We start from the raw sequence: 226,638 nt of genomic DNA on the forward strand, positions 1-226,638 counted from the left end.
GACGAGGGGGCGATGGCCCTCGACTGGTGGCTGTTCGGCGGGTTCTGGTTGCTGGATGGTATGCGGGGCACGCTGCTGGTCTTCACGGCATTGCTTTGGCTGCTGGCAGGGGCCTATTCCCGGGGGTATATGGCTGGCGAGCAGGCCAGGGCGGTGGCCGGCGACGGAGCGGCCGAGGCTCGGCTAATGCACTTCGCCCTGTTCTGGCCGTTGACGCTCTGCGGTAACCTGCTGCTGCTCGTCGCCGAGGACATCGCCAGTTTCTATATGGGTTTCGCGGTGATGACCTTCTCGGCCTACGGCCTGGTGGTCCACTCGCAGACCCGGGACGCCCGCATGGGTGGCCTGGCCTACCTGGTGATGGCGGTACTGGGCGAGGGCCTGATCCTCGCCGGACTGCTGTGGGGAGCAGGTAGCGCCGGCACCACCACGTTGAGCGGTCTGCGCGAGGGCATGCTCGAAGCACCGAATGGTGTCTGGGTAGGCCTGTTGCTGTGGCTTGGCTTCGGGGTCAAGGCAGGAGTGGTCGGGCTGCACATCTGGTTGCCACTGGCCCACCCGGTGGCGCCGACGCCGGCAAGCGCGGTGCTCAGTGGAACCATGATCAAGGCGGGCCTGGTCGGCTGGCTCACCACCCTGCCGTTGGGCGAGACGGCAGCCGGCGAGGGCTTCGCCTGGTTGGGGGGGACCATGCTGGTGACCGGCCTGGTGGCCGCCATCGGGGCGGCCCTCTACGGGGTCTGCCAGCGCCATCCCAAGGCGGTACTGGCCTACTCCAGTGTCAGCCAGATGGGCATGATCACCGCCCTGGTGGCCATGGGCCTGGTCGCTCCGACACTCTGGCCGGCGTTGTCGGCGGCGGTGGTGGTGTATGCCGCCCATCACGGCCTGACCAAGGGGGCGCTGTTCCTGGGAGTGGGTATCGGCGAGCGTCCGCCACGCCTGCCGGCCTGGCTGCTCTGGATTCTGCTGGCGTTGCCGGCGCTATCGCTCACCGGCGCCCTGGCGTCGGGCCTGGCCGGCAAGTGGGCCTTCAAGGCGCTGCTCTACGAGGGGGGGTATACGGCGGTGGTGACCTGGCTGAGCCTGGCGGCGGTGGGCACCACGGCGCTGATGGCCCGTACCCTGTGGTGCCAGTGGCAGGTCGAGCATCAGGCGCGCAAGGAGGGTCTCGAGCCGTTGGTGTCGGCGATGCCGCTGGCCTGGCTGGCGGCCCTGTTGGCTTCACTGACCCTGCCCTGGTGGTTGGGTGGTGAGTTCGTATCCCGTGGCTTGCCACCGTTGGCCGAGCTCCCGGGACTGCTGTGGCCGCTGGCCATGGGGCTGGCGGCTTCTGTCGTGGTGTGGGCGGTGGCGCGTCGTCGCCCGCTGCATCTTGCCCGGCGGCTGCCGCCTGGGGATCTCTGGTGGTTACTGGTCAGCGGCTGGCGTCGATTCCTCGTGCAGGGGCAGGGGAGTCTTTTCCGGCTTTCCAGCGCGCAGCAAGCCTGGGTGGCCTGGTGGGTGGCACGCGAACGCGACGTCGTTCGGGTGCTGGACAGGATGACGCGTGCCGAGGGGTGGCTGCGCCACCATGCGGCGGTGCTGATGATGGGCGTGGCCGTGGGGTTGGCCCTGCTGATGCTGTTCGGCACGGCCTGAACTGTCCCGGCCTGACCCGCCGGTACGGGCAACGGTTCAGGCCGGGGCGAGGGCGGTCAAAGGGTCAGAGCAGCTCCTCGCCGGCCAGAGCCAGGCGCGAGCGCTCCACGCTCTTGAGGGTCACATGGCCGGCGTGGGGCCAGTCGCGGAAGTGCTGGACCACCGCCGCCATGCCGCAGGTGTTGGCAGTCAGGTACGGCGTGTCGATCTGGCCGACGTTGCCCAGGCAGACGATCTTGGTGTTGCGCCCGGCCCGGGTGATCAAGGACTTGAGCTGCTTGGGAGTGAAGTTCTGCGCCTCGTCGATGATCAGGAAGGTGTCGTTCAAGGTGCGCCCGCGCATGAAGCCGGGGGCGCGGATCTGCACCCGTGAGCCGAGCAGCTGGCGGGTAGCGTCCTGGTTCCAGGTGCTGCTGCCGTCGTGCTCGTCGCGCAGCAGGTTGTCCATGTTGTCGTGGAAGGCCCCCATCCAGGGCGACATCTTCTCCTCCTCGGTGCCCGGCAGGAAGCCGATGTCCTCGCTCATCGTGATGGGGGCCCGGGTGAAGACGATGCGCTCGAAGCGCTTGACGTCCAGGGTCTGCTGGAAGGCCGCGGCGAGGGTCATGAAGGTCTTGCCGGTGCCCGCGCTGCCGGCGATGGTCACCAGGTCGATGTCGTCGTCCATCAGCAGGTTGAGGGTGAAGTTCTGCCGGCTGTCGTGGGCGTGGACTCCCCAGACGCTGGTGCCGTGGCGGTAGTTGGTGAGCAGCTCGAGGTGGGCGTGCTTGGGGCCCGACTCGCGCACGATGGCCTCGAAGCTGGCGCCGTTGTCGCTGTCGGAGACCAGCATGCCGAGGTGCCACTCGCGGGGGATGTCGCCGGCCAAGCGGTAGACGACCCTGTGATCCCGGCGCTCGACCTTGACGTCCACCGCCAGGCTGTCCCAGAGTCCGCTGCCGTCATGGCCGGCATCGGGATAGATGCGGGCGCCGTCGATCATGGCATCGCTGTCGTCGAAGGCGCGATCGGTGAGGTAGTCCTCCACCGGCACCCCCAGCGCGGCCGCCTTGACCCGCAGGTTGATGTCCTTGGTGACCAGTATCACCGAGGCGTCCGGGCGTTCATCGCGCAGCCGACAAGTCTCGGCCAGCAGGCGGTTGTCGGGGCTCTCTTCCAGCGGATCCAGCGGTTTCAAGTCGGTGTAACAAAGCAGGCGCAGGCAGCCCTCGGGGCCGGTGAGTCGGGGAATGGGAATGCCGTCGCGGATCTGGTCGATATCAACGTTGGCGGTGAGGTCGGACAGGGTGCGGCTGACCTGGCGGGCGGTGCGGGCGATCTCGCGGATGCCGTTCTTGTGCTTGTCGAGCTCCTCGAGCACGGTCATGGGGATGACCACCTCGTGCTCGTCGAACTGGTAGAGGGCGGCGGGATCGTGAATCAGGACATTGGTGTCCAGCACGTAGAGCCGGGTGGCCTTCTTGTCGATGCGTACCATCGGCGCAGTTCTCCTAGTCGTCATAGTGTCGACACTGCCGGCGCATGATGTCAGCGACGTGACATAGGCTCCCACGGTGTCGTCCCGCTCAGTACGACGCTCACCTCCTCATTTTCGTTGGCGCTACGGGTTGGATGCCTCCCGGAGGATATGGTGCCCTCCTGGCTGGAGCATGGTTGGTGCCTCGAATGTTGACGCTATCGAGTGAGCGCTAGCTGGACAGTTTTTCGAGGATGGTTTCGGCGCTGCTCTTGTCCACCACGCCTTTCTCGGTATCGACGCCGAGGTATTCCACCACGCCATCGAAGGCGATCAAGGCGTAGCGGTGGCTACGGATACCCATGCCACCTGCCGTGGCATCCTTGTCCATGCCGATGGCACGTGTGAATTCGGCGTTGCCGTCGGCAAGCATGGTGATCGCCTGGGCATTCTGGTCCCTCTGCCAGGCTTCCATCACGAAGGCATCGTTAACCGAGATGCAGGCGAGGGCATCGGCCCCCTTGGCGAGGATGTCATCGGCACGCACCACGAAGCCCGGCATATGGGTGTTGGAGCAGCCAGGCGTAAAGGCGCCGGGCACGGCGAACAGCACCACGCGCTTGTCGGCGAAGAATTCACCGGTAGAAAGGTCCTGTGGCCCATCGGGGCCATTGGTCTTGAGGGTGATGTCCGGAATCCTGTCGCCGACGGAAAGTGTCATGGGATAGTCCTTTGGTTGGATGTAATCGTATTGGTGTGTCGAGCAGTGGTTCATTCTCGCGGAGGCGTGGGGCGAATCAGGATCTCGTTGACATCCACGTGCTCCGGCTGCCCCAGGGCATAGGTCACCGCATTGGCGATGTCACGGTCTTCCAGAGCGTGCTCCGGGGGCTCATCGAAGAACGGGGTGTTGACCATGCCAGGTTCGATCAAGGTGACCCGGATACCGCTGCCCCGCAGCTCCTCGCGCAGGTTGTAGCCGATCCCGCTCACCGCCCACTTGGTGGCGCCGTACATGGAGCCGGGAATGGTGGCACGGCCGGCGGCCGACCCGGTCAGCAGCACATGGCCACGGCTGCGACGCAGTGCCGGTAGGGTGGCCTGCAGGGTCAGGCCGACGCCGTAGATGTTGGTCAGGATCATCTCGCGCCAGGCCTCGTGATCGGCGCCACTGAAGCCTCCCGGCGAGCCGCCGCGCCCCGCATTGGCGAAGACAGCATCGATGCGGCCGAAGCGTTCCATGGCCTGCTCGACCATGGCCTGCTGGTCATCCATGGCGGTGACGTCACAGCCGATGGCGAGCACGTTCTCCGGGCCCAGTTCCTCGGCCAGGGATTTCAGCTTCTCCCGGGAGCGGGCGGCCAGCACCAGCTTGTAGCCCTCCCGCGAGGCGGCCCGGGCCGTGGCTGCCCCTATGCCGCTCGACGCTCCGGTAATCAGTAATACTTGACGCTGCATCGCCCCCTCCTGTGCCAGTGACCTTGATGGTCTTTCAGCATGGCCCAGTCCGCGACGTGGCCGCAATGCGAGTGCTCAACGCAACACCACTGTCTCCGGTGACGAGGATTTCCCGTCACGATATTGCGATATTGCCTCGGGTATCACCATGGCAGGACATGGGTCATTTCAGAGCGAGTTGCGGCTCTTCCCGGTCGCAGGCGAGGAAGGCGGAGTTCTCCAGCCATTCCGCATCGGGATAGTAGGCGAAGACATAGTGCTCCTCCTTGATGCTGTCGATCAGGGGGTAGGTCACCTCCTTGCGTACCGCCGGGCAGCCATGGCTGCGACCCAGGCGTCCGGTACGCTCGATGAAAGATTCGCTGACATAATCGGCACCGTGGATCACGATGGCACGTTGATAGGCGAGGTCGTTGACTCCCTTCTCGAGCCCTTCGAGGCGCAACGAGTAGCCATTTCTGCCATAGTAGCTGTTCATGGTGCGAAAGAGCCCCAGGCTGGACTGGTGGCTCTCGGGTGTATTGGAAAAGGTTTCGGCCATGGCATTACCCGAGCCCTGGCCATGAGAGACCAGTTCCTCGAACAGCAGCTCTTCCTGCTCCATGTCGAAGACCCAGAGGCGCGGTTCTGTGGAGGGCAGCGAGAAATCGATGACCGCCAGGCGTTCGGCATCGGGGTCAGCACAGGAGAGTGCGCGGGCCGCCAGGCGCAGGACTCGCGGATCGGCGTCTGGCGCCAGACGCGTCAGGGTCTGGTCGAGAGGAGCCTGGCTAAGCGTATCGGCGGAGTAGACCTGGGCCAGGAAGTCGTAGCTGGCCAGGGCGGCCGGCGAGCCCAGCAGCAGCGCGCTGCAAAGAGCGCTGCCGTGGAGCCATCGATTGAGCAAGGATGTCGGCATTCGGGAAACCTGTGGTGTGGCATGCTGGCCCGGTCGTCGCCCATTTCCGGACGGCGGGACGATAACGCGGAAGTGGGGGTCGGCTTCCCTGCGGCCCCAGGTCGGGACCATTATGACCAAGGAAAACACGATGACCAGACCCCATTCTCAACGCAGGAGTCAGTATCCATGCCCTCAGTCAAAGGAATGAAGCCGCTGCTTTTCGTGGTGGTGATGGTGCTCTCGCTGAGCGCATGGGCCGACGAGAAAGCGGTATCGCCGTTGAAGGCAGCGCTCGTCGAGCAGTCGGCCGACAGGGACGAGGCATTGGAAACCTTCTATGTCGAGCGCAACTGGCGTCCGGCCTGGCAGGATTCGGCAACGGTCACCGCCTTCGCCGAGGCCCTGCATTCCTTGGAGGGGGACGGGCTGAGGCCATCGGACTACCGGGCGGATGCGCTGTCGGCGGCGCATCGACGCGCCTACGACAATGGCGAGGCTGATCCCCAGCAACTGGCCGACTTCGAGCTGCGCACCAGCCATGTCCTGCTCACTGCCCTGCGCCATCTGCAAAGGGGAAAGGTCGATCCGCAGCGTCTCGATACCGACTGGGAAGTGCCCGTCGAGCCTCTGTCGCTGAATCTGGGGTCTCTCTCGCGCGACGTGGATGCCCGTCGCTTCGAAGAGGCCTTCGCCGAGGTGCGCCCCTCCTATCCTCCCTATGAGCGCCTGCGCGGTGGCCTGGCCCGCTATCAAGATATCGAGGAGCAGGGCGGCTGGCCGACATTGCCGCCGCGGGAGGATCTGTTGCGGCCCGGAGATGTCCACGAACATGTCGCTCTTCTGCGCGAACGGTTGGCGGTGATCGGCGAACCCGGTGTGGTGGCGGCGGATACCTCGATCCTTCCCGATGCCAAGCTGGTGGCACCCGATCCCTTCACCTATGACGAGACCCTGGCAGAGGCGGTCGAACGCTTCCAGGAGCGTCACCTGCTCCAGGTCGACGGCATCGTCGGGCCGAGTACGCTGGCAGCGCTCAACGTGCCGGTAGGTGAGCGCATCGACCAGATCCGCATCAACCTGGAGCGGACTCGCTGGTTGCTGCACGGTCTTCCTGAGACCTTCGTACTGGTGGACATTGCCGGCTACCAGGTCAGTTACTACCGCCCCGACGGCGATATCTGGCGATCGAGAATCGTGGTGGGGCAACCCTATCGGCGCACGCCCTCGTTGCGCTCGGAGATCACCCACCTGACCGTCAATCCCACTTGGACGATTCCCCCAACCATCCGTCGCGAGGACGTGCTGCCGAAAATCCGTCGCGATCTGGGGTATCTGGAACGCAACAACATTCGCGTGTTGAGCCCCTCTGGCCGTGAGCTCGATCCCCGGTCGATCGACTGGCAAAATCCCGGCAACGTGATGCTGCGCCAGGGTGCCGGGCCGGATAATCCCCTGGGTCGGGTGGTGATTCGCTTCCCCAACGACCATCTGGTCTATCTCCACGATACCCCGGCCCAGCAGCTCTTCTCACGACAGCAGCGGGCCATCAGCTCTGGCTGTATTCGCGTGGAGAACGTCATGACACTTGTTCAGCTGCTACTAGATGATACCGGTACCCGCCGTGATATCCGCGCCCTGGTTGCCAAGGGGGAAACAGGCAATGTGCCGCTGGAAAGTCATGTGCCGGTGATCCTTCACTATTGGACCGCGCATGTTAGCGAGGAGGGCGAGCTTTCCTTCCGCCCCGATATCTATGACCGCGACCACGAGCTCCTGGAAGCACTGGATCGCCCCCTGACCTTGTAGCAAAGCTGCACACCTCCTGACGGCTGACGGCGCCCTTGCGGGCTTAGGGCTAGCGGTAGCCCCTGGCCTGCAGGCGGAATAGCCGTGCGTACCGGCCGTTGGCGGCCATCAGGCTCTCATGGTCACCCTGCTCGAGGATCTCGCCACCGTCGATCACCAGGATCCAGTCGGCGGCACGCACCGTCGAGAAGCGGTGCGAGATCAGGATGGTCATGCGATCGCGGCTGTGCTCGCGGAAGTCGGCATAGACGGCCGCCTCGGCGGCGGCATCCATGGCCGCCGTGGGTTCGTCGAGCACCAGGATATCGGCGCCCTCGCGCATGTAGGCTCGCGATAGGGCAATCTTCTGCCACTGGCCGCCGGAGAGCTCCTGGCCGCCCTTGAACCAGCGCCCCAGTTGGGTGTGGTAGCCGCCGGGCATCTCGGCGATGAACTCATCGGCCAGGCCGCGACGGGCGGCCTCCTGCCAGCGGTCCTCGTCGGTGAAGGCCGCGACGTCTCCAGCGCCGAGGTTCTCGCCCACCTTCATCTGGTAGCGTACGAAGTCCTGGAAGATCACCCCGATGCGTCGGCGCAGCGCCTGGACTTCCCAGTCGCGCAGATCACTGCCGTCGAGCAGGATGCGCCCCTCGGTGGGCTCGTAGAGCCGGGTCAGCAGCTTGATCAGCGTGGTCTTGCCCGAGCCGTTGGCGCCTACCAAGGCGAGGCTCCCTCCCGGGCGCAAGTGCAGCGTGATGCCGGACAGGGCCGGAGATTCGGCGCCGGGATAGGTGAAGCCCACGCCGTCGAAGCGGATGCCGTCGCCGGGACGCGCCCCCATGGTCAGGGTGCCGCGCTCGGCGGGCACCGGCTGCTCCAGATACTCGTAGAGATTTGAAAGGTAGAGATTGTCCTCGTACATGCCGCCGATGGCCGTGAGGCTTGCCGAGAGTGCGGCCTGGCCTTGCTTGAAGACCATCAGGTACATGGTCATCTCGCCCAGGGTCAGTCTACCGGTGACGGTCTCTGCCACCACCCAGGCGTAGGCAGCGTAGAAGGCCAGGGTGCCCATCAGGCCGAGCAGGAAGCCCCAGGTCTCGCGCCTTAGCGTCAGTCGACGATCCTCCTTGTATAGGGTCTCGAAGATGTTCCGGTAGCGATCCAGCAGCAGCGGCTCCAGGCCGAACAGCTTGACCTCCTTGATGCTGTCCTCGCGGGCTAGCACCGTTTCCAGGTACATCTGCATGCGAGTATGGGGTGAGCGCCAGCGGAACAGCCGAAAGGCATCGCCGGAGAACTTGGCCTCGGAGATGAACACCGGCAGGGCGCCGATCACCAGCACGAGTAGCGCCCATGGCGAGAACTGCACCAGCAGCACCCCGAAACTCGCCAGTGAGATGGCGTTCTGGGCCAGGCTGAAGGTCTTGTTGACCAGGCCCAGCGGCCGAACCGAGGCTTCACGGCGGGCCCGGGTCAGCTTGTCGTAGAACTCGGAGTCCTCGAACTGCTCGAGCGAGAGGGTGCCGGCCTTCTCGAGAATCATCACGTTGACCTTCTGGCCAAGCAGGGCGCGCAGCAGCGACTGCTGGGCCGATAGGCCGCGCTGGGCCAGGGCGATGGTGGCGATCACCCCTGCCTCGGCCAGCACGTAGCGCAGCACGCCCCACCAGTCGACCTCTCCGGTGGCTTCGTGGTGCTCCATCGCCGCGACCACGGAATCGACGATCAACTGACCGATCCAGGCCGCTACCGCCGGCATTACCCCGGCGACCAGGGTGCAGAGCGCGAGGCCCAGTGTCAGGGGGCGGGAGGTCTGCCAGACCAGTGCCAGAGCACGGTGGCTGTAGCGAAAGACGCCTAGGAAGCTGGCCAGGCGGCTTTCGGGCGGCTCGGCCGGCCGGGGGTGGGCATGGGGTGAGGACACGCCGGGTCTCCAATCCTTGGGGCTGCCAGTTTACCCCGGGGCAGCCGCCCCCGCAGTAGCTGACCACGGTGGGATTGGCTCCCCCTCAACGACCGTACCCCGCTCGAGAGCGGGGTACGGTCGTTGCGGTGCAGAGCGAGGTGCGGCGGGGCTTAGCCTTCGTCGTCGGTAGTTTCCAACGTGCCGGTGCTGGCAACCACGGTGCCGGACTCGCCGCTCTGCAGGGCGGCCAGCACGGGTGCTGACTGGCGCTTGAAGGCCACCAGCCGCTCGCCCCGGAGGCTCTGGTTTTCGGGCAAGGCCACCTTCATGGCGTTCACCTGGCTGTTATTGACCAGGACCTCGTAATGCAGGTGAGGGCCGGTACTACGCCCGGTGTTACCGGACAGCGCAATGCGCTCGCCCATGGCGACGCGCTGACCGTTGCTGACCAGAGGCTTGGAAAGGTGCAGATAGCGGGTCTTGTAGCCGTTGTCGTGGCGAATTACCACGTAGCGGCCTGCCGCCGGATGGTTGCCGACTTTTTCTACGCGGCCGTTGGCGGGTGTCTGCACGGCGGTGCCGATCGGCATGGCGAAATCGGTGCCCTTGTGGGGGCTGATGCGGCCGGTAACCGGGTGCTTGCGGCGCGGGTTGTAGTGCGAGCTCAGCCGGTAGCGTCCCTCGAAGGGGTAGCGGTTGAAGGCTGGGTCGAGGCTTTCGCCGTCCGGGGTGTAAAAGCTGTTGTCATCCGGGTTGCGCACCAGGGTGAGGTCCATGCGCTCGCCATCGTATTGAACCGCCAGCACTCGCGGGTCGAGGCTTTGGCCATCGATGATGTCGGATTCCACCAGTACCTGAAAACGATCGCCACGACGGGTGTCGCGGCGAAAGTCGAGTTTCTTTTCCAGGACCCGGGAGAGTTCCGATATCTCGGCATTGGTCAGGCCGGTGGCCCTGGCCGAGCGTGCGAAGCTGCCGCTGATGCTGCCGGCGAAGAGACGCTGGGTCGACTCGCCGGCGCGCTCGATGGTGGCGACCTCGAAACCCTCTTCCTGGCGCTCGATCAGGTAACCGTCGCGGACGTTCTTCATCAGGCGCAGGGCGAGCAGTCGCCCCTTCTCGTCGAGCTGGTACTCGAAGCGACTGCCCTTTCGCCAGTGGGTCAGGGCCCTGGGTTCTGGCAGTCGCTTCAGCAGCTTCATCACCTCGCTGTACCCCATGCCAAGGTTGTTCTGCGCCATCACGGCGAAGGTATCGCCCGCTTTTACCTCGTAGGTTTGCCACTCTGGCACATAGGGCTCGCTGGCGGCGATCTCTTGCTCCAGCCGTATCGGCCCCTCGTCGAACAGGGTGAGCTCTTCCTCGGAGACATCTTGGTAGGAGGTGGCATCGGCTACCAGGCTGCCATCGTGATCAAGCATGCCGCTACCGATGGTCCCGATGACCACGGCCATGTGCAGGGCGCCATCATCGAGACTGGAAGCGTTGTCCGTCGGCACCTCGGTGAGGCTTTCTGGATTGAGGCTGAAGGCGTTATTCGTTAGCATCTTCGGCCGGTTTTCGCGAGCCTCGGAACGCTGTGAGGGTAGCGCGAGGGTCTCGGGAATGCCGGACTCGGCATGGCTGCTGGCCTTCGCCGAAGTGACGAGATTGATATCGACGATTTCCGAGGCGGTCAGCTCGGACAGCGGAACATGTCCCCGTGTGGCGTCGAGGGCCTTGCTGGCCATCTCGATGGCGTCGGCCACCGGCGTCCGCTCCGTGTGAAGCGAAGGCAGGCCGGGGCTGGCATCGGTATCGAGGGGAACGAGGACGGTGTCGAGCGTCTGGCTATCACGCTGGACATCTTCGAGGGTGGTGACGATTTTTTGTGCGCCCAGCACGGTGACCATGGTGGCAACGGGTAACAACAACAACTTGTGTGTGCGGGGCAGCGAATGGAGGATTCGCATCATGGGTAACGGGCCGTAACAGATGAAAAGGAAATTAAAATAATGGCTTCAGAACCATACCCCATGGCGCAGGGGATGCCTAGTCTGTACGGACATACAGGAATCTCCCGCAGTAACGGCCCATCAGTAAGAGGATGTTGTCGGTGCAGGAATGCGAACGCTGTTTGTTAAGTTTCCATTGGATATGATTGGCCGAGGAGTTTCAACCCCGGCCCGCGTTACTGCCGTTCAGTTGGTGAGGGTGCCGTCACGGTAGTCGCTAAGCGCCTGCTCCAGCTCTTCGCGAACGTTCATCACGAAGGGGCCGTAATGGGCAGAAAGGGGTCAATCCCACCGCCGAAATCATGGATGCGCTGGATGTTGACGCCGTCTCCATCCTGGCTCGGCTGGCTGGTTATCAGGCGGTCTACCTGGCGGGTAGTAGGGGCGAGTGTCATGTGGCGTTTCCAATCTCTGCGAGGTTTTGTCTGGCATTCTAGGCCGGATTTTTCGAAGATTAAGCGCAAGGTTTCGCTCTCTAGATTCGAGGAATTCGAAATGTCCCGTGTCACCCTGGCCCAATGGCAGATGCTGGCGGCCGTGGTCGACCATGGCGGCTTCGCCCGTGCCGCCGAGGCGATCCACAAGAGCCCCTCGACCCTGAACCACGCCGTGCACAAGCTCGAGGAACAGCTTGGGGTGGCGGTGATGGAGCCGGTGGGCCGGCAGGTACGTCTCACCGAGGCCGGAGAGCTGCTGCTGCGCCGTGCACGGCAGCTGCTCGAGAATGCCGCCTCGCTGGAGGATGTGGCCGGACGCCTGGCCGAGGGGCTCGAGGCGGAGGTCGTACTGGCCGTTGACCAGATATTCCCTCCCGATGTCCTGGCCAAGGCCCTGGAAGCCTTCTCGTCGGCCTATCCTTATGTGCGCGTGCAACTGCACGAAACGGTGCTTAACGGCGGTATCGAGATGCTCTACGACGGCAGTGCCGACTTGGTAGTCTCGGGCATCTCGGCACAGGGCTTCCTGGGTGAGCCACTGGTCAGGGTGCACTTCCTCGCCGTGGCCCACCCCGCGCATCCGCTCCATCGCCTGGGTCGTCCACTCGACCTGCGTGACCTGGAGCAGCACCGTCAGCTGGTGGTGCGCGACTCAGCCCTGCACCAGTCCATGGACGCCGGCTGGCTCAAGGCCGAGCAGCGCTGGACAATGAGCCACCTGCAGACTTCCATCGATATGCTCGAGCGCGGCCTTGGCTTTGCCTGGATTCCCGAGACCCGCCTTCGCCAGGCCCTGGCCGAGAGGCGCCTCGAACCGCTGCCGCTGGCCGCGGGCGGCAGCCGCGAGTATCCGGTGCAGCTGATCCATCGCGACCGGGATCGGGCCGGTCCGGCGACTCATGCTCTGGCCGAGGCCCTCAAGGTCGCGGCGAGTACCTGCCCGCCGGCAGAATCATTCGAGGCCATCGAATGATGGGGCGCAAAACCTGCGCTTGAGCGTCGAAGTTTTCGCCTTATGCTAGTGGCATTACCAATTACGAGCACTCGCTCACCGGCATGAAGGATGAATCCATGGGACTTTTGATCGACGGCATCTGGCACGACCAGTGGTATGACACCGACAAGCACGGTGGTGAATTCGTGCGTGAATCCGCCAAGTTGCGCGACTGGATTACGCCGGATGGGCGCCCGGGGCCCGAAGGCCAGCCGGGCTTGCCCGCCGAACAAAACCGCTATCACCTTTATGTATCACTGGCCTGTCCCTGGGCACATCGCATTCTCATCATGCGCCGACTCAAGGGGCTCGAATCGGTCATCGGTGTCTCCCATGTCAGCCCGCTGATGCTCGACAAGGGCTGGACCTATCGCCAGGACGAGGGCTCGAGCGGAGACCCGGTCAACGGTGTGGACTTCCACCACCAGCTCTATACCCTGACCGACCCCCACTACACCGGGCGCGTCACCGTGCCGGCGCTCTGGGACAAGTCCTCGGGGCGGATCGTCAATAACGAGTCCGCGGACCTTCTGAAGATGCTGAACGGCGCCTTCGACGAGCTGACCGGCAACCGCTTGGACCTCTATCCCGCGGACCTGCGCGAGACCATCGATGCGGTCAATGCCGATGTCTACGACCACATCAATAATGGCGTCTACAAGTCCGGTTTCGCGACCGAGCAGTCGGTCTACGAGAAGCATGTGCTAGCGCTGTTCGAGGCGCTCGATCGCATGGAGGCGCGCCTGGCGGAGAACCGCTACCTGGCCGGCGAGTGGTTCACCGAGGCCGATATCCGGCTGTTCACCACCCTGATCCGCTTCGACGCCGTCTATCATGGCCACTTCAAGTGCAACCTGCGGCGCATCGAGGACTACCCGAACCTCGCGAACTACGTCCGTGAGCTCTACCAGTGGCCGGGTATCGCAGAGACGGTCGACTTCGACCACATCAAGCGCCACTACTACGCCAGCCACGCCACCATCAACCCGACCGGCATCGTGCCCTACGGCCCGCTGCTCGGCCTCGACCGGCCCCACGACCGCGAACGGCTGCCGGGCAAGGGGATCCGCGAGAAGGGGTAAGCGCCCAACCTGTCCAGTGGCGCCGCATCCTTGTGGGAGCGCTGCTGGCAGCGCGATCCGCCGCGAAGCGGCGGCCTTAGGAGCGGGGCTTCTTTGCCAGCCATCTATCCAAGGCATTGGCGAATTCGCGGCGGTCGCTGTCGGAGTAGCCGCTGGGGCCGCCGGTGTGCTCGCCGCTGGCACGCAGGGTTTCCATGAAGTCCCGCATCTGGACACGCGCGCGGATATTGTTGGCGTCCAGTGCCTCGCCGCGGGTTGTCATCACCCTGGCGCCGCGCTCGATGGCCTCCAGGGCCAGGGGCAGGTCCGAGGTGATCAAGAGATCGCCCGACTGGATGCGCTCGACGATCTCGTTGTCGGCGGCATCGAAGCCTTGGCTCACTGCCAGGCCCTTGACCCATCGAGAGGGCGGCAACGGCACCGCGTGGTTGGCCACGAACCAGGTCGGTGTGGCGGTACGTTCGGCGGCGCGCACGATGATATCGCGCGCCACCCTGGGGCAGGCATCGGCATCGACCCACAGATTCGGCATGTAACACTCCCGACGGGGTAGGAGCCTCGAAAAAGGCTGGTCAGTGACAGTCGACGATGGTAGCATGCGCACTCCTCGCATGTGTTGACCCCACCATCATGACGACGCCACGCTGCCTCAGGCAGGTGGGCGCCGAAACGCCGGGCTCAGTGACGCAAGAACTGACCCACACGCGTTCGAATTGTGTAGATGGAGCGCCACCAAGATCACGCCACCCGGGCGAGATCGGCGCAAACGGTCGCCACAGCGGTTCACGGGCCATCCCCGATGGCGTGAACCGAATGCAAGGTGCGACCGGCGTCCCCGACTCCGATTTGCTTATCTGATGATCCGTAGTACGGACAGCAGATGCTTGAGCGTGTTGCACGCGTCAGGGACGCCATTGAATTTTTGCCGACTTCGTCGGCTTACCAAGGTGTGATTAATGACCTCGACTTCTGTCGCCTCGCCGAGCTTCGGCGATCTGGCCCTGCTGCCTGACGTTCTCTCTGCCGTAGAATCCCAGGGCTACGAGACCCCGTCACCGATCCAGGCGCAGACCATCCCTGCGCTGCTGGAAGGCCGTGACATGTTGGGCCAGGCCCAGACCGGCACCGGCAAGACCGCTGCCTTCGCACTGCCGCTGCTGTCTCGTCTCGACTTGAGTCGCCGCGAGCCCCAGGTGCTGGTAATGGCACCGACCCGCGAGCTGGCCCAGCAGGTGGCTGTCTCCTTCAGCAAGTACGGCCAGAACCTCAAGGGCCTGGAAGTCGCCACCCTGTGCGGCGGCCAGGAGTACCGCGAGCAGCTCTCCGCGCTGCGTCGTGGCGCCCAGGTGGTGGTGGGCACACCAGGCCGTGTCATCGATCACCTGGATCGCGGCAGCCTCAAGCTCGACGGCCTTTCTGCCCTGGTGCTCGACGAAGCCGACGAAATGCTGCGCATGGGCTTCATCGACGACGTCAAGCGCGTAGTGGCCGATACCCCGAAGAATGCCCAGCGGGTCTTCTTCTCCGCCACCCTGCCGACCGAGATCGAGCGTATCGTCAATCGCTACCTGGTCGATCCGGTCAAGGTGGCCATCGCGTCCCAGGTGGGCACCGCCGCCAGCATCGAACAGCGCATGGTGCGTGTCGACGGCGGCGCCAAGCAGGAGGCGCTGGCGCGCATTCTAGAGGTCGAACCGGTCGACGGGGCCATCGTCTTCGTGCGTACCCGGGCCGCCTGTACCACCCTGATGGAGCAACTCTCCGCCCGCGGCATGAACGTTGCCAGCCTCTCCGGTGACCTGGACCAGAGCCTGCGCGAGCGCACCATTACGCGCCTCAAGCGTGGCAAGGTCGACATCCTGATCGCCACCGACGTGGCTGCTCGCGGTCTTGACGTGTCACGCCTGACTCACATCATCAACTACGATCTGCCGCAGGATGCCGAGGCCTACACCCACCGCATTGGCCGCACCGGCCGTGCCGGGCGTACCGGCATCGCGATCACCTTCGTCGGCTTCCGCGAGGGCCGCAAGGCGGGTTGGCTCGAGCAGGCCACCGGTCAGAAGATGACCGAGATGGCCGTGCCCGATGAGGCTGCCATTCGTGCCCACCGCGACGAGATGTTCCATCAGCGCGTTGTCGCCGCCCTGACCGCTGGTGCCGACGAGCAGCGCGCTCTGGTCGAGCGGATGGTCGAAGAGGGACACGATCCCATCGAGCTGGCCTGTGCTTTCGCGCGCATGGCGCGTGCCGACGAGGCGCCCATCGGTCGAGTTCAGGCACCGCGTGCCGAGCGCACCAATGATCGCGCGCCGCGTGACGCCAAGCCGACGAAGCGTCGTGACAGCGCGCCGCGCGAGGGCATGACCCGCTATCGCGTCGCCGTGGGTCACCAGGATGGCGTCAAGCCCGGCCAACTGGTCGGCGCACTCGCCAACGAGGGTGGCATCGAGGGGAGCCGTATCGGCCGGATCGACATCCGTACCGCCTTCTCGGTGGTCGAGCTGCCGAGTTCGCTGCCGGAGAGCATCCTGACCAAGATGGCCCGCGCCCGTGTCGCCGGTCGTCCGCTGGAGATCAGCGAAGACAAGGGCGCACCCGAGCGTGCCCCGCGTCGTCGCCAGGACGGTGACGCGCCGATTCCCCGTCGTACCATCGCATGATCCCGGCCGGGCGAGAGCCCGGCCACGTAACGAAAGGCCCCCGCATCACAAGGTGCGGGGGCCTTTTGTGTTCAGCGATGCATCCGGTCTCTGCCTGACTTCAGGCAGCAGATGGTGGAGAGCCGGCGCTCTATTTTCGTTGCAGCCGCTCGCCCAGTGCCGCCATGAATGCCGCGCTCATCTCGAGCTGTTCGATGTCGATATACTCGTCGGGCTGGTGGGCTTGGCTGATGCTACCCGGGCCGCAGATCACCGTGGGTAGTCCTTCGCGCTGGAACTGGCCGGCCTCGGTGGCATAGGCCACGGCGCCGGCAGGGCGCTCGTCGAGCAGGTCACGACACAGTGCCAGCACCTCGGCGTTGTTGTCGTCGGCCAGTGCCGGCACCGTGGTGTTGAGTGCCTCGGTCACGATGGCGGCGTCCGACGCGCGTTGGCGCATCTCGGCTTCCAGCTCGGCCGCGGTACCGTTCACCCGGGCGAGCAGTTCCTCGAAGCGGTCGCCGGGCAGGTGACGGATTTCCCACTCGAAGGTGCACTCCCGCGCCATGATGTTGATGGCCGTGCCGCCCTGGATCTTGCCGACATGCAGGCTCGAGTGCACCACGTTGAAGGCCTCGTCGATACGTCCCTCGGCGCGTAGCTCGGCCATCACGTCCTCTATCCGCGTCACCAGGCGGGCCGCCACGTGGATTGCCGAGACACCCTGGTTGACCTGGCTGGAGTGGGCGGCGCGGCCGGTCACGATGGTACGCAGGTTGGTGGCGCCCTTGTGGGCCACCACCGGGTGCATCAGGGTCGGCTCCCCGACGATCACCGCCGCGGGGCGAGGGTGGTCGGCCAGCAGCCGCTCGATCATGCGCGGCGCGCCAATACAGCCGACTTCCTCGTCATAGGAGAAGGCCAGGAAGATCGGCCGGGTGAGCTCAAGCCTCACCCAGTCGGGCACCTGGGCCAGGGCGCAGGCGATGAAGCCCTTCATGTCGCAGGTGCCGCGCCCGTAGAGCCGGCCATCGCCGCCGTCGACCAGGGTGAAGGGGTCGGTGGACCAGGGCTGGCCATCCACCGGCACCACGTCGGTATGGCCGGAGAGCACCACGCCGCCCTCGACACGTCGGGGCCGATGCGTGCCAGCAGATTGGCCTTGCGGCCGTCATCGCTCTCGACCCGCCAATGCTCGACGTCGTGTTCGACGAGCCAGCTCTCGACCCATTCGATCAAGGCGAGGTTGGAATCCCGCGAGACGGTGGCGAAGCCCACCAGGCGGTCGAGTATCTCGGCGGCGGTCATGATCAGGCTCCCGGGTAGCAGTTTCGACCCAGACTAACATGCCTGATCATGCCGGCCTCTCTTCTTGCTGGACCCTCACCCTCCGTGATGATCACATTGTCAGCCGGTACCCCTCGGCGTTCAAGCGTTCGGCCAGAGCCGCAATATGGGCGGGGCCCACCTCGCAGCAGCCACCGACGAGCGTTGCCCCCTGCTCGATCCAGCCCAGTGCGTGCTCGGCGTAAGCGGCGGGCCCCAGATCGGTGCGCGACTCCAGCGAATCCACCGTGCCACCCGGCTGAAGGGGAGCCACGGAGGTAAAGCCGTTGGCGTATCCGCCGAATGGCACGTCGAGTCCGGCAAGCTCGACCATGGCGGTCGTGATGGCCTCTGGCACCGAACAGTTGACCAGCACTCGCTCGGCGCCGGCGGCCACCACCTCTCGGGCGGCTGCGGCCAGCCATTCACCGGAACGCAGCCGCCTACCATCGCCGTCGTCCACCGTGAAAGACACCCATACCGGGCGCTGGCTCTCCACTGCGGCGAAGGTCGCGGCACGCGCCTCGCGGGCCAGCGACATGGTCTCGCACAGGAACAGATCGACGCCATCTGCCTGGAGCTCCACCATGCGGCGGTAGTCAAAGAGGCAAGTGGCGTCGTCCGGCACGCTGTCAGGGTGATAACTCGCGACCAGTGGAGGAAGGCAGCCAGCAATGCGCACATCCTGTCCGCTCTCCTCGCGCGCACGATGGGCGGCGCCCAGGGCAGCGGCATGCAGCGGCTCGAACAAGCTGGGTTCGCCGTCTCGCGCCAGGCGCAGCGGTGTTGCACTGTAGGTGTTGAGCGTAATGACGCGGGCGCCAGCCTCGATGAAATCGCGGTGGGCAGCGGTGACCAGATCGGGCTCGTCGAGCATGACCTGGGCGGACCATAGTGGCGATACCGGCTGGTTGCTGCGTTTCCTGAGCTCCTGGCCCATCCCGCCGTCAAGCAGCACGATGTCACGGTTTTCAGTGCTCATCAGATGACTATCCTTTGTTCCGTCGTTGTCTTGCCAGCGTGACGTCTTCCGCTGTCGGGTCAACCCCAGTCGCGATGCACGGCGGTCACCACTAAGGAGAAACCAGGCGGGTTGTCCTACGCTTGGCACCATATGTTCTGGTTGGGAGTGAATCCGTGCGGCAGCTGTTCTTGATGCGTCATGCCAAGGCGAAACGCGGCGACAAGGAAATGGCCGATCACGACCGGCCACTTCGCAAGCGAGGAAGACGCCAGGCAGCTGCCATGGCTGACGCTCTCTCGCGCTGTAAGGCCCTGGAGGGCGAGATACACGTCAGTGGTGCGGTGCGTACGCGTCAGACACTCGACGAGATAGCCAGGCGGCTTCCCGAGCTCTCCTTGATCGAGCGAGCCTTCTTCGACGAGGCACTTTATACCTTTGAGGCTGAGGCACTGCTTGCCTGGCTGCATGGGTTGCCCGAAGCAACCGACAGGGTGCTGATGATCGGCCACAACCCGGCCCTGCTGGAACTGGCCCGCTGGCTCTGCCCAGAGGCCCCCAGCGAGCTCCCCATCGGCAGCCTGCTGCACCTTTCCCTGCCGGATGCGCCCTGGCAGGCACTGGAACACCATGCCGCCGAGAACGTCTTCAGCCTGACGCCGGAGCAGGCCAACCATGCACTCTTCAAGCGCGCTGCCCCGGAGGCTCCGAAGCTGGGCAAGGCCGGCTTGAAACGACGCATACGCGAGCGGCTTGCATACCAGTACCGGATGGTGCGCGCGCTGGAGCCAGGAGTGATAGCAGGTATCGATCCCGAGTTCCTGCATCAGTACCGCGTCAACCTGCGCCGCAGTCGTGCGATCGGCGAGTCCGTGCGGGCTGCCAACAGGGTGCCCGGCTTGAAGAAGCGCTTGAAGCACCTCAAGCGCCGCGCCCAGGCCACCAGCGATCTGCGTGACCTGGATGTCTTTCTGGAAAGCCTGAGCGAGGCGCCGCCGCCGCTGATATCTCGCTCCCTGCATGCCCTCGAGCGCTGGTTGCTGACTCGCCGAGACGAGGAGCATGCGGCGCTGTGCCAACAGCTGAGCGACCCCGGCTATGTCGAGGAGATGCAGGACTGGCATGGCTTTATCTCCTCCAAAGGCTTTCATAAGGCCCTGCGCAAACTCTCATCGAAGCGCATCGAGACAGTGCTGGCCGAGCGCATCGCCAGTCATGATCAGGGTCTGGCATCGCTCTCTGCCGACAGCTTTGATAAGGCCTTCCACGAGCTGCGCAAGATTGTGAAGCGGATTCGCTATCTGGCCGAGTTGGAACCGAGGCGACAGAAGCCCTTTCTCAAAGGTTTGAAACATCGCCAGCGATTGCTCGGTAATTTACAGGACCTCTGCACACGCCAGGCCTGGATCGAGGCCTTTGCCACGAGCTCTCACAATGCCCCCAGACGCCAACAGGAGTGTGACGACTGGCGTTCGGCCCTGGAAGGGCAGAAGCAGGTCATGCGGGAGGAGGTGATGACCCTGTCACCGCTTACAGACGTTTACCGGGAATCGCTCAAGCACTGACCAGCCAGTCAGGCATGACCGATATCAAGAATCGGTCATGCCAGAACGAAATCGCTGACGTACCCCCATTATCCATAGCCGAGGCCTGCTGATGGCTAGATCGTGGCTGTCGCCTACTTGTCAAGCCATGTAATACGAATGTTTCTCCATTCCGTTTTAGCCTATGCTGAGGGTAGTGGTTTGAGATACATTCCGGCCTGAATTCCGTCCATTACGGTAAAGCGATGATCTGGGACAGCACGAACTCCAATCAGGACGGTGGTGGTGTGGCACGGGATGCAGCCTTCAACACCCTGATCCTTCGTACCGCAATGGCATTCATCAACCTGCCGTTGGAAGAGATGGATGGTGCCATCAGCCAAGCGCTGGCCGATATTGGGTCCTTTTTTGGTGCGGACCGGGTCTATGTGTTCACCTACGATTTTTCGTTGAATCAGACACGCAACACCCACGAGTGGTGTGCGCCCGGTATCAGTCCCCAGATAGATCAGTTGCAGGCCGTTGATCTAGATGAAATTGTGCCATTCTGGGAGCCGCATTACCGTGGCGAGCCAGTTCTGGTACCGGATGTCGCGGCACTGGAACCCGGCTCGCTAAAAGATATTCTGTCCATGCAGCATATTAAAAGTCTTTTGAGTATTCCTCTCATGAACGGTGAGGAGTGCATCGGTTTTGTGGGATTCGATGCGGTTAAAGAGCCGATAACCTACGGTTATTACGAAGTAGAAATGCTCAAATTATTCGCTGTTTTGTTGGTTAATATGCAGCTTCGAAAGTCAACAGACGATGCGCTGCAGAAAAAATCAACGGAACTAGCGAACATTAACAAGCAGCTACAGATGCTCGCCCATTATGACACCATCACCCGCTTGCCTAACCGTATTCTTTTAGCAGATCGTCTTCAGCTTAGCATGCGTCAAGTCGAACGACGCCGACTCATGATTGCTATTGTCTACCTGGACATGGACGGTTTCAAGGCCATTAACGATCAACACGGTCATGACGTAGGCGATCAGATGCTTGCCGGGCTAGCCGGCCAGATGCAGCTAAAACTACGTGAGGGTGACACTCTGGCACGCCTGGGTGGAGATGAGTTTGTGGCAGTGCTGATTGATCTGCCGGATACAGGCGCCGTCGATCCAATAATTTCCCGATTGTTGGAAGCCGCTGGCAGTCCTATTGACGTCAATCAGCTTCAGTTGCAGGTGTCCGCCAGTGCCGGCGTGACCTTTTATCCTCAGTCGCAGCCTATTGATGCGGATCAGCTGCTTCGCCAGGCAGACCAGGCCATGTATCAGGCTAAAATGGCAGGGCGTAACCAATACCGCCTATTTGATACTGCACGGGAAAAGGTTCTCAAAGCTCAACAAGACCTGATTAACGAAGTGCGCAATGCGTTAAAAAATGATCAATTTCGGCTCTACTATCAGCCCAAGGTCAACATGAGAACCGGCGAGGTCATTGGCGCAGAAGCGCTGATTCGCTGGCAGCACCCGAAACATGGCCTATTGTTGCCAGGATATTTTCTTCCTTGTCTACAAGACGACCGGCTGTCCATTGAACTGGATGACTGGGTATTGGCACAAGCCGTCAATCAGGTAGAACAATGGCAGCAAGCGGGGTTGTCATTGACAATTGGCGTCAATCTTTCTGCCATGCAGATACAGCAAGCTGATTTTATTGATAAGCTGCGTCCCCGACTGAGTCAGTGCAAAGCCGGCAGTATTGAATTGGAAATCGTTGAAAGCAGCGCCTTGGGCGATATACAGCACGTGTCCGATATCATTACCACCTGTGATGAACTCGGTGCTCGCGTAGCACTGGATGACTTCGGCACGGGATATTCGTCTCTCACCTATCTCCGTAGACTCCCTGCGCAAGTGCTAAAGATCGATCGTAGCTTTGTGAGTGACATGCTGGGAAATGACGATGACCTTGCCATGTTGAGGGCAATTATCGGCTTGGCAAGTGCATTTCGATGCGAGGTGGTTGCCGAGGGTGTCGAGACCACGGAACAGGGTGAGTGTCTTCTGGATCTCGGGTGTGACATGGCGCAAGGCTTTGGAATTGCCCGGCCCATGACCGCTGAGTCCATAATCCCCTGGATCGACTCCTGGCAACCCGCCCCAAGCTGGTTAGCCAGGAATCGATAGTGTAGGTGTGGTCCGTCATCGACAAGTCGGCCATCGAGGCGCAACTGCGCTGATGCCGGCGCTTGGATTCGATCCGTGTTGGCAGGGGACGTCCCGCCTCACTCTCGCTCACTTCGCGTCGAGCGCAGCAGTACCCGGTCCATGCCGCGGGTGGTCAGCACACGCTTGAGCGCTGCAAATAGATGGGTGGGCAGCGTCACGGCGTAGCGAGGCCGTGGGCGTGGGTGCTCCAGGGCGTGGATGAGCTTGGCCACCACGGCCTCGGGGCCCAGAGTGAAAGGCGCCTTGCCCTCCTGGCTGGCCAGGCGTTCTTCCACCTTGCGGTAGGTGTCGGCATGGGCGCTGTGGGCGGTATCGATATTGGCCTGAAACGCCCGGTAGGCGTTCTCGCGGAAGCGGCTGGAGATGGGGCCTGGCTGGATCAGGCTGACGTGTATGCCACTGCCCTTTAGCTCCTGGCGCAGGGTGTCGGTAAGGCCCTCGAGGGCGAACTTGGAGCAGACATAGGCGCCGCGGTAGGGCAGGGCGGCGAACCCCAGTACCGAGCTGTTCTGCACGATGCGCCCATGCCCCTGGGCGCGCATCATCGGCAGCACCCGGGTGGTGAGCTCATGAGTGCCTAGCAGGTTGGTCTCGAGCTGTTGGCGCAGCACCTCGCGGCTGAGGTCCTCCACCGCGCCGGGTTGACCGTAGGCGCCGTTGTTGAATAGCGCCGTCAGTCGTCCACCGGTGCGCTCCTTTACCGTTGCTACAGCGGCCTCGATGGAGGCGCTGTCGGCCAGATCCAGCGCCAGCGCCTCGAGCCCCTCCTCTTGCAGCCGGGCGACGTCGGCCTCGGCTCGCGCCGTGGCGAAGACCCGCCAGCCTCGCGCTACCATGGCATGGGCCGCAGCATGGCCGATACCGCTGGAGCAGCCGGTGATCAGCAGGCTCGGTGATGACGTCGCGTCGGCATCCGTCATTGTCGTCTCCTCTGTTCCGTGAAGGGCCTGGGTTGGCTGGCGTATCCGACGATAGGGCTTGGGGGGAGATTCAGCAACGATGGGCAAAGGCCTTGCTCGCTGAACTTTCAGGCAACGTTTAGGCTTGGCGTAACGGACTCGGGAGACTGAACATGAATCGGCAAGCGAGATCCCGACTGGCCGAAGAGACGCTGGCGATCCTAGAGGCGGGGTGGTATAGCCTCGACGACGGTAGGCACGTGGATATCAATAATGCCCTGCGATGCTGTTTGGCAGGCATTCGGTCATACACTCCGGACGATCTCTTTCGTCTGCGGGAGCGTGTCCTGTCACGGGAAACTCCCTCGAGAAAAACCGACATCGAGGTGGTCAACCAGAGTACGCTTGCCGCTGCGGCCGAGCTGAGCCGGAGTCTGCCGGATCGCCCCATCGGCGTGCTCAACTTCGCCTCGGCGAAAAAGCCGGGCGGCGGCTTCCTCGGTGGGAGCCAGGCGCAGGAGGAGAGCCTGGCCCGCAGTTCGGGACTCTACCCGAGCCTCTGCCAGTGCTCCGAGTACTACCGCCACCATCGGTCTATGTCGTCGCCGCTATACTCCCATCGGGCGATCTACTCACCGAACTGCCCGGTGTTTCGCGACGATGCCGGGGATCTGCTGGCGGCGCCCTACCGGGTGGCGTTCATCACCTGTCCCGCGCCGAATGCCGGTGCCGTTCGTGCTCATCGGCCATCGGAGGTCGATGCCATCCTGCCGGTGTTTCGCGAACGCGCCAGCCTGATTCTGGGACTCGCCCTTCATCATCACTTGGAGGATCTGGTGCTCGGGGCCTGGGGGTGCGGAGTATTCCGCAACGAGTCCGCAGACGTTGCCGAGGCCTTCGCCGACGCGCTGGGCCGTGGCGGTCCTTTCCACGAGCGATTCCGGTCCATTTGTTTCGCCGTGCTCGACGCGTCTCGCGAGCAGGCCACCTATCGGGCCTTCGCCGAGGCCTTCGGCGTGCCGGGCCCTTGAGTAGTGACCTTGCCTTCGTGCATGACCGGCGGCGTCCCCGTTACTTGACCGTGATCTTGTTGTCGACCGTCTCCACCATGTCATGCTCACGCGCAATGGCTTCTGCCCGCTTACGCTGTTCTGACGTTTCGACGAAACCGCCCAGGATGACTCGGCCGCTTTCCAACTCCACGTCGATGGCCGCCCCGGCCAGGTCCGGTGCCTCGAGGAGGCGGGCCTTGATCTGCACCGCCTCCAGCGAATCCTGTTGCGCGGCCCTGGCCGATTCATTGACCGGGGCATCGGCACAGCCGACGAGAAGCCCTGCCATGAGAACGCCCGATATCATCAGGGTGCCGATCAAGTGGTATTGACGCTTCATTCGATGTCCCCCTCATCGATCGCCTCGCGAGACCGGCTGATCAGCCCCTGGCAATAGTCCGTGCCGATGCCTGTACCCACACCGACCAGAGGCAAGAGGGCGGCGATGGGGCCGGCCAAGGCTCCGAGAGCAACGCTGGCACCTGAGCGGAGCGCGATGCTTTGGCCATGCACCCCTGTGTCGATGTTATCGAAGGTGCCTCCCAGGTGAAGGGGAGACCGTCCGACAAAGAGGCTGGGGTCCTTGGGATGGGGAATGATGCTGATATCCAGGCGTTCGGTATTGAGATCGACCTGACCGCCGATGGTGAAGGTGGTGTCGTCGGTGTCCACCAGGAAGGTATCTAGCTCGGTGATCCCATCTCTCACCTGGAGATCGGCGTAGGCACAATCGATTGGAATGGCCTCGCGGCCACGCAACCAACTCAGGAAGGTTTGCCCGGCGTCGAGCCCGGCCATTTCCACGAGCAACGCCTCCATCCTTCCGCCTGTCATCAGCAGCACCACGCCGCCGTCGGCGGATGCCAGAAGCTCGTCGATAGAGGCCCCTTCCACCCAGAGCTTGCCGCGCCCGCCGATGGTGCCGACACTCTCGTCGGCCAGGTTCAAGTGGCGCAAGGCATCCTTGAGATCCACACCCTGTACCTCTACCTGCATGGTGCCGCTGGGCGGTCGGGTGCCGGCATCCAGGTCGAGGATAAGATCGACGCTGCCTTCGCCAATCCCGAAGCCGACAGGGTCGAACTGGCCGCGCCCATCCTCGAGTCGAAAATCGATGACCACGTTGCTCAAGGGAAAATTCCCTGCACGCACGGACTGTCCTCGAAAGCTCACTTCCGCCGAGACGGCATGCCAAGCATCGCCGATGATCGGATCGTCGGGCAGGATGAAGCGGTCGTCAGGGGCACCAGATTCGGCCGGATCCGGTGTTGCTCCGGCGAGGACGCCCAGGTCTTCGATATCCAGATCACGCGAGGTCAGCTCCCCGGTCAGGCGAGGCGGTGTGGCGCTTCCGTCGAGTGCCAGCCATCCATCGAGGTCGCTGCTACCCACCGTCCCTTCCATCTGGGTGAGGCTCAAGCGCTGGTTGTCCAGTTCCAGATTTCCCGATACCGAATAGGCGGGAAGCTCCGGCAAGGGTACGCCGAGCAAGCGGTTCAGCCGTTGCGGGTTCGGCCCCTCCAGAGCGAGCTCGAGATCCAAACCCTCCAGTGCCAGCGGTCGAAGCAGGGTGCCTTGCAGCTGGAGCCGGGTGTCGACGACCTCCGCCTCGAGATCCACCGCATAGGGGCGGCTCGGATCTCGGGCATCGAGCAGCGGATCGCTTCGTAGCGAAAGCGAGGCCGGGGCACCATCGTAGCGGCCGTCGCCTTCGAGCTGAAACGTCTGCTCGCCTTCACCGAGACCTTGGGTTTCCAGCGCTAACGTCAATTCGGTGCCGGCTTGCGGGTCGTTGAAGCGAAGCTCCGAGGGCTCGATCATCAACTGGCCGATAAACGGCAACAGCAGATCATCACGCCTCTCGGCGGCGAGCGTTTCACGCATTTCCAGATGCAGGTTTCCGGACAACCTGCCCAGCCGGTCCTCGATCGGTGTGAAGGTATCGGTGAGCTGGGAAAGTGCAATCTGGTCAAGATTCACATTCAGCCGCCCGGACGCCGGTTGCGTGTTTGCGTCCAGGGCCAGGCTGCCGACCAGTGAACCGCCGCCAATACGAAACTGCAGGGGATCCGCCTGCAAGCGGCCGTCTTCCAGGTTGGCATTCAGCACCGGATTCCCCAGTTCAAGCCCGTTGGCCAACACCAAGGCCTGGGCTTCCAGGTTGAATTGCCCATCGACGCCTCTCAACGGCGCCAGCAGGGAGCCCTCCTGGTCCTCTTCGTTCGCGTCACTGTTGGCGGGTATGAAGCGGGCAAGATCGATACGTCCGGCCTCGAGGTCGACATTCACCACAGGGCGCTCTGTGTTGTGGAACTCGACACTGCCGGCGATAGGCGTCGAGGCTATCTCGCCTTCAAGCCCACTGGCGGACCATTGCGCGTCGTCGCGGCTCAAGTTGCCGGCGAGACGAAATTCGGGCAAGGGAGGCAGCACCGGGCCGATCCAGGTCTCCAGGGCTTGACCATCGTCGGCCTCCAGCACCACATCGCCATCAAGGGTGCGTGGCTGCAACAGAGAGTCCAAGCGGGTATCGACTCGGGCATACAAGCCGCCGGAGGTGGCCTCGGCCTCGAGCCGGTAGTCGTTTTTCAGGAAGCCCTCTTCCAGATTGACCAGTTCGGTCAGCGGGCCACCTCTGATCTCCATCTCAATCGGTTTATCGGTAAGGGTGCCGTTCAAGGCGAGCATCAGCTCGGGCGCTCCCTTTGTTGCGGTCGCGAGTGTCGCCTCGAGATCGCTACCGGCCTCCTCGTTGCGATACGACATTCGGCCGTTGGCGATGCGCAGATTGGCCAGCAGGGTCTCGCTTTCGAAGGTCGGGCGTTGCTCGAGGGGCAAAAGTTCGAGAGCGAATTCGGCATCGAGCACGGCTGCAGACCCCAGCGGGATATCCAGCGCGGCCGGGCTCAGATCCTGGAGGTTGACTTGCGCCTTTGCCGCCACGGTTTCCGGGCGGCTCGTCAGGCGGGCATTGGCCTCGACCTGGCTACCGGCGATGGCGAAGGTGGCGGACTCGAGGGTGAGCGTGTGCTCGGCAAGCGTGATCCGTGACTGAAGGTCTTCGACGAGCCCCTGTTCCAGCGTCAGGCGCTCCACGGATAGCGCCAGTTCGCCCCGCAGTTCCGGCAGTACGGGCACCGAAATGGCCGTGGTGTCTTCTCCGGATGCCGGCAGGGCCGCGCGCAAGGCGGCGACATCGAGTTGCGGGGCGTGCAGCCGACCGTTGAGCGTCGGGACATCGCCGCCGGTATCCAGGCTCAGCTCGCCGGTCACGCTGCTGTCGGCCAGGTCGGTCGCGATGTCGTTGAATCGCCATTCGCTGCCTTGGCGCTCCAGGCGCGCGGCGATATCAAGGCGCTCCAGGTCGATCGGGGGCAGGTCCCCCCATTGCAGCCAGTCGGCGAGCCCCTGGACGCTGAGCTCACCGTCCACCTGAAATCGCTCGAATGCCGGCGCCTCCGGCGCCTTGAAGGCTGCCGAGAGCCGGCTTTCGCCGGCGTTCACGGAGAGCTCGCCGGCAAATGAGTGGGCCTCATCCATGAAAGCCGCGAAGGGATCGGTTTCCGCCTCCAGTTCGAAACGTTGCTCCTGGAAGGTCAAGGCTGCCTGGGCGTGCAGGGTCTCGTCATCCGCCTGCACCTCCAGAGACGACAGGGTCAGCTCATACGGGGTGTCGCGCTCGGCGGGGAGGTAGTTGATGTCGGCATCGGAGAGGGAAAGATGGCGAATGCGGACAGGCGAGGTGGCCTCTTTTTCATTGGCAGGTTGGGCCTCTGACGATGGCTGATCTTGTCGATCGTCAAACACCCAGTTGCTGGGGGCATCGACACGTTGTTCCAGGTTCAGGGTCATGCCGTCGATTTCGATGCCATCCAGCACGATCTCCCCGCGAATCAGTTCGCCGAGCGATGGTGAGACACTGAGCCGCTGGGCCGTGAACATCCGAGGCGACGCGGCCCAGAGTGGATTGTCGAGTTCGACATCGTGAAGTGATAACCGTGGGCGGGGGAAGAAGTCTACCGTTACGGTGCCTTGAATGGCTGCCGAGCGTCCGGTTGTGGCCTCGATTTGCTCGGTGATGAACGGCTTGAGGAAGTTCCAGGGCATCAGCGCTACGGCAGCGGCCACAAGTGCCACGAGGATGAGCGGGACAAGCCACCACCAACGCAGGTAACGGGAAGAAGTATGTGCCATGTGTCTGCCGTCCTGTGTCGTTGGCCTTGAGTGTACCAGCGCATTGCGCGAACGAGAGGTCTTAAACGCTGACCAGTCGCGCTCGGCTGACGGCGGCTACAGCGAGACCAGGCTGGAGAGCGCCTGGCGCAACGCCACCAATCAGGAGATCGCCGCCAGCATCGTCGGCCATATCCGCCGTGCCGCTCTGGGTGAGGCGCTGGTGCCCTTCGAGCAGCGGGTGCGCGACGCCATGCAGCGCGATGGCGCCGCAGGCGCCCGGACAGGAGCACGCCATCGACATGTCGCCGCGACATGTTTAAAAAATCCGGTTTTTTCGACACGTCCTCGGGATATGTCGATGGCATCGACATGATGGCCGTCATGAAGAGGCGTGAAGTTAAAATAGCGGCAGGCCTTATTTTAATTTCAGGCTTAAATTAAAATAACGAGCGACGCTATTTTACCCAAGGCCGCTTTCGAGCGGTGATGTGGAGCTCCCATGGAACGCGGACTCACAGGCCATTATGTGGACAGCATCGCCGGGGGTGTGCGCTGCCAGGCGTTTGTCCCCGATCCGCTGCCGCCTCGGCCGCCCCTGGCGCTGGATGGCAAGCTGCAGGGCCGCATCAATCAGGCGATGCTGGCATTGGGGCGCCTGGACGCCATCAGCACCCTGCTGCCAGACGCCTCGCTCTTCCTCTACAGTTATGTCCGCAAGGAAGCAGTCATGTCGTCACAGATCGAGGGCACCCAGTCCTCGCTCAGTGACCTGATGCTCTACGAGATGGAGGGCATGCCAGGGGTGCCCATGGGCGATGTGCAGGAAGTCTCCTGCTATGTGAAGGCGCTGATGCTGGGCGTGCAACGCATCCGCGAGGGCTTTCCCATCAGCCATCGCGTGGCGATGGAGATGCACACGGCGCTGATGACCTCCGGGCGTGGCATCAGCCGCGGGCCGGGAGAGTTTCGCAGCAGCCAGGTGTGGCTGGGTGGGCATCGCCCCGATGAGGCGGTCTTCGTGCCGCCTCCGCCTCACTACCTCGCCGATTGCTGGTCGGCGCTGGAGCGTTTCTTCAATGATATTCCCGAGGCCACCGATCCGCTGATCAAGGCCGCCCTGACCCATGTGCAGTTCGAGACGATCCACCCCTTCCTGGACGGCAATGGCCGCCTGGGGCGCCTGCTGATTCCGCTGATCCTGGTCGAGTCGGGCATCCTCAATGAGCCCCTGCTCTACCTCTCGGTATTCTTCAATAAGCATCGCCAGGTGTACTACGAACGCTTGCAACAGGTGCGGGTCACCGGCGACTGGGAGGCCTGGCTGCTGTTCTTCGTGGACGCCGTGGCCGAGACCGCCAATCAGGCGGTCGCCACGGCTCGGCGCCTCAACCAGCTGCGCGAGCAGGATAGGGCGCGTCTCGGTGAGCTGGGTCGCCAGGCCGGGTCGGCGGGGTTGCTGCTGGATGCGCTCTTCCAGCAACCCATCGCCAATATCGCTCACCTCTGCGAACGCACGGGGCTGACGCCGGCCACCGTCGGCCGGTTGTTGACGGCCCTCGAGGAGACGCTCGGCATCGTCCACGAGCTGACCGGGCAGAAGCGCAACCGGATATACGCCTACCGGGCCTATATCGACATTCTCAATCAGGACACCCCATGACCCAGAACGAATGAGCTTTTCGATCTCGACGCCACGGCCCAGGCCTTCCGTCCTTTTGCTCCGCAGTAAGTTGCCTGCCGTGCAGCGGATCAATGACGCCGATCATGCGCCGAGAATCAAGAATGAATAGCCGGGAGGCTCCATGAAGCCCTTTTCCATCCTGCTGATCCGCTTGCTGGGCCTCTATCTCTTTCTTGAGACCCTGTTCTCGGTGGTGCCGGCGTTGGCGCTGCTGGGATCCAACGCCGCAGAGCCCGAGGTCGGCAAATTGCTGCTGATGTATCTGGCGACAGTTGCTGTGCCCATGCTCGGCGGCGTATTGCTCTGGTGCTTCGCCGGCCGACTGGCGGACAGGCTGCATGGCAGTAGGGAAGCAGATGGCGAGTCAGGTGCTCGCATCAGAGACGACGATCTGGTGCGCGCAGGGACCTTCCTGATTGGTGTCACTCTGGTGGTGCGCCATGTCGGTGTACTGGTGGCGGCCTACTCGGGCGTGGGTGTCATCGCCTACGATGCCCTGGTGGTTGTCGTGGCCGGTCTCGGCATGATGCTGGGTGGAGGCGCTCTCGCCGCACTCTACCGCAGGGTCAAGTACTTGGGGATGGCCCGGTAGGGCGGCCATGCTGAAGTCCGCCAACTGGATCAAATGCCTGTCATCAGGAAGTCGACGGCGGCCATGATCTCGTCGCGATAGGAGCCTAGATCATGCACGGCTTTGCCGAGGCGCTTCCTTTCCATACCGGCGAGTTCCTGTGTCATGGCGATATAGCGCTCGCCGTCGATCTCGAGGCTGGGATTTAGTTGGGAAATCCGCAGGCTTTCGGCCATGTCGGCAGGGCAGAGCGGCATGACCACGGTCGTGCGCAGCTCGCCGAGCAGGTCGCTCTGTATATCGAGAAGGTAGGGGTAGCGTTCACGCGAGGCCGGGTTGCGGTTCGCGTAAGCATGGAACTGCGCCATCAGAACGTCCGCTCGCCATCACCGAAGGTGCCGTTCTCTTCGACGAACTGGTTGTAGGCACGAATGGCGTCGATGTTCTCCCGTTGCCACTGTTCGCGCTGCTCAGCACGTACCTTTTCCGTCAGCGCGCTTTCGAAAGTGGCAGAGAGGTTGATGCCCAGGCGCCGTGCCTTTTGGAGCAAGTCGCTGTTGATGCTGACGTTGGTGGCCTTCTTCGGAGCCTGAGTGTCATAGGGCTGGCTCATGTCAATGACCTCACAGTGGGCATGTGCATAGCGTATGCGCACTGACCTTGTCCGGCAAGTGCGGTTCACCGCGAATGCCAACCGGAGCATTCCCATTCTGAATGGGTTCATCGCGAGCTCTCCAGACCACTCCCTTCCTCGAGCTGTGCAATGGATTCGAGAAGGCGGCGGGCGTTCTTCGCCGAGCGCAACAGCAGATGGGTTTCTGCAGGGCTTCACCGTCTTTCTGCGACGTCAGGGTGGCGTGCCGATCATCCGTTCCAGTGCCCTGTTGAAGGCCTCCGGCTTGGCCATGTGCAGGAAGTGGTCGCTATCTTCCATGATCACGGCCCTGAACGCGGGCTGCAGTTGCCGGTTGGCCTCGAGGTCGGTGGGCCACAGATCGGCGTTGATCGCCACCACCTGGATTGTCAACTCCTCGAAATGCTGCGCCGCTTCACCCTCGGCATGCCGCGTCAGCATGTCCTCCATGGCGCTGATGGCCACCTCCGGCGGTGCGGCTGCCATGTCATGCATGACCCAGTCGCGCAGCTCAAGACCGGTGCTATCGTTGAACATCGTCGCCACGAACTGGCGCGCGGCCAGCGCAAAGTCGTGTTGGAAAGATTCCAGCATCCCGTCGCGCTGCTCCTGGCTGATCGCGGAGGCCAGGTGGTGGAAGGTATCGACACCCACGATGCCGATGACGCGTTCCGGCATCAGGTGTGCCGCTTCCACACTGACTGGCCCGCCCATGGAGTGCCCGACGAGGATCGCCCGCTCCACTTCCAGGTCGTCCAGCACCGCCTTCACGTCCTCCCCGAAGGACGGCATGGTGTAGGTGTCACGGCCCAGCCCGGAGTGGCCGTGTCCCGCAAGGTCGAGCGTGATCACTCGGTGATGCTGCGAAAAGAAAGGGAGCTGCCCGCGCCAGTACCGCCCATCGCTGCTCCAGCCATGGATGAAGACGAGCGTAGGTTCGCCACTCCCCTGCACCTCGTAGGCAATCGGCACACCGTCCGCCGAGTCGGTCATTCGTGGCCAATTGCCCTCGGCTGCCAGCGCCTGATGGGAAAACACCAAGAGTAGAACCAGTCCCAAGTAACGCACGCCGTGCAACGCCAGTCCCCTCATGCCGCTCTCCTTGAGTGTTCCGTGCTTCCTGCAGGATAGACGAGCGAGAAAACGGATAGCCACGTTCCAGGGTGGAGACGTCTGTGCCATATCGCCAGTGGGCCGAGTAGGCCCTTCCTTGTGCAGAGCGGTGACCTACTACCCACCTCATAGATTTCGGGGATCATGAAACGTCATGAATATCCCCTGAAAGGGGGGTGGTCTGTGGCGCTGGCGAATCGAACAGGGCATCGTGATGGGGCGACCGAGCTGCTTCTTTACCGGGACTGAACGCGATGGCCATGACCTGACGGTTTCTATCGCCCGGCAAGCGGTATTTGTCGGAACCGGTTCACTGTGCCTGCCAAAGTGAGTTACCCGTAGACGGGATAAGCCGGTATTCCTCTTGATGCCTGCAGCCTGGCGATCGATGCGAAGAGGAGCGTGTGGGAGATGCATCACCTTCTGCTGTTGGCAGTGCTGCTGTTCCTGCCGGTGCCCATGGCCATGGCCATGGCCGATGAGGATGGATGGGTCTTTGTCATGACTGATGGGCAGTACGTCCTGACGCCGGCCTGTGTCGAGCGGGTCGATCACGCCGGCGACGAGAATGACCTGGTGCATCTGCGCTTCGATATGCCCCAAACGCCGGACTGTTTCCACGCCTTCAATGGACTTCTCGCCTCCCACCTGGGTGAGCGCCTTACGGTCACCTTCCGCAGCAAGACGCTGCTGGAGGCGGACATTCACACCCTGCTGGGCCCGGATCGCATCGTGCTGGTGTTGCGACACGCGCACGTGGCGGTCGACGCCATCCGCTATCTCAGCAGTGCACCGACCCGTGAAGCGCCATGAGTGGCCGTTTACGGTTCTTCCGTCGCCTTGCTGGGGTGCTTATTGGCACTCTGGCGGCGTTGGCACTGCTGGTATGGCTGGGGCGGTGGTGGCTGTCACCGGCGCCCGTATCCGGGCAACTGGTCGAGTATCACAGTGAAACGCCTGTGGCCGATGCTGTCATCACCGTGAGCCGTTATGGCTGGGGCCGCAGTGAGCATGATGGCCAGCTGATCTGGGACAAGCGCTACAAGACCACCGCGACCACCGATGCCGAGGGGCGCTTTCGCTTGCCGATGCCCGGCCCCGTGTGGCTGCTGGGCCGTAGCAGCGGTCGGCTCATGGCCGAGGCGGAGGGCTTCCAGCGGCTCGATGCGGGCTACGTGATAGCCGGCGCAGACGTGACCCTACAGACGGTGGCCGATCGCGACGAACGCCTGCCGGGCGGTAACGCCTATCTGGGCTGGGATGAAGATGGCCAGCCCTTCGGCTGGTCGTTCATCGACAACGCCCCGACTCGCGAGCTCGCGCTTGCCGATCTCTATCCCCTCGAGCTACATCGAGAGCCTCTCAGTGTCACCCTGGTCGTAGCCGCTGGAGGAGGGCTCCACTTTGTGTCGGCCGAGGATCAGGGTATCACCCACGACTCCTGGGACTATCTGCTGCGCTACCTGGATGCCTCGCCGGCGCCGCCCTCGGCGCCGTGGCTGACGCTGGATGACGCCCCCGGCACGATATTCCTGCGCACTCCGCAAGATCGATACGCCAAGCTGGCCTGGGAGCCTGGGGCGGTAATGGCTATGACCGGCTCGGTACCAGGGCTGGACGCCACCAGCGAACGGCTGTTCTCGCTGCGCTTCGTCTATCGTCCCACCCCGGGGCGGGAGTTGCCGTATCAACCTCCGCTGTTGCCTGTGGAATCCGTGCGCGCCGCCCTGCAGGCCCAACTCCCTGAGGAGGGCGAGCCCCTCACTGGGGCGCGTGTCTACCGTCTGGTGGTGACCGATGCCGAGGGCAGGGAACTGGAGCGTCAGCAGTTCGAACTGATACCTGGCGTTCCTGCGGATCTGCCAAGCTGTGCCGATGACGCTCCGCTGGTGTGGCGCTTCGAATCGGTGCGCCTGGACTACGACCAGGAGGGCCTACCGCGCCTGCAATTGACGATGGATAGCGAGACATTCGTTCACCACTCGGGCCCGAGGCTGGTCGGCCCGCGCGACGCTACTGTCTTCGAGGTGATGGCCTTCGATACCGCCTATCGGCGGCATGAACTCGAGGTCGGGCTGCGCGAGCTCAACAGCGAGGCAGGATCGAGCGGTTGCGAATGAGGACAGCGTGTTGACCATCGACTTGTCGTTGGAGTGACTGGCCGAAGCTCAGGTAAGGCCTTGGCCACCTTAGACCATGGACGTAGGTAAATCATCACAACCTCTTGTAAGCCTTTGCCCACTGGTGCACAGCCTACTTAGCTGCCAGGCTGTTCAGTCACAGAATGTAGCCGGCAGCGATGGGGTGTGAACAACAGCCGGTATATCGCACAGGGACGAGACGATGATCCTAAGAGAAAAGGACGCCTATGCCGGTGCCGATGAGCGAGGCTACTATGGCCACAAGCAGGAACAGGATGTGGCCTTTCACCTACGCCGGTCCTTCGGCGACAGCGAGCAGATCCGCATCATCCATGACCTGGTGATTGAGCACGGCGGCGAGCGCGCTCAGATCGACCATCTGGTGATCCATCCCTACGGCTTCATCATCATCGAGTCCAAGAGCATCGTCGGCGAGGTGCAGGTCAACGCCGAGGGCGAGTGGTCGCGCAGCTACAGGGGCAACTGGGCGGGCATTCCATCCCCGATCCGCCAGGCGGAACTTCAGCAGGATCTTCTGAAGGCGCTACTGCGTGACAATGTGGAGCAGTTGCTTGGCAAGCTTCTGGGTATCCAGACGCAGGTCGGACACCGCGAATGGCGCACGCTATGCGCCATTTCGAGTACCGCTATCTTGCATCGCGACAAGATGCCAAAAGGCGTGGCCAACAAGGTCATGAAGACGGAATTTGTAGCCAAGAAAGTTCGAGAGGTTGTGGGTAACATCTTTACGGAGTACCTCAAGGGCAAGCCGCGATTCACCCTGCAAGAGATGGAAAATCTCGGCAATTTCCTTCTCGTACATACCGCACCTCTGCAGGCTGGCTCGGAGACGGTGGCGCAGGAAAAAAAGGCTAAGCAGACCCCTTACGCCGCTCCCGTTAGTGAACCCGCGCCGTTGAGCTACGCGGCTACCCCTGAGCTAGATACTGCCAATCCATCGGCAGACAACGCAGCCCCGGCCAGCAGCCTGCTGACGTGCAAGCAGTGTGGTGAAGCCGACCATCTGACCGGCATGTACGGCCAGTACGGTTACTACGTTAAGTGCGGCAGCTGCAAGACCAATACCTCCATGAAGCAGACTTGCCCCGCCTGCGGCTGGAAGAGCGTCAAGATCTCAAAGGATGGCCCGAGCTACACGGCCAATTGCCAAAAGTGCGATCATCAGTATCTGGTCTATCGGGAGGGCGAGGAGAGGGCGTAATGGCAGAAACAACCCTACAATGGCTTGCCGCCGCTGCCACCCGGCGAGGAGCTCGAGACGCCGGCTGTGCTCAAGGCCTGCATTCCAGCTCGGGCAGCACTGGCGGAGCTGAAGCAGGCGGGTGAATTGCTGCCCAATCAGGGCCTGCTCATCAACCTGCTACCCCTACTGGAAGCCCGCGACAGTTCCGAGATCGAGAACATCGTTACCACCACCGACAGGCTCTTCCAGTTCGCCCAGGAGGATACCCACGCTGATCCAGCCACCAAGGAAGCGCTTCGCTATCGCACCGCGCTGAGCCTTGGCTATCACGAACTGGCACGGCGGCCTCTGTGTACCAATATGGCAGTGGATGCCTGCAGCACCATCAAGGGCGTCGAGATGGAGATCCGCCGTGTGCCGGGCACCACCTTGGCCAACCAGGCTTCCGGCGAAGTCATCTATAACCCACCCATGGGGGAGCCGGCGCTGCGTGATCTGCTGGCCAATTGGGAGCGCTACCTGCACGAGGAAGATGGCGTCGACCCCCTGATCAAGATGGCAGTGGCCCACTATCAGTTCGAGTCGATCCACCCCTTTACTGACGGCAACGGGCGCACGGGTAGGGTGCTGAACATTCTCTACCTGATCGAAAAACGGCTGCTGTCGTTGCCGATCCTCTACCTCAGTCGGTATATCGTGATCCATAAGCCCGACTACTACCGCTTGCTGCTGACCGTCACACGCGCGGACCAGTGGCAGGCGTGGCTGCTCTACATGCTCAAGGCGGTGGAGACCACGGCCCGCTGGACCACCGACAAGATCGCGGCGACGCGCACGCTGATCGAAGACACGACACGCTATATTCAGCAGTTGTGTGAAATTGGCGTGCTCAGGGAAATTCGCGCCGGGCGCGAAAAGCTGTTCGTGCATTCCAAGCTGGTTAGCCTGATGACCGAAGACAGCAACGAGGTTGCGCCTTACCCAACAGCATGATGCGGCTCGTTAAAATAAAGCAGCTATGCCTGGCACGATGCACTCGAGGAGCAGAAGCGGGCATTGCGCGAGCAGGTTATCTCACTGGCGCTACTGGGCACTTGACCTTGCAGCGTGTTGTTCCGGGTTGAACTGCGGCACACGGCCCCCACCTTTTCTTGTGTACCACAATTTTCCTATCCCGGAGTTGAGATGACATCCACCGTACTGATTACCGGCGCCAACCGTGGCGTCGGCCTGGCCCTGGCTCGCCACTATCATGCCGCCGGCTGGGCAGTTATCGGCGTCTGTCGTAGCGGTGGCGAGGAGGTCGTTGAGCTGCGTGAGGTGGCGGAGACACTGATCGAAGGGATCGACGTGACTCGTCCCGAGGATATCGAACACCTGCGCAGCGAGCTGGCGGGGCGCCGCATGGAGCTGCTGGTCAACAATGCCGGCATGCTCAGGAACGAGAGCTTGGGCGAGATTGATTTCGACTCCATTCGTGAGCAGATGGAGATTAACGCTTATGCGCCGTTGGGTGTCACCGAGGCGCTGTTGGGCAACCTGAGCGAGGGCGCCAAGGTCGCCAATATCACCAGCCGAATGGGTTCCATCGCCGACAACGATTCCGGCGGGCGCTACGGCTACCGCGCCTCCAAGGCGGCTCTCAATGCCTTCGGCAAGTCGCTGGCAATGGATCTCAAGCCCCGCGGCATCGCCGTGGCCCAGATTCACCCCGGCTATGTGAAGACCCGCATGGTCAACTTCGGTGGCCTGATCAGCGCCGAGGAGGCTGCTGCCGGCATCGCCCAGCGCATCGACGAGCTCACCCTGCGCACCAGCGGCGGTTTCTGGCACAGCAACGGCGAGGAACTGCCTTGGTGAGGCGAGCGCTGTCCCCGCTGCTCATTGGGTTAGCTACTCAGCTTAGTGACAAGGCCAACTGGCTAGGTATACCGAAGCCGATCCGTAAGGGGGTTCTCCAGGGACGCTGCTACGTTGGTATCTTGACCTCGGATTCAGGCTAAGCTGTGAGCATGCTACTGGCCTTGCTATGGAAGAACACTCGTCATGGCGAATCGCATACCTCGAGCGGCGATTTTTCGGATTTCGGTATTGCTGGCGGTGGTGCTGATTTTCACGGTCGCGTGGGAATACACTGGGAATGTGGGTAGCCGAACAGTGAAGGGGACCGTTATCAAGGTGGAGCCGGTGTTCGGTGGGCGTGGAAGTGATAATCGTAAGTTCACCGTCCGGTATAAGGCAGAGGGTCAGCAGTACACTCTGAACGCCACGCGTGGACTAGTAGATAGGTTGATGAAGTTTTCCAACCTGGATCTCGGCAGCACTGTCCCGGTGGCGGTGTCTCGCGATAATCCGGCGCGGGCAACGCTGGATAGTTTCAATTCGCGCTATCCGATCTCTCTCACTTTCGGCACTCTCGCCGTTATTTTCTATAGTGTCATCGGCTATATGGCGATGAGAAAACAGCGGTGAGATCAGGTGTTCCGCTGATCGCTGATGTTGTAGCCCGCTTCTTGTTAAAAGCCGATAGCTTGAGGTAGGGAAAAGCGGTTCCACCTGGATCTGCACCGGGATGCGTTCGTGCATCTCCTGCACATGGGAGATCACCCCCACCCGGCGCCCAAGCGCTTGAAGGCCTTCCAGGGCTTCCATGGCCAGCGCCAGGGATTGCGGGTCGAGGCTGCCGAAGCCTTCGTCGATGAACAGCGATTCGATCACCAGTTCTCCCGAGGCCATGGAGGCTAGCCCCAGGGCGAGGGCCAGTTCGTCATCGATACCCCCTACCAATGGCCGAGCTGGGCGGCACTGCGCAAGCGCGACGGTAGCGAGTCACACAACTGCTCTGCCTACTCCGGCAGGGTGATACCGCTCCCGCCCATCTCCGCCGGGACATCCTTCTGCTTCGGAAGGCCGTCACGCACAGGCAGCACGGTCTCCTGATAATGGACATGCACCTCCGGTCGGAAGTCGAGGCCGGGTATTACGGCGGCATAGACATCCGTGAGCCCCATGGAGGGGTGCTCGGTCAGGATGTGTCCGCCGCATGTCTTGCACCATTTGCGGTAACTCTCGGGGGTCTTGTTGTAGGTGGCGATGTTCTCGGCACCGCTGACAATGGAGACTGCCTCCGGCTTCCACAGGGTGAAGGCATTAATCGGCCCGGCTGACCAGTGGCGACAGAACTCGCAGTGGCAGTAGCCCATCGCTTCCGGCTCTCCCTTGACGGCAAGTTGAACCGCGCCACAGAAGCAGCTTCCCTGATGGGTCTTTTCTTCGCTCATGACATGGCTCCCGTGTGAGGCCCCGGCCGGCATGGTCAGGGCTGGCGATGTTATTCATTGAACTCGACCGGGCGCTGGGCTCGAGCATTCACTTGCAGTGTGAAGATGTCGGGACGCGAATAGTGACCGACGATGTCGAGGCTGCGCCTGGCGGCGGCTACCTGACGCGTATCGATATCGGCCAGCAGCAGGCCGGTCTCCTGATGTAATGGCCCGGCCACGATATCACCGGTGGGGGAGATGACGACAGAATCTCCCTGGTTGATCCATTCGTCCTTGTCGGGATAGAGCCGCTCGATTTCCGGGAAGTCCGCGGGAAGATCCTTCCTGTGCAACACGACGCCAGCACCGAGGACCCAGCAGCCGCCTTCTCGAGCGATATGCTGGAGGCTGCGAATCCACTTCTCGCCACTGTCGTAGGTCGGTGCAATGTAGATGTCGATGCCCTGGGCGTAGAGAGCATAGCGGGCCAGCGGCATGAAGTTCTCCCAGCACATCAGCGCCCCCACCCGGCCCACCGGGGTGTCGATGACCTTGAGCCCGCGGGCATCGCCGAAGCCCCACACCATGCGCTCCGGGTTGGTGGGCATCAGCTTGCGATGGCAGTTCTGCACTCGACCCTCGGGGCCGATGGTCAGCACGGCGCTGTAGAGGGTTGCGCGGCTGGCATCCTCGTCACGCGCCTCTATCCCGCAGACGATGGTCACCTGCATCTCCCTTGCCACCTCGAGCAGAGGGTTCAACTGCGCGGATTCGAGCTGCACGGCGTTGTCCAGAAGGCGTCCGTGCAACTGCTCCGACAACCCCCAGTCGCCACCTGGCTTCAGCCGCCAGATCCAGGCGGGATAGCCCGGAATGTAAGTTTCCGAGAAGACCACGAGCTCGGCTCCCTGGTCGGCCGCCTTCTTTACCTGCTCTACCGCCCTCTCGATCGTCCTTTCCCGATCGAGAAAGACCGGGGGTTCTTGAACGATAGCAATCTTGGTCATGACGCTCTCCTTTCAAGCAATTATTTGCTTGTTTGAAGCTTAGGCGGGGACTAGTGTTGACCCAATCGCGATAAATCGACACCGGACAGGCAAAAATGCACAGGCCTGGGGGAGGGGAGTCTCATGCACTGGGATGACCTGCGGATATTTCTTGCCGTCGCCCGCGAGGGTTCCATCAGCGGCGCTGCCAAGCGGCTGAATGTGCAGCATTCGACGGTTTCGCGTCGCCTCCTGGTACTGGAGAAGAGCCTCGGGACCCGGCTGCTGAACAGGAAGAAATCAGGCTACGCGTTGACCTCGGCCGGCGAGGAACTCAAGCACTCCGCCACCCGAATAGAAATGGAGATTCTCGATTTCGAAGGGACCATGGGCAACCAGGATTGCCTGCTCGCGGGTGAGCTTCATGTCTCGGCCATCAACAACATGGCCTCGACGGTACTCATGCCGATGTTCGCGAGTTTCAGCCTCAAAAACCCGCATATTCAGTTGCATATCGAAGTCTCAAACAAGTATGTCAGTCTCGCCGAACGGCAGGCCGATATCGCCATCCGCCTGACCAACGATCCCGTCGAAACCCTGATCGGTGCCCGGCTGACCACCATCGCCTCTACCGTCTATGGCGGCAGCGGTTACCTTCAACATCTTCGCGGCTCCGATGAACAGCCCCGGTGGCTGGGCGTGGAGTGTTGCGGCTTCCATCATGCATGGACACACAAGGCTTGCCCCGACCACCGCTATAGCTTCTTCGTCGACGACACGCTTCTCACCGTCGCCGCCCTGGAGCAAGGCCTGGGGTTGGCCTACCTGCCTTGTTTCATGGGCGACAGCAATGCCGACCTCGAGCGCTTCACTGACCCCGACCCGCAACTCGATCTCGGCCTCTGGCTCCTCTACCATCCCGATCTGAGGCAGACTCGACGCGTCGTTGCCTTCCGCGAACACATGCTGAACCAGATACAAGCGCAGATTCCGCTGTTCGAGGGCCGCCTTCCCCGGCTTGCCGATCGGTCTCTGGTGGGTTGAGGCAATATTGCTACGATAACGCGTGCGCCGAGAGCTTCTTCCATCGCCTGAAGATCGAGGCAACCCATGGTGAGTGTTTCGAGACCCGGCATGCCCTGCGGCGGCAAGTGTTCGAGTACATCAAGATGTACTAAAACCGGCAACGCCGGCACAGTGCGAGTGGGATGATCAGCCCAGAGGCCTTCGAGGCCCGATTGATCTCTTAGATCGGTGTCCACGATTGTTGGGTAAGATCAGAGTACTTCATTTCTTCGCGGTTACAGGCTGACCAGCTTCGCCCTGCTGGTACCGTTGCCCAGCGGTTCCACCTGGATCTGCACCGGGATGCGTTCGTGCATCTCCTGCACATGGGAGATCACCCCCACCCGGCGCCCAAGCGCTTGAAGGCCGTCCAGGGCTTCCATGGCCAGCGCCAGGGATTGCGGGTCGAGGCTGCCGAAACCTTCGTCGATGAACAGGGACTCGATGGTGAGCTCCCCGGATGCCATGGAGGCAAGCCCCAGGGCGAGGGCCAGCGAGACAAGGAAGGTCTCGCCGCCGGAGAGCGAGTGAACCGAGCGGCGCTCGTCGCCCATATCGAAGTCCTCCACCAGCAGGCCCAACGGGCTGCCGCCGCGTACCAGCCGGTAGCGGCGGCTAAGGCCGGCGAGGTGTACATTGGCATGCTCCAGCAACTGCTCCAGGTTGTAGGCTTGGGCGATGCGCCGGAAGAGCTTGCCGTCAGCGGAGCCGATCAGTTCGCTGATCTGGCCCCAGCGGCGGTATTCGGCCTGGGCGGCTTCCAGCTCGGCCTGGCTGGCCTTGCGGCGCTCGCGTTTACGGTCGTCATCGCTCAGGGCGAAGGCGGCGTTGTCCCGGGCCCGCTGGGCCTCGTCCAGGCGCGGGGCCAGTTCGGTCTGGGCCTCGTCGAGTTCCATCTGGCACCGGCGTATCGCTTCGAGTACGGCGTCACCCAGCAGCGCCTCGTCATGGTCATCCTCGTTTTTCCCCTCGATCAGCCCCTGGTCTCGGCGATGTTGCAGCAGGGCCTCGCGCCGTTCGGTCAGGGTGGCGGCGGCGCGATGGCGGGCCTGGTCGGCCGCCTCGATGCGCTGCTCCTCGTGTCGGGCGTCGTCGTCGGACTGGGCCAATAGCCGCGCCAGGGTGGCATCGGTCAACTTGGGGTGTGCCTGTCGCCAGTCGGCTAGCTCGCGGGCCAGGGTCTCCTGCTCCTGACGCAGCTGTTCGAGTCGCTCGGCTTGGTGCTGGGCCTGCTGGGCGAGGCGCTGGTGCTCTTGCTGGGCTTCGTGCAGCCGTGTCTGGGCGTTGTCTCTCGCCTGGCGGGCGCTCTCCTGGCGAGCGTCGAGCTGCTGCTGCCAGGCGTCCGGTGAGGTGTAGTCTCCGAGCCGGGCGGCGAGTTGACGGGCGAGCTCATCGCGCTCTTTTCGCAGCGGTGGCAACTGCTCGTCCAGCTCGGCCAGTTGTCGATCGATACCGGTCTTCTCGACCTCCAGGCGCACCAGTGTCACCCGGCCCTCCTGCAGGGCCTGCTCCAGCGGAGCCAGCTCGGTCTCCGCCCGGGCCAGCTCATCCAGGCGCTGGCGCTCCTGGCGGCGCCGGGTGTCGCTCTGCTCGCGCTGGGCCTGCAGCCAGCCTTCCCGCTCGGGCGCATCGATGGCGGCGAGTTCCTGCTGCAGGGGGTGTGTCTCGTAGGCCTGGCGGGCCGTATCCCGCTGCCGCTCGGCCGTCTCAAGGTCCTGTTGGTGCCGAGTGAGCGAGGCCTCCACGGCGCGGTACTCGCCCAGCAGTTCATCGCGCTGCTGCTGGGCCGTGTCGCGGGCCTGCCGAGCCTCGTCGAGCTGGCGCGTCTCTTCCGCTTCCTGGGCTTTGATCTGGGCGGCCTCTGGGGTAGCCGGCGGGTGCTGGCGCCAAGGGTGGTCGAGGCCGCCGCACACCGGGCAGGGTTCCTCCTCCTGGAGGGCCTCGCGCAGGCGTACCACGCTTTCGCTGCGCACGGCACGACTGCGCTCGATCAGCGTGGAGACGCTCTCGAGGTGACGCTGGGTGTGATCGAGGCGCTGCCGGGTCTCTTGGCCCTCGGCCAGCAGCCTTTCCCGGCGGGCCTGGTCGTCGCTGACCTGCCTGGCCAACCGGTGCCGCGCCTGCTCCATGCGGTCGAGTTCCTGCCAGCGGCTGGCCAGCTCGCCCAGGGCCAGGTGACGACGGGCGGCCTGGTCGTGGTGCTGTTGGGCGGTCTGGCGGGCGTCGTCGAGGCGAGAGTGAGCCCCCACCCACCGCTTGAGGGTCGCCTGCCAGTCGTCGCGTTGCCGCGCTCGGGCCTGCTGTTGCGCTTCGGCCTTGCGCTGCTCACGGGCAAGCGTATCGGACTGAGCATGCTGTCGGGCGCGGGCCGCCTCCAGGTCGGCAAGCTGCTTCTCTCGGGTGGCCAACTGCTGGGCCTCGTCGCGGGCCTCGCGCAGTTCGGGCTCGGCCCGGCGGCGCGCCTCCGAGGCCTCGCTCAGCGCCTGCTCGGCCTGCGCCCGGGTGCTCTCCGCCGCCTGCTGTTCGGCGCTGGCGGCCTCCCGCGCCTTGAGGGTCTCGGCGTGGCTCGCCTCCAAGGCGGTGATCTCGCCGGGGAGCTCGGTCTGGCGGGTGAGGGCATGGCGCTTCGGGGCGATCAGCCGGCGCCACTCGCGGTCGGCGCGCAGCTCGGCGAGCGCCTGCCAGTCGGTTTCGGCGCTCTGCTGCTGCGTCAGGCCCTGGTGGTAGGCCTCGTGCAGGCGGGCATCGTCGTCGTGCCAGCGCCGCTTCGCCTGGAGCGACTCCGCCTGGGCCTGCAGGTCAGTGAGCGCTTGCTGGGTGGCCTTGGCGGCGCGCTCCAGCTCGGCACGGGTCTCGGGCTCGGCGGGCCGGTCGTCGGCGAGCTTGGCTTCCAGGGCGTCCACGGCCCTCTTCGCCTCGCTGGTGCGGCGATAGGCGGCCATGGAGATCGCCGAATACTCGGCGGTTCCGGTGAGGCGCTCCAGCAGATCGCTGCGTTCGTTGTCGTCGGCCTGAAGGAAGGCGGCGAACTCACTCTGGGCGAGCAGCACGGCACGGGTGAACTGGTCGAAGGTCAGCCCCAGGCGCTCCGGCAGCAGGCGGTCGAACTCCCTCTTCTGGGTGGTGAGCAGGCGGTCGTCCTCGAGATCGCGCAGCGATTGCTCGGTCGCCTGCAGCTTGCCGCCGACCTTTTCCCTGGCGCGGCGTACCGCCCAGCGGGCGCGGTAGCGGCGACCGTCGCGGCCCAGGAAGTCCACCTCGGCGTAGCCGGCGGCGGTACCACGGCGCAGCAGGGTGCGCGGGTCGCTGGTGGTCAGGGTGGAGTCCGCGGTGTCGTCGATCTGGCTGTCGCGGGCCGGCGCCTGGCGGAGCCGTGGCGTGCCGCCATAGAGTGCCAGGCAGAGGGCGTCGAGCAGGGTGCTCTTGCCGGCGCCGGTGGGACCGGTGATGGCGAAGAGGCCGCACTCCTTCAATGGGGCTGTGGTGAAGTCGAGTTCCAGAGGGCCGGGCAGTGAAGCTAGGTTCTCCAGGCGCAGGGCGAGGATCCTCATGGGCGGGGCTCCTTGTCACCTGCCACGCCGGCGTCGTGGTCGTCGGTGTCGAGCACCTCCTGTTGCAGGCGGTCGAAGTCGGCGAGCACGTCCTCGGTTGGTGGTTCGCCCCAGCGTGACTCCCAAGTGAGGGCGAAGAGCTTGCGCGGGCCGAGACTCTCCAGGTCGATCCGTGCCGGAGCCGCTTCACCCTCGATACTGGGCAGACGGCGCTCCAGGCGTAGCAGGCGAAGTGCCTTGCCCTCGAGGGCGGCTTCTACTCGGGCGCGCAGGTCGGGGATCGGGGCGTCGAGCTCGACGCGCACCTCCAGCCAAGGCCATCGCTCTCTGGGTTGTGCCGGCTCTTCTTCGAGCGCCTCGAGCTCGGTCAGCACCTCCTCCAGCGGAGCGGGGCCGATGCGATGCATGGCCACCGGGCGCGGTACGGGGATCGACTCGGTCGCGGTCAGCGCCTCGCCGTCGAGGGTCACCGCCACCACCTGGTGAGGGTAGCTGACCTCGCTGAAGTCCAGCGGCAATGGGCTGCCGCTATAGCGGATGCGTGCCTCGCCGACCTGCTGCGCGCGATGCAGGTGACCCAACGCCACGTAGGCGATCTCCGGCGGGAAGAGGGCGGCCGAGATCGACTCCTCACCGCCGATCACGATGGGCCGCTCGCTGGCCTCGGAGACGGCCGCGCCATGCAGGTGGGCGTGGCTCATTGCCACCAGCGCCTGGCCGGGCCCGCGCCGCTCGCGGGCGGCATCGAACAATTGCCTGTGCACCTGGCTGATGCCGCTGACATAGTCGTTGGTCGCCTCTTCGTCGGTCGCCTCGCTTGCCAGTGCCGCGCCGGTGACCTCGGCGGGGCGCAGGAAGGGCAGCGCTAGGCACCAGGCGCGGGTCTTGCCTTGATCGTCGGTGAGCGGCACCAGCAGGCGCTCGGCGTCGAGGGTGCCGTCATCCAGCCAGCGCACTCGTCCCAGGGCGTGGGTGCGCAGCCGGCGCATCAGCGGGGCGGGCAGTTCGATGCGGTTGCCGCTGTCGTGGTTGCCGGCGATCAGCACGATGTCGAGCATGGGCAAGCGTTCGTGGGCGCCGACGATGAAGTCGTAGAGCAGTTCCTGGGCGCGAAGCGAAGGATTGACCACGTCGAAGATATCGCCGGCCACCAGCAGGGCGTCGGCCTGGCGCTCGACCAGGGTGTCGAGCAGCCAGGCGAGGAAGGCGCGATGCTCGGCATGGCGCTCCTGGCCATGGAAACTCTGGCCCAGATGCCAATCGGCGGTATGGATCAGTTTCATGTATCTCCCTTCCTGCTTGCGTCCCGAAGGCGATAGTCTACGCCACTCACGACCGGCTGTTCAGGAGCCCCGATGCCCAATCCCCCTTCGCACGACTGGAATCTCACGCCGAGTGAGGCCATCACCCTGCAGAAGCGCCTGGCGTCCCAGGTGGAGCGCGAGGACCGCTTCGATCCGGTGCGGCATATCGCCGGGGTGGATATCGGCTTTGAGCAGAAGGGTGCGATCACTCGCGCGGCGGTGGTGGTGCTGGCCTGGCCACCGGGTGTGTCAGGCGAGTTCGAGCCGGCAACCCTTGAGATAGTGGAGCAGGTGGTGCATCGCGAGCCGACGCGCATGCCCTATGTGCCGGGGCTGCTGTCGTTTCGCGAGGTGCCGGCGGCGTTAGGGGCCTTCGATAAACTGACGGTGAAGCCTCAGCTGGTGATGGTGGATGGCCAGGGCATCGCCCATCCGCGGCGGATTGGCGTGGCCAGCCACCTGGGGCTGTGGCTCGACCTGCCCACCATCGGCGTGGCCAAGTCGCGGCTGTGTGGCCGCCATGGTGAGCCCGGGCCGGCGCGGGGCGACTGGACGCCGCTGGTGGACGGCCGGGAGGACGAGCTGATCGGCGCGGTGCTGCGATCACGCCAGGGAGTGAAGCCGATCTTCGTCTCGCCGGGGCATCGCGTGTCGCTGTCCACTGCCTTGGACTGGGTCACGGCCTGCCTGGGGCACACCAAGCTCCCGGAGCCGACCCGACTGGCCGATCGCCTGGCCTCGCGGCGGGGGCGATAGGGTAGGGTGGTCGCCTGGGCTATACTGCCGCTTCCTTTCTATCCGCTCCCTTACCCTGACCGAGGCGACCATGACCGCATCCCCCGATCCCCTTGTTGCCACCCGTGCCTGGGTGGAGACCTTCGTGGTCGCCCGCGACGTCTGTCCCTTCGCCGGCCGCGAGGTGGCTCGCGACACCATTCGCTATGTTGCGATACCGGCCCACGATCGCGAGGCGGCACTGCTGGCTCTCTTCGATGAGTGTCGCCACCTGGACGAGACCCCCAGGGTGGAGACCACCCTGCTGGTGCTCACCGAGGGGCTCGAGGACTTCGACGATTATCTGGATCTGCTGGCTATCGCCGAGGCGCTGCTGGCCGAACAGGGATATGAGGGCATCTATCAGCTGGCGAGTTTCCATCCGGATTATGTCTTTGCGGATGCCGAGCCGGAGGATCCCGCCAACTTCACCAACCGTTCGCCGTTTCCTATGTGGCACCTGCTGCGCGAGGCGGGGCTGGAACGGGCCTTGGACCACCACCCGGACCCGGCGGGCATTCCCGAGCGCAATATCGCGGTGATGCGCGAGCTGGGCCAGGCCACCCTGGCGCGTGAACTTGCCGCGCTGAAGGGATCCTGAGCTGCCCATTGTCAGTGCCAGCCTCCTTGTATAGGCCAGCCTCCTTGTATAGGGAGGAGTGCATCCCCATGGTGTATGGTGAAGAGGCAATGCGTTACCCCTGAAAACGAGAAGGAGTCGACATGAGCATCAATAAATCTGGCAGTGCTGTCTGGCAAGGCGGTCTCAAGGATGGCAAGGGGACAGTGTCCACCCAGAGCGGCGTTCTCCAGGACGTTTCCTACAGCTTCGCCAAGCGTTTCGAGGGCGAGTCAGGTTCCAACCCGGAGGAGCTGCTCGGCGCCGCGCATGCGAGCTGCTACTCCATGGCCCTGTCGATGATCCTGGGGGAGGCCGGCCTGACTGCCGAGCGTATCGCCACCGAGGCGAAGGTGTCTCTGGATGAAGTCGAGGGCGGTTTCGCCATTTCCGCCGTTCATCTCGAGACCGTGGCGAAGATCCCGGGTGCCGATGAGGCGGCCTTCCAGGATGCGGCCAACAAGGCCAAGGAAGGGTGCCCTGTCTCCAAGTTGTTCAACGCCGAGATCACCCTGCAGGCCAAGCTCGAAAGCTGAAACTGGCCCCCGGCCGTGTAGCCGGGTGTCAGGCAGCATAAACACCGGAGCCACCCTGGGGTGGCTCCGGTGTCTTTTCTGGGGTATTGCTCTTTTCCCTAGGGGCTGCTCTCGTCCCTAAGATGAGGGCGATGACATCCCGCGCCGGGCGGCCTTTACCAGAGCGCGGATCAGGCGTTGCTGGGGGCGGTTGAATACCAGCCACTCGGGGTGCCACTGCACTCCGATCAGAAATTCATGGTCGCGGGACTCGATGCCCTGCACCAGACCGTCGCGGTCTCGGGCAACGATCTCGATGCCCTTTCCCGTCTTTTGCACCGCCTGATGGTGCAGGCTGTTGATGCGACACCAGCTCACCTTGAGGATGCGATGCAGTTGGGTGTCGGCGATGATGTCCACCGTCTTGCGCGGCAGTACCGTGCGCCGTCGCTTGAGTCCTTCATGGGTGGTGTAGATGTCCGGGTCCAGGGTGCCGCCCTGGTAGACGTTGATCAACTGAGCGCCACGGCAGATGCCCAGCACCGGCTTGCCCAGCGGAATGAAGCGCTCCAGCAGCTCGAGCTCGAGTTCGTCGCGCTGCGGGTCGAGGCGGACGTCCAGGCCTATCTCGCCGCCGTAGAGGTGGGCCTGGATGTCGTCGCCGCCGCCGATGATCAGGCCATCGAGTGCCTCGGGGAAGGGGCGCATGGGCGACAACCGCCGCGGCCGGCCACCGTGCCGCCAGATGGCAAACCAGTCGAACCACCAGGCGATCCGGCTCTTGGCATCGGAGGTGGTGATGCCGATCAGGGGACGCGTCGCGAGGCTCATTGGCGAGACACCCAACGGCGCAGCCGAGTCAGCCAGCGGCGCGGTGCCGAGGGCCGATGACGGGCGAGAAACTGTTCACTGCGCTCGGCCAGCGTCGCCGGCGTGGTGGCCAGACGCTCCACCTCCAGCCAGCGATTCCACTCGGCGACCGCCCCCCAGCCCGGTTCGGAAAGCTGGGCATTGGGCAGACGGTAGTGGAAGGTCGGGCGCGCCTTGACCAGCTTGTTGCGCAGTAGCTCGTGGGGATGGTCTGGGCGTAGATGGGAGAACAGCGGCAACATGTCCAGTTCGCGATTGCGTGTCGGGTTGTCGGCCAGGTAGTCGTCGATCAGGGTGTCCACGTCCGGGGCGTAATCCGGGTCGAGCACTCTGAGGGCATAGGCCCGCGGAAACGGATTGGCATGCGGCAGCACTTCCCGGGTGATGTCTACGTGAATCTGCTCGCGCAGCCAGGCGGCGGTCAGCATGTAGGCGCGCAGGTAGGCCAGCACGCTCCCTGCCTCGAGGCTCGGTACTTCGGGGTTGAGATGCAGGCCGAAGCCGTAGAGGATGCTGGCATCGGTGCCCTTGGCGCCCCGGTGGCGCAGCGCTTCGAACATGGCGTCGAGGTCTTCCAACTCGTCCCAGGGCACCGGGGGGCAGACGATCTCGGTGGGCACCAAGCCGGTGACCACATCGCCGATCAGTTCCCGGGTCCGGGTATGGAAATCCAGGCGCATGCGTTCCCATTCGCTGTCGCCAATGGCATCGGCACTCATGATGGTCTCGTCCGGATGAGCGTACTGCGTGTCCAGCTCGATCCCGAACTCACCCCAGCGGGTGTCGGTTACCTTGAGGCGATGGGGGCTGCGCACCTCTACCTTGCCGCCGAACAACTCGCGCACGAGCTCTGCTGTTTCCTTGGGTGGCAGGCCAGCGAACTCGATCTCGACGCCGACGCAACGGGTCTTGCCGTCTGCATTGCGGGGTTCAGGTGGCGATTGGGGCGTCATGACGGCATCCTGTAAGGCACATAGGCGGCATCCTACCATACTGCCTCGGGAATCATGATGCGGCCCGGGCCGCTGCCCGTCCGCTAGAGAGGCGAAATTCAAGGGAAACGAAATGCCAGGGAGTAGAAAGAGTGCCTGAAGCGAAACGCCCGTTCGTTGTCGTTCGCGGCCTGCTGACGGGGCTGCTGCTGTTGATGCTGTTGACGACGGTGGCTTCCGCCCAGTCGCCGTCCCTGTCTAGCCTGACACCGGGGAGCGGCAACGAGTCGGCATCCCACGACCCCCAGGCCTTCCAGGCTTCCCTGGAAGAGGTGATCACCACTCTCGAGGATGCCGAGCAGCGCCAGGCACTGCTTGAGAACCTGCGTCAGTTGCAGCAGGCCCATGGTCCTGCCGCCGAGGAGGCGGGTGTCGTGCGTCCTCAGGGTTTGCTCGGTGCCCTGGCAGAGACCATAAGCGAGCTCGGTGACCAGGCCGAGGATGGCCAACTGCCATTGGCTGAGTGGCAGCGTCAGCTGAAACAGGGGTGGTCCGACCTGGCTGCCCTGATGGTCCAGACCGGTAATGCGGAGCTGCTGCGCTTCGTCATCGAGTTAACCGTGTTGCTGGTGATCTGGGTCGGGCTGCTGGTGATACTGATCGCCCTGGGACGACTGCTGGCCAGGCGCCGGGGCTGGCCCCTGGACCTGCCCCGGGACCCTCCTGCCGGGCTGCTGGTGGTCCATTTCCTGCGCCGCATGCTGCCCTGGGCGCTGGCATTCCTGCTGGTGCTGGGTATCGCCCAGCTGGTACCGGAGAGCTCGGGGCGCACCGCGACCCTGGTCATCGCCTATGTGACCCTCTGCGGGCGGACCCTCTCGGTGGTGGTGGAGACGGTGATCTCGGTGTTCACCAACGGCCACCGCTTCATCGCCGTGCAGATCCTGCAGCAGCAGAGCCTGAGGCCGCTCTTTGTCATCGGGGCGCTGATCGCGCTAGGCGATGCCTTCAATTCAGCCCGGCTGACGGAAATCATCGGCGACGACCTGGCAAGCCTGATGTCGGTGCTGGCCAATGTGCTGGCGGCGCTGATCAGCGGGCGCTTTATCCTGCGCTTCAAGCGTCCGATCAAGCATATGATCCGCAATCGCCCTTATACACTGCGGCGCGACAGAGGCAGCTCCTCCGAAGTGGTGCGGCTGGTGGGCGGCCTTTGGCATGTACCGGCGCTGCTGCTGGTGGGGGGCTCGTTGCTGGCGATCTTCATCACCGGGGGCGACGTGGGCACGGCATTGGCCCGTTCCATTATCTCGGCGTCGCTACTGGTGCTGACACTTGTGGTCACCGGTCTGATCCGTCGGCATGGTGAGCGGCGTTCCAAGGTGCGTCGGCAGAGCGAATATCGCAAGCGCCTGGAACGTTTCGGCTATGCGCTGGCTCATGTGCTCGCCTGGATCGCCTTTGCCGAGCTCTCGCTCCAGGTATGGGGGGCCTCGCTGATCGGCATCGGTCAGCAGGGGGTAGCCAGCGTGCGTATCGGCCAAGCCCTGCTGGCCATCGGCTTTACCGTACTGCTGGCCTGGTTGATCTGGATCTTCGCCGATACCGCCATCCAGCGCGCCCTGACCAGCCCGGCGCGTGCTCGGGGGCGCCGGGTCAATCTGGCCCGCGCGCAGACCATCACGCCCATGATCCGCAACATCATCTTCGCCACCATCGTGATCGTCGCTTCCATCGTCGGGCTGGCCAACCTGGGGGTGAACGTCACACCGCTGCTGGCCGGTGCCGGGGTGATCGGTCTGGCCGTCGGTTTCGGCGCCCAGACCCTGGTCCAGGATTTGATCACCGGCATCTTCATCCTCATCGAGGATTCGCTGGCCGTGGATGACTTCGTCAAGATCAACAGCCATATGGGTACCGTCGAGGGTCTGACCCTGCGCACCGTGCGCCTGCGCGACCTGGATGCCGTCGTCCATATCATCACCTTCAGTCGCATCGAATCCATCCACAACATGTCGCGCCAGTTCGGCATCGCCCTGATGCGGGCCCGCATTCCCTTCGATATGAAAATCGACGATGCCACCACCCTGATGCAGGAGACCGCCATGGCGCTGCGCAAGGATCCGATGATGCGCCACCACATCTGGTCGCCGCTGGAGATGCAGGGCATCGACAGCTTCGAGGACGGCTGCGCCATCCTGCGCATGCGCTTTCGCACGGCGCCGGAGATGCAGTGGGACGTGGCACGGGCCTTCAACCTGCTGCTCAAGCAGCGCATGGAGACGCAGTCCGTCGACCTCGGCGTGCCACGGCTGAGTGTGAGCATGGAAGGACAAGGCGGAGGCCGCCTGGACGGGACCGGTGAGGGCGCCGAGGCGCGCGATGCCAGCGGTCGGGAGCCCGGCGAGGCCGGGGTTGCTGACCCTGCCGGTGATACCAGTGCCCGGGGCAGCTCCCCGGATCCCGCCTAGTCCAGATGGCGACTCACTCGATCACGGTCGAGCGCCGGGACAGCCTGCATCTCAAGGTCTCCCGCGTGCTTCGCGAGGAGACCTCCCACCGTCTGGATGTGTTCCTCTTCGTGCCCGCCGAGCTTGGTCTGAATCCTCATTTGCTCTCGGAGGAGGCGTTCTATCACGGCGCTATCCATGTCAAGCGGACCTACTACAGCGACCGCCACCGGCTACCGCTAGTGATGAGCCGCCTGGCGGGCAAGCGCCTCGACGCCGACCAGTATCGCCTGGGGTTGAGCCTCTACGCCTACCAGTACGTGGTGGCACTGGAGCGCTCCACTCAGTCTCTGCTGGAGCTCTCGCGTCGGGTGCGGAAGGTGGAGAAGCGCGGCGACGACAGTGCCAAGAAGGCTCCGGCGCCCGCCCAGAGCACCACGGCGCAGGATGACGAGCTGGTCGACCGGCTGCGTACCCGGCTCGAGGAGACCGCCGACCTGGCCCTGGGCATTCTCGGCCGCCTGCGCCGACAGGAGCCGGAGGACGAGAGCCTGCATCGCTACTATGCCAACATCGATAACTACCTTTCCTGGCTCACCGAGCAGAACCTGCTGGCGCTGGTCGCCCAGCTGCCGCGGGGCAACGACTACCGGGCGATCCGCGAGCGCCTGCTGGCAATCTGCCGTGTCGAGATCGAGCATCGCCGCGCCCGGGAGTACAACTCCGAGCGGGTCACCCGTGACCCGACCCGGATGTCCAACAAGATGCGCCTGCTGCGGCGGCTGATCGAGTATCCTGTGACCCTCAAGCAGCGCAGCCAGGAGCTCGGCGGCGGCGAGCAGAAGGCGGTGAAGGCCTTCGCCACGGCGGTGGTGATGGTCTTCGTCTCACTGGGCCTGCTGCAGGCTCGGGCGGCCTTGGGCGACATCACCGCGCTCTTCGTGCTGACCCTGGCGGTGATCTATGCGCTGCGTGAGGTGTTCAAGGACGACCTGCGCATCACTTTATGGCGCTGGCTGCGCAGCGGTCGTCCCAAGTGGCGGCGCCGCTACCTCGACCCCACCAGCAATGCCGTCCTGGGGCGCCAGCTCGAGTGGTTCGACTACCAGCGCTACGCCCGGCTCGACGAGGAGATCCGCCGGGTGCGCAAGCGCAACCTGGCCCAGCGCGAGGAGGTGGTGCTGCATTACCGCTCCAGCTCGCGCATGTCGCCGACCCGCTTCCTCAGCGGCTATGACCGCACCCGCGAGACCCTGACCCTGGACCTCTCTTCGCTGGCACGGCTGATGGACAAGGGCAGCCACGATGTTTACCGGCTCGAGGAGAAGGGGCAAGTAGCTCGCGAACCGGTGGAAAAACGCCACCTGATCAACCTGGTGATCCGCGAGGTGGAGGGCGACGGCGCGCCGCTGCTGCAGCGCTGGAAGATCGTCATGAGCCGCTCGCGCATTGTCGATGTGGAGCTGGTCCACGAGGAGGGTCCGGGGCACGAGGCCAAGCCGGGGGACTGAGCCGCTGCACACTGAGGCCGGATCCATCCCTTCGTCAGCCCTCTTCATGAATCAATCAGGGGATTGTCTTTTATGGGCCGTCCATAGCAGAGGTATGGCCGTTTTCTTTACATACGCCGACCGCCCCTCCAGGAGGCCCTGGAGGGGCGTTTTGATCGCTGTCAGGCGGCTACTTCCTTCTTGTCCTCAATCTCCAGCTCGAGATGGAAGTGAGCCGGCCCCGTCAGGTTGACCAGGGCGTCCAGACTGAACTTGTTGATGCGGCCGTTCAGCAGGTCGTTTAGGCGAGGCTGGGTGATGCCCAGGCGGTGCGCGGCCTCTTTCTGAGTGATGCCCCATTCCCGGAAACGGCCGGCGATCTTCGCCATGAGCTCGGAGCGCAGACGCATGTTCAGCGCCTCCTCGGGAGTGTCCTCGATGGCATCCCACACGCTGTCGTAATACTCGATGGCCATGATGTTACCTCACTTGGTGGCCGGGCTCAGGGCAGCTCCTTGTATCGCTGCTTACCCAGGTCGATGTCTTTCTTGGCGGTCTTCTGGGTCTTCTTCTGGAAGCAGTGGAGCACGAATACCGCGTCGCCCCGATTGGCCACGTAGAAGACCCGAAAAGCACCATAAACCTGATCGGAAAATACCCCATTTCCTCCTTCAAAGGTGTTTGCTGTTGCCATTGTGGGCGCGCCTTGCTTGATCGCTGACCGGAGGCCGCGAAGGGCGCGTTACAGCGTCTCCGCCAGGAGCATGGCGAGTCGCTTGTGGTGCAGGGCATCGGCGGTTGCGTCATAGGAAGGGGCGTCCTTGGCGGTGAAGCCGTGGGCCGCTCCCTTGTAGAGCTCCGTGGTGAAGTGCACGCCGGCCTGGGCCAGCGCCTCGTCCATGCGGGCGATCTGCTCGGGAGGCAGCAGCGCATCCTGGTCGGCATGGCCGAAATAGACCCGCGCCTCGATGGTATCGACCCCATGCACGGGACTGTCGGGGTCGTCGGCCTGCGCCAGGCCAGCCGAGTGAAAGCCGGCCGCGGCGGCCACGCGGCCGGGGTGTTGGGCCGCCATGCGCAGTGCGAAGGCGCCGGTCATGCAGTAGCCGACCACACCCACCTTGCCGTGTGCGAACTCGGCTTCGCTATCGAGGCATTCCAGCAGGGCGGCGAAGTCTCGGCGCTGTGCCTCGGGTGTCAGGTGGGCGGCATACGCGAGCAGGGTCGGCCGCACGTCCGGGTCACGAAAGGACTTGCCCTCCGGTACCACGGTGCCCGCTGCGTCGCGATAGTAGAGGTTGGGCATCAGCACGGCGTAGCCGTTGTCCGCGATCCGCTGGGCCTTCTCGAGATAGCAGGGGCGCAGGCCGCCGATATCGGTGAACAGCACCACCGGCGGTAGCGGGCCGGCGGCGTCATCGGGCGAGACGATATGGGCGTCGATGGTGCCGTCGGCGGCGGGAATGTCGATGTCGCGAAACATGAGCAGGCTCCAGAAATACCATGGTGAATGATGACAGCGTAGCGGCTGCCACTACTCTTGCAGGGCCTCGGGACTCAGGTTCTCGGGCCCGAAGGCGTCCGGCAGCAGCGCCTCCATGTCGTACTCCTTGAGCAGCCGGCCCTCGGCATCCACCACCCGGATGCGGGTCTCGGGGGTGGCAAACTCGCAGATGCGCTGGCGGCAGTCGCCGCAGGGCGTGCACAGGTGCCGGCCGGGGCCGATCACCCAGACCTCGCGCAGCTGACGTTCGCCGGCGCTGGCCATGGCGGTGATGGCCGAGGCTTCGGCGCAGATCCCCTTGTAATGGGCCACCTCCACGTTGGCGCCGGCGTAGCGAGTGCCGCTCTCGCTGATCACCAGGGCGCCCACCGGGTGGCGGGAGTAGGGCGCATAGGCGCGGTCGCGCACTGTCAGCAGCGCCGCGATGATGGTGGGATCGGTGGCATCGTTCATGGCATTACCTCCCGGGCGGCATCATCGCGAAGCACGCTTTCCAGAGCTATCTCCATCATCTCGTTGAATGTGTTCTGGCGCTCTTGGCTTCCCAGTGAATCGCCCTTGAGAATATGGTCCGAGACGGTGCAGATGGTGGCGGCTCGGGCGCCGAACTCGGCGGCCACCCCATAGAGGCCGGCAGCCTCCATCTCCACGCCGACGATGCCGTAGCGCCTGAGCAGCTCGGCGGTCTCGGGTCGCGGGTCGTAGAACAGATCCGCCGAGAAGAGGTTGCCGATCCTCGTCATCACGCCGAGGTCATCGGCGGCATCGGCCAGGGCACGGGTCAGGGCGAAGTCGGCGATAGCAGCGAAGTCCATGCCGCCGAACCGCGTCCGATTGACCCCCGAATCGGTGCAGGCGCCAAGGCCGATGACCACGTCACGCAACGCCATGTCGTCGCGAACCGCACCGCAGGAGCCGACGCGAATCAGCGTCCTGACGTCGTATTCGGTGATCAACTCCTTGGCATAGATGGAGACCGAGGGGATGCCCATGCCGTGGCCCATCACAGAGATCTCGCGGCCCTTGTAGGTGCCGGTATAGCCGGACATGCTGCGCACCGTGTTGACCTGACGGACCTCGTCGAAAAAGGTCTCGGCGATGTACTTTGCGCGCAGTGGGTCGCCGGGCATCAGCACGGTATCGGCGAAGTCGCCGCGCTCGGCATTGATATGGGGCGTGGCCATCAATAGTCCCCGGATGTCGCGTTGCCTCCGTCGTCGGCACGCAGGGTTTCCAGCAGGTTGCCGAGCAGCCCCGAGGCGCCGAAGCGCATGTGGGCGGGCGTGATCCATGCGACGCCCATCAGGCGCTCGGCGAGCTGCAGGTAGGCCAGGGCGTCTTCGACGGTGCGCACGCCGCCGGCGGCCTTGAAGCCTACGTCGCGGCCGCTGTCTCGTATGGCGGTGAGCAGGATCTCTGACGCTTCCAGAGTGGCATTGATCGCTACCTTGCCGGTGGATGTCTTGAGGAAGTCGGCGCCGCCCTCCAGGGCCAGCTCACTGGCGCGGCGGATCAGGGCCGGATCCTTCAGCTCGCCGGTTTCCAGGATCACCTTGAGCAGGGCATCGCCGGCGGCCTGCTTGCACGCCGCGACCAGTTCTCGGCCGGTTTCCTCATCGCCGGCCATCAGGGCGCGCCAGGGGAAGACCACGTCCACCTCATCGGCGCCAGAGGCCGCTGCAGCGCGGGTCTCCCGGGCGGCCGCCATGATGTCGTCGCCGCCGTGGGGGAAGTTGGTGACGGTGGCCACCTTGACGATGCCCTCGAGGCCATGAGCCTTCAGCGCACGGCGTGCGGTTACCACGAAGGCTGGGTAGATGCAGACCGCCGCCGGGGTGCCGGCGGGCGTCTTGGCACTCTGGCAGAGCGCCTCGATGGTGGCGTCGCTGTCGTCGTCGTTGAGGCTGGTGAGGTCCATCAGCGCCAGGGCCTGGCGCGCGGCTTGCTGTAGTTCGGTCATGGAGTCGTCCTGTAAGCGGGGTTGTCGGAGCCGCGGCAGTCGCCGCGGCGCGTGCCGGTATCGTCAGCCATCCTCCTCAACCACCTTTCTCAGCCACCTTTCTCAGCCAACCAGGGCGAGAAAGAAGTCGACGGTCGAGGTCGACATCCGGTTGGAGAGGGTGCCGGCCGGCACCGAGGCCAGCCCGCCACACAGTACTGCGAACAGCTGCGAGGGGGGCATGCGGGCAATGAAGGGGCGTACCACCAGTGGTGCTTCGACCTGGCCGACGGCGTCCGAGAAGGTCTTGAGCACCACCTGGCTGAAGGGCACATACAGCACGAAGTCACCGACCGGCCTGGATGGCGAAGGCGCCGACGACGCTCCGCATGCGGATAGCGCGCCGATTGTAGGAAAAGACGAGGGCGATGACCATGGGGTTTACTTTAAGGAGGTCGACGAGGTCATCACCGACGGCAAGATCGAGGCACTGCTCCAGGAAGTGGGCAGGCCCGCACCGGATGCCCGGCCTGACGCGAGCCGCAGAAAACTGTCCGGAATCAAGGCAGAGCGGGCAAAGAGTTGCTAACTTGTAAGGCACGAGACACACAATTTTGTCAGTTTATTGTCCGGAGACCGCATCCCATGCAAGCTGCAGACGTCATGACCACCAACGTGATCACCGTTACCTCTGACACTGAAGTCAGCGAGATCGCCAGCCTGCTGGTAGAGCATGGCATCAGTGCCGTGCCGGTGATCGATGCCGACGACAAGGTACTCGGTATCGTCAGCGAGGGAGATCTGATGCGCCGAGTCGAGAATGACTCGGATCAGCACAAATCCTGGTGGCTGAAGCTCTTCGGTGGAGGCAGCAACGCCGTGGATTACGTCAAGAGCCATGGCCGCAAGGCCAGTGAGATCATGACGCCGACCCCGCTCACCATCAACGAGGACGAGCCGCTACACCGTATCGCCTCGCTGCTCGAGAAGCGTCGTATAAAGCGTGTGCCGGTGGTGAGAGACGGCAAACTGGTGGGCATCGTCAGCCGCTCCAACGTGCTTCGCGGCTTCTCGGTGAACCGCCAGCCGACCGCTGGCGGTGATGACCGCGATATCCGTGATGCCATCCTCAAGGAGGTGGACGACAACACCGGGGTGATGGTCGACCGGCTCAACGTCATCGTGGCCGACGGCAAAGTACAGCTGTGGGGGCTGGTGGACAGCAAGGAGCAGCGACAGGCCGTGCAGGTCGCGGCGGAGAACATTGCCGGTGTAACGGAGGTGGAGAACAATCTGGGATTCATGCCACGGGGCATGGGCGGTTACTGAGGCCTCCCGGCCTTGAAGCATACCGACGCGTACTACAGCAAGCGGGGCGGCCAGATGGCCGCCCCGCTGTCATGAGAGGCACTATCTCCTCGCCTTGAGGAGGGCGCGCCACGACGGTCTATTCGTCGGCGCCCTGCACCTTGGCCAGGGCCGTTTCCAGGCTCTCCAGAGTCCGCTCCGGATGGTGGAGCTTGTCGAGGCCGAACAGGCCGATGCGGAAGGCGCGATAGTCCTCGCCCTCGTCACACATCAAGGGGACCCCCGCAGCCACCTGGACGCCGGCGGCAAGAAACTTGCCGACGATGCCTTCGTCCTCGGTGTAGCAGACCACCACGCCAGGCGCCTCGAACCCCGGTGCTGCCACGCTGCGGAAACCGTGCTCGCCGAGCATGCCGCGCACCCGTCGCCCGACCTCCCACTGCTCGTCACGCACCTTGTCGAAGCCGTACTGCCGGGTCTCGCGCATCACGTCGCGCAGCTGGCGCAGGCCGTCGGTGGGCAGGGTGGCGTGATAGGCGTGGCCACCGGCCTCGTAGGTTTCCATGATCGACAGCCACTTCTTGAGATCGCATGCGAAGCTGGTGCTGGTGGTCTCCTCGATGATTTCTCGCGCCTGGCGAGATAGCATCACCATCCCGCAGCAGGGGCTGGCGCTCCAGCCCTTTTGTGGAGCACTGACCAGCACGTCGATACCGATGTCCTGCATGTCGACCCAAAGGGTGCCGGAGGCGATGCAGTCGAGCACGAAGAGCCCGCCCTGCTCATGAATGGCGTCAGCGATCTGGCGCAGGTAGTCGTCCGGCAGCAGCATGCCCGAGGCGGTTTCCACATGGGGGGCGAACACGATATCGGCCTGCTGGTCATGGATCGACTCGACCACCTCCTCGATGGAGGGCGGAGCGAAGGGCGAGGTCGGGTCCTCCTCGTCGAGTCGACGCGCCTTGAGCACGTTGACCTCGGCGGGAATCTTGCCCATCTCGAGGATTTGGCTCCAGCGATAGCTGAACCAGCCGTTGCGGATCACCAGACAGGTGCGATCATTGGCGAACTGGCGCGCCACGGCCTCCATGCCGAAGGTCCCGCTGCCGGGGACGATCACCGTCGAATGCGCGTTGTAAACCTCCTTCAGGGTAGAGGAGACGTCACGCATCACATCTTGAAAGCTCTTCGACATGTGGTTCAGTGCGCGATCAGTGTAGACCACCGAATACTCGAGCAGTCCATCGGGGTCGACATCGGGTAGCAAGCCGGCCATTTTGTTCTCCGTGTTGGTGTTCAGGGCCTTTTGCGTTCAGGCCGTTCGTGTCCAGAGGATATTCCGATTCCCTTCGTCGGGCCAGCGTGGGGCGTTTCAGGGGTGGCAGTAGTAAAGTCGCGCCGGGAGCACGTTGAGCGGCTCGAAATCGCACTCCACCTTGGAAAAGACGCGGCGCAGGTCGGGCAATACTTTGGAGGAGAACTGGTAGATCAGCATGGAGCCTTTTGGCGAGAGCGCTTCCAGGCTACGCATGAGGATGGACTCGCGGGTCATTGCCGGCATGGTGCTGAACGGGATGCCGGCCAGCACGTAGTCGGCCGCGGGCAGGCCCAAGCGGTCCAGTTCGGCCTGGATCGTCTCGGCGGAGCCCTTGACGACTTGCAGTCGAGGGTCGGGGAGCGACTGCTCGAGACAATCGACGAAGTCCTGGTTGGTCTCGAGCACTACCAGGGTCGATTCCGGAGGCATGCGGCGCAGGAGTTCCTTGGTGATGGTTCCGACCCCGGGCCCGTACTCGACGACGACCCGCGCTTGCTGCCAATCGACCCGGTCGAGTAGGCGCTTGACCAGAAAAGAGGAGCTGGGAATGATCGATCCCAGCATCTGGGGGTGTTTGAAGAAATTTCGCGCGAACAGCGACAATTGTGAGTGTTGCGCGGGTCCAACAGCGCCTTTCGGTCGGTCATGTGCCGTCATGGGTAGTCTCCTGTATTTGGACGGAATATGCCTCGACTCTAGGCCAGTGGGAGCGAGCGGGAAAGCCAGTGTGTTGATTTCACCCTCGATGACGTCGATTTGCGGCGGTACTCAACCACGCTGGGCGGCCTGGATCGCGGTCAGGGCGATGGTATAGATGATGTCATCGACCAGGGCGCCGCGGGACAGATCGTTCACCGGTTTGTTGAGGCCCTGCAGCATGGGGCCGACGCTTACCACGCCGGCGCTGCGCTGGACCGCCTTGTAGGTAGTGTTGCCGGTGTTGAGATCGGGGAAGACGAAGACCGTGGCACGCCCTGCCACCGGGGAATCGGGCGCTTTCTGGCGGCCAACGCTCTCGATGGCGGCGGCGTCGTACTGCAGCGGACCGTCGATGCACAGCGAGGGCTCGCGCTCTCGGGCGATGCGCGTGGCCTGGCGTACCTTGTCCACGTCGGCGCCGCTGCCGGACTCTCCGGTGGAGTAGCTGATCATGGCCACTCGAGGTTCGATGCCGAAGGCCGCGGCGGAGCGAGCGCTCTGGATGGCGATCTCGGCCAGGGCCTCGGCGTCCGGATCCGGGTTCACTGCACAATCGCCATAGACCACCACTTGCTCGGGCAGCAGCATGAAGAAGATCGACGATACCAGTCGATAGTTCGGCGCCGTCTTGATCAGCTGGAAGGCCGGGCGCACGGTATTGGCAGTGGTGTGGATCGCTCCGGAGACGAGACCGTCCACCTCGTCCTTGGCCAGCATCATGGTGCCGAGCACCACGTTATCCTGCAGCTGATCCTTGGCGGTCAGCGTGTTGAGCTTGTCGGGGCGACGCTCGACCATCGGTTGCACATAGTCCCGTCGGATGTCGGCGGGATCGAGGATCTCGAGGTCCTCGGGCAGCACGATGCCGCGCTGGCGGGCGACTTCCTCGACTTCTTCGCGCCTTGCAAGCAGCACGCAGCGGGCGATGCCGCGCTGCTGGCAGATCACGGCGGCCTCTACGGTGCGCGGCTCGCTGCCCTCGGGTAGCACGATGCGCTTGCTCGCCTGCTGGGCCAGCTTGACCAGTTGATGGCGGAAGGCAGCCGGGGAGAGTCGGCTCGGATAGCCGCGGCTGAGGCTCTCCTTGAGCCACTGTAGATCGAGGTGGCCGGCGACGAAGCGTGTTACCTGCTCGGCCCGCTCCGGATCATCGATGGGAATGTCGTTGGCCATGCGATCGAGACGCTGGGCCGTGGCGAAGCTGTCGGAGTCTACCGCCATTACCGGCAGTCCGCTGCGCAGCGCGGGCCGGCAGAAATCGATCATGGCGTCATCCGGCAATTCGCCGTGGGACAGCAGAATACCCGCTAGCGGCACGCCGTTCATGGTCGAGAGCGCCGCGGCCAGCAGGATGTCGTCACGATCTCCGGGGGTGACCAGCAGGCGGCCGGGACGGAACACGTGCAGGGCATGGGAGGCGCTGCGCGCGCACAGGCTGGTGCCCAGCACACGGCGGCTGGCGGCCTCGCCTTCGTGCAGGAAGCGAGCCTCCAAGGCCCGGGCGACGTCCAGCACACGTGGCGCGGAGAGGGTCGCATGCCAGGGCACGGCGCCAATCAGATGGAAGCGTTCGCTGCCCAAGGCGGGCAAGTAGCGGCGCAGGCTGGCGACCAGCTGCTCGTCACGCTGGGCGGTGAGCTCGGGGGCCGCCAGGGAGCTGGAAGTCTCGCCGTCCGGCAGCGGGCGCAGCCGCATCAGGATACAACCCAGGGTACGCGACGAATCGGCGCCATCGAAGGCCTGCGCATGCATGTCGAGCCGTTCCGCCAGGCCCTGGGGATCGCTCAGGTCGCCGTCGGCGACCAGGATGGTGCGCGCGTTGAGGGCATGGGCCAGCTGGGCATTGAGCTGTGTCGCGTAGCTGCTGTGCTGGCTGGGCGCCAACCCTTCGATCACCACCAGCTCGGGGGCCTTGCCAGCGTCCGGGGAAGCGACCCGAGCATGGCGCTCAACGGCCTCCTCCATCAACTCGTCGGTGCGATCTTCACGCAGCAGGCGCTCAAGCCGTGCCTGGTTGAGCGGTGCCGGGGTTTCCAGGCCCAAGGTGCTGGTCGCCAGGGCACAGGAGCGATCCGGCCCGTTGCCATTGAGTTCATCCTGTCGGAACGGCTTGAGAAAGCCAGCCTTGAGCCCGAGGGTATCCAGCGCACGGATCAGGCCGAGGCAGGCCGAGGTCAGGCCTATGCCACTGTCGGTGGGTACCAGCAGCAGGTTGCGTGGCTCGGAACGATGGTCAAGCGGGGTCATGGTGGCTCTCTCGCAGCAGCTGGCGGGTTTTCTCGGCGATACGCCCTCCTTCTACCGGGTCGTACATCGACACCCTTGGATGGTTTGATGTTGACTTTAGTCTAACATGGCACCGCCGCCGTTGGTCACATACTCGAGCGGCAGCCATGATGATCGGCAGCGCCGTTGCTCGGCCGATCCGCCACACCCTGCACGGAAGCCGTGACATGTCGAACCTCGATACCGCTTCAGCGGCGCCCGCTCCCTTCCCCAGGCCTCTGGCGCTGCTGCTGATGTGCGGCATGGCGACGCTTTTCGCCTCCAACCATGTGGCCGCCCGGGTCGCCTTCGACGCGGGTACTGGATTGCTGCTGGCGATCCTGGTTCGCTCCGGCGTGGCACTGGCGATTCTTGCCTGCCTGGTGGTGATACAGCGAAAGCCCTTGTCGCTGCCGGCGGGCACGCGCCCCTGGCAGCTGCTGGTGGGCCTGCTGGTGGCGGTGCAGAGCCTTTGCCTCTATTCGGCGGTGGCGCGCATCCCGGTGGTGGTAGCGCTGCTGCTGATGAACACTCTGCCGATCCAGCTGGCGCTGCTCAGTTGGGCACTGGGCGGCCCCCGGCCTACTGCACGGGCCGCCCTGATCATGGGCGTCATTCTGGTCGGCCTGGTGGTGGTGCTGGACGTGCCATCCTGGATCGGCGAGCCAGAGGCCATGGGGTCCGAGTGGCTTGCCGGGGTGGGGTTCGGCCTGGCCGCCGCCGCGGCGTTTGCCTGCGCACTGTGGATCACCGAGCATCGACTCGCCAAGGTGGGCAGTACGCTGCGCACCCTGCTGACCATGCTCACGGTATTGGTGAGCATGCTGGTGGCCGGCGGTCTGGGGCTGGTGCCGGGCGGTCTGGCATTGCCGCACTCGCTGCATGGCTGGATGGGGCTCGCGGCCCTGGGGCTGTTCTATGGGGTGGCCTTCTCGACGTTGTTCATCTGCGTGCCCCGCCTGGACATGGCCCGCAATGCGCCGGCCATGAATATGGAGCCGGTGGCGGCTCTGGTGCTGGGCTATGTGGTGCTGGGACAGGCCCTCTCGCCGGTGCAGCTGGTGGGCGGCGGCATTGTGGTGGCGGGGATCGTGGTGCTGGGGCTGTCAAAGCGAGCGTAATGGGCACAAGCGAAGCGGGCTGGCGGGAACATGTTGCACCTTGGTCTAGGTTGTACCAGAATGAACCTTGCAAAAGGAAACACTGTTTCCTAACTAGGAGGACCACCATGAAGACCTTCACGATTTCCGCCGTATCCGCTGCGTTGCTGCTGGCTGGGGCTGCCGCTCATGCCCAGGGCAGCCCGATGAACTATCAGCCGAGCCCCTATCTCGGTGGCGATGTGCTGTTCTGGGAGATCGATCCCGACGCCGGCAACGACTTCAACAGCACCGGCCTGCGCCTGCGCGGCGGCGTGGCGTTCAACGACTATTTTGGCCTCGAGGGGCATCTCGGCACCGGCGGTTCCGACGGCCCGGCCGAACTGGACTACCTGGCCGGCGCCTATGCCAAGGGTACCGTGCCGATCGCCCCGGAATTCCGCCTCTATGGCTTGGCGGGTTTCAGCGAGGTGGACTTCGACGCCGATACCGAGAGCGGCTTCTCCTACGGCGCCGGCGCCGAGTTTGACGTGGCGCCGAACCTCGCCGTGGGGGCCGATTACATGCGCTACCTGGACGAGTCGAACTACACGTTCGATGCCGCTAGCATCGGGGCGACCTTCCGCTTCTGATGTTCCTGCAATGACCAGCATCAAGGCTCGAAACGCGCCCCGTCGGAAAACCGGCGGGGCGCGCTGCGTTTTCGATACGTCGGTCGATGTCTAGTCGGTGCGGTCCAGCCCCATCTGCCAGAAATCGATCTCCAGGCGCGTGGCGTCTCGAAATACCGTGCAGAGCTCTGCGAAGCGTGCCGGGGTGACGTCGGCCAGGCGGGCGTCGATCCATTCGAGTTCGGCACGCATGGCGGCCTGGAAATCGTCGCTCTCGTACATGGCGATCCAGGCGTCGTAGGGATTGGCCTCGCCGCGCACGGTGGAGGGCTGGGCATTCAGCCAGTTGGCGATCTCGCCGTAGCCCACCACACAGGGAGCCAGGGCCACGTGCAGGTCAAGCAAGTCGCCGCGGCTGCCGACATCCAGTACATATCGGGTATAGGCGAGAGTGGCGCGTGCCTCGGGCAGGGCGGCCAGGTCGGCCTCGGAGATGCCCCATTCCTGGCAGTAGCCTACGTGGAGGCCGAGCTCGAGATCGACGATGGCCTTGAGTCCCTCATGGGCTTGGCGCAGGTCGGCTAGGCTGCGGCTCTTGTAGGCGGCCAGCGCAAAGGCGCGGGCGAAGTGGATCAGGAACAGATAGTCCTGCTTCAGGTAGTGACGAAAGGCGTTCTCGTCGAGGGTGCCATAGCCCAGGCCGCGCACGAAGTCATGCTCGATATAGGCGCGCCAGTCGTCCTGGCAGGTAGCGGTGAGGTCGGTAAAGCGGTAGCCCATTTCGACTCCGGAGGTTGGTTTCGATCCGGTAGTCGGGCGTTCAGGAGAGAGGGATGGGTCGATTGTCGGGCGTTTCGCCCTGCTGGCCCATCGCCTGATTTCCTACGCCGGTACGAGCCGGATCAGGTTCAACGGGATCAGCGCTTCGTTCGTCGTCGAACGTACGCCATCTCAGCCGGATTCACCGGCACCCCGTCAAGCGATAGAGCGAGTCTAGCAGGCTGGCCATTACTTGCCAGCCCAGTTGTCGTCACGATTTGGCTATTGCCTGATCGCTTCCAGTTCGAGGATCAGTTCCACCTCGTCGCCGACCATGCCGTTGTCGACTCCGTAGGTCATCCCCCACTCGCTGCGGGCGATGGTGGTGCGTGCCGATAGTCCCAGGGTGTGCTGTCCGTGGCCAAAGGGGTACGCGTCGGCCTTGTTGAGTGTGACCTCCAGGGTTACGGGGCGGCTCTCGCCGAGCAGGCTAAGCTCGCCTTCCAGCGTGCCTTCGCTGTTGCTGTGTGCTTCGAAACCGGTGACCTCAAAGACGATCGTCGAGTAGCGGCCAGCGTCAAGGAAGTCATTGCTGCGTAGATGGTTATCACGCTCTTCATGGTTGGTGAAGACGCTGTCGGTACTGATCTCGACTGTCCCCGAGTGCAGCTGTCGCGTCTGCTCGTCGTAGACGAATTCGCCCCGGCCTTCCAGAAACATGCCGAGCGTGTCCGCGTAACCGACGTGTTCAGTGAGGAAGCCGATGGAAAAGTGCTCGGGATCGATTTCGTAGGTGCGTGGCTCGGCAACGGCCGATGGTATCGAGAGGACACCCAGGGTCAGGACGAGCCCAGCGGCGATCGTCAAGGAGGGGTGTCGGGTATGATGGAGAAGCGAGGGCATGAGAGTGTCCTTATTCGATTCATGAGTGGCTGCCGGTCCGACAGCCCTTTGGCCGTTTTGCCGTGGCATGCCGGTAAAGCCAGCAGATATCGACCATGAAAGACCCGGTCAGGCCGACCAGGGCGCTACCCGCCAGCCAGCTCGCGGCCGTGGAGCCGGCAGTGGGCAGCAGGGCGATCATCAAGGCGGCGACTTGCCAGACGCAGACTGCCTTGCGTCGACGACTCTCCGGCAAGGCGGCGGTCAGCCAGGTCAGCTTGAGTCCGGCCATGACGAAAGCGTAGCGCATGGCACCGATGGCCAACACCCAGGGGCCTGCCTTGCCAAGCAGCAGCATTGCCAGGCATAGCACCAGAATCAGCCAGGCATCGAGCTCCATGTCGAAGCGCGCGCCGAAATCGCTCTGCGTGGACGTGCGGCGTGCCACCCAGCCATCGACGCCGTCCAGCATCAGCGCCAGCAGGACCAGGGCGACAAGTGGGGTCGCGTATCGGGCCAGCAGCCCGGGGTCGGCCAGGGCGCCCGTCAGCAATGCAATCAGTAGCCCCCGCACTAGAGTGATGCGATTGGCCCAGCCGAGATGTCGCCAGTGAGAAGGCGCGAAGACCATGATGAGGCCGGCCATCCCCAGGTAAGTGATCACTGCCAGCAGGGGCACCCAAGGGCTCGCCTCTGTCCATGACCACATCAGGGCCGTCGAGGCCAGCAGGCAGAGGGCGCCCAGGAACAGGTCGCGGAAAATCGGGATGGCTCGCCTCCTGGTAGGGTCGGTGTCTGATTGACAATATTGTATTGTGCACCTCAATATTGTTGTATCAATATTGTAGAAGAATATGCATACAGCCAATAGCCTCGCGCAAATGGGTGTCTTGCGATGATGTCGCTTGTCGCGTCGTGACGGCCCGTTGAGCCCATTGACGTTTCTACCACGGATCATGCCATGCCATATGCAAGCGCTACTGCCTTCTGGACCCTGGCACCGGGTCAGGGTGCCCTGCGAGAGGAGCCGATGCCCACGCCTGGCCCCGCCGAGGTGGCCATCAGAACCCTGTTCAGTGGCATCAGCCGCGGTACTGAATCGCTGGTCTTCGAGGGCCGGGTGCCGGAGAGCGAGTGGCAACGCATGCGGGCCCCCTTTCAGCAGGGTGACTTCCCCGGTCCGGTCAAGTACGGCTACGTCAGTGTCGGCATCGTCGTGGCCGGCGAGTCCTCGCTGCTGGGACGCGAGGTGTTCAGCCTGTTCCCTCACCAGGACCGCTACGTGGTGCCAATTGACGCCGTGACGCCGTTACCCGAAGGCCTGCCCGCGGCTCGTGCCGTGTTGGCAGCCAATATGGAAACGGCCATCAACGGGGTCTGGGATGCCGCCCCCGGGGTGGGAGACCGAGTCACCGTGATCGGCGCCGGGGTGGTGGGCACCCTGGTCGCCTGGCTCTGCGCGGCGATTCCCGGCACCCGAGTGTGCCTGGTTGACGTGTCGCCGGGCCGAGCCGAGCTCGCTGAGGCACTGGGTATCGATTTCTGCCTGGCCGAGCAGGCGCCCGCCGACAATGACCTGGTGGTTCACGCCAGCGGCAATCCCGATGGGCTGCGTTCGAGCCTGACCCTGGCCGGTGACGAGGCCCGGGTGATCGAGATGAGCTGGTACGGCGACCAGGACGTGAGTCTGCCGCTGGGGGAAGCCTTTCACTCCCGGCGGTTGCGCCTGGTCGGCAGCCAGGTCGGTCGCTTGCCCGTCGAACGCACTCCGCGCTGGAATCATCGCCGTCGCCTGGCGCTGGCGCTGGATCTTCTGCGTGAGCCGTGTCTCGACATGCTGATCAGCGGCGAGAGCGATTTCCAGGAACTGCCCGCCCTGATGCCTCGGCTGGCCGCCGCCTCCGGCGACGTGCTCTGCCATCGAATACGCTATCCGACCCATTCCTGATACGAGTCTCTTGCCTTATGTATCGTCTGAACGTTCGTGACCATTTCATGATCGCCCACAGTTTCCGCGGCGATATCTTTGGGCCCGCTCAGCGCATGCACGGTGCGACCTACGTGGTCGATGTGACCTTACAGCGTCGAGAGCTCGACGAGGACGGCCTGGTCGTGGACATAGGCATGGCCGGCGAGGCCCTCAAGACCGTGCTCGCCGAGTTCAATTTCCAGAATCTCGATGACGTGGAGGAGTTCCAGGGCCGTAATACCACCACCGAGTTCATGGCACGAGTGATTTTCGAGCGACTCGCTACGGCCATTCAGCTCGGTCACCTCGGTGAGGCCGCCTTGGGGCTCGATTCCCTTTGCGTGACCCTGCATGAATCGCATGTCGCCTGGGCCAGCTACGAGGGTGAGCTTTGATGTCGCGGGACGCGATGCCCGACCTTACCCTGATCGTCGCCGGTGATCCCGACCAGCGGACTGGCGGTTATGTGTACGACGCCCGCATGGTGGCGGAACTGCGCAGGCAGGAGTGGCGGGTCGAGGTGATTGGGCTCGAGGGGCGTTTTCCGTTGGCGGATCAGACGGCCCGCCACAGCCTGTCACAGGCCCTGGCGACGTTGCCCGACAACGCCCGCGTGGTCATCGATGGTCTGGCCATGGGCGGCCTGCCGGATGAAGTCGAACGACATGCCGAGCGTCTGCAGATCATCGCGCTCGTCCACCACCCCCTGGCCGACGAGACCGGCCTCGATGTCGCTCATCAGCAACGTTTTCGCGACAGCGAGACTCGTGCGCTGGCCGCGGCCCGCCGGGTGGTCGTCACAAGCCACCACACCGCACGTGCCTTGCGAGATTACGGCGTGCCGGAGGATCGACTCCGTGTGGCCGAGCCCGGCGTTGACAAGGCCGCCTTGGCCAGCGGTGCCCTGGATCATGGGGATTCGACACGACCCTGGTGGCTGTTGTGTGTCGCGACCCTGACGCCTCGCAAGGGGCTGGGTGTGCTGGTCGAGGCGCTGGCTGGCCTAACCGACCGGCCCTGGGTATGCGAGGTTGTCGGCAGTCATGATCGTGACGCCGAGCATGCGGCCGCCCTGATGGCCGAGACACGACGCCTGGGCCTTGCCGAGCGGCTGGGTTTCGTGGGCGAGCGGAATGCCGATGAGTTGGCCGCAGCCTACCGTCAGGCCGATCTCTTCGTGTTGCCCTCCTTCTACGAGGGCTACGGTATGGTCGTGACCGAGGCGCTGTCCCGGGGGCTGCCGGTGATCACCACCACCGGCGGGGCACTGGCCGACACTCTGCCGCCCGAGGCAGGCATCGCCGTGCCCCCCGGAGATGCCGACGCTTTGCGCGAGGCGCTGTCGAGCTGGATGGACGATGCCGATGTCAGGAGCCGCCTGCGCCGCGGCGCCAGCCGGGCCAGGCAGGGGCTGGCCGATTGGCAGCAGGCAGGGCAAGGCTTCGTGGCCGCTCTGGCCGCCATTCCCGAGGCGCCGATAGGCGCCGCAGCTTGCCCGGATAGGGGACTGCCGACATGAGTGCTTCCATCCCCCAGGATGTGTTCTCGGCAGAGTGGCTGGCGTTGCGTGAAGAGCTGGATGCCCGGTCGCGTAGCCACCGCCTGACCGGGCTTGCCGTGGACTGGCTTGACAAGCGCTCCGCCGGCGCCCCGTATGGCATCGTCGATCTGGGCTGTGGCAGCGGCAGCAACCTTGGCTTTCTGGCCTCACGCCTGCCGGGTCCCCAGCGCTGGCGACTGGTTGATCACGATGCCCAACTGCTGGTTCATGCACGACGGCGAGGTGCCCTGCTGCGTGACAGGGCGGGGTCCCGTGTCGCACTGGAGACCCATTGTCGCAGCCTGAGCCCGATGGATCGGGAGCTTCTCGCCGATGCCGATCTGGTAGTGGCCTCGGCGCTCTTCGACCTGATGTCTCGGTCCTGGGTGGAGTCGCTGGTGGCCGCCTGTGCTGGCCATGGCCAGGCCCTGCTGCTGACCCTCAGCGTGGACGGTGACTGGGCCTTCCTGGATCGCCACGGCGCGCGCGTCGAGGAGAGTGAAGACATCGCGGTGCGCACGCTCTTCCAGACCCATCAGCATCGCGACAAGGGCCTGGGGCCTGCGCTGGGCGGTGAAGGGCCCGCGGTGCTGGCCAGCATCCTGCTTGCCGCCGGTTTTTGGGTGGAGAGCGATGCCACGCCCTGGCACCTGACGGCCGGGGACGCCACCCAGCGAGGCCTGGCAGAAGCCCTGGTCACCGGCTGGCACGACGCAGCCATCGAAGAGACGCCGACTCAAGCCGCTCGCCTCGGCGCCTGGCGCGACCGGCGCCTGGCTGACATCGATGCCGGGGAGCTGGGCGTGACGGTGGGGCATCGTGATCTCTTCGCCTGGCCGGCGGAGCGAGGATAATCATGTTTCAGGCTCGATCCTCCCGTCTGTGGCGACCCCTGGCCAGCCTGTCGCTGCTGGGCGGACTCTGGGTCTGGCTCGAGCCGGGGGAGGTGCTCGACGCGGTCGGTCCCCTGGCCCTGGGCTGGATACTGCTGGCCCTGGCCTTGACGCTGCCACAGATGCTGCTTTCCGCCTGGCGCTGGCGGCTGACGGCGTCTCGGCTCGAGCTTTCGATGAGCTGGGGGCGTGCGCTACGGGAATACTACCTGGCCATGTTCCTCAACCAGGTGCTGCCGGGTGGGGTGGCTGGAGATGCCGCCCGGGCCTGGCGGCATTCCCGTGCCAGCGGTCGGCGCGGCAGCGCCTGGCGGGCGGTGATCATCGAACGCGCCTCCGGACAGCTCGCCCTGCTGCTGCTGACGTTACTCGTTATCGCCCTGTCACCGCTGTGGCAGGGGCTGATCGGTGAGGCGATGGCGAGTCTGTCCTCGAAGGGCTGGCTGATCGGCGCAGTGCTGCTGGTCGTGATCGGTGTGCCGATCACCCGCCAACTAGTGCGCCAGCCGCCAGCGGCACTGGCCGGGCTGGGAGAAGACCTGCGGCGTAGCCTGCTGGCGTCCTCGGTCTGGCCACGACAGCTCCTCGGGTCCCTGCTGGTGGTCTTGAGCTATGCCCTGGTGTTCGTCTGCGCGGCTCGGGCGATCGGTGTCACGCTTCCCCTCGGCACCCTGCTGTCGCTGGTGCCTCCGGTCCTGATCGCGATGTTGATCCCGCTTTCATTGGCTGGCTGGGGCCTGCGCGAGGGCGCGGCGGCACTGGTCTGGGGGCTGGCCGGGCTGGCGCCGGCCGAGGGGGTGGCAGTCTCGATGGCCTATGGCCTGCTGGTGCTGCTGGCGAGCTTACCCGGGGCGCTGTTCATGCCGGGTCTGGTGCGCCGCGTCGCGGCGGCACCCTCGGACTCGGGGCAGTCGGGTCCTGAGGGATCAGGTCCGGGTGAGGTCCAGGTCGAAGAGGGTGTCGTCGCCGCAGCGGAAGGTTCGTGCGACGGGGCGACGCGCCTGATCCAGGGTGGCAATGGGCGTCATGGCCAATCCCGGCCGGCCGGATCCGATCAGCAGCGGTGCCACCAGCAGGTGCAGGCGATCGAGCACGCCGGCCTCCAGGAATCTCGACACCGTGATGCCGCCGCCCTCGATCAGTACACGCTGCAGCCCCCGGGCGGCAAGCACATCGAGCACGGTCGCGGGGGTGAAGCCGCTGGTTCCCGCCGGCAGCCGCAGACGGGTGACATGGTCGGCCGTCGGCTGGGCGATATCGACCTGCTCGCCGACCAGGTGCAGGCAGGGTGCCTGAGCCTCGCCCAGCAAACGGCTCGTCGTCGGCACCCGGCCCCGCGGGTCCAGGATCACCCGCACCGGCTGGCGCCCGCTGACATGGCGTACCGTGAGCAGGGGATCGTCCTCGCTGGCGGTGCCGGCGCCAACCACCACGGCGTCCACCAGCGCTCTCAGCCGGTGCAGATGCGTCCGGCTCTCGAGGCCGTTGATGTAGTGGGAATGTCCGCTCTCGGTGGCAATCCGGCCATCGAGGCTCTGGCCAAGCTGGGCCAGGGCCAGTCGGCCGGGATGCATCGCCAGCGGGGTGAGGTTGTCGAGCAGTTCCCGGGCCTCATCATTGGCAGGAATGTCCGACGTCCAGCCGCTGGCCATCAGGCGCAGCGGGCCCTCCCTGTATACCGATGCCTGGCTGCGGGTCACGCTCTCTCGGGCTCCACAGAGGGCCCGCCAGGCCATCGTTTGGTCAAGAGTATCGAGGGTCGGGGGCATGAGGGCTCCAGGCCTGGGCAAAGCAAACATCATGCGCAGTCCGCCTCGGCGGAGCAAGGCGTGCCAGGAGGGCACCATGCATCAGGTTGAACGGGCCATCTTCGATCTTCGACGTGGGCTACCGGTGGTGATCATCGACGGTGACACTCGCGTGCTGGTCCAGGCCATCGAGGGAGCGGGTGAGGACACGGTGTCATGCTTGGCCGGTCACGCGGGTAACACGCCCTCGCTGGTCCTGAGTCGCCACCGCCTGGCGGCGCTGGGTGAGCCAGACGTCCGCCGCTTGGCCCGACTCCCTTTGGCGGAGGGCGCCGATCGCCAGCGGCTCGTCGACCTGGCCTTCGGCTTCACGCCGGAGGTGACGGCAGGGCGAGGCGAACTGGCCACATGGCGTCGCTCGCTGGAGCCGGCCCAGCCGGTCGACCGGGCGGCCCTGGCACTGATGCGCCGGGCGTTATTGATTCCGGCAGCGCTGGTGGCCCGGGTCAGCGAGGCGCAGCGGCCCGTCGTGGACGCCCGGCTGGAGGATGGCTCCTGGCTTGCGGTCCGGGCGGATCAGGCCGAGCAATGCCTGGAGGGGGGAATGGGCCTGCTCAAGCGCGTCAGCGAGGCGCGGATACCCCTGGCGGATGCCTTCGACTGTCGCTTCATCCTGTTTCGCGAACCCGACGGCCTGCGTGAGCACGTGGCCGTGGTGATCGGCGAGCCCGGTAACGGCGATGCGGCGGTGCCACTGCGCCTGCATTCGGCCTGCCTGACCGGCGACCTCTTCGCCAGCCTGCGCTGTGACTGTGGCGAGCAGCTACGTAATGCCGTGGCCGATATCCAGGCACTGGGCGGCGGCGTGCTGCTCTACCTGGCCCAGGAGGGGCGAGGCATCGGGCTGGCCAACAAGCTGCGGGCCTATACCCTCCAGGACAGCGGCCTGGACACCCTGGATGCCGACCAGGTATTGGGGTTCGGTGAGGATGAGCGACACTATGGCGTGGCAGTGGACATCCTGGATGCTTTGGGTATTCGTCGCGTGCAGCTGCTCACCAACAATCCGGGCAAGGTCTCGGCCCTGGCCGAGGGCGGTATCGAGGTGGTCGAACGCCAGGCGCTCTACGGCAGCCTCAATGATCACAACCGCCGCTATCTCAGCGCCAAATCGGAACGCGCCGGCCATCTGCTCGATGCGGTGCTCAACGGTGAACAGGACTCGAGCGCCGGGCCTTGAGGGGGGCGCGCTATCGGCCGAGGATGTCGCCGATCTCCCTGCGCTGGGTCTCTTGCAGGATGCAGGCGATGCGCTTGCCGTAGTGCGTGACCAGACGCTCGCCTAGCTCGGCCGTACCAAGGTTAGCATTGCCCACGACTCCCCCAGGGTGCAGATCCTCCGCCAGCCAGGCGAAGGCGGCTTCTCCCTCCGGGCCCAGCAGCAGTCCTTCCTCGGCCATGGCTTCCCCCCGCGAGCGCGGGTGATCCAACTGGTCGAGGCGCACCTTGTGCGGGGCAACATGGCGCATCATGGCGGTTTCTAGCGCGCCCCCGTGCAGCCCATGGCGCAGCTCTTCGGCGGGCATACCGCCGTCGGGCAGGGGTGGCATTCGGGTGTAGTGGATCTTGACCACCAACATGCCGTTCCGGCGGCGCAGACGCAGAGCGGCCAGGTCCATCACCGCCTTGTTGCCGCCGTGGCTGTTGATCAGCACCAACCGCTGTAGGCCGGCCCGCGCCACGGCGTCGCCATTGGCCTCCAGGGTGGCAATGGCCAGTTCCGGTGACAGGCTGAGGGTCCCGGGAAAGCTCAGGTGTTCATCGCTGGCGCCCACCACCATGGGCGGCAGGATTACCAAGGGGAAGGGCTCGGGCAGGTGGGTCAGCGCTTCCTCCAGCAGCCCCTCGCCGATGTCGAGATCGGTGGAAAGAGGCAGATGGGTGCCGTGCTGCTCGATGGCACCGACGACCATCACCGCCACGGTCTCGCTCGGCAGGGACGATAGCTCTCGGCTGGTGAGATCCTGCCAGCGGGGACAGGCGGTCGGATCACTCATTGGCTAGCGTGCTCCATGTCGTATTCATCATCGATATGCCGTGCATAGATGTCGCCCGAAGCCAGGCCGTCGGCGCCTGCGGCCAGCCAGTCGCGCGTGGCCGAAGGTGTTCGCCACGTCGTCCACGCGAACCGTCGACCCTCTCCGGCGATGACGTTGAAGCGATAGTCGCCCAACTCGGCCAATCGCACTACGCAGCGGTCGGCCACGTCCAGGGCGCCGGCGACGAACTCCACCGAGACCCCGGCGATGGGCCGGGTCAGTCCGGCCAGCACCTCGGCCTCGAAGCCCTCCACGTCGATCTTGCAGAAGCGCGGCAGCCCGTGGTCGCGGATCAGCGCATCGAGGGTGGTGACGGGAACGCGCAGGCGGCCTTCCCAGCGTACCTTGCGAAAACCGGGGTTGCGTTCGCCGATGCCCTGGCGCCACTCATGGGCCAGGGTGGAAACCGTGGGTGTCGCCTCGCTCACTGCCAATTCGGCCTCGCCGGGCTCGGCCCCCGCGGCGCAGGGCAGCAAAGTGACGCCCTGGCGAAGGCCTACCAGGCGCTCGAGCCAGGTGAAGAGGGCCGGCTGGGGCTCCAGCGCGACCACCCGGGCGCCGAGCCCGTGAAAGGCGGCGGTGCGATCGCCCAGATGAGCGCCGATGTCGAAGGCCAGGTCGCCGGGCCCGATGAAGTCGGCATAGAGCCGCTGCAGTCCTCGCTGGCGCCCCGGGCGCCAGTAGATCACCAGCGATCGCGCCAGCCCCAGGCCGCGTGACAATCGACGGGTCGCGGCGACCAGACGGGGAAGCTTGAGGGAGACGCCGGTGTGTTTCATTCGGGTTTCGCCTTGAGGTGTCGGCCGGTCCGAGGGGAGGGTGAGGTGGAGGCCCTTCGCGGGGCGAGCGCTGGGTCATTCGACATCGGTGCTTTCCGGGGTGGCCAGCGGGAAAACGACTGCATCGGCATGTCGCCGGGCGATTCTGGCGGCGGTGGCTTCAGGCGATTTCCAGATGCGCTCGGCGAGGCCGACGCCCGCCGTTGCAGTACCGCGCTGGGTATCGTCTCCGCGGGGACTCTCAGTAAGCCGGCGCGGTAGAGCCTGCGGCCATGGGTTAGGCTGCTGGTCATCTTGATCAGTGGCGCCGCCATCAGCAGGCCCAGCCAGACCGGGGAGAGCCACCAGAAGAACATCGGGGCGAACAGGTAGGTTGTCCCGGCCCACGCCGCGCCGATCAGGGTCGCGAGCCAGGAATGGCGCAACGCCTTCCCCCAGGGCACCGATCGTCCTTCGCGGACCTGGGCGTCCCAGCTCACCTTGCGGCCACCGAGAACGCTCAGGATGAACCCGCTGTGGAGCAGCATCATGACCGGTGCGATCAGGATGGCGATGACGATCTCCAGCAGGGTGCTCGCCAGCAAGGGTGCCCTGCCTCCGAAGGCGGCGGGTCGCTGAATGAACGCCAGCAGGAATCCCAGCACCTTCGGCAGCAGCAGTATGACCGCCGTGCTGATGAGCAGGGGCATGACCAGCTCGGGCGTGGTAACGGGCCAGTCGGGAAAAAGCTGGAAACCGGCACGGAAGAAGTCATGTCGCCCCTGAGCCCGGCCGATGGCGTCCACGGTGCTGATTACCAGCATCAGCCCCCACAGCAGGGAGGTCAGGTAGGCCAGTGCGCCGAACAGGAAATGCAGGCGATTCATGGGGTGCAGGCCGGCGGCAGCGAGCAGCCGCAGATGCTGCAGGTTGCCCTGGATCCAGCGCCGGTCGCGCTTGGCGAATTCGAGGATATTGCTGGGCACTTCCTCGTGGCTTTCGTCCAGACGTGGGTCCAGTTGGACCTCCCAGCCGGCTCGGCGCATCAGTGCCGCCTCGACGAAGTCGTGGCTGAGTATGTCGCCGCCCAGCGGCGGCTTGCCGGAAAGCTCCGGCAGGCCGCAACAGGCCATGAAGGCCCGGGTGCGCAGAATGGCGTTGTGTCCCCAGAAGTTCGCGGCATGGCCTTGCCAGAAACAGTGGCCGGTGGCGAGCAGGGGGCTGTGAAGCGCGGCGGCGAACTGCGTGAAGCGCCCGAACACGCTTGCCGAGCGGACCGGGATGGGTACCGTCTGGATCAGACCGATGCCAGGGTTGGCCTGCATGGCACCGACCAGCGACACCAGTGTCCTGCCCCCCATGAGACTGTCCGCATCCAGCACGACCAGGTAGTCGTAGCGGTTGCCCCAGCGGCGACAGAACTCCGCCAGATTGCCCGCCTTGCGGCCCTGATTGTTGTCGCGGCGACGATAGTGAACCACCAGCCGAGGCGCCAGCCGCCGTTGTAGGCCGGCGATGGCGGCCACCTCGCGGCGGGCGATCTCGTCGTCCCGGGTATCGCTGAGCACGAACACCTCGAACCCTCGGGAGTGGGGCTGTTCGAGAAGCGAGCGACAGGTACTCTCCAATCCCGCCGCGACACGCTCGGGGTCTTCGTTGTAGATGGGCATCACCAGTGCCGTGCGATGCTCGCCTGGATCGGGTGCCGACGGCGGGGTAGCCAGGCGTTCCAGGCTCAGGGGATCGCGGCGAGTCAGCTGCAGCACGAAGCCGATGATGGCCGTCCAGAAGGCGATGGTGATCCAGCCAAAGGTGATCACGAACAGGCACAGCACGATACCCTGAAGCGCCGTGATGCCGTTGACACGCAGGATCTCGAACATGGCCCAGCTACCCAGTAGGGTCGTGGTCAGCACCAGCAGGGCGACGCCTGCCTGTCGTGCGGCCAGCCATGGCACCCGAGTCGAACGATCAGCGCAGTTCATCGGGATTCCAGACATAGTTCCAGGTTTCGCTGATGGGCGCGTCGCGCAGCGTCAGCTTGAGACGCATGTCCATGGGCGTCTCCCCCTCGGGTTGTATCCGGAAGGAGGCGCGCCAGGTCTCGCCGTCGGGAAGGCGTTGTACCTGGATCTCCCGGGCCTCGCCGCTCGAGACCACGAGCTCGGCCTCGACCGGGTGACTGGCGTCCAGGCTCGAGAGCTCACCCCCTCGGAAGTCGATCACGAACTGGCGACGGCTGCGTGGCGGTGGGTCGCTCTGGCCCGGCACGGCCCCCCAACCCTGTCGGGTGCGCACGATGCTGGCGAGGGTCTGCTCGGGACGCTGGGCATCGAAGGTGGAAAGTCGGTAGCGATAGGTACGTGAATCGCCGGCTTCCAGTGAATGGTTGGGGACCCAGTAAGCGACGATGTTGTCGTTGGTCTCCGATTCGCTGGGTATCTCGACCAGCTCCACGCTGCCCGGCCCCCAGTCGTCCAGCGGCGCGATCCAGTGGCTGGGGCGCCGCTCGTAGCGTGACTCCATGTCCAGGTAGCGGTCGAAGTCACGGTCGCGCTGGGCAAGGCCGAAGCCAGTCGGGTTCGTGTCCTGCAGGCGGGTGACTCGCAGTTTGCGGGGGTTGTTCAGCGGGCGCCAGATCCACTCCCCCGCATGGGTCTGCATCAGCAGGCCCTGGGAATCATGTACCTGTGGCCGGAAGTCGTCGGCAGGGTAGGGGCTGACGTCGCCGTGCATGAACATGCTGGTCAGCGGGGCGATGCCCAGCTTCGCCACATCGCGGCGGGCGAACAGGCGGGCTTCTATTTCCATATCGATCTGCTCGCCGGGGTGCACCCGGAAATGGTAAGCCCCGGCCAGCGAGGGGCTTTCCAGCAGTGCGACGATATCGATATGGGTCGCTTGCGATTCGGGCTGTAACAGCCAGAACGCCGTGAATGCCGGGAACTCCTCGCCCCTGGAGGAGGCCGTATCGATGGCCAGCCCACGAGCCGAGAGGCCATAGCCCTGATCGCGGCCTACCAGGCGGAAGTAGCTGGCGCCCTGGAAGACCAGGAACTCGTCGTGGTAGTCCTCGCGATTGAGGGGATAGTGGAGGCGAAAGCCCGCGTACCCCGCGCCACTCAGGTCCTCGTCCTGCAGCGGTGCGGCGGCACCATCGTAGCGAAAGAAGGATGACTGGAAGGGCAGTTGCCGCTGCTCGCCGTTCTCGATCAGACGCAGGCGCACCGGCCGCTCGAACAGGAAGCCGGTGTGGAAGAGCTGCACCGAGAACAGCGCCTCGTCTCGCCACAGGGCCATTTCCGGGCGAAAGCGGATCGAGCGGTAGGCATCGTAATCGATATCACGCAACGCGGCGGGAAGGTCACTGGCCCGCTCCTCGAAGGGCGATGCCGCGAGTTGGCGAGCGCGTTCAGTGACGTCATCGAAGACGCCGGCCAGGTCCGGCGCAGGGGCGGCCCAGGTAGCAGGCGTGATTACCGCGATGAACAGGCTGATGGCCAGCCACCATAATGAGGACACGAGCGGGGACACGAGTGGGTACACGGGTTGATCCTCCTTGAACGATGTCTCCCGACGAGATGATTACAAGGTCGACAGCAGGTTGCCAGGACGCATCTGTACAAACATTATACACTGATTGGTTTCTGGTCCATTCAACCCGGTGAATGCCCATGTCGTTACCCTCTCCAGTACGCTGGTTATTGAGCCTGGTGCTGCTCAATGGCGTGCTGCTGGCACCAGTATGGCTGTTGCATGGCGAGCTGGCCCCCCGCTGGATTGCCCTGGAGGCCCTGCTGCTGGCGGGATTGCTGGCGCTGCTGCCGTCGGCCGGGCGAATTGCCGGTCTGCGTTGGCTGCTGGCGGGGCTGATCATGGCGTTCCTGCTGGTCGGTCTGGGGGAGGTGGCTACCCATCTGGCGTTCGGGCGCTCCTTGAACCTCTATCTCGACCTTCCCCTGCTGCTTTCCGTCTTTCACCTGCTGGAAGGCAATCTGGGCGTCACGCTGGCCGTCCTGGTCGCCCTGGGTGTTACGGTCCTGCTGGTCTTCATGGTCTGGCAGTTGGCCAAGATGTTCGGGAGCCTGCAGGGCAGGGCACGCCGTGCTCCGTCAGTCACCGTCGCCCTGGTGGTGCTGGCAGCGAGCGGCGTGTTGATCGCGGCCGAGCTCCAGAGGGACCGGCTGCTTCCGGTGGCGCGTACGCCCTTGCTGGATACCCTGCTTTTCCAGGGGCAACAACTGGTCGAGACGCGCCGCGCCCACCGTGACTTTGCCGAGCGGATGGCAGCGACGCCCGTCGAGGTCACCGCCTTGCCGGGGCTTGCCGACCGCGATGTGGTGCTGATCTTCGTGGAGTCCTACGGCATATCGGCGCTGTTCGATGACCGCTACGCCGAGGTACTGGGCCCGCGCCTCGATGACATGGCCGAGCGCCTCGACGCCGCTGACCTGTCGGTGGCATCCGGTCTGCTCGATTCGCCGATCCGCGGCGGCCAGTCATGGCTGGCCCATGCCACCACCCTGAGTGGCTTGCGGATCGACAATTCGCTCTGGTACCGCTTGATGCTGGACAGCGAGCGCACCACGCTGGTGGATGATTTCCGCGCCACCGGTCATCGCACCCTCACGGTGATGCCGGCCATCACCATGGCCTGGCCGGAGGGGCGCGCCTACGGCTTCGACGAGATCCATGCAGCCGAGGATATCGACTATGCCGGACCACCCCTGAACTGGGTCACCATGCCCGACCAGTACACCCTGCACCATTTCGAGCAGCGCATTCGACAGCCGATCGAGTCGCCGTTGTTCGCCCAGATTGCGCTGATCAGCAGCCACGCCCCCTGGACCCCGATCCTGCCGGTGCTCGATGACTGGAGCGCGGTAGGCGACGGCAGTGTCTTTGCGCGCTGGGAAGACGCCGGCGAGACTCCCGAGCAACTCTGGCAGGACCTGGAACGCGTGCGCGATCACTACGCCAGGTCACTGGACTATGCTCTGGGGGCCAGCATCCGTTGGGCCGAGGACTTCGTGGACGACCAGACCCTGGTGATTCTACTGGGGGATCACCAGGCGGCGCCCCTGATCACCGGAGGCAACGCCAGCGGCGCGGTCCCGGTCCATGTGATCAGCGGCGACGCCAGCCTGCTCGAGCCCTTCCTGGCGCGGGGCTTCGTGCCCGGCACCCGGCCGCCACGCCCCGAGCGCTACCCCGATGGCGAGCTGCCAGGCCAGGAGGTGCTGCGCGGCTGGCTCCATGAGGCTTTCGGCGCTGATGAAGCGCCGGGTGCCTCTCTCACGATTCCCTGACCGAGGGCTGGATGGCCCGGGAGGCAAGATGCCACGACCTACTCCGAGGACAGCGCGAACCCTATCGGCAGCCCTGCTGTTCTGCCTTGCCGGGCTGATGGCCGTTTCCATGGCCAAGGCCTGGGAGCTGGACCGGGACGCGAGTCGAATCGAACTGATCGGCACCGCCGACGGCCGCGAAGCGGTGACCCGTGTCGAGGACTTCGAGGTCGACCTTGAGGGAGACCTGGACCAGCCTGGCGAGGGGCAGCTGGTGCTGACCCTTCGATCGGACAGCATCACCGGCGGCAACGATATCGTCGATGGCATGCTGCATGGACACAACTGGTTCGATGTCGAGACCTACCCCGAGATCGTCTTTCGCAGTAGCGACATCCAGGCACCGGCCGAGGGCGAACTGCGCATCGAGGGCGAACTCGAGCTGCGCGGCGAGACCTACCCCCTGAAGGTGCCGGCGAGCTGGACGCGGCAGGGCGAGCAGGTCAATGTCTACGGCCGCCTGACCCTGGACCGTACCGATTTCGACATGGGACGCGGTGCCTGGCGCACCGAGGGCACGGTGAAGCATGAGGTCCATGTCGACTTCTCCCTCGTGCTGCTGGCGCCCTCGCGTCCCTGAGTCCTGAAGGCGATCTGCCCCTGGCGGATCGCCATGGATGGGAGTGACCGGAGCGCTCAGTATATTCGGAAACGCTTGAAGTCGGGGTGCCCTTCGGCCTCCTCCGGGGTCTTGCGGTAGCGCTTGTACTCCCACTGGTACTGGGCCGGGTCCAGGGCAATGGCGGATTCCACGCTGGCATTGACGCCGCTGGCCGAGGTGGTCTCGTCAGGCTCGTAGACCCGTGCGTCGGCGGCCAGGAAATGGATGGCGAAGCCCCTGCCGGGCAGCCGCAGCGCTACGCCGGTGACGACCCTTGCCTGGGTGCGGGCCACCAGCTTGGGCAGCAGAGTAGCGGTGTAGGCGAGCCGGCCAAAGAAGGGCGAGAAGACGCCGCTACCCCAGTCGGGCTCCTGGTCGGGCAGGATGCCCACGGCCTCTGAGCGCTTGAGCGCCTTGAGCAGGGCGGCCACGCCGCGCGGGTTGGTGGGCACCAGGATTCCTCCCCGGCGCTCGCGACCCTGGCGGATGATCGGGTCGAGTGGAGCGAGCTTGGGAGGCTCATACATCGCGGTGAAGGGGAAGTGGCCGGAGAGCCAGAAGTTGAGTACCTCCCAGTTGCCGAAGTGAGGAGCCAGCACGATGATGCCGCGCCCCTCGGCCCGGGCTTCGTCGAGCAGCTCGCGGCCGTGGACCTCGAGGACTGAGGCCTCGACCCGCTCCGGCTCACCCATCCAGGCGAAGCCCAGCTCGAGCATGGTGGCGGCGGAGTGGGTCAGGCTCTGCCGGGCCAGCTGGCTGCACTCGGACGGGCTGCTGGAAGGGTAGACCTCGACCAGGTTGGCCCGGGTGATCTGGCGTTCCCGGCGGCTCAGCCGCTCCACCAGCGGGCCGATCAGGCGGGCCAGCCGCCACAGGGTGGAGAGGCGACGGCCGGCGAGGCTGCGCCACAGGAGAGCGATGGCATGGGCCTGAAAGGCGCTTGAGCGGGGCTCACCTTCGGTCATCAATCAGACCCACCAGGTGTCCACGTTCTCCGGTGCGCGGTGCTCGTTCAGTGTCTTGAGCCCCTTCACGCAGCGGATCACCAGCCAGACCACTGCGGCCAGCCAGGTGATAAAGCCGATGAATACCAGGGTCAGCAGGCCGGAAATACCGAAATAGAGCAGGGCGATCCAGAAGGTGCGGATCTGGTAGCGATAGTGCTCGTCGAGCCACGCCGGCCCGTTGCCGCGGTACACATAGGCGATCACCACGCCGACCAGGGACGTGAGACCACCGGTGACCATCCCCGCGAGGTGCAACACGTAGACCACGATGGGTATGGTCGTGTCGGGGGCGGTGCCCCGTTCGGTGATGGCTCGGTCGTCGTCTTGCGGCAGCTGGTCATTCATGGCATCTCCCTGAAGATCGATTGACTGACGGCAATCATACCGGTCGAGGCCGACAATGCCACCGGGGGTCAATGGGTCTGGGTTTTCACGGGGCGGCTGATCTCCAGCAGATTGCCGTCCGGGTCGCGCAAGTAGAGCGAAGTGATTTCGCCGGTGGCCCCCTGTCGGGCCACCGGGCCGAGCTCTACCTCGACATCCAGCGCCTCCAGGTGGCGCTGGACCTCATCGAGCGGCAGCAGGCTTCGTAGGCAGAGGTCCAGGCTGCCGGGAGTGGGCGTGGCGGCCCGGGGCGTCACATCGGTGGCGGTCCAGTGCAGACGCAGGGCGATGTCGCCCAGCATCAGGTCAACGCGCTCCCGGTCGCGGTAGCGCACTTCCAGTCCCAGCACCCGTGAGTAGAAGTCCACGGCACGGGAAATGTCGGTCACGGTGATGACCAGATGGTCCAGACCTGACAGCATTCGGGGCTCCTTGCGGGGTTCTGTCGACAGCAGGGGGATCCTGGAGGAAATCATCCAGTCACAAAGGATACGATGATGCTGACCTGTCCGCTATGTGCGTCCACCGACACCGGACACTTTCACCGTGACGGTCGGCGCGATTATCACCGCTGCCGGCAATGTTCGCTGGTGTTCGTGCCCCCCGAACAGCGGCTTGGGCCCGAAGAGGAGAGAGCGGTCTACGACCAGCACGAGAACTCACCGGACGATCCCGGTTATCGCCGCTTTCTGTCACGGCTCTTCGATCCCTTGCGCGATCGACTTCCACCTGGTGCACGAGGGCTCGACTTCGGATCCGGCCCCGGGCCGACCCTGTCGGTGATGTTCGAGGAGGCGGGACATCCCATGGCGATCTATGATCCGTTCTACGCACTCGATACGAGCGTGCTGGAACGCAGCTATGATTTCATCACCGCCACCGAAGTGGTCGAGCACCTCTTCGCCCCCGGCCGGGAGCTGGCGCAGCTGGTCGATAGGCTCCCGTCCGGGGGGTGGCTGGGGCTGATGACCAAACGTGTCACCGACCAGGCGGCCTTCGCGCGTTGGCACTACATCCTCGATCCTACCCATGTGGCTTTCTTCAGCGAGGCGACCTTCGTGTGGTTGGCCGACCGCCTGGACATGCGGGTCGAGTTCCCCGCGGCGGACGTGGCTCTGCTGCAGCGGCGATAAAACGATTGACTCGCCGCCGGCCGGGAGTATGATTCGCGCGCCCGGAATCGCTCCTCGGCCCGCCATGCAGGCGCTATCCTGCACTTTGCGGCATCATTTTTTCTCGTTTCCATCTGCTGTTGTGAGGCCCTTCATTATGTCGCGGCAACTGCTGGCCATGGCCCTGGCTCCCCTGCTGGGGCTCTTTATCTTGGGAATCGGCAACGGCTTTTTGGCCACGGTGATCACCCTGCGCCTGGACGCCGCCGGTGAATCGGCAGTGGTGATCGGCTGGGTCTCCTCGGCGTACTTCATCGGCCTGGCGCTGGGCGCCATGCTCAACGATCGTCTGCTGCTGCGCATCGGTCATATCCGCGCCTACGGCAGCTTCGCCTCGCTGGTGGCGGTGACCGTGCTGTTGCAGGGACTGGTGGCCGAGCCCTGGGCATGGTTCACGCTGCGCCTGATTGGCGGCTGGGCCACAGTGGGCGTCTACCTGGTGATCGAGAGCTGGCTGCTGGCCTCCGGTGATGCCAGGGTGCGCGGACGCCTTCTGGCGCTCTACATGATTTCGCTCTATGCCGCCGGCGTGCTTGGCCAACTGCTGCTGGGCGTCACCGAGGCCATGGGTGGGCCGGCGTCGTTCATGGTGATCGCCATGCTGGCCTCGCTCTCGGTGTTGCCCATGGCGATGATCCCGCGGGTTTCGCCACTGATCGAGAAGGCCGAGCCGCTTTCGCCGCTGCGCCTGATCACCCTGACTCCCACTGGGGTGGTGGGAAGCTTCGGCTCGGGACTGATGGTGGCGGCCGTCTACTCCCTGCTGCCGCTTTACCTGCAGCGCACCGGCCTCACGGTTGACCGGATCGGTCAGATGATGGCGGTGGTGGTACTCGGTGCCATGTTGCTGCAATACCCGGTGGGACGCTGGTCGGACCGCCACGACAGGCAGCTGGTGCTGATCCTGATCGGAGCCTTCTGCACGGTGATCTCTGCGGCGGTGCTGTGGTTGCCGCTGAACGCGTGGGTCCTGGCCGGGCTGCTGTTCCTGCTGGGCGGTGGTGTCTTCTCCCTCTACCCGGTAGCGGTGGGCCACGCCGCCGACCGTGCGCCGGCCGGCGCCCTGGTGCGCATGAGCCAGGGCCTTTTGCTGATCAACGCTATCGGCTCCGCAATCAGCCCGCCGCTGGTCTCCCCGGTAATGAGTCTGATGGGCGATGCCGGCCTATTCTGGGCCTTCGGCGCCATGGGGGGCATCCTGGTGGCCTTCTTCTGCTGGCGGCGCAGCGTGCGTCCGGCACCGGTGCCGGTGGCGCCGTTTTCTCCCAGCACGCCGATGTCCTCGGTGGGGGCCGAGCTGGCGGTCACCGAGGAGCAGGTCCAGGGTGCCATCGAGCACGAGCACGTCGAGGACCTTTCCAGGGCCGTTCCCGAGGTGGAGGTGGCCGAGCCGCTGGTCGGCCCGCCGCCGCCCAACGAGTCGCATATCGCCTATTTCGATGAGCCTGAAGGCGAAGACGACAAGCCGGACGCCGATAGCAGCGTCTCCCGGGGCTGAGCGATAGCAGCGTCTCCCGGGGCTGAGACGTCGGCGGGCTTCGGCGCTCCCTGCCAGGATAATGCGCTTGCTGCACATCGGTTAAGACCTTGGGATAATGGTCGGTGAAAAGTAGTGAATCTACTATCGCCGTTATCATTTTTCCCGAGGTGCACCCATGACCCCCTATGTCGCCCCCGTTCGTGACGTCCGCTTCGTGCTGGAGGAGATGCTCGAGCACGGCTCACTTGCTCTGCCTGCCTTCGAGGAGGCCAGCCCCGATCTGGTCGAGGCCGTGCTGGAAGAAGCCGCCAGGCTGGCGGGCGAGGTCTGGGCGCCGCTAAATGCCAGCGGTGACCACCAGGGCTGTCGGCTCGAGGACGGTCGGGTAACGCTTCCCGCCGGGTTTGTCGATGCCTACCAGGCCTATGCCGAGGGCGGCTGGAACGGCATCGGCGTCCCCGAGTCGATGGGCGGCCAGGGCTTGCCCGAAGTGGTGGCCAGCGCCGTTCAGGAAATGCTCCACGGCGCCAACATGGCGCTGGCGCTGTGCCCGATGCTCACCGCCGGGGCCATCGAGGCCCTGGCTCACCACGGCAGCGAAGAACAGCAGGCCGTCTACCTGCCGAAGCTGGTGGAGGGCGCTTGGACCGGTACCATGAACCTCACCGAGCCTCAGGCCGGTTCGGATCTCTCCAAGGTGCGCACTCGGGCCGTGCCCCAGGAAGACGGCAGCTACCGGCTCTTCGGCCAGAAGATCTACATCACCTGGGGCGATCACGACGCCGCCGAGAACATCATCCACCTGGTGCTGGCGCGCAAGCCCGATGCCCCCGAGGGCAACAAGGGGATCTCGCTGTTCCTGGTGCCGAAGTACTTAGTGAATGAGCCCTTGGTCGAATCCGACGGCGCGTTGGGGGCGCGCAACGACGTCACCTGCGCCTCCATCGAGCACAAGCTGGGCATCCATGGCTCGCCCACCTGCACCCTTAGCTTCGGCGAGACCGACGGCGCCATCGGCTACCTGGTGGGTGAGGAGGGCCGCGGCCTTAATCACATGTTCACCATGATGAACGAGGCGCGCCACAAGGTGGGGATCCAGGGCATCGGCGTGGCCGAGCGGGCCTGCCAGCAGGCCTTCGCCTACGCCCTGGACCGTACCCAGGGGCGCAGCCCGCGCTCCGGCCGCAATGACTGCACGATCAGTGACCACCTCGACGTGCGGCGCATGCTGCTCTCCATGCGCGCCCGTACCGACGCCCTGCGCGCGCTGGCCCTCTACTGTGCCGCCCAGCTCGATATTGCCCGACATGGCGACAGCGAGGACAGCCGCAAGACGGCTCAGGCGCGTGTCGACGTGCTGATTCCGGTGGTCAAGGCCTTTTCCACCGATCAGGCTGTGGAGATCGCCTCGCTGGGCATCCAGGTCCATGGCGGCATGGGGTTCATCGAGGAGGCCGGCGCCGCTCAGCTGCTGCGCGACGCACGCATTGCCCCCATCTATGAGGGCACCAACGGCATCCAGGCGCTGGACCTGGCCGGCCGCAAGCTGCAGCGCGACGGTGGTGCGGCGCTCGAGAGCCTGATCGAAGAAGTCGAAATCACCGCCGCAGCGCTCAAGAAGAGCGGTGAGCTCGCCGAACTCGGTGAGAGCCTGGGCGGTGGAGCCGTTGATCTGCGTGCCGCCATGACCAGAGTGCTGGAGGCGGGCGCCGACGCCGAGCAGGGCGCCGATGCCGTCCAGGCCTATGCCACCCCCTTCCTCAGCCTTGCTGGCCACGTGCTGTGTGCCTGGCAGATGGGCCAGGCCGCGCTGGTGGCCAATGCTGCCCAGGGCGCCGGCAGCGATGAGCCTTTCTATCAGGCCAAGCGCCAGAGCGCCGACTACGCTATCCGTCAGTGGTTGCCGGTGGGCCGCGCCCAGCGCGCGGTGATCGAGGCCGGCATGGAGAGCCTCGCCGGCTTCGATGCCGCCGTCCAGTAAGCACATCGGCCCGCCAACGGCCCCGCGCCGCTGGCGGCCTTTTCGCACAACAATATGTAACGCCACTTCACGGAGCCAGCCATGAGCCAGAGCATCTTCGAACAGGGCCTGCCCAAGACCCCCGCCAACTTTGTGGCGCTCTCGCCGCTGACCTTCATCGAGCGCACCGCCTCGGTCTATCCGGACTACCCGGCGGTGGTCCACGGCGAGGTCCGTCGCGACTGGGGCACCACCTGGGAGCGCTGCCGGCGGCTCGCCTCGGCGCTGGAGAAGCGCGGCATCCAGTCCGGCGAGACGGTGGCGGCGATGCTGCCCAATGTGCCGGCGATGTTCGAGGCCCACTTCGGCGTGCCGCTGGCTGGCTGTGTGCTCAACACCCTGAACATCCGCCTGGATGCCGAGGCCATCGCCTACATGCTCGAACACGGCGAGGCCAGGGCGATCCTGGTCGACCCCGAGTTTGCGGACGTGATCGAGGAGGCGGTGAGCAAGCTCGAGCGCAAGCCGCTGATCATCGACGTGGCGGACGAGCAGTTCATGGCCGACGGTCGCGCCATTGGCGAGCTGGAGTACGAGGCACTGCTCGCCGAGGGCGACCCGAGCTATCCCTACCGCCTGCCCGAGGACGAGTGGCAGGCGATCTCGCTCAACTACACCTCCGGCACCACCGGCAAGCCCAAGGGCGTGGTCTACCATCACCGCGGGGCCTACCTGAATGCTGTCAGCAACATTCTGGTGTGGGCGATGCCCCACCATCCGGTCTATCTGTGGACCCTGCCGATGTTCCACTGCAACGGCTGGTGCTTCCCCTGGACCATTGCCGCCGCTGCCGGCACCAACATCTGTCTGCGCAAGGTCGAGGCGAAGAAGGTCATGGACCTGATCGCCGACGAGCAGGTGAGTCACTTCAGCGGCGCGCCCATCGTGCTCAACGGCCTGGTCAACCTGCCCGCTGAGGACAAGCGCGATTTCGACCATCCGGTGAAGGTCACCACCGCCGGTGCGGCACCGCCCGCCTCGGTGATCGCCGGTGTGGAAAAACTCGGCATCGACGTGACCCACGTCTACGGCCTCACCGAGGTCTACGGTCCGGTGACCTCCTGCGCCTGGCGCGAAGCGTGGAACGAGCTGCCCATCGAGGAGCGGGCCCGGATCAAGTCTCGCCAGGGTGTGCGCTATCACATGCTGGAAGCGCTCTGCGTGGCCGATCCCAATACCCTGGAGCCGGTGCCGAAGGATGGCGAGACCATCGGCGAGATCCTGATGCGCGGCAACAACGTGATGAAGGGCTACCTGAAGAACGAGGCGGCCACCGAGCAGGCCCTGGAAGGCGGCTGGTACCATACCGGCGACCTCGCCGTGTGGCATGCCGACGGCTACATCGAGATCAAGGATCGTTCCAAGGACATCATCATCTCCGGCGGCGAGAACATCTCCACCATCGAGGTGGAGGATGCCATCTACGGCCATCCCGCCGTGGAGGAGGCCGCAGTAGTGGCCAAGCCCGACGAGAAGTGGGGGGAGGTTCCCTGTGCCTTCGTCAAGCTCAAGGTGGGGTACGACGAGGTCACCGAGCAGCAGATCATCGACCACTGCCGCCAGCATCTCGCGCGCTTCAAGGCGCCGAAGGCGGTGATCTTCACCGAGCTGCCCAAGACCTCCACCGGCAAGATTCAGAAGTTCGTGCTGCGCGACGAAGCCCGCAACCAGTAATTTTTAGAACACCAAGGAGAGTGTAAATGAGCCAACAACCGATCGGCGTGGTTGGCGCCGGCACCATGGGCCAGGGCATCGCCCAGGTCCTGGTCACCAGCGGCTTCGACATCAAGCTCTACGACGTGGCCGACGAGCAGCTTGAGCGTGCCCGGGCGGCCATCGACAAGGGCCTGGGCAAGCTGGTCACCAAGGAGAAGCTCACCGATTCCGACAAGGACGCCGCCCTGGCGCGCCTGGATACAACGACCGCGCTGGACGCCCTGCGTGACTGCGAGGTGATCATCGAGGCCGCCCCAGAGCAGCCGGCGCTCAAGGAGAAGCTGTTCCGCGACCTGAGCCGCCTAAGCCACGAGGCCATTCTCGCCTCCAATACCTCATCGCTGTCGCTGACTCGCCTCGCCGCCGTCTGCGAGCGCCCCGAGCGGGTGGTGGGCATGCACTTCTTCAACCCGGTGCCGGTGCTCAAGCTGGTCGAGGTGATTCGCGCCGAGCAGACTTCCGACGCTACCGTGTCGCGCATCGAGAAGCTGGCCGCCGACCTCGGCAAGACCGCGGTGCCGGTGGGCGACTCGCCCGGCTTCGCGGTCAATCGCCTGCTGGTGCCAATGATCAACGAGGCGGCCTTCCTGGTACAGGAGGGTGCCGCCACCCCGGAAGCGGTGGATGAGGCCATGAAGCTGGGCGCCGGTCACCCCATGGGCCCGCTGGCCCTGGGTGATTTGATCGGCCTGGACGTCTGCCTGGCGATCATGGAGGTGCTGCAGGATGGCTTCGGCGACCCGAAGTATCGCCCCTGCCCGCTGCTCAAGCGTATGGTCGATGCCGGCTACCTGGGCAGGAAGAGTGGCCGCGGCTTCCACGTCTATAGCTGATTTACTCGAGAACAGGGTTATCGCAGTTATTCATAGCGAGGCTTGTCGTCGGTATAGCTCCGAGCGGTCTTGCTATCTGCGATAATCTTGACCCGACAAAAGAGGGGATTGCCGCCCAACCAAGCGTTCGCTAGGGTTGGGCGGTCTACCTTCAAGAACACCATCAGGAGCCCCCAATGAGCGAATCCCCGATCGAGGTTGTAGAAAACGCCGGCTTTGTTCGCCTGACCATCAGCCGTCCCAAGGCGCTCAATGCCTTGAACAGCGACGTGCTGGTCGAGCTTGAGCGCGTGCTGGCCGAGCTCGAGACCCGCGATGACCTGCGTGCCGTGCTGATCACCGGCGCCGGCGAGAAGGCCTTCGTGGCCGGTGCCGACATCGCCGAGATGCGCGACAAGACACCGGCGGAGGCGCGCGACTTCGCCAGGCAGGCGCTGGATACCTTCAAGCGTCTGGAAACCCTGCCGGTTCCCACCGTGGCGCTGGTCAACGGCTTCTGCCTGGGTGGCGGCTGCGAGCTGGCGCTGGCCTGCGACTGGGCAGTGGCCAGCGACAACGCCGTCTTCGGCCAGCCGGAAGTGCTGCTCGGCGTGATTCCCGGCTTCGGCGGCACCCAGCGCCTGCCGCGTCGCATTGGCCCGGCCATGGCCATCGACCTGTGCACCACAGGCCGCAAAATCGATGCCAACGAGGCGCTGCGTATCGGCCTGGTCAACCGGGTCATGCCCCAGGCCGAGCTCGAAGCCTATGCGGATGAGCTCACCAAGCAGATCGGCGGTAACGGCCCCCAATCGGTGCGTGCCGCCAAGCAGGCGATCCACGACGGCATGGACCAGGACCTGGACAGCGCACTGGCGCTGGAGAACGCCCTGTTCGCGTTCTGCTTCGCCGGTGGCGAACAGACCGAGGGCATGAGCGCCTTCGTCGAGAAGCGCAAGCCCAACTTCTGATTCTGCTCTGTCTGAACGGCAACGGCCGTGGCGGAAACGCCACGGCCGTTGTCATGAGCAGCAGTTACGTGTTTTTCCCGGTGCGGATCAGCGTAGCGGTCTGACACCTTGCCCGGAGAGTTCCGGGAAGTCGTCATGCATCGTGAGCGGTTCGATGTTGCCGCGGGTGGCCAGGAATTCCGGACGCCGTGACGGGGCTGCATAGGGCTCTTCCAGGATGTTGTCCACGCTGTTGTAGACGAAGAACAGGTTGGAGCGCGGCCAGGGAGACATGTTCTCGTTCGAGGCGTGCAGGGTGTTGCACTCGAACAGCATCAGCGAGCCTGCCGGTCCTTTCGGCGCCTGGATGCCACCGCGCTCGGCCAGCCTGGCCAGCGCCTGCTGGTCGGGCACGCCTAGCTTCTGGGCCTTGAGAGACTCCTGCCAGTTCGCCTCGGGCGTCTCGCCCATGCAGGGCACGAACTCGTGGTGGGAGCCGGGAATCAGCATCAGCGGCCCGTTGAACTCGCTGTTGTCGGTCAGCATCAGCGAGGCGCTTACCGCCCGCATGCGTGGCATGCCATCCTCGGCGTGCCAGGTTTCGAAATCCGAATGCCAGTCGAAGCCGCTGCCCTGGAAGCCGAACTTGTCGTTGATGCGCGACTGGTGGATATAGACCTCGCTGCCCAGCAGCTGCCGGACCATTCCCAGGATGCGCGGGTCGCGGGTCAGACGATCGAAGTGTTTCGAGAGCTGGTGCATGCCGAACACCGAACGGATGGCGCCGCTGTTCGGGTCTCGGATGACCTGCTCGGAGCGCATCAACGCCTCGTCGTTGGCCATCTCCTTGAGCTCCTCGAAGAACGGCTCGATGCGATCGCGCGAGAAGAAACCGTCGAACCACAGGAAGCCGTCTCGCTCGTAACGCGAGAGGGCCACCTCATCCAGCGGGCCCTCCCAGCGACGCTGGTTGCGGGCGTGTATCACCGGGTCCTTGCGGGGGATTGGTGCGCGGTATTCGGTCAGACGACTGGGATAGGGATCGAAATGATCGGCCATGGAAAACCTCTTGGTGATGTCAGTAATAGCGTATTCCGGATCTCCTTGAAAAACAGGGCCCGTATTAACGGCTTTACCCGCTGAATGGTCAGCGAGAAAGATGTTCGGTATCTACTCAACTCACCTTATGTCTGGTCGGGGCCGGGTAAGTTCAACCCTTGCCGTCGCTCCGCGGCAGCATGATGGGGCAGGAAGGGGTCATTCCGATGGCTGCGCCAGCGTTTGACGAAGCTGCTCCACCCGCGCCTCCATGGGTGAAACATGGCTGCCGTGCCAGTAGAGCTGGCCGCAGCCCTCGCACTGCAGGAAGTCCTCCACGTAGCGTCTCGTCAGGGGCTCGAGCCGATCGATGATGTCCGCCTTGTCGACGGGGATGAGTCTCCCGTTGCACTGTGTGCAGCGAGTGAAGGGAGCGAAGGCCGGGGCAAGGTCGAACTCGCTGCACACTTCCTCGACCTGTTGCCAGGGCGCGTCGGCGCGCACGTAATGGGCGAGACGGATGCGCTTGCGCTTCAGCAGGTTTCGGTCGCGGGTAAGCAGGATGCGCCCTTGCTCCTCGGCCCGGGCGGCCAGCTCGGCGTCGCCGATGTCGTTGTGGTAGTGGCAATCGAAACCCAACATGCGCAAATAGCGGGCGAGGCGGCCCAGCTGGGCATCCAGCAGGAAGCGCGGGCACGATGGCGGGCGGGGACGTAGATGGCGGGCCTCCGATGGGGCAGTGGTCCAGGGGTAGACCTTCACGTGCTCACCGCCGGCCAGAATGTGGTCGAAGTCCACCGAGGCGCCGTCGACCAGAATGACGTCCACCTCGGTATGCGGTATGCCCAGCGACTCGATCACGTCCTTGATGGCCGCCCGGCGCGACACATCACGGCGGATGTTCCCGTCGCGTGACGCCGGCGGCAGGAAGTCGTTCAAGCGGTCATGGAATCGAAAATCAGCGCTGGCCATGGCGTACCTCGAAGACCCTCTGTCGCACTTGCCTTGTTCGATTCTACGCTATCCATTGATCGTGCCGAACCGGTAGGCCGGCATCTTGTGCCGGACCATTGTCGACGAGAAGGATGACAATCGGGCCTGCACCTCTTGCCGGCCGAGCGACTACGCTATTCAGTAGTGATCGGCGCGAAGCGCCGTTGGATGGGCCGAGACGCCCCGGCGGGGGCGGCGCTGAGAGCGGGAGGCTATCCCATGACTGACCGTCCCCTGATTCTGCTGCATGGCTGGAACGACGAAGGTAGCTCCTTCGAGCGGCTGGCCGGACACCTCCACCGTCGCCTGGGTGCGGAGCGAATCCAGCTTGTCGCCATCGGTGATTACCTCTCCAAGGACGACGCCCTGCGCTTCGATGACCTGGTGGCCGCCCTGGATCGCGCCTGGACGGAACGTGGCCTGCCGCGCGACGCCGCCAGCGTGGACGTTATCGTCCACTCCACCGGCGGCCTGGTGATTCGCGACTGGCTGGCGCGCCACTTTTCCCCCGACGCCGCCCCGGTCAAGCATCTGGTGATGCTGGCCCCGGCCAACTTCGGCTCGCCGCTGGCCCACCTCGGCCGTTCGATGCTGGGGCGGGTCGCCAACGGCTTCTTCAGCCGTCAGGCCGGCCAGGCGGCGTTGGAGACCGGAGCCGGCATCCTGCGTGGCCTGGAGCTTGCCAGCCCCTACAGCTGGGAGCTGGCCATGCGTGATCGCTTCGGCGAAGACGATGGCATGTACGCCCCGGGGCGCGTTCTGTGCACCGTGCTGTGCGGCAACAGTGGCTATGGCGGCATCCGGGCGGTAGCCAACGAGGATGGCGGCGACGGCACGGTGCGTCTCTCCACTGCCAACCTGAACTGTGCACGGGTGCGCATCGCCTTCCGCGAGACGCTCCGGCAGGAAGGCGGCGAGGAAATCCGGGTCACCGTGCCGGAGGTGGTCGAGTACCGGCCCTCCATCGGGCGCACCGCCTTTCGAATCCTCGACGGCCTGCACCATTCGGCGATCAAGCTCGACGACGCCTACAGCCAGTTGAGCCAGGCAAGGCTTGGAGCGCTGGATCTGATCGAGCGTGCTCTGGGCATCGAGGACGCTGACTTCGACGACTTCTGCGACGAGTGCGAGCAGGCCAATCGGCAGCTGACCCGTCAACCCGGAGGGCGCAGCGGCAAACCCGGCTTCCAGAATACCGTGGTGCGGGTGCACGACCAGTTCGACGTGCCCGTCGAGGATTATCTGATCGAGTTCTACGATCCTCGCGCCAACCGGTCGGACGGCGGCCGCCTGGCCCGCACCATCCATGAAGAGGCGATCCGCAAGGTGCATGCCTACCAGGCGGATCCCTCGCTGCGCAGCCTCTATATCGACACTGCGCAGCTGTATAACGCCGTCGCTCGTGCCGGCACCCAGTTGGGCATGTCGATCACCGCCGAGCCCATGCTCGAGGAGGACGAACAGGCGGCCCATCATACCCCGGTAGGCTTTCGCACCCTGGCCGACGAGGACATCGACGACCTCCAGCTGGACGACACCCAGCTGACGGAGTTCTTCCAGCCCCATCGCACCCTGTTGGTGGATATCTGCCTGCACCGTTCCCAGGCCGCCAATGTCTTCCGGCTGAATGAGCACCGGGCAGGCGCCTAGGCGCTGTCGGATTTGCCGTCGGCCCTTGATGCCGCGCGCTTGAGGCGCAGCATGCGGGTGGCGATGGCGGTGCCGACCAGGGTGATCGCCATGCCGGCCAGTATCTGCAGGCTGAGACGCTCGCCGAGCAGCAGGTAGCCCCACACCAGGGCGCTGACCGGCACCAGGAAGGTCACCGTGGAGGTGGCCGTGGCGCCGGCACTGGCGATCAGCCCGAAGTAGAGCAGGAAGGCCACCGTGGTGCTGAGCACCGCCAGCGCCAGGCCATTGGCCCAGGCCAGGCCGCTGATCGGCTCCGCGGGCCATAGCAGCAGCCCTGGAACGAGCAGGATCAGCGCCGACATGCTGGTGCTTCCGGCGGCCAGCACCCGCACCGGCAGGTGAGCAAGGCGGGTCTTCGAGTAGTTGCCGGCCACCCCATAGCAGAAGGTCGCCCCCAGTACGGCGAGAATGAACCAGCCGTCGCCGCCCAGGGCGAAATCCAGCCGATCGGCCGAGAGCACATAGACCCCGAACAAAGCCATGGCCAGCCCAAGATACTGCTGACGCTGAATGGGCGTGGCGAAGAACAGCGCCCCCAGCAGTGCCGTGAAGATCGGTGTGGTGGCATTGATCAGCGAGGTGAAGCCCGCCTCCAGGCGAGTGGTGGCCAACGCCAGCAGCGAGAAGGGCAGCACATGGTTGATCAAGCCCAACACGAAGAGCCTGCCGGCATTCTCCCGCACCAGCCTGAGGTAGCGAACGCTGAGCAGCAACGGCACCAGCAGCGCCGCACCCACCCCCATGCGTACCAGCACCAGCGGCACGGGGCCGAACTCGGGTGATGCCACCCGCATGAAGATGAACGACAGGCCCCACAGCGAGGAGAGCAGCAGCAGACGCAGGGTATCGGCGGGTGACATTCCGGTTCCTTGGATAGCGAGGGCGCGATCGGGTGAACCCGAAGGTTACGGTGGCTAAGGAACCATGGGAAGCCGAGACGTCACGGGGGCGCGGAATACGGCACGCAGGATGTTGACGCGTATCAAGGGCAGGCCTGATTAGCAATGATCGTCAGCCCGGTTTGCCCTCATGACGACAAAAGCTATACTGTATATGTATATAGCTTTCAGGCGGAGGATGACGTCATGGCCATGAACCCCATCCAGTTTCAGCCCGGCCTGTCGATGCCCGAGTTTTTCGAGCGCTATGGGACCGAAGCGCAGTGTACGGCGGCGTTGGAGCAGACGCGCTGGCCGGACGGCTTTCGCTGCCCGCGCTGCGAGGGCACATCCTATTCCCGGGTGCGCCGGCACCACCATACGCTGTTCCAGTGCCGCGCCTGTCGCCACCAGACCTCGCTGATCGCCGGCACCCTGATGCAGGGCACCAAGCTGCCGTTGACCACCTGGTTCCTGGCGATCCACCTCATCAGCCAGGCCAAGACCGGGCTGTCGTCGCTCGCCCTCAAGCGTGACCTCGGGGTGAGTTACCCGACGGCCTGGCTCATCCACCACAAGGTGATGGAGGCGATGGCGGAGCGCGAGGCGCGCTACGTCCTCGAGGGTCCGGTCCAGGTCGACGATGCCTACCTGGGCGGAGAGCACCGTGGCGGCAAGGCCGGACGCGGATCGGAGAACAAGGTGCCTTTCGTGGCCGCCGTCTCGCTCAACGACGCGGGCCATCCGCGCTTCGTCAGGCTCACCCCCGTGGCGGCCTTCAGCCGTGAGGCGATTGCCGAGTGGGCCAAGACGACGCTGCGGCCTGGCAGCACGGTATACTCCGATGGCCTGGCCTGCTTCGGTGCCGTCACCAGCGCAGGATGTACGCATCAGCCCACCGTCGTTGCGGGACGCAAACCCCAGGACATGCCCGAGTTTCACTGGATCAATACGGTGCTCGGTAATCTCAAGACCAGCCTCTCAGGGGCGTACCATGCCTTCGGCTTCCAGAAATATGCGGCGCGCTATCTGGCCGCGTTCAGCTATCGCTTCAACCGCCGCTTCGACCTCAGGGTGCTGCCGACACGGCTGCTCATCGCCGCAGTACGCTGCAAGCCGCGGCCCCAGCGGGTGATTCGGTCGGCTGAGCTTCATTGCTAATCAGGAGGGCAGGCCTGATTAGCAATGATCGTCAGCCCGGTTTGCCCTCATGACGACAAAAGCTATACTGTATATGTATATAGCTTTCAGGCGGAGGATGACGTCATGGCCATGAACCCCATCCAGTTTCAGCCCGGCCTGTCGATGCCCGAGTTTTTCGAGCGCTATGGGACCGAAGCGCAGTGTACGGCGGCGTTGGAGCAGACGCGCTGGCCGGACGGCTTTCGCTGCCCGCGCTGCGAGGGCACATCCTATTCCCGGGTGCGCCGGCACCACCATACGCTGTTCCAGTGCCGCGCCTGTCGCCACCAGACCTCGCTGATCGCCGGCACCCTGATGCAGGGCACCAAGCTGCCGTTGACCACCTGGTTCCTGGCGATCCACCTCATCAGCCAGGCCAAGACCGGGCTGTCGTCGCTCGCCCTCAAGCGTGACCTCGGGGTGAGTTACCCGACGGCCTGGCTCATCCACCACAAGGTGATGGAGGCGATGGCGGAGCGCGAGGCGCGCTACGTCCTCGAGGGTCCGGTCCAGGTCGACGATGCCTACCTGGGCGGAGAGCACCGTGGCGGCAAGGCCGGACGCGGATCGGAGAACAAGGTGCCTTTCGTGGCCGCCGTCTCGCTCAACGACGCGGGCCATCCGCGCTTCGTCAGGCTCACCCCCGTGGCGGCCTTCAGCCGTGAGGCGATTGCCGAGTGGGCCAAGACGACGCTGCGGCCTGGCAGCACGGTATACTCCGATGGCCTGGCCTGCTTCGGTGCCGTCACCAGCGCAGGATGTACGCATCAGCCCACCGTCGTTGCGGGACGCAAACCCCAGGACATGCCCGAGTTTCACTGGATCAATACCGGTGCTCGGTAATCTCAAGACCAGCCTCTCAGGGGCGTACCATGCCTTCGGCTTCCAATATGCGGCGCGCTATCTGGCCGCGTTCAGCTATCGCTTCAACCGCCGCTTCGACCTCAGGGTGCTGCCGACACGGCTGCTCATCGCCGCAGTACGCTGCAAGCCGCGGCCCCAGCGGGTGATTCGGTCGGCTGAGCTTCATTGCTAATCAGGTATCCTCAAGGGCGAGTACCCGGTGGAGAAGGGCCTGATCGTGGGGCACGAGCCGGTCGGGGTGATCGAGAAGCTCGGCGCCAACGTGCAGGGTTATCAGGAAGGGCAGCGGGTGATCGCCGGCGCCATCTGCCCGAGCTTCACCTCCTACGCCTGCCAGGATGGCTGCAGTGCACAGGATGGCGGCCACCATGCCCACGGCTACAAGCCCATGGGCGGCTGGCGCTTCGGCAACACCATCGACGGCGCTCAGGCCGAGTACCTGTGCGTGCCCGATGCCCAGGCCAACCTCTCGCCGGTACCCGATGGCCTCACCGATGACCAGGTGCTGATGTGCCCGGACATCATGTCCACCGGTTTCGCCGGGGCCGAATCCGCCAATATCAAGATCGGCGACAGCGTGGCGATATTCGCCCAGGGGCCCATCGGGCTTTGCGCCACCGCCGGCGCCCGGCTGCGCGGCGCGGGGCTGATCATCGCCGTGGATGGCGTCGACGAGCGCCTGGAGATGGCCAAAAAGATGGGCGCCGACGTCACGTGATCGACTTCCGCAAGGTGCGATCCTGGTCGACGAGATCTTGCAAGCATCACCGGCGGGCGCGGCGTGGATGCCTCCATCGAGGCGCTGGGGCTGCAGCAGACGTTCGAGCAGGCGCTGCGCGTGATCAAGCCCGGCGGTACCCTGTCGAGCCTTGGCGTCTACTCCGAGAACCTCACCATTCCGCTGGACGCCTTCTGTGCAGGCCTGGGCGACCACCGTATCGTCACCTCGCTGTGCCCCGGCGGCAAGGAGCGCATGCGCCGGCTGATGCAGATCATCGACAGCGGTCGCATCGACCTCGGCCCCATGGTCACCCACCGCTACCCGCTGGAGAAGATAGTCGACGCCTACGATCTTTTCTCTCACCAGCGCGATGGCGTGCTCAAGGTTGCGCTAGAGGTATCGTGACCGCCAGAATCATCTTCCAACGCCGCGATGGGCACGCCGGTTCCAGTATTGCGGTGGTTATTGCTGTTATCGGCGGTCTTTTCTGGTTTGCCGTGGTGGTGTAAGCGAGCACTTATGAGGTGGAGGTGAAAAGGCCAAAGCTGTCTCCGAACGGGTAGTCAATCACGCGGAACTCGACAAGTAGAAAACGGCCATAATCATGATAAATGAATTGAATCTAAAGACAGTATCAACGCTGGTTGCTGTCTGCGCGCTGGCTTTCGGAATTGTCAAGTTTGTGCGTGTACAGGAGATCGAAGCGGCGAAACCCTATCTGGAGAGGAAGTTGGCGTGGTGTGAGGAGGCAGTTGAAACGGCTTCCAAGATTGCCAATAGCGGAAATGGCTCTCAAGCTGACGAAAGACGGTTCTTGGAGCTATACTGGGGCGTCATGGGGATGGTTGAGAAAGACGAGATTACGAAAGCAATGATTGCTTTCGGGGAAGAGCTTGAGTCGGGGGAAAAATTGAAAAGCAAGGCGCTCGGAATAGCGCATGCCTGCAGAACGGAACTTGCAAATGATTGGTCCTCGAGTTGGGCGCGCTAGATTGCCAGCGTCAGGGCTCAGGAATACTTCACTCGAGGTGGAGCCGCTTCATTAGCTCGGCTTGATATTTTATTCATATAAGAAAGCCTTTGATATCCGCTCTTTGCTGAACCCTGTTCTTCGCCGCGGCGAGGACTCACGGATCAGCGCAAAGCAGGTTGTGGACGAAGGGGATGGCAACCGCGCGAGTTCTGGTACACTCGCTTCATTAACGCAGTAGACGGAGACACGATGGAAACGGAATTGAGCGAATTCGAGCAGCAGATGCGTCGCGAGATCAACAGCTTCATGGATAACGAGGAGGAGACACGGCGCAAGGCGGCTTCCTCAACCACGCCCCCCGAATGGCCTGGAGAAGCCGGTGACCAGGCGAAGCCCAGGGAACAGCGCAGCAAGCCGGGCGGAGCGCCGAAGACGGGCCATCTGGTGAAGCTGGCGGTACGCACCAAGCAGCTCGAGATGGATAGCGTCTTCGAACACGTATCCTCCAGCATCTCGAAGATCGAAGCCCAGCTCGAGGCCGAGAAGGCCGCCCGCGAGGCAGGCTTTCCCATCATCGGCTATGTCATCGAGACCCAGCGACTGTAAGCGCCTACTGGTAGGCCGCAAGGCAAGCCCTGTCCCTTAGCTGCCAGTAGCGGCCATCATGGAGGGAATCGCCAATGAGCGAGGTCATCCGGGAATCGACCCTCACCTGCCCCGAATGCGGGCACACCAGGACCGAGACGATGCCCACCGACGCCTGCCAGCACTTCTATGAATGCGAAGCGTGCCATCAGCTACTCAGGCCCAAGCCCGGGGATTGCTGCGTGTTCTGCTCCTATGGCAGCGTGCCCTGCCCGCCTATCCAGCAGGGGCAGGGGTGTGGCTGAGGTCACCTGCGCCGGCGACAGGAGAACCCCTTGAAGATCACCCGGCTCAATATCTACCCGGTGAAGTCGTTGGGCGGCATCACGCTCGACCACGCCAAGCTGGGCGTTCGCGGCCTGGCCCATGACCGCCAATGGATGGTGGTCGACGATATCGGCCGCTTCGTTACCCAGCGCCAGTTGCCCCACATGGCGCGGATCGTCGTGAACCTCGACGACGAGGCCCTGATGCTGTCGCATCCCGGGACGGCGCCCCTGCGTATCCCGCTTCAACGCGACGACCAGCCCCGGCTGCCGGTCTATGTCTGGGACGACCAGTGCCAGGCACTGGACGAGGGGGAGGAGGCCGCCGCCTGGCTCGGCACCGTGCTGGGCGACTACAAGGGCAGCGGGCTGCGGCTGGTGCGTTTCGCCCCGGACCAGCGTCGTAACGTCGAGCCCCACTTCCTGGCGCCCGGCGAGCAGGCTCACACGGCCTTCGCCGATGGCTATCCTTTCCTGGTGGTCTCCGAGGCCTCGCTGGCCGAGGTCAACCGGGTGCTCGAGACCAAGGGGCTGGCCCCGGTGCCCATGGCGCGCTTCCGGCCCAGCATCGTGGTGGACGCCGCCGAGCCCTTCGCCGAAAACGGCTGGGGCGAGCTTTCCCTCCACGAGGGCGCGGTCCGGCTGGGCCTGCGCAAGCCCTGTCAGCGCTGCAAGATCACCACCGTCGACCAGGCGACCGGCGAGATCGCCGTGCCCGGCGAGCCGCTGGGCACTCTGGTGCAGATGAACACCCGCCTGGCACCTGGCGGCTACTTCGGCCAGAACGCCATCCTGCTGGCGGGCGAGGGCCACACGATCGCCGTCGGCGAGGCGCTGGCGCCGAGTTCACCCACGATCACCCCGAGGGCAGACGCACACGGCCTGCCGTAAAGCAGGCCATCTTCTCATGACAGCTGCGGCTTGGTTTCGAGACCTCTCGACCACCTGAAGCCAGCCAGCCATTTGCATCAGAATCCTACGACCTTTTTATCAGGCTCCGGTGATACAACCCGAAGGAATCTTTGCTAACGTGAAGTGAATCGATGTTCGCAGGGATGCCGACACTCATATCCCGCAACAGCCAGGATGGCAGCCCTTGCGCGCCTTCTGTGCGGTAGCGTGCCTCGAGACCGGGGACGTAGGCCCACACGCGTCAGTTCGCGGCCGATGGGTTGTTTGTGTCTATATATTGGTCGAAGGGCAGCTTTCGACCGAGGCTGTGTGAAAACGTTTGTGGAATTCCAATGCGGTCAAAAAATGATCAAAAATCGTGCTCTCTCGTCAATTCTGGAGCAGTTTCATGGCGAAACCTCTCCAGATTTTGCGTACGAACGCCATCTTCAGGACGGCTCAGGAGTTTTCACACAACCTGGACCCAAAGCGGACATGCCGACAAAGGTAGCAGGCGCGTTCATTGGAAATATGCAGCATGCAAGGTGATTGGTGTTATGCTACCGAACTTTATTTAATTCCTATAAATTTCAATAGAATGATAGTTGGCTGAGCGCGCAGCATAACATTGTTAAACGCGCGTTCTCGTTCAAGTGGAATATCGAGCATGCTACATAATACAACTGATAGCGATACAACACGGAGAACAGCATGACGATAGCCGACTGGCTAATGATAACAGCAGTGTTTCTTGGTCCTGTTGTGGCAGTACGACTAACTCGCTACCTTGATAACCAAAAGGAAATCAGGGAGAGAAAGGTCAATATCTTCAAAACGTTGATGGCCACACGAGCATATACGGTTTCGTGGGCGCATGTGGAAGCGCTTAATAGAATTGCTAGAGTTCGATAAGAACCACAAAAAGGAAAGGGATGTCATTGATGCTTGGAAGGAGTACCTCGACCTACTCAACAATTCCACGATCCCTATAGATCAGTGGGGAGTAAAGCGCGTAGACCTCCTTGTTGAGCTTCTTCATAAGATGGCACGCGTTTTAAACTATGATTTCGATAAAACCCACATCAAAAATTCGTCTTATTCGCCTCGTGCGCACGGAGAAACAGAAGATGAGCAGGCAGCACTGAGACGAGGACTAATAGAAGTGCTTGGCGGCAATCGACCATTGCCAATGTTCATCACAAATTTCCCACAAGATGAAAATCGCTAACAAAGCCAATCACGGCGACAGCTTTTTCGTTGCGGCTTCGCCTCCACTACAAAGCCACGCGTGCTGGCGGCGTTAACCCCTCACAAGGAACAAGATGAGTAGCATCTACGAAGATCGAGTTAAAGAGATTCTCGCGAATTCGAGCGATGATGGGAAAGTTAGATCCAGAGAATCGACCTCTCTCGAATTCAAAGAAAGCTTTGGTTTCAAAAGTTTGGCTAAATATCTCAAGACAATTTGTGCCTTTGCCAATACGCAAGGCGGGGTGCTTGTTTTTGGTGTTACTGATAGCCCGAGAACTTTGAAAGGAATTGATAAGGATAAATTTGATCAGATTAAAATAGAGCAGCTATCCACGTACCTTTCGGAGTACTTCAGTCCAGAAATTCACTGGGATATCGGAATCGTCGATTTTAAAAGAAAGCACTACGGATTTATCGCAATTGAAGAAGCGGGTGATAAGCCAGTAATATGTAAGAAAAACTCCGGTGATATCCTAAAAGATGGAGATATTTACTATCGGTATCGAGGAACAAGTAAGCGAATCGAGTTTCCCGAGTTGAAGCGGATGCAGATTGAAATCCGAGAAAAAGAAAGAAAGCTATGGATGGAGCATATAGAAAAAATATCGCGAATTGGACCAAAAAATGTAGCGCTGCTTGATCTTTATAGCGGTAAAATGGAATCCTCTAATATAGCGAACAACTTTGTTATAGATGAAGAGCTATTGGCCAGCTTGAAAAATGAGGTCTCTTTTGTTCAAGAGGGACATTTTAAGGAAAAAGAGGGAGCCCCTACGCTCAAGCTAGTAGGGAATCTTGCGCCAGTCGATACTGTGGTGGTTCCTAATCTTGATCCAAACAAAGATTATCCGTTTTTGGTTAAGCATCTGGCAGATGAGCTGCAGATTCGACCCTATGATGCCCAGGTTCTTGTCTGGAAGCTGGGCCTAAAAAGCAGCAAAAGATATTCAATCGAAGTTAACGCTGGTGCTTCAACTATATTTAAGTATTCCAAGTATGCGCTAACAGCTATACGTGACGAGCTGGCAAAACACGACGATAAGAAAGAATATCTAGCTAATGCGAGCAAAGAATATCAATCACGCAAGAAGGGTTAACAAACCGTTGCGCCGGACAAGCCGGTGAACGCGGCGTTATGAGCTAATATGACTTCTGGAAAAGATGCAAATCCCGAATTACGAGAGCTCATCTATGAGGCAATGCCATTTATCGATGAGTTGCTGGCTGAGAGCGAAATAGCGATACACAAGCGCTTCATGTTGGCTGGAGAAATTTTTGTTGACCACTTTGTGGAAAAGTCAACATTCGATAGCAAAGAAGAATTGTTAAGAAGCGAGGCGTATAGAGTTGTCTTTCTTCCTATATTCAATGATTGGTATTGGGATAAATATGGGGAACTAGCAAAGGGACCTGGTGGCGATATATATTGCGGGTTGGTCTTGGCATATAACACACCTGTAAAGATACTAATCCCAGCAACGACATCTCGTGTAGTAGAGCCTGGAAAGCTAGCAAAGCTTACTTTTCCGGATAGTCTCGAAGACTACGAGTCAATTGAAGAGATGCTCCAGACTAAATTTGACTTAGAGAAGATGCCAGAACCTGAGAAGTCAGAATTCAAACGGCGCTCTGAGAGAGTTGTAGGTTTAATACGCTCTATTAATATTGATATAAATATGGCTAGTAGTTTGCCTCCAGAGGCTGAGAAGCTTTCTAAAGGTATTTGGAGTCACATGGAAAAAGCAGCAAACGATATTTTGACTTTAACTCCAGAGAGAGCTTCGATTGCGTGCTGGGACATTCACCTAGCGGTAGAAAAAACATTAAAAGTTCTAATTAATGAAAAAACAGGGAGGCTTGAATACGGCCATAATCTAAAAAATCTTTCCGACAAGTTGTCAGAAGTTGAGCCAGATATAAATGAGCACATGTTTAGGAATTTACCTAGTGACAAAGATGCGATAAAGCTTCGGTATGCCGAATTGATCAGATCAATTACTGATGCTGCTAGCTATTATAACGAAAGTTTGGAGATAATTTCAATAGTTGCAAGCAAGCTAGAGCATAAGCTTGGGATTAAGAATGCTTCGATAATACTTAAGCCGGCGCCTTGGGCTCGGTAACTCATAACAAGAAAAAGCAGGCAGACGCATAAATGCGCCTCTGTCTTTGGTATCATATATCAGGAAAATCTAAATGGCCGCTTGTGGCCGATAGCGGTGGTGCGTCATATTGTCGTTTTCTTTACGCTTGATAGCCGCCCCACCAGGAGGTCCCGAAGGGGCGGCTTTGTGTAAAGAAATTGCGTAAAACTTTCTGTGTAAATTAAAGGTGGGTATGCCCCCACATCTCCTTCCCTCTCACAAGCTTCTTATTCCTCGCTTTCGTCACACTGCTTTTTGGTAACCACTCTTTAGTTTATTAATGATTTTTTTAATTTAACCCCTATAACTTAGATTGTCCCTAATTTAGGGTGTGTGTAACTAATAGAAAAGAGAAACTCTCTTACAGGCTACGGGGCACGCGTAGATCAACGATGTGGTGCTACAGTGCACTCTCCTACCCCTCCCCATAATCATGTTGGAGACACACCATGGCCTTACTTAACCTAGAAATTAGCATCGAGAGCATCAATTTCTTGTATATTTTTTTAGCATTCTTTCTAGTACCTAGAAGTAGAAGATAGCATATCAACAGCTTTCTCAAATCTAGTCCCTCTAGAAGAGATGAATCGCGCTTCTTCTGGGTCAACTCCTGACTTGACCAGTTCTACCTCTTTCTTCAAAACATCAATATGTTCCAAGATTGCATCTACTCCACCTTCACCATAATTTATATCCTTCCTGTTGGCGCCTACCCTGCTTTGTTCTATTTGCATCTCTCTAAGCTCGATATATTTCTGGAAATACTTTCTCTTTAATTCTTCATTCTTGTTTCTTTCTGGTTGCCGGTGATACCAATCTATCCAGCTCTCTATTTTTGATATCTTTGACTCAAACTCGCTGTCGCTATACTTGGGTACTTCTAGTCCTTTTGCTTTGCCATAAACCAAAAAGGCTATTATCAATGCGAAAAATGCCAAAACGCTTATTGAAAAATATTCCATATTATATCCCCAAATTAATTATTGAGAGTAATGTTTTATTATAGACTATTGGGTGGTATAAATCAGCCAGCGGATCTTGACATACTTACTCTTCTTATAGCACTATGTAAAGAAAACCAAGGTTTTTTATCGGTCCGGTGGGGTAGCAACCAGGGTAAGCTACCATGCTCAGGTCCGCTTCTGGCCGATTGCTGTCCTTCACCCGCGCTGAAACCTGCGTTCCTTCGATAATGCATGTTGGAACCTTGCCCCACGATCATGGGGCTGTTCGTCAACTCTTCGAGATGAATACTCCAACACACAGGGCCCGCGATTTCTCGCGGGCCCTGTGTGTTGGGGTGGCGTGAGCGTCCTATTCGGTGCCAACTACATGATGGTGCTTCTTCAGGCGGATCGTCACTCGAAGATATCCGGCCAGTGCTCATCGGCGGCCTCGATGTTGCCGGGAATGTCGCGCTCCCAGCGCCACTGGAAGAAGCTGCTATAGTTCAGGTAGAGCTTGTCGTCGACGATTTTCCACGCCTCGGGGACGGTCGAGGCGGCTTCACCGCGGGCCGCCGCCCAGGCGCACCAGCCACCGTACTCCGGAGCGTAGGCTTCGGGATCGGCCTCGAAGCGGTCGCGATGCTCGGCCGAGGCGAACTGCCAGGTGGCCTCGCGCCACTCCAGTTGATAGTCGGGCGAGCCCGCCACCGGCCGGCCCTCGGTGAAGTAGGCCACCGGGTCTGTGCCGCCGATGGCCAGGCCGTCGCGCGTGAAGATGCGCCCGTCGGCCGTTGCCCCCAGCGACCAGGCCAGACCGGCCACCAGAACGGCGGCCCTCCACCCATGCGTGCGTTTCATGATCTTCCTCCTCTCGACCCTAGGGTCACAGGGCTTTGTCGGGCCATGGCCCCCGGCCTTACGTGACCTTGCACAGCGAGGAGATCGTCCATCCGCTCAAGGAGGTCGACGCCGAGGCCCAGGCCTGGTGCGCCACCATCGACCAAGACGTGGAGATCCTGCGCCCCGTGCTCGAGACCTGCTTCGGCGCTTGGCTACACTGGGGGCGTATTCGCCGCCAGGAGGTCCTCCATGAGCATCGAGCTGAAGCGTGCCTTCGAGGCACCGAGTCGAGACGATGGCTATCGGGTGCTGGTCGATCGCCTCTGGCCCCGCGGGGTGGCGAAGGCCGATGCGCGAATCGACGAGTGGCGCAAGGAGGTTGCGCCCAGCGACGAGCTGCGCAAGGCGTTCCATGACGGGGCCCTCGGCTGGGGCGAGTTTCGTCGGCGCTACCTGGCCGAGCTCAAGGCGCATCGCGAGACGCTGAGAGACCTGGCCGACCGGGCCGCCTGCGAGACCGTCACCCTGGTCTTCGCCGCCAAAGACGAGCGCCATAACAATGCTGTGGTGCTCAGGCAGTACCTGGCGATGCTGGGCAGATGAGCCGCATGGCCTTTCTCGGGGGCTGACGTGGCCGTGTCCTGGCCGCCCGGGGAGGCTGTGCTAGCTTCAAGAGGAATGGCAGCATCTCTGCCGTCCACTCCTCGAGGTGGCTCATCATGCTGTTCATCACTAACCGGTTCCCCACCCAGAGCATTCGCACCCGGGCGAATCGCCCCTTCGACTTCGATCTCAAGAACAACGCCGCCAGCAACTCGGTCTACTACTGCGAGGAAGTCGCGGCGGGGCAGTACCAGGAGCTCGGCAGCACAGCGTTCCTGCGGCGTCTGAAGGAGTCCGATGTTCACCAGGTGGTCATCTACATCCATGGCTTCTCCAACCTGCCGACGGATGTCTTCTCGGCGGCGCGGGAGTTCCAGGAACTCTGCGACGCCAGCCAGCCCGGCGAGGTGCTGGTGGTGCCCCTGGTCTGGCCCTGTGACAACGACATGGGCATCGTCAAGGACTACTGGGATGACCAGGAGTCGGCGGACCTGAGTGCCTTCTCCTTCGCCCGTGTGCTGCAGCGCTTTCTGGAGTGGCGCGAGACCGATCAGTTCGAGGTGGACCCGACCCCCTGCCTCAAGCGCATCAACGTGCTGGCCCACTCCATGGGCAACCGGGTGCTGCGCGAGACGATGCGCGTATGGCGCAAGTACTCTCTGCCGGGTGGGGTGCCGATGCTGTTCCGCAATACCTTCCTGATCGCCGCCGATATCGTCAACGAGTCGCTGGAGGAGGGGCACAGCGGCGAGCTGATCGTCCATTCCTCACGCAACGTCACGGTCTACTTCGCCTCGGATGACCTGGCGCTGCGCGCCAGCAAGGCCTCGAACCTGAAGAACCGCATCGCTTCCCGGCGCCTCGGCCACTCCGGACCGGAGGACATGAGCCGAGTGGCACGCAACGTCTTCGCCGTCGACTGCGACGACGTCAATACCCGCTATGACTACCCCAAGGGGCACTCCTACTTCCGTTCCGGCGAGGTGTTTGGTGAGCCCGGCGTGGTGTTCCTTCACCTGTTCGCCGCCCTGCACAGCGGGCGCGTCTTCCCCGAGGACGAGACGCGCCGCATGACCATCCTGCGTGACTGAGACGCCTGGCGTCAGAGCTTGGCCGCCTGCACGTGCATCCAGTCGAAGTTACGGTGGCGGCCCAGGCTGACCCAGCCTTCCTCCTCCCAGAAGCGCCACCAGTCTTCATACTCGGGCTTGGCCAGCCGCGCGCGATCGCGGCCCCACTTGAGCCGGTTGCGGGCCGGATCCCAGTCGATGGCGACGCCCCAGGCGTGGGTCGACCAGCTGCTGCCGCCACGTTTGCGGCGCTTGTTGTAGCAGCCGCCGTAAAGGTGCAGCCCCAGCTCGCGCAGCCGCTCGTCCCCGTAGTGGTCATGGACCCGTTCGAGCACACGCGCAAGGCTCTCGGCGACCCGCTCATGACAGCCGATACCGGAGGGACGTGTGCTCGGGTCCCAGGCCAGTGCCAGCGGCCAGGGGCAGGGCACGACCACCAGCGGTGGCCTGCGGCTTGGTGAGCCCAGCGTCTGCTCGAGTTCGGCCTCGCGACACCAGTCGTTGGGGTTCTCGTCCAGCGGCTGCTGATCACGCCACAGAGGCGGTCTCTTGCCGGTCTCCAGCAGGGTATCCAGCACCTCATGGGCGTAGTCGGTCTGCGGCCCCCACAGGCCATCGATGGTGCCCACTTCGATGCGCTTCTCGAGGCAGGCAAGCTGCAGACAGGCAACGGCACGACGTCGTTCGCTCCAGGCCTCGCTGCCCAATGGCAGCTTGTCGGCATGCCGCTCCAAGGCGGCGTCCACAGCGGCATGCGTCTTGGGGCCTCGAAGGCCATCGATGGCACCGGTGTAGTCACCGCTGTCGGCGAGGTATTGCTGTAAGGTGCGAATGGCTGTCTTGTTCATGTTGTAGCCTCCCCAGGACAGATTTCGGCGTGGCGGCCCCTATGGCCGAGCACATGTTGGCAGTGTAGGAAGGGATGCTGGGCGCTGCCTCAGGGCGGGAGCGGGGCGGCTGATGTCCTTGGCGTTCAGTGATACTGTTCCTTCACTAGAATGAAGTCGCGTTCGGGTGGGGCCCATGCCGCCCGAACCCACAGGGAACAGCAACGGAGCGGGCCTTGGCTCAACTGGAACATATCCAGGCGCTGGAGAAGCGCCTGTGGAGCGCCGCGGACAACCTGCGCGCCAACTCGAACTACGCCAGCAACGAATACTTCCTGCCGGTGATGGGCCTGGTCTTCCTGCGCCACGCCTACAGCCGCTACCTGGCGGTGAAGGACGACATCCAGGCCAGCCTGCCTTCGCGGGGTGGCAAGACCCGCGAGATCACCAAGGAGGACTTCTCCCAGCGTAGCGCCATCTATCTGCGCCCCGAGGCGCAGTTCGACCACCTGGTGGCCTTGCCGGACAGTGCCGATCGCGCCCGCGCCATCATCGAGGCGATGGAGGCCATCGAGAGCGACTACGCCTCGCTCAAGGGCGTGCTGCCCAAGAGCGAATACCAGGAGCTCGACAACGAGGTGCTCGGCCAGCTGCTGCGTACCCTCAACCCCGACGAACTCAAGCGGGTCAAGGGCGACATCTTCGGGCGCATCTACGAATACTTCCTGACCCAGTTCGCCGACCAGGGCGCCCACGACGGAGGCGAGTTCTTCACCCCGGTGTCGCTGGTCTCGCTGATCGCCCATGTGCTCGATCCCGAGCGCGGCACCGTGCTGGATCCGGCCTGCGGCTCCGGTGGCATGTTCGTGCAGAGTGCGCGCACCGTGGAGGAGCACGGCGACATTCCCAGCGAGCGGCTGACCTTCCGCGGCCTGGAGAAGAACGCCACCACCGTGCGCCTGGCCAGGATGAACCTGGCGGTGCACGGCCTGGAGGGCGACATCCAGCGTGCCATCACCTACTACGAGGACCCTCATGAGATGGTCGGCAAGGCCGACTACGTGATGGCCAACCCGCCGTTTAACGTCGATGAGATCGATGCCCCGAAGATCAAGGCCGACCCACGCCTGCCTTTTGGCCTGCCCGGGGTGAACAAGAAGGGCAAGGTCTCCAACGGCAACTACGTGTGGATCAGCTACTTCTACAGCTACCTGAATGAGCGGGGCAGGGCGGGCTTCGTGATGTCCTCCCAGGCCTCCAGCGCCGGGCGCGACGAGGCCCGGCTACGCCAGGCGCTGGTGGAGACCGGCGACGTCGACGCCATGATCGGCATTCGCGGCAACTTCTTCTACACCCGCAGCGTGCCCTGCGAGCTGTGGTTCCTGAACCGCGCCAAGCCGGCCGAGCACCGCGACAAGGTGTTGATGATCGACGCCCGGCAGGTCTATCGTCAGGTGACGCGCAAGATCTACGATTTCAGCCCCGAGCAGCAACTCAACCTGCAAGCCATCGTCTGGCTCTACCGCGGCGAGACCGCTCGCTACCTGGCGCTCGTGGAGGACTACGGCCGGCGCACCCTGGCCGAGGCCGCCGGCTGCTTCGAGCGGCAGAACGAGGAGGGCAACGCCGACGCACCCCTGGCGGATTTCGATAAGGCTCTGGATGAACTGGCCGAGAATGCCACGCCTTTCCTCGAGAGCCTCAATGACGCCTCGCCCTCGCTGGCGCCGCTAAAGGAAGCCCGGCAAGAGCTGGCCCAGGCGCGCCGTGGCTTCGCTGACGACGTGGCGGCTTTTCGCCGAGCGCTTTCGGCGGAGCAGGGCGAGTGGCAGGGTCAGGCTCCTTCCAACGGCGCCCTCAAGCAGGCCATCGATCGCCAGGCGCCCCTGGCCGAGGCCAGTCGCGACCTGGTGAGGCAGACCGACCTGCTCTACAAGCTGGCCAGCCGGGTACTCGACACCTGCGAGCAGGAGTTGGCCGCCAAGAAGAGTCGGCTGTGGCCCAGCCGCGAGATCAACCGCACCCGCAAGGCTGCCGACGCCGCGCGACACGAAGTGGTCGATCAGCTCAGGGCGGTGCGCTACTTCTGGAAGCAGGCCCACTGGCTTACCGAGCGCTTCCCGGAGGCCAAGCTTCGCGACGTGGAGGGCCTGGTCAAGCTGGTGAGCATCGAGGAGATAGCCGCCAACGACTGGAGCCTGACCCCCGGCCGCTACGTCGGCTTCGCCCCGGAAGAGGAAGACGAGGACTTCGACTTCGAGGAGACCCTGCGCGGGATACATGTAGAACTCGCCGACCTCGATGCCGAGGCAAGCAAGTTAGCCGCGAAGATCCGCCACAACTTCGAGGAGCTGGGAGTATGACTCATCTCACAGCAACTCTTGATGAGGTTTGCGAGTTCATAGTTGATTGCCTCCATGCGACCGCGCCGACGCAGGAGGCAGGTTATCCGCTGATCAGGACGCCAAATATTGGTAAGGGAAGGCTTAGTCTAGAAAAAGTATATCGTGTGTCTGATGAAACATATCAAAAATGGACGCGAAGAGCCGTCCCTGAGCCTGGAGACCTGGTGCTCGCTCGTGAAGCGCCGGCAGGGAATATTGCTTTGGTCCAGCCGGGCCAGGAGGTGTGCTTAGGTCAGAGGACTGTGCATTTACGTCCAGATAAGAAAAAAGTGGATCCTGCATTTCTGTGCTATTACCTGCTATCCCCGTCGCAGCAAGCCGCATTGTTGGCGGGAGAAACGGGTGCAACTGCCAAGCATGTAAATATGAAAGACATCCGTCGGTTACCTCTAGTTAACCTTCCACACCTTGATATCCAAGTGAAGGTGGGAGAGATGCTGGCGGGCTATGATGATCTTATAGAAAACAATCAGCGTCGCATTCATCTTCTTGAGGAATCAGCCCGGCTGCTCTATAAGGAGTGGTTTGTTCATTTGCGTTTTCCCGGCCATGAGCACGTCAATATTACCAGTGGCGTGCCGGAGGGGTGGTCCAGGAAAAGGCTGGGTGATATTGCCCTACTTAACTACGGTAAGGCGCTGAAAAAAGGCGCTAGACGTCCTGGCCCTTACCCGGTTTTTGGTTCAAGTGGAGTTGTGGGCGAGCATGATAAAGCCTTCGTGAAAGGTCCTGCCATCATAATTGGAAGAAAGGGAAATGTGGGTAGCGTTTACTGGAGCCAAAAGGATTTCTATCCTATTGATACAGTATATTTTGTCTCGTCTGAGCAGTCTTCAGTATTCCTGTATCATACGCTAAAAAACACTCAGTTCATTAGTACGGATGTGGCAGTGCCGGGTTTGAATAGAAACCTGGCGCACAGCCTGGAATTCCTGGTGCCTAATGATAGTGTATTCCGGATTTTTGAAGGATATGCTCAGGATATTCAAGCTCAAATTGCGAAGCTTTGTGCATATAATGAACGCCTTGCCAAGGCCCGCGACCTGCTGCTACCCAAGCTGATGAGCGGAGAGCTGGCCGCATGAATCGCCGGGCCCTGAACGACTTGCTTGCGCTTGGGGAAGGCTTTACCACCGAGTTCAAGAAGGCCGGCACATTCTTCGGCTTCGGGCGCCACCGCGGAAGTTACCGCGGATGTCGCCGCGCAAGTGACCCCGGAAGTGACCCCGGAAGCCGAGGACCAAGATGGGACCAAGACGGGACCATGTTTGGCACCAAGTCGGCTCTATGTTGGCACCAAGTTGCGGAGCTTGCGAAATAGTCCGAAGATCAAGGGGTAACGTCGCTGGTCGAGGTTTCCAGCACCACCTCCAAGACATGACCCGGCGCGTAACGACAAGGATGCGTGATGAGCCCGAGCCCCTACAGCGAAGACGCCCTGGTTCAGCAGACCACCGCCGACTATCTCGAGCAGCGGCTGGGCTGGCGCTCGGTGCTGGCCTGGAACCAGGAGGACTTCGGGCCGGATAGCCTGCTGGGGCGGGGCTCCGACCGTGAGGTGGTGCTGACCCGTACATTGCGCGAGCGTCTCGCTTTATTGAACCCAGGGCTACCGGACGAGGCCTATGACGATGCGGTACGCCAGGTGTTCGGCTCACCGGTGGCCCAGTCCCTGGCGGCCACCAACCGCGATAAGTACGCCCAGGTCCGCGACGGGGTCTGGGTCACATTCCGTGATGCCAAGGGCGAACGCTGCCGCGAGCGCTTGCGCCTGATCGACTTCGACGAGCCGGACAACAATGACTTCCTCTGTGTGCGTGAACTGTGGATACAGGGCGAACTCTACCGCCGCCGGGCCGACATCATCGGCTTCGTCAATGGCTTGCCTCTGCTGTTCATGGAGTGCAAGAACATCGGCAAGAACCTTCGCGCCGCCTTCGAGCAGAACTTCTCCAGCTACAAGAGCGAAATCCCGCACCTCTTTCACCACAACGCCCTGGTCGTGTTCGCCAACGGCGAGAAGGCCAAGCTGGGGTCATTGACCAGCCGTTGGGAGCACTTCACCGATTGGAAGCGCCTGGCCGAGGAGGACGCCGGCTCGGTGGACATGGAAACCCTGCTCAAGGGCGTCTGCGAGCGACGCAACTTCCTGGATATCGTCGAGAACTACATCCTCTTCGACGATTCCACCGGCGAGCCCAAGAAGATCATCGCCCGCAACCACCAGTTCCTGGGCGTCAACCGGGCCATCCAGGCGGTGCGCGAGCGTCGCGATCGCCAGGGCAAGTTGGGGGTGTTCTGGCACACTCAGGGCTCCGGCAAGAGCTACTCCATGGTGATGTTCACCCGCAAGGTGCACCGCAAACTGGGCGGCAATTTCACCTTCGTGGTGCTCACCGACCGCGAGGATCTCGACACCCAGATCTACAAGACCTACGCCGGCTGTGGCTTGGTGGACAACGACCGCGAGCCCTGCCGGGCCGGAAGTGGCGATCACCTCGAGACGCTGCTTGGCCAGCACAAGGCCTACGTGTTCTCGCTGATCCAGAAGTTCCGGCCTGACATGCCGCCCAACGAGCGTGACGACATCATCGTCATCTCCGACGAGGCCCATCGCACCCAGTACGGCAGCCTGGCGTTGAACATGCGCAATGCGCTGCCTCGCGCCAGCGTGATCGGTTTTACCGGCACGCCGCTGTTCAAGGACGACGAGATTACCCGGCGGATGTTCGGCGATTACGTCTCTACCTACGATTTCCAGCGCGCAGTGGAGGACCAAGCCACAGTGCCACTCTACTACGATGCGCGGGGCGACAAGCTCGGCGTGGCTATCGGCGACATCAACGAGCGCATCGCCGAGCGCCTCGAGGAGTTCGAGACCGAGGATGTGGATGTTGAGCAGCGCCTGGAGCGTGACCTCAAGCGTGACTACCACATCATCACCGCCGGCAAGCGGCTGGACCGGGTGGCGCGGGACTTCGTCGAGCACTATGCCAACGCCTGGGAGACCGGTAAGGCGATGCTGGTGTGCATCGACAAGATTACTTGTGTGCGTATGCACAGGCTGATCGGCTTCTACTGGGATGAAAAGATCCACGAGCTGGAGACGTCGCTGGCCAAGAGCAGCGACGAGCAGGAGGAGTTGTTTCGGGCGCGACAATTGGCCTGGATGCGTGAGACGCGCGCGGCGGTGGTGGTCAGCGAAGAGCAAGGCGAGGAGGAGAAATTCCGCCGCTGGGACCTGGATATCACGCCCCATCGGCGGCTGATGAAGGAGGGCATGGCGCTGCCCGAGTCGATGCGTGAGCTGCCGCAGTTCCGGCACATGCAACGTATGGCCCTGGACGACGCCTTCAAGGCCGAGCAGCATCCTTTTCGTATCGCTATCGTCTGCGCCATGTGGCTGACCGGCTTCGATGTACCGAGCCTCGCCACCCTGTATCTGGACAAGCCGCTCAAGGCCCACACCCTGATGCAGACCATCGCCCGTGCCAACCGGGTCAGCGAGGGCAAGAACAACGGCTTGATCGTCGATTACTGCGGGATACTGCGCCACCTGCGCAAGGCGCTGGCCACCTTCGCCGGCACCACCGGAGACGGCGATCCAGGCGATGGCCGCGATCCCGCCCGCCCGGAAGAGGAGCTGCTGGCAGATCTCGACGAGGCCCTGGCCATGGTCAAGGCCTTTCTGGTTGAGCGTGACGCCTCCCTGGAGGCGGTACAGACCACCGACGGCTTCGCGCGCAACGCTGCCATCGTGACCTGCAAGGAGGCGGCCAACCAGAGCGACGAGACTCGCAAGCGCTTCGAGGTGATGTGCCGCGAGGTGTTCAAGAAGTTCAAGGCCTGCCTGAACGTCAAAGGCGTCAACGCCCGTCGTGCCGATCGCGACGCCATCGATATCGTCTACAAGAGCCTGCAGCAGGATCGTGAGCAAGCAGATATTTCGCATATCATCCGCGAGCTTCACGGCGTGGTCGACGAGGCCATCGAGATCCGCGAGTCGAAAGCCCAAGGACAGGAGACCGGTGTCTACGATATCAGCGCCATCGACTTCGAGCGCCTGAAGAAGGAGTTCGAGAGCAGCAAGAAGCAGCGTTCGCTGCTGCAGGAGCTAAGCCAGGTGGTTGAGCAGAGGCTCCAGCGTCTACTGATGCAGAACCCGCTGCGTACCGATTTCCAGAATCACTACGAGAAGCTGGTGGCCGACTACAACCGCGAGAAGGACCGCGCCACCGTCGAGCAGACCTTCGATGGATTGCTGGACGCGCTTTCTGAGCTTGACGAGGAAGCCGCCCGGGCCAAGCGGGAAGGGCTGGACGAGGAGGCGCTGGCGATCTTCGACCTGCTGCGCAAGCCGGACCTGAGCGGCGCCGAGATCCGCCGCATCAAGCGGGTATCGGTGGAGCTGCTGGAGAATCTCAAGGCCAGGATCACCGAGATCGACCATTGGCAGGAGCGTGAGTCCAGCCGCGATGCCGTGCAGATCGTGATCCGCGATTTCCTGTGGGACGATCGCACCGGCCTGCCGGTGGACCACTACAGCGAGGATGAGGTGCTGGAGAAGACGAGTGAAGTCTTCCGGCACGTGATGCGCGCCTATCCTCGGGTGCCATCCCCCGTCTACACCAGTATGGGCATGCAGTAGTTTCAGGCCCCATCGGGCAGCGTCTTTACCAGCCCCAGTGCCACGCACAGCCGCACCAGTTCGGCGAGGTTTCCCGCCCCCAGGGCCTTCATGGCGCGCAGCCGGTAGATCTCCACCGTCTTGGCGCTTATATCCAGGTGCTCGGCGATCTGGCGGCTGGTCATCCCCTCTGCAACATGGACCAGGATCCGCTGCTCCTTGGGGCGCAGGGCTGCGTAGCGGGCCTGCAGTTCGCCCAGGCGCTGCTTGGCCTGCCGGCGGCGCTGGTGCTCGGCGAGCGCCTGCTGGACGGAGTCGATCAGCTGCTGGGGGTTGCAGGGCTTCTCGATGAAATCGAAGGCGCCGCTCTTCAATGCCGAGACGGCCATGGGCACGTCGCCGTGGCCGGTCATGAAGATCACCGGCGTCTCGTCGCCCAGTTCGATCAGCCGTTGCTGAACCTGCAGGCCGGAGAGGCCCGGCATGCGTACGTCGAGCAGGATGGCGTCATGGCTGCCTGAGTCGGCGGCGAGGAAGGCCTCGCCATCGGCGTAGGCACAGGTGGTCAGGCCCACGGAGTCGAGCAGCCAGGTCAGCGAGTCGCGAAGTGCCTGGTCGTCGTCGACGATGGCAACGCGGGAAGAGGGGGGCTCGGTCACGGGCGCCTCGAGGTGTAGCCGATCTGGGGCCAGGGTGGATTCTGCCCGCAGTGTAGCGGCAAAGGCGGCACTGCCGGAACCGCCCCTGGCCCCTGGTTCGGCTAGCCTGCTCGCCCTCGGCTAGAGCGTCTTGAGGTACTCGATCAGGGCATCGCGATCTTCCGCCGGCAGCTCGGTGCCGTATTCGTGGCCGGCATTGCTGTTGCCGGGTTCGCGGGTGTCGTAGCGGAAGCCGTGCCGCTCGGCGTCCTCGCCTTCGTGGATGAAGCCGAGGCGCTCGGGGTGATAGACATCGTAGCCGCGATGGAACACCTGGGGGCGCTCCTCAGCAGGGCGCAGCAGGTCCTCCACGGTGGGCACCGAGCCGTTGTGCAGGTAGGGTGCGCGCAGCCAGATGCCGGTCAGCGGCTTGGCCACGTAGCCATCGGTCTTGACGAAGGCATCGAAGTCCCAGGGGTAGTCCTCGGCGTAGGCGTTGTAGCGCTCGGCGGCCTCGGCGGTCCACATCGCCAGGCGGTGGCTGTCGGTGCCCACCTCAGGCTGCGGTATCACCGTGCCGGTGCGCGCCCCTTGGGGGCCGTGGCAGCTGGCGCAGGTCTCCTCGAACAGCACCTCGCCCCGCGCGGCCATCTGGTTGTCCCGAGTGCCGAAGGGGTAGGGCGGCGGTGCCAGCTCGCGCAGGTAGGCCTCCAGTTCGCCCAGCGCCTCCACCGGCAGGGAGTCGGGACGGGCGCCATCGCCGATGGCGCCGCTGAGTACCACTTCGGTGAGCGAGTCGTTGAGCCCGTCCCAGTGCAGGGCGTAGCCCTCCTGCTCATCCATCGCCCAGAGCGGCATGATGTCGGAGTTGCCGATGGTGTCATCCTCGGCGGGGTCCAGGGCCAGCAGGTCGGGGTGGAATTTCACCGGGTTGAAGGGATCGATGCGCCCCGGTCCCCAGCGGGGCCGGTCTTCGGTCCAGGTGAAGCGTTCGGCCTGTTCCAGCAGCCCGTCGCGGGTGCGCGGGATGATCAGGAAGCGGTATAGCAGGCGATCGAGCCAGGAGAGCTCGGTCTCCTCGCGAATGGCCGCCAGCAGATTGTCGGCGGTGAACTCCGGGTCTGCGGCGGCGTCGCCCAGGAAGCGCAGGTAGGCCTGGGGATCGAAGGTCTGATGGGGGCCGGCGGGCACGATCCGGCGCTCGCCGTCCGCTGCCGTGCGGTAGGTGGCGGTGTGGCAGGCCGCGCAGTTGATGCCGACGCGCGGGAAGCCGATGGTCTTCAGCGAGAAGCCTACCGGGGTGGGTTGGCCTTCTTCCCAGGCCACGCCCAGAGCGGCGTAGCTCTCGTCTTCACCATCGCCCGGCAGGTGCTGCGAGAAGAGTTCCGGCAGCACGCGCCAGACCCAGTAGGGCAGGCCTTCCTCCGGCTCGGTACCGATAGAGCCGTAATGATAGAAGGCCTCTATGCCCTCGAACTGCTGGGGTTCCTCACGGAACAGCTTGTACCAGCCGATCGCCGCCACCGCGGCGCCCACGATCAGCAACACGGCCAGCCAGGCGAGCCAGCGACGAGACTTGGCGTGGGTGTGATCCTTGTGAGCCATGACCGCTTCCTCCCGAATGAGCCGAAGACACCGCTCAGCGTCGGCCGAGCGCCAGCAGCAGCGCGCCCTGGGTGACCCCGAAGAACAGGTCGAACAGGGTAAGCAGCAGAAACTGTGGATACAGCAGCGTGAAGAACACGACCCCGGCGAAGCGCGACAGCACCGTCAGCACGGCGATTATCCGATATCGCCCGGGATCCAGGGCGGCCGGCAGGTAGAACACGCTGAGCAGGATCAGCAGCCAGCCGGCGAAGGCGGGCCACACCGTCTCGGCTACTGGTGCTCCGCCCAGCAGGGCGATCACCGCATTGGGGACGAAGACCGCGGGTATCGCCAGGGCCAGGTTGGCTACCACGCCCAGCAGTACCATCAAGCGGAACCCCGTCGCGTAGCCACTCTTAGCCAAGCGAGCCAAGCGTCCTCCTTGTGCCCCGGGAAGTGGGGCGGGACATCATGCGCAGTGAATCCGCAGACACCTCCTTGAAACTTCTCCCTGAGGATAGTGAAGTTCTGGAGGGAGGTGAGACCCTGTGCTAAAGGTTAGTAGTCAGGTGAAAGATTAGTTGTCAAGTGCACTATGGTCACGTTCATCCTCAGGAAGTGAAGTCTTCAGTCTTCGCGTCGGTCATGGATGGTGGGCCACAGCGCGCCGGTTCCTTTGGCATCGAGTCCAGGGAGGAGCTTCATGTTCGGTCAACGCGGCAGCGGTCTGCTCGGTCGGCTCTTTCGGCGCATCAACCGGCGCCGCCAGTGGTATCAGTTTCCCTTCCTCATCGCCCTGGTGAACCTCGTTGCCCTGCGAGGGAACCTGCGCTGGCACAATCTCTACGACACCGAGCGCGAGCGCCCGCCCGACCCCGACAAGGGCGATTTCGACGTGCGCGGCTGTCGCACCGCCGACGGCAGCTACAATGACCTGGCGGCCCCCTGCATGGGCAAGGCCTATACCCGTTTCGGGCGCAACGTGCCCATTGCCGAGACGTTCCCCGAGACCGGCGAGGCATTGATGACGCCGAGCCCGCGGGTGGTGAGCCGCCGACTGATGACCCGCGAGACCTTCACTCCGGCTACTACGCTGAACGTTCTGGTGCCCGCCTGGCTGCAGTTCATGGTCCACGACTGGTTCAGTCATGGCGGCAACGACACCGAGGCGACGCCCTACGAGATTCCCCTCGACGAGGACGACGACTGGCCCTGGGAGCGCATGACGGTGCTGCGTTCGCGCCGCGACTCGACGCGCGGTCCCGCCGACGAGGGCTTCCCCGAGACATTCCTCAACACCGAGACCCAGTGGTGGGACGGCTCGCAGATCTATGGCAGCAGCCTCAAGCGCCAGCGCCTGGTGCGCAGCGACCCGGAGAGCGGCGAGCTGCTGCCAGACGGCAAGCTCTACCTGCGCCCCGACGGCCACCTGCCCCGCGACGAGCACGGCATCGAGCTGGCGGGGGTCAACGGCAACTGGTGGGTGGGGTTGTCGCTGATGCACACCCTCTTCGCCCGGGAACACAACGCCATCGTCGATCGACTGCGCATCGATCATCCGGATCGCGACGGTGAATGGCTGTTCCAGAAGGCACGCCTGATCAACACGGCCTTGATCGCCAAGATCCATACCGTGGAGTGGACGCCGGCCCTGCTCGATACCCCGGAGCTGCGCCTGGGCATGCGTGCCAACTGGTGGGGCATTCTCGACGAGCACTTCTACCGCAGCCGGGGCCGGGTCAGCGACAGTGAACTCTTCAGCGGTATCGTCGGCTCGCCGGTGGATCACCACGCGGCGCCCTATGCCATCACCGAGGAGTTCAGCGCCGTCTACCGCATGCATCCGCTGGTGCCCGACGACTTCGACTTCCGTCGCCTGGCCGACGACGGCCCGCTCAAGGCGTGTGGCCTGACCGAGGTGGCAGGCTCACAGACCCACTCGCTCTACGACGAGGTGTCGCTGGCCGACGCGCTCTATTCGCTGGGCACCAGCCACCCCGGGGCGCTGGTGCTGCACAATTTCCCGAGTCACCTGCAGCAGCATGCCAAGCAGGCGCCCCATGAGCGCACCATCGATCTGGCCTCCATCGACGTGCTGCGCGACCGCGAGCGCGGCGTTCCGCGCTACTGTCGCTTCCGCCGGCTGATCGACATGCCGGCCCCGGCGAGCTTCGCCGAGCTCACCGACAATCCCGAGTGGCAGCGCGAGCTCGAGGCCGTCTACGGCGACGTGGAGCAGGTCGACCTGCTCACCGGCTGCCTCGCCGAGACACCGCCGCCCGGCTTCGCCTTCAGCGATACCGCCTTTCGGATCTTCATATTGATGGCCTCGCGGCGCCTCAAGAGCGACCGCTTCTTCACCGACGATTACACCCCCGAGGTATATACGCGGGCGGGCATGCAGTGGATCGACGACAACGGTCTGCGCACGGTGATCGGCCGCCACTTTCCCGAGCTGGTGCCGCGGATGGAAGGGGTGCGCAACGTCTTCTTCCCCTGGTCTCGTGAAGCCAGACCGCGTGAATAGGGAGGCACCATGGCCAGGCGCCTGAACATTCCCGGTCTCGTCAATCTGCTGGAGGTGAGCGATGCTAGCGAGATCCGCCAGCTGGATGCCGAGCCGAATATCGATCGCCATCTGGCGCCTGCCGGCGGGCTGATCAATCGCCTGCGTCTGGCGCGTCTGCGCCAGGCGTTCGTGTTCGATGGCGAGCCGCTGCCTGCCCTGCTGGCCCGCGAGACACAGGGCCGCGAATCGCGCCACGCCGAGCTGGGCCGCCGCCTCGATGAGCGCGCCGAGGCAGCGGCATGGCGCCAGGATCCGGACTTCAAGACTCTTGTGGAGGCGGTGGCCGGCCAGGCCGAGGCCGAAGCGCTGGGACCCGCCGCCCAGGGGCTCCTTGGGCGGCTGTTCCACGACGATTACCACGCCGACCGGGAAAGCTATACGGCGGCCCGGCTGCTTAACGCCTATCCGCGCATCAACGTCCTGCGTGCCCTCGGCCAACGGGTCACCGGGCGCCTGGGTCGTGCCCGGCGATTGCTGGCCGAGCGCGCACGGGGCGAGCCGCTGGCGTTGCATGCGACCGGCATCGCCGTGCACAACCTGGTGGCGTCGCTGGCAGCTATGCGCGAGCTGGCCGCTTCGCCCCAGGCCCACGGGCTCTCCCTGCCAGCGGTAATGGGCCGCACTCTCTCGGCCCCGGAGACGTTGGTGCGCCGGGTGAGGACGCCGCTGTCGACGCCCTGCGCGCCGCGACGGCTGGAACCCAATGATCTTGTGGTACTGCGCCTGGCGGAAGCCGCCCGCGGCAGCGGTGATCGCGATCTGGCCTTCATGCGTCAGAGTTGGGCGCGCTGCCCGGCCCAGGGCTTCATCCTGACGCTGTTGACGGCGGTCTGGGAGCAGGCCATGGAAGTTCGGCAAGGAGGGCGAGGCGCATGAGTGAGGACGTGATCTTCACGCCACTGAAGTGGCGCAACATCGAGATCAAGAACCGCCTGCTGCGTTCGAACATCTCCGGGCGCTTCGACAACGAGGACGGCAGCCTGACCCAGACCCGCATCAACTGGGAGTGCCGTTTCGCTCGAGGCGGGGTGGGGGCGATTCTCTCCTCTTTCGTGCCGGTACAGATGGAGGGGCGCATCGTCGCCGGCTACGCGACCATCCACCACGATGATTTCATCCCCCTCTGGCAGCGCCTCGGCGAGGCGGTGCATCGCTTCGACTGCAAGTACATCCTGCAGCTAAGTCACTCCGGCCGGCAGATGGACATGCCGGGGGTGCACAACCAGCATCGGCGGGCGCCCAGCGCCACCGGCCACAAGGAATCGCTGCACGGCTTCCTGTGTCGCGCGATGACCGGCCACGAGGTCGAGCGCACCGTCGAGGCCTTCGCCCGCGGCGCCTGGCGCGCCCGGGAGGCGGGGCTCGACGGTGTGGAGCTGCACGCCGCCAACGGCTATCTCTTTACCCAGTTCCTGAGCTCGGCGATCAACGACCGAAGCGACCGTTACGGTGGCTCGCTGATGAACCGGGCGCGCTTCCTGCTGGAGGTGATCGAGGCGATCCGCGACCGGGTGGGGCCGGATTTCCACCTGCAGGTGAAGATCAGCGCCGTTGACCACAACGACGTGTTGCCCTGGGAGGGCAAGGGCAACAGCCTGGCGGACACCGTGCAGGTGTGCCGGTGGGCCGAAGCCACCGGCGCCGATGCCCTGCATGTCTCGCTGGGAAGTCTCTTTCCCCATCCCCTGAACCCGCCCGGCGACTTCCCTTTCGAGACCATCGTCAGTACTTATGACGCCATGCTTTCCGCCGGCGTCGACACCTTCCGCAACTACTTGCTGTTCCGCTACCCGGCGCTGCGTTGGATCTTCAGCTGGCTGTGGTTCCGCCACCGGCGCGGCCGCGAGGTGGAGGGCATCGGCCTTGACGAGGCACGCGCAATCCGTGCGGCGGTGAACATCCCGGTGATCAGCACCGGCGGCTTCCAGCGCGCCTCCCTGGTGCGCGAGGCCATCACCTCGGGTGCCTGCGATGCGGTCTCCAGCGCCCGGGCGCTGATTGCCAACCCTGACATGCCGCGTCAGTGGCAGGCCGGTCACGACACGCCGGAGAACCCCTGCACCTTCTGCAATAAGTGCTTGCTCAATGCGCCCAAGAATCCCCTGGGTTGCTACGAGCTCGAGCGCTTCGGCGGTGACCACGAGCGCATGCTCGAGACCCTGATGGCCATCTACGAGACCCGGCCCGAGCTGCAGTTGCCGCCGGCACCACCGTCTCGAGAAATGCAAGCGCATACCCCGTGAGGCCGCCATGAAACGCCAGGAGCCCCCCGTCACCGCTGTGCAGCACGAGACCCGCCGTCGTCGTCGGCGGCGCCTGCCGTTGACCTTGCTGGCGCTGGCCGTGGTGGTGGCTGGCGCGCTGGTCGTGGCGATCAGCGTACCTACCCTGTGGCGTTACAGCGGTGAGTCGGTGCGCCAATACGCCGATCCCGAGGCGCACTTCCGCCATGGCTCCATCGGCAGTGAGCCGGAAAGCGGCCTGCCGGTGCGGCTGTGGCGGGTGCTGCCTGAGCTGTTCCCCGAGGTGCTCGCCGAAAAGGGCTACGCAGCCTTCGGCTTCCTCTACGCCTCGGGTGACAGCCTGGCGGCCGGGGACCTGCCCATCGGCGTGGGCACTCGCGAGGTGCGCGGCGTGGAGCTGGGGTGGCTTAACTGTGCGGCATGCCATACCGGCACGGTGCGCGAGTTTCCCGGGTCGCAACCGCGGCTTATCTCGGGCATGCCCTCCAACAATCTGGATCTCAACGGCTTCATCGCCTTCCTGCTGGAGATCGCCGATGACCCGCGGCTGGCCCCAGACAGCGTGCTCGCCGCCATGGAGCAGCAGGGCCAGGAGTTGGGCTGGGTCGAGCGCCTGGTGTGGCGGTACGCAGTTTTGCCCCGGGTACGAGAGGGGCTGCTGGAGACCCGGGCACGGCTAGCGCCGCTGCTGGCGGAGCAGCCGGCCTGGGGGCCGGGGCGGGTCGATACCTTCAATCCCTACAAGCTGATCCAGTTCGACATGACCCTCGCCGACCTGGCGGAGGATGAGCGGATTGGTACCGCGGACTTTCCGTCGATCTTCCTGCAGCGTCCCCGCCAGGGCATGAACCTCCACTGGGACGGCAACAATGCCTCGCTGCAGGAGCGTAACCTGAGCGCTGCCCTGGGCGCCGGTGTCACCGAGGAGAGCGTCGACCACGCTGCCATCGAACGGGTCGCCGACTGGCTGCTCGACCTCGAGCCGCCGCCGAGCCCCCATGCCCCCGAGGACGAGAGCATCGCAGCCGGCAAGGCGCTCTACATGCGCCACTGCGCCGACTGCCACGGCTACCAGGAGGGCGAGCGCTACGTCTTCGAGGGCGAGCGGCTCGGCGAGGTGGTGCCTAACGAGTCTCTCGGCGTCGACCCGGCGCGCCTGGACAGCTATACTCAGACACTGCGCCTCTATCAGCTCACACTGTTTGCCGATGACGAGCGTTACCGCTTCCGCCACTTCCGCAAGACCGACGGCTACGCCAATCAGCCCCTCGACGGACTCTGGCTGCGCGCGCCTTACCTCCACAATGGTTCGGTGCCGACCCTGCACGACCTGTTGCTTCTTCCGGAAGAGCGTCCCACGGCCTTCATACGCGGCCTGGACGTGCTGGATGGCGACAAGGGCGGCTTCGTGGCCCCTGCCTGCACCCCGGGGGAGTCCCTTGACGCGGGCTTCTGCTTCGACACCCGCCTGCCCGGCAACGGCAACCAGGGCCATGACTACGGCACAGGGCTGACCGCGGAGGAGCGGGCGGCCCTGCTCGACTATCTATTGACCTTCTGACGCTGGCCTTTCCAGCGCCGACGCCTCTGGCCAGGGAGTACCGACATGCAGACCTCACAGGATACTTTCCGGACCTTTCGACGGGTGATGCTCGCAGGCATCGCACTCAACGTGCTGCTCGGCCTGTGGCTGTGGTGGTGGCCCGAGAGCTTCCTCGGGATCATCCGCGCCGACCTGGCGGCGCCCCTGACCTGGCCCCGCTATGCCGGCCTGGCCATGCTGGCGATGGGGCTACTCTACCTGCCGGCCGCCCTGTCGCCGTTGCATAACCGTCTGGTGGCGCTGCTGTCGATCCTGTTCCGGGGAGTCTTCGCCCTGTTTTTCCTGTTTGCCTCGGGGCTGTTGTGGCTGCCGGCGCTCTACGAGGCGGTTCTGGCCGTGCTGCAGGGGGTGACCTTCTGGCGAGGGTGGCGAGCGGACCTGATGGCCAAGCCTTAGGCTTTACCCGAAAACAGGCCATGTCCGGCCAGCCAAGACAAGGGGCCCGCGATCGTTTGCGGGCCCTTGCTAAGTGTGGCTATCGGGAGTGATGGAGGATATTGCGGCGTCAGTCAGCAGCCGCCTCATTGCGGAAGTGCTCCCAGGCATGGTGGTAGAGCACGCCGGCATAGCCGTTGCGCTGCATGACCTTGAGGATCTTCGCCGGGTCGCTGCCTTCCAAGGCCTTGTGCAGTTTTTCCCGCTGTTCGTCGTCCAGCTCTTCATACCAGTGGTAGGGCTCGCCCTGCGCATTACCGTCCTCGGCCTTGCGCATCAGGTCGAGCTCGATGCGTCCGCCATGGCGATACAGGATGTCATAGCCCTCCTGCAGTTGGTCCGACGGCACATCGCTCGGCTTCTCGAGGCCTTCCAGTACGTTGTAGTAGTAATAGCTCAGCGGTTGCATAAGGCTCCTCCAGCGGTATGCCGTGGCTCGTTCGTCCTTGAGTACTCTCCTTTCGTCCATCATGACCGAGACGGGGCGCCGAGCTCAATGGCCAATGGGCGCGGGAGTGGTCAGCCCGGGTTCGGCCAGCACTCTAGCGGCAAAGGTGGCGCCGCCGGCACCGTCGTCAGGCAGTAGCCGTAGATCTCCGCCCATGGCCTCCATCAGCGAGTGGCTGATGGCCAGGCCCATCCCCAGGCCATCAGGTTTTCCGGAGTGGAAGGGGGCGAAGATCTGCTCGGCCTGGTCAATCGGCATGCCGGGGCCTCGGTCGTGCACCGTCAGGGTTACCTCGCGACGCCCGCTGCGCCGGGTGTGGATCGTCACCCGATCGGCGCCGGGGTAATCGCGGCTTGCCTCCAGGGCGTTGAGCAGCAGGTTGACCAGCACCTGCTCCAGGGCTACCGGGTCGGCGAGTACTCGGGGCAGGGCGTCCTGCGGCTCATGCGTCAGCGTCACGCCGGCCTGCTGATATTGCCACTCGCAGAGCCGGCAGGCGGCGTCGACCACCTCGTGCAGCGCCACCGGCCGGGAGCGCGTCTGCCCCTTGCGCACGAAGCCACGGATATGGCGTAGCCTTTCCCCGAGACGCGTCACCTGCTCCTGGATTCGCTCCAGCGGCAGGCGCAACGCCTCGGCCGGCTGTCCGGCGTCGAGCTTGAGCAGGGCGCCGCTGGCGTAGTTGGCGATGGTGCCCAGCGGCTGGTTCAGCTCATGGGCGATGTTGGAGGCGAGCTCCCCGGTCGTGGCCAGACGGTTGGCGTGGGCGATCTGTTCCTGATGGCGGCGCTCCTGGGCCTCGGCGGCCTTGCGCAGGCCGATATCGTGATTGAGAAGGGAGAGGTGGTCGGGCTCTGCGCCGGGCCCGGAGTGGGCCATCACCACGCTGAGCACCGGCACGGGCCCGCGTGAGCCACGCATCTCGAGTTCGCCGCTCCAGGAGCCGTAGCGCGCCACGGCGGGCAGCACGATCTCGCGCAGTACTGCCAGGGAGTTCGCTGTGTAGGCCCGTTCCAGGGGCGCCTGGCGGCCTTCCCGGGGCAGGCGCAGCAGCCGTCGGGCGGCCTCGTTGGACGAGAAGATTCGCTCCTCGCCATCGATGAACAGCACGTAGTCGGTGGTCGATTCCACCACCCGGGCCAGGCGTTCGCGGTTGGCCTCGACCCGGATGCGCCGGCTCACGTCGCGGGAGACACAGAGAATGTCGAGCAGCTCACCGGTGGCCGGGTCGCGGCGGGTGCGGCTGGTGGTCTCGAACCAGACGTAGTGGCCATCCCTGGCCCGGAAGCGGTAGGTCTGCTGATAGAAGCCATCGTGGTAGTAGACTCGCGGCGACTTGTTGAGCAGATCACTGAGGTCCATGGGGTGGAAGAGGTCGTAGGCGGAGACGCCGATCAGCTCTTCGGGCTCATAGCCGAGCAGGTCCCGGGCGGCCTGAGAGGCGTACAGGAAAGTGCCGTCCTGGGCGTGGCGTGAGATCAGGTCGGTGGTGTTGTCGGCGAGCCAGCGGTAGTGGCATTTCTCCGCCTCGAGGGCCGCGTTATCGGCTTCCAGGCGCGCATTGCGAGCTTCGAGCTCCGCCAGCCGGGCCTCGAGCCCAGCCTGGCGTTGCGTCGGGTCGTGCGTCTTGCCGTCTGCCATCAGCGGGCCGGGTCCACGAGACCACCCAGCGAGGCGTTGCGTCGGAACCAGCCGGCGATGCTGGTACGCGGCAGGCGGGTGGGCAGCACCTCGTGGGGTACCCTTTCGGAGAGAAAACAGGCAAAGGTGCCGGCCTCGGGGCGTACCCGGGCTAGTTCGCGCTCGGGGTTATCGGTGTCGTAGATCACCATCTCGCCACCGCCCTCGGCGGGCCAGTCGGGGTTGAGGTAACCCACGGTGGAAACCACCCGGTTGGCACGGCCGCGGAAGCTGTCGAGATGCCGACGGTAGAAGGCGCCGGGCGGATAGTGGGCGAAGTGGGCCTCGTATTCGAATAGCCCCAGGAACAGTGCCTGATTGAGCGCTTGTTGCAGCACACCCATGGCCTCCAGATAGCGACGCTGAGCCCGGCTCTCGCGGTCCAGCCAGCGGATGGCGTCGCCGCGGATGTCTTGGCGCAGGGCATGTGCCTGACCGCGACCGATGCCGGCGTTCTCGAGGGTGTCGTGGTCGGCCATGGCGATCACTTCATGGTAGAGCTCGGCGCACAGCTCGGTGGGGATGAACCCCTCACCGATGTACCAGCCCTGGTTCACCAGGGCATCGACCAGCTCGGCGAGCCGTTCGCGGGGCAGGGCGGTTTCTTGGGGCGAAGTAGTCGTCATCATGGGCTGGAGATTCGGCGCTCGGGCCGAAAGAGCAGCTCGCCAGGCGGGCGCTCGTAGAGGTTGATCGGCATGGCGAAGCCCTCGGCGAGCAGTTCCACCAGCATCATCGCCGAGAGTCCCCAGATCACGTGGCCATCGGTATGGTAGCTGGGCACGTAGTAGTCGCGGCCATCCACTCGTATCACGTCGGTGTGGGTGCGCTGGTCCTCGAGGAAGTGCGAGAGCGGTACCTCGAAGATGACATCGAGCTCATTCGGGTCGGGGATGAGTGGCAGGTCGGGCGGGATCAGCCCTACCCAAGGGGTCACTCGCAAGCCGTGCAGCGAGACCACGTCCGACAGCCGGCCGAGCAATTCCACGCGCTCCGGTGGCAGGGCGATCTCCTCCATGGACTCGCGCAGCGCAGTGGCCAGCAGGTCGGCATCCTGAGGTTCGCGCTTGCCGCCGGGGAAGGCGACCTGGCCGCGATGAGTGTTGAGGTGGTCGGCACGGCGAGTGAACAGCAGCGTCGGCTCGGGGCGGTCGACGATGGGCAGCAGAACCGCGGCCTCGGGCAGGTTCAGGCCGCCCCGGCGTGGCCGATGTGCTTGCAGGCGTTCACGAAGGTTCTCTAACATGGGGTTTCCATCGGGTTTGATTCCTTCTACTCGGCCGCCATGAGCGGCGTCAAGCCCTCATCGGGTGGACGCCATGCGGTCCGCCAGCCTGCCAGGGAGCGCCATGAACTTCTGCAGTCACTGTGGCCATACCGTGCGCTTCGCGATTCCCGACGGGGACGACCGGCCACGTTTCTTCTGCGACGAATGCGGCACCATCCATTACCAGAATCCGCGGATTGTCGCCGGTACCCTCCCGGTGAGCGGCAGCAAAGTTCTGCTTTGCCGCCGCGCCATTGCCCCGCGCAAGGGCTACTGGACCCTGCCGGCGGGCTTCATGGAGAACGCCGAGACCACCGTGGAGGCTGCCGCCCGCGAAACCCGCGAAGAGGCTTGTGCCGAGGTCGAGATCCATAACCTCTATACCCTGATCAACCTGCCGCACATCGACCAGGTCTACATGATCTTCCGCGCGGACCTCGACGGCGGCTTCGCGGCGGGGCCCGAAAGTCTCGAGGTGGCGCTGTTCGAGGAGCACGAGATTCCCTGGGATGAACTCGCCTTTCCGACCATCGAGCGCACCCTGCGCCACTTTTACGACGACCGGCGGGATGCCGCCTTCCCGCTGCATGTCAGCGACATCACCGCCGAGGATCGCGAGCGCTACTTTGGCAGTGCCTGACCCGGGTGGCGCATGATCGGGCTGATTCAGTCCCGATCGATGGTGAAGGGGGACCAGGTCTGGCGTGTCGGCATCACCTCCAGCCGGTTGATGTTGATATGATCCGGCAGCGTCGCCACGTGGAAGATCTGTTCGGCGATATCCTCGGCTTGTAGCGGCGTGGTGCCGCTGTAGAGGGCATCCGAGGCGGCCTGGTCGCCCTTGGTGCGCACCAGGGTGAACTCGGTCTCGGCCATCCCCGGCGCGATGTCGGTGACCCTGACCCCCGTGCCCTTCAGGTCGCAGCGCAGGTTGTAGCTGAACTGCTCGACGAAGGCCTTGGTGGCGCCATAGACGTGGCCTCCAGGGTAGGGCCAACTGCCGGCCACCGAACCGATGTTGATGATGCTCGCCCCGGCACCGGTGGCGATCAGCCGCGCCAGCATGGCATGGGTGACGTTGACCAGCCCGGTGATGTTGGTGTCGATCATGGTGTGCCAGTCGGCGAGGTCCACCTCTTGTGCCGGCTTGGGCGCCAGTGCCAGGCCCGCATTGTTGACCAGGCAGGTGACCTCGCGAAACTCGGCGGGCAGTTCCTCGACCGCACGCGCCACCGCCTCGGCGTCCCGCACGTCGAGGGTGAGGGTCAGTACTCGAACCTTGTCGCCTAGTGCCTGTTCGAGCGCCTCCAGGCGTTCGGTGCGGCGGCCGGTGAGGATCAGCGACCAGCCAGCGGCGGCGAAGCGGTGTGCGGCGGCGCGCCCGAAGCCGGAAGTGGCACCGGTGATCATGGCGATGGGCATGGGAACTCCTCCTCGAAAAATGGTGTCTCGAACCCCGCATCATAAGCCGGGAGGCAAGGTGTCTCCAGTCGTTGGGGGTGATGGGGAAGAGCTCACGCCTGGCATCGGCCGACGCTCAAAGGCTCTCCAGCCGCCAGACGTCGTAGGCCGGCTCCTCGTAAGGATGGGCGAGCTTCAGGGCGGCCACGGCCGTGTAGATCAGGTCATCCTCACAGACCAGTTCCACCTTGAGCTCTTCTACCTGCTCCAGGTCGCCGATCTGGCCGATGTGCGGGTTGGCGCCTGCCAGCGGGCGGAACTGTCCGGTGCCCCGAGTCTGGAAGCAGCACGCCTCGTAGTCGCCGATGCGCCCGGCGCCGGTGGCGAAGACCGCTTCCTTGACGGTTTCGGCGTCCGCCACGGGCACGAAGAAGGCCAGCTTGTACATGTTTGCGACTCCTCTCTGCATGAACCTTTTCCCGTTGTGCCATATCGCGTCGATGACGTCAGCCCCGTTGTCACCCGACATTCGAGAAAAGGAGGCCGGCACCTGTTGTGGGGGCGATGGGAAAAATAATCCTTGTGCAATATCTATACAGATACTATTTTCTGTATAGGTTGTGGTCGAAGACGGCCACCAACCTGAAGCTACGAAACCCACCGGCCGCGCCGCGTCCGGGGTCAGCCCAAGAGGAAGAGTGCCCCATGAAGACCTATACCACTCCCGTTTCACAGTTCATCGGCGCTGGCATGCTGGGCCTGATGCTCGCCGGCAGCATCCAGGCCGATGACCATGGCATGAAGAAGGACATTGTCGACACCGCGGCGGGTGCGGGTCAGTTCGAGACCCTGGTGGCCGCAGTCGAGGCGGCCGGCCTGGTCGAGACCCTCAAGGGCGAAGGCCCCTTCACGGTCTTCGCCCCGACCGACGAGGCCTTCGGCGCGCTGCCGGAAGGCACCGTGGAATCCCTGCTCGAGCCGGAGAATCAGGAGCAGCTGCAGGCGATCCTTACCTACCACGTGGTCCCCGGCAATATCATGGCCGAGGACGCCATGGCCGCCGACAGCGCCACCACCGTGCAGGGCCAGGACATCACCATCACCACCATGGACGGCAGCGTGATGATCAATGATGCCACCGTCGTCCAGGCCGACATCGAGGCCAGCAACGGCGTCATCCATGTGATCGATAGCGTGCTGATGCCCGAGTGATTCCTGCCTCCTCGGAGGGTCATTCTTCTGTTCCTTGCGTGATTATCCCCTTTTGGCTGCCTCCGGGCGGCCTTTTTTGCGCCACCGTTTTGACAGCCCCGAGCGGACTGGCGACCCTCATGGGATCGAATAAAGGAGCATTGCCACATGTCGATTGACGAGAGCCTCGCCGCCCTGCTGTCGGACGCCGGGCTGACGCCGCGGGGTGAGCCGCAGCCCCTGGGGGGCGGCGATATAGCCGCGGTCTACCGCTTGTCGACCGACCAGGGCGAGGTGGTGGTCAAGCATGACGATCCTGAGCGGCTGGCCGGCGAGGCCGATGGCCTGCGGGCGTTGCGTGAGGCCGGCAGCGGGCTGGTCGTGCCCGAGGTGCTTGGTGAGGCAGGAGGCTGGCTGGTGATGGAGGCATTGGCGTCGGGGCGCGCCCCCGATGACGAAGCGAGTCTCGGCGAGGGGCTGCGCCGGCTCCACGCGCTGACCGGCGAGAGCCATGGCTGGCCGCGGGACAATGCCTGCGGGCGCACGCCTCAGCCCAATGCTCCGCTGCCCGACGGCCGCGCTTTCCAGCGTGATCGCCGTCTGCTGCCCCTGGTTGATGCCTGCCAGGCGCGAGGCTTGATGGATGGCCGGCTGCGCCAGCGTATCGAGGCGATCGCCCATGGCCTGGAGTCCTGGCTGCCGGACCCTCCGGCGAGCCTGATACATGGCGATCTGTGGTCGGGCAATGTGCTTTTCACCCCGAGTGGGCCAGCGATCATCGACCCGGCCGTCTATCGCCACTATCCGGAGGTGGATCTCGCCATGCTGACGCTGTTCGGTTCGCCGGGAGCGGCCTTCTTCGAGGCCTACTGGAACGGCGGCACCCCGACCGACTGGCCGCGACGCGAGACGCTCTTCCAGCTCTATCCCTTGCTCAACCACCTGCTGCTATTCGGTGGCGGCTATCGCGGGGCGGTCGAGCAGGTGGTATCGCGACTGGAAACCGCCTGATCAGGGTGAGGGCCGCTCCATCCTCTCCAGGGTCCAGTCGACCAGCTCGCGGGTGAGCTGGTCGGCGGCACGACCGAAGGCCTCCACCACGGCGTCGAGGCTGGCGTCGTTGCTCTTCACCACCGCTTCGATGCGTCGGCTGGCCAAGACCGCGCGACTGGCCTCGTCGAGTAACTGGACCTCGAGGCGCACCACCACCTCGGGTACGCCATCGCGATAGCGGCTGTGGAAGGCCTCCAGGTGGCTGGCCAGGGTGGCGTTGCTGCGTGCCCGACTGGCGTCGTCCACCACAGCAGCTAGGCGTCCGTCGCGGCGGAAGGCCGTGACCAGGTAGTCGCGCAGCAGTTGGGGAATGTCATCGCGCCAGCGGGCCCCGGCATAGGCCTGGAACTCCCCGGGGGAGGGCATGACTAGCAGGCGCGGACCATCCAGCGGCGAGCCGGCGCTGGGCGTATCGACCCTCAGGGTCAGCTCACGGGGGGCTTCGGAGGACGCCGAGAGAGAAGGGTCGGGCAGCGTGAAGAGGCGTATCGGTTCTTGCTCTGGGAGCAGGCTGCAGCCCGCGAACAGCACACTCAGCAGCATGGCTAGCAGTGGCATGACATGTCGTGGCGCGTGGAACGGGCTCATGGGGTGAACTCCTGAATGTTGTCACGCCCCAGCAGGGCATCGGCCGGATTTTCCTCGATGCGTCGTACTAGCCGGTTCAGGGCGCGCAGGGCAGCGTGTAGTTCGCGCATGGCCGGGTCCAGCTCACCCACGCCCTGCAGGCCCCGCGCCAGGGAGCCTTCGTGGCTGGCGGTCAGGCGGTCCAGCCGGGCGGTGGTAGATTCCAGCGATTGCATCGCCTGTCGGGCACTCTGCAGGGTCGCACGACCCTCGTCGTCCAGCAGTCCGTTGGCCGTCTCGCCTAGGCGGCTGAAGCTCTGAAGGGATGCCTCGAGCTGCTCGCTGGCCTGACCGAAACGGGCCATGGATTCGCCGAGCACAGCGCGCTGATCGACCAGTGTCTCGGATAGGGTCTCCAGGTTGCTCAGGCTTCGCGTCAGGCTTTCGGCGTTTTCCTCGGAGAGCAGCCGGTTGGCACTGGTCAGCAAGCGATCCACCTGGGCGAAGAGCTCCTCACTGTTGTTGAGCAGCGAGCTCAGCGGGGAGGGTTCGGCCTGGATCAGCGGAGGATCGTCACGACTGCCGGTCAAGTGTTTGCTCTCGGGGGAGCCGCCGGAGAGCTGGATGTTCATGGTGCCCGTGATGTTGGCCAGCGCCAGGCTGGCGCGGGTGTCCTGCTTGATCGGGACGTCACTGTAGACGCGCACCAGCGCCCGCACCTGGCGCGGGTCCCGGGGATCGAGGCGCAGCCTGACGACATCACCCACTTCGATGCCGCTGTACTGAACCGCATTGCCCTCTGAAAGCCCGCTGACGGCGCGGTTGAAGCGGATCTCGTACCAGGCATAGTCGCGGTCGACGCTGGACTTGCCGAGCCACAGGGCGAACAGCAGGGCACTGCCCAGGGTGATCACCGTGAACAGCCCGATCAGCACATGGTGGGCGCGGGGTTCCATCGTCAGGGGTCCTCCACCGGGTTGGCCGCCTGCTGGGCGGCGCGGCCTCGCGGGCCATGGAAATAGTCGTGGATCCAGTCATCGTCGGTGGCCGCGACGACCTCGAGGCGATCGGCAACCAGTACACGCTTGCGCGACAGCACGGCCACCCGGTCGCAGGCGGTATACAGGGTGTCCAGGTCGTGGGTGACCAGGAAGACGCTCAGGCCCAGGGCGTCACGCAGGGTGAGAATCAGACGATCGAAGGCCGCCGCGCCGATCGGGTCCAGTCCTGCCGTGGGTTCGTCCAAGAACAGTGCCTCGGGGTCCAGTGCCAGGGCGCGGGCCAGGGCGGCTCGCTTGATCATGCCACCGGAGAGCTCGGCGGGATACTTGAGCGAGGCCTCTCCGGGCAGGCCGGCCAGGGCCAGCTTGACTCGGGCCAGGGCTTCGGCATCGGCCCGGGCGAGCCCGGCATGCTCGATCAGCGGAAGGGCGACGTTCTCCTGCAGGCTCAACGAGGTGAAGAGCGCACCACGCTGGAAGAGCACGCCGAAGCGGCGCTCCAGCCGGGAGCGGGCCTGGGCGGAGAGGCTTTGGAGGTCCTCGCCGAACACCTCTATATGCCCGGCGCTGGGTCGCAGCAGGCCGACGATGCTGCGCAGCAGGACCGACTTGCCGGTGCCCGATCCACCGACTACGCCGAGGATTTCGCCTGGCCACAGGTCAAGGTCCAGGTCCTCGTGTACTACATTCTGGCCGAAGCGATTCTTCAGGCCGCGAACCCGGATCAGGGGCGCTTCGCCCATCGATGCCTGTGCCGCGCTCACCAGCCCATCTCCATGCAGAACAGCGCGGCGATCGCATCCAGCAGGATCACCACGAAGATCGACTGCACCACGCTGGAGGTGGTGTGCTCGCCCACCGACTGGGCGCTGCCGGTGACCTTGAAGCCCTCCAGGCAGCCGATCACCGCGACCAGGAAGGCGAACACCGGTGCTTTGCCGATGCCCACCAGGAAGTGCTGGACGGCGATATCGCGTTCGAGGATCGCCAGGAACTGGGCCGTGGAGATGTCCAGGGCCAGTAGACACACCAGGGCGCCGCCCAGAATGCCGCTCAGCATCCCCACGAAGGTGAGGATCGGCAGGGTCAGCATCATCGCCAGCACCCGCGGTAGCACCAGCAGCTCGATGGGGTCGAGGCCCAGGGTGCGCACGGCGTCGAGCTCCTCGTTGGCCTTCATCGCACCGAGCTGTGCCGTGAAGGCGCTGGCGGTGCGGCCGGCGAGCAGGATGGCGGCGAGCAGCACCCCGAACTCGCGCAGGAAGGCGAAGGCGACCAGGTTGACGGTGTAGATGGTGGCACCGAAGTCGCGCAGTACTGTGGCGCCGAGGAAGGCCACCACGGCGCCCACCAGGAAGGTCAGCAGGGCGACGATGGGCAGGGCGTTGAGGCCCGTCTGATGCAGCTGGGCCACCACCGAGGTGAGGCGCCAGCGGCCCGGCCGCCAAGCGGTGGCGGCGAAGGTGGCGAGCACCTGGCCGATGAAGCCGAGCAGCTGGCGCTGCTGCTGCCACAGCCCCTCGACGATCTGGCCGGTCCTCGCCAGGGCATCCCGCAGCGGTCGGGCGGGGCGCGCCGTGGGTGGCTGGTTGTCGGCCATGGCCTCGCCCAGAGTGCGCAGCAGGGCACGACGCGTCGCCGGCAGGTCGGGGGCCCAGTCGTCGATCGCGGCGAGTGGCCTGGCGCCCACCAGCTCCATCAGCAGCACGGCACCGGCGGTATCCAGCGCGGCGAGCCGCGCAAGATCGATACCCTGGTGAGACGGCGCACGGGACCGTGCCAGACGCTCGACCTGGCGCTTGAGGGTCGTATAGTGCTCCAGGGTCCAGTCGCCGCCGATGGTCAGGCGGCCGTCCTGCTGGTCGATGTGGCCCGGCTCGGTCATGGGCAATGGTGTCTCGAAGGAGTCATGGTTGCCGATGGTATCAGCATGCGCGCCGTTACATTAGCTCAACCTTTGCCGAGCTCTTTCAGCCAGTGCAGGCCGCACTGCCACCAGTTCGGCGACCCGCCGGCGCCGCCAGGTAAGATGCGGGGGCGGGTCTGGCCGAGGAAGTCGGCGACGGGACGGACCTGACTGTCTCTGTCGAGCATGGGGGCGTGTCCGCAGCCGGGCACCTCGAGGCTGGTCAGGTTGGGCTGGGCCTCGGCCATGCGGGTCACGCTTTCGGCCTGGAGTAGCGGTGAGTCCTCGCCGCGAACGACCATCAACGGGCAGCGGATTGCCGCCCAGTCGGCCCAGGTGTCACGCGGGGTGTCGTGGACGAATTGCTCGCTGATGCGCGGATCGTAGTGGTAGGTCCAGCTGCCGTCCGGTAGCCGCCGGGCACTGTCCAGGGCGAGGCGCCGCCAGGCATCGTCGCCCTCGATGCCGAAGCCGGTGTAGTGGCGCCTGAGTTCGGCCTCGAGTTCGCTGAAGCGGTGGAACCGATGGGGCACACCGAAGTAGCTGGCCAGGCTCGCCAGGCCCTCGGGGTCGAGCTCCGGGCCCACGTCGTTGAGCACCAGCCGCTCGATGCGTGACGCCGTCTCGGGCTCGGCAGCCATCAGCATGCCAATCAGCCCGCCCATGGAGGTCCCGACCCAAGGCACCTGCTCGAGCTCGAAGTGGTCGAGCACCGCGACTGCTATTTTCATGTAGTGGGCGTAGAGATAGTCCTGGGCGGGGAAGAGCGACCAGCTGGAGAGGCCGCGGCCCGGTGTGTCCGGGGCCAGGACCCGCCAGCCGGGGCCAAGCACCCGGGCGAAGTCGGCGAAATCCCCACCGTGACGGGCCAAGCCATGCCAGGCGATGACGGTGCGCGGGGCCTCGGGGTGCCAGATGCGCACGGCGATCTCAAGTTCCTTCACCCTGAGGAGTTCCAGAGCGTCCATGGGTGTTCTCCCTCATTGGGCTATGTTGCATAGCAGCATAGCGGAATTTCCCGGAGCTTTCGGCAAGGATTTCTGTTCTGCCGAAAGCATGGCAGTGGATTCGCCACTGAAACATGCGACAATGTATGTAAATCTGACCGACCAGAAACCGAGGATGACCCGATGACCCGTCACCGCTCCCTTCGTCATGCCCTGCTGCCGGCAATGATCGCATCGGCTTTCGCCGCACCCCTGCAGGCGGCCGATCTGTTGACCATCACCCGAGACGCCCTGGAGAACAATGCCGAACTGGCCTCGACCCGCTCACAGACCAGTAGCGTCGAGGCGGGGCGAGACGTGCAGCGCGCTGACCTGCTGCCCCAGGTCAATGCTTCGGCCAATGTATCGCACAATCGTCAGTATGAATCCCAGACAGGCGGGTTCTCGGCAGGAAGCCCGGGGGGCGACGACAACTACAACAGCGCCGGCCTAACGCTGGAAGCCACCCAGGCACTTTTCGACGCGCGCAATTCGCGTGAAGTCGAGCAGGCCGAGCGCCAGATCGATCAGCAGACCTATCAGTTGGCCGCCACCGAGCAGCAGGTGCTGATCGACGTCTCATCGGCCTATTTCGAGATCCTGCGGGCTTACGAGGTGCTGGAGGCGCGGCGCGCCCAGGAGCGCGCTATCGGTCGCCAGTTGGAGCAGGCCCGCGAGCAGTTCGAGGTGGGGCTGATCGCCATCACCGAGGTTGAAGAGGCCCAGGCCCGTTTCGATCAGTCGCGCGCCGAGCGCATCGCCGCCGATAGTGATCTGCAGGTGCGTTTCGAGGTCCTGGAGCGCCTGACCGGCCAGCGCTACGAGAGTATCGATGCCCTCGGCAAAGAGCTGCCCGTCCAACCGCCGACCCCGGCCGACCGCAACTATTGGGTCGAGTTGGCCATGGCCAACAACCCTTTGGTGCTGGCCAGCGAGGCTGGTGTCGCGGTCTCGCGCACCAGTGTCGCGATCGCCCGTGCTCAGCGCCTGCCGACACTCAACGCCTTCGCCAACTATAGCTATGCCGAAGACGACCGCGATGCCGTGGAGGGCCACAACTCCGCCAGCCAAGTCGGCTTACGCGCCAGCCTGCCGCTCTATACTGGCGGGCGGACCCAGGCGAGCATTCGTCAGAACACCTATCGGCTCGAAGCCAGCCAGTATGATTTCGAGGACCAGCGCCGCGATACCATGCAGCAGGTTCGCTCGTTCTATACCCAGGTCAGCAACGATGTCTCGACGGTGGAGGCCCGGGCCCAGGCTATCGTCTCCAACCAGAGTGCGCTGGATGCCACGCGGGCGGGCTATGAAGTGGGAACCCGCAACATCGTCGACGTGCTCAATGCCGAGCAGAACCTCTACAACGCCGTCGCCGACTACGCCAGCGCTCGCTACGACTATGTGCTCGATCTCCTCAGACTGCGTCGGCAGTCGGGGACCCTGAACGTGCAGGCCATCGAACAGGTCAACGCTTGGCTGGATGGCGGCAGTGTCTCCTTCACTCTGCCGGAAGAAAGCGCCCCCTATGACGAGGCCATGGAGATCGGCGAGCCGCCTCAGCCCTTGCGCTGATACTGGTCGATGATCCGCCTTCCCCATTCAAAACTTGCAGCACTGGACATGGATTGACAGGACCTGAACTATGCGCATTGCTTCCCGCTTTCTGATCGTCATCATATTCCTCGGCGTGGTGCTTGGAGGCATCTTTGGCTACAAGTTTTACCAGTTCGGCCAGATGCAAGAGCAGATGTCCCAGCCCCAGCCGCCTACTCAGATATCAGCCACCAAGGTCAGTACCGAAAGCTGGACGCCTGCTTTCAAGGCAGTAGGCAGTATTGAAGCCGTGAACGGTATCGAGGTGGCGAATGAAGTTCCCGGTGTCGTCGAGGAGATCAATTTCGACTCCGGCGATACGGTCGCACAGGGTGATGTACTCGTTCGCCTGGACGCGGAAACTGATGAAGCCGCCCTGCGCACTCGTCGGGCCGAAGCCCAGTTGGCGGAACAGGAGTTCCAGCGGATAGCCAATCTGCTTCCCAAGCGTGCCGTGTCCCAGTCCCAGTACGACGAAGCCAAGGCCAACCTTGACGCGGCCAGGGCCCGGGTGAATGAAGCGGAGGCGCAACTGAGCAAGAAAATCATCCGAGCGCCGTTCGACGGCACTCTGGGTATCCGCATGGTGGATCAGGGCGAATATGTTCCTACAGGCACCCCGATTGTTGAAATCAACATGCTGGATCCGATTTACGTCGACTACACCCTGTCTGAAAAGGATCTGCCAAATGTGGCGACGGGCTACTCGGTGGTGGTGACTGTTGCGGCGATTCCGGAACAAACCTTTGAAGGCAACGTCAGCGCCATTAACACGTCGGTGAACCCCGAAACCCGCACCGTTCGTATCCGCGCCACTCTGGACAACCCCGAAAACCGCCTTCGCCCGGGTATGTTCGCGACGATTCAGACGCGTCAACCAGAGGATGATCGCGTCGTGACGGTGCCGCGCACGGCCATTTCCTACAACACCTACGGCGATTTCGTGTTTGTGGTTGAAGAAAACGACAACGGTGCTCTGGTGGTTAACCGCCGCAGCATCACTACTGGTGAAACCCGCGATACCCGGGCGGCGGTGCTGTCTGGCTTGAAGGCGGGTGAAACCGTGGTCGCCAAGGGGCTGCTTCGTCTGCGCGCCGGCCAGAAGGTCGAGATACAGGAAGACGAGCAACCGCAGGAGGCATCTGAGTAATGCGATTCACCGACATTTTTATCCGCCGGCCGGTCCTCGCGACGGTGGTGAGCTTGCTCATACTCCTGCTGGGCGCACGGGCGGCCATGGAAATGGAAATCCGCCAGTATCCCAAGCTGGAAAGCACCACGGTAACCGTTACCACGGCTTATCCGGGTGCCAGCTCGGACCTGATTAAGGGCTTCATCACCATCCCCCTGCAGCAGGCCATCGCCGAAGCCAGCGGTATCGATTATCTGACCTCCACCAGCACCCAGGGCGCCTCTACCATCCAGGCTAAGATGGAGCTGAACTACGATGCCAACGCGGCGCTCGCGGAAATCCAGGCCAAGGTGGCCAGTCAGCGTAACGTGCTGCCGGCCGAAGCTCAGGATCCGGTCATCACCTCCACCACTGGCGACTCCACCGCGTTGATGTATATCGCATTCTATAGTGAGGAGTTGGCGGTTCCGCAGATTACCGATTATCTCACTCGGGTGGTGCAACCCAAGCTCCAGGCGTTGGCGGGCGTTGGTAAGGCGGAGCTTCTGGGAAGACCCTTTGCCTTGCGGGTATGGCTGAATCCCGAACGCCTGGCAGCCGTGGACATGACGCCTCAGGAAGTGATTGCCAAGCTGCGCGCCAACAACTATCAGGCGGCGGTCGGCAATACCAAGGGTACCTACACAGAAATCAGCATGACCAGCGACACGGATGTTGCCGACCCGGACAAGTTCCGCAACCTCGTGGTCAAGCAGTTTGAAGGCTCTCAGATTCGTCTGCAGGATATCGCCCGGGTCGAACTGGGTTCCCAGACCTACGACCAGTTGGCCTTGTATAAGGGCCAGCCGGCGACTTACGTCGCCATTGAACTGGCGCCGGGCGCCAATCCGTTGACCGTGGCGGGGCTGGTGAAAGCGGAACTGCCAGAAATCAAAAGCCAGCTGCCGTCTGGCTTGGATGCACGGCTGGCTTACGATGCTTCGGACTTTATCGAAGATTCCATCAACGAGGTGATCAAGACGCTACTGGAAGCCCTGGTCATCGTACTGATCGTGGTGTTCCTGTGCCTGGGGTCCGTGCGGGCGGCGGTTGTGCCCTCGGTGGCTGTGCCACTGTCCCTGATTGGTGGCGCCTTCGTCATGTTGCTGTTCGGTTTCTCGCTGAACCTGCTGACGTTGCTGTCCATGGTGTTGGCCATTGGCCTGGTGGTGGATGATGCCATCATCGTGGTGGAGAACGTCCACCGGCACATCGAAAAGGGTGAGTCCCGTTTTGAGGCTGCGATCAACGGCGCCAGGGAGATGGCCGTGCCCATCATCGCCATGACGACCACGCTGGTGGCGGTGTATGCGCCGATCGGTTTCATGGGCGGGCTCGTCGGTTCCTTGTTCACTGAATTTGCCTTTACCCTGGCCGGTGCCGTGGTGATTTCGGGTATTGTCGCCCTGACCCTGTCGCCCATGTTGTCGGGCAAGGTGCTCAAGCCTCATGGCAATCCCGGTCGGTTCGAGCAGCTGGTGGAGCGCACGTTCAATGGTCTTGCTAGTGGCTACAAGTCAGCCCTCAGCTCGCTGATGCAGACCAAATCTGTGGTGGTGTTCTTTGCGGTGGTGGTGCTGGGCTCTATCTATTTCATGGTGACGATGAGTCAGAGCGAGCTGGCGCCAACGGAAGATCAGGGCATCCTGTTCTACCAAGGGACGGGGCCGCAGACGTCGACCCTCAATTACCTTCAAGAGCACGGCGACGAGATCCAGAATCGGATGTCAACGGTGCCGGGCTATGAAGAAGACTTCATGATCATCGGCATTACCAGCCCAAACGCGGTGTTCGGTGGTTTCAAGATGGCACCCTGGAGTGAAAGGGAGATTTCTCAGTTTGAGGTTCAGCCCAAGCTGGACGCCGAGTTGAGCAAGGTCACCGGCCTGCAAACGGCGGTGTTCCCCCCTCCGGCGTTGCCGGGCTCGGGCGGCGGCCTGCCGTTTCAGTTGGTGGTTTCCACGGGTAACAGTTACGAGCAGTTGAATCAGGTGGCCGATGAATTGCTCGGCGAGGCCATGGGCAGCGGTAACTTCATGTTCCTGCAGAAGTCCATCAACTTTGACAAGCCCCTCACTCGCATCAACGTAGACCGGGATCGGGTCGCGGACCTGGGTCTGTCCATGCAGGACATAGGCCAGGCCCTGGCGAGCATGCTCGGTGGCGGCTACATCAACCGCTTCAATATGGAAGGCCGGTCGTATCAGGTCATTCCACAGGTTGATCAACAGTTTCGCCTGGACGAACAGAAGCTGAATGACTATCAGATCCGCACTGACACTGGTGATCTGGTGCCGCTGGGCAGCGTGGTGAGCTTCACCCATGAGGTTGAACCGTCCAGCCGGACCCAGTTCAACCAGCAGAATTCCCTCACGCTGCAGGGGGTTGTCAAACCAGGCGTCGCCATGGGGACCGCCATGGAGTACATGGAGCAAACCGCAGACGAGGTGTTCCCCCAGGGCTTCAGCTATGACTACACCGGCCAGACCCGGCAGCAGGCGACCCAGGGTAACGCCCTGATGGTGACCTTCTTCCTGTCGCTTCTTGTAATCTACCTGGTGTTGGCGGCGCAGTTCGAAAGCTGGCGCGACCCGTTCATCATTCTGGTCTCGGTGCCCATGTCGGTAGCCGGTGCCATGGCGTTCATCGTGCTTGGTTTCGCCACCATGAACATCTATACCCAGGTGGGACTGATCACGCTGATCGGGGTGGTCTCGAAGAACGGGATCCTGATCGTCGAGTTCGCCAATCAGTTGCAGAAGGATCGCGGATTGAACAAGGTGGATGCCGTGATTGAAGCCGCTGCCATCCGGCTACGACCCATCATCATGACCTCTCTGGCGCTGATCTTTGCAATGGTGCCGTTGCTGATTGCCATCGGCCCTGGGGCGGAAAGCCGCTTTGCCATTGGCCTGACCATCAGCACCGGGCTGGGCATTGGCACGCTGTTCACCATTTTCGTGTTGCCAGCGTTCTATATCCTGCTGGGGCGTGAGCACCAAGGTTCAACGACCGATGGATAAGGCCAAGCACTGTCCATGCACGCGGTACGGTATGGGCATGCCAGGACGTTGCGTATCATCGAGTAGAGGACTCTGCCAGTGGAACATCGCGACCTCACCCGGCGGGTGGGGCGCGCATCAGTTCCAGCTGAGTGTCCAGCAGCACCGTGCCGCGCTCGAGGATCGAGAAGCGTTCGTGGTTGCGCAGCCAGTCGTGGAAGAGTCCGCCGAGCATCGCCTGCAGGAGTTCACCGGCTAACGTCGGGTCTAGCCCTTGGCGCAGGTGGCCCAGGCGGGCCGCACAAACGCAATAGTCCACCAGCGCACCACAGGCCTCCTCGGCCATCTCGTTCTGCATGGCCAGCGGATCGATGTCGCCGAAGACCTCGCAGTGATGGATGAGAATGGCATGCACGCGCCGATAGCGGGGCTGCTCGAGGCGCTCGAAGCCTTTCAAGCAGGCCAGGCGGATCGCCTCGAGGGGGCGCTCGACGAGGCTCGGGTCGCCGATCTCTTCTACCAGCTCCTGGAAGGGCATGCGTACACGTTGCAGCATGGCCTGGAAGAGGTCGGCCTTGTTGCGGAAGTGCCAGTAGAGGGCGCCGCGTGTCATATCAGCGTGTCGAGCGATCTGTTCCAGGGAGGTGCGGGCCACGCCCTTCTCGAGGAACACCTCCTCGGCGGCGTCCAGCAGGGCCTCCCGGGTAACGGCGGCCTCGGCCTTGGTGCGTCTGGCCATGAAGTTGGGCTCTCCAGCGTTCTGGTCGGTGGACCTATTCTACCCGAGCCGCCTCGCCTTTTACATACACCAATGTATGGATAATAGCGTGCGTATACATCGGTCGTGCTCGTCTTCGGCGCGGCAGTGGCGTATAAGGTAGCCACGAAAAACACTGTTCTGTCACGCAAGGAGAGCCCATGGCCCGTGCCCCTTTCGAACTCGCCGGCACCCGCGTGGCGGCAGGCTCGCGTACCCAGATCGACGTGCCAGTGGCGCGTCTCTACACCCACGCTCCGCTCTACATCCCCGTCGAGGTTGTGCACGGCCGCCAGTCGGGCCCGGTGATGCTGGTCTGCGGCGGGATCCATGGCGACGAGATCAATGGCGTGGAGATCGTGCGCCGGTTGCTGCGCTCCAAGCAGCTCCAGGGGCTGCGCGGAACTCTGATCGCCTCACCGATCGTCAACGTCTTCGGCTTCGTGCAGCACAGCCGCTACCTGCCGGATCGACGTGACCTCAACCGCTGCTTCCCGGGCAGCGAATCGGGCTCGCTGGGCGGCCGGGTGGCGGCGCTGTTCCGCGAGCAGATCGTCGATCACGCCACGCACATCATTGACCTGCATACCGGCGCCATTCATCGCACCAACCTGCCGCAGATCCGGGCTCAGCTGACAGCCGGGGGCGAGACCGAGCGCATGGCCAACGCCTTCGGGGCGCCGGTGATTCTCAACGCCGAACTGCGCGAGGGCAGCCTGCGCCACTATGCACAGAATCGCGGTATACCGGTGCTCACCTACGAGGCTGGCGAGGCGCTGCGCTTCGACCAGTGGGCGATCACTCCGGGGGTGCGCGGTGTGCTGCGTGTGATGCGCCGGCTGGGCATGCTGACCGGAGAGCATCGCCGCCGGCAGGTGCCGGCCGCGGAGGTTGCCAATGGCTCGAGCTGGGCTCGGGCACCTATCGACGGCATCCTGCGCCCCCAGGTGCGACTCGGGGCTCGGGTGGCAGAGGGCGAGCTGCTGGGGCGCGTGGCGGACCCCTTCGGAAACGCCGAGGGCGAGGTGCGCTCCATGGCCGATGGCATCGTGATCGGCATGAGCCGATTGCCATTGGCCAACGAGGGAGAGGCACTGTTTCATATCGCCCGCTTCGATGCCATCGAGGAGGCCGAAAGCGCCATCGAGGACTTCCACTCCAGCCTCGAGCCACCGCCCGACGCGCTTTACTGAATCGCGTTACAAATACAGACGGCGCCGGGAGATCGGCGCCGTCTGGGTTTCGGTTGCCACCGGCCTCAGGCCACGGCGGCGGTCTCGCGCTCGGGCACCAGGCTCAGGGCATCGTCGAAGACACGCAGGCAGGCGCCGTCGAGATGACCGTTCTCGGAAAGGTGACGGCGGAAGCGACGCCCGCCTGGCTGGCCCTGAAAGAGCCCTAGCAGGTGGCGGGTGATATGGTTCAGCTTAGCGCCTTCTTCCAACCGACGTGCGATGTAGGGGCGGAACGCCCGCGCTGCCGCATGGCGGCTCTGTGCCGGGCCGGGTAAGCCGTAGATGGCTTCGTCGATGCCGGCCAGCAGCCAGGGGTTCTGGTAGGCCTCGCGGCCGACCATCACGCTGTCCACCAGTTTCAGTTGTTCCCGGCAGGCGTCGAGTGTCTTCAGGCCGCCGTTGATGCCGATATGCAGCTCGGGGTGGCTCGCCTTGAGGCGGTGCACCCGTGGGTAGTTGAGCGGAGGCACGTCGCGGTTCTCCTTGGGGGAGAGCCCCTCGAGCCATGCCTTGCGGGCATGCACGATGAAGGTGTCGCAGCCGGCGTCGGCCACGGTGGTGATGAAACGCTCGAGGTCTGCATCCTCGTCCTGGTCGTCGATGCCGATGCGGCACTTGACCGTGACCGGGATCGACACCGCCTCACGCATGGCGCGCACCGCGGCGGCGACCTTCTCCGGATGGCCCATCAGGCAGGCGCCGATCAGGTTGTTCTGCACCCGATCGCTCGGGCAGCCGACGTTGAGATTGACCTCGTCGTAGCCCCAATCTTCGGCGATGGCCGCACATTCGGCGAGCTCATCGGCATCGCTGCCACCCAACTGCAGGGCAAGCGGATGCTCGACCGCCTCATGGCCGAGGAATCGACTGCGCGGGCTGCCATACAGGATGGCGCCGGTGGTCACCATCTCGGTATAGAGCAGGGCGTAGCGGGTCAGGGTCCGGGCGAATGCGCGATAGTCGCGGGTCGTCCAGTCCATCATAGGGGCCACGGAAAAGGTACGGTCGAGCTGGGACATCGGCATCACGGAGTATCGTTCGGAAAGGCGGTTATTCTACCAGCCCTGGTCAATTTCTGGCCAATGGTGACAGGGGGTACTTCCGCGAGCCTTGGAGTCCGTAGCTGGCGACGGAAAAACCGACACGCAGAAACACCAAGGCCCGCATCAGCGGGCCTTGATACTCGACGTCTTGCGACGCGATAGGTCTGTCTGATCGGCGATCAGATGACTTCGATGTTCGAAGCCTGCAGGCCTTTTTTACCCTGGACTACATCGAAGGAGACCTGCTGGCCGTCCTGAAGGGACTTGAAGCCGTCTGCCTTGATTTCGGAGAAGTGGGCAAAGAGGTCATCGCCACCATCGGTCGGGGTGATGAAGCCGAAGCCTTTTGCGTCGTTGAACCACTTAACTGTGCCAGTAGACATATTCTGTTTCCTTTCGCGCTGTGTGCGCTTGTTACAAATTACCGGGTGATGCCCCGAGTGCTAGTGGGTCAAACAAGGGGATATAACCAGACAACCGAAAGGATTCGACTACTACTGACAATATGCATCTTGCTTACCAACTGCCGATACAATGCCACGTATAGCGGCGGGCGTCAATGCCTTGTGTGGCGTCTCGTCCATCCCGATATGTCGAATGGGGAAGACTTCGCCGTATGTGGCATCCCTCGTCCATACTGGCGGACACCCATCCTCGAAAGGAGCAGAACATGAGCGGCGAACTCACCGAACAACAGATGGAACTGCTGACCCGCGTAATGCAGCACGGCGGGGTGCTGGCCTCGCCCTTTGGCCACCCGGGTGAAGACAGCCTGCTGGAGCAGGTATTGGAGGATATCGACGACCTCGAGGCCAGGGGGCTGATCAGCGTCGATTGGACAAGGGGTAGCGACGAGCCGGAGCGCATTACCCTGACGCCGGCGGGTTATGAGGCCCTGGACATCACTTGAGCATGCGGCTCGGGGCCTTGGCACGCATGTGGGACACGTGCTCGCGTGCTTGGGGCTATCCCGAAGAAGAGAGACAGGCAGCTTGACTTCCATCAGCATGGGTCAAGGCGCGATATGACAGGTTGTATAAAGAGGGCAGTGTCCTTTCGGTATTGACGATTTTGACAGGAGGCAACGTCATGACAGAACGGAAGCAGCAGCTGGAAGCGTTGCGCGACGAGCTGATCGAGCGGTTTGAGCGCTACAAGGCGCACAAGGAGCAGCGTGGTGGCCCGTTGGACAAGGACATTGAGGATCAGTCCATCGAGCTGCAGAACGATGAGGTGATCGAGGCCCTTCAGCAGGAGGCAGAGGATGAGCTTCGTCAGGTCATGCATGCGCTCAAGCGTGTCGACGACGGCGAGGGCGATCTCTGCGAAGCGTGCGGTGAGGCCATCGATACTCGCCGACTGGAGGCGGTGCCCTATACCACGGTCTGTCGCGACTGTGCTGAGCTGGGCTGAGCGGGCGCCGCATGGCCGGGAATGATGGTAGTCTGGCCTCTCATCGACTGGGCAGGAGGCGTGCATGACGGTGTGGTATCGAGCAATGGGGGTGGGTCTGCTGCTGGTGTGGCTGTCCGGCTGCGGCGGCAGTGAGGAGGAGGCGGGCTCCGAGCCTGCCGAGTCTACCACCACGGCCGAGACCCGCGAGCCGTCTCCGGAACCCTCCCCCGAAGCACCCGAGGTGCCACCCTTCGACCAGCCGGTGATGATCGATCTCTCGTCCAGCCTTGGCACCGATCGGCGCCTGACGGTGAAGGGTGAGACCAATCTGCCCGAGGCGACCCGCTTGCAGGTCCTGGTGGAACGCGAGCTCAGCGGGATGCGTTGGCGCGAGCGCGTATCGGTGGAGGAGGGCGGCTTCATGGCTGGCCCCTTCGGGCCCGGCAGCGGGCTACCGGATGGGGGTTATCGCGTTATGGTCGATGTGCAAGAGGGCAGCGTGCAGCCTCCAACGGTGCGCGATCGGCTGGGCGAGCAGAACGAGCACCTTAGCGGGCCCCTGGTGCAGGAGTCAGGTCATGGCCTGGGGCAAGTGGCCAGATACAGCCAGCGTTTCCTGGTGGGCAACGATGCGCGCCGCACCGCCGATAAAGTGGAGGTGCTGAAGGTGGAGTGACGCCTCAAAGCGGCTGGAGACGCCAGTGGGCTACCAGCTTGCCGACCAGGCGGCAGGCCGGAGACCAGGGCATGGCCTCGTCGCTATTTTTGCGGTGGAACACCAGCTCTCCGGTATTGGCCTGGTCGACCCGGCGGATGGCTAGGGTGCCGTCGTCGTCGATTAGGTAGAGCCCCGGCTGGCGGAAAATTTCGCTGGGGGCGATGGCGACCAGGTCTCCCTCGGCGAGGAAGTCGAAGTGTTCTCCCGGCGCGGGGGTGACCAGATGGCAGTCGCCGTCCCAGCGTTGGCCAGGTACCAGCTCGATCGGCAAATCGATACCCTTCTGCCTGCCATCGTGCCAGGGCAGCGGCGGGTGGCTATGCAGGAAGAGGGGTGTGGCCTGGGTGCCCGTCTCCTCGAGCAGGCGCGACAGCGGGCAATTCAGGGCCTGGGCCAACGCTACCAGCCTCTCGTGGCCAATCTGCCTGATGGCACCGGATTCCCAGTAGGAAATGGTTACATCGGAGACACCGACCCTGCGTGCCAGGGCCGCCTTGTTGAGCTTGGCCTCTAGCCGAAGTTCCTTGATTCGTGGGCCGAGGGAATCCATCTAAGCATCCTGTGGGTCATTGAGTCGGATGATCATCTGTGATCGATTTTCATGGTGCAAGGGCCGGTATCAACGATAATTCTGCCTAGATTTCTTCGAGGGGGCGTGTGTCGCCAAGGCTCACCACTCCACGGATTCACCGGCCCAGTCGAGAAAGATCCCGCTCTGTTCGGGGCCGCAGTCTTCCAGAACCGTCAGCAGCTGTTCGGCAACGAATGCGGCGGTGAATAGCTTGTCCGCCGGCACCCGCGCCTGGAAGGGGCGCGAGAGTTCGGTATCGGTGGTGCCGGGATGCAGGCAGGCGATGCTGGCCTGGGGATTGAGGCGGCGTAGCTCAACGGCTGCGGTCTTCATTAGCATGTTGTGGGCGGCCTTGCTGGCTCGGTAGGCGTACCAGCCGCCCATCCGGTTGTCGCCGATGGAGCCGACCCGCGCCGAGAGGCTCGCTATCAGTGCCGGATGGCGCCCCTTGAGGTTGGGCTGCAGGGCCTTGAGCAGCAGCGCTGGCGTGATCGCATTGACGTGGTAGAGCCGGCTCATGGCCTCGGCGTCCAGGTCATCGAACTTCTTCTCCGGGCCGATGCCGAACCGCTCGTCGTGCAGCATGCCGATGGCGTTGAACACCAGGTGGAGCGGGGTGGCATCGAGTGCCTCTTCCAGGGCCGCGAGGCCATTCGGCTCGGTGACGTCCAGGGTGAGAGATTCGAAGCGAGGGTCCGAGTGAGAGCGGCCGGACCGGCTGACGCCGATCACGCGACTGGGGCGGTCGCTATCCAGCAGGGCATCGATGACGGCGCTGCCGATGCCGCCATTCGCAGCGGTGACCAGGGCCGTGAAGTCGTCGGGGAGTCGCGAGAGCATGTGAGGCCTCGTGCAGGGAATTCGGGCTCTAGCATGGACCATTAAGCGGGGTAATGATTCCCGCCACGGCTGCCCGGTGTCGACCAGGTGCGTATAATGCCGTTCATTCGCCCTCCCGGCAGGGCACGCCCCACACCACCGACAGGACCAAGGACGACATGACCGTACGAACTCGTATCGCGCCGTCACCCACCGGCGATCCCCATGTGGGCACCGCCTATATCGCCCTGTTCAACCTCTGTTTTGCACGTCAGCATGGTGGCCAGTTCATCCTGCGCATCGAGGACACCGACCGGGTGCGCTCGACCGCCGAATCCGAGCAGATGATCCTCGACTCGCTGCGCTGGCTGGGCCTGGAGTGGGACGAGGGCCCCGATGTGGGAGGACCCCATGGCCCTTATCGCCAGAGTGAGCGCGGCGACATCTATGGAGAATATGCTCGGCAGCTGATCGAGGCTGGCCATGCCTTCAAGTGCTACCGCACCAGTGAGGAGCTCGACGAGTTGCGCGAGGCGCGCAAGGCTGCCGGCATGCACCTGGCCCTCAAGCCTTCCGACCTCGCCCTGCCTGCCGAGGAGCAGGGGCGCCGCGAGAAGGAGGGCTGGCCTTTCGTGGTGCGCATGAAGGTTCCCGCCACCGGCAGCTGCGTGATCGATGACATGCTGCGAGGCGTGATCGAGGTCGACTGGGCCCAGGTGGATGCCCAGATCCTGCTCAAGTCCGATGGCATGCCGACCTATCATCTGGCCAACGTGGTGGATGACCATCTGATGGGCATCACTCACGTGCTGCGTGGCGAGGAGTGGATCAACTCGGCGCCCAAGCACCAGCTGCTCTATGAGTACCTCGGCTGGGAGATGCCTCAGCTCTGCCACATGCCACTGCTGCGCAACCCCGACAAGTCCAAGCTTTCCAAGCGCAAGAACCCCACCTCAATCAACTACTACCGGCGCATGGGCTATCTGCCCCAGGCGGTGATCAACTACCTGGGACGCATGGGCTGGTCGATGCCCGACGAGCGCGAGAAGTTCAGCCTCGACGAGATGATGAGCCACTTCGATGTCCAGCGCGTGTCGCTCGGCGGGCCGGTATTCGACCTGGAGAAGCTGACCTGGCTCAACGGTGTCTACATCCGTGAGGAGCTCGACGACAAGGCCTTCCTCAAGGCGCTAATGGAGTGGGCCTTCAACGAGGAGTACGTCAGTCGAATCCTGCCTCAGGTGCGTCCCCGGGTGGAAACGCTCTCCCAGGTGGTGCCCCTGGCCGGTCATTTCTTCTCGGGGCTACCGGCCATCGATGAGGAGAGTTTCGACGAGGTCAAGCTTTCCCGCGAGGAACTGCTCAAGCTGCTGCAGTTCCTGGTGTGGCGCTTCGAGGGCGTCCCGGCCTGGCACAAGGAGACGCTACTGGAAGAGGTCAAGACGCTGTCTGGCCATTTCGATTTGAAGATGAAGGCCTTCCTGGCCCCGGTGTTCATCGCCATCACTGGCTCCAGCTCGAGCACCTCGGTGATGGATGCCATGGCGATCCTGGGCTCCGACATGACGCGGGCGCGCCTGCGCCATGCCATCGAGGTGCTTGGCGGCGTCTCCAAGAAGCAGGCCAAGCGTTTCGAAAAAGAGTATCGAGATCTCTCGTGATTTCCTGTTGACGAAGGCGGGGCTAATCAGTAACCTGCGCCCCGTCTTCGAGAGATTGGGGCCTTAGCTCAGCTGGGAGAGCGCGACACTGGCAGTGTCGAGGTCAGCGGTTCGATCCCGCTAGGCTCCACCAACATCTCACATAGAGGATATTGCGTCCCATTCGTCTAGTGGTCCAGGACACCGCCCTTTCACGGCGGTAACAGGGGTTCGAACCCCCTATGGGACGCCACCTTTCCCTGCATTACTCCTCTCATTTCTTCTGATCAGCCGGCCATTTCGCTTGCCTGGCGTTTCGTCGTGTCCAGGCGGCCTGCTGCTTCGGACTGCCATTTTGGTCGATATTGGCTTGACATCTCCCTTGACTTGTCCACTTTCACGCTTCCTTAGGGTCGACCTGTGCATAGTGCTGCCCAAAACCCGCATGGTTACCGGCTTTCTGTTTTAACTCTTTTATTTCAATGACTTGCAATAGGTTAAAAATTGATCAATCTAAGCCGGTTCCGCTGTTCATGGCGATTACGCGACCTTTTCGAGAGGTTTTGAACAGGTTTATCCACAGATTGTGTGGAAAACGGTCGGCGCCGTTGGCGCATGCCTCTCTGTCATGAAGTCAAGCCGAATGAGTGAAGATTCTGGTCCTCTGGTATTAGTAACCTGCTTCTGGATCGCTGGCTGTAGGCACCATAAGCGACAGCGCTCTGCAGGATGCGTCCACGGCTTATCCCGCCTTGCTCAAGGGCCGAGGTCGTGCAAGGAGCTCTACGCGCTTAAGCACCCCTTGACGTCTGTCGTGGCCCCACAAACACGAAGGGCCGCCCTCTCGGGCGGCCCTTCTGGTGGTGCGGCGTGAGTGCTGCTGTGGACGCTCAGGTGGTCGGGTAGTCGCGCTGGGCATGGCCGGTGTATAGCTGACGCGGACGACCGATCTTGTATGGCTCGCTGATCATCTCGTGCCAGTGGGAGATCCAGCCGATGGTCCGCGACACGGCGAAGATCACCGTGAACATGTTCTTCGGGATGCCCATGGCCTTGAGAATGATGCCGGAGTAGAAGTCGACGTTCGGGTAGAGCTTGCGCTCGATGAAGTAGTCGTCCTCCAGAGCGATCTGCTCCAGGCGCTTGGCGATCTTCAGCTGCGGGTCGTCGGCCAGGCCCAGCTCGGCCAGCACCTCGTCGCAGGTCTCCTTCATTACCTTGGCGCGTGGATCGAAGTTGCGGTAGACGCGGTGGCCGAAGCCCATCAGCTTGAAGGGGTCGTCCTTGTCCTTGGCCTTGTCGATGAAGCGCTGGATGTTCTCTTCGGATTCGTCGCCGATCTCGTCGAGCATGTTCAGCACTGCCTCGTTGGCGCCGCCGTGGGCCGGGCCCCAGAGAGCTGCGATGCCGGCGCTGATGCAGGCAAATGGGTTGGCGCCGGTGGAGCCTGCCAGGCGTACCGTGGAGGTGGAGGCGTTCTGCTCGTGGTCCGCGTGCAACATGAAGATGCGGTCCATGGCCTTGGCATAGACCGGGTTGATCTCGTACTTCTCGCACGGGTTGCTGAACATCATGTAGAGGAAGTTCTCTGCATAGCTCAGGTCATTGCGCGGATAGTTGAACGGCTGGCCGATGTTGTACTTGTAGGACATCGCGGCGATGGTCGGCATCTTGGCGATCAGGCGGATGGCGCTGATCTCCCGATCCTCTTGCACGTTGATGTTGAGATGATCGTGGTAGAAAGCCGCCAGGCCACCGACGACGCCACAGAGGATCGACATCGGGTGAGCGTCGCGGCGAAAGCCCTTGAAGAAGTTGTTGATCTGGTCGTGGACCATGGTGTGGTTGGTGATGCGCGCCTTGAATGCCTCATACTGAGTATCATCCGGTAGGTCGCCGAACATCAGCAGGTAGCAAAGCTCGACGAAGTCGGATTCCTTCGCCAGCTGGTCGATCGGGTAGCCGCGATGCAACAGCACCCCCTTGCCGCCGTCGATATAGGTGATCGCCGATTGGCATGAGGAGGTTGCCATGAAACCAGGGTCGTAGGTGAAGAGGCCTTCGGCACCGAGGCCGCGTACGTCGATGACGTCGGGGCCCAGGGTGCCAGAGTAGATCGGTAGGTCGATCGGATTCTCCAGACCGTCTACCGTCAATGTCGCTTTCCTGTCAGCCATACTGGCCTCCTCTAGAGTCATGGTGGGACGATTAAGTTGTCTGTCCGCTGATGGTGCCGGCGAAAAGGTTCGCCCACTATAGAAGTGTGTCAGCGATTGTCAATTCCACCATTGCGTGCCTATCATTGTACTGTAGCGTGTTAAGTGTATAGTTTCTGTAAAGAAAATGGTGCTTTGCACCATAGCGGGGCGGCGAGGCTCGGGTCAACGCCGGTGGATCTCTTGATAGGCGCCGTCAGCGCCGAGAAATCGGCCTTCCACCATGGTCGAGTACGCTCCGCGTCCATTTGTCATGGCAGGGGTATGTCCCTATAATATTAGCGCGCGACTGGCAGGAACCGGTGGTCGTGTCCAACTCGGCCACGATCGAGTCCCTTCCCGAAACCACCGCCCGCTCGGGCCTTGTCCGACAACCGAACAGCGGGCCAAGAGAGTGTGTAGAGCCGTGAATAGCAAACGACCCGTAAATCTGGATCTGTCCACGATACAGTTTCCTCTCCCCGCCCTGACGTCGATCGCTCATCGCATCTCCGGCGTCATCCTCTTCATTGGCCTGATCTTCGCCTTCTGGGCGCTCGATACGTCGCTCTCTTCACCAGCCGGTTTTGCGGCCGTGAGCGACGCCCTGGCCCACAACTTCCTGGCCAAGCTGGTCGCCTGGGGGCTGCTGTCCGCCCTGGCCTTCCACTTCGTGGCCGGCATCAAGCACCTGCTGATGGACATGGATATCGGCGTGACCCTCGAGGGGGGCGTCAAGAAGGCACAGATCACCGTGGTGGTGAGCGTGGTCCTGATCATTCTGGCTGGAGTCTGGGTATGGTAACCAATATCACGAATCTCGGGCGCAGCGGTCTCTCCGACTGGCTACTTCAGCGCGTTTCGGCCGTCGTCCTGGCGCTCTACACCCTCTTCATCGTCGGTTTCTTGCTGTTTAGCCCTGGCCTGGACTACGCGGCCTGGAGCGGTCTCTTTTCCCAGACCTGGATGCGCATCTTCTCGCTGCTGGCCTTCTTGTCGCTGGCCGCCCACGCCTGGATTGGGCTGTGGACCGTGACCACCGACTACCTCAAGTCGACCGGCGTGCGCCTCGCCGTCCAGCTCATCATCATCCTGGCCATCTTCGTGTTCCTGGTCTGGGGCATCACCGTTCTGTGGGGAGCCTGATTCATGTCCACCATGCGTAGCCTGTCTTTTGACGCCATCATCATCGGCGGGGGCGGTGCCGGCCTGCGGGCCGCACTCGAGCTGGCCAAGTCCGGCAAGAAGACCGCGGTGCTGTCCAAGGTCTTTCCAACCCGCTCGCATACTGTCTCCGCCCAGGGTGGTATCACCTGTGCCATCGCTTCTGCGGATCCTGACGACGACTGGCGCTGGCACATGTACGACACCGTCAAGGGCGGTGACTACATCGCCGACCAGGACGCCTCCGAGTACATGTGTTCCGAGGGCCCCAAGGCGGTGTTCGAGCTCGAGCACATGGGCCTGCCGTTTTCCCGTTTCGATAACGGACGCATCTACCAGCGTCCATTCGGTGGCCAGTCCAAGGACTTCGGCAAGGGCGGTCAGGCGGCACGTACCTGTGCGGCCGCCGACCGGACCGGCCACGCTCTGCTGCACACGCTTTATCAGAACAACTTGAAGAACAACACCACCTTCCTTAATGAGTGGTACGCCGTCGATCTGGTCAAGAACGCCAACGGTGACGTGGTGGGCTGCATCGCCATGGACATCGAGAGCGGCGAAGTGGTGCACGTGAAGTCCAAGGCCACCGTCATGGCCACCGGCGGGGCGGGGCGTATCTTTGCCTCCACCACCAATGCCCTGATCAACACGGGTGATGGCATCGGCATGGCGCTGCGTGCCGGCTTCCCGATGCAGGACATGGAAATGTGGCAGTTCCACCCGACCGGCATCTACGGCGCCGGCACCCTGGTGACCGAGGGCTGCCGCGGCGAGGGCGGCTACCTGGTCAACAAGGACGGCGAGCGCTTCATGGAACGTTACGCGCCCAACGCCAAGGATCTTGCCGGTCGTGACGTTGTGGCGCGCTCCATGGTCATGGAGATCCTCGAGGGCCGCGGCTGCGGCGAGAAGGGCGACCACGTCTTCCTCAAGCTGGATCACTTGGGTGAGGATGTCCTTGGCAAGCGCCTGCCCGGCATCGTCGAGCTCTCCAAGACTTTTGCCCATGTGGACCCGGCCAAGGAGCCGATCCCGGTCGTCCCGACCTGTCACTACATGATGGGCGGGATCCCGACCAACGTGCACGGCCAGGCGATCATGCAGGACGCCGATGGTAACGATCAGATCGTGGGTGGCCTGTTCGCCTGCGGCGAGGCGGCCTGCGTGTCGGTCCACGGCGCCAACCGCCTGGGCGGCAACTCGCTGCTCGACCTGGTGGTGTTCGGCCGCGCGGCCGGCATGTTCATCGAAGGCGCGCTCAACGAGGGTATCGAGTACCTCGACGCCTCCGAGTCCGATATTGCGTCCGCCATGAAGCGCATCACGCGCTGGAACGAGTCCGACAGCGGCGAGACCGTGCCCGATCTCAAGCGCGACCTGCAGGACATCATGCAGACCTCCTTCGGCGTGTTCCGCGAAGAGAAGAACATGCAGGAGGGCGTAAAGCGCCTCGAGGCACTGCGCGAGCGCATCGCCAACGCCTACCTGCCGGACAAGTCCAATACCTTCAACACCGCGCGTGTCGAGGCACTGGAGCTGGATAACCTGATGGAAGTGGCCGAGGCCACCGCCATTGCCGCCCTGGAACGCAAGGAGAGCCGTGGTGCCCACTCTCGCTATGACTTCCCGGACCGCGACGACGTCAACTGGCTGAAGCACTCGCTCTACTTCCCGGCCGAGAAGCGACTGGGCAAGCGCGATGTGAACTTCGCACCCAAGATCGTCGACATGTTCGAGCCGAAAGTCCGCACCTACTGATTCAGCCAATACGAGGGGAGTCACGATGTCCAAGCTTCAGGTATCTCTATACCGCTACAACCCGGAAACCGACTCCGCGCCCTACATGCAGGAGTTTCAGGTCGATACCCAGGGTCGCGACCTGATGGTGCTCGACGTCCTGCACCTGGCCAAGGAGCAGGACAATGGCCTGGCCTATCGGCGCAGCTGCCGCGAGGGTGTGTGCGGTTCCGACGGTATGAACATGAACGGCAAGAACGGCCTGGCCTGCATCACTCCGCTATCCGAAGTGGTGAAGGGCAACAAGCTGACTCTGCGGCCGCTGCCGGGCCTGCCGGTCATTCGCGACCTCGTGGTCGACATGGGGCTGTTCTACCAGCAGTACGAGCGCATTCAGCCGTACCTGCAGAACGATGAGCCGGCGCCGGCCATCGAGCGCCTGCAGTCACCGGAAGAGCGCGACAAGCTTGATGGCCTCTACGAGTGCATCCTGTGTGCCTGCTGTTCCACTGCCTGCCCATCGTTCTGGTGGAACCCGGACAAGTTCGTCGGCCCGGCCGGCCTGCTGCAGTCCTACCGGTTCCTGGCGGATTCCCGTGACACGGCGACTCGTGACCGCCTGACAGATCTCGAGGACCCGTTCTCCGTATTCCGCTGCCGCGGGATCATGAACTGCGTCGCGGTCTGCCCCAAGGGACTCAACCCGACGCGGGCGATCGGCAAGATCCGTGAGATGCTGCTGGCAGATGCCACTTAAATCGTGGCGTCCAGCTTGTTATCATGTCTATCGCTCTTGGGCTGCGACAAGAAGTCGCAGCCGAGGCCGGTGCGGAGCATGATGAGTGGAGCCGGTGCCCTGGGTACCGGCTCTTGACCATGGAATTCATGATGCCCTCGCTCCGGCAGGGCACCAGCGATGTCGATGCGGGCGTGTCGACGCCGATACCACCCCATCAGTGCAGGGTGACCAAGAGATGCAACAAGGCATAATGGAGTTGATGTGGCGCTCCTCCCACGTGAGTGGCGGCAATGCCCACTATGTGGAAGCGCTCTACGAACAGTACCTCGATGATCCCTCCGCCGTTCCCGACGAATGGCGCCAGTATTTTGACCAGTTGCCGCGACCCGAGGGTGGGGCCAGGCACGATGTTCCGCTTGAACCGATCCGCGAGCAGTTCTATCAGTTGGGCCGCCAACGGCGCACCGCCCAGGCCACTGCAGCCAGTGACGAGAATAAGAAGCAGGTCAAGGTTCTCCAGCTGATCAACGCGTATCGCTTCCGCGGCCATCAGAAGGCCGACATCGACCCGCTTGGCCTGCGCAACCCTAAACCCATTCCCGATCTCGACCTCTCCTTCCACCAGCTCTCGAAGGCCGACCTGGATACCGAGTTCCAGACCGGCTCCTTCTTCCTGGGTGTGGACAAGGCACCGCTCAAGGTAATCGTCAACGCCCTGGAGCAGACCTACTGCCGCTCCATCGGCTGCGAGATCATGCATATCGTCGACACCGAGGAGAAACGCTGGCTTCAGCAGCGTTTCGAATCGGTATGTTCGGCGCCCAATTTCAGCCCCGAGGTGCGCAAGCATGTGCTGGAGCGTCTGACCGCCGCCGAGGGGCTGGAGAGCTACCTGGCTTCCAAGTATCCGGGGACCAAGCGCTTCGGCCTCGAGGGCGGCGAAGCCTTTATCCCTATGATGGATGAGCTGATCCAGCGTGCCGGTGGCTATGGCACCAAGGAAGTGGTGATCGGCATGGCCCACCGCGGGCGTCTTAACCTGCTGGTCAATATTCTTGGCAAGAATCCCTCGGAACTGATTGACGAGTTCGACGGCAAGAAGGTCATCGAGCGCGGCTCGGGTGACGTCAAGTACCACCAGGGTTTCAGTTCCAACGTCATGACGCCGGGCGGGGAGGTGCACCTGGCAATGTCGTTCAACCCTTCCCATCTGGAGATTGTTGCGCCGGTGGTCGAGGGGTCGGTGCGGGCCCGCCAGGACCGCCGCGACGACCCGATCGGCAACAAGGTGCTGCCGATCAACGTCCATGGTGACGCCGCTTTCGCCGGACAGGGCGTGGTCATGGAGACCTTCCAGATGTCCCAGACTCGTGCCTACAAGACCGGGGGCACGGTGCACATCGTCATCAACAACCAGGTGGGCTTTACCACCTCGCATCCTCAGGACTCGCGCTCCACCGAGTACTGCACCGATATCGCCAAGATGGTCCAGGCGCCCATCTTTCACGTCAACGGCGACGATCCGGATGCTGTGCTGCACGTTACCCAGGTCGCTATCGACTATCGTCATCAGTTCAATCGTGACGTGGTCATCGACCTGGTCTGCTACCGCCGCCGTGGCCATAACGAGGCCGATGAGCCCTCCGGCACTCAGCCGATGATGTACAGCAAGATCAAGGATCATCCCTCCTCGCGGGCACTCTACATCAAGCGGCTGGTCGGCGAGGGGCTGCTCACCGATGACGACACCAAGGCCATGATGGAAAAGTACCGGGATGACCTGATGGCCGGTAATCACGTGGCCAACGCCCTGGTGCAGAAGCCCAACAAGTCGCTGTTCGTCGACTGGACCCCCTATCTGGGCCATGAGTGGACCGGCCATGCCGATACCACCGTCGACATGAAGCTGCTTCAGCGTCTTGCCGGGAAGATGTGCGAGGTCCCCGATGGGGTCGAGGTGCAGCGCCAGGTGGCCAAGATCTACGATGATCGTCGCAAGATGCAGGCCGGTGGCCTGGCCGCCAATTGGGGCTTCGCCGAGACCCTGGCCTACGCCACGCTTCTCAACGAGGGCCACCCGGTACGCATCACCGGTCAGGATGTCGGCCGTGGCACCTTCTCTCACCGCCATGCAGTAGTGCACAACCAGAAGGACGGCAAGGCCTACGTGCCGCTTCAGCACATGGCTGACGGCCAGCCGCGCTTCACCATCCACGACTCCTTCCTCTCGGAAGAAGCGGTGCTGGCTTTCGAATACGGCTACTCGACGACTGCTCCCAATGATCTGGTGGTATGGGAGGCCCAGTTCGGTGACTTCTTCAACGGCGCGCAGGTAGTGGTCGACCAGTTCATCTCCTCTGGCGAGACCAAGTGGGAGCGCCTGTGTGGACTGGTCATGCTGTTGCCCCACGGCTACGAAGGGCAGGGCCCCGAGCACTCCTCGGCGCGTCTCGAGCGTTTCCTGCAGATGTGTGCCGAGCACAACATGCAGGTTTGCGTGCCGACGACCCCGGCACAGATTTTCCATCTGCTGCGTCGTCAGGTGATCCGCCCGCTGAGAAAGCCACTGGTGGTGATGACGCCCAAGAGCCTGCTGCGCCACAAGTCAGCGATCTCAAGCCTCGAGGAACTGGCCAATGGCCGCTTCCAGATGGTGCTGCCCGATCAAGGCAAGCTCGAGGCCGGGAAGGTCGAACGCATCATCCTCTGCGCCGGCAAGGTCTACTACGACTTGGCCAACTGGCGCGAGGAGAACGCCCGCGAAGACACGGCGATCCTGCGCATGGAGCAGCTCTATCCCTTCCCCAAGGAGGAGCTGTTCGAGGCTATCGAGGACTACACCAACGTCACCGATGTGGTGTGGTGCCAGGAGGAGCCGCTCAACCAGGGCGCCTGGTATTCGAGTCAGCACCACATGCGGGCCGTGGCCGACATGCTGCGTGACGGCCTGGGCGGCAAACTCAAGTTTGCCGGTCGTCCGGCTTCCGCGGCACCCGCGGCGGGCTACATGTCCGTGCACGTCGAACAGCAGCGCCAGCTGGTGGAAGACGCCTTCAATCTTTGAGGCGCCCACCGGAACGAGAGAGAACAGAAAAGGGAAACGACATGGCTACCGATATCAAGGCACCCACCTTTCCGGAATCCGTTGCCGAGGGCAGCGTGGCGGCCTGGCACAAGAAGCCCGGCGACAGCGTCGAGCGTGACGAGCTGATCGTCGAGATCGAGACCGACAAGGTGGTGCTCGAGGTCGTGGCTCCTGAGGCCGGCACTCTCAACGAGGTGCTGGTGGAAGAGGGCGACACCGTGGAGTCCGAGCAGGTGCTGGGCAAGATCGGCGAGGGCAAGGCCAAGGGCTCCGACGAGCAGGACGCCAAAAAATCCGCCGCCAAGGCCGAGAAGGAGAGCGGCGCCAAGGCTGAGAAGGCAGACGCCGCCGAGACCAAGCCGGCGGCCGGCGGCAAGAGCCATGAGGTCAAGGCCCCGACCTTCCCCGAGTCGATCCAGGAAGGCACCGTGGCCAGCTGGAACAAGCAGGTCGGCGACGCCGTGAAGCGCGATGAGGTGCTGGCCGAGATCGAGACCGACAAGGTCGTGCTCGAGGTTGTAGCTCCCGCGGACGGCGCGCTCTCCGAGATCAAGGCCGAGGAAGGTAGCCAGGTGACCTCCGAGCAGGTGCTGGCGATCTTTACCGAGGGCGCCGGCGGTGATGCTGCCCCGGCGGTCGGTGAGGGCAAGCCTGCGGCTTCCGCCGATGATGGCGAAAGCGATGAGAAGGTGGGCGACAAGATCCTTGCCCCGGCGGCGCGCAAGCTGGTCGCCGAGCATGACCTCGACGTCAACGCCATCGAGGGCACTGGCAAGGGGGGGCGCATCCTCAAGGAGGACGTGCTGCGGGCAGCGAAGGAAGGCTCCGCGAAGAAGTCGGCCAAGCCGTCTGGCGGCGCCAAGGCCGCCGCGGCCCCCGCTCCGGCCGTGGAGGGCGAGCGCCCGGAGAAGCGCGTGCCGATGAGCCGGCTGCGCCAGACCATCGCCAAACGGCTGGTGCAGGCTCAGCAGACCGCCGCCATGCTCACCACCTACAATGAGGTCGACATGGGTGCGGTGATGGACCTACGTACCCAGTACAAGGACACCTTCCTCAAGTCCCACGACGTCAAGCTCGGCTTCATGGGCTTCTTCGTCAAGGCGGCCTCCGAGGCCCTCAAGCGTTTCCCGGACGTCAATGCCTCTATCGACGGTACCGACATCGTCTACCACGGTTACCAGGACATCGGCGTCGCCGTCTCCACCAACCGCGGCCTGGTGGTTCCGGTGCTGCGTGATACCGACAGCATGAAAATCGCCGATGTCGAGAAGAGCATCGTCGACTTCGGCAAGCGGGCCCGTGACGGCAAGCTTGGCATCGACGAGATGCAGGGCGGTACTTTCACCATCACCAACGGCGGTATCTTCGGCTCGCTGATGTCCACGCCGATCATCAACCCGCCGCAGACTGCCATCCTGGGCATGCACAAGATCCAGGAGCGCCCCATGGCGGTGAACGGGAAGGTCGAGATCCGTCCGATGATGTACCTGGCGGTTTCCTACGACCACCGCATGATCGATGGCAAGGATGCGGTTCAGTTCCTGGTAACCATCAAGGAACTGCTCGAGGATCCGGCGCGCCTGCTGCTGGATATCTGAGCCACGGGACCCACTTCGCTCTTCAGCGACAAGTAACGAAGGAGCCAACATGGCTGACAAGTTTGATGTGATCGTGATCGGTGCGGGCCCTGGGGGCTACGTTTCCGCTATTCGTGCCGCCCAGATGGGGTTGAATGCCGCTGTCGTCGAGAAATGGATCAGCAAGGATGGCAAGCCCGTCTTCGGTGGTACCTGCCTGAACGTGGGCTGTATTCCGTCCAAGGCGTTGCTCGAGGCCTCGCACAAGTTCGTCGAGGCCAAGCACGACTTCGACGACATTGGCATCCAGGCGGGCGACGTCAGCATGGACGTCAAGAAGATGATGGCCCGCAAGGAAAAGATCGTGAACAACTTGACCGGCGGTGTTGCCGGCCTGTTGAAGGCTAATGGCGTCACGGCTATCCAGGGCACCGGCAAGGTGGTCTCCTCCAAGCAGGTCGAGGTGACCGACCAGGACGGCAAGGCGTCCACCTATGAGACCGACAACATCGTCGTCGCGGCTGGCTCCGTGCCGGTCGAGATCCCGCCGACGCCGCTGAAGGAAGGCATGGTGGTCGATTCCACCGGTGCCCTGGAATTCCAGGAGACGCCCAAGCGTCTGGGCGTGATCGGTGCCGGCATCATCGGTCTCGAGCTCGGCAGTGTGTGGAGCCGCCTGGGTAGTGAGGTCACCGTCCTCGAGGCCATGGACGACTTCCTGCCGATGGTCGATGGCGCTATCGCCAAGGAGACCCAGAAACTGCTCAAGAAGCAGGGCCTGGACATCAGGCTGGGAGCTAGGGTCACCGGCTCCGAGGTCAAGGGCGAGGAGGTGGTCGTCAAGTACACCGACGCCAAGGGCGAACAGGAGATGACCTTCGACAAGCTGATCGTCTGCGTCGGTCGCAAGCCCTATACCACGGGCGTGATTGCCGAAGGCGTGGGCGTCGAGACCGACGAGCGCGGCTTCATTCATGTCGACGACCAGTGCCGCACCAGCGTGCCGAGCGTCTATGCCATCGGCGACTGTGTGCGCGGTCCGATGCTGGCCCACAAGGCCTCGGAAGAGGGTGTGATGGTCGCCGACATCATCGCCGGCCACAAGGCCGAGATGAACTACGACGCCATTCCCAACGTCATCTATACCTTCCCGGAAGTGGCCTGGGTCGGCATGACCGAGCAGGAGGCCAAGTCCAAGGGTATCGAGGTCAAGACGGGCACCTTCCCGTTCGCCGCAAGCGGCCGCGCCATGGCCAACAACGCTACCGAAGGCCAGGCCAAGATCATCGCCGACGCCGAGACCGACCGCGTGCTGGGCATGCATATCGTCGGTCAGCATGCCGGCGAGATGATCGCCCAGGGCGTGATCGCCCTGGAGTTCGGCTCCAGCGCCGAGGACCTGGCCCTGACCTGCTACGCTCACCCGACCATGTCGGAAGCGGTGCACGAGGCCGCTCTTGCAGTGGAAGGCCATGCCATCCACATGGCCAATCGCAAGAAGAAAAAGTAAGGACAAGAAGCGCCACCTGTAGGTGGTGCATCGCTTCCGGCCAAGTATCGGAGGCGAACGGTGGTGACACGGCAACCGCTACCCAGTGGTCGCGCGCCGGGTCACCGTTCGAGTCACATGCAACCAATGGCATGAATCGATGAACCTTCACGAATATCAGAGCAAGCAGCTGTTTGCCGACTATGGCCTGCCGGTCTCCAAGGGCTTCGCCGTCGACACTCCCGAAGAGGCGGCGGAAGCCTGCAAGAAGATCGGTGGCGACAAGTGGGTGGTCAAGGCCCAGGTCCACGCCGGTGGGCGCGGCAAGGCCGGTGGCGTCAAGCTGATCAAGAGCCCGGAGGAGGCCCAGGCCTTCGCCGAGTCCTGGCTGGGCAAGAACCTGGTGACCTTCCAGACCGACGAGAAGGGTCAGCCGGTCACCAAGATTCTGGTCGAGACCTGCAGCGACATCGCCAATGAGCTGTACCTTGGCGCGGTGGTCGATCGCGGCACCCGTCGTGTGGTCTTCATGGCCTCCACCGAAGGTGGTGTGGAGATCGAGAAGGTCGCCGAGGAGACGCCTGAGAAGATCCTCAAGGCCGAGATCGACCCCCTGGTCGGCGCGCAGCCCTACCAGGCGCGCGAGCTGGCGTTCGCCCTGGGTCTCTCTGGCAACCAGGTCAAGCAGTTCACCAAGATCTTCCTGGGTCTGTCCAAGCTCTTCCATGACAAGGACCTGGCGCTGCTCGAGATCAACCCCCTGGTGATCACCGACGAAGGCAATCTCCATTGCCTCGACGCCAAGATCAATCTGGACGGCAACGCTCTCCATCGCCATCCGGACCTGCAGGCGATGCGCGACCCGTCCCAGGAAGACGAGCGCGAATCCGAGGCGGCTGCCTGGGAGCTCAACTACGTGGCCCTGGAAGGCAACATCGGCTGCATGGTCAACGGCGCCGGGCTGGCGATGGGCACCATGGACATCATCAAGCTCAACGGCGGTCAGCCGGCCAACTTCCTCGATGTGGGCGGTGGTGCCACCAAGGAGCGCGTGGCCGAGGCCTTCAAGCTCATCCTTTCCGACGATTCCGTGAAGGCCGTGCTGGTCAACATCTTTGGCGGCATCGTGCGTTGCGACATGATCGCCGAGGGCATCATCGGTGCCGTCGAGCAGGTCGGTGTCAACGTGCCTGTGGTGGTGCGTCTGGAAGGTAACAACGCCGAGCTGGGTGCCGAGAAGCTGGCGTCCAGCGGTCTGAACATCATCGCTGCTACCAGCCTGACCGACGCGGCTCAGCAGGTTGTCAAGGCAGCGGAGGGCAAGTAATGAGCATCCTGATCGACAAGAACACCAAGGTCATCTGCCAGGGCTTCACCGGCGGCCAGGGGACCTTCCACTCCGAGCAGGCGATCGCCTACGGCACCCAGATGGTCGGCGGCGTGACACCGGGCAAGGGCGGCCAGGAGCACCTGGGCCTGCCGGTGTTCAACACCGTCAAGGAGGCAGTGGAGAAGACCGGTGCCGAGGCCAGCGTCATCTACGTGCCGGCGGCGTTTTGCAAGGACTCCATCCTCGAGGCGGCCAATGGCGGTATCAAGCTGATCGTGTGCATCACCGAGGGCATCCCGACGCTGGACATGCTCGACGTCAAGGTGAAGTGTGACGAGCTGGGCGTCCGGCTGATCGGCCCCAACTGCCCTGGCGTGATCACCCCCGGCGAAACCAAGATCGGCATCATGCCGGGTCACATCCACAAGCCGGGCAAGGTTGGTATCGTGTCGCGTTCCGGCACCCTGACCTATGAAGCCGTCAAGCAGACCACCGACCACGGCTTCGGCCAGTCCACCTGCGTGGGCATCGGCGGTGATCCGATCCCCGGCTCCAACTTCATCGACATCCTCGAGCAGTTCGAGAAGGACCCGGCGACCGAGGCGATCGTGATGATCGGCGAGATCGGCGGCACCGCCGAGGAAGAGGCCGCGGCCTACATCAAGGCCAACGTCTCCAAGCCGGTGGTTTCCTACATCGCCGGCGTTACTGCGCCTCCCGGTAAGCGCATGGGCCACGCCGGGGCGATCATCGCCGGCGGCAAGGGCACTGCGGACGAGAAGTTCGCTGCCCTGGAAGCCGCCGGGGTGAAGACCGTGCGTTCTTTGGCCGAGATCGGCGATGCCCTCAAGGCAGCGACCGGCTGGTAAGCGAAACGCTTACAGCGGGCTAGCCACGATGGAGCGGGCACCTTCGGGTGCCCGTATCTGCTCCACCCGTTGCATCACGCCATCCTGCTTTCCGTAAATTTCAGCAGTTCGTTCGTGAAGCCGTCCTTTCGTAAGCTCAGAGCGCGCCGGCAGTGCCGGCGGGCTGCTTGGCTATCCTGTGCCAGCAGCGCGGCAATCGCCTGCCGGCGATGATGCTCTGCCGCCGCCTCGATGCGCAGCAGTTCGCCAAGTGCCATGCCACAGCGGCGGCAGTCGGCTCCGTCGCGGTAGCGGGCATTGCAATTAGGGCATCGGTCCATCAGCTCTCCAGATAGAAGATCAGGTCCGAGAGGTCTTCCATCGCCTGCGCCAGTGCTTTTTCGTCCTGCTGCTGCATGGCGTCACGAATGGCTTCGATACCGTCGACGAGATCTTCGGCGTCCTCCGACAAGGCCTCTTCCATCAGCCGTTCGGCCTTGTCGATCAGGGCGTTGGCTTGGACATGCGTGCGCCGCTCGGTGTCTTCGGCGGACGATAGCGTCTCGCCTTCGATCAGTGCGCCAAGGCGCTGGCGTGCCTCACCCAGCTCCTCCTGGGCGAAGCGTGAGGTGGCGTTATCGATGGTGATACGCTTCTCGAGCCCGGTACTCTTCTCCTGCGCGGTGACCTCAAGAATCCCGTTAAGGTCCAGCGCGAAGGTCGTCACGATGATATTGCCGGCCGGGACGTCGCTAAGCCCTTCCACGCGAAACTCACCGATCTTGATGTTATCGAGGGCATCCGGCGCTTCGCCCTGATAGACGTTGACCTCGATGGCGGTCTGGCCGTCCATCACGGTGGCGAAGGCCTCGCTTTTCGTCACGGGGATCGGCGAGTTTTTGCGGATCAGTGGCACATAGGTATAGGGATACATCACGCCATCCAGTTGATCCAGCGCACTGGTGCCGAAGGTGTAAGGGGTAATGTCCACCAGGATGCGCGCGGCTGGCATGCCGGCCAAGGTGGCGGCCTGGGTGGCGGCCCCGCTGGCCACGCAGAGATCGGGGTCGAGGTCGCTGCGCGGCGTACGGCGCAGGGTGTCCGCGAGTCGTCGCTGGACCAAGGGCGTGCGTGTCGCGCCGCCTACCAGCAGGACCTCGTCCATATCGGAGACCGTCAGGTCGGCCCCTTCCAGGGCGATATGCACGGCGTCCAGGGTCTCCTCGATCAGTGGCGAAATCAGGGCGTCGTAGTCGTCACGGGAGAGCTCCAGCGAGAGGTGAACCGGTTGGCCGTCTCGTTCGCACAGGTACTCCTCTTCGATACGCGCGTAAGGCGCATCGCTCAGAGTAATCTTGGCGGCTTCGGCCGCTCGGGACAGGCGCGCCATCGCGGCACCATCGTCGTTGATGTCGAAGCCGTGCTCGTCGCGGATCCGCTCGACCAGTTGGCGCAGGATCAGCGCATCGAAATCATCTCCGCCGAGGTGGTTATTGCCGTGGCTGGCTAATACCTGATTGACGTCATCGGCCAGGCGCACGACCGAGACGTCGAACGTCCCCCCGCCAAGGTCATAGACCAGTACATTACGTGCCTGACTCTCCGAGGACTCATAGGCCAGCACGGCGGCCGTGGGCTCATTGATGATCCGCTGGATATCCAGCCCCGCCAGCAGGCCGGCATCGCGGGTAGCCTGGCGCTGGGCATCGGAGAAGTAGGCGGGAACGGTGATCACGGCTTGATCGACCGTAGTCCCCAGGGATTGCTCGGCGGCGCTCTTGAGGCGCTTGAGGATCAGAGCCGAGATCTCCTGCGGCGTATAGTCCTGCTTGCCCAGAGGAATCTTGATATCTTCGCCCATGCGCCGCTTGATCGAGCGAATCGTGGCTTCGGGCCTCAGCGCATACTGGTTGCGAGCCGCCTGACCTACCAGTAGATCGCCGCTGTCGGACAGACCGACCACGGAAGGCAACAGGCGGCTGTCGTCGATCTCGAGCACCCGGACGATGCCATCCACGACCACCGCGACTTCGGAGTTGGTGGTTCCTAGATCGATGCCAATTGCGACGTTTTCCACTTACCTCTCCTCGGAGTGTTTGTTGACGACCACCTCGGCCGAGCGCAGTAATCGGGTGTCGTGCCAATAGCCGCTGCGCCGCTCACCGAGCACGATGCCATCCGGCTGCTGCGGTTCTCGCGCTACATCGACCGCCTGCATGGTGTGCGGATCGAAGGGTTGGCCAAGGGTCTCGATGGGATGTACCGACTGGCGCTTGAGCAGGGTATCCAGGCGCCCCAGGTTCATCTTCATCCCTTGGGCCATGCCGTCGATGAATCGCTGGCTGCCATCGCGGCGGGCCAGCCAGCCAGGGCGGTGATCATGTGCTTGCCGATAGCCGGCGTGCATACGGTCACGCAACTCGAGCATCTCGACCAGCAGGTCGCGCTGCTCCGCCGCCTCCTGGGCCTGCTGTTGCTCTGCCTGGCGATCGAGCTGTGCCTGTAAACGCTGTTTCTCCCCTTCCAGGGCGTCGAAGAGCTCCCGAAACTGGTCGAGGGCCGCCTTGACCTGCCGTGACTCCAGCTTGACCTCATTCTTGAGCGCTTCAAGCGCCGTGAAGAGCGAGAACAGGTCGGGCGCCTCGGCGGCGGCGTCGGGTTGTGTCGCGCCATCGGCTTCTCGCGACTCGACGCTGTCGAGGTAGTCGCGAAAGCGCGACAGCAGGTGTTCCTGTGTTGTGCTATCCATCACGCGAAGTCCTGCGTGTCAGCAAGAGGCCGGCCCGGCAGGGCCGACGCAGAGGGGGAAAGGCTCGTCATTGTTAGGGCTCTCCGTTCAGCAGGTCGTGCCACTGTCGGAGCGAGGGGCGTCCAGGCCGCTCCCGCGGTGCGGCGCGCTCGAGAATATCGTCCAGCGCCGGCGGGTCAGTGTCGAACAGCTCGTGGGCCAGGCGTTGCCGCCGCGTGGCGATGCGGCCATAGGCCGTTTGAATGGCCTGGAACATGTTCGCATCCCGCTCCGGCGGAAAGCGTCTGAGCGCCTGGCGGTAGGCGGCGGCGATGGTGGCGTCGTCGGCTTGGTCGTCGACGCCCAGCAATAGATAGGGGTCTCTCATGAGCGCGCTCACCTCAGTCGATCGGATTGTCTAGTATCATGTTCATCAGCAACTGGGCCACGCCTCGCTTACCTAGCTCACTCTCTATCCGCCGCAGCATCTTGCGGGTCTTTCGATCTATCTGCAGGGCGTCGCAGACGGCATCCACGCCGTGTTGCTCAAGGTCCCGCAGCATCTGGTCAACGTCGACAGGCGCATTGTCGGGGTCGTGATCCTCCTCCTCCGGCGGGATTAGTTCGGCCAGCTGCCTATTGAAGAAATCCATGGGAGAGGCTTGTTGGATCAGTGACCGAAGACGTTGATGAACGCGCATGTCTCCAGCTTCCCTGGCCCGCTCGGCGGCGATTTCCAGCCGGTCAAGCTCGTCATCGGTAGCGAGCCAATGCCGGGTTGGATAGCGGCCGACAAATTCGTGCAGGATAAAGACCGGGGCCTTGCGCCACTGCTTGAGCGCAGAGCGAGCGAATGCCAGCTGGATATCATGCCATTCAAGACGCTGCCAGAGTTCGCAGGCCTGCTCCATCGCAGTGATAGTCAAGGGTAGCTTGGCCGCCTTCTTCAAGGCCGAGGCGAAGTGGCGGTGAAGGTCCTGCAGCCGGCGCGACGAGCCCAGGGGGAGGTCTTTCAGCTGCGCCATCAAGCGCTGTAGATCCTCGGGGTCGTGAACCTTGGGCTTTTCCAACGTCAGCTGACGCTGAATCTCGTGTAGCGTCAGGCCCGTCAGCAGCGCTTCATGTACGATCAGCAGCTGCGCGCTGGCACTTTGCTGTTGTTCCTGGTGGATCTCTTGGATGCGCTCAACCCCACGCTCTGGCTCGGCACGATACTCGCACAGGGCGTCCAGAATTCGGCGGCGCAGCAGGAAGTCGCCTGACCTGTCCCAGTAGGCGGCGTGGCGCAGCTCACCCTGGGCCAAGTCGGTGCGTGCGGCGCTTATCTGCTTGACGGCATGGGCCAGGTGCGCCTTGACCAGCCGGTCACGCGCGCCGCGATTGATGGGGTCATACTGCAGGATGCGACCGGCCAGCCCGGCCGCTTTCTTGAAGGCGCCGCTAGCCAGGGCCGTGTCCAGCGCGGCCGTCAACACTTTGATATCATGCGGCCAGTGTTCCAAGGCGGCATTCTCGAGGCGGCGAGCCTCCTTCAGCAGCTTGCCGCGCAGGTAATAGTCGTGCAGGCGCAGGTAGGTGGCCACGTCATCCGGGTCGTACTCCAGGCTGCGCTCCAGCTGTTGTGCCGCTGCGTGATCCAGGCGATCCGGATCCTGGCTGGGGGTGGCATCCAGACAGTGAAAGCGCTGGTCGACCCGTCGCAATGTCAGGGCCGCGCGCAGGGCATCGTCGCTGCCGGGTGACAGCGTCCTCTCTCTTTCGAGGGCCTCTACAAAGCTTTCCCAGGCGTCGTGTATCTCCCAGGGGTCGGCATCCTGGGTCTCATGGCACCAGGCATACAGGCGTCGCTGCAGGTATGCCGACGGCAGTTTTGGGCACCATTTGGCGAGATGCTGTATCCCCTCGCGGATGTCGTGGCAGGCTAGGCGCATCGCCTGATCCTGCACCCATGCCTCGCCGAGTGACTGGCGAAGCTGAAACAGCGCATCGATCCGCTGCTTGATCGAGGGCGCAGGCCCCAATCGCTTGAGTCGGGCATACAGTGCCTGGCGCTCTTGCCCCCAGCCACACAGCGTCATCGCGAAGCGTCGTGCGCTGTCGCTGAGCCTGCCTAGGGCCTCGAACTGGCGCGATTCCGGCAGCAAGGCGGTCACCACGGCGTGGCGCACCGCCACGAAAGGGGTGTCGGTGGGCACCTTGTCGAGCAGGGCGGTAGCGGCGTGCGGGTCAGTTTCCAGTTGCTGCAAAACCTTGATCAGCTGGACAAGGTCGCGATAGGGCGAGCGGAACGGAATCCCCGCCAAGGCAGACTCCACACCATCATCATCGCCGTCTACGTAGGCCTGAAGCGCCTGTTGTAGCTGGTCGCCGTGTTGACGAACGGGGTCATCCGGTGCCAGTGCCTCGGCCAACTGCGTATCGCCCGCCAGGTAATGAGCGCCGATCTTGCCGGCCAGGTGGCGCTGCTGTGCCGGGGATTGCCCTTGCAGGGTGCGGGTAGCCTCGAGGGCGTCGACGGTCTGGCCGAGTCGCAGCAAGGCGTCGATTTGGTCGGGCGTCACCTGGGCCACGTCGGCACCCAGGCGTTGACGGTTCTGCCAGATGACCAAGGCTTCCTTGTGCATGCCCTTCGCGGCCAGCGCCGTCGCCCGTCCGGCATAGGCCTGAGCTAGCCCGTGTCGCCACTCCAGGCAGGATTGCTGCTTCAGCAGGGCCTTGAAGTGTTCGATGGCCTGCCGGTAGCGCCCTTGCTCCAGGGCTTGCTGCGCCTCATGAGCGCGCTGCTCACTGGTCATCTCCTTGGATTGAGACTGGCGCTTGCCGCGCTGGGCTGCTTTGCGACGCTTTTTCGCCATGAGTTCCGTGCCTATCGAGTCGCGTTTGTCTGGACGTCAGGGCGGTCGATGTCAACGCCCCTTCGCGCGTTTGCACGCGGGTGAAAAAGGGAGAGGGACACTATACGGATTCCCTCGATCGACGCCAATTGGGAGCCGGGCAGGTGCGCTTCGGGTGTTGCTGATCAAAGCCTGCAGCGAGATCCGCAAGCCGGGTTCGGCTAGTCTGTGGAGACATTCCCCCACGCCGGAGCATCGCCATGTCCAAGGTTCCCGCCGCCTATCAAGCCACCCGGGGGTCAATCCTCGACGTAGACCGCGACTTCTATGCGCGCTTGGCCGAGCCGGGCGGGCGCACCCGTGTCGAGGCGCTCACCGTGCCGATCCGCGAGGGGTTGGCGTGGCGGGTGCCTGCCGGGCATGTGCTGCGGTTGTCGACCCTCGAAGGCCCTCAGGTCGGTGACTTGAACCTTTGGAGCTTGCATAACCCGCGTGAGCGCTTCTGGGCGTCGCGGACGCGTCAGCTGCAGCGGGCCCATGTGTCGACCTTCGATCGCCTCTGGTCGACGCTGCCCTATCTTCGGCCCATGGCGACGATCATCGCCGATACCCTGGGCGGCTATGGTGTGGACGAAGAGGGCGGGCGAGTGCATGACCTGCTGGGGACCCGCTGTGATCCCTACGTCAACAAGCTCTTGACCGGTGAGGACTTCGATCATCACTGCCACTCCAACCTGGTGCGAGCGGTGGCACCCTTCGGCCTCACCGAGTTCGACGTGCATGACGTGCTCAACGTCTTCCAGTGCACCGGTCTCAACGACGATGACCAGTACTTCATGAAGGCTTGCCCGGCGAGGGAGGGCGATCATATCGAGTTCTTTGCCGAGATCGATCTCCTGTGCGCGCTCTCGTGCTGTCCGGGTGGCGATCTATCGTTCGACCTCTGGGGCCCCGACGCCCGCGATCCTCTTGAAACTTGCCATCCCATCGGCGTCGAGGTCTTCCAGCCAGCACCGGAGCTGCTGGCTGGCTGGGAATCACCCGAGTATGCGCCTTACCGGGGTGGGCATGGGCTGCGCGGTCCCGCCATCGACTGGGCGGCGGAGAAGCGCCGGCGGTTATGATGCCCGGTTTATATGCAGACCTGCGATGCTACTGAGAAGCATGGCTGGGAGATCTGTTTGGTGCCGTTAGAAGCCGGCTTCCTTTTGGTGACGGATAGCCAATACGACCAAGGTATTGCCATCGATGCGATACCGGGCGATATAGCCGCTTTCACCGAATTCAATCAGCAGTTCCCGGTATTTCTCGGGCAGATCGTCTATCGGACGACCGATGTGTGGCAATTCTCCGAGTTTCTGGACACCTTGGATGATGGCGTTAGCAGCACGCTCGGACGCTGATGGGTTATTAGGCCGTACAAACTCCCGCAACCGCGCCAGATCTCGAATCGCTGAGCGCGAGAAGATTACTTGTGGCATATCGGCGCAGGTAGCTCTTCATCCGTTCCCCAGCTGGCCAGCCACTGCCTTACTTCGTCGGCGGTAACGTGCATGCCGGTAGCCTGGTAATCCTCCCAGGCCTTGAGTGTGTCTCGTTTGAACGCTTCTCGCCTCTCTTCCCGTTCAACATACTGCTCGATGGCCTCGCGCATGAGCCAATGTGCCGAGCGTTGGCGAGTATCGGCCAGTTGCTGAACCCGTCCTTTCAGGTCGTCGTCTAGTTTGATCGATGTAGGTGTCGCCATGCCGGCCTCCGTGGATAGAGGTAATACCTGTTGCTACTCTAAGCCGTTCCAGCCTGGCTGTCGAGACTGACGCGGTATGCCTCGACTTCAGGTCGCTAACCGTCTGCCAGCCACGCCCATTTCGAGATTCCAGCACAGGAATGCCATCATCGGCACCGGGTACCAGTAGGCTCGTCCGCAGATTCGGCCGGACGGCCATGTGACAATTGTGCGACAGCCGTAACGCAAGACGGCGACCCGAGAGTCGCCGTCCTGTGCTGCCTGTCGTTGCCGCTGGCTCAATCTACCGGGCGGCCCACCAGCGAGCGGGTCTCCTCGCGGGCTTCGGTCAGCGCCACATGGATGACGTCGCCGAGCTTGAAGCGCTCTTCGCCCTCGATCTGGATGCGCCCCTCCTTGTCATCGATCGCTACCTTGTTGCGGTCACTGTGCATCAGCGGAGCAGGGATGAAGGCTGTGGCGCCGTTGGCGGTCAGGCGCACTCGCATGCCGCCACGGTTGACGTTGACGATCTCGGCCTCGAAGGTCTGCTGTGCCTCGGCAGCGGGGGTCAGGTAGCGCACGTAGAGCCAGTCCTTGACGTCGCGCTCGGCCATGCGGTTCAGCCGGCGGCGTTCGGTGAGCTGCTCGGTGAGCTGCTGGCTGGCTTCGGCCGGGGCCTGCTCGCCCTTGAGGACACGCTTGATCAAACGGTGGTTGACCATGTCGCCGTACTTGCGGATCGGCGAGGTCCAGGTGGCGTAGGCGGTCAGCCCCAGGCCGAAGTGCGGACCGGGCTGTGCGGACATGCTGGTGAAGCCCTGGAAGCGGCGCAGGCGGGCATCCAGCCAGGCGTCGTCGCGGCCCTCGAGCTCGCGCTTGAGCTCGGTGTAGCGGGGCAGCTCGGTAAGCTGCTCGCGCTCCACCTGAATGTCCTGGCCGGCCAGGAATTCCTGGGCCGCCTCGGCCTTCTCCGGCTCGAAGGCGCGGTGGACGTTGAAGATGCCGTGGCCGACGTGCTCGGCGAGCAGGTGCGCGCAGCAGGCGTTGGCGGCGATCATCGACTCCTCGATCATGCGGTTGGCGATGCGCCGATGTTCGGTGCGTATGTCCAGCACGTTACCGGCCTCGTCCAGGTCGAAGACGAAGTCGGGACGGTCCTTGAAGACCAGGGCGTGGGCCGCACGCCAGGCGCTGCGCGCCTCGGTCATCGCCTCTAGGGCCTTGAGCTGCTCGCCGATTTCTTCGGCCGGCGCCCAGTCACCCTTACCCTCTAGCCAGTCGGAGACCCAGTCGTAGGCGAGCTTGGCATGGGAGCGCGCGGTGGCGGCGAAGAAGCGGTAGTCGCCGAGACTGCCATCGGCGCCGACCTCGAGAGTGCAGGCCAGTACCGGGCGATCCTTGCCCTCCCACAGTGAGCAGAGGTCATCGGCCAGCTGCTCGGGCAGCATGGTGACGTTCTGGCCCGGCAGGTAGACGGTGAAGGCGCGGGTGCGGGCCTCCAGGTCTGCGGCATGTCCCTCCTCTACATAGGCGGTGGGATCCGCGATGGCCACGGTCAGCGACCAGCCACCATCCTCGCGGGAGCGGATGCGCAGGGCATCATCCATGTCGCGGGTCTTCTCGCCATCGATGGTGAAGAAGGGCTCGGCGGTCAGGTCTTCGCGCTCGAGGCCCTCGTCGAGTAACGGCCAGTCGTCACCGGCGTCCGGGCACTCCTGCTCCAGTGCATGGCGGGCCAGGGTCACGCGCCATGGCACGGCTGGGTCGTCGGTCTTGGCCACCAGCTCGTCGATCTGGGTGAAGAAGGCGCGATCGTCGGGCTTGAGGGGGTGGCGCACCAGGCGAGCCACGACCCAGTCGCCGTCGGCTATGCTGTCCTCGTCCAGGCTGCGCTTGATGCGCGCCTTGAGCACATTCTTCATTACCGGGTGGTCGGGCACCACGGCGAGACGTCCCTCGCGCTTCTGGACGCGCGCGATGAAGCGCTCCATGCCGGTCTCGAGCAGTTTCTCCGGCTCCACGGATTTCTTGTCGCCCTCCTCGTGGACGACGGCCTCGACGCGGTCGCCATGCAGCACCAGTTTCATGGCGGGGGGCGGCACGAAATAGGACTCACCGTCGTCGGTCTCGAGAAAGCCGAAGCCTCTGTCGGTGGCCTTGATCACGCCCTCGACGCGAGGGGTGTTCGAGCGGATCTGTTGCTTGAGTTGGGCAAGCGCCGAGTTGTTCTGCAGCATGGTCACGATCGGTTGGCGGGTAAGAGGGTTACTATACGGATTCGTGACCCCGGCGCCAAACGTTGTGCCGAGAAGGCGGCCCGTAGGCATCTCAGTGCACGGTAATCACGGTGCAGTCGGCGGTGTGGCTGACCTTGTGGGAGACGCTGCCCACGACCAGTCCCTTGAGATCGCTCAGGCCTCGGCTGCCCATGACGATAGCATCGATCTCGCAGCGGCGGGCCTCGCTGACGATGGTTCGGGCCGGATCACCCTGGCGGATCATCGTCTCTACGTTGGTGGCACCGAGTTCTCGGGCTGCTTCCTCGGCGCGATCCACGACCTGCTTGCCGGCCGCCTCGCGCTCCTCTCGCGAGGCCTCGACGGCGATGGCGCCGATGCCCCAGACCAGGGTGGTCTCGTGGGCGAGCTCCTCCGGAATGTGCAGCAGGTGCAGGATCGCGTTTTCCTGCCGGGCCAGCTGGCAGGCCACGGAGAGCGCCTTCTTGGCAGTTTCGGATCCGTCGACGGGAACCAGAATGGAATGGTACATGGTGGGCCTCCTTCAGAGATGAGGGCGTGGGTACCTACCGAGGAGCCTAGTGATTCGCTCTGGCTTTGTCATGATCCTGATCAAGGATGGCGCGTCTTCGCCTTTTCTTCGGCGGCCTCCAGGCGGCGCAGTTGCTGCCAGAGGTCGCGGCGCAAGTCGGCCATGCGGGGTGCCTCACCTGCGGCGAAATCCAGCGGCCGGGCCAGGCGTTGAGTGCGCAGTCCCAGGCGCGCGCCCAGCAGGCCGACGCCGAGGCCCTGGGCGGCTCGGGTCGAGAGCTTGCCGGCCAGATCCATCGACAGCATCTGCATGCTCGCCTCGCTGGCGATCTCGCTGGCCCCGGCGAACGCCATCTGGTAGAGCACGCTGCGCAGCAGCCGCAGACGGGCCGCATAGCCCAGTTCCAGTCCATAGAGCCGGCACAGGCGATCGACCATCGCCAGATGGCGCCAGGCGACCAGCGCCATGTCGACCAGGGTCAGGGGGCTCACCGCCACCATCACCGCCGTCTCGCCGGACATCCGCGAGATCAGCCGGCGAGCCTCCCGATCGCGAGGGGCGAGCAGGTGATGGGTGAGCAGCGCCCGGGTGTCACGCCCGTCGTGGTGCGGCTCATGGGCAGCCAGGAAGGACTGCCAGTGGGGATGGTCCTCGTCCAGGTCGAGGTCGCGGCGCAGCTGGCCGGCAAGCGATAGTGCCTGGCTCGGGGTGGCCTCGGGCAGGGCAGCGAGGCGTTCGCGCAATCGGGCGTGGCGGGTCAGACGGCGCAGGCGCCAGAGTTCGCGCAGCAGGGCCGAACCGCCGAGCCCCAGGGCCAGCAGCAGCAGCAGACTCCAGCCGCCGGCCAGCCAGTCGCCGCCGAGGCTCGCGGCCTGCAGGGTTCGTCCGGCCTCCAACACCCCCATGCCCAGGGTACCGCCAAGCAGGATGAGCAGCCCCCAGCGGCGGCGGCGCGGGCGCATCAGGCCATGCTCAAGTGCCTGTTCGCCGGGGGTCGTATCGGCCTGTGGGTCGGCGAGGGGCTGGCTCGAGTGCCCGGCAGCGTAGTGTTGTCCGGGGCGGGGGTCCTGGGCCTCGGCGTCTCCGGGGGACGTGTCGTCAAGAATAAAGCGCTCGCCCGGGCGCGGTTCCTGTTCGCGGGAAGAGGTCATGACAGCTTGTCTCCGATCAGCCACTCCAGGGCGGCGTCCATGCGGATATGGGGCAGCGGTGCCCCATTGTCGCGGGGCAGGGGGCGAAAGACCGTGAAGTCGAAGCCTTGGCGGGACCAGAAGTCCGCCCCCGGGAGCCGGTCGGGGACCTCGCCGGGAAACAGCAGCAGCGACTCGCCGGCCAGGGTGGTGCCGCGCAGGGCCGGGGAGCGTCGCCCCTGCTGATTCACCTCGCGGCTCTCGGTGGCACGGATCGCTGCTAGTGACAGGGCGCGAACCGGCACGTCGGCGAAGCGCAGGTCCTTCAACGGCTCGGCGAGCAGGGCCTCGAGCAGGGCGACCAGGCGACCGTGCTGCTCGGGGGTGACATGATCGGCCTTGGTGGCGGCGATGGCCAGGCGGTCGATGCGTGGGGCGAACAGCCGCGTCAGCAGGCTGCGCTTGCCGTAGTCGAAGCTCTGCATCAGGGCCGACAGGGCGCAGGAGAGATCCTCGAAGCGCTCGGGGCCGGCGTTGAGAGCCCCTAGCACGTCGACCAGCACGATCTGGCGATCGAAGCGACGGAAGTGCTCGCGATAGAAGGGCTTGACGATGTGCTGCTGGTAGTGGCGAAAACGTCGGGCGAGGGTGGCGTAGAGGCTCTCGGACGGCAGGGCGGCAAGCTCGGCTCGGTCGCCCTCGGTGATCCCCGGCAGGGGAAAGAACTGCAGCACCGGTGCCCCCTCGAGCTCTCCCGGCAGCAGGAAGCGTCCCGGCTGCAAGTCGGCGAAGCCGGCTTCTCGCGCGGCCCGCAGTCCCTTTGCGTACAGCTCAGCGATCTCAGCCAGACGCGCCTCGTCGACTTCCTCGGCCGGGTCGAGGTCGGCCACCGCCTGGTGCCAGTCGGCGAACAGGGCGGCACGCTCGCCGTCAGCGTCATGCCTCTGGGTCCGGCTCCAGCTCAGGTAGTCATGGTCCAGCAGCGGCAGGTCGAGCAGCCACTCCCCGGGGTAGTCGAACAGGTCCAGGGTCAGCTGGCGTGTCTCACCACCAAGCAGGCCCGGCCTGGCCGGCCGGTAGCGGATCGCCAGGCGCAGCTCGCTGATGCCGCGGGTCGGCTCGGGCCAGCGGGGTGGCTGGTTGTCCAGCGCCAGCATCGCCTGGTCGTAGGGGAAGCGCGGCACGCCGAGGTCCTGCTGCTGGACCCGCCGGGCACCGAGCAGCCGCCCCTCGCGAGCGGCCGGCAGCAGGTCAAGCCGTGCCTCAAGCCCGGCATGGCGTAGCTGGTTGACCAATGAGGTGATAAAGGCCGTCTTGCCCGAGCGCGACAGGCCGGTCACCGCCAGGCGCAGCTGGCGGTCGCGGCCGCGCTCGAGCAGGTCTTGGAGTTCACGGGACAGGGGGCGCATGGGGCATCCTTGCGGGGACGTAAGCTGAGCTAATGTGCGGGTCGAGCACGCGACTGACAAGGCGCAGGGTCATGAAGCGGCGCTGCTCCTAGCGTGGTAAGGCACTCACCGGCACGGGTTCGACCAGTCCGAGGAGTTGTACCAGCACCGGGGACGCGGCGATCAGGAACCCCAGTACCGCCAGGCTGCCGCCCAGTAGGCGACGCTCAGGGCGGCGGGCCAGGGTCAGACCGCCAATGCAGACCAGCAGGCCGAGAATATTGAAGACGTAACCCGACATCTGCAGCAGGGCGTAAGGTATCATGGAGCTTCCTTCGGTGGTGGACAGGGGGCATGAGGCGGCTAACCTCTGATGGTATCAGCTCCAGCCCGGGACGATGAGGAGGCCATCATGGAAGAGCGGCACCCGCAGGCGGTGATCGATTTCTGGTTCAAGGAACTCACTCCCGCCCAGTGGTTTTGCAAGGATCCGGCACTGGATGCCGAAATCGCGCGGCGTTTCGGTGACTGGCATGAGGCCGCGGGACGCGGCGAGCTCTGGCAGTGGCGGGTGTGTGCCCGCGGCCGTCTGGCCGAGGTGATCGTGCTCGACCAGTTTTCACGCAATATCCATCGGGGGACATCCCATGCCTTTGCCTGGGATCCGATGGCCCTGGTGCTGGCCCAGGAGGCGGTCGCCCAGCGAGCGGACAGGCTGCTGGAGGTGCCGTGGCGCGCCTTCCTGTTCATGCCCTACATGCACAGCGAATCGTTGGCGATCCATGATGAGGCGATGCGCCTGTTCGCCCAGCCGGGGCTTGAGGAGAACCTGCGCCACGAGCAGCGTCACCGTGAGGTGATCGAGCGCTTCGGCCGCTACCCCCATCGCAATGCCGCACTGGGACGGGACTCCACTCGCGAGGAGCGGGCCTTTCTAGCGCAGCCCGGTTCCTCCTTCTGAGGCTTTTCTCTTGGCGCCTGGTCTCTCGGCGTCTGGCAAGGCACCATCGTGGTGCTCACAACCCCTTCACTTCTTCACCAATGAAAAGGAACGTATAGCATGGGAATCATTGCCTGGTTGATCATCGGTGGCCTGGCGGGCTGGATCGCCGGCCATATCATGCGCGGCGGCGGCTTCGGCATTCTCGGCAATATCGGTGTCGGCGTCGTGGGGGCCGTCATCGGCGGCTTCCTGTTCAGCCTGCTGGGATTGCAGTCAGGTGGCTTTGTCGGCTCGCTGGTCACCGCCATCGTTGGGGCCGTCGTTTTGCTGTGGGTGATTGCCAAGGTCAAGAAGGCCTGAGGCAAGAGTCCGATCTAACCGCGAAATGCCCGCCCAGTTGACGACAGCCCGGGCGGTTTAGCGTGTGGCCTCAGCCCTGGGGAGTTGGCAGGATGCGCCGGTAGCGATCCAGACAGCCGTCCAGCCAGGCGCCGTTCGGCCTGCCCTCGGGAGGCGAGGTGGGTACCTTGACGGTCAATAGGAAGAGGCCGTGGCGCTCGGCATCGCCTTCGGGCAGGCAGTGGCCGAGCTGTCGAGCGAGGTCGGACGGCAGAGTGCCTGGACGCCGCCAGGCAAGCCGCAGGGCTTGCTGGTCGAGCAGGTACTGAAAGCGCGCCGCGTCCTTGAGCACCGCCATGCCGCCTTGCGCGAGCCCCTGGGAGAGGCTCTCCAGCTTGCGGTAGCCCGGAGCGCCGGCGGCCCGACAAGCGTGGGCTCCCTCCACGAAGCAACGTTCTCGCTCGTCGGGGTCCTCCGGCCAGCGGCCTCCGCGACTCCGCCCGGGGGTGGCCACGTAGGGCAGCACCACCGAGACGGCAGGGGTCCCGTCGGGCATCGAGGCCCGTCGGCTGTCGATTACCCCGTGGCCCATCTGGCGTCGTAGCCAGCGGTAGTCACATGCCTGCTGAATCCGGGCCTGGGCATCGCTTATCGTGTGATGAGCGCCCTGCAGGGAACGCAGTAGGGAGAGGGTGCGAAGGATCATGATGCCATTCCGATATGCGAACGGGAGAGCGAAGGACCGAGTTGCCAGGCGAGGACCATAGCAGGGAATCGGCCTCATGGCGTCAACGGCTCCGGGTCGCCAACGCGAACCGCCCGGCTGAAGACAGCCGGGCGGTGGGTCCTGCATCGTCTTCCGGTCGAGCCCTATCAGGCGGTGGCTGCGCTCTTGTTGCCCACCAGCTCCTTGAGGGACTCCTCAATGATGGCGAGCCCTTCCTCGAGGATCTCATCCTCGATGGTGACCGGCATCAGGAAGCGGATGGTGTTGCCGTACAGGCCGCAGGAGAGCAGGATCAGCCCCTTCTCGCGGGCCTTCTTGCACAGTGCGCCGGCCAGGTCGGCGTCCGGGGTGTGGTTGGCCTTGTCGGAGACCAGGTCGACGGCCGCCATGGCCCCCATGTTGCGGCCATTGTCGACGCAGTTGAACGCCTGCTGCCACTGCTCGAAGCGCTTGGCCAGCTTGTCGCCGAGCGCCTGGCTCTTCTCGAGGATGTTCTCCTGCTCGAAGACCTCCAGTACGGCCAGGGTGGCGGCGCAGGAGACCGGGCTGCCGGTGTAGGTGCCGCCCAGGGAGTTGGCGCCGGAGGCGTCCATGTGCTTGTCGGTGCCCACGACGGCAGAGATCGGCATGCCGTCGGCCATGCTCTTGGCCATGGTGATGATGTCCGGCTCGACGCCGCTGTGCTCGATGGCGAACAGCTTGCCGGTACGCCCGAAGCCGGACTGTACCTCATCGATGATCATCAGCATGCCGTGCTCGTCGCAGATCTCGCGGATCGCCTTGAGGAAGCTGGGCGGTGCCGGATAGAAGCCGCCTTCACCGAGGATCGGCTCGAGCACGATCGCGGCGGTATCCTTGGGGTTGGCATCGGTCTTGAGCGCCATCTTTAGGCCGCGCAGGGCCTCGTCCTCGCTGACCCCGTGGTAGGGCACCGGGTAGGGGGCACGAAAGACGTTACCCGGCATGGAGCCGAAGTCGGTGGCGTAGGGCGCGACCTTGCCGTTCATGGCCATGGTCATGAAGGTTCGGCCGTGGTAGCCGCCGTCGAAACAGATCACGTTGTTCTTGCCGGTGGCGGCACGGGCGACCTTGACGGCGTTCTCCAGCGCCTCGGCCCCGGAGTTGGCCAGCATCACCTTGGCGTGGCCGCGCACCGGGGTGACCTGGCTGAGCTTCTCGGCCACCTTCACATAGCCTTCATAGGGCATCACGGTCTGGCAGGTGTGCATCACCTTGTCGAGCTGATCCTTGACCGCCTGGACCACCTTGGGATGGCGGTGACCGATGTTTAGCACGCCGATGCCGCCGGCAAAATCGATGAGGCGATTGCCGTCGGCGTCCCACACCAGGGCGTTCTCGGCGCGGTCGGCAAACTGAGTGGCCGGGCTCGCGGCGCCACTGGCGACGTAGCGCTGCTTGAGTTCATTGAGCTGTGCATTGTTCATGGATCTTGCCTCCTTGTTGAGACGTTGCGGGCGATCAGAGGCCGCCAACACAGACGTATTTTAGTTCAGTGTACTCATCCAGGCCGTGGCGCGACCCTTCGCGTCCCAGCCCTGACTCCTTGACGCCACCGAAGGGCGCCAGCTCGGTAGAGAGAATGCCTTCGTTCACCGCCACCATGCCATATTCCAGCCCCTCCATGACATGCCAGATACGGCGATAGTCACGGGCATAGAAGTAGGCGGCGAGGCCGAATTCGGTGGCGTTGGCCATGGCGATGGCCTCTTCCTCGGTCTCGAAGCGGAATACCGGCGCCAGGGGGCCGAATGTCTCCTCGGTGGAGACCTTCATCCTGGGGGTCACATCGGCAATGATCGTCGGCTGGAAGAAGGTGCCACCCAGCGCATGGGGCTTGCCGCCGCAGACCAGCCTGCCACCCTTTTCCAGGGCATCGGCGATATGCGATTCGACCTTCTCCACGGCGGCCTGGTTGATCAAGGGGCCCTGGACCACGCCCTCGTCGAGGCCGTTGCCGACCTCGAGCTGGGCGACGCGGGTGGCCAGCTTCTCGAGGAAGGCCTCGTAGACACCGGCCTGAACCAGCAGGCGGTTGGTGCAGACGCAGGTCTGGCCAGAGTTGCGGTACTTGGAGGCCACCGCCCCTTCGACGGCGGCATCCAGATCGGCATCATCGAAGACGATGAAGGGCGCGTTGCCACCCAACTCCATGGAGGCCTTCTTGACGGTGCCGGCGCATTGAGTCAGTAGCTTCTTGCCCACGGGGGTGGAACCGGTGAAGGAGATCTTGCGCACCTGCGGATCGGTGGTCAGCACCTCGCCGATCTCGGCCGGACGGGAGGCGGTGACGACGTTGATCACCCCGGCAGGGAAGCCGACCTCCTCGGCGAGCTTCACCAGGGCCAGGGCAGTGAGCGGGGTGGCTTCGGCGGGCTTGATCACCACCGGACAGCCGGCGGCCAGGGCCGGGGCGCACTTGCGGGTGATCATCGCCAGCGGAAAATTCCAGGGGGTGATAGCCGCCACCACGCCGATCGGCTCGCGGAACACCAGGATGCGCTTGTCCACGCCGTGGCTGGGCAGAGTCTCCCCGGCGACGCGCTTGGCCTCCTCGGCGTAGTACTCCACGAAGGAGGCCCCGTAGGCTACCTCGCCGCGGGACTCGGCCAGCGGTTTGCCCTGTTCCAGGGTCATCAGTCGCGCCAGGGCTTCCTGGTTAGCCATGATGGCGTCGAACCAGGCACGCAGTAGACCGGCGCGCTCCTTGGCGGTGCGGCGGCGCCAGGCCGGCCAGGCCTCTGCCGCGGCGGCTACTGCCTCGCGGGCATCCTCGGCACCGAGGTCGGGGACCTCGGCCAGGACCTCGCCGTTAGCGGGATTGGTCACGGCGAAGCGGCGCGTGTCATCGCGCCATTGGCCGGCCACATAGGCCTTGTCGATCAGCAGCTGGGGGTCCGCGGACATGGGGATTCCTCGTCGGGGTTGATCATCTTGTTGGACGAGTGTGCATTATTTAAAACAAGCCGCCAAGCCCCGGTTTCACTCGTTTTTCTCGGCCCGGGGCCACTCGGCCATCGGCGCCGGCAATGCTTTCCGCTACACTATGTCGCCGACTTGCTGCGGTACGCCGCACGGCATATTCCAGTTTCGTTTTTTATCGCGAGGTGAGCCTTGGTCGATCCCTTGAACGCCTGGTGGGCCCAGCAACTGGTGCTGTGTGACTGGGCCTTCACGCCTGATCCCCTGACGGTGCCGGCCGAGGCGGCCGAAGAGCGGCTGGTGGCCCTCGGCGTGGCCGACCGCGGTGAACTGGGCTGGTGCCTGCTGGAGGCCCTGGGAACCGGTGGTTCCAGCGTCGATCCGGCCAGGCTGCTGGCCGGCCTGGAGATCCTCGCCTTGGGTGGTGCCGCGGGTTGGGTCGGGGAAGCGCGCGCACGGGCCTGGGCCCAGCGGTTGGCCGAGGAGATCAGCGCCCACCATGCGAGCCTCGATGCCTGGCTGCAGGCGTTGCTGCATGCTCGCAGCGCCGATGGTTGGGTGCGCGGCGACGACGGCTTCCTCGATGCCTGCGAGGCCCTCTCGGTCCTGGAGCACGACGGGGACGGCATGACCTGGGACATGCTGCAGGAGTGGCTGGCCACTCATGCGACGCTGCTCGAGCTCTGGCCGGCGGCGCCCGAGGATCAGGTCTGGCGACTGCGCGCCGCCTTCTCGCCGGTCATCGAGTTGCCCGCCGGCCCCCATGATTGGCAAGGACTCGAGGTCTGGCTGGAGGAGGCCTGGCAGATCCGTAACCGCGAGGACCTGGTACACAGCCTGCTGTGGCTGGCCACCCAGGGCGACCGTCAGGCCTGGGACCTGGATGCCGGAAGGCTGCTCGAAGCGGATGCCGCGATGCGCCGGCAATGGTGTGAGGCCCTGGCGGGGGGCGAGCGGGACTATGGCCGGGTGCTACAGGGTTTCCTCGATCAGGGTGAACCATTGGAGTGGGCTGCCTGGGATTGGCTGCGGCTGATCGATCTGGCCTGGGCAGGTGCCTGCCTAGGCTGGCTCGAGGCGGGAGAGGCCCGAGACTTCGCCGGCCACGGGGCCGATCTGGCGATGCGCCGCTACAGTGACTGGACCGCCCTGGCACGGGCTTACCAGCGTGGCCGGAGTCTCTTCGAGGGTCGCAACCTGTTGCCTTCCCTCGAGGCGGACTGGTTACTGCTGTTGCACTCGCCGGTGAGCCCTTGGCGCCCGGCCCTGCAGGGGCTGATTCCGGAGGAGCTTCTCGAAGCCTCGCGCATCGCTATGCGGGCCTGGCGTGGCGATCCCCGCCACTGGGTCCTGGCGCTGGCCGCAGTTCGCGAGCCCGAGTTCGCCGCCCGCCAGGGCCCACTGATGGAGCTGCCGGCCACACGTCGCGAGGAGGCGCGTGGCTATCTGGTCGAGACCCTCGACCTGCATGCCGACGAGGGTGTCGAGGCGCTGTCCCGTTACTGGCTGCCGGCTCAAGCCCACCACCTCAACCAGCTGGCGGCGGATGCCGCCCATGGTGCCCTGCCGCCGGCCGAGACTCCCTTCGGTCACCCGGTAGCGGACGAGCTGGCAAGCCGCGATGCCCTCAAGCAAGCAAGCCGTCATGCCGCCACCATCCATATGGCAGAGAAGTTCGCCTTCCATCTGCAGATGGCCATGGACAGCGGGGACTTCGACGCAACCCGCCTGGCCGGTCTGGCTGAGGCCCTGCAGGGCTCGCTGTGCCGCTTCTATCCCGATGCCCGTCGCCTGCTGCAGGCCTGGGCCCACTGGGAAAGCCTGTTGCCCGAACCCGAACAGCCACCGATGGTCGCCGAGATCCGCTGGCATCTGGAGGACCCTGGCAGCCTCTTCCATTGGCTCGACTGGCGCAGCGGGGCATGGCGCGAGCCGGGACCGCGGCCGACGCTTGCCCACTTTACCGCCATGGCGCTGGTCGGGCCGCTCAACAGTCCGGCCTGGAGCCTGCCGCAGCCGGAGAGCGAGCGTGAATGCGCGGCTATCCACGACTGGGTAGATGGGCATTATGCCCTTCACGGAGAGGCGGAGCTGGGCGAGTTCCTCGAGTATCTGATAGAGGTCGGCGATCGCCAGGAGTACCAGATCAACTACGCGCCCTACACACTCAACCACGGACGGCTGGCCTCCGAGATCGCTACCCTCCAGAGCGGCGAGTGCAGCGAGGAGGAGGGTGCTCACCTGCTGCGCCTGCAGCGAGTCAGGGACAATGAGGACGGCTGCAACGAGGTCGACATGGCGGCCTGGGACATCGCCCAGGCCGTGGATCTGGCCATTGCCGGCCGTCAGCTGGGATGGCTCGGCGAGGAGGCGTTCCTCGAACTGCTGGAGCGAGCCCATGTTCTGGCCGGTGAGCACTACGCAGGCTGGGAGGAATATGCCCGCGGCCTGTATGCCGGCTTCTCGTTCTTCATGGGCGAGACCCCGGAACGCGAGAGCTTCCTGGCGGGTTTCCGCCAGGCGCTGGCAGCCTGGCTTTCAGGGGCGCCGCCACTGGCGGGAGTTTGGGCCAGCATCGACTTTCCCGGGGCGCGACCTCGCCACTGGGCGCCACTGCACATCGACACGCTGCCAGGCGACAGCCGCACCCTCCACTGAGGGCTCGCCTTGATAACTAACGAGGTCTATAGTCAATTTTATTATGATATGGCTCTTTCTGTCGGGAGCCTTCACCAGCAGCGAGCCGTTGACAGGCCGCTCTGGCAGTGACACCGGGCTCTTCCGGCAGCACTGCCACAGCGACAAGATCCGGGGACCGAGGGACGCAGGGCGTCTGCGGCACGGGTGCGGCTCAGGGAATGAGGGCGTCGCAGGATGCTGGACAAACGCGTGTGTCGCACCACCGTCGTGGGGGTGACCCTGACACTGTTGGCGGGTTGTGCTGCGTCGAGCGGCATCGAGGAAGATTCCATCGGCGAATATTTTGCTCGGGATTTGCCGGGGATTTCCGCCGACCCGATGATGTCACCCGTGGACAATCCCATCCTGGAGGCCCGAGGTCTGCACAATCCGCCGCCGACACTGATCCGTCGGGCTCTGCTGGCCCAGCATGAGCGTTGGTCTGGTACGCCTTACCGGCTGGGGGGCAGTACCTTCCGTGGGGTCGACTGCTCGGCTCTGGTGCAGAATGTCTTCAACGACACCTTCCGCTTCGACCTGCCGCGCACTACCGAGGAGCAGGTGCACGCCGGCCTGCAGGTTGATCCGGATGCCCTGCGTCCCGGCGACCTGGTGTTCTTCCGTCCTCCCGGGGTCTACCGCCATGTGGGCATCTATGTAGGCAACGGACGCTTTCTGCACGCCTCCACTTCACAGGGCGTGATGATCTCCAACCTCGACAACCGTTACTGGCAGCGCCACTTCTGGCAGGCGAGGCGGACCCTGGAGCCGACCCAACTGGCCCAGCGACTAGGCGACTCTGGCGAGGGTTGAGCCTATATCCCTATTCAGCCGCTGCTGCCGGCAGTGGCGCTTGCCTCGTCTCCCCATACCTCCTCGAGCCGCTCGACGCGGCCACAGGCCGACTTGTAGAAGCGATAGCGAACCGGGTTTTCGTTATAGTAATTCTGGTGGTACGCCTCGGCCGGGTAGAAGGCCTCGAAATCGTTGATCTCGGTGGCGATGGGCTGGTCGAAGCGTTCGGCAACGGTTTCCTTGCTGGCTTCGGCCAGTGCGCGCTGGTCCGCGCCCATGGGGAAGATGGCGCTGCGGTATGAGGCGCCCGCGTCGCAGAACTGGCGGTCCACGGCGAAGGGGTCGATGTTGCGCCAGAACACATGCAAGAGGGTCTCGTAGTCCACTTGGTCGGGGTCATAGTCGACCTTGACCACTTCGGCATGGCCGGTGCCGCCGGCCGTGACCTGCTCGTAGATCGGGTCCTCGGTGTGACCGCCGCTGTAGCCGGAGGTGGTGGCCTCTACTCCCTCGACCTTGTCGTAGGCTTCCTCGATGCACCAGAAGCAGCCGCCGGCGAAGACGGCGCTGGCGGTCTCTTCATCGGCCTGGGCAGTACCAGCGAAAGCGATCGCGGCCGGCAGGGCAAGCAGCGCGAGATGGCGTAGGGTGTGGTGGGAAAGCGGGGTCATGGGGTGGCTCCATCGGTCAGGTTGATAAATTAGAGACTATTTCCGGACAAGGGTTCCGTACAACTCCTGTTCAATATTATTGTCGCTGTAATGGACTTCGCTTCATCACGACATAAAGGTGTTCTCGTTCCTTCTGGCCACCCTTTGACGTTTCACCACCGGAGCCTCCCTTGACTCGAAGACGCCTGATACTCGCGGCCGTGATCGCCCTACTGATTGTGGCCTACTTCCTCAGTGGGGCCCATGAGGTCCTGACCCTAGCCAATCTGCAGGCCGAGCAGGACCGCTTCCAGGCCTGGCTGGCCGCCGAACCGTTGACCGTCGCCGGGGGCTTCTTCCTCGCCTACGTGGCGATTACGGCGGTCTCCCTGCCTGGAGCCACCCTGTTGACGCTGCTTGGCGGGGCGCTGTTCGGCTTCGGCTGGGGACTGCTGCTGATCTCCTTTGCCAGCGCCCTCGGGGCCACGCTGGCCGCGCTGATCGCCCGCACTCTGGCACGCGCTCCACTGGAGCGGCGTTTTGCCAAGCAACTCGCCCGTATCAATGCCGGCATCGAGCGGGAAGGGGCCTTCTACCTCTTCACCTTGCGACTAATCCCGCTCTTTCCTTTCTTCGTCATCAACCTGGTGATGGGTCTGACGCGCATGCGGCTGTCGACTTTCTACTGGGTCAGTCAGGTCGGCATGCTGCCAGGCACGGCGGTCTATGTGAACGCGGGGCGCGAACTTGGTGATCTGGAATCGCTCTCCGGGGTCCTCTCCCCGGGATTGATCGGCTCCTTCGTGCTGGTCGGCCTCTTTCCTTGGTTGGCTCGTGCGCTGGTGGCCATCGGCAAGCGGCGACAGTTGGCCCGTCGTTTCGACCGCCCTCGCCATTTCGACCAGGACATCGTGGTGATCGGTGCAGGATCGGCCGGGTTGGTCGCCAGCTACATCGCCTCGGCGGTGAGGGCTCGGGTAGCCCTCGTGGAACGCCACCGCCTGGGGGGGGACTGCCTCAACACCGGCTGTGTCCCCTCCAAGGCACTGATCCGCGCCGCGCGAACCGCCAATGAGATCCGCGAGGCCCCGCGCTATGGTGTGAGCGCGGGGGAGCCCGAGGTGGACTTTGCCGCCGTGATGGGCCACGTCCATCATGCCATTGAAAAGGTTGAGCCTCACGACAGCCGCGAGCGCTACGAAGGGCTGGGGGTCGAGGTGATCGCCGGGGATGCGGTCCTCGAAGATCCTTGGCGAGTGCGCATCCGCGAGGCCTCGGGCGAGCGGGTGCTGACCACGCGCCATGTGATCATCGCCAGCGGCGCGCGGCCACGCATGCCGTCGTTGCCCGGCCTGGAGAATATCGAAGTACTGACTTCCGACAACCTCTGGCGACTCGAGACCCTACCCGAGCGCCTCGTGGTGCTGGGCGGCGGCCCCATCGGCTGCGAGCTGGGCCAGAGCTTCGCTAGGCTTGGCAGCCGGGTGGCGCTTGTGGAGATGGGCGCCCAGCTGCTGCCGCGCGAAGACCGGGATGTGGCCAGTGAGGTAGAGACCCGGCTGGGCGAGGAAGGCCTGGCGTTGCATCTTGCTACCAAGGCACTGCGCGTGGTCGCAGAGGAGGGCGGTGGCTATGCTTTGGAGATCGAGCGGAACGATGCCCAGGGAGAAGCGGTGCGCGAGCGGCTGCCCTTCACCCACCTGCTGGTGGCGGTGGGGCGTCAGGCCAACGTCGAGGGACTGGGCCTAGAGGCGCTGGGGGTCGAGACAAGTCCTGACGGAACCCTGGCCGTGAATGAATCCCTGCAGAGTGTATTGCCCAATGTCTGGGCCTGCGGTGACGTTGCGGGCCCTTATCAGCTGACTCATGCTGGCGCCCACCAGGCCTGGCATGCCACGGTGAATGCGCTGTTCGGCGAGCTCAAGCGGTTCCGGGTGAGCTATCGTGCCCTGCCGGCGGTCACCTTTACCGACCCCGAGGTCGCGCGAGTCGGGCTCAACGAGCGGGAAGCCCTCGAGGCGGGTACCGAGGTCGAGGTCACGCGCTATGCCTTGAGCGAGCTGGATCGCGCCATTGCCGAGGGCAGTACCCGTGGCTTCGTGAAGGTGCTGACCGTGCCCGGGCGTGACCGCATCCTCGGCGCCACCATCGTCGGCCAGGGGGCGGGGGAGATGCTCGCCGAGTTCACCCTGGCGATGACGCGCGGCATCGGGCTCAACAAGCTGCTGGGGACCATCCACCCCTATCCGACCCGCAGTGAGGCCGTCAAGGCCACGGCCGGGGTCTGGAAGAATGCCCACAAGCCAGAGCGTCTACTGAGCTGGCTGGCGCGTTACTTCGCCTGGCGGCGGGGTAACGAGGAGAGCGACGCGACAAGGAAATAACACGCTACATCGTGTGGATCGTTCGCCCTGAACGACGAAGGGGCAGCCCTCGGCTGCCCCTTCGTGATACCGGATTCACCTGCCGGCGTCCGGTACGGTCGACACGCGCGTTCAGTGCTCGTGGCCACCCTCGCCGTGCACGTGGCCGTGCTCGACTTCTTCCTCGCTAGCCTCGCGGACTTCGGCGATTTCCACGTCGAAGTTCAGCGGCTGACCGGCGAGCGGATGGTTGCCGTCGACAGTGACGGTATCGCCCTCGACCTGGGTCACGGTGACCATCAGCGGTCCACCTTCGGTCTGGGCCTGGAATTGCATGCCCGGCTCGACGTTCTCGACGCCCTGGAAGGCATCGCGCGGCACTTCCTGCACGAGCTGAGCCTGAACCTCGCCATAGCCCTCTTCCGGGGAAACCTTGGCCTGGAGCTTGTCGCCGGTGCCGCGACCTTCAAGCTGCTTCTCGAGGCCCGGAATGATGTTGCCGGCGCCGTGGAGGTAGGTCAGCGGCTCGCGGCCTTCCGAGCTGTCCAGCACCTCACCTTCGTCGTTGGTCAGGGTGTAATGGAACGCGACAACGGAGTTTTGCCCAATTTGCATTGATGAACCTTTCGGTGAGTGCATGTAGCCAGTAATGGTAACGCGGCAGTCAAGCGGCTGTCAGGGGCATGGAGGAAATTCAGGATGTGATGGCCGAGCCTGAGTCACATTCACGCATTGAGGGGCCTGCGACCGGGGACTTTCGTACAGTTGCGTGGCCTGACGGCCAGAGATACCCTTGCGTGATATCATCTTTCCGCGTCAATTCCATCGACCCCTCCATGGAGAGTGCCATGACCCTTTTCCTGATCTGGCTGATCGCCTTCGCCGTGCTACTGTTTCTCTTCGTCAAGCGCTGGGAGGCCTCTGTCAGCAGTATCCTCGACGCGCTGCTGCCCGCCGTGCTGCGTAGCGAGGATGATCGCTGGATATGGTGCCCGGCCCTGGCAGTGCTCGGTGCCACTTTCATCGTGCGCCCCGTCGACATGCTGGTCACCCTGATCGTGATTGGCCTGGTGGCACTGATCGGCACCAAGCTGGCCGGCTGGGCCAAGAACAAGGTCGACATGCACTGACAGCACTGAATGATCACGCACTTTAATTATCCTGATTACTCATGTTGATCAGCCACCATCCCGCCAGCCTGGTCTACATTGGGGTTATATCCAGTAGAGGAGGCGACGTCATGGCACGCAATCCGATCCAGTTTCAGGCCGGCCTGTCACTGCCGGCGTTTCTCGAGCAGTACGGCACGGAAGAACAGTGCCAGGCGGCTCTCTTCCAGCATCGCTGGCCCGAGGGGTTCGTGTGCCCCGACTGTGGCAACACCACGGGCTGCCGGCTGTCGCGGGGTCTCTACCAGTGTCATCGCTGCCATCATCAGACCTCGCTCACCGCCGGCACCATCTTCCATGCCACCCATCTGCCGCTCACCACCTGGTTCCTGGCCATGTATCTGCTGACTCAGCGCAAGAACGGCATCTCGGCCTTGCAGTTGTCCCGCGAGCTCGGGGTCAGCTACAACACCGCCTGGAAGCTCAAGCACAAGGTCCTGCAGGTCATGATGGAGCGTAACCAGGGCGAGACGCTGAGCGGACGCATCGAGATCGATGATGCCTACCTGGGCGGCGAGCGGCCGGGAAAGCGAGGACGCGGTGCCGAACACAAGTTCCCCTTCGTCGCCGCGGTGCAGACCGATGACGAGGGTCATCCTCAGCGTATTCAGCTACGTCGCGTCAGCGGTTTCACTCACGACGAGATACAGCGCTATGCCCAGTTGGCCATCGCGCCCGGCAGCCAAGTGTTCAGCGATGGCCTGGGTTGCTTCCGAGCCTTCGCGTCACCGGTCTACACCCACGAGCGCATCATTACCGGCAGTGGCCGGGCCAGCGTCCAGATCCCGGCGTTTCTCTGGGTCAACACTGTGCTGGGCAACGTCAAGAACGCCATTACCGGCACCTACCATGCGATCCGCGGGCAGCATGCGCCGCGCTACCTGGCCGAGTTCGAGTACCGCTTCAATCGGCGCTATGACCTCAAGGCCATGATTCCGCGCTTTCTCACGGTGGCGGCGAGAACCCCGCCGATGCCATATCGGTTCCTGAAGATAGCTGAGCCTTATGCGTAATCAGGTTAATTATTGAGGTGAACCGGTTATGTCTAACGTCATGACCGGGACGAGAAAGGCCCGCGGAATGTTCCGCGGGCCTTTCTCATTGATCGCCAATGTGGATGGCTGCTCGCTCCTTGTTCAGAACGAGGCCTGCCCCACCCTCAGTAAGGGGCCACGCTGACGTTTCTGCCACTGCCGATCAGGCGAACGCGCTGACCCACCTGGAAGTTCTGGTCCGCCTTCTGCACCACGACCACGTTCTGGCCATTGTCCTGGCGGATCTCTATTTCCCAGGCGGTGATGCGGTTGGTCGCTTCCTCGACCTTGGTGCCGGCCACGGCGCCGCCGATGGCGCCGGCCACAGTGGCCAGCTGACGTCCGCTGCCGCCACCCACCTGGTTACCGAGGATGCCGCCGATCACGGCACCGCCCCCGGAGCCAAGCAGGCCTCCGGCGCGGCTATCGGCCTGAATCTGCACTTGGCGCAGTGCGGTGATGGTGCCGAAGGTCACGGTCTGGGCCGACTTGGCCTGGTTACCGCTGTAGACGTTGCCCGAATAGGGGGCGGTGTTGGCACAGCCGGCCAGGGTCAGGATGCTGATGGCCAGAACGGGTAGAAGGCGTTTCATGCAGAATCTCCTTGATGTCCGTGACGAACACTCGGTCGGGGGATCTTTACAGGTCAATGGAAAGTGTTTTCTATCGATCCTATCCATTGCGAACCGGCTTGGCCAGTACGCTGGGTTCTCTGCTCATGAGTGTAGCGTCATAGGGCGAGTAACAATATGAAAAAAGGGAGGCCAATCGGCCTCCCCAAGGGGTCCAGTCGTTACCGCCAACAACCTTAGCCGAACTGGTTCATGGTGTTGTCCTTCCCGCCGGCCTTGAGTGCCGCTTCGCCGTGGAAGAACTCCTTGTGGTCATCGCCGATGTTGGAACCAGCCATGTCCTGGTGCTTGACGGTGGCGATACCCTCGCGGATCTCCTTGCGCTGCACGCCGGCCACATAGGCCAGCATTCCCTCATCACCGAAGTAACCCTTGGCCAGGTTGTCCGTGGACAGTGCCGCGGTATGGTAGGTCGGCAGGGTGATCAGGTGGTGGAAGATGCCGGCCTCGCGGGCGCCGTCGCGCTGGAAGTTGCGCGTCCACTCGTCGGCCAGCTGACCCAGTTCAGTGTCGTCGTACTCGGCATTCATGAGATCGGAGCGGTCGTAGGCAGAGACGTCCTTGCCTTCCTTCTCCCAGGCATCGAACACCTGTTGGCGGAAGTTCAGGGTCCAGTTGAAGGAGGGCGAGTTGTTGTAGACCAGCTTGGCATCCGGGCAGACTTCGCGAATGCGGTTGACCATGCCGGCGATCTGGCCGACGTGGGGTTTTTCGGTCTCGATCCACAGCAGGTCGGCACCGTTCTGGAGGCTGGTGATGCAGTCCAGCACCACGCGATCCTCACCGGTGCCAGGCTTGAACTCGTAGAGACCGGACGCCAGGCGCTTGGGCTTGACCAGCTTGCCGTTCTGCTTGATCACCACGTCGCCGTTGTTGATGTCTTCGGCCTTCTCGATCTTGTCGCCGTCCAAGTAGCTGTTGTACTGGTCGCCGAGGTCGCCCGGCTCGTTGGTCACGGCGATCTTCTGGGTCAGGCCGGCGCCCAGGGAGTCGGTGCGGGCGACGATCACGCCGTCCTCCACACCCAGCTCCAGGAAGGCGTAGCGCACGGCGTTGATCTTGGCGATGAAGTCCTCGTGAGGCACCGTGACCTTGCCGGCCTGGTGGCCGCACTGCTTTTCGTCGGAGACCTGGTTCTCGATCTGGATGCAGCAGGCGCCGGCCTCGATCATCTTCTTGGCCAACAGGTAGGTAGCTTCGGCGTTACCGAACCCGGCGTCGATATCGGCGATGATCGGCACGATATGCGTCTCGAAACTGTCGATCTTGGCCACCGCCTCGTCGGCTTTCGCCTGATCACCGGCCTTCTTGGCCTCGTCGAGGTCACGGAACAGATGGTTGAGTTCCCATGCATCGGCTTGACGCAGGAAGGTGTAGAGCTCCTCGATCAGGCCAGGCACGGTGGTCTTCTCGTGCATGGACTGGTCAGGCAGGGGGCCGAACTCGGAGCGCAGGGCGGCGACCATCCAGCCGGAGAGATAGAGGTAGGAGCGCTTGGTGGTGCCGAAGTGCTTCTTGATGGAGATCATCTTCTGCTGACCGATGAAGCCGTGCCAGCAACCCAGCGACTGGGTGTACTGGGCGGTATCGGCGTCGTAGGCCGCCATGTCCTCGCGCATGATCCCAGCGGTGTATCGAGCGATATCCAGACCGGTCTGAAAGCGGTTCTGAATGCGCATGCGGGCGGCATGCTCGGGGTTGATGTTGTCCCACTTGCCCTGCTGGGCTTCGCGCAGTTGAGCCAGAGCCTTGAGTTCGTCTTTGAATGTCGTCATGGGGCCATCCTTCGGGTCAGGAGTGGAATCGTGTGGACACGATGTCGAAAAATATCGGTGTCGTGGCTGCTGGAATCGCCTGCTGCACCACTCGGCAATATTTTATGCTGCATCTGCGAAATATCGTCAGGGTCGGCCAGATGTCCTGGATTGTCTCTAAGCCCTTAGTCGAACTCTGGAGGAGGTCGTGCCAGCTGGTGTCCCTGAACCTTCGTTCTGCTGGCAAACAACTGTTTTACTTTCACCTTGGATGCCACTATGGCCCGGTATGGTGGGCGTTAGCAATTGACCCTTGGGGGGAGAGGGCGTTGTAACTCGACTACAGAGAGGGTCGGGACGAGACTTTTCCTGTAGTAGGGTTTCTGTGAAAACGTCGTGAAACCAGACTCATCCGTCCAGGGCAAGATGCATATTGCGGTGCGGAATTCCGGCGTCGAGGAACTCGTCGCCATAGGCCACGAATCCCAGGGGCTCGTAGAAGGCTAGGGCGTGGGTCTGGGCGGCGAGCTCCACCCGGGCATGGCCGTCACGACGGGCGGCTTCGATGGCGGCACGCATCAGCGCCACGCCGATCCCCAGGCCACGGGCTTCGGCAAGCACGGCTACCCGACCGATATGGGCGTCGGGCAGTAGCCGGGCGGTGCCCAGGGGGATGCCGTCGTGCAGGGCCAGGAAGTGGCGACAGTCGGGGTCGCGGCCGTCCCACTCCTCCTCTTGCGGGACTTGCTGCTCCTCGATAAAGACCAGCCGGCGTATCTCGCCGGCGACCTCGCCCAGCTCGTCCCAACTGCCCTCACGCATTTCCAATCTGATGCCTGGCATTTGTTGACTCCTGAAACAATCCTGACACTCTTCCCTCTTCCCTCTTCCCTCTTCCCTCTTCCCTTCTTCAGCCGTGCGATCAGCGACGGCAGGGCGTGCGCGCTGTCGCTTGCCGGCTCGGCTGGATCTTCCCTTCCCTCACTCTTCGAATTCTCCGGCCCAGCCGAGGCTGCCGATATCGAGCAGGCGGGCGAGCAGTACGTCGGCGCCGGACAGCGCGAGCAGGCTCTCGTCCAGCGGGGTATCCGTGGCCAAGGCGCGGGCCAGCGGAAGAGCGCAGTTCAGCCCGTCGCCATCGGCGAAGAGGGTGGCGCGGTCGTCGTCCAGGGCCCGCCACGCGAAACGCGAACCGGGGCTGCGTATCAGCTCCTCGCCCTCCTGCAGGGCGGCGACAAGCTCCTCAACCTCGGTCGGGGTCTCGGTTGGGACTAGTTGGTCGACGTACTTGGGTTGGGTCATCACGCGGCCGAACCATTGGGCCAGCTGGGCCGGGTCGTCCAGGGTGTCCAGAATCAGGTGACGCATGCGTGCCAAGGCGGCGTCATCGAGTTCGGCGGGGTCTTCGGGGGGTGCCATGCCGGCATCGGCATAGCGCTTCGATGCCGGCAGCTGTTCACCGAGATAGTCGGCATAGGAGGTGATCGCCTCATCAGCGGAGGGAGCGCGGAAGCCAACGGAGAGCGTCAGGCAGTCGTCGGACTGGCTGATGCCATGGTGAGCCCAGGCGGGCGGCAGGTAGAGCATGTCGCCCGGCTCGAGAATCCAGTCGTCGCCCGCTTGCACTTCGAAGCGCTCGAGGATGCGCAGGTCGATGCCGTCGAGGATCGGAGCGTCGTCGGCGACCTTGCCGCCCAGCTGCCAGCGGCGCTGACCACTGCCCTGGAGCAGGAAGACATCGTATTGGTCGACATGGGGACCGACGCTGCCACCCGGCGGGGCATAGCTGATCATGATGTCGTCGAGCCGCCAGCGGGGCAGGAAGTTGAAGGCTTCGAGCAGTTCGGCCACCTCCGGCACGTAGTGGTCCACGGCCTGCACCAGCAAAGTCCAGTCGTGCTCGGGCAGTTCGGTGAATACGGCCTCGTCGAAGGGACCGTGGCGGACCTGCCAGGGACCGCCTGAGCCGTGTTGCTCCACCAGGCGGGCCTCGACCCCCTCCTCGCAGGCGAGCCCGGCCAGCTCGTCCGGGTCCAGTGGGCACTGAAAGTGAGGAAAGGCGCCGCGAATCAGCAGCGGCTTCTGCTGCCAGACGTCGCGCAGGAACTCGGTGGCGGACAGGCCGCCCAGCATGGGCAGCGGAGCATCGGAGCTCATAGGTTCCTCGCTTGTTCCTCGGCGTTGCCGATATAAGTTGCCGGGCTCAGCGCCTTCAGTTCTTTCTTTACTGCCTCAGGCAGCTCGAGGGTATCGATGAAGGCGGCAAAGCCGGTCTGGTCGATGCGCTTGCCGCGGGTCAGCTCCTTGAGCTTCTCGTAGGGCTTCTCGATGCCGTAGCGGCGCATCACCGTCTGAATCGGCTCGGCGAGCACCTCCCAACTGGCGTTGAGGTCCTCGGCGATACGCGCCGGGTTGGCTTCGAGCTTGCCAATGCCCTTGAGCGAGGCCTCATAGGCGATCAGACCGTAGGCCAGGCCGACACCCAGGTTGCGCAGCACCGTGGAGTCGGTGAGGTCGCGCTGCCAGCGCGAGATCGGCAGCTTCTGGGCCAGGTGACCGAGGATGGCGTTGGACAGCCCCAGGTTGCCCTCGGAGTTCTCGAAGTCGATGGGATTGACCTTGTGGGGCATGGTCGAGGAGCCGATCTCGCCCTCGATAGTCCTCTGCTTGAAGTAGCCCAGCGAGATATAGCCCCAGATGTCGCGATCGAAGTCGATGAGGATGGTGTTGAAGCGGCATACCGCGTCGAACAGTTCGGCGACGTAGTCGTGAGGCTCGATCTGAGTGGTATAGGGGTTGAAGGTCAGCCCCAGGCCTTCGACGAAATTACGGGCGTTGGCTTCCCAGTCCACCTCCGGGTAGGTGGCGAGATGCGCATTGTAGTTGCCCACCGCGCCGTTGATCTTTCCCAGTATCTCAACGCGCTCGATCTGGGCGAGCTGACGGCGCAGGCGATAGGCGACGTTGGCCATCTCCTTGCCCAGGGTGGTCGGGCTTGCCGTCTGGCCATGGGTACGGGAGAGCATCGCCTGGGCGGCATGCTCATGGGCAAGCCGGGCGATCTCGTCGGCCACCCGGTGCATCACCGGCAGCAGGCTCTTCAGGCCGTCGGTCAGCATCACCCCGTGGGAGAGGTTGTTGATGTCCTCGCTGGTGCAGGCGAAGTGCACGAACTCGGTCACAGCGTGCAGCTCCGGCTGGTCGGCGATCTTCTCCTTGATGAAGTACTCCACCGCCTTGACGTCGTGATTGGTGGTGCGTTCGATGGTCTTGATGCGTTCGGCGTCCTCCACGGAGAAGTTCTGCATCAGGGCCTCGAGGAAGGCGGCAGCCTCGGCGGAGAGCTTCGGTACCTCGATGATCTGCGGATGCTCGGCGAGACGCTGGAGCCAACGGATCTCGACGATGACTCGGGCGCGGATCAGGCCGAACTCGCTGAAGTGCTCGCGCAGGGGCTCGGCCTTGCTGGCATAGCGGCCATCGACCGGGGAGAGGGCGGTCAGGGCGGAGAAGGGCAGGGAAGCGGCTTGCATTATCGGGTTCCGGTCTATGGAGAAGGGAGATGGAAGGGGCTCAGCCCAACTGGTCCAGGGTCTTCTTCAGGTCACCGCGCTGGAAGACCAGTTTCCAGCGCCGGCCCCCCTGCTGGTGCCAGAGCAGAGCAAAACGTATGCCGGCGAGCAGGATCGCGCGTACGCGCTCGGGCATCATGCGACTCTGCAGCAGAGACGGGTCGCCCTGGACCACGATGCGGGTCTTGAGGGTCGATAGGGTTTCCTGATAGGCCTCGCCGAGGCTGGCAATGACGTTCTCATGAGTCTCGCCGAAGTGCTCGGCCTGGCCCTGGATACGGGCCAGGCGTGTGCCGAGATCATCCAGCATGGCATCGTTGCCGCGCAGCTTGTTCATCAGCATCAGCAGCGAGAAGCCGTAGCGCAGCACCACCGGGTTGGCCTGCTGTCGGCCGACAACGCCCTCGAGCACCTCGAGGCCGCGGCGCAGGTTGTTGGGATGGCCGCCGTAGATCGCCTCGAAGCTCTCGGGGTTGGTGTCCAGGGTGGCGCGAATCAGGGTTTCCCAGGCGCGCGACTCGACCTGGCCGGTGCGGGCGAGCTCATCGACCAGGCTGGCGGCCTGGAAGACCCCGGCGAGAGCCAGGGTCTGGCGGGCCGTCGGGGTGTCCGGGGCGCGGTGGATCGGGGTCGAGGCGGTCATGAAGCAGACTCCGTGGCGTTCCATGTCTCGCGGATCACCCCGCCGCCGAGGCATATCTCGTCGTCGTAGAGGACCAGCGACTGACCGGGGGTGACGGCGCGCTGAGGTTCATCGAAGCGGACCGCCACGCTGCCGTCGGCAATGACGCGCATCTCGCAGGGCACGTCGGCCTGACGGTAGCGGGTCTTGGCGGTATAGCGCCCCGCGTCGGCCGGTGGCGTGCCGGCCACCCAGTCCATGGCCTCGGTGGCCAGCGAATCGGTATAGAGCAGCGGGTGATGCTTGCCCTGCACGGCCACGAGCACATTGCGCTCGAGGACCTTGTCGGCGACGTACCAGGGGGCGTCGGGATGGTCGGCGAGCCCGCCGATGCCAAGCCCCTGACGCTGGCCGAGGGTGTAGTACATCAGCCCCATGTGCTCGCCGATCACCTCGCCTTCAGGGGTCTCGATCACGCCGGGCTGGGCGGGAAGGTACTGCTTGAGGAAGTCGCGGAAGCGGCGTTCACCTATAAAGCAGATCCCCGTCGAGTCCTTCTTGCGTGCAGTCACCAGGTCGTGGCGCTCGGCGATGGCGCGCACCTCGGGCTTTTCCAGTTCGCCCACCGGAAAGAGGGTGCGGGCGATGGCGGCCTCGGGCACGGCATGCAGGAAGTAGCTCTGGTCCTTGTTGGGATCGAGCCCCTTGAGCAATCTTGGGCGGACCTCTTCGCTGATGCCTTGGCGGACCAGCCCTTCACGGACATAGTGGCCGGTGGCGATCTTCTCGGCACCCAGCATCTCGGCGTACTCCAGGAACACCTTGAACTTGATCTCGCGGTTGCAGAGGATGTCCGGGTTCGGCGTGCGCCCCGCCTGGTATTCGGCGAGAAAGTGTTCGAAGACGTTGTCCCAGTACTCGGCGGCGAAATTGGCGGTGTGCAACCGGATCCCGAGCTTTTCGCACACGGCCTCGGCATCGGCCAGGTCGGCCTTGGCGGTGCAGTACTCGGTGCCGTCGTCTTCGTCCCAGTTCTTCATGAACAGGCCCTCGACGTCGTAGCCCTGCTCCAGCAGCAGAAGGGCGGACACGGAGGAGTCGACGCCGCCGGACATGCCGACGATCACCTTGCCTAGGGTGGCGGTCATGGGCGCTCTCGAATCGGGTGTGGCTTAAATTGGCGGGGATTATACCTGATCCGAGCCCCTGGCGCCGAGGGCTAGGCTGGATTACCGGTTGGGATTATCTGTTGGGGTCAGACCCTTAAATGGACTTAGACGTGGGTATGTCTAAGTCCATTTAAGGGTCTGACCCCGGTGGCCGAGCCCGGTGGCCGTAGGCGCTTACCGCTCGTGAATCACATCCATGGGGTAGAAGCGGCTTGCCAGGGCGTCGCGGACACGCCTCAGCACCAGTGGGCTGCGCAGGCGGTCTTCCCGGTCAAGCGCCTCAAGCTCCTCCAGGGTCAGCCAGTGCACGGCGAGAATGGCCGGGTCCAGCTCATTGCCCAGATGGGCCAGCGCCATGCCGAAGAAGCCGTGGCTGTGGAAGGTCAGGCCATCCGGGGTGTGGTAGACATACATGCCCAGGTAGTCGGTGATGCCGACCTGCCAGGCGGTCTCCTCGCGGAGCTCACGCAGTGCGGCCTCGCGGATGCGTTCGTTGGGCTCCAGGTGGCCGGCGGGCTGGTTGAAGAGGGTTTCGGCACTGTCGCGGTCTTCCTCGACCGTCAGGAAGCGCCCGGCCCGTTCCACCACGGTGGCCACACTGATATAGGGCTGCCAGCGGCTCATCGTCGGCCTCCTGTTTTGTCTCGGGCCCGGCGAGCGCCTATCGGCGGTCTGCGCGGGGCGTGAAGGGTCTCCCGTCGCCACTGTCCGGGGGCCAGGCCATCCAGGCGCCAGGGGCCGATGGCCACCCGCACCAGCCTCAGGGTGGGATGACCGACATGGGCGGTCATCCGGCGGACCTGTCGATTGCGGCCCTCGGTGATGGTCAGCTCCAGCCAGCTGGTACGCGGGTGGCGTCTCGTGTCCAGGGGCGGGTCACGCTCGGGCAGGCCGCTCGACGTCAGGCGCCGTACCTTGGCGGGTCGTGTCCTGCCTTCCTTGAGAGCGACGCCGTCGCGCAGAGCCTGCAGGGCGGCGTCACTGGGCTCACCCTCTACCTGGACCCGGTAGGTCTTGGGCTGTTTGTGGCGGGGGTCGCTGATGCGATGGATCAGTTCGCCGTCGTCACTGAGCAGCAGCAGCCCCTCGGAGTCATGGTCCAGCCGACCCGCCGGGTAGATGCCGGGCACGTCGATGACGTCGGCCAGGGTCGCGCGGCGCTCCCCGTCTGCGGCCTTTCGGTCGGTGAACTGGGAGAGCATGCGATAGGGCTTGTGCAGCAGGTAAAGGTTCATCGTATCCTTCCACTATACCGAGTACCTGACGCCAATCAACGCCCGAGGCCATAACGCAACGACTCCCCTCCGCCAAGAGGCGGACGGGAGCCGGAAGGGCCGCCCGCAGAGGGCGGCAGGTCGCCTCGGGCGATACGTCAGTCCTGGGCGACCAGTGCCAGGGCGTCGTTCAGGGTCTTGCTGGGACGCATGACGGCACGCGTCCGCTCGGGGTCTGCATGGTAGTACCCCCCGATGTCCACCGGGTGCCCCTGCACGCCGTTCAGCTCTTCGAGAATGATCGCCTCGTTGGCCGTCAACGTCTCGGCCAGGCGTGTGAAGAGTTTCTTGAGTTCGGCATCCTCGTCCTGGGCAGCCAGGGCCTGGGCCCAATAGAGAGCGAGGTAGAAGTGGCTGCCGCGGTTGTCCAGCTCTCCCGCCTTGCGGGAGGGCGACTTGTTGTGCTCCAGGAACTCGCCGGTGGCCTTGTCCAGCGCCTCGGCCAGCAGGGTCGCGCGGGGGTTGTCGAACTGCTTGGCGAGATGCTCCAGGGAGGCCCCCATGGCGAGGAACTCGCCGAGGCTGTCCCAGCGCAGGTGGTTTTCCTCGAGGAGCTGCTGCACGTGCTTGGGCGCCGAGCCGCCGGCCCCGGTCTCGAACATGCCGCCACCGGCCATCAGCGGCACGATGGAGAGCATCTTGGCGCTGGTGCCCAGCTCCAGGATCGGAAACAGGTCGGTGAGGTAGTCGCGCAGGATGTTGCCGGTCACCGAGATGGTGTCGAGGCCGCGAACGACGCGCTCGAGGGTGTAGCGCATGGCCCGGACCTGGGACATGATCTGGATGTCGAGCCCGTCGGTGTCGTGCTCCTTGAGGTAGGTCCTGACCTTCTTGATCAGTTCATTTTCGTGCGGGCGGTAGGGGTCGAGCCAGAACACGGCCGGCATGCCGGAGTCGCGGCAGCGCTCTACCGCCAGCTTCACCCAGTCGCGGATCGGCGCATCCTTGACCTGGCACATCCGCCAAATATCGCCTTCCTCGACGGTCTGGGAGAGCAGCACCTCGCCGGTTTCCAGGTCGGTGATGTTGGCGACACCGTCCTCCGGGGCCTCGAAGGTCTTGTCGTGGGAGCCATACTCCTCGGCCTTCTGGGCCATCAGGCCGACGTTGGGTACGGTGCCCATGGTGGCGGGGTCGAAGGCGCCATTCCATTTGCAGAAATTGATCATCTCCTGGTAGATGCGCGCGAAGGTCGATTCCGGCATTACCGCCTTGACGTCCTTGAGGCGGCCGTCGGCACCGTACATCTTGCCGCCGGCACGAATCATGGCGGGCATCGAGGCGTCCACGATCACATCGCTGGGCGAGTGGAAGTTGGTGATGCCGCGCGCCGAGTCCACCATGGCCAGTTCCGGCCGCTGGTCGTGGCAGGCGTGCAGGTCGCGGATGACCTCCTCGCGCTGGGTCTCGGGCAGGGTGTCGATCTTTTCGTACAGGTTCGCCATGCCGTTGTTGACATCGACCCCCAGCTCATCGAACAGCGCGCCGTGCTTCTCGAAGGCATCCTTGTAGAAGATCTTCACGCAGTGGCCGAACACGATGGGGTGCGAGACCTTCATCATCGTCGCCTTGACGTGCAGGGAGAACATCACGCCGGTCTTGCGCGCATCCTCGATTTCCCGCTCGTAGAACTCGAGCAGCGCCTTCTTGCTCATGAACATGCTGTCGATTATCTCGCTTTGCTGCAGCGAGATCTCGGGCTTGAGCACGTGTGTCTGGCCGCTCTTGGTGATCAGCTCCATCTTCACCTTGCGGGGGTGATCCAGGGTCATCGACTTCTCGCCGTGGTAGAAGTCGCCGCCGTGCATGTGGGAGACGTGGCTGCGCGAGGCCTGGCTCCACTCCCCCATGTGATGCGGGTACTTGCGGGCGTATGCCTTGACGGCCTTGGGCGCACGGCGGTCGGAGTTCCCCTCACGCAGCACCGGGTTGACGGCGCTCCCCTTGACCTTGTTGTAGCGCGCCTGGATGTCTTTCTCTTCGTCGCTCTTCGGCTCGTACGGGTAGTCCGGCAGGGGATAGCCCTGTCCCTGCAGCTCCTTGATGGCCTCATGAAGCTGGGGCATGGACGCGCTGATGTTGGGCAGCTTGATGATGTTGGCTTCCGGCGTCTTGGCCAGGGCGCCCAGTTCGGCCAGGTGATCCTCGACATGCTGGCCTTCTGCCAGATAGTCGGGAAACAGCGAGAGAATCCGTGCTGCCAGGGAGATGTCGCGAGTTTCCACGTCGATACCGGCAGCGTCGGTGAAGGCGTCGATGATCGGTAGCAGCGAGTGGGTCGCCAGCGCAGGCGCTTCGTCGGTAAAGGTATAGATAATCTTCGGCGTGTGGGGCATGGGGCGTGGATCTCCCTGGTCACTGCGGTGGCATGGAATGGGGGTGCCATGCGCGGGCGCCCCTGCGGAGTTGGACATGCCTACCAAGATTGTCGACAAGTGTCCCGCGCAGCTTACCCCCGCTGGGGGGGAGTGGTACACTCCTGGCTCCACTCAATAGACCAAAAGGGGAGTTCGCCATGGGGTTCAACAAGATCGTCGTTCCTGAGAGTGGCCAGAAGATCACCGTTAACGCCGACAACACCCTGAACGTGCCGAACAATCCGGTCATCCCGTACATCGAGGGTGACGGCATCGGTATCGACGTGACACCGGCGATGATGATCGCCATCGATGCCGCCGTGCAGAAGGCCTATAACGGCGAGCGCAAGATCCACTGGATGGAAGTCTACGCCGGCGAAAAGGCCACCCAGATCTATGACGCCGACACCTGGCTGCCGGAAGAAACCCTGGAGGCGGTCAAGGATTACGTCGTTTCCATCAAGGGACCGCTGACCACGCCGGTGGGCGGTGGTATTCGCTCCCTGAACGTCGCCCTGCGTCAGAAACTCGATCTCTATGTCTGCCTGCGTCCGGTTCGCTGGTTCGAGGGCGTGCCGAGCCCGGTCAAGAAGCCGGCCGATGTGGACATGGTCATCTTCCGTGAGAACTCCGAGGACATCTACGCCGGCATCGAGTGGAAGGCCGGCACCCCGGAGGCCGACAAGGTCATCAAGTTCCTGCGCGAGGAGATGGGTGTCCAGAACATCCGCTTCCCCGAGAACTGCGGCATTGGCGTCAAGCCGGTCTCCATCGAGGGCACCAAGCGTCTGGTGCGCCAGGCCCTGCAGTACACCATCGACAACGACCGTGAGTCGCTGACCCTGGTGCATAAGGGCAATATCATGAAGTTCACCGAGGGGTCCTTCAAGGATTGGGGGTATGAACTCGCCAAGGAGGAGTTCGGTGCCGAGCTGCTCGACGGCGGTCCCTGGATGACCATGAAGAACCCCAACAATGGCAAGGAAATCGTCATCAAGGACGTCATCGCCGACGCCATGCTGCAGCAGATCCTGCTGCGTCCGGCCGAGTACGACGTCATCGCTACCCTGAACCTCAACGGCGATTACCTCTCCGACGCGCTGGCGGCGGAAGTGGGCGGCATCGGCATCGCCCCGGGCGCCAACCTCTCCGACGCCATAGGCATGTTCGAAGCTACCCACGGCACGGCGCCGAAGTACGCCGGCCAGGACAAGGTCAACCCGGGCTCGCTGATCCTCTCCGCGGAGATGATGCTGCGCCACATGGGTTGGGTCGAGGCAGCCGACCTGGTGCTCAAGGGCATGGAGAAGGCCATCGCCAAGGGCGAGGTCACCTATGACTTCCATCGCCTGATGGACGATGCCAAGCTTCTCAAGTGCTCCGAGTTCGGTCAGGCCGTCGCCGACAACATGTAAGTCGCGATGCTGGACGCGGGGCCCTCGTCCGCCACCCGGCGGACGGGGGCCTTTTGCGTTGCGGTTTCCGGGTATCTAATAGAGACGGTGAACCCTGCCGGCGTGCTGGCGTCCAATCAAGGTTGAGATGATCGGCGGCATCCGGCTTGTCGAGATGGATAGTGGCCCTTATGTTCAGTAGAGACGATGAATTGGAGCGGCAAGCGGCCATGGTGTCCCCGCTAGGGGGCATGACCCGGCCGCCGGGCCCCGAGGAAGATGACGACAACCTGGCGGTGCAGCATGCCGACCCGGAAGTGGCGCGTCCTCCCATGTTCAAGGTGGTGCTGCACAACGATGACTTCACTCCCATGGAGTTCGTGGTCGAGGTGCTGCAGACCTTCTTCTACATGGATAGCGAGACCGCGGTACAGGTGATGCTGACCGTTCACACCCGGGGTAAGGCCACCTGTGGTGTTTTTACCCGCGATATTGCTGAAACCAAAAGCCATCAAGTCAATCAATATGCAAGAGAGTGTCAGCATCCGCTGCTGTGCGATATCGAGGCGGCGGACTGAGCGGCATGGTCTAAGAGGGACAGCGACGGTCCTGCGTTGAAGGGAGACTTGCAACGGCGCCGTTTGTACCCGATGTTGATGATGCCGGACCATGAATGATCCGACGCAAAGCCCTGGGCGGCGAGAAGGGGACTGCCATGCTGAGTAAAGAACTTGAACTGACCCTGAACACGGCCTTTACCGTGGCCCGCTCCAAGCGCCACGAGTTCATGACCGTGGAGCACCTGCTGCTGGCGCTGCTCGACAATGCTTCTGCGGCAGATGTGCTACGTGCCTGCGGGGCCAACCTCGACAAGCTGCGGTCCGACCTGCAGGATTTCATCAATTCCACGACGCCGCTGATCCCCGAGGACCAGTCGGATCGAGAAACACAGCCGACCCTGGGTTTCCAGCGAGTGCTCCAGCGTGCCGTCTTCCATGTCCAGTCCTCGGGCAAGAGCGAAGTCACCGGTGCCAATGTCCTGGTGGCGATCTTCTCCGAGCAGGAGAGCCAGGCGGTCTACTTCCTCAAGCAGCAGAACGTGGCAAGGGTCGATGCCGTCAACTACATCGCTCACGGCATCTCCAAGGTGGCCGGTCATGGGCAGAGCCAGTCGTCCCCTTCGCCGGAGGCCGAGGAGGCCGAGGAGGGCAGTGCCGAGACCAGCTCCAACCCGCTCACCAGCTATGCCACCAACCTCAATGAGCAGGCGCGGCTGGGCAAGATCGATCCGCTGATTGGCCGCGATCATGAACTCGAGCGTGTGGTGCAGATCCTGGCCCGTCGGCGCAAGAACAATCCGCTGTTGGTCGGCGAGGCCGGTGTTGGCAAGACCGCCATCGCCGAGGGGTTGGCCAAGCGCATCGTCGAGGAGGACGTGCCCGAGGTCATCAGCGATGCGGTGGTCTACTCTCTGGATATGGGCGCCCTGCTGGCCGGTACCAAGTACCGCGGCGACTTCGAGAAGCGCCTCAAGAACCTGTTGGCCGAGCTGCGCAAGCAGACCAATGCCATCCTGTTCATTGACGAGGTTCATACCGTGATTGGTGCCGGCGCGGCTTCCGGCGGTGTGATGGACGCCTCCAACCTGCTCAAGCCGCTGCTCTCATCCGGTGAACTGCGCTGCATCGGCTCCACTACCTTCCAGGAGTATCGCGGCATCTTCGAGAAGGATCGAGCCCTGGCGCGCCGCTTCCAGAAAGTCGACGTCATGGCGCCCTCGGTGGACGACACGACCCGCATCCTCAAGGGGCTGCGCTCGCGCTTCGAGGAGCACCATCAACTCAAGTACACCGACGCAGCCCTGGAGAGTGCGGCCCGGCTGTCGGATCGCTATATCAACGATCGTCACCTGCCCGACAAGGCCATCGACGTGATCGACGAGGCTGGCGCCCATCAGCGGCTGCTGCCGCCGGAGGTGCGCGTCGATACCATCGACGTCGACCAGGTCGAGGCGGTGGTGGCCTCAATCGCACGGATTCCGCCGAAGAGTGTCTCCAGCTCCGACCGCAAGCTGCTGGCCAACATCGATCGCGACCTCAAGATGCTGGTGTTCGGGCAGGACGAGGCCATCGACAGTCTTGCCGCGGCGATCAAGCTGTCGCGAGCGGGGCTCAAGTCGCCGGACAAACCGGTGGGTAGCTTCCTGTTCGCCGGCCCGACCGGGGTGGGCAAGACCGAGGTGGCCAGGCAGTTGTCCCATATCATGGGTATCGAGCTGGTGCGTTTCGACATGTCGGAGTACATGGAACGCCACACCGTGTCGCGGCTGATCGGTGCGCCCCCCGGCTACGTCGGCTATGACCAGGGTGGCCTGTTGACCGAGGCGATCACCAAGCAACCGCATTGCGTGCTGCTGCTCGACGAGATCGAGAAGGCGCATCCCGAGGTCTTCAATCTCCTGCTGCAGGTCATGGATCATGGCCGCCTGACTGACAACAATGGCCGCGAGGCGGATTTCCGTCACGTGATCCTTATCATGACCTCCAACGCCGGGGTCGAGCAGGCCACGCGGCGCTCCATCGGTTTCCAGACCCAGGACCATTCCACGGACGCCATGGAGGTGATACGCAAGACCTTCTCGCCGGAGTTTCGCAACCGCCTGGACGGCATCATCCAGTTCCATGCCCTGCCCACCTCGGTGGTGCGCAACGTGGTGGACAAGTTCCTGGTCGAGCTGCAGGCGCAGCTCGACGAGAAGCGAGTCCAGCTCGACGTGGACGAGGCCGCTCGGGATTGGCTGGCGGAGATGGGCTACGACCCGGATATGGGGGCGCGGCCGATGGCCCGCCTCATCCAGGAGAAGCTCAAGAAGCCGTTGGCCGAGCTGATCCTGTTCGGCGAACTGGCCGAACACGGCGGGGTGGTGCACGTCAGCGTGGAAGAGGGCGAGCTCCAGCTCTCCACGGAGTCGGAACTGGCCGACGCGCCCTGAGAGGGGTGAAGCGCGAAAGGTTCAGGTGGCCACCATCACACAGCGCCCTGTCTACGGACGGGGCGTTGTTCGTTCAGGCCTGATATCGGGGGGATGCTGCCGACGCTCGAGCTGAGTATCGGGCGCTGCGGCGAGCCCAGCCGGTGCTCAGCGAGCGCGGTAGACGATGCGGCCCTTGGACAGGTCGTAAGGGGTCAGTTCGACCTTGACCTTGTCGCCGGTGAGGATGCGGATATAGTGCTTGCGCATCTTGCCCGAGATATGGGCTGTAACCACGTGGCCGTTCTCAAGTTCGACGCGGAACATGGTGTTGGGAAGGGTATCGACGACGACGCCTTCCATTTCGATATGGTCTTCACGTGCCATATAGGCGATTCCTCGCTGATGATGACGAAACAGTGCGGCACGGTCTTTCGGCTTCGCCGCTCGTGCCCACAAGATAGCGCGATATTGTGCCGCATGCCGCTCGTCAAGGCAAAGGAAGCCGCTCACTGAACCCCTTATAGAGCAATCATGCGTCGCCAATGGCGGCCGTCGAGCATTTCCAGGGGCTGGAAGGACTGCTTGTAGTTCATCTTGCGGCACTCGCGAATCCAGTAGCCCAAATAGACATGAGGCAGCCCCTCGTCCAGAGCCCGCTGGATCAGCGAAAGTACGGCGAAGGTGCCCAGTGAGCGCCGGTCCATTTCCGGCGCCGGGTCGAAGAAGGTATAGATGGCCGAGAGGCCGTGCTCGAGCTGGTCGAAGGCAGAGACGGCCAACAGGCGGCCGTCGAGCCGGAATTCCAGCAGCCGGGCGTAGGCTTGATCGAGGGTCAGGAAGGTACGGTACTGTTCGTGACTCGGCGGGTACATGTCACCATCGGCGTGACGGGTACGGACATAGTGGGCATAGAGCGCATAATGCTCGGCATCGAAGAGGGCAGGCCGCACGTGCAGCGTCAGATCGGCATTGCGGTGGATCAGCTTGCGCTGGGTGCGACCTGGCGAGAATTCTGCCACCGGGATTCGCACCGAGATGCAGGCGTTGCAGGCATCGCAGTGGGGACGATAGAGGTGACGGCCGCTGCGACGAAAGCCGAGCAGGGCCAAGGCGTCATAGACCCCTGGACCAGGTGACTCCTGGGGATCGAGGAACAGGGTGGTTGCCTCGCGGCCTTCCAGGTAGCTACAGGCATGGGGCACGGTCAGGAAGAAGCGAAGGTCCCTGACCGGCTGCCGGGGGGCATTGCTGCTCAAGGCTGCCATCTCCTCTGAATCGGTGACCCGGTCATGCAATGGTGTCGATTGCTTCGAAGGACCAGGTCGGTGCCAGCACGTCGTTATCCGCTTTCCTGTGATCACTGCCGGCATGGCCCAGCCACTGTTCAAGATAGCCGATGAACTCGCTCCGGGCGATGTCCCGGGCTCCCAGGCTGGCCAGGTGCCCGGTATGCATCTGGCAGTCGATCAGCCGACCTCCGCCGGCGGCCATCGCCCGGGCAAGCTGCACAAGTGCTACCTTCGAGGCATCCGCCTGCCGCGAGAACATCGACTCGCCGAAGAACACCGGGCCCATGGCCACTCCATACAGGCCGCCCACCAGCTCGCCGGCTTGCCACACTTCCAGTGAGCGGGCCGCGCCAAGACGGTGCAAGTGTACATAGGCTTCACGCATCTCGTCGGTGATCCAGGTCCCGGGTTGACCGTCGCGTGGCGCCGCGCATTCCGTCACTACTTGTTCGAAGGCGGTGTCGGCGGTGACCCGGAAGCCAGCGTTGCGCAGCCGCTTGGCGAGGCTGCGCCGCACCCGAATCTCTTCCGGAAACAGCACCATGCGCGGGTCCGGACTCCACCACAGAATCGGCTGGTCATCGCTGAACCAGGGAAAGATGCCGCGGCGATAGGCGGCGAGCAGCCATTCCGGCGTGAGGGCCCCGCCGGCGGCCAGCAGGCCGTCGGGATCACGCAGGGCAGATGCGACGGGCGGAAAGCCCACAGACCGGTCGGATAGCCAGGGGAGCATGGTTAGCGTCTTCCTCGTTGACGACCCGACCAGTCTGCCGCGAGGCAGGTTGGGGCTCAAGGCATGCGGGCCCCTGTGATGGCGAGCACTTGCTCGGTATGATTGAGCGCAATGAAATCCGGAAGACGCCATGTTGGCGCAAGGGGGATGGCCGCTTGAGTGTCAAGAAGAGGACCACGTCACGTCGGGTGACGGCGGCGAATGCCAGGGAGACGGCGAAGCGCTTCGGGCTGCGGCTGCAGGGATCGGCCCGGGAAGGGGTAGTGATTCTGCTGCTGGCCGCCTGTGTGTTCCTGCTATTGGCGCTCTACAGCTTCCATGGGCAGGACCCGGGCTGGTCGCGCAGCGGCCCCGAAACCGAGGTCGCCAACTGGATGGGGCCTATCGGAGCCTGGCTTGCCGATGTGCTCTACTCGCTGTTCGGCGTCAGCGCCTTGTGGTGGCCCGGCATGCTGGGGTTTGCCGCCTGGTGGCTGATTCGCTCGCGTCAGGTGCGTTTCGAGTGGGATGCCACTGCCCTGGCGGTGCGCTGCGGGGGTCTAGTGTTGCTGCTGCTGGGTTCCACCTCCCTGGGGGCGCTGCACTTCTACCGCCCTGATGGCCCCTTGCCCTATTCCACAGGCGGCATCCTCGGCGAGGGGCTTGTCGGGGCCTTGTTACCCCTGGTGGGCACGGGGGGTACCGGCCTGCTGTCCGTGGCCGCCATGCTCTGTGGCTTTCCCCTTTTCACCGGGCTCTCCTGGCTGACGGTGATGGATGAGTTGGGCCACCGTAGCCTGTTGCTATGGCGCTGGGTGGCCGACCGTTTCGGCCTGGTGCGCGAACGACGTGCCGAGCGGCGTGACCAGGCCCGGGAGAGTAACGCGTCATCGGTCTCCCAGTCAGATGCGTGGGAAGCTGATGACGCCTCGCCTGAGGCTTCTCCCGATGCCAATCCTCGCCCGCGCTGGTGGCAGCGTTCAGGAGGTAGCCGTCGTCGCGCGGCCGAACCGGTGCTGGCCGCCGACGGGGTCTCGCGCCGTGAACCCGGTTTCGGTAACGATGGCGAGACCGATATTCCCTGGGAAGTGCCCGAACGCACGCCCTCGGCCAAGAAGCCCGAGGCGGCCTACACCGCCCAGGCCTCGCGTGAGGCCGTGGAACCGCGGATAACCCTCACAGCGCAGGGGGGGCAGCGCATTTCCGCGCCTTCGCCCCGCGCCGAGGCGATGCCTGCCGACGCCACGATGCCTCAGAGTTCGCGTGAGACGACGCCGGACCCCGATGCCACCGATGCTCCCCCCGCGCCTGACAAGCCACCGCGTACCCGCGGAGATGACACCGACGAGGGAGGGGCGCGCCGTGTCCCGGAAACCGTGCCTGAGCCGGTGTTGCCCGATGATGACGAGGTGATGCCCGCCTGGCAGGGCGCTGCACTGAGAGCCCAGCGTGACGAGGAGAGCCCCGATGGGCCTGCAGAGACGTCTCCCGGCAGCGACCATACCGCTGACGAGGGCGAGCAGGCCGATGCGCCGCCAGCCCGCTCTTCATCGGAGACCTCGCCGGCGACCTCATCGGGGGCGTTCGACGACGACAAGGATGATGGAGGGGACGCGATCGACCAGCGGGGTTCGGGGGTTGCTCCGTCGGAGCCCTCATCGGAAACAGCGCCGCAGGTGGCAACCGCTGAGCAGGGGCGCGAGGCTGCCGACGCACCCGAGGGCCCAGCGCTGTGGACCGTGGAGCACCTGCAGAGCCAGCGCCCGGTGCTCGACGGATTGCCGGAGCCCGATGGTGACCTGCCCAGCCTGCGTCTGCTAACGCCGCCACAGCCCCAGCAGCGCAACTACTCCGAGGAGCAGCTGGCCGATATGGCCGAACTGCTGGAGACGCGTCTGCGCGAGTACGGGGTCAAGGCCGAAGTGGTCGAGACCTGGCCCGGCCCGGTGATCACCCGCTTCGAGATCAAGCCGGCGGCCGGCGTGAAGGTTTCCAAGATCAGCAACCTGGCCAAGGATCTGGCGCGTTCGCTGATGGTCAAGAGCGTGCGGGTGGTCGAGGTGATCCCCGGCCGACCGACCGTGGGTATCGAGATTCCCAATCCACACCGGGCGATGATTCGCCTGCGCGAGGTGATCGACTCCGATCGCTACCAACAGGAGGCCTCGGCGCTGACCCTGGCCTTGGGTCAGGACATCGGCGGCGGCCCGGTGGTCGCCAATCTCGGCAAGATGCCCCACCTGCTGGTGGCCGGCACCACTGGCTCCGGGAAATCGGTTGGCGTCAATGGCATGTTGATCTCCATGCTGCTCAAGGCGACACCCAACGAGCTGCGCATGATCATGGTCGATCCCAAGATGCTGGAGTTGTCCGTCTACGACGGCATCCCGCACTTGCTGGCGCCGGTGGTCACCGACATGAAGGAGGCCGCCAATGCACTGCGCTGGTGCGTGGCCGAGATGGAGCGTCGTTACAAGCTGATGGCGGCCATGGGCGTGCGCAACATCGCCGGCTTCAACGGCAAGCTCGACGAGGCCGAACGGGCCGGTGCCCAGGTGGCCGACCCGCTCTGGGAGCCCCAGCCCTGGGAGATGCACCAGTCACCCCCTGTGCTCGAGAAGCTGCCCTACATTGTGGTGGTGATCGATGAGTTCGCCGACATGTTCATGATTGTCGGCAAGAAGGTTGAGGAGCTGATCGCGCGGCTGGCTCAGAAGGCTCGGGCCGCCGGTATCCATCTGATACTCGCCACTCAGCGTCCCTCCGTGGACGTGGTCACCGGCCTGATCAAGGCCAACATCCCCACCCGCATGGCCTTCCAGGTCTCCTCCAGGGTCGACTCGCGCACCATCCTCGACCAGGGAGGCGCCGAGAACCTGCTGGGCCACGGCGATATGCTCTACCTACCCGCGGGTTCCGGCATGCCCACCCGCGTCCACGGGGCTTTCGTCGACGACGACGAGGTACACCGGGTGGTCGAGGACTGGAAGCGGCGCGGCGAGCCTGAGTATATCGACGAGATTCTCTCCGGCGGCGTCTCCGCCGAGGCACTGGTCGGCCTGGAGGCCGAAGGCGGCGGTGATGACGGCGCCGAGCAGGACGCCCTCTACGATGAGGCGGTGGCCTTCGTCACCGAAAGTCGTCGGGCCTCCATCTCGGCGGTGCAACGCCGCTTCAAGATCGGTTACAACCGGGCCGCGCGACTGGTCGAGTCCATGGAGGTGGCCGGGGTTGTTTCCACCATGGGTACCAACGGCGCGCGTGAGGTACTGGCCCCGCCTCCGGTGGGCGACTGACGCGCTGCAACCTTGCAGCAATGATGGAAGCCCCCGCGGAGATGCAACACGCCGGGGCGCACCGGGTCTGAGTAACATCAAGCCATGATGGATCCGTCCAGGGAGATAGAGACGATGACAGTGAAGAAGATTCTCGCCACGCTGACCATGACCCTCGCCATGCCGATCTCGGCGCTGGCCAGCGAGGGGGCCGAGCGCCTGGCGGATATTCTCGAGCCGCTCGAGACCTACGTGGCTGACTTCGAGCAGCAGATCCTCGATGGCAGCGGCCAGCGCCTGCAGGAGGCCCGCGGCCGCATGTGGCTGTCGCGTCCCGGCAAGTTCCGCTGGGAAGTGGATGCTCCCTACGAGCAACTGGTGGTCTCCGCGGGCGAGGAGGTCACCCTCTACGACCCGGACCTGGAGCAGGCCACGGTACAGGCGCTGGACCAGCGGGTGACCCATACCCCGGCCCTGCTGCTGTCCGGCAGTGCCGACGAGCTGACCGGAAGCTACGACGTCACCCGTGTGCAGCAGGGCAGCAGCGAGACCTTCACCCTGGTACCCAAGGATCCCGATACCCTGTTCGAGGAGTTGCAGATGACCTTTCGCGGCGAAGTGCTGAACCTGCTGCAGATGACCGACAGTACCGGCCAGCGCACCGCCATCGAATTCGACAATGTGCGCATGAACGAGCCGCTGGACGACCGTCATTTTGTCTTCGAGATTCCCGACGGTACCGACGTGATTCGCGACACGCACTAAGGCCTTCGGCCAGCTTCAAGATACAAGGAGCAAGTGACAAGGAACCCCTCCCCCTTCGCTTGCTCCTTTTGGTTTCAAGAGTATCCAGCTCGCCCCTCGCCCCTTGGCGCTACGCGCCGCCATCCGCCTCTTTGTCTAGCTGCTCCCGCCAGGTCATGAGCTGGCCGTAGCGCTTCTCCTGGCCGTATTCCGTGGGCGTGTAGAAGTGCTGTTGGGGAACGGCGGTCGGCCAGCAGTCATGGGCGCTGCCGGCGGGATAGCCATGGGGCTCGTTGTGTGCATAGCGGTAGCCCTGGCCATGTCCCAGGGATTCCATCAGCTTGGTCGGCGCGTTGCGCAGATAGCTTGGCACCTCTAACTGAGGCTGCTCCACCACGAAGGCCTTGGCCTGCTTCCAGGCCTGGTCGATGGCATTGCTCTTGGGCGCCACGGCGAGATGGATGGCGGCGTGGGCGATGGCGCGCTGACCCTCGTAATCACCCAGGCGCAGATACGCGTCCCAGGCGGCCATCACCAGAGGCAGGGCGCGCGGGTCGGCGTTGCCCACATCTTCCGACGCGATGGCCGCGAGACGACGGATCACGTCCAGCGGGTCGCCGCCGCCCTGCAGGAAGCGGGCGATGTAGAGGAGGGCCGCGTCCGTTCGCGAGGAGCGTACCGATTTGTGGATCGCCGAAAGCAGATCGTAGAAGTGGTCGCCATGCTTGTCGAAGGCGCTGGCCTGGTGGCCGAGGACGTCTTCGAGTGCCTGACGAGGCAGGCGCTCGCCGTCGCCCTCGACCACGGTGAAGTCACAGGCAGTCTCCAGCAGGCCCAGGGCGCGGCGGGCATCGCCGGCGGCGGCTCGAGCCAGCAGCGCCAGTACTCCGTCGTCCACTTGGATGTGCCGCGTGCCCAGGCCGCGCGCCTCGTCGCTCAGAGCCCGTTGCATTACCACCACGAGTTCCTCCTCGGAGAGCGATTTCAGTACATGCACTCGCGCACGGGAGAGCAGCGCCGAGTTGACCTCGAAAGAGGGGTTTTCCGTCGTGGCGCCGATCAGTGTCAGAAGCCCCGACTCCACATGGGGCAGCAGGGCGTCCTGCTGGCTCTTGTTGAGGCGGTGGATCTCGTCGAGGAACAGTAGGGTGGGACGTTCGCGGGTCTGCCTGTCGCGGGCCCGATCGACAGCGGCACGGATTTCCTTGACACCGGCCATCACCGCCGAGAGGTGTTCCAGGTGCGCGCCTGACACCTCGGCGAGGATCTCGGCCAGGGTTGTCTTGCCGGTTCCCGGAGGCCCCCAGAGGATCATCGAGCGCACCACGCCGCTTTCGGCCATCCGCGCCAGCGGCTTGCCAGGGCCGACAAGCGCCTGTTGCCCCAAATAGTCTGCGAGCCGGCGCGGACGCATGCGAAAGGCGAGCGGGGCGGAATCATCGGGCGTGTTGCGCTGGAAGAGATCCATTTCTGACTCCTTGGCTCACGCCTGGTAGGGTGGATTTGTCGCAGGCAATAGGACCTTGGGTGACAGGCGGAATTCCTTTTGAGGGGCTAGCCTGAGTCAGACTCGCCTTGCTCGAAGCGTCACGCCTCGCTGAACTCCACTTGCCGCGACGAATCTAATAGGGCAGCCTTCTGCGGAACAATCGCAACAGAAGAGGAGACTTCCGTCATGCCCATGCTGAAGCAGTTGCGCCAGGATCATGCCAACATGGCGCGCATGTTGCACGTCCTGCAGCTCAAGCAGAAGTCCTTGGCTGCCGGCGAGCGTCCCAACTTCCAGCTGGTCCGGGAAGTCGTCGACTATATCCTCGACTACCAGGAAGGCTTCACGCAGCCGCTCGAGAAGGTCTGCACTGAACGCCTCAAGGAGTTGGATCCCTCTAGTGTCGAGGTCACGGAGCGCCTGTCCAAGGATTATCGCGCGCTGCAGTCGCGGCTCAAGCAGCTGTCCAACGACCTCGACATGATCCTGATGGATGCCGTGGTGCCGATGGACCGTTTTGCCGAGGACCTCAAGGCCTATCTCGAAGCCCACCGGGCCTATCTGCGAGACGAGCGTGAGCTGCTGTTCCCGTTGATCCGTGAAAACTTCAACGATCAGGACTTGGAGGCTCTCGCCGCAGCGCTGCCCGAGGGAGCCCAGGCCCAGCTGGAGCGGCTGCAGGAGGCTTACCCCGAGCTCTATGCCGAACTGCGTGATGCCCCCGAGCCGATGACCTGATAGCAGCACCTTCGGTATCAGGATGGCGTTTCGGCTCGGCCCCGAGTCTGGGGTAGAATGGCCTGCATTCTAAGCGGCTAATCCTTCGTCATGTGCCTTCTGTTCCCCTTTTCCATCCGATCGACCTGCCCACGCCACCAGTCCCTGCGGTGCCGGGTGAGAGGCTGATGGCGGGTCCGATCCTGGTCTTCGATTCCGGTGTCGGTGGCCTGTCGGTGGTCCAAGCGCTGCGTCGGCGTCTTCCCGAAGCCGCTCTGGTCTATGCCTGTGATAACGCCATGTTGCCCTATGGCCGGCGCCAGGATGCCTGGCTGGTGGGGCGAATCCGAGCCGTCTGCGAGGCCGCCGTTGCGGCCAGCGGTTGCAGCGTCCTGGTGGTGGCCTGCAATACCGCCAGCACCCTGGCGCTGGATGTTCTGCGCGAGTGCCTGGCGATTCCCGTGGTCGGTACCGTGCCGGCCATCAAGCCGGCGGCCCGGATGAGCCGCACCCGCCATATCGGACTGCTGGCGACCAGTGCCACCGTGTCGCGCCCCTATACCCTGCAGTTGATCGAGGATTTTGCCGCCGACTGCTGGGTGACCCGAGTCGCTGCGGATGTCCTGGTCACCGAGGCCGAGCGTCTGGTCGCCGGTGAGCGTCCCGATCAAGCGACCCTGCGCCAGGCGCTTTCGCCACTGTGGGACGATCCCGAACTGGATACCGTGGTCCTGGGTTGTACCCACTTTCCGCTGCTGGGCCCGTGGCTGACCGAGGCGGCACCGCGTCAGGTGGCCTGGATCGATTCCGGCGAAGCCATCGCTCGCCGGGTAGCCCAGTTGGTGACGGCCCCCGCCCCACGCCAGGGCAGTGAGCCGAGTTTCGTCACCGCACGCGTTGAACGCCTGGGCAGGGGGCTGGCCACCTTCGGCTTTGCCGACCCGAGGCTGCTGCATCCGGCCTGAGCCGGTCTCGCGTGTCGGCATCGCCGCTTTCTCCCTCTACCTTGCCATCTTCCATCTTCCATCTTGCCATCTTCGTTTCAGGAGCCGCCGTGGCCATCCCCGTCGTCGACCCCGCCCGCTATGACCAGCAGCTCGAAGCCAAGCGCGAGCTCATCACCCGCGACTTTGCACGCTTTGCGCCACCGACGCTCGAGGTGTTTCCCTCGCCATCGAGTCACTTTCGTCAGCGCTGCGAATTCCGCCTCTGGCACGAGGGGGATGAGCTCTTCTATGCGATGTTCGAAATGCAGGGGTCCGAAGTCGATCCCGAGGATCCGAAACGCAAGACAGTGGTTCGCCTTGACCACTACCCGGTGGCCAGCCGGCAGATCAACGAGCTCATGCCGCGCCTGCTCGATGCCATCCGCGACAACGACCTGTTGCGCCGCCGGCTGTTCCAGGTCGAGTTCCTCACCACCCTCTCCGGCGAGGCACTGGTTACCCTGATCTACCATCGCCGGCTCGACGAGGCGTGGGAGGCCGAGGCCCGAGCCCTTCAGCAGGCGCTGGGAATCATGATCATTGGCCGCGCTCGCAAGCAGCGACTGGTGCTGGCGCGTGACCATGTCTGGGAGCGCCTCGAGGTGGACGGCGAAGCGCTGGTCTACCAGCAAGTGGAGAACAGCTTCACCCAGCCCAATGCCGAGATCTGTCGCGCCATGCTGGCCTGGGCCCGGGATGTCACCCGCGGCAGCCAGAGCGGCGATCTGGTGGAGCTCTACTGCGGCAACGGCAACTTCACCGTAGCGTTGGCCGACAACTTCCGACGGGTCCTGGCCACCGAGATCTCACGTACCTCGGTGGCCAGTGCTCGAGTCAACCTGGAAGCCAACGGCATCGGCAATGCCGAGGTCGGTCGCATGTCTGCCGAGGAGTTCTCCCAGGCCTTGAAAGGTGAGAAGGGGGGGCGCCGAGTGGCTGAGATGGCCCTCGATGACTATGCCTTCTCAACGGTGCTGGTCGACCCGCCTCGGGCGGGTCTCGATGAAGAGAGCTGCCAACAACTCAGCGAGTATGCGCGTATCGTCTATATTTCATGTAATCCCGAGACCCTGGCCGACAATCTCGAGACGCTGAGCCGCACACACGACATCCGGCGTTTCGCGCTCTTCGACCAGTTTCCCTGGACGCATCACTGTGAATGTGGGGTCCTGCTAGAGCGTCGTGACGCATGCGTCACGGGCTGAGACATGAGCGGCTCGATGTCAAGCGGCGATGCGCAACCGACATGCTCCATGAGCGAAGAGGTATGTGGCTGGGGTGGGCTCGGGAAGTGACGTAAGCTGGAAGGCGATGCGGCCAGGAGGCCGCCACGTCAAGTTTTCCCGGCCGCCTCGGGCGGCCGCAGGTAGCCGAGGTGATGGATGCAACACGTCGCACACGAGGAGACCCGCCAGGATCTGCTCAAGCAACTCGAGGAGCGGCTGCAAGGCCGTCTGGACGAGGGCAAGGCCGCCCAGGTCAGTGACTTCGCCCGCCATTTCTATGCCACGGTACCGCTCGACGACCTGGCCGACCGCCGTCTCGACGACATCTATGGTGCCACCCTCTCCGTGTGGCACTTCCTGCAGCACTTCGACCCGGATGATCCCAAGGTCCGGGTGTTCAACCCCGATTTCGAGCAGCATGGCTGGCAATCCACGCATACTTTCATTGCCGTCCTCCATGAGGATATGCCCTTCCTGGTCGACTCGGTACGTATCGAACTCAACCGTCGCGGCATGACGGTCCATGCCATTCACAATGCCGTGCTGGCGACGGAACGCGACAGTCAGCACCGACTCGAGTGGGTCACCTCGACTCATCAAGACAATGCCCCGCAGGGTCGGGAGTCGCTGATCGCCATCGAGATTGATCGCCACTCGGATCCGACGCTGCTCGAGGAAATAGAGACGAGCCTGCAGGAAGTGCTGGGCGATGTGCGCATTGCCGTGGCCGACTTCGAGCCCATGCGTGAGCAGGCTCGTGCAGCGCTTGCCGAGCTCAAGGCCTCGCGTCCCGAGCAGGTCGATGCCGAGGACCACGAGGAGGCCATCGCCTTCGTCGAATGGTTGTTGCACGATAACTTCACCTTTCTTGGCTATGACGAGTATGTCGTTCACGAGGGCGAGGGACGACAGCGTCTGGACCGCGACGAGAACAGTGTGCTGGGCGTGTTCCGCCTCGACCAGCCGCGCTATCGCGAGCGTATCCGTACCGACCAGGGGATCGAGGGTGACCACTACGTACTGGTGCCTCAGCTGCTGTCTTTCGCTAAGAGCGCCCACCATGCGCGAATTCATCGCCCCACCTACCCCGACTACATCTCGATCGATCGCTATGATGACCAGGGGCGGGTGATCGGTGAACGGCGCTTCCTCGGCCTGTTTACCGCTACCGTTTACAATGAGTCGCCGCGTAACGTGCCGATCCTGCGCCGCAAGCTCAAGACGGTGATGGATAACTCCGGCTTCAATCCCAAGGGCCATAACGGCAAGCACCTGCTGCACATCCTCGAGGTCTATCCCCGCGACGACCTCTTCCAGATCGATACCGACGAGCTGACTCAGACGGCCCTGGGTATCCTCGACATGCGCGAGCGGCGTCGGGTGAGGCTGTTCGTCCGGGAGGACCGTTCCGGCAGGTTCTACTCGTGTCTGGCTTTCGTGCCGCGTGACGTGTTTTCCACGGAATTGCGCCTACGCATCCAGGACCTGCTTTGCGAAGAGCTCGATGCCAACTTCGGCGACTTCAACACCTACCTGTCTGAATCGGTACTGGCCCGCATCCAGTTCATCCTGCGCTTCAAGGGTGATCAGCCAGCGGACTACGACCTGCGCCGCCTGGAAGCCAAGCTGGCGACGCTGGCCCGCAACTGGCGTGACGACCTCCAGGGTGCCGCCATCGAGGGGTTCGGCGAGGAGCAAGCCAATCTGCTGATGGACCGCTTCCGCGATGCCTTCCCCGCCAGCTATCGCGACGACTTCTCGGCGCGTACCGCGGTCTACGACCTGCAGCACATCAGCGAGCTGGATGACGGCAGCCCGTTGGCACTCTCCCTTTACCGGCTTGTCGAGGAGGAAGGTAGCGGGGTCAACCTCAAGCTGTTCCACCGTGACCAGCCCATCCCGCTCTCCGACGTACTGCCCATGATGGAGAACCTCGGGCTGCGGGTGATCGGCGAGCGTCCCTACGAGCTTGAGGCGCGCGATGGCAGTTACTGGATCCACGACTTCGACCTGGAGCACCACACCAGCACAGAGGTCAACCTGCAGGAGATGCGCGATTCCTTTATCGAGGCCTTCCAGCGCATCTGGAACCGGGACGCCGACAACGACCCCTTCAACCGGCTGATCATCGGCGCCAACCTGGACTGGCGCGAGGTTGCAATGCTGCGGGGCTATGCCCGCTACCTGAAGCAGATCCGCTTCGGCGTCTCCCAGAACTACATGGCCAACACCCTCGTCAACCATCCGGAGATCACCCGTGAGCTGGTGACTCTCTTCGAACTGCGCTTCGACCCGGCTGAACGCCCGCCGGAGGGCGAGATAGAGGCATGCACGGCGCGCATCATCCGGCTCCTCGATGATGTCGCCAGCCTCAATGATGATCAGCTGCTGCGCCGCTACATGGAACTGATCCAGGCGACCCAGCGCACCAACTACTACCAGCCGGGGCCTGATGGCCGTCACAAGGATTATATTTCCTATAAGATGCAGCCGTCCCGGGTCACCGGCATGCCCAAGCCGCGACCGGCCTACGAGATCTTCGTCTGCTCCCCGCGAGTGGAGGGGGTGCATCTGCGCGGTGGCAAGGTCGCACGGGGTGGGTTGCGCTGGTCCGACCGCTTCGAGGACTTCCGCACAGAGGTGCTGGGTCTGGTCAAGGCGCAGCAGGTCAAGAACGCGGTGATCGTGCCGGTGGGTGCCAAGGGCGGCTTCGTCTGCAAGCGTCTTCCCGAGGGCGGTGACCGCGACGCCATCCAGAAGGAGGGCATCGCCTGCTACAAGATCTTCATCCGGGCCCTTCTCGATGTCACCGACAACCGCGTGGGCGGCGAGATCGTGCCTCCTGCGGACGTGGTACGCCACGATGATGATGATGCCTACCTGGTGGTGGCCGCCGACAAGGGCACCGCGACCTTTTCCGACATCGCCAACGAGATCTCCCTCGAGTACGGCCACTGGCTGGGCGATGCCTTCGCCTCGGGCGGGGCCAACGGCTATGACCACAAGAAGATGGGCATCACCGCCAAGGGGGCCTGGGAGTCGGTCAAGCGCCACTTCCGCGGCCTGGGGCTGAACACCCAGCAGGACGAGTTCACGGTGCTCGGCATCGGCGACATGGCGGGCGACGTGTTCGGCAACGGCATGCTGCTCTCCGACAGGATCCGCCTGGTGGGGGCCTTCAACCACATGCATATCTTCGTCGATCCGACCCCGGATGCGGCGTCGAGCTTCGCCGAGCGCCAGCGTCTGTTCGACCTGCCGCGCTCGAGCTGGGAAGACTATGATACCGGCCTGATCTCGGAGGGCGGTGGAATCTTCAAGCGCTCGGCCAAGACCATCGCCATCTCCAAGCAGATGAAGACGCTGTTCGGTATCAAGGAGGACAAGCTCGCCCCCAACGAGCTGATCCGCGCCATGCTCAAGTCACGGGTCGACCTGCTGTGGAACGGCGGTATCGGCACCTACGTCAAGGGCAGCGAGGAGACCGACGCCCAGGTGGGAGACAAGGCCAACGATAGCCTGCGTATCGATGGCCGTGAACTGCAGTGCCGGGTCATCGGCGAGGGCGGCAACCTCGGCTTCACCCAGCGCGGGCGCATGGAGGCGGCTGCCCGGGGCGTCCGCGTCACCACCGACTTCATCGACAATGCCGGCGGGGTCAACTGCTCCGACCATGAGGTCAACATCAAGATCCTCATCGACGAGGTGGTCAAGCGCGGCGACATGACCGAAAAGCAGCGCAACAAGCTGCTTGCCGACATGACCGGTGAAGTCTCTGACCTGGTGCTGCTGGACAACTATCGCCAGACCCAGGCGCTGGATCTCGCCGAGCTTCTCTCCCGTCAGGGCATCGGCCCCTTCCGGCGTTTTATCAGCGAACTGGAGGCCGTTGGCCAGATCGACCGCGAGCTGGAGTTCCTGCCCGACGACGAGGTGCTCAAGGAGCGTGCTGCCAACGAGCAGGGCATGCTGCTGCCGGAACTCTCGGTGTTGATCTCCTACGCCAAGAGTGTGCTTAAGGGCGACCTGATCGCCTCGGATTTGCCCGACGACCCGACCATCGTCAAGTTCGTCGAGCGGATCTTCCCCGCGGTGCTCGTCGAGCGCTACAAGGAGGAAATGTATGACCACCGCCTGAAGCGCGAGATCGTTGCCACCCAGGTGGCCAACGATCTGGTCGACCACATGGGCATCGTCTTCGTGCGCCGGCTGATCGATTCTACCGGCGCCGATCGTGCCACCATCGCCCGCTCCTACGTGGTAGCGCGCGACAGCTTCCAGCTGCCTGGCATCTGGGAGCAGGTCGAAGCGCTGGATAACCAGGTGCCGTGCGCGGTGCAGTACAGCGTGATGCTCGACCTGATGCGCATGCTACGCCGTGCCACTCGCTGGTTCCTGCGCAACCGCACCGGCATGAGCACTCGGGATGCCATCGACTTCTTCGCCCCACGTCTGGCACAGCTGCAGGAAAATATCGGCGAGCGCCTGCGTGGCGAGGAGTTCAATGCCTGGGAAGTTCGTCGCAACGAGCTGACGGAGGCCGGTCTGCCGGAGGCCCTGGCCGCGACCGTGGCGGCCGCCGGGAGCCTTTATGCGGCACTCGGCATCATCCAGACGGCACGCCAGACCAACGAGGATCCCCAGCGCGTGGCCGAGGTGTACTACGAGATTGGCGATCGCCTGGAGCTGCCGTGGATGGTCCAGCAGATTACCGACCTCAAGGTGCGCGATAGCTGGCAGGCTCAGGCACGCGAGACCTTCCGCGACGACATCGATCGCCAGCAGCTGGCGCTGACTACCAGCGTGCTGGGCATGGAAGATGGATCGAGCGACTCAACGGAGCGGGTGGAGCAGTGGCTCTCGCTCCACCATGGCATGCACCAGCGCTGGTGCCGCCTGCTTGAGGAAGTGAGCAGCGGCAGTCATGGCGGCTTTCCGCTGTTCACGGTGGCCGTACGCGAGCTTGTCGATCTGGCCGAGAGCAACCGCGAGACCTGATCGGCCGGCGTCTCCATGGCCAAGCAACACGAACCCCCGCCAATGGCGGGGGTTCCTGTTGCTGGGGCGAGTGTTAGGTGTCTGGCGGGGTAACAGTCACAGCAGGAAAAGCGTGGCCAGTCCCAGGAAGGCCATGAACCCCACCACGTCGGTCACCGTGGTCAGTATCACCGATCCCGAAAGGGCAGGATCGATGCCCGAGCGCTTGAGCATCAAGGGAATGACGATGCCGGCGACGCCGGCGGCCAGCATGTTGATCACGAGTGCCGCGGCGATGATCACGCCGATGCCGATGCTGCCGAACCAGAGCACCGCCAGCACGGCCACCACCAGCGACCAGAGTACGCCGTTGAGGGCAGCGATACCGATCTCCTTGCGTAGCAGCCAGCTGCTGTTGGTACGACTGATCTGGCCCAGGGCCAGGCCGCGGATCGCCAGAGTGAGGGTCTGGCTGCCGGCGATGCCGCCCATGCTGGCGACGATGGGCATCAGCACCGCAAGGGCCACGATCTTGTCCAGGGCATCCTCGAAGCGGCCGATCACCCAGGCGGCCAGGAAGGCGGTAATCAGGTTGATCCCTAGCCAGACGGCGCGTCGCTTGGCGCTGGGCATCACCGGGGCGAAGAGGTCCTCCTCCTCGTCCAGGCCGGCCATGTTCATCAACGCCTGTTCGGAATTCTCACGGATCACGTCGACGATGTCGTCGATGACGATGCGCCCGAGCATCAGGCCGGTCTCGTCCACCACCGGCGCGGAGACCAGGTCGTGAGTCTGGAAGAGAGTAGCCACCTCTCGGGAATGCATGGTCACCGGGATGCTGTCCACATCGTCATCCATCAGGTCGGCGACGGCCATCTCGGGATCGTTCGATACCAGGCGGGCCAGCGGCAGCACCCCCAGGAAGAAACCGTTACGGTCTACCACCATCAGCGAATGGGTGTTGTCGGGTACCGACTCCTTCCAGCGCAGGAATCGCCTGACCGTTTCCAGGCTGACGTCGGCGCGCACGGCGATGGTATCGGTGCGCATCAGTCGACCGGCGCTGTCCTCCTCGAACGATAGGGTCTCCTTCAGCCGGTTGCGCTGCAGCTCGTCCATCGAGCGCAGCATGTCCTCGGCTACCTGCTGGGGCAGGTCCTCGAAGATCTCGGCAAGGTCCGTGGTGTCAAGGTTGGACGTGGCAGCAACGATCTCGGCATGGTCCATGTCGTCGAGCAGGGTGCTACGCACCTCGTCATGTACGTGCAGCAGGACCTCACCGTCGACTTCGCCCGGCACCCGTTCCCATAGTTGGATACGCGCCGCCGGCGGCAGAGACTCCAGCAGCAGGGCGATCTCCGCGGGTTCCAGGTCGGCCAGTACATCATCGACGGCATCGAACTGCTCGTCACCCATCGCCCGATGAATGCGCGATAGGCGGTCCTCGAGGGTTTCGGTGGTATCGGCCATATGGGTCTCCCTGGCTTCGGCTGCACGGCCCACTTGGCCGTGATTGCATCGATTTTGACTAGTAGATCACAAAATGGGCCCTGGCTGTCGCCGCGGGTCTCCTCGACCTCGGCTGCCATGCGAGGCGTCGGCGTCGTGTCACAGCCACCGTACTGCTATAATTCCCGCCCCGTGTTCGCCACCCTTGTCCGGAGCCGCCATGTATTCGCTCGCCCGCTCGCTGCTGTTTCGCCTGGACGCCGAGACCGCCCACGGGGTTGCCCTGAAGGGACTCGACCTGGCCAGTCGCCTGGGCCTGGCGGGGCGAGTCGGCGTCGGCCGGGTCGAGGATCCAGTGGAGCTGATGGGGCTGCGCTTTCCCAATCGGGTCGGCCTGGCTGCCGGGCTCGACAAGAACGCCGACCATCTCGATGCCCTGGGTGCGCTGGGCTTCGGCTTCGTCGAGGTGGGCACCGTGACGCCGCGGCCCCAGGAGGGCAATCCGCGGCCACGACTGTTTCGCCTGCCCGAAGCCGGTGCCATCATCAACCGCATGGGCTTCAACAACGCTGGGGTGGATCACTTGGTCGCCCGGGTCCGGACGAGCCGTTACGACGGGGTGATCGGCATCAACATCGGCAAGAATCTCACTACCCCGGTCGAGCAGGCGGTGGACGACTACCTGGCCTGCCTGCGTCAGGTGCATGGTCATGCTCACTACATCACTGTGAACATCTCTTCGCCCAACACGCCGGGGCTTCGAAACCTGCAATTCGGTGAGCACCTGAATGCGCTACTCGGCGCCCTGCGCGAGGAGGGAGACCGGCTCGATCGTGAGACCGATCGCCGCGTGCCCCTTGCGGTGAAGATTGCACCGGACATGAGCTCGGAGGAGGTCGGTCTGGTGGCACGCAGCCTCGATGCCAATGCCATCGACGCGGTGATCGCCACCAACACAACGGTTTCCCGCGAGGCGGTGGCGGGGCTCGAACATGCCGACGAGCAGGGCGGGCTCTCCGGCCGTCCTGTGTTCGAGCCGTCGAACACGGTAATCCGCGAACTGCGTCGCCGGCTCCCCGATATGCCGATCATCGGCGTGGGTGGCATCGACAGCGGCGAGGCGGCGGTTGCCAAGGTGGTGGCAGGTGCCGACCTGGTGCAGCTGTATTCGGGCTTCATCTATCGCGGGCCGGCGTTGGTAGGGGAGTGCGCTCGGGCCCTGCAGGCAGTCACTAAAAAGCCCATGGGGTGACCATGGGCTTGATATGTTCGTCAACACCTCTGACGATGGGTCCCTGACCCGGACTATGTGGAAATCACATCATGGAAGTCACATTACCATGGGGTTCTTGTGAATGCCGGAGACTCCCGTCATGCCGGACCATTGATCCCCACGACCTTCACGCCAACCGCTCATCCAGTACTCGCGTAGATTGATATCCTGACTCGGACAGTCATCGCGGGAACGACCCGAGAGACCCGCCTTGTACCCATGAACATAGGCACGCTGGAAGCGATCACGTTTCTGTCGTTTCATTGGACTACCTCTTGATGAAGGTACCGATGAGTAACCAGTCTTGAGACCGGTTTCATTTTACCCGGGCAACATCGGTCTCTGCAGCAACACCGTGCTGCACGACGACTCGAGGCCCACTGACAGGAACGCATGCGTCTTTTTAGTAGCTACTCTCTCATTGATAGCCCAGGGTGACGCCATTTGTCGACCGATGATTTGTAACAAGGCATTCACCTGTCCGTCACGCCCACACCCCCGGCCAGGTACCACGCCGATGGATATTTCATGACTGAACTGCACTGCCCTGATTCACTGGATTTTCTGGCTACCTGCCCGCGAGGCATCGAGTTGCTGCTGGCCGACGAGCTTGCCGCCCTGGGCGCCGTGCCCGGCAAGACCACGGTGGCCGGGGTTCACCTGCGCGCGAGCCTCGAGAGTGCTTACCGCATCTGCCTGTGGTCGCGCCTGGCCAATCGGCTGGTGCTCTGTCTGGCGCAAGAGGAAGGCATCGAGACCCCCGAGGCGCTGCGTACCGCCGCCGCGGCGATCGACTGGCGACGCCATATCGCCCCGGGGGTGACCCTGGCGGTGGATTTCCATGGCCGCGCCGACGCGATACGCCACACTCGTTTCGGTGCCCAGACCGTCAAGGACGGGGTGGTGGACCGTCTCCACGCCGAGGGACGGACGCGCCCCGACGTCGATACCCGGCAGCCGGATCTTCGCCTCTATGCCCACCTGCACCGTGGGCGGCTGATCCTGGGCGTGGACCTCTCGGGTGACAGCCTCCATCGCCGTGGCTACCGTCGCGACGTCGGACATGCGCCGCTCAAGGAGAATCTGGCCGCCGCCCTGCTGGTGCGCGCCGGCTGGCCGGCGCTGGCTCGCGAGGGTGCGCCGCTGGTCGATCCGCTATGCGGCGCCGGCACCCTGTTGATCGAGGCCGCCATGATGGCTGCCGATATCGCCCCGGGCCTGGCCAGGGAGCGCTTCGGCTTTCACGGCTGGGCGGGCCATGACGAGCACAGCTGGCGTGAACTGCACCGTGAGGCCGAGGCGCGGGCCAGCATCGGGCGCAAGCGCTGTCGCTCGCGGCTAGTTGGCTTTGACGAGAGCCCCCCGGCGCTGGCCGCGGCGAAGGCGAACGCCATGCGTGCCGGCGTGCCGGCGCTGATCGAGCTGGAGGGCGCCTCCCTGGCGGGGCTCGAACGTCCCGCAGGGCTGGCCGACACGCCCCGCGGGCTGGTGATGACCAACCCGCCCTACGGCGAACGCCTCGGCGAGCTTCCCGAACTGGTTCGCCTCTATGCCCAACTCGGCGAACGGGTCAAGATGGCCTTCCCGGGCTGGCTGCTGGCGGTCTTTACCGCCAACCCGGACCTCGGGCATCGCATAGGATTGCGGGCCCGCAAGCAGTACTCGCTGCGCAACGGCCCCCTGGAGGCCAAGCTGCTGCTGATGGCCATTCCCGAGGCCGATGAGTCACGGCCCGAGGAAGGTGCCCCCTCGCGCTCAAATGGAGCGCAGATGTTCGCCAACCGGCTGGAGAAGAACCGCCGGCGGTTGAAGAAGTGGCTCAAGAAAAGCGGCGAGAGCTGCTATCGGCTCTATGACGCCGATATGCCCGAGTATGCCCTGGCCATCGACCTCTACGGCGACCGCGTGCATGTGCAGGAGTATGCCGCACCGAAGTCCATCGATGCCGCCCAGGCCCAGAAGCGACTGTTCGAGGCGTTGGGGGTGATTCCCGACGTGCTGGGCGTTGACCCCGGGAAGGTCGTGGTCAAGCGCCGCGAGCGGCAGAGCGGCAAGGAGCAGTACCGCAAGCAGGCGGCAAGCGGTGAGCGCTTCGAGGTGCACGAGGGGTCGGCACGGCTATGGGTCAATCTGCGTGACTACCTGGATACCGGCCTCTTTCTCGACCATCGCCCGGTGCGGCGCCTGCTCGGCGAGATGGCCGCCGGCAAGCGTTTCCTTAACCTCTTCTGTTACACCGGGGCTGCCACCGTCCAGGCGGCCCTGGGAGCAGGGGAGCAGGGCGGGGCTAGCGAGAGCGTCAGCGTCGACCTCTCCAACACCTACCTGGACTGGGCGCGAGACAACTTCGCCCTCAACCGGCTCGACCCGGCGCGCCACCGGCTGGTGCGTGACGACTGCCTGCGTTGGCTGGAAACCGCCGGCGGTGAGTTCGACCTGATCTTCCTGGACCCGCCGACCTTCTCCAATTCCAAGAAGATGGCCGATACGCTGGACGTCCAG

General features: G+C 63.9%; 200 protein-coding genes, 2 tRNA genes, 7 pseudogenes and 1 riboswitch (2 of these 210 cut by a window edge). Of the genes and pseudogenes, 106 read left to right on the forward strand and 103 right to left on the reverse strand.

Annotated features, from left to right (window positions below; all coding sequences use genetic code 11):
* Window positions 1–1,641, forward strand: partial view of a complex I subunit 5 family protein gene (locus U5L98_RS05265; protein ID WP_322557298.1) — the 3' portion only. The gene continues 174 nt to the left of window position 1, outside the view; 1,641 of the gene's 1,815 nt are visible here — the last part of the coding sequence; its start codon lies beyond the left edge, outside the window; the stop codon is at window positions 1,639–1,641.
* Between the two features lie 64 nt (window positions 1,642–1,705).
* Here U5L98_RS05265 and U5L98_RS05270 read toward each other — a convergent pair whose 3' ends face one another.
* The 4 genes from U5L98_RS05270 to U5L98_RS05285 all read right to left on the reverse strand — a co-directional run bounded on the left by U5L98_RS05270 (window position 1,706) and on the right by U5L98_RS05285 (window position 5,453).
* Entirely contained in the window at window positions 1,706–3,118 is a 1,413-nt protein-coding gene (locus tag U5L98_RS05270) for a PhoH family protein (protein WP_322557299.1), read from the reverse strand.
* A gap of 211 nt (window positions 3,119–3,329) precedes the next feature.
* Entirely contained in the window at window positions 3,330–3,818 is a 489-nt protein-coding gene (locus tag U5L98_RS05275; RefSeq protein WP_322557300.1) for a peroxiredoxin, read from the reverse strand.
* 50 nt (window positions 3,819–3,868) lie between these two features.
* Window positions 3,869–4,555, reverse strand: coding sequence for an SDR family oxidoreductase (locus tag U5L98_RS05280; RefSeq protein ID WP_322557301.1), 687 nt, complete (start codon window positions 4,553–4,555; stop codon window positions 3,869–3,871).
* A gap of 163 nt (window positions 4,556–4,718) precedes the next feature.
* Window positions 4,719–5,453: a murein L,D-transpeptidase catalytic domain family protein gene (locus U5L98_RS05285; RefSeq protein ID WP_322557302.1), complete on the reverse strand. Its 735-nt coding sequence runs from the start codon at window positions 5,451–5,453 to the stop codon at window positions 4,719–4,721.
* A 168-nt stretch (window positions 5,454–5,621) separates the two neighbouring features.
* On the opposite strand from U5L98_RS05285, the gene U5L98_RS05290 reads away from it, so the two are divergent.
* Complete coding sequence (locus tag U5L98_RS05290; protein WP_322557303.1) at window positions 5,622–7,241, forward strand: L,D-transpeptidase family protein; 1,620 nt, start codon at window positions 5,622–5,624, stop codon at window positions 7,239–7,241.
* A gap of 49 nt (window positions 7,242–7,290) precedes the next feature.
* Here U5L98_RS05290 and U5L98_RS05295 read toward each other — a convergent pair whose 3' ends face one another.
* The 4 genes from U5L98_RS05295 to U5L98_RS05310 all read right to left on the reverse strand — a co-directional run bounded on the left by U5L98_RS05295 (window position 7,291) and on the right by U5L98_RS05310 (window position 11,515).
* The gene (locus U5L98_RS05295) at window positions 7,291–9,144 is read right to left on the reverse strand and encodes an ABC transporter ATP-binding protein (protein ID WP_322557304.1); all 1,854 of its coding nucleotides are present in this window, start codon (window positions 9,142–9,144) and stop codon (window positions 7,291–7,293) included.
* Window positions 9,145–9,296: 152 nt separating this feature from the next.
* Window positions 9,297–11,081, reverse strand: coding sequence for a peptidoglycan DD-metalloendopeptidase family protein (locus U5L98_RS05300; protein ID WP_322557305.1), 1,785 nt, complete (start codon window positions 11,079–11,081; stop codon window positions 9,297–9,299).
* A 225-nt stretch (window positions 11,082–11,306) separates the two neighbouring features.
* Window positions 11,307–11,372 carry a hypothetical protein gene (locus tag U5L98_RS05305; protein ID WP_322557870.1) on the reverse strand — a complete coding sequence of 22 codons (66 nt, stop codon included), beginning with the start codon at window positions 11,370–11,372 and terminating at the stop codon, window positions 11,307–11,309.
* Window positions 11,372–11,515 (reverse strand): hypothetical protein, encoded by a 144-nt coding sequence (locus U5L98_RS05310; RefSeq protein WP_322557306.1) that lies wholly within the window; start codon window positions 11,513–11,515, stop codon window positions 11,372–11,374. Before U5L98_RS05310 ends, U5L98_RS05305 begins: the two co-directional genes overlap by 1 nt.
* Window positions 11,516–11,615: 100 nt before the next feature.
* Between U5L98_RS05310 and U5L98_RS05315 the strand changes: the two genes are divergently transcribed.
* Together U5L98_RS05315 and U5L98_RS05320 are read left to right on the forward strand one after the other, a co-directional pair.
* Window positions 11,616–12,530 carry a LysR family transcriptional regulator gene (locus tag U5L98_RS05315; RefSeq protein WP_322557307.1) on the forward strand — a complete coding sequence of 305 codons (915 nt, stop codon included), beginning with the start codon at window positions 11,616–11,618 and terminating at the stop codon, window positions 12,528–12,530.
* A 98-nt stretch (window positions 12,531–12,628) separates the two neighbouring features.
* Window positions 12,629–13,633, forward strand: a complete 1,005-nt coding sequence (locus tag U5L98_RS05320; RefSeq protein ID WP_322557308.1) for a glutathione S-transferase family protein — start codon at window positions 12,629–12,631, stop codon at window positions 13,631–13,633.
* Between the two features lie 76 nt (window positions 13,634–13,709).
* On the opposite strand, the gene U5L98_RS05325 is transcribed toward U5L98_RS05320, so the two are convergent.
* Window positions 13,710–14,165, reverse strand: coding sequence for a YaiI/YqxD family protein (locus tag U5L98_RS05325; RefSeq protein WP_322557309.1), 456 nt, complete (start codon window positions 14,163–14,165; stop codon window positions 13,710–13,712).
* Between the two features lie 424 nt (window positions 14,166–14,589).
* Between U5L98_RS05325 and U5L98_RS05330 the strand changes: the two genes are divergently transcribed.
* Window positions 14,590–16,296, forward strand: a complete 1,707-nt coding sequence (locus tag U5L98_RS05330; RefSeq protein ID WP_322557310.1) for a DEAD/DEAH box helicase — start codon at window positions 14,590–14,592, stop codon at window positions 16,294–16,296.
* Window positions 16,297–16,426: 130 nt separating this feature from the next.
* On the opposite strand, the pseudogene argE reads toward U5L98_RS05330, so the two are convergent.
* Both argE and U5L98_RS05340 read right to left on the reverse strand, forming a co-directional pair.
* Window positions 16,427–17,583, reverse strand: a pseudogene (argE, locus tag U5L98_RS05335) (acetylornithine deacetylase).
* Window positions 17,584–17,674: 91 nt separating this feature from the next.
* Window positions 17,675–18,583: a homocysteine S-methyltransferase family protein gene (locus U5L98_RS05340; RefSeq protein WP_322557311.1), complete on the reverse strand. Its 909-nt coding sequence runs from the start codon at window positions 18,581–18,583 to the stop codon at window positions 17,675–17,677.
* A 155-nt stretch (window positions 18,584–18,738) separates the two neighbouring features.
* Between U5L98_RS05340 and U5L98_RS05345 the strand changes: the two genes are divergently transcribed.
* Window positions 18,739–20,127 (forward strand): CHAD domain-containing protein, encoded by a 1,389-nt coding sequence (locus U5L98_RS05345; RefSeq protein ID WP_322557312.1) that lies wholly within the window; start codon window positions 18,739–18,741, stop codon window positions 20,125–20,127.
* 224 nt (window positions 20,128–20,351) lie between these two features.
* Window positions 20,352–22,280, forward strand: a complete 1,929-nt coding sequence (locus tag U5L98_RS05350) for an EAL domain-containing protein (protein WP_322557313.1) — start codon at window positions 20,352–20,354, stop codon at window positions 22,278–22,280.
* 98 nt (window positions 22,281–22,378) lie between these two features.
* On the opposite strand, the gene U5L98_RS05355 is transcribed toward U5L98_RS05350, so the two are convergent.
* A complete protein-coding gene (locus tag U5L98_RS05355) occupies window positions 22,379–23,242 on the reverse strand; it encodes an SDR family oxidoreductase (RefSeq protein WP_322557314.1) in 864 nt (287 codons plus the stop codon).
* A gap of 152 nt (window positions 23,243–23,394) precedes the next feature.
* Between U5L98_RS05355 and U5L98_RS05360 the strand changes: the two genes are divergently transcribed.
* On the forward strand, window positions 23,395–24,252 hold the full coding sequence (locus tag U5L98_RS05360) for a TIGR02452 family protein (protein WP_322557315.1): 858 nt from the start codon (window positions 23,395–23,397) through the stop codon (window positions 24,250–24,252).
* Window positions 24,253–24,292: 40 nt separating this feature from the next.
* On the opposite strand, the gene U5L98_RS05365 is transcribed toward U5L98_RS05360, so the two are convergent.
* Together U5L98_RS05365 and U5L98_RS05370 are read right to left on the reverse strand one after the other, a co-directional pair.
* Window positions 24,293–24,613 (reverse strand): BON domain-containing protein, encoded by a 321-nt coding sequence (locus U5L98_RS05365; RefSeq protein WP_322557316.1) that lies wholly within the window; start codon window positions 24,611–24,613, stop codon window positions 24,293–24,295.
* The gene (locus U5L98_RS05370) at window positions 24,610–28,467 is read right to left on the reverse strand and encodes an AsmA family protein (protein ID WP_322557317.1); all 3,858 of its coding nucleotides are present in this window, start codon (window positions 28,465–28,467) and stop codon (window positions 24,610–24,612) included. The genes U5L98_RS05365 and U5L98_RS05370 overlap by 4 nt, the downstream gene beginning before the upstream one ends.
* Window positions 28,468–28,510: 43 nt before the next feature.
* Here U5L98_RS05370 and U5L98_RS05375 point away from each other — a divergent pair, with 43 nt between their 5' ends.
* The 3 genes from U5L98_RS05375 (at window position 28,511) to U5L98_RS05385 (ending at window position 30,722) form a co-directional block, all read left to right on the forward strand.
* A complete protein-coding gene (locus tag U5L98_RS05375) occupies window positions 28,511–28,822 on the forward strand; it encodes a type I restriction-modification enzyme R subunit C-terminal domain-containing protein (RefSeq protein ID WP_322557318.1) in 312 nt (103 codons plus the stop codon).
* A gap of 126 nt (window positions 28,823–28,948) precedes the next feature.
* Complete coding sequence (locus tag U5L98_RS05380) at window positions 28,949–30,109, forward strand: Fic family protein (RefSeq protein ID WP_322557319.1); 1,161 nt, start codon at window positions 28,949–28,951, stop codon at window positions 30,107–30,109.
* A 142-nt stretch (window positions 30,110–30,251) separates the two neighbouring features.
* Window positions 30,252–30,722 carry a hypothetical protein gene (locus tag U5L98_RS05385; RefSeq protein WP_322557320.1) on the forward strand — a complete coding sequence of 157 codons (471 nt, stop codon included), beginning with the start codon at window positions 30,252–30,254 and terminating at the stop codon, window positions 30,720–30,722.
* Window positions 30,723–30,751: 29 nt separating this feature from the next.
* Here U5L98_RS05385 and U5L98_RS05390 read toward each other — a convergent pair whose 3' ends face one another.
* The 3 genes from U5L98_RS05390 to U5L98_RS05400 form a co-directional block, all read right to left on the reverse strand.
* Entirely contained in the window at window positions 30,752–31,069 is a 318-nt protein-coding gene (locus U5L98_RS05390) for a CcdB family protein (protein ID WP_322557321.1), read from the reverse strand.
* Entirely contained in the window at window positions 31,069–31,314 is a 246-nt protein-coding gene (locus U5L98_RS05395; protein WP_322557322.1) for a type II toxin-antitoxin system CcdA family antitoxin, read from the reverse strand. Before U5L98_RS05395 ends, U5L98_RS05390 begins: the two co-directional genes overlap by 1 nt.
* 234 nt (window positions 31,315–31,548) lie before the next feature.
* Window positions 31,549–32,427: an alpha/beta hydrolase gene (locus U5L98_RS05400; RefSeq protein ID WP_322557323.1), complete on the reverse strand. Its 879-nt coding sequence runs from the start codon at window positions 32,425–32,427 to the stop codon at window positions 31,549–31,551.
* A 432-nt stretch (window positions 32,428–32,859) separates the two neighbouring features.
* On the opposite strand from U5L98_RS05400, the gene U5L98_RS05405 reads away from it, so the two are divergent.
* From U5L98_RS05405 to U5L98_RS05435, 7 genes are all read left to right on the forward strand, one after another.
* A complete protein-coding gene (locus tag U5L98_RS05405; protein WP_322557324.1) occupies window positions 32,860–33,261 on the forward strand; it encodes a hypothetical protein in 402 nt (133 codons plus the stop codon).
* Complete coding sequence (locus U5L98_RS05410) at window positions 33,258–34,568, forward strand: hypothetical protein (protein WP_322557325.1); 1,311 nt, start codon at window positions 33,258–33,260, stop codon at window positions 34,566–34,568. The genes U5L98_RS05405 and U5L98_RS05410 overlap by 4 nt, the downstream gene beginning before the upstream one ends.
* 223 nt (window positions 34,569–34,791) lie before the next feature.
* Window positions 34,792–35,811: a nuclease-related domain-containing protein gene (locus U5L98_RS05415; protein ID WP_322557326.1), complete on the forward strand. Its 1,020-nt coding sequence runs from the start codon at window positions 34,792–34,794 to the stop codon at window positions 35,809–35,811.
* 24 nt (window positions 35,812–35,835) lie between these two features.
* Entirely contained in the window at window positions 35,836–36,786 is a 951-nt protein-coding gene (locus tag U5L98_RS05420; protein WP_322557327.1) for a Fic family protein, read from the forward strand.
* Between the two features lie 192 nt (window positions 36,787–36,978).
* Window positions 36,979–37,653, forward strand: a complete 675-nt coding sequence (locus U5L98_RS05425; RefSeq protein WP_322557328.1) for an SDR family oxidoreductase — start codon at window positions 36,979–36,981, stop codon at window positions 37,651–37,653.
* Between the two features lie 186 nt (window positions 37,654–37,839).
* On the forward strand, window positions 37,840–38,265 hold the full coding sequence (locus U5L98_RS05430; RefSeq protein ID WP_322557329.1) for a DUF3592 domain-containing protein: 426 nt from the start codon (window positions 37,840–37,842) through the stop codon (window positions 38,263–38,265).
* A 108-nt stretch (window positions 38,266–38,373) separates the two neighbouring features.
* Complete coding sequence (locus U5L98_RS05435; RefSeq protein ID WP_322557330.1) at window positions 38,374–38,538, forward strand: hypothetical protein; 165 nt, start codon at window positions 38,374–38,376, stop codon at window positions 38,536–38,538.
* A 101-nt stretch (window positions 38,539–38,639) separates the two neighbouring features.
* Here the strand turns inward: U5L98_RS05435 and U5L98_RS05440 are convergent, their stop codons facing one another.
* Both U5L98_RS05440 and U5L98_RS05445 read right to left on the reverse strand, forming a co-directional pair.
* Window positions 38,640–39,074 carry a GFA family protein gene (locus U5L98_RS05440; protein WP_322557331.1) on the reverse strand — a complete coding sequence of 145 codons (435 nt, stop codon included), beginning with the start codon at window positions 39,072–39,074 and terminating at the stop codon, window positions 38,640–38,642.
* 50 nt (window positions 39,075–39,124) lie between these two features.
* Window positions 39,125–40,063, reverse strand: coding sequence for a carbon-nitrogen hydrolase family protein (locus U5L98_RS05445; protein ID WP_322557332.1), 939 nt, complete (start codon window positions 40,061–40,063; stop codon window positions 39,125–39,127).
* Between the two features lie 123 nt (window positions 40,064–40,186).
* Between U5L98_RS05445 and U5L98_RS05450 the strand changes: the two genes are divergently transcribed.
* Window positions 40,187–41,086: a LysR family transcriptional regulator gene (locus U5L98_RS05450; protein ID WP_322557333.1), complete on the forward strand. Its 900-nt coding sequence runs from the start codon at window positions 40,187–40,189 to the stop codon at window positions 41,084–41,086.
* An 8-nt stretch (window positions 41,087–41,094) separates the two neighbouring features.
* Window positions 41,095–41,292 (forward strand): annotated as a pseudogene (locus tag U5L98_RS05455) (IS3 family transposase); the annotation flags it as partial.
* A gap of 51 nt (window positions 41,293–41,343) precedes the next feature.
* Here the strand turns inward: U5L98_RS05455 and U5L98_RS05460 are convergent.
* Together U5L98_RS05460 and U5L98_RS05465 are read right to left on the reverse strand one after the other, a co-directional pair.
* Entirely contained in the window at window positions 41,344–44,658 is a 3,315-nt protein-coding gene (locus U5L98_RS05460) for an AAA family ATPase (protein WP_322557334.1), read from the reverse strand.
* Window positions 44,655–45,941, reverse strand: a complete 1,287-nt coding sequence (locus U5L98_RS05465) for an exonuclease SbcCD subunit D (protein WP_322557335.1) — start codon at window positions 45,939–45,941, stop codon at window positions 44,655–44,657. The genes U5L98_RS05460 and U5L98_RS05465 overlap by 4 nt, the downstream gene beginning before the upstream one ends.
* 72 nt (window positions 45,942–46,013) lie before the next feature.
* Here U5L98_RS05465 and nfi point away from each other — a divergent pair, with 72 nt between their 5' ends.
* The 3 genes from nfi (at window position 46,014) to U5L98_RS05480 (ending at window position 47,891) form a co-directional block, all read left to right on the forward strand.
* Window positions 46,014–46,718, forward strand: coding sequence for a deoxyribonuclease V (gene nfi / locus U5L98_RS05470; RefSeq protein ID WP_322557336.1), 705 nt, complete (start codon window positions 46,014–46,016; stop codon window positions 46,716–46,718).
* A 70-nt stretch (window positions 46,719–46,788) separates the two neighbouring features.
* Window positions 46,789–47,337, forward strand: a complete 549-nt coding sequence (locus U5L98_RS05475; protein WP_322557337.1) for a DUF1415 domain-containing protein — start codon at window positions 46,789–46,791, stop codon at window positions 47,335–47,337.
* 122 nt (window positions 47,338–47,459) lie between these two features.
* Window positions 47,460–47,891 (forward strand): OsmC family protein, encoded by a 432-nt coding sequence (locus U5L98_RS05480; protein ID WP_322557338.1) that lies wholly within the window; start codon window positions 47,460–47,462, stop codon window positions 47,889–47,891.
* A gap of 117 nt (window positions 47,892–48,008) precedes the next feature.
* On the opposite strand, the gene U5L98_RS05485 is transcribed toward U5L98_RS05480, so the two are convergent.
* The gene (locus tag U5L98_RS05485) at window positions 48,009–48,701 is read right to left on the reverse strand and encodes a gamma-glutamyl-gamma-aminobutyrate hydrolase family protein (RefSeq protein WP_322557339.1); all 693 of its coding nucleotides are present in this window, start codon (window positions 48,699–48,701) and stop codon (window positions 48,009–48,011) included.
* Window positions 48,698–49,693, reverse strand: a complete 996-nt coding sequence (locus U5L98_RS05490; RefSeq protein ID WP_322557340.1) for an amidoligase family protein — start codon at window positions 49,691–49,693, stop codon at window positions 48,698–48,700. The genes U5L98_RS05485 and U5L98_RS05490 overlap by 4 nt, the downstream gene beginning before the upstream one ends.
* 194 nt (window positions 49,694–49,887) lie before the next feature.
* Between U5L98_RS05490 and U5L98_RS05495 the strand changes: the two genes are divergently transcribed.
* Together U5L98_RS05495 and U5L98_RS05500 are read left to right on the forward strand one after the other, a co-directional pair.
* A complete protein-coding gene (locus tag U5L98_RS05495; RefSeq protein ID WP_322557871.1) occupies window positions 49,888–52,143 on the forward strand; it encodes a mechanosensitive ion channel family protein in 2,256 nt (751 codons plus the stop codon).
* 5 nt (window positions 52,144–52,148) lie between these two features.
* Complete coding sequence (locus U5L98_RS05500; RefSeq protein ID WP_322557341.1) at window positions 52,149–53,633, forward strand: hypothetical protein; 1,485 nt, start codon at window positions 52,149–52,151, stop codon at window positions 53,631–53,633.
* Window positions 53,634–53,794: 161 nt separating this feature from the next.
* On the opposite strand, the gene U5L98_RS05505 is transcribed toward U5L98_RS05500, so the two are convergent.
* The 7 genes and pseudogenes from U5L98_RS05505 to U5L98_RS05535 form a co-directional block, all read right to left on the reverse strand.
* The gene (locus tag U5L98_RS05505) at window positions 53,795–54,088 is read right to left on the reverse strand and encodes a helix-turn-helix domain-containing protein (RefSeq protein WP_322557342.1); all 294 of its coding nucleotides are present in this window, start codon (window positions 54,086–54,088) and stop codon (window positions 53,795–53,797) included.
* Between the two features lie 26 nt (window positions 54,089–54,114).
* Window positions 54,115–54,306, reverse strand: coding sequence for a type II toxin-antitoxin system RelE/ParE family toxin (locus U5L98_RS05510; RefSeq protein ID WP_322557343.1), 192 nt, complete (start codon window positions 54,304–54,306; stop codon window positions 54,115–54,117).
* 48 nt (window positions 54,307–54,354) lie between these two features.
* Window positions 54,355–55,095, reverse strand: a complete 741-nt coding sequence (locus U5L98_RS05515; protein ID WP_322557344.1) for a dienelactone hydrolase family protein — start codon at window positions 55,093–55,095, stop codon at window positions 54,355–54,357.
* A gap of 51 nt (window positions 55,096–55,146) precedes the next feature.
* Window positions 55,147–55,569, reverse strand: a complete 423-nt coding sequence (gene cdd, locus U5L98_RS05520) for a cytidine deaminase (RefSeq protein WP_322557345.1) — start codon at window positions 55,567–55,569, stop codon at window positions 55,147–55,149.
* Window positions 55,566–56,300, reverse strand: a complete 735-nt coding sequence (gene deoD / locus U5L98_RS05525; RefSeq protein WP_322557346.1) for a purine-nucleoside phosphorylase — start codon at window positions 56,298–56,300, stop codon at window positions 55,566–55,568. The genes cdd and deoD overlap by 4 nt, the downstream gene beginning before the upstream one ends.
* Window positions 56,300–57,076, reverse strand: a complete 777-nt coding sequence (gene deoC / locus U5L98_RS05530; RefSeq protein ID WP_322557347.1) for a deoxyribose-phosphate aldolase — start codon at window positions 57,074–57,076, stop codon at window positions 56,300–56,302. Before deoC ends, deoD begins: the two co-directional genes overlap by 1 nt.
* A 153-nt stretch (window positions 57,077–57,229) precedes the next feature.
* A pseudogene (locus tag U5L98_RS05535) lies at window positions 57,230–57,491 on the reverse strand (Na+ dependent nucleoside transporter N-terminal domain-containing protein); the annotation flags it as partial.
* A gap of 209 nt (window positions 57,492–57,700) precedes the next feature.
* Between U5L98_RS05535 and U5L98_RS05540 the strand changes: the two are divergent.
* The gene (locus tag U5L98_RS05540; RefSeq protein WP_322557348.1) at window positions 57,701–58,384 is read left to right on the forward strand and encodes a CBS domain-containing protein; all 684 of its coding nucleotides are present in this window, start codon (window positions 57,701–57,703) and stop codon (window positions 58,382–58,384) included.
* 118 nt (window positions 58,385–58,502) lie between these two features.
* Here U5L98_RS05540 and U5L98_RS05545 read toward each other — a convergent pair whose 3' ends face one another.
* The 3 genes from U5L98_RS05545 to pta form a co-directional block, all read right to left on the reverse strand.
* Window positions 58,503–59,639, reverse strand: coding sequence for an aminotransferase class V-fold PLP-dependent enzyme (locus tag U5L98_RS05545; protein ID WP_322557349.1), 1,137 nt, complete (start codon window positions 59,637–59,639; stop codon window positions 58,503–58,505).
* 96 nt (window positions 59,640–59,735) lie between these two features.
* Window positions 59,736–60,338: a class I SAM-dependent methyltransferase gene (locus tag U5L98_RS05550; RefSeq protein ID WP_322557350.1), complete on the reverse strand. Its 603-nt coding sequence runs from the start codon at window positions 60,336–60,338 to the stop codon at window positions 59,736–59,738.
* Between the two features lie 111 nt (window positions 60,339–60,449).
* Window positions 60,450–62,627, reverse strand: coding sequence for a phosphate acetyltransferase (gene pta, locus U5L98_RS05555; RefSeq protein ID WP_322557351.1), 2,178 nt, complete (start codon window positions 62,625–62,627; stop codon window positions 60,450–60,452).
* 146 nt (window positions 62,628–62,773) lie between these two features.
* Here pta and U5L98_RS05560 point away from each other — a divergent pair, with 146 nt between their 5' ends.
* Together U5L98_RS05560 and U5L98_RS05565 are read left to right on the forward strand one after the other, a co-directional pair.
* Window positions 62,774–63,766: a DMT family transporter gene (locus tag U5L98_RS05560; protein ID WP_322557352.1), complete on the forward strand. Its 993-nt coding sequence runs from the start codon at window positions 62,774–62,776 to the stop codon at window positions 63,764–63,766.
* Between the two features lie 107 nt (window positions 63,767–63,873).
* A complete protein-coding gene (locus U5L98_RS05565) occupies window positions 63,874–64,377 on the forward strand; it encodes a porin family protein (protein ID WP_322557353.1) in 504 nt (167 codons plus the stop codon).
* 90 nt (window positions 64,378–64,467) lie between these two features.
* Here the strand turns inward: U5L98_RS05565 and tenA are convergent, their stop codons facing one another.
* From tenA to U5L98_RS05580, 3 genes are all read right to left on the reverse strand, one after another.
* Window positions 64,468–65,136: a thiaminase II gene (gene tenA, locus U5L98_RS05570; protein WP_322557354.1), complete on the reverse strand. Its 669-nt coding sequence runs from the start codon at window positions 65,134–65,136 to the stop codon at window positions 64,468–64,470.
* Between the two features lie 81 nt (window positions 65,137–65,217).
* Window positions 65,218–65,341: riboswitch (TPP riboswitch) on the reverse strand.
* A 56-nt stretch (window positions 65,342–65,397) separates the two neighbouring features.
* Window positions 65,398–66,018, reverse strand: coding sequence for a YceI family protein (locus tag U5L98_RS05575; RefSeq protein WP_322557355.1), 621 nt, complete (start codon window positions 66,016–66,018; stop codon window positions 65,398–65,400).
* A gap of 19 nt (window positions 66,019–66,037) precedes the next feature.
* Entirely contained in the window at window positions 66,038–66,706 is a 669-nt protein-coding gene (locus U5L98_RS05580) for a CDP-alcohol phosphatidyltransferase family protein (RefSeq protein ID WP_322557356.1), read from the reverse strand.
* A gap of 252 nt (window positions 66,707–66,958) precedes the next feature.
* Between U5L98_RS05580 and U5L98_RS05585 the strand changes: the two genes are divergently transcribed.
* The 5 genes and pseudogenes from U5L98_RS05585 to U5L98_RS05605 form a co-directional block, all read left to right on the forward strand.
* Complete coding sequence (locus tag U5L98_RS05585) at window positions 66,959–67,945, forward strand: zinc-binding alcohol dehydrogenase (protein WP_322557357.1); 987 nt, start codon at window positions 66,959–66,961, stop codon at window positions 67,943–67,945.
* 17 nt (window positions 67,946–67,962) lie between these two features.
* Complete coding sequence (locus U5L98_RS05590) at window positions 67,963–68,361, forward strand: 6-carboxytetrahydropterin synthase (protein WP_322557358.1); 399 nt, start codon at window positions 67,963–67,965, stop codon at window positions 68,359–68,361.
* Window positions 68,361–69,485, forward strand: a complete 1,125-nt coding sequence (locus U5L98_RS05595) for a glycosyltransferase family 4 protein (protein ID WP_322557359.1) — start codon at window positions 68,361–68,363, stop codon at window positions 69,483–69,485. The genes U5L98_RS05590 and U5L98_RS05595 overlap by 1 nt, the downstream gene beginning before the upstream one ends.
* On the forward strand, window positions 69,482–70,360 hold the full coding sequence (locus U5L98_RS05600; protein ID WP_322557360.1) for a class I SAM-dependent methyltransferase: 879 nt from the start codon (window positions 69,482–69,484) through the stop codon (window positions 70,358–70,360). The genes U5L98_RS05595 and U5L98_RS05600 overlap by 4 nt, the downstream gene beginning before the upstream one ends.
* 2 nt (window positions 70,361–70,362) lie before the next feature.
* Window positions 70,363–71,232, forward strand: a pseudogene (locus U5L98_RS05605) (lysylphosphatidylglycerol synthase transmembrane domain-containing protein); the annotation flags it as partial.
* A gap of 93 nt (window positions 71,233–71,325) precedes the next feature.
* Here U5L98_RS05605 and U5L98_RS05610 read toward each other — a convergent pair.
* A complete protein-coding gene (locus U5L98_RS05610) occupies window positions 71,326–72,246 on the reverse strand; it encodes a RibD family protein (protein WP_322557872.1) in 921 nt (306 codons plus the stop codon).
* Here U5L98_RS05610 and U5L98_RS05615 point away from each other — a divergent pair.
* Window positions 72,245–73,387: a GTP cyclohydrolase II gene (locus U5L98_RS05615; protein ID WP_322557361.1), complete on the forward strand. Its 1,143-nt coding sequence runs from the start codon at window positions 72,245–72,247 to the stop codon at window positions 73,385–73,387. The genes U5L98_RS05610 and U5L98_RS05615 overlap by 2 nt on opposite strands.
* A 10-nt stretch (window positions 73,388–73,397) precedes the next feature.
* Here the strand turns inward: U5L98_RS05615 and U5L98_RS05620 are convergent, their stop codons facing one another.
* Genes U5L98_RS05620 through U5L98_RS05635 form a run of 4 tightly spaced genes read right to left on the reverse strand, consistent with a single transcriptional unit; the run spans window position 73,398 to window position 78,550 of the window.
* Window positions 73,398–74,204: a creatininase family protein gene (locus tag U5L98_RS05620; protein ID WP_322557362.1), complete on the reverse strand. Its 807-nt coding sequence runs from the start codon at window positions 74,202–74,204 to the stop codon at window positions 73,398–73,400.
* Window positions 74,201–75,025, reverse strand: a complete 825-nt coding sequence (locus tag U5L98_RS05625; RefSeq protein WP_322557363.1) for an FkbM family methyltransferase — start codon at window positions 75,023–75,025, stop codon at window positions 74,201–74,203. Before U5L98_RS05625 ends, U5L98_RS05620 begins: the two co-directional genes overlap by 4 nt.
* On the reverse strand, window positions 75,022–76,989 hold the full coding sequence (gene mdoH / locus U5L98_RS05630) for a glucans biosynthesis glucosyltransferase MdoH (protein WP_322557364.1): 1,968 nt from the start codon (window positions 76,987–76,989) through the stop codon (window positions 75,022–75,024). Before mdoH ends, U5L98_RS05625 begins: the two co-directional genes overlap by 4 nt.
* Window positions 76,976–78,550, reverse strand: a complete 1,575-nt coding sequence (locus U5L98_RS05635; protein WP_322557365.1) for a glucan biosynthesis protein G — start codon at window positions 78,548–78,550, stop codon at window positions 76,976–76,978. Before U5L98_RS05635 ends, mdoH begins: the two co-directional genes overlap by 14 nt.
* Before the next feature lie 128 nt (window positions 78,551–78,678).
* On the opposite strand from U5L98_RS05635, the gene U5L98_RS05640 reads away from it, so the two are divergent.
* Window positions 78,679–80,313 carry a sulfatase-like hydrolase/transferase gene (locus U5L98_RS05640; protein ID WP_322557366.1) on the forward strand — a complete coding sequence of 545 codons (1,635 nt, stop codon included), beginning with the start codon at window positions 78,679–78,681 and terminating at the stop codon, window positions 80,311–80,313.
* Window positions 80,314–80,341: 28 nt separating this feature from the next.
* Window positions 80,342–80,932 carry a YceI family protein gene (locus tag U5L98_RS05645; RefSeq protein WP_322557367.1) on the forward strand — a complete coding sequence of 197 codons (591 nt, stop codon included), beginning with the start codon at window positions 80,342–80,344 and terminating at the stop codon, window positions 80,930–80,932.
* A 56-nt stretch (window positions 80,933–80,988) separates the two neighbouring features.
* Here U5L98_RS05645 and U5L98_RS05650 read toward each other — a convergent pair whose 3' ends face one another.
* The 3 genes from U5L98_RS05650 to U5L98_RS05660 form a co-directional block, all read right to left on the reverse strand.
* Entirely contained in the window at window positions 80,989–81,918 is a 930-nt protein-coding gene (locus U5L98_RS05650; protein ID WP_322557368.1) for a lipid A biosynthesis acyltransferase, read from the reverse strand.
* A gap of 3 nt (window positions 81,919–81,921) precedes the next feature.
* The gene (locus tag U5L98_RS05655) at window positions 81,922–82,305 is read right to left on the reverse strand and encodes a hypothetical protein (protein ID WP_322557369.1); all 384 of its coding nucleotides are present in this window, start codon (window positions 82,303–82,305) and stop codon (window positions 81,922–81,924) included.
* Between the two features lie 68 nt (window positions 82,306–82,373).
* A complete protein-coding gene (locus tag U5L98_RS05660) occupies window positions 82,374–82,766 on the reverse strand; it encodes a VOC family protein (RefSeq protein ID WP_322557370.1) in 393 nt (130 codons plus the stop codon).
* A gap of 72 nt (window positions 82,767–82,838) precedes the next feature.
* Between U5L98_RS05660 and U5L98_RS05665 the strand changes: the two genes are divergently transcribed.
* The 6 genes from U5L98_RS05665 to U5L98_RS05690 all read left to right on the forward strand — a co-directional run bounded on the left by U5L98_RS05665 (window position 82,839) and on the right by U5L98_RS05690 (window position 90,515).
* Complete coding sequence (locus tag U5L98_RS05665) at window positions 82,839–83,477, forward strand: class I SAM-dependent methyltransferase (RefSeq protein ID WP_322557371.1); 639 nt, start codon at window positions 82,839–82,841, stop codon at window positions 83,475–83,477.
* Between the two features lie 136 nt (window positions 83,478–83,613).
* A complete protein-coding gene (locus U5L98_RS05670) occupies window positions 83,614–85,014 on the forward strand; it encodes an MFS transporter (RefSeq protein WP_322557372.1) in 1,401 nt (466 codons plus the stop codon).
* Between the two features lie 157 nt (window positions 85,015–85,171).
* A complete protein-coding gene (locus U5L98_RS05675) occupies window positions 85,172–86,977 on the forward strand; it encodes an acyl-CoA dehydrogenase (protein WP_322557373.1) in 1,806 nt (601 codons plus the stop codon).
* Between the two features lie 81 nt (window positions 86,978–87,058).
* Window positions 87,059–88,690 carry an acyl-CoA synthetase gene (locus U5L98_RS05680; RefSeq protein ID WP_322557374.1) on the forward strand — a complete coding sequence of 544 codons (1,632 nt, stop codon included), beginning with the start codon at window positions 87,059–87,061 and terminating at the stop codon, window positions 88,688–88,690.
* 26 nt (window positions 88,691–88,716) lie between these two features.
* Window positions 88,717–89,565 (forward strand): 3-hydroxybutyryl-CoA dehydrogenase, encoded by an 849-nt coding sequence (locus U5L98_RS05685; protein WP_322557375.1) that lies wholly within the window; start codon window positions 88,717–88,719, stop codon window positions 89,563–89,565.
* A gap of 176 nt (window positions 89,566–89,741) precedes the next feature.
* Complete coding sequence (locus tag U5L98_RS05690; RefSeq protein WP_322557376.1) at window positions 89,742–90,515, forward strand: enoyl-CoA hydratase-related protein; 774 nt, start codon at window positions 89,742–89,744, stop codon at window positions 90,513–90,515.
* 87 nt (window positions 90,516–90,602) lie between these two features.
* Here the strand turns inward: U5L98_RS05690 and thpD are convergent, their stop codons facing one another.
* Window positions 90,603–91,553 (reverse strand): ectoine hydroxylase, encoded by a 951-nt coding sequence (gene thpD / locus U5L98_RS05695; RefSeq protein ID WP_322557377.1) that lies wholly within the window; start codon window positions 91,551–91,553, stop codon window positions 90,603–90,605.
* A 198-nt stretch (window positions 91,554–91,751) separates the two neighbouring features.
* Window positions 91,752–92,504, reverse strand: coding sequence for a Mut7-C RNAse domain-containing protein (locus U5L98_RS05700; protein ID WP_322557378.1), 753 nt, complete (start codon window positions 92,502–92,504; stop codon window positions 91,752–91,754).
* Between the two features lie 240 nt (window positions 92,505–92,744).
* On the opposite strand from U5L98_RS05700, the gene U5L98_RS05705 reads away from it, so the two are divergent.
* On the forward strand, window positions 92,745–94,175 hold the full coding sequence (locus U5L98_RS05705; protein ID WP_322557379.1) for a hypothetical protein: 1,431 nt from the start codon (window positions 92,745–92,747) through the stop codon (window positions 94,173–94,175).
* Here U5L98_RS05705 and U5L98_RS05710 read toward each other — a convergent pair.
* The gene (locus U5L98_RS05710; RefSeq protein WP_322557380.1) at window positions 94,172–95,077 is read right to left on the reverse strand and encodes a DMT family transporter; all 906 of its coding nucleotides are present in this window, start codon (window positions 95,075–95,077) and stop codon (window positions 94,172–94,174) included. The two genes, U5L98_RS05705 and U5L98_RS05710, sit on opposite strands and share 4 nt — an antisense overlap.
* 225 nt (window positions 95,078–95,302) lie before the next feature.
* On the opposite strand from U5L98_RS05710, the gene U5L98_RS05715 reads away from it, so the two are divergent.
* The 11 genes and pseudogenes from U5L98_RS05715 to U5L98_RS05760 all read left to right on the forward strand — a co-directional run bounded on the left by U5L98_RS05715 (window position 95,303) and on the right by U5L98_RS05760 (window position 104,011).
* Complete coding sequence (locus tag U5L98_RS05715) at window positions 95,303–96,256, forward strand: IS1595 family transposase (protein ID WP_322557381.1); 954 nt, start codon at window positions 95,303–95,305, stop codon at window positions 96,254–96,256.
* Window positions 96,257–96,361: 105 nt separating this feature from the next.
* A pseudogene (locus U5L98_RS05720) lies at window positions 96,362–97,313 on the forward strand (IS1595 family transposase).
* Window positions 97,314–97,319: 6 nt separating this feature from the next.
* Window positions 97,320–98,267, forward strand: a pseudogene (locus U5L98_RS05725) (zinc-binding dehydrogenase).
* 199 nt (window positions 98,268–98,466) lie between these two features.
* Window positions 98,467–98,853 carry a hypothetical protein gene (locus U5L98_RS05730; protein WP_322557382.1) on the forward strand — a complete coding sequence of 129 codons (387 nt, stop codon included), beginning with the start codon at window positions 98,467–98,469 and terminating at the stop codon, window positions 98,851–98,853.
* Between the two features lie 231 nt (window positions 98,854–99,084).
* Window positions 99,085–99,441 carry a hypothetical protein gene (locus tag U5L98_RS05735; protein WP_322557383.1) on the forward strand — a complete coding sequence of 119 codons (357 nt, stop codon included), beginning with the start codon at window positions 99,085–99,087 and terminating at the stop codon, window positions 99,439–99,441.
* A 74-nt stretch (window positions 99,442–99,515) separates the two neighbouring features.
* Window positions 99,516–99,725, forward strand: coding sequence for a GDCCVxC domain-containing (seleno)protein (locus U5L98_RS05740; RefSeq protein WP_322557384.1), 210 nt, complete (start codon window positions 99,516–99,518; stop codon window positions 99,723–99,725).
* Window positions 99,726–99,755: 30 nt separating this feature from the next.
* A complete protein-coding gene (locus tag U5L98_RS05745) occupies window positions 99,756–100,637 on the forward strand; it encodes an MOSC domain-containing protein (RefSeq protein WP_322557385.1) in 882 nt (293 codons plus the stop codon).
* Between the two features lie 732 nt (window positions 100,638–101,369).
* Window positions 101,370–101,549 carry a DUF6680 family protein gene (locus tag U5L98_RS18705; RefSeq protein WP_416208208.1) on the forward strand — a complete coding sequence of 60 codons (180 nt, stop codon included), beginning with the start codon at window positions 101,370–101,372 and terminating at the stop codon, window positions 101,547–101,549.
* Window positions 101,512–101,865, forward strand: a complete 354-nt coding sequence (locus U5L98_RS05750; protein WP_322557386.1) for a DUF6680 family protein — start codon at window positions 101,512–101,514, stop codon at window positions 101,863–101,865. The genes U5L98_RS18705 and U5L98_RS05750 overlap by 38 nt, the downstream gene beginning before the upstream one ends.
* Before the next feature lie 94 nt (window positions 101,866–101,959).
* Window positions 101,960–102,985 (forward strand): ATP-binding protein, encoded by a 1,026-nt coding sequence (locus U5L98_RS05755; protein ID WP_322557387.1) that lies wholly within the window; start codon window positions 101,960–101,962, stop codon window positions 102,983–102,985.
* Window positions 102,986–103,033: 48 nt separating this feature from the next.
* The gene (locus U5L98_RS05760; protein ID WP_322557388.1) at window positions 103,034–104,011 is read left to right on the forward strand and encodes a hypothetical protein; all 978 of its coding nucleotides are present in this window, start codon (window positions 103,034–103,036) and stop codon (window positions 104,009–104,011) included.
* Between the two features lie 539 nt (window positions 104,012–104,550).
* On the opposite strand, the gene U5L98_RS05765 is transcribed toward U5L98_RS05760, so the two are convergent.
* Window positions 104,551–104,994: a hypothetical protein gene (locus U5L98_RS05765; protein WP_322557389.1), complete on the reverse strand. Its 444-nt coding sequence runs from the start codon at window positions 104,992–104,994 to the stop codon at window positions 104,551–104,553.
* A gap of 396 nt (window positions 104,995–105,390) precedes the next feature.
* Entirely contained in the window at window positions 105,391–105,837 is a 447-nt protein-coding gene (locus U5L98_RS05770; protein WP_322557390.1) for a YHS domain-containing (seleno)protein, read from the reverse strand.
* 53 nt (window positions 105,838–105,890) lie between these two features.
* Here U5L98_RS05770 and U5L98_RS05775 point away from each other — a divergent pair.
* From U5L98_RS05775 to U5L98_RS05785, 3 genes and pseudogenes are all read left to right on the forward strand, one after another.
* Window positions 105,891–106,013, forward strand: a pseudogene (locus U5L98_RS05775) (YtoQ family protein); the annotation flags it as partial.
* Window positions 106,014–106,068: 55 nt separating this feature from the next.
* A complete protein-coding gene (locus U5L98_RS05780) occupies window positions 106,069–106,422 on the forward strand; it encodes a DUF488 domain-containing protein (RefSeq protein ID WP_322557391.1) in 354 nt (117 codons plus the stop codon).
* Between the two features lie 116 nt (window positions 106,423–106,538).
* Window positions 106,539–107,513 carry an alpha/beta hydrolase gene (locus tag U5L98_RS05785; protein ID WP_322557392.1) on the forward strand — a complete coding sequence of 325 codons (975 nt, stop codon included), beginning with the start codon at window positions 106,539–106,541 and terminating at the stop codon, window positions 107,511–107,513.
* 11 nt (window positions 107,514–107,524) lie between these two features.
* Here U5L98_RS05785 and U5L98_RS05790 read toward each other — a convergent pair whose 3' ends face one another.
* Window positions 107,525–108,340: a M15 family metallopeptidase gene (locus U5L98_RS05790; protein WP_322557393.1), complete on the reverse strand. Its 816-nt coding sequence runs from the start codon at window positions 108,338–108,340 to the stop codon at window positions 107,525–107,527.
* A gap of 215 nt (window positions 108,341–108,555) precedes the next feature.
* Between U5L98_RS05790 and U5L98_RS05795 the strand changes: the two genes are divergently transcribed.
* The 3 genes from U5L98_RS05795 to U5L98_RS05805 all read left to right on the forward strand — a co-directional run bounded on the left by U5L98_RS05795 (window position 108,556) and on the right by U5L98_RS05805 (window position 115,372).
* Window positions 108,556–110,682, forward strand: a complete 2,127-nt coding sequence (locus U5L98_RS05795; RefSeq protein ID WP_322557394.1) for an N-6 DNA methylase — start codon at window positions 108,556–108,558, stop codon at window positions 110,680–110,682.
* Entirely contained in the window at window positions 110,679–111,809 is a 1,131-nt protein-coding gene (locus U5L98_RS05800; RefSeq protein WP_322557395.1) for a restriction endonuclease subunit S, read from the forward strand. The genes U5L98_RS05795 and U5L98_RS05800 overlap by 4 nt, the downstream gene beginning before the upstream one ends.
* Before the next feature lie 323 nt (window positions 111,810–112,132).
* Window positions 112,133–115,372, forward strand: a complete 3,240-nt coding sequence (locus tag U5L98_RS05805; protein ID WP_322557396.1) for a type I restriction endonuclease subunit R — start codon at window positions 112,133–112,135, stop codon at window positions 115,370–115,372.
* A 2-nt stretch (window positions 115,373–115,374) separates the two neighbouring features.
* On the opposite strand, the gene U5L98_RS05810 is transcribed toward U5L98_RS05805, so the two are convergent.
* From U5L98_RS05810 to U5L98_RS05820, 3 genes are all read right to left on the reverse strand, one after another.
* A complete protein-coding gene (locus U5L98_RS05810) occupies window positions 115,375–116,010 on the reverse strand; it encodes a response regulator transcription factor (protein ID WP_322557397.1) in 636 nt (211 codons plus the stop codon).
* A gap of 120 nt (window positions 116,011–116,130) precedes the next feature.
* The gene (locus U5L98_RS05815) at window positions 116,131–117,594 is read right to left on the reverse strand and encodes a c-type cytochrome (RefSeq protein ID WP_322557398.1); all 1,464 of its coding nucleotides are present in this window, start codon (window positions 117,592–117,594) and stop codon (window positions 116,131–116,133) included.
* 34 nt (window positions 117,595–117,628) lie between these two features.
* Window positions 117,629–118,009 (reverse strand): hypothetical protein, encoded by a 381-nt coding sequence (locus tag U5L98_RS05820; protein WP_322557399.1) that lies wholly within the window; start codon window positions 118,007–118,009, stop codon window positions 117,629–117,631.
* Window positions 118,010–118,279: 270 nt separating this feature from the next.
* Here U5L98_RS05820 and U5L98_RS05825 point away from each other — a divergent pair, with 270 nt between their 5' ends.
* The 5 genes from U5L98_RS05825 to U5L98_RS05845 are packed head-to-tail and all read left to right on the forward strand — an operon-like array spanning window position 118,280 to window position 124,387.
* A complete protein-coding gene (locus tag U5L98_RS05825) occupies window positions 118,280–120,103 on the forward strand; it encodes a peroxidase family protein (protein WP_322557400.1) in 1,824 nt (607 codons plus the stop codon).
* 9 nt (window positions 120,104–120,112) lie between these two features.
* The gene (locus U5L98_RS05830; protein ID WP_322557401.1) at window positions 120,113–121,021 is read left to right on the forward strand and encodes a hypothetical protein; all 909 of its coding nucleotides are present in this window, start codon (window positions 120,113–120,115) and stop codon (window positions 121,019–121,021) included.
* Window positions 121,018–122,388 (forward strand): NADH:flavin oxidoreductase, encoded by a 1,371-nt coding sequence (locus U5L98_RS05835; protein ID WP_322557402.1) that lies wholly within the window; start codon window positions 121,018–121,020, stop codon window positions 122,386–122,388. The genes U5L98_RS05830 and U5L98_RS05835 overlap by 4 nt, the downstream gene beginning before the upstream one ends.
* Before the next feature lie 7 nt (window positions 122,389–122,395).
* Window positions 122,396–123,949, forward strand: coding sequence for a cytochrome c (locus U5L98_RS05840; protein WP_322557403.1), 1,554 nt, complete (start codon window positions 122,396–122,398; stop codon window positions 123,947–123,949).
* Window positions 123,950–123,994: 45 nt separating this feature from the next.
* Complete coding sequence (locus tag U5L98_RS05845; RefSeq protein WP_322557404.1) at window positions 123,995–124,387, forward strand: hypothetical protein; 393 nt, start codon at window positions 123,995–123,997, stop codon at window positions 124,385–124,387.
* Window positions 124,388–124,496: 109 nt separating this feature from the next.
* Here U5L98_RS05845 and U5L98_RS05850 read toward each other — a convergent pair whose 3' ends face one another.
* The 4 genes from U5L98_RS05850 to U5L98_RS05865 form a co-directional block, all read right to left on the reverse strand.
* Window positions 124,497–124,835: a hypothetical protein gene (locus U5L98_RS05850; RefSeq protein WP_322557405.1), complete on the reverse strand. Its 339-nt coding sequence runs from the start codon at window positions 124,833–124,835 to the stop codon at window positions 124,497–124,499.
* Window positions 124,836–124,919: 84 nt separating this feature from the next.
* Entirely contained in the window at window positions 124,920–126,515 is a 1,596-nt protein-coding gene (locus U5L98_RS05855; protein WP_322557406.1) for an ATP-binding protein, read from the reverse strand.
* Entirely contained in the window at window positions 126,515–127,183 is a 669-nt protein-coding gene (locus U5L98_RS05860; RefSeq protein ID WP_416208178.1) for a 2OG-Fe(II) oxygenase, read from the reverse strand. Before U5L98_RS05860 ends, U5L98_RS05855 begins: the two co-directional genes overlap by 1 nt.
* Window positions 127,180–127,800: a CoA pyrophosphatase gene (locus U5L98_RS05865; RefSeq protein WP_322557407.1), complete on the reverse strand. Its 621-nt coding sequence runs from the start codon at window positions 127,798–127,800 to the stop codon at window positions 127,180–127,182. The genes U5L98_RS05860 and U5L98_RS05865 overlap by 4 nt, the downstream gene beginning before the upstream one ends.
* Before the next feature lie 103 nt (window positions 127,801–127,903).
* Between U5L98_RS05865 and U5L98_RS05870 the strand changes: the two genes are divergently transcribed.
* Window positions 127,904–128,461 (forward strand): NUDIX hydrolase, encoded by a 558-nt coding sequence (locus U5L98_RS05870; protein ID WP_322557408.1) that lies wholly within the window; start codon window positions 127,904–127,906, stop codon window positions 128,459–128,461.
* Window positions 128,462–128,487: 26 nt separating this feature from the next.
* Here U5L98_RS05870 and U5L98_RS05875 read toward each other — a convergent pair whose 3' ends face one another.
* Window positions 128,488–129,243: an SDR family NAD(P)-dependent oxidoreductase gene (locus tag U5L98_RS05875; RefSeq protein WP_322557409.1), complete on the reverse strand. Its 756-nt coding sequence runs from the start codon at window positions 129,241–129,243 to the stop codon at window positions 128,488–128,490.
* Window positions 129,244–129,358: 115 nt separating this feature from the next.
* On the reverse strand, window positions 129,359–129,670 hold the full coding sequence (locus tag U5L98_RS05880) for a YqfO family protein (RefSeq protein ID WP_322557410.1): 312 nt from the start codon (window positions 129,668–129,670) through the stop codon (window positions 129,359–129,361).
* Window positions 129,671–129,984: 314 nt separating this feature from the next.
* Here U5L98_RS05880 and U5L98_RS05885 point away from each other — a divergent pair, with 314 nt between their 5' ends.
* Both U5L98_RS05885 and U5L98_RS05890 read left to right on the forward strand, forming a co-directional pair.
* Complete coding sequence (locus U5L98_RS05885) at window positions 129,985–130,434, forward strand: fasciclin domain-containing protein (protein ID WP_416208209.1); 450 nt, start codon at window positions 129,985–129,987, stop codon at window positions 130,432–130,434.
* Between the two features lie 147 nt (window positions 130,435–130,581).
* On the forward strand, window positions 130,582–131,424 hold the full coding sequence (locus U5L98_RS05890) for a fructosamine kinase family protein (RefSeq protein ID WP_322557412.1): 843 nt from the start codon (window positions 130,582–130,584) through the stop codon (window positions 131,422–131,424).
* On the opposite strand, the gene U5L98_RS05895 is transcribed toward U5L98_RS05890, so the two are convergent.
* From U5L98_RS05895 to U5L98_RS05915, 5 genes are all read right to left on the reverse strand, one after another.
* Window positions 131,425–132,054 carry an ABC-type transport auxiliary lipoprotein family protein gene (locus U5L98_RS05895; RefSeq protein ID WP_322557413.1) on the reverse strand — a complete coding sequence of 210 codons (630 nt, stop codon included), beginning with the start codon at window positions 132,052–132,054 and terminating at the stop codon, window positions 131,425–131,427.
* Window positions 132,051–132,989, reverse strand: coding sequence for an MlaD family protein (locus U5L98_RS05900; protein ID WP_322557414.1), 939 nt, complete (start codon window positions 132,987–132,989; stop codon window positions 132,051–132,053). Before U5L98_RS05900 ends, U5L98_RS05895 begins: the two co-directional genes overlap by 4 nt.
* A gap of 2 nt (window positions 132,990–132,991) precedes the next feature.
* Complete coding sequence (locus U5L98_RS05905) at window positions 132,992–133,777, reverse strand: ABC transporter ATP-binding protein (protein WP_322557874.1); 786 nt, start codon at window positions 133,775–133,777, stop codon at window positions 132,992–132,994.
* 17 nt (window positions 133,778–133,794) lie between these two features.
* Window positions 133,795–134,919, reverse strand: coding sequence for an ABC transporter permease (locus U5L98_RS05910; protein WP_322557415.1), 1,125 nt, complete (start codon window positions 134,917–134,919; stop codon window positions 133,795–133,797).
* Between the two features lie 65 nt (window positions 134,920–134,984).
* Entirely contained in the window at window positions 134,985–135,908 is a 924-nt protein-coding gene (locus tag U5L98_RS05915; RefSeq protein ID WP_322557416.1) for an alpha/beta hydrolase, read from the reverse strand.
* Between the two features lie 162 nt (window positions 135,909–136,070).
* Between U5L98_RS05915 and U5L98_RS05920 the strand changes: the two genes are divergently transcribed.
* The 3 genes from U5L98_RS05920 (at window position 136,071) to U5L98_RS05930 (ending at window position 141,713) form a co-directional block, all read left to right on the forward strand.
* The gene (locus tag U5L98_RS05920; protein WP_322557417.1) at window positions 136,071–137,498 is read left to right on the forward strand and encodes a TolC family outer membrane protein; all 1,428 of its coding nucleotides are present in this window, start codon (window positions 136,071–136,073) and stop codon (window positions 137,496–137,498) included.
* A 70-nt stretch (window positions 137,499–137,568) separates the two neighbouring features.
* Window positions 137,569–138,669: an efflux RND transporter periplasmic adaptor subunit gene (locus U5L98_RS05925; RefSeq protein ID WP_322557418.1), complete on the forward strand. Its 1,101-nt coding sequence runs from the start codon at window positions 137,569–137,571 to the stop codon at window positions 138,667–138,669.
* Complete coding sequence (locus tag U5L98_RS05930; protein ID WP_322557419.1) at window positions 138,669–141,713, forward strand: efflux RND transporter permease subunit; 3,045 nt, start codon at window positions 138,669–138,671, stop codon at window positions 141,711–141,713. Before U5L98_RS05925 ends, U5L98_RS05930 begins: the two co-directional genes overlap by 1 nt.
* A gap of 94 nt (window positions 141,714–141,807) precedes the next feature.
* Here the strand turns inward: U5L98_RS05930 and U5L98_RS05935 are convergent, their stop codons facing one another.
* Complete coding sequence (locus tag U5L98_RS05935; RefSeq protein WP_322557420.1) at window positions 141,808–142,431, reverse strand: TetR family transcriptional regulator; 624 nt, start codon at window positions 142,429–142,431, stop codon at window positions 141,808–141,810.
* A 179-nt stretch (window positions 142,432–142,610) separates the two neighbouring features.
* On the opposite strand from U5L98_RS05935, the gene U5L98_RS05940 reads away from it, so the two are divergent.
* Window positions 142,611–143,642: a succinylglutamate desuccinylase/aspartoacylase family protein gene (locus U5L98_RS05940; protein WP_322557421.1), complete on the forward strand. Its 1,032-nt coding sequence runs from the start codon at window positions 142,611–142,613 to the stop codon at window positions 143,640–143,642.
* A gap of 65 nt (window positions 143,643–143,707) precedes the next feature.
* Here U5L98_RS05940 and dusA read toward each other — a convergent pair whose 3' ends face one another.
* Window positions 143,708–144,703 (reverse strand): tRNA dihydrouridine(20/20a) synthase DusA, encoded by a 996-nt coding sequence (dusA, locus tag U5L98_RS05945; protein ID WP_322557875.1) that lies wholly within the window; start codon window positions 144,701–144,703, stop codon window positions 143,708–143,710.
* 203 nt (window positions 144,704–144,906) lie between these two features.
* Window positions 144,907–145,110, reverse strand: a complete 204-nt coding sequence (locus U5L98_RS05950; protein ID WP_089714596.1) for a cold-shock protein — start codon at window positions 145,108–145,110, stop codon at window positions 144,907–144,909.
* 287 nt (window positions 145,111–145,397) lie between these two features.
* On the opposite strand from U5L98_RS05950, the gene U5L98_RS05955 reads away from it, so the two are divergent.
* The 3 genes from U5L98_RS05955 to U5L98_RS05965 all read left to right on the forward strand — a co-directional run bounded on the left by U5L98_RS05955 (window position 145,398) and on the right by U5L98_RS05965 (window position 146,798).
* Window positions 145,398–145,637 carry a hypothetical protein gene (locus U5L98_RS05955; RefSeq protein ID WP_322557422.1) on the forward strand — a complete coding sequence of 80 codons (240 nt, stop codon included), beginning with the start codon at window positions 145,398–145,400 and terminating at the stop codon, window positions 145,635–145,637.
* 179 nt (window positions 145,638–145,816) lie between these two features.
* Window positions 145,817–146,140 carry a TraR/DksA family transcriptional regulator gene (locus U5L98_RS05960; RefSeq protein ID WP_322557423.1) on the forward strand — a complete coding sequence of 108 codons (324 nt, stop codon included), beginning with the start codon at window positions 145,817–145,819 and terminating at the stop codon, window positions 146,138–146,140.
* 64 nt (window positions 146,141–146,204) lie between these two features.
* The gene (locus tag U5L98_RS05965) at window positions 146,205–146,798 is read left to right on the forward strand and encodes a hypothetical protein (protein WP_322557424.1); all 594 of its coding nucleotides are present in this window, start codon (window positions 146,205–146,207) and stop codon (window positions 146,796–146,798) included.
* A gap of 4 nt (window positions 146,799–146,802) precedes the next feature.
* On the opposite strand, the gene U5L98_RS05970 is transcribed toward U5L98_RS05965, so the two are convergent.
* Window positions 146,803–147,390, reverse strand: coding sequence for a helix-turn-helix transcriptional regulator (locus tag U5L98_RS05970; RefSeq protein WP_322557425.1), 588 nt, complete (start codon window positions 147,388–147,390; stop codon window positions 146,803–146,805).
* 120 nt (window positions 147,391–147,510) lie between these two features.
* Complete coding sequence (locus tag U5L98_RS05975) at window positions 147,511–148,251, reverse strand: SDR family NAD(P)-dependent oxidoreductase (protein ID WP_322557426.1); 741 nt, start codon at window positions 148,249–148,251, stop codon at window positions 147,511–147,513.
* A gap of 158 nt (window positions 148,252–148,409) precedes the next feature.
* Here U5L98_RS05975 and gltX point away from each other — a divergent pair, with 158 nt between their 5' ends.
* The 3 genes from gltX (at window position 148,410) to U5L98_RS05990 (ending at window position 150,123) form a co-directional block, all read left to right on the forward strand.
* Window positions 148,410–149,891, forward strand: coding sequence for a glutamate--tRNA ligase (gene gltX, locus U5L98_RS05980; protein WP_322557427.1), 1,482 nt, complete (start codon window positions 148,410–148,412; stop codon window positions 149,889–149,891).
* Between the two features lie 57 nt (window positions 149,892–149,948).
* Window positions 149,949–150,024, forward strand: a tRNA-Ala gene (locus tag U5L98_RS05985).
* 23 nt (window positions 150,025–150,047) lie between these two features.
* Window positions 150,048–150,123, forward strand: a tRNA-Glu gene (locus U5L98_RS05990).
* Window positions 150,124–150,760: 637 nt separating this feature from the next.
* Here U5L98_RS05990 and gltA read toward each other — a convergent pair.
* Window positions 150,761–152,047 (reverse strand): citrate synthase, encoded by a 1,287-nt coding sequence (gene gltA / locus U5L98_RS05995; protein WP_322557428.1) that lies wholly within the window; start codon window positions 152,045–152,047, stop codon window positions 150,761–150,763.
* A 445-nt stretch (window positions 152,048–152,492) separates the two neighbouring features.
* On the opposite strand from gltA, the gene sdhC reads away from it, so the two are divergent.
* The 9 genes from sdhC (at window position 152,493) to sucD (ending at window position 164,055) form a co-directional block, all read left to right on the forward strand.
* Window positions 152,493–152,870, forward strand: a complete 378-nt coding sequence (gene sdhC / locus U5L98_RS06000; protein WP_322557429.1) for a succinate dehydrogenase, cytochrome b556 subunit — start codon at window positions 152,493–152,495, stop codon at window positions 152,868–152,870.
* Window positions 152,864–153,211, forward strand: a complete 348-nt coding sequence (gene sdhD, locus U5L98_RS06005; RefSeq protein ID WP_322557430.1) for a succinate dehydrogenase, hydrophobic membrane anchor protein — start codon at window positions 152,864–152,866, stop codon at window positions 153,209–153,211. Before sdhC ends, sdhD begins: the two co-directional genes overlap by 7 nt.
* A 3-nt stretch (window positions 153,212–153,214) precedes the next feature.
* On the forward strand, window positions 153,215–154,987 hold the full coding sequence (sdhA, locus tag U5L98_RS06010) for a succinate dehydrogenase flavoprotein subunit (protein ID WP_322557431.1): 1,773 nt from the start codon (window positions 153,215–153,217) through the stop codon (window positions 154,985–154,987).
* A gap of 25 nt (window positions 154,988–155,012) precedes the next feature.
* Complete coding sequence (locus tag U5L98_RS06015) at window positions 155,013–155,723, forward strand: succinate dehydrogenase iron-sulfur subunit (protein WP_322557432.1); 711 nt, start codon at window positions 155,013–155,015, stop codon at window positions 155,721–155,723.
* A 217-nt stretch (window positions 155,724–155,940) separates the two neighbouring features.
* A complete protein-coding gene (locus U5L98_RS06020) occupies window positions 155,941–158,769 on the forward strand; it encodes a 2-oxoglutarate dehydrogenase E1 component (RefSeq protein WP_322557433.1) in 2,829 nt (942 codons plus the stop codon).
* Between the two features lie 41 nt (window positions 158,770–158,810).
* Window positions 158,811–160,388, forward strand: a complete 1,578-nt coding sequence (gene odhB / locus U5L98_RS06025; protein WP_322557434.1) for a 2-oxoglutarate dehydrogenase complex dihydrolipoyllysine-residue succinyltransferase — start codon at window positions 158,811–158,813, stop codon at window positions 160,386–160,388.
* Window positions 160,389–160,437: 49 nt separating this feature from the next.
* Window positions 160,438–161,877, forward strand: coding sequence for a dihydrolipoyl dehydrogenase (gene lpdA / locus U5L98_RS06030; protein ID WP_322557435.1), 1,440 nt, complete (start codon window positions 160,438–160,440; stop codon window positions 161,875–161,877).
* Between the two features lie 139 nt (window positions 161,878–162,016).
* Complete coding sequence (gene sucC / locus U5L98_RS06035; protein ID WP_322557436.1) at window positions 162,017–163,183, forward strand: ADP-forming succinate--CoA ligase subunit beta; 1,167 nt, start codon at window positions 162,017–162,019, stop codon at window positions 163,181–163,183.
* A complete protein-coding gene (sucD, locus tag U5L98_RS06040; protein WP_322557437.1) occupies window positions 163,183–164,055 on the forward strand; it encodes a succinate--CoA ligase subunit alpha in 873 nt (290 codons plus the stop codon). Before sucC ends, sucD begins: the two co-directional genes overlap by 1 nt.
* Window positions 164,056–164,129: 74 nt before the next feature.
* Here the strand turns inward: sucD and U5L98_RS06045 are convergent, their stop codons facing one another.
* The 5 genes from U5L98_RS06045 to U5L98_RS06065 form a co-directional block, all read right to left on the reverse strand.
* Entirely contained in the window at window positions 164,130–164,375 is a 246-nt protein-coding gene (locus U5L98_RS06045; RefSeq protein ID WP_322557438.1) for a hypothetical protein, read from the reverse strand.
* Window positions 164,375–166,111 (reverse strand): Hsp70 family protein, encoded by a 1,737-nt coding sequence (locus U5L98_RS06050; protein ID WP_322557439.1) that lies wholly within the window; start codon window positions 166,109–166,111, stop codon window positions 164,375–164,377. The genes U5L98_RS06045 and U5L98_RS06050 overlap by 1 nt, the downstream gene beginning before the upstream one ends.
* Window positions 166,112–166,783 carry a nucleotide exchange factor GrpE gene (locus U5L98_RS06055; protein WP_322557440.1) on the reverse strand — a complete coding sequence of 224 codons (672 nt, stop codon included), beginning with the start codon at window positions 166,781–166,783 and terminating at the stop codon, window positions 166,112–166,114.
* Window positions 166,784–166,856: 73 nt separating this feature from the next.
* Window positions 166,857–167,150: a J domain-containing protein gene (locus U5L98_RS06060; RefSeq protein WP_322557441.1), complete on the reverse strand. Its 294-nt coding sequence runs from the start codon at window positions 167,148–167,150 to the stop codon at window positions 166,857–166,859.
* Window positions 167,151–167,163: 13 nt separating this feature from the next.
* Window positions 167,164–169,617: a hypothetical protein gene (locus U5L98_RS06065; RefSeq protein ID WP_322557442.1), complete on the reverse strand. Its 2,454-nt coding sequence runs from the start codon at window positions 169,615–169,617 to the stop codon at window positions 167,164–167,166.
* Window positions 169,618–169,856: 239 nt separating this feature from the next.
* Between U5L98_RS06065 and U5L98_RS06070 the strand changes: the two genes are divergently transcribed.
* The gene (locus tag U5L98_RS06070) at window positions 169,857–170,720 is read left to right on the forward strand and encodes an urea carboxylase-associated family protein (protein WP_322557443.1); all 864 of its coding nucleotides are present in this window, start codon (window positions 169,857–169,859) and stop codon (window positions 170,718–170,720) included.
* 66 nt (window positions 170,721–170,786) lie between these two features.
* On the opposite strand, the gene U5L98_RS06075 is transcribed toward U5L98_RS06070, so the two are convergent.
* The 7 genes from U5L98_RS06075 to U5L98_RS06105 form a co-directional block, all read right to left on the reverse strand.
* The gene (locus U5L98_RS06075; protein WP_322557444.1) at window positions 170,787–171,077 is read right to left on the reverse strand and encodes a type II toxin-antitoxin system RelE/ParE family toxin; all 291 of its coding nucleotides are present in this window, start codon (window positions 171,075–171,077) and stop codon (window positions 170,787–170,789) included.
* Window positions 171,065–171,343 carry a CopG family ribbon-helix-helix protein gene (locus tag U5L98_RS06080; RefSeq protein ID WP_322557445.1) on the reverse strand — a complete coding sequence of 93 codons (279 nt, stop codon included), beginning with the start codon at window positions 171,341–171,343 and terminating at the stop codon, window positions 171,065–171,067. The genes U5L98_RS06075 and U5L98_RS06080 overlap by 13 nt, the downstream gene beginning before the upstream one ends.
* Window positions 171,344–171,621: 278 nt before the next feature.
* Window positions 171,622–173,562 (reverse strand): exoribonuclease II, encoded by a 1,941-nt coding sequence (locus tag U5L98_RS06085; protein ID WP_322557446.1) that lies wholly within the window; start codon window positions 173,560–173,562, stop codon window positions 171,622–171,624.
* Between the two features lie 91 nt (window positions 173,563–173,653).
* A complete protein-coding gene (locus tag U5L98_RS06090) occupies window positions 173,654–174,094 on the reverse strand; it encodes a universal stress protein (protein ID WP_322557447.1) in 441 nt (146 codons plus the stop codon).
* Between the two features lie 80 nt (window positions 174,095–174,174).
* Window positions 174,175–175,245, reverse strand: a complete 1,071-nt coding sequence (locus U5L98_RS06095) for a YcjF family protein (protein ID WP_322557448.1) — start codon at window positions 175,243–175,245, stop codon at window positions 174,175–174,177.
* Entirely contained in the window at window positions 175,242–176,633 is a 1,392-nt protein-coding gene (locus U5L98_RS06100; protein WP_322557449.1) for a YcjX family protein, read from the reverse strand. The genes U5L98_RS06095 and U5L98_RS06100 overlap by 4 nt, the downstream gene beginning before the upstream one ends.
* A gap of 88 nt (window positions 176,634–176,721) precedes the next feature.
* Window positions 176,722–176,937 carry a hypothetical protein gene (locus U5L98_RS06105; protein ID WP_322557450.1) on the reverse strand — a complete coding sequence of 72 codons (216 nt, stop codon included), beginning with the start codon at window positions 176,935–176,937 and terminating at the stop codon, window positions 176,722–176,724.
* A gap of 87 nt (window positions 176,938–177,024) precedes the next feature.
* Here U5L98_RS06105 and U5L98_RS06110 point away from each other — a divergent pair, with 87 nt between their 5' ends.
* Window positions 177,025–177,573 (forward strand): DUF924 family protein, encoded by a 549-nt coding sequence (locus U5L98_RS06110; protein ID WP_322557451.1) that lies wholly within the window; start codon window positions 177,025–177,027, stop codon window positions 177,571–177,573.
* 99 nt (window positions 177,574–177,672) lie between these two features.
* A complete protein-coding gene (locus U5L98_RS06115) occupies window positions 177,673–177,915 on the forward strand; it encodes a GlsB/YeaQ/YmgE family stress response membrane protein (RefSeq protein WP_089711523.1) in 243 nt (80 codons plus the stop codon).
* 70 nt (window positions 177,916–177,985) lie between these two features.
* Here U5L98_RS06115 and U5L98_RS06120 read toward each other — a convergent pair whose 3' ends face one another.
* The 3 genes from U5L98_RS06120 to U5L98_RS06130 all read right to left on the reverse strand — a co-directional run bounded on the left by U5L98_RS06120 (window position 177,986) and on the right by U5L98_RS06130 (window position 181,546).
* Entirely contained in the window at window positions 177,986–178,600 is a 615-nt protein-coding gene (locus U5L98_RS06120; protein ID WP_322557452.1) for a hypothetical protein, read from the reverse strand.
* Window positions 178,601–178,767: 167 nt separating this feature from the next.
* Entirely contained in the window at window positions 178,768–180,066 is a 1,299-nt protein-coding gene (gene gabT / locus U5L98_RS06125) for a 4-aminobutyrate--2-oxoglutarate transaminase (RefSeq protein WP_322557453.1), read from the reverse strand.
* 34 nt (window positions 180,067–180,100) lie between these two features.
* Window positions 180,101–181,546 (reverse strand): NAD-dependent succinate-semialdehyde dehydrogenase, encoded by a 1,446-nt coding sequence (locus tag U5L98_RS06130; protein ID WP_322557454.1) that lies wholly within the window; start codon window positions 181,544–181,546, stop codon window positions 180,101–180,103.
* Window positions 181,547–181,753: 207 nt separating this feature from the next.
* Here U5L98_RS06130 and U5L98_RS06135 point away from each other — a divergent pair, with 207 nt between their 5' ends.
* Both U5L98_RS06135 and U5L98_RS06140 read left to right on the forward strand, forming a co-directional pair.
* On the forward strand, window positions 181,754–184,219 hold the full coding sequence (locus U5L98_RS06135; protein ID WP_322557455.1) for a DUF1266 domain-containing protein: 2,466 nt from the start codon (window positions 181,754–181,756) through the stop codon (window positions 184,217–184,219).
* A gap of 216 nt (window positions 184,220–184,435) precedes the next feature.
* A complete protein-coding gene (locus U5L98_RS06140) occupies window positions 184,436–185,053 on the forward strand; it encodes an NlpC/P60 family protein (protein ID WP_322557456.1) in 618 nt (205 codons plus the stop codon).
* A 14-nt stretch (window positions 185,054–185,067) separates the two neighbouring features.
* On the opposite strand, the gene msrA is transcribed toward U5L98_RS06140, so the two are convergent.
* On the reverse strand, window positions 185,068–185,706 hold the full coding sequence (gene msrA / locus U5L98_RS06145; protein WP_322557457.1) for a peptide-methionine (S)-S-oxide reductase MsrA: 639 nt from the start codon (window positions 185,704–185,706) through the stop codon (window positions 185,068–185,070).
* 170 nt (window positions 185,707–185,876) lie between these two features.
* Between msrA and U5L98_RS06150 the strand changes: the two genes are divergently transcribed.
* Window positions 185,877–188,069 (forward strand): FAD-dependent oxidoreductase, encoded by a 2,193-nt coding sequence (locus U5L98_RS06150; RefSeq protein WP_322557458.1) that lies wholly within the window; start codon window positions 185,877–185,879, stop codon window positions 188,067–188,069.
* A gap of 111 nt (window positions 188,070–188,180) precedes the next feature.
* On the opposite strand, the gene U5L98_RS06155 is transcribed toward U5L98_RS06150, so the two are convergent.
* Window positions 188,181–188,663, reverse strand: coding sequence for a peptidylprolyl isomerase (locus tag U5L98_RS06155; RefSeq protein ID WP_322557459.1), 483 nt, complete (start codon window positions 188,661–188,663; stop codon window positions 188,181–188,183).
* Between the two features lie 233 nt (window positions 188,664–188,896).
* Here U5L98_RS06155 and U5L98_RS06160 point away from each other — a divergent pair, with 233 nt between their 5' ends.
* Together U5L98_RS06160 and U5L98_RS06165 are read left to right on the forward strand one after the other, a co-directional pair.
* A complete protein-coding gene (locus U5L98_RS06160; protein ID WP_322557460.1) occupies window positions 188,897–189,178 on the forward strand; it encodes a hypothetical protein in 282 nt (93 codons plus the stop codon).
* Between the two features lie 110 nt (window positions 189,179–189,288).
* Window positions 189,289–190,230 (forward strand): IS1595 family transposase, encoded by a 942-nt coding sequence (locus tag U5L98_RS06165; protein ID WP_322557461.1) that lies wholly within the window; start codon window positions 189,289–189,291, stop codon window positions 190,228–190,230.
* A 146-nt stretch (window positions 190,231–190,376) separates the two neighbouring features.
* Here U5L98_RS06165 and U5L98_RS06170 read toward each other — a convergent pair whose 3' ends face one another.
* The 10 genes from U5L98_RS06170 to U5L98_RS06215 all read right to left on the reverse strand — a co-directional run bounded on the left by U5L98_RS06170 (window position 190,377) and on the right by U5L98_RS06215 (window position 201,610).
* Entirely contained in the window at window positions 190,377–190,844 is a 468-nt protein-coding gene (locus U5L98_RS06170; RefSeq protein WP_322557462.1) for a glycine zipper 2TM domain-containing protein, read from the reverse strand.
* Window positions 190,845–191,059: 215 nt separating this feature from the next.
* Window positions 191,060–192,658, reverse strand: a complete 1,599-nt coding sequence (locus U5L98_RS06175; protein ID WP_322557463.1) for an isocitrate lyase — start codon at window positions 192,656–192,658, stop codon at window positions 191,060–191,062.
* A gap of 387 nt (window positions 192,659–193,045) precedes the next feature.
* Entirely contained in the window at window positions 193,046–193,480 is a 435-nt protein-coding gene (locus U5L98_RS06180) for a GNAT family N-acetyltransferase (RefSeq protein ID WP_322557464.1), read from the reverse strand.
* Between the two features lie 138 nt (window positions 193,481–193,618).
* On the reverse strand, window positions 193,619–194,794 hold the full coding sequence (locus U5L98_RS06185) for a cupin domain-containing protein (RefSeq protein WP_322557465.1): 1,176 nt from the start codon (window positions 194,792–194,794) through the stop codon (window positions 193,619–193,621).
* Window positions 194,791–196,155, reverse strand: coding sequence for an adenylosuccinate lyase (gene purB / locus U5L98_RS06190; protein WP_322557876.1), 1,365 nt, complete (start codon window positions 196,153–196,155; stop codon window positions 194,791–194,793). The genes U5L98_RS06185 and purB overlap by 4 nt, the downstream gene beginning before the upstream one ends.
* A 55-nt stretch (window positions 196,156–196,210) precedes the next feature.
* Window positions 196,211–196,852 carry a high frequency lysogenization protein HflD gene (hflD, locus tag U5L98_RS06195; RefSeq protein WP_322557466.1) on the reverse strand — a complete coding sequence of 214 codons (642 nt, stop codon included), beginning with the start codon at window positions 196,850–196,852 and terminating at the stop codon, window positions 196,211–196,213.
* Window positions 196,849–197,979, reverse strand: coding sequence for a tRNA 2-thiouridine(34) synthase MnmA (gene mnmA / locus U5L98_RS06200; RefSeq protein WP_322557467.1), 1,131 nt, complete (start codon window positions 197,977–197,979; stop codon window positions 196,849–196,851). Before mnmA ends, hflD begins: the two co-directional genes overlap by 4 nt.
* Before the next feature lie 195 nt (window positions 197,980–198,174).
* Complete coding sequence (locus U5L98_RS06205; protein WP_322557468.1) at window positions 198,175–198,624, reverse strand: NUDIX hydrolase; 450 nt, start codon at window positions 198,622–198,624, stop codon at window positions 198,175–198,177.
* A complete protein-coding gene (locus U5L98_RS06210; RefSeq protein ID WP_322557469.1) occupies window positions 198,621–199,235 on the reverse strand; it encodes a pseudouridine synthase in 615 nt (204 codons plus the stop codon). Before U5L98_RS06210 ends, U5L98_RS06205 begins: the two co-directional genes overlap by 4 nt.
* A gap of 137 nt (window positions 199,236–199,372) precedes the next feature.
* A complete protein-coding gene (locus tag U5L98_RS06215) occupies window positions 199,373–201,610 on the reverse strand; it encodes an NADP-dependent isocitrate dehydrogenase (RefSeq protein WP_322557470.1) in 2,238 nt (745 codons plus the stop codon).
* A gap of 179 nt (window positions 201,611–201,789) precedes the next feature.
* Here U5L98_RS06215 and icd point away from each other — a divergent pair, with 179 nt between their 5' ends.
* From icd to clpA, 3 genes are all read left to right on the forward strand, one after another.
* On the forward strand, window positions 201,790–203,046 hold the full coding sequence (gene icd, locus U5L98_RS06220; RefSeq protein ID WP_322557471.1) for an NADP-dependent isocitrate dehydrogenase: 1,257 nt from the start codon (window positions 201,790–201,792) through the stop codon (window positions 203,044–203,046).
* Between the two features lie 209 nt (window positions 203,047–203,255).
* On the forward strand, window positions 203,256–203,603 hold the full coding sequence (gene clpS / locus U5L98_RS06225) for an ATP-dependent Clp protease adapter ClpS (protein WP_322557472.1): 348 nt from the start codon (window positions 203,256–203,258) through the stop codon (window positions 203,601–203,603).
* A gap of 137 nt (window positions 203,604–203,740) precedes the next feature.
* On the forward strand, window positions 203,741–206,017 hold the full coding sequence (gene clpA, locus U5L98_RS06230; RefSeq protein ID WP_322557877.1) for an ATP-dependent Clp protease ATP-binding subunit ClpA: 2,277 nt from the start codon (window positions 203,741–203,743) through the stop codon (window positions 206,015–206,017).
* Between the two features lie 147 nt (window positions 206,018–206,164).
* Here the strand turns inward: clpA and infA are convergent, their stop codons facing one another.
* The 3 genes from infA to aat form a co-directional block, all read right to left on the reverse strand.
* On the reverse strand, window positions 206,165–206,383 hold the full coding sequence (infA, locus tag U5L98_RS06235; RefSeq protein ID WP_040185975.1) for a translation initiation factor IF-1: 219 nt from the start codon (window positions 206,381–206,383) through the stop codon (window positions 206,165–206,167).
* A 134-nt stretch (window positions 206,384–206,517) separates the two neighbouring features.
* Complete coding sequence (locus tag U5L98_RS06240; protein ID WP_322557473.1) at window positions 206,518–207,255, reverse strand: arginyltransferase; 738 nt, start codon at window positions 207,253–207,255, stop codon at window positions 206,518–206,520.
* Window positions 207,256–207,286: 31 nt separating this feature from the next.
* Window positions 207,287–208,021 carry a leucyl/phenylalanyl-tRNA--protein transferase gene (aat, locus tag U5L98_RS06245; RefSeq protein ID WP_322557474.1) on the reverse strand — a complete coding sequence of 245 codons (735 nt, stop codon included), beginning with the start codon at window positions 208,019–208,021 and terminating at the stop codon, window positions 207,287–207,289.
* Between the two features lie 155 nt (window positions 208,022–208,176).
* Between aat and U5L98_RS06250 the strand changes: the two genes are divergently transcribed.
* Complete coding sequence (locus tag U5L98_RS06250) at window positions 208,177–211,296, forward strand: DNA translocase FtsK (RefSeq protein ID WP_322557475.1); 3,120 nt, start codon at window positions 208,177–208,179, stop codon at window positions 211,294–211,296.
* Between the two features lie 114 nt (window positions 211,297–211,410).
* Window positions 211,411–212,040 carry an outer membrane lipoprotein chaperone LolA gene (gene lolA / locus U5L98_RS06255; protein ID WP_322557476.1) on the forward strand — a complete coding sequence of 210 codons (630 nt, stop codon included), beginning with the start codon at window positions 211,411–211,413 and terminating at the stop codon, window positions 212,038–212,040.
* 109 nt (window positions 212,041–212,149) lie between these two features.
* On the opposite strand, the gene U5L98_RS06260 is transcribed toward lolA, so the two are convergent.
* Window positions 212,150–213,487 (reverse strand): replication-associated recombination protein A, encoded by a 1,338-nt coding sequence (locus tag U5L98_RS06260; protein ID WP_322557477.1) that lies wholly within the window; start codon window positions 213,485–213,487, stop codon window positions 212,150–212,152.
* Between the two features lie 213 nt (window positions 213,488–213,700).
* Here U5L98_RS06260 and U5L98_RS06265 point away from each other — a divergent pair, with 213 nt between their 5' ends.
* From U5L98_RS06265 to U5L98_RS06280, 4 genes are all read left to right on the forward strand, one after another.
* Window positions 213,701–214,246 (forward strand): hemerythrin domain-containing protein, encoded by a 546-nt coding sequence (locus U5L98_RS06265; protein ID WP_322557878.1) that lies wholly within the window; start codon window positions 213,701–213,703, stop codon window positions 214,244–214,246.
* A 167-nt stretch (window positions 214,247–214,413) separates the two neighbouring features.
* Window positions 214,414–215,190, forward strand: coding sequence for a glutamate racemase (murI, locus tag U5L98_RS06270; RefSeq protein WP_322557478.1), 777 nt, complete (start codon window positions 214,414–214,416; stop codon window positions 215,188–215,190).
* 89 nt (window positions 215,191–215,279) lie between these two features.
* Entirely contained in the window at window positions 215,280–216,416 is a 1,137-nt protein-coding gene (gene trmA, locus U5L98_RS06275) for a tRNA (uridine(54)-C5)-methyltransferase TrmA (protein ID WP_322557479.1), read from the forward strand.
* Between the two features lie 177 nt (window positions 216,417–216,593).
* The gene (locus U5L98_RS06280; protein ID WP_322557480.1) at window positions 216,594–221,435 is read left to right on the forward strand and encodes an NAD-glutamate dehydrogenase; all 4,842 of its coding nucleotides are present in this window, start codon (window positions 216,594–216,596) and stop codon (window positions 221,433–221,435) included.
* 96 nt (window positions 221,436–221,531) lie between these two features.
* Here U5L98_RS06280 and mgtE read toward each other — a convergent pair whose 3' ends face one another.
* The gene (mgtE, locus tag U5L98_RS06285; protein ID WP_322557481.1) at window positions 221,532–222,884 is read right to left on the reverse strand and encodes a magnesium transporter; all 1,353 of its coding nucleotides are present in this window, start codon (window positions 222,882–222,884) and stop codon (window positions 221,532–221,534) included.
* 199 nt (window positions 222,885–223,083) lie between these two features.
* On the opposite strand from mgtE, the gene U5L98_RS06290 reads away from it, so the two are divergent.
* On the forward strand, window positions 223,084–224,115 hold the full coding sequence (locus tag U5L98_RS06290) for a quinone-dependent dihydroorotate dehydrogenase (protein WP_322557482.1): 1,032 nt from the start codon (window positions 223,084–223,086) through the stop codon (window positions 224,113–224,115).
* A 78-nt stretch (window positions 224,116–224,193) separates the two neighbouring features.
* Here U5L98_RS06290 and rmf read toward each other — a convergent pair whose 3' ends face one another.
* Entirely contained in the window at window positions 224,194–224,400 is a 207-nt protein-coding gene (gene rmf / locus U5L98_RS06295; protein ID WP_082042631.1) for a ribosome modulation factor, read from the reverse strand.
* Between the two features lie 264 nt (window positions 224,401–224,664).
* Here rmf and rlmKL point away from each other — a divergent pair, with 264 nt between their 5' ends.
* Window positions 224,665–226,638, forward strand: partial view of a bifunctional 23S rRNA (guanine(2069)-N(7))-methyltransferase RlmK/23S rRNA (guanine(2445)-N(2))-methyltransferase RlmL gene (gene rlmKL, locus U5L98_RS06300; protein WP_322557483.1) — the 5' portion only. Its footprint extends 216 nt past the window's final position; the window shows 1,974 of its 2,190 coding nt (coding positions 1–1,974); the start codon lies at window positions 224,665–224,667; the stop codon falls past the right edge of the window.

Origin of the sequence: Halomonas sp. (genome assembly GCF_034520545.1) — a bacterium.
GTDB lineage: Bacteria > Pseudomonadota > Gammaproteobacteria > Pseudomonadales > Halomonadaceae > Halomonas.

Excerpts from the sequence above, each read along its gene's own strand:
- U5L98_RS05590 (WP_322557358.1), top strand. The coding sequence starts at position 67,963 with ATGTATCGTCTGAACGTTCGTGACCATTTCATGATCGCCCACAGTTTC.
- U5L98_RS06185 (WP_322557465.1), bottom strand. The coding sequence starts at position 194,794 with ATGAGCTCCGATGCTCCGCTGCCCATGCTGGGCGGCCTGTCCGCCACC.
- U5L98_RS05620 (WP_322557362.1), bottom strand. The coding sequence starts at position 74,204 with ATGAGTGATCCGACCGCCTGTCCCCGCTGGCAGGATCTCACCAGCCGA.
- U5L98_RS05430 (WP_322557329.1), top strand. The coding sequence starts at position 37,840 with ATGGCGAATCGCATACCTCGAGCGGCGATTTTTCGGATTTCGGTATTG.
- U5L98_RS05930 (WP_322557419.1), top strand. The coding sequence starts at position 138,669 with ATGCGATTCACCGACATTTTTATCCGCCGGCCGGTCCTCGCGACGGTG.
- U5L98_RS05495 (WP_322557871.1), top strand. The coding sequence starts at position 49,888 with ATGCTGTTGACGACGGTGGCTTCCGCCCAGTCGCCGTCCCTGTCTAGC.
- U5L98_RS05650 (WP_322557368.1), bottom strand. The coding sequence starts at position 81,918 with ATGACCGAAGGTGAGCCCCGCTCAAGCGCCTTTCAGGCCCATGCCATC.
- U5L98_RS05550 (WP_322557350.1), bottom strand. The coding sequence starts at position 60,338 with ATGACGGCACATGACCGACCGAAAGGCGCTGTTGGACCCGCGCAACAC.
- U5L98_RS06070 (WP_322557443.1), top strand. The coding sequence starts at position 169,857 with ATGTCCAAGGTTCCCGCCGCCTATCAAGCCACCCGGGGGTCAATCCTC.
- U5L98_RS05670 (WP_322557372.1), top strand. The coding sequence starts at position 83,614 with ATGTCGCGGCAACTGCTGGCCATGGCCCTGGCTCCCCTGCTGGGGCTC.
- U5L98_RS05290 (WP_322557303.1), top strand. The coding sequence starts at position 5,622 with ATGCCCTCAGTCAAAGGAATGAAGCCGCTGCTTTTCGTGGTGGTGATG.
- U5L98_RS05750 (WP_322557386.1), top strand. The coding sequence starts at position 101,512 with ATGTGGAAGCGCTTAATAGAATTGCTAGAGTTCGATAAGAACCACAAA.
- U5L98_RS05380 (WP_322557319.1), top strand. The coding sequence starts at position 28,949 with ATGGAACGCGGACTCACAGGCCATTATGTGGACAGCATCGCCGGGGGT.
- murI (WP_322557478.1), top strand. The coding sequence starts at position 214,414 with ATGGCGGGTCCGATCCTGGTCTTCGATTCCGGTGTCGGTGGCCTGTCG.
- U5L98_RS05545 (WP_322557349.1), bottom strand. The coding sequence starts at position 59,639 with ATGGCCGGCTTGCTACCCGATGTCGACCCCGATGGACTGCTCGAGTAT.
- U5L98_RS05660 (WP_322557370.1), bottom strand. The coding sequence starts at position 82,766 with ATGCTGTCAGGTCTGGACCATCTGGTCATCACCGTGACCGACATTTCC.
- U5L98_RS06175 (WP_322557463.1), bottom strand. The coding sequence starts at position 192,658 with ATGACGACATTCAAAGACGAACTCAAGGCTCTGGCTCAACTGCGCGAA.
- U5L98_RS06140 (WP_322557456.1), top strand. The coding sequence starts at position 184,436 with ATGCTGGACAAACGCGTGTGTCGCACCACCGTCGTGGGGGTGACCCTG.
- U5L98_RS06065 (WP_322557442.1), bottom strand. The coding sequence starts at position 169,617 with ATGGCGAAAAAGCGTCGCAAAGCAGCCCAGCGCGGCAAGCGCCAGTCT.
- U5L98_RS06015 (WP_322557432.1), top strand. The coding sequence starts at position 155,013 with ATGTCCAAGCTTCAGGTATCTCTATACCGCTACAACCCGGAAACCGAC.
- U5L98_RS05350 (WP_322557313.1), top strand. The coding sequence starts at position 20,352 with ATGATCTGGGACAGCACGAACTCCAATCAGGACGGTGGTGGTGTGGCA.
- U5L98_RS06055 (WP_322557440.1), bottom strand. The coding sequence starts at position 166,783 with ATGGATAGCACAACACAGGAACACCTGCTGTCGCGCTTTCGCGACTAC.
- U5L98_RS05900 (WP_322557414.1), bottom strand. The coding sequence starts at position 132,989 with ATGGAACCCCGCGCCCACCATGTGCTGATCGGGCTGTTCACGGTGATC.
- U5L98_RS05790 (WP_322557393.1), bottom strand. The coding sequence starts at position 108,340 with ATGAACAAGACAGCCATTCGCACCTTACAGCAATACCTCGCCGACAGC.
- U5L98_RS05875 (WP_322557409.1), bottom strand. The coding sequence starts at position 129,243 with ATGCCCATCGCCATGATCACCGGTGCCACTTCCGGCTTCGGGCGCGCC.
- U5L98_RS05565 (WP_322557353.1), top strand. The coding sequence starts at position 63,874 with ATGAAGACCTTCACGATTTCCGCCGTATCCGCTGCGTTGCTGCTGGCT.
- gltA (WP_322557428.1), bottom strand. The coding sequence starts at position 152,047 with ATGGCTGACAGGAAAGCGACATTGACGGTAGACGGTCTGGAGAATCCG.
- U5L98_RS05615 (WP_322557361.1), top strand. The coding sequence starts at position 72,245 with ATGCATCAGGTTGAACGGGCCATCTTCGATCTTCGACGTGGGCTACCG.
- U5L98_RS05830 (WP_322557401.1), top strand. The coding sequence starts at position 120,113 with ATGGCCAGGCGCCTGAACATTCCCGGTCTCGTCAATCTGCTGGAGGTG.
- U5L98_RS05920 (WP_322557417.1), top strand. The coding sequence starts at position 136,071 with ATGACCCGTCACCGCTCCCTTCGTCATGCCCTGCTGCCGGCAATGATC.
- U5L98_RS06290 (WP_322557482.1), top strand. The coding sequence starts at position 223,084 with ATGTATTCGCTCGCCCGCTCGCTGCTGTTTCGCCTGGACGCCGAGACC.
- odhB (WP_322557434.1), top strand. The coding sequence starts at position 158,811 with ATGGCTACCGATATCAAGGCACCCACCTTTCCGGAATCCGTTGCCGAG.
- U5L98_RS05485 (WP_322557339.1), bottom strand. The coding sequence starts at position 48,701 with ATGAGCCTCGCGACGCGTCCCCTGATCGGCATCACCACCTCCGATGCC.
- U5L98_RS05625 (WP_322557363.1), bottom strand. The coding sequence starts at position 75,025 with ATGAAACACACCGGCGTCTCCCTCAAGCTTCCCCGTCTGGTCGCCGCG.
- aat (WP_322557474.1), bottom strand. The coding sequence starts at position 208,021 with ATGCTCCCCTGGCTATCCGACCGGTCTGTGGGCTTTCCGCCCGTCGCA.
- U5L98_RS05400 (WP_322557323.1), bottom strand. The coding sequence starts at position 32,427 with ATGAGGGGACTGGCGTTGCACGGCGTGCGTTACTTGGGACTGGTTCTA.
- U5L98_RS06210 (WP_322557469.1), bottom strand. The coding sequence starts at position 199,235 with ATGAACCTTTACCTGCTGCACAAGCCCTATCGCATGCTCTCCCAGTTC.
- U5L98_RS05390 (WP_322557321.1), bottom strand. The coding sequence starts at position 31,069 with ATGGCGCAGTTCCATGCTTACGCGAACCGCAACCCGGCCTCGCGTGAA.
- U5L98_RS05325 (WP_322557309.1), bottom strand. The coding sequence starts at position 14,165 with ATGCCGAATCTGTGGGTCGATGCCGATGCCTGCCCCAGGGTGGCGCGC.
- sucC (WP_322557436.1), top strand. The coding sequence starts at position 162,017 with ATGAACCTTCACGAATATCAGAGCAAGCAGCTGTTTGCCGACTATGGC.
- U5L98_RS05410 (WP_322557325.1), top strand. The coding sequence starts at position 33,258 with ATGAGTGGCCGTTTACGGTTCTTCCGTCGCCTTGCTGGGGTGCTTATT.
- U5L98_RS06265 (WP_322557878.1), top strand. The coding sequence starts at position 213,701 with ATGCTGAAGCAGTTGCGCCAGGATCATGCCAACATGGCGCGCATGTTG.
- U5L98_RS06165 (WP_322557461.1), top strand. The coding sequence starts at position 189,289 with ATGGCACGCAATCCGATCCAGTTTCAGGCCGGCCTGTCACTGCCGGCG.
- U5L98_RS05640 (WP_322557366.1), top strand. The coding sequence starts at position 78,679 with ATGTCGTTACCCTCTCCAGTACGCTGGTTATTGAGCCTGGTGCTGCTC.
- U5L98_RS05755 (WP_322557387.1), top strand. The coding sequence starts at position 101,960 with ATGAGTAGCATCTACGAAGATCGAGTTAAAGAGATTCTCGCGAATTCG.
- mgtE (WP_322557481.1), bottom strand. The coding sequence starts at position 222,884 with ATGGCCGATACCACCGAAACCCTCGAGGACCGCCTATCGCGCATTCAT.
- U5L98_RS05355 (WP_322557314.1), bottom strand. The coding sequence starts at position 23,242 with ATGACGGATGCCGACGCGACGTCATCACCGAGCCTGCTGATCACCGGC.
- U5L98_RS06215 (WP_322557470.1), bottom strand. The coding sequence starts at position 201,610 with ATGCCCCACACGCCGAAGATTATCTATACCTTTACCGACGAAGCGCCT.
- lolA (WP_322557476.1), top strand. The coding sequence starts at position 211,411 with ATGACAGTGAAGAAGATTCTCGCCACGCTGACCATGACCCTCGCCATG.
- U5L98_RS05645 (WP_322557367.1), top strand. The coding sequence starts at position 80,342 with ATGCCACGACCTACTCCGAGGACAGCGCGAACCCTATCGGCAGCCCTG.
- U5L98_RS05395 (WP_322557322.1), bottom strand. The coding sequence starts at position 31,314 with ATGAGCCAGCCCTATGACACTCAGGCTCCGAAGAAGGCCACCAACGTC.
- U5L98_RS06115 (WP_089711523.1), top strand. The coding sequence starts at position 177,673 with ATGGGAATCATTGCCTGGTTGATCATCGGTGGCCTGGCGGGCTGGATC.
- U5L98_RS05870 (WP_322557408.1), top strand. The coding sequence starts at position 127,904 with ATGAACTTCTGCAGTCACTGTGGCCATACCGTGCGCTTCGCGATTCCC.
- mdoH (WP_322557364.1), bottom strand. The coding sequence starts at position 76,989 with ATGAACTGCGCTGATCGTTCGACTCGGGTGCCATGGCTGGCCGCACGA.
- U5L98_RS06105 (WP_322557450.1), bottom strand. The coding sequence starts at position 176,937 with ATGATACCTTACGCCCTGCTGCAGATGTCGGGTTACGTCTTCAATATT.
- U5L98_RS05465 (WP_322557335.1), bottom strand. The coding sequence starts at position 45,941 with ATGAAACTGATCCATACCGCCGATTGGCATCTGGGCCAGAGTTTCCAT.
- U5L98_RS05765 (WP_322557389.1), bottom strand. The coding sequence starts at position 104,994 with ATGGAATATTTTTCAATAAGCGTTTTGGCATTTTTCGCATTGATAATA.
- U5L98_RS05915 (WP_322557416.1), bottom strand. The coding sequence starts at position 135,908 with ATGGACGCTCTGGAACTCCTCAGGGTGAAGGAACTTGAGATCGCCGTG.
- hflD (WP_322557466.1), bottom strand. The coding sequence starts at position 196,852 with ATGACCGCCTCGACCCCGATCCACCGCGCCCCGGACACCCCGACGGCC.
- U5L98_RS05940 (WP_322557421.1), top strand. The coding sequence starts at position 142,611 with ATGGCCCGTGCCCCTTTCGAACTCGCCGGCACCCGCGTGGCGGCAGGC.
- U5L98_RS05490 (WP_322557340.1), bottom strand. The coding sequence starts at position 49,693 with ATGACGCCCCAATCGCCACCTGAACCCCGCAATGCAGACGGCAAGACC.
- cdd (WP_322557345.1), bottom strand. The coding sequence starts at position 55,569 with ATGAACGATGCCACCGATCCCACCATCATCGCGGCGCTGCTGACAGTG.
- U5L98_RS06280 (WP_322557480.1), top strand. The coding sequence starts at position 216,594 with ATGCAACACGTCGCACACGAGGAGACCCGCCAGGATCTGCTCAAGCAA.
- U5L98_RS05365 (WP_322557316.1), bottom strand. The coding sequence starts at position 24,613 with ATGAAGCGTCAATACCACTTGATCGGCACCCTGATGATATCGGGCGTT.
- U5L98_RS05710 (WP_322557380.1), bottom strand. The coding sequence starts at position 95,077 with ATGTCACCCGCCGATACCCTGCGTCTGCTGCTGCTCTCCTCGCTGTGG.
- thpD (WP_322557377.1), bottom strand. The coding sequence starts at position 91,553 with ATGGCCGATCATTTCGATCCCTATCCCAGTCGTCTGACCGAATACCGC.
- U5L98_RS05460 (WP_322557334.1), bottom strand. The coding sequence starts at position 44,658 with ATGAGGATCCTCGCCCTGCGCCTGGAGAACCTAGCTTCACTGCCCGGC.
- rmf (WP_082042631.1), bottom strand. The coding sequence starts at position 224,400 with ATGAAACGACAGAAACGTGATCGCTTCCAGCGTGCCTATGTTCATGGG.
- mnmA (WP_322557467.1), bottom strand. The coding sequence starts at position 197,979 with ATGACCGCCACCCTAGGCAAGGTGATCGTCGGCATGTCCGGCGGCGTC.
- U5L98_RS05805 (WP_322557396.1), top strand. The coding sequence starts at position 112,133 with ATGAGCCCGAGCCCCTACAGCGAAGACGCCCTGGTTCAGCAGACCACC.
- U5L98_RS05785 (WP_322557392.1), top strand. The coding sequence starts at position 106,539 with ATGCTGTTCATCACTAACCGGTTCCCCACCCAGAGCATTCGCACCCGG.
- U5L98_RS05275 (WP_322557300.1), bottom strand. The coding sequence starts at position 3,818 with ATGACACTTTCCGTCGGCGACAGGATTCCGGACATCACCCTCAAGACC.
- U5L98_RS05895 (WP_322557413.1), bottom strand. The coding sequence starts at position 132,054 with ATGAGCCCGTTCCACGCGCCACGACATGTCATGCCACTGCTAGCCATG.
- U5L98_RS05600 (WP_322557360.1), top strand. The coding sequence starts at position 69,482 with ATGAGTGCTTCCATCCCCCAGGATGTGTTCTCGGCAGAGTGGCTGGCG.
- deoC (WP_322557347.1), bottom strand. The coding sequence starts at position 57,076 with ATGACCGAACTACAGCAAGCCGCGCGCCAGGCCCTGGCGCTGATGGAC.
- U5L98_RS05560 (WP_322557352.1), top strand. The coding sequence starts at position 62,774 with ATGATGATCGGCAGCGCCGTTGCTCGGCCGATCCGCCACACCCTGCAC.
- U5L98_RS05675 (WP_322557373.1), top strand. The coding sequence starts at position 85,172 with ATGACCCCCTATGTCGCCCCCGTTCGTGACGTCCGCTTCGTGCTGGAG.
- clpS (WP_322557472.1), top strand. The coding sequence starts at position 203,256 with ATGGTGTCCCCGCTAGGGGGCATGACCCGGCCGCCGGGCCCCGAGGAA.
- U5L98_RS06110 (WP_322557451.1), top strand. The coding sequence starts at position 177,025 with ATGGAAGAGCGGCACCCGCAGGCGGTGATCGATTTCTGGTTCAAGGAA.
- U5L98_RS05340 (WP_322557311.1), bottom strand. The coding sequence starts at position 18,583 with ATGAGCACTGAAAACCGTGACATCGTGCTGCTTGACGGCGGGATGGGC.
- U5L98_RS05450 (WP_322557333.1), top strand. The coding sequence starts at position 40,187 with ATGCACTGGGATGACCTGCGGATATTTCTTGCCGTCGCCCGCGAGGGT.
- U5L98_RS05935 (WP_322557420.1), bottom strand. The coding sequence starts at position 142,431 with ATGGCCAGACGCACCAAGGCCGAGGCCGCCGTTACCCGGGAGGCCCTG.
- U5L98_RS05965 (WP_322557424.1), top strand. The coding sequence starts at position 146,205 with ATGACGGTGTGGTATCGAGCAATGGGGGTGGGTCTGCTGCTGGTGTGG.
- U5L98_RS05975 (WP_322557426.1), bottom strand. The coding sequence starts at position 148,251 with ATGCTCTCGCGACTCCCCGACGACTTCACGGCCCTGGTCACCGCTGCG.
- U5L98_RS06085 (WP_322557446.1), bottom strand. The coding sequence starts at position 173,562 with ATGCTGCAGAACAACTCGGCGCTTGCCCAACTCAAGCAACAGATCCGC.
- U5L98_RS05730 (WP_322557382.1), top strand. The coding sequence starts at position 98,467 with ATGATAAATGAATTGAATCTAAAGACAGTATCAACGCTGGTTGCTGTC.
- U5L98_RS05415 (WP_322557326.1), top strand. The coding sequence starts at position 34,792 with ATGATCCTAAGAGAAAAGGACGCCTATGCCGGTGCCGATGAGCGAGGC.
- sdhD (WP_322557430.1), top strand. The coding sequence starts at position 152,864 with ATGGTAACCAATATCACGAATCTCGGGCGCAGCGGTCTCTCCGACTGG.
- U5L98_RS05425 (WP_322557328.1), top strand. The coding sequence starts at position 36,979 with ATGACATCCACCGTACTGATTACCGGCGCCAACCGTGGCGTCGGCCTG.
- U5L98_RS05480 (WP_322557338.1), top strand. The coding sequence starts at position 47,460 with ATGAGCATCAATAAATCTGGCAGTGCTGTCTGGCAAGGCGGTCTCAAG.
- U5L98_RS05440 (WP_322557331.1), bottom strand. The coding sequence starts at position 39,074 with ATGAGCGAAGAAAAGACCCATCAGGGAAGCTGCTTCTGTGGCGCGGTT.
- U5L98_RS05655 (WP_322557369.1), bottom strand. The coding sequence starts at position 82,305 with ATGAATGACCAGCTGCCGCAAGACGACGACCGAGCCATCACCGAACGG.
- U5L98_RS05445 (WP_322557332.1), bottom strand. The coding sequence starts at position 40,063 with ATGACCAAGATTGCTATCGTTCAAGAACCCCCGGTCTTTCTCGATCGG.
- U5L98_RS05510 (WP_322557343.1), bottom strand. The coding sequence starts at position 54,306 with ATGGCAACAGCAAACACCTTTGAAGGAGGAAATGGGGTATTTTCCGAT.
- U5L98_RS06160 (WP_322557460.1), top strand. The coding sequence starts at position 188,897 with ATGACCCTTTTCCTGATCTGGCTGATCGCCTTCGCCGTGCTACTGTTT.
- dusA (WP_322557875.1), bottom strand. The coding sequence starts at position 144,703 with ATGTCCCAGCTCGACCGTACCTTTTCCGTGGCCCCTATGATGGACTGG.
- nfi (WP_322557336.1), top strand. The coding sequence starts at position 46,014 with ATGCCCAATCCCCCTTCGCACGACTGGAATCTCACGCCGAGTGAGGCC.
- U5L98_RS05610 (WP_322557872.1), bottom strand. The coding sequence starts at position 72,246 with ATGGTGCCCTCCTGGCACGCCTTGCTCCGCCGAGGCGGACTGCGCATG.
- U5L98_RS05320 (WP_322557308.1), top strand. The coding sequence starts at position 12,629 with ATGGGACTTTTGATCGACGGCATCTGGCACGACCAGTGGTATGACACC.
- U5L98_RS06180 (WP_322557464.1), bottom strand. The coding sequence starts at position 193,480 with ATGCCAGGCATCAGATTGGAAATGCGTGAGGGCAGTTGGGACGAGCTG.
- U5L98_RS05500 (WP_322557341.1), top strand. The coding sequence starts at position 52,149 with ATGGCGACTCACTCGATCACGGTCGAGCGCCGGGACAGCCTGCATCTC.
- U5L98_RS05760 (WP_322557388.1), top strand. The coding sequence starts at position 103,034 with ATGACTTCTGGAAAAGATGCAAATCCCGAATTACGAGAGCTCATCTAT.
- gltX (WP_322557427.1), top strand. The coding sequence starts at position 148,410 with ATGACCGTACGAACTCGTATCGCGCCGTCACCCACCGGCGATCCCCAT.
- U5L98_RS05840 (WP_322557403.1), top strand. The coding sequence starts at position 122,396 with ATGAAACGCCAGGAGCCCCCCGTCACCGCTGTGCAGCACGAGACCCGC.
- U5L98_RS05330 (WP_322557310.1), top strand. The coding sequence starts at position 14,590 with ATGACCTCGACTTCTGTCGCCTCGCCGAGCTTCGGCGATCTGGCCCTG.
- U5L98_RS05285 (WP_322557302.1), bottom strand. The coding sequence starts at position 5,453 with ATGCCGACATCCTTGCTCAATCGATGGCTCCACGGCAGCGCTCTTTGC.
- U5L98_RS05580 (WP_322557356.1), bottom strand. The coding sequence starts at position 66,706 with ATGTGGTCATGGACAGAGGCGAGCCCTTGGGTGCCCCTGCTGGCAGTG.
- msrA (WP_322557457.1), bottom strand. The coding sequence starts at position 185,706 with ATGACCCCGCTTTCCCACCACACCCTACGCCATCTCGCGCTGCTTGCC.
- U5L98_RS05815 (WP_322557398.1), bottom strand. The coding sequence starts at position 117,594 with ATGGCTCACAAGGATCACACCCACGCCAAGTCTCGTCGCTGGCTCGCC.
- U5L98_RS06170 (WP_322557462.1), bottom strand. The coding sequence starts at position 190,844 with ATGAAACGCCTTCTACCCGTTCTGGCCATCAGCATCCTGACCCTGGCC.
- icd (WP_322557471.1), top strand. The coding sequence starts at position 201,790 with ATGGGGTTCAACAAGATCGTCGTTCCTGAGAGTGGCCAGAAGATCACC.
- U5L98_RS05865 (WP_322557407.1), bottom strand. The coding sequence starts at position 127,800 with ATGTTAGAGAACCTTCGTGAACGCCTGCAAGCACATCGGCCACGCCGG.
- U5L98_RS05780 (WP_322557391.1), top strand. The coding sequence starts at position 106,069 with ATGAGCATCGAGCTGAAGCGTGCCTTCGAGGCACCGAGTCGAGACGAT.
- U5L98_RS05845 (WP_322557404.1), top strand. The coding sequence starts at position 123,995 with ATGCAGACCTCACAGGATACTTTCCGGACCTTTCGACGGGTGATGCTC.
- U5L98_RS05905 (WP_322557874.1), bottom strand. The coding sequence starts at position 133,777 with ATGGGCGAAGCGCCCCTGATCCGGGTTCGCGGCCTGAAGAATCGCTTC.
- U5L98_RS06020 (WP_322557433.1), top strand. The coding sequence starts at position 155,941 with ATGCAACAAGGCATAATGGAGTTGATGTGGCGCTCCTCCCACGTGAGT.
- U5L98_RS05360 (WP_322557315.1), top strand. The coding sequence starts at position 23,395 with ATGAATCGGCAAGCGAGATCCCGACTGGCCGAAGAGACGCTGGCGATC.
- U5L98_RS05825 (WP_322557400.1), top strand. The coding sequence starts at position 118,280 with ATGTTCGGTCAACGCGGCAGCGGTCTGCTCGGTCGGCTCTTTCGGCGC.
- U5L98_RS05685 (WP_322557375.1), top strand. The coding sequence starts at position 88,717 with ATGAGCCAACAACCGATCGGCGTGGTTGGCGCCGGCACCATGGGCCAG.
- U5L98_RS05690 (WP_322557376.1), top strand. The coding sequence starts at position 89,742 with ATGAGCGAATCCCCGATCGAGGTTGTAGAAAACGCCGGCTTTGTTCGC.
- U5L98_RS05860 (WP_416208178.1), bottom strand. The coding sequence starts at position 127,183 with ATGATGACGACTACTTCGCCCCAAGAAACCGCCCTGCCCCGCGAACGG.
- gabT (WP_322557453.1), bottom strand. The coding sequence starts at position 180,066 with ATGAACAATGCACAGCTCAATGAACTCAAGCAGCGCTACGTCGCCAGT.
- U5L98_RS05735 (WP_322557383.1), top strand. The coding sequence starts at position 99,085 with ATGGAAACGGAATTGAGCGAATTCGAGCAGCAGATGCGTCGCGAGATC.
- U5L98_RS05310 (WP_322557306.1), bottom strand. The coding sequence starts at position 11,515 with ATGACACTCGCCCCTACTACCCGCCAGGTAGACCGCCTGATAACCAGC.
- U5L98_RS06060 (WP_322557441.1), bottom strand. The coding sequence starts at position 167,150 with ATGAGAGACCCCTATCTATTGCTGGGCGTCGACGACCAAGCCGACGAC.
- tenA (WP_322557354.1), bottom strand. The coding sequence starts at position 65,136 with ATGGGCTACCGCTTTACCGACCTCACCGCTACCTGCCAGGACGACTGG.
- deoD (WP_322557346.1), bottom strand. The coding sequence starts at position 56,300 with ATGGCCACGCCCCATATCAATGCCGAGCGCGGCGACTTCGCCGATACC.
- U5L98_RS06155 (WP_322557459.1), bottom strand. The coding sequence starts at position 188,663 with ATGCAAATTGGGCAAAACTCCGTTGTCGCGTTCCATTACACCCTGACC.
- U5L98_RS06075 (WP_322557444.1), bottom strand. The coding sequence starts at position 171,077 with ATGCCACAAGTAATCTTCTCGCGCTCAGCGATTCGAGATCTGGCGCGG.
- U5L98_RS06260 (WP_322557477.1), bottom strand. The coding sequence starts at position 213,487 with ATGGATCTCTTCCAGCGCAACACGCCCGATGATTCCGCCCCGCTCGCC.
- U5L98_RS05540 (WP_322557348.1), top strand. The coding sequence starts at position 57,701 with ATGCAAGCTGCAGACGTCATGACCACCAACGTGATCACCGTTACCTCT.
- U5L98_RS05405 (WP_322557324.1), top strand. The coding sequence starts at position 32,860 with ATGCATCACCTTCTGCTGTTGGCAGTGCTGCTGTTCCTGCCGGTGCCC.
- U5L98_RS05665 (WP_322557371.1), top strand. The coding sequence starts at position 82,839 with ATGATGCTGACCTGTCCGCTATGTGCGTCCACCGACACCGGACACTTT.
- U5L98_RS05835 (WP_322557402.1), top strand. The coding sequence starts at position 121,018 with ATGAGTGAGGACGTGATCTTCACGCCACTGAAGTGGCGCAACATCGAG.
- U5L98_RS06120 (WP_322557452.1), bottom strand. The coding sequence starts at position 178,600 with ATGATCCTTCGCACCCTCTCCCTACTGCGTTCCCTGCAGGGCGCTCAT.
- U5L98_RS05715 (WP_322557381.1), top strand. The coding sequence starts at position 95,303 with ATGGCCATGAACCCCATCCAGTTTCAGCCCGGCCTGTCGATGCCCGAG.
- U5L98_RS05680 (WP_322557374.1), top strand. The coding sequence starts at position 87,059 with ATGAGCCAGAGCATCTTCGAACAGGGCCTGCCCAAGACCCCCGCCAAC.
- sucD (WP_322557437.1), top strand. The coding sequence starts at position 163,183 with ATGAGCATCCTGATCGACAAGAACACCAAGGTCATCTGCCAGGGCTTC.
- infA (WP_040185975.1), bottom strand. The coding sequence starts at position 206,383 with ATGGCACGTGAAGACCATATCGAAATGGAAGGCGTCGTCGTCGATACC.
- U5L98_RS06205 (WP_322557468.1), bottom strand. The coding sequence starts at position 198,624 with ATGAGCCGCTGGCAGCCCTATATCAGTGTGGCCACCGTGGTGGAACGG.
- U5L98_RS05515 (WP_322557344.1), bottom strand. The coding sequence starts at position 55,095 with ATGTTTCGCGACATCGACATTCCCGCCGCCGACGGCACCATCGACGCC.
- U5L98_RS06045 (WP_322557438.1), bottom strand. The coding sequence starts at position 164,375 with ATGGACCGATGCCCTAATTGCAATGCCCGCTACCGCGACGGAGCCGAC.
- pta (WP_322557351.1), bottom strand. The coding sequence starts at position 62,627 with ATGACCCCGCTTGACCATCGTTCCGAGCCACGCAACCTGCTGCTGGTA.
- sdhA (WP_322557431.1), top strand. The coding sequence starts at position 153,215 with ATGTCCACCATGCGTAGCCTGTCTTTTGACGCCATCATCATCGGCGGG.
- U5L98_RS05955 (WP_322557422.1), top strand. The coding sequence starts at position 145,398 with ATGAGCGGCGAACTCACCGAACAACAGATGGAACTGCTGACCCGCGTA.
- U5L98_RS05925 (WP_322557418.1), top strand. The coding sequence starts at position 137,569 with ATGCGCATTGCTTCCCGCTTTCTGATCGTCATCATATTCCTCGGCGTG.
- clpA (WP_322557877.1), top strand. The coding sequence starts at position 203,741 with ATGCTGAGTAAAGAACTTGAACTGACCCTGAACACGGCCTTTACCGTG.
- U5L98_RS05475 (WP_322557337.1), top strand. The coding sequence starts at position 46,789 with ATGACCGCATCCCCCGATCCCCTTGTTGCCACCCGTGCCTGGGTGGAG.
- U5L98_RS05855 (WP_322557406.1), bottom strand. The coding sequence starts at position 126,515 with ATGGCAGACGGCAAGACGCACGACCCGACGCAACGCCAGGCTGGGCTC.
- lpdA (WP_322557435.1), top strand. The coding sequence starts at position 160,438 with ATGGCTGACAAGTTTGATGTGATCGTGATCGGTGCGGGCCCTGGGGGC.
- U5L98_RS05705 (WP_322557379.1), top strand. The coding sequence starts at position 92,745 with ATGACTGACCGTCCCCTGATTCTGCTGCATGGCTGGAACGACGAAGGT.
- U5L98_RS06100 (WP_322557449.1), bottom strand. The coding sequence starts at position 176,633 with ATGCGCCCCCTGTCCCGTGAACTCCAAGACCTGCTCGAGCGCGGCCGC.
- U5L98_RS05300 (WP_322557305.1), bottom strand. The coding sequence starts at position 11,081 with ATGATGCGAATCCTCCATTCGCTGCCCCGCACACACAAGTTGTTGTTG.
- U5L98_RS05370 (WP_322557317.1), bottom strand. The coding sequence starts at position 28,467 with ATGGCACATACTTCTTCCCGTTACCTGCGTTGGTGGTGGCTTGTCCCG.
- U5L98_RS05575 (WP_322557355.1), bottom strand. The coding sequence starts at position 66,018 with ATGCCCTCGCTTCTCCATCATACCCGACACCCCTCCTTGACGATCGCC.
- U5L98_RS05280 (WP_322557301.1), bottom strand. The coding sequence starts at position 4,555 with ATGCAGCGTCAAGTATTACTGATTACCGGAGCGTCGAGCGGCATAGGG.
- U5L98_RS05505 (WP_322557342.1), bottom strand. The coding sequence starts at position 54,088 with ATGGCCATCGAGTATTACGACAGCGTGTGGGATGCCATCGAGGACACT.
- U5L98_RS05800 (WP_322557395.1), top strand. The coding sequence starts at position 110,679 with ATGACTCATCTCACAGCAACTCTTGATGAGGTTTGCGAGTTCATAGTT.
- U5L98_RS05770 (WP_322557390.1), bottom strand. The coding sequence starts at position 105,837 with ATGAAACGCACGCATGGGTGGAGGGCCGCCGTTCTGGTGGCCGGTCTG.
- U5L98_RS05960 (WP_322557423.1), top strand. The coding sequence starts at position 145,817 with ATGACAGAACGGAAGCAGCAGCTGGAAGCGTTGCGCGACGAGCTGATC.
- U5L98_RS06095 (WP_322557448.1), bottom strand. The coding sequence starts at position 175,245 with ATGACCTCTTCCCGCGAACAGGAACCGCGCCCGGGCGAGCGCTTTATT.
- U5L98_RS05700 (WP_322557378.1), bottom strand. The coding sequence starts at position 92,504 with ATGGCCAGCGCTGATTTTCGATTCCATGACCGCTTGAACGACTTCCTG.
- U5L98_RS05880 (WP_322557410.1), bottom strand. The coding sequence starts at position 129,670 with ATGTACAAGCTGGCCTTCTTCGTGCCCGTGGCGGACGCCGAAACCGTC.
- U5L98_RS05885 (WP_416208209.1), top strand. The coding sequence starts at position 129,985 with ATGCTCGCCGGCAGCATCCAGGCCGATGACCATGGCATGAAGAAGGAC.
- U5L98_RS18705 (WP_416208208.1), top strand. The coding sequence starts at position 101,370 with ATGATAACAGCAGTGTTTCTTGGTCCTGTTGTGGCAGTACGACTAACT.
- U5L98_RS05315 (WP_322557307.1), top strand. The coding sequence starts at position 11,616 with ATGTCCCGTGTCACCCTGGCCCAATGGCAGATGCTGGCGGCCGTGGTC.
- U5L98_RS06090 (WP_322557447.1), bottom strand. The coding sequence starts at position 174,094 with ATGTACCATTCCATTCTGGTTCCCGTCGACGGATCCGAAACTGCCAAG.
- U5L98_RS05270 (WP_322557299.1), bottom strand. The coding sequence starts at position 3,118 with ATGGTACGCATCGACAAGAAGGCCACCCGGCTCTACGTGCTGGACACC.
- U5L98_RS05890 (WP_322557412.1), top strand. The coding sequence starts at position 130,582 with ATGTCGATTGACGAGAGCCTCGCCGCCCTGCTGTCGGACGCCGGGCTG.
- U5L98_RS05950 (WP_089714596.1), bottom strand. The coding sequence starts at position 145,110 with ATGTCTACTGGCACAGTTAAGTGGTTCAACGACGCAAAAGGCTTCGGC.
- U5L98_RS05910 (WP_322557415.1), bottom strand. The coding sequence starts at position 134,919 with ATGACCGAGCCGGGCCACATCGACCAGCAGGACGGCCGCCTGACCATC.
- U5L98_RS05970 (WP_322557425.1), bottom strand. The coding sequence starts at position 147,390 with ATGGATTCCCTCGGCCCACGAATCAAGGAACTTCGGCTAGAGGCCAAG.
- U5L98_RS06130 (WP_322557454.1), bottom strand. The coding sequence starts at position 181,546 with ATGTCCGCGGACCCCCAGCTGCTGATCGACAAGGCCTATGTGGCCGGC.
- U5L98_RS05850 (WP_322557405.1), bottom strand. The coding sequence starts at position 124,835 with ATGCAACCGCTGAGCTATTACTACTACAACGTACTGGAAGGCCTCGAG.
- U5L98_RS05585 (WP_322557357.1), top strand. The coding sequence starts at position 66,959 with ATGCCATATGCAAGCGCTACTGCCTTCTGGACCCTGGCACCGGGTCAG.
- U5L98_RS06080 (WP_322557445.1), bottom strand. The coding sequence starts at position 171,343 with ATGGCGACACCTACATCGATCAAACTAGACGACGACCTGAAAGGACGG.
- U5L98_RS05385 (WP_322557320.1), top strand. The coding sequence starts at position 30,252 with ATGAAGCCCTTTTCCATCCTGCTGATCCGCTTGCTGGGCCTCTATCTC.
- U5L98_RS05595 (WP_322557359.1), top strand. The coding sequence starts at position 68,361 with ATGTCGCGGGACGCGATGCCCGACCTTACCCTGATCGTCGCCGGTGAT.
- U5L98_RS05740 (WP_322557384.1), top strand. The coding sequence starts at position 99,516 with ATGAGCGAGGTCATCCGGGAATCGACCCTCACCTGCCCCGAATGCGGG.